Below are 230686 nucleotides of genomic sequence, written 5' to 3' on the forward strand. Positions count from 1 at the left end.
ATGACTAAAACTGCTCAATCGGTATGGGAAAACTGTTTGTCCTTTATAAAAGACAATATTCAAGATCAAGCATATAAAACTTGGTTCGAACCAATCAAATCAGTTGAGCTAACCGACAACGCGTTATATATTCAAGTACCAAGTAAATTTTTCTACGAATGGTTAGAAGAACACTACGTAAAATTATTGAAAGTTGCGCTTACCAAAGAACTGGGAAAAAACGCAAAGTTACTCTATAAAATTAAAATGGAGAACACTTATGGAAATAAACAGCCTTTTACCGAGCAGCTGCCAAGTTCCAACAGAGTGCCAATGAAACCGCAAGAGGTTGACGCTCCGTTTAAAAACTTAAATCCTGAACTTAAAAATCCGTTTGTAATTCCGGGGATCAGAAATTTAAAAATTGAATCACAGTTAAATCCTAATTATAGTTTTGACAATTTCCTTGAAGGAGATTCTAACCGTTTAGCTCGTTCTGCAGGTATGGCAGTTGCCAACAAACCAGGAGGAACATCATTTAATCCGTTATTGATTTTTGGTGGAGTTGGATTAGGAAAAACACACTTAGCGCATGCTATAGGTGTAGAAGTAAAAGACAAATATCCTGAAAAGACGGTTTTATATATTTCTGCCGAGATTTTCACACAACAATATATTGATTCGGTTAAAAAGAACAATCGTAATGATTTCATTCACTTTTACCAATTAATCGATGTTTTGATCATTGACGACGTTCAGTTTTTATCTGGAAAATCAGGAACTCAGGACGTATTTTTCCACATTTTTAACTACTTGCACCAAAACGGAAAGCAGGTAATTTTGACTTCAGACAAAGCTCCTGTTGATATGCAGGATATCGAGCAACGTTTGTTATCTCGTTTTAAGTGGGGATTATCTGCTGAATTACACCAGCCAGATTACGAAACCAGAATTTCGATCTTAAAAAATATCTTATATCGTGATGGTGTTGAAATGCCGGAAGATATTATTGAATACGTTGCCCGTAACATTAAATCTAATGTTAGAGAACTTGAAGGTGCTATTATTTCGTTAATCGCTCAATCATCTTTCAACAAAAAAGAAGTTACAATTGAGTTAGCGAAAAGCGTTGTAGAGAAATTTGTTAAGAACGTTAAGAGAGAAATCTCTATCGACTATATTCAAAAAATTGTATCCGATTACTTTCAGTTGGACATTGAAACACTTCAATCTAAAACCAGAAAGAGGCACGTTGTACAAGCGAGACAGTTGGCTATGTTTTTTGCAAAGAAATTCACCAAAGCTTCTTTGGCAAACATTGGTTCACAAATTGGAGATCGCGATCACGCTACCGTATTACACGCTTGCAAAACCGTTGACAATTTAGTTTCTACAGACAAACAATTCAAGAAATTTGTCGAAGACATCAACAAAAAATTAACGCTATAAACGCGAATCATGCCAGTAAAAATTTTAATGGTTTGCTTGGGAAATATTTGCAGATCACCTTTAGCCGAAGGTATTTTAGCATCAAAATTACCTAAAAACTTTATTGTTGATTCTGCAGGAACCGGGTCATGGCACGTAGGTCATTCACCGGATAAACGTTCTATTGCCGTCGCCAAAAAAAATGGTTTATGCATTGACCAGCAAAAAGGCAGACAATTTAAAACCGCTGATTTTGACGAATTTGATTATATCTACGTTATGGATAGTTCAAATTACAGAGATGTCATTCAGCTAGCCAAAACTCCCGAACATAAAAACAAAGTACATCTTATTTTAAACGAATTATTTCCGGACGAAAATGTAGATGTTCCAGATCCTTATTACGGAGCCGTTAATGGTTTCGACAACGTTTATCAAATGCTAGACGAAGTTGCCGAAATAATTGCCACAAAACTTATCGAAAAACATTCATAATTTTAATGTATTTTAATTACTTAACTGCTAATTGAAGTACATTTTTCTTTTAATTCTAAATCATCAAAAATGAAACTTCTAGGAAAATTATATTTAATTCCAACCACAATGGGCGAAAGCGATCCGATGGATGTTTTGCCACAAACCGTAAAAAGAAGTATCGATTTTATAGATCATTATATTGTTGAAAACGAAAAAACAGCAAGAAAATCAATAAAAGCAGTTTCTCCTGAGAAAAAACAATCAGAGCTAATCCTTTTCACTCTTAATAAACGTACCGAACCAAGCGAGCATTTAGACTTTATCAAACCTTTATTAGAAGGAAAAAATGTAGGATTAATGAGCGAAGCAGGTTGCCCGGGCGTTGCTGATCCCGGTGCCGTAATTGTAAAATTAGCACACGAAAAAGGAATTCAGGTTATACCTCTTGTTGGCCCTTCTTCTATTTTATTGGCGATGATGGCATCCGGAATGAACGGACAAAGTTTTACCTTCAACGGATATTTACCAATTGATAAAGACGAAAAAAAATCGGCATTAAAACATTTTGAGAAATTGTCTCAGGATAAAAATCAATCTCAGATTTTTATAGAAACACCTTATAGAAACAACAAATTGGTTGAAGATATTTTGCAAATCGTAAATCCTTCGACTCACCTTTGTATTGCAACTGATATTACTTTACCAACAGAATTCATTAAAACCATGCGTGTTGCAGATTGGAAAAAATTAAAAGTTGATTTACATAACAGACCAACGATTTTTATTATTCATAAAATGTAAACTAACTTTAAGACCATCATAATGAAAAAGTTTCTAATTCTGATTTTAATTTGCTCTGTACAAAATATATTTTCTCAAGCTAAAACAAATAATAAAGCTAGTTCTATTGATGAAGATGAACGTCAATATAAAACACTTGCAGATTTCCCTCCTGTTCCAATTTATCCCGAAGACGAGAATCAAGTCTACAATACAGCAGGCATGGAAGTTAAACCTGTATTTCCGGGAGGCCTTGACCAACTATATAAATTTATTTCTGAAAATTATAAGAAACCAAAAGAAAATCCTGAATTAAAAGGAAAAGTGTTTGTTACATTTATAATCGAAAAAAACGGATCTTTAACCGACATAAAAATCCTTAGAGACTTAGGGTTTGGTACCGGAGCCGAAGCTATTCGTGTATTAAAATTTTCTCCTAAATGGATTCCTGGCAAACAAAACAATAAAGAAGTGAGAACTTTATATTCATTACCAATAACTATAAATTAATTTTTTAATTTATTTTCCTTTTGACTCACAAGTTTTCCCTAATCAAACTTTATCATGAGTAAACTTCCAAACGTAACTACCAGCATTTTCACAGTAATGTCTAAAATGGCAGCTGAACATAATGCAATAAATCTTTCACAAGGATTTCCGAACTTTCCTGTAGACGAAAGATTAACTGATATTATTGCGAGATTATCCAAAGAAAACGTACACCAATATACACCAATGGCAGGTTTTCCGCCTTTGATGAATCAAATTGCAAAACTGGTTCAGAGTTCGTATAACAGAACTATTATTCCCGAAACAGAAATTTTGGTTACGGCTGGTGCAACTCAAGGAATTTTCACTACGATTTTAGCTTTGGTAAAAACAGGCGACGAAGTTATTATTCTGGATCCAAGTTATGATTCTTATGAATCTCCCGTTTTATTGTGCAATGCAAAGCCCGTTCGCGTAGCATTAAACGATGATTATACTCCAAATTGGGAAACGATTGAAAAAGCATGCTCATCAAAAACCAGGATGATTATTATTAATAATCCGCATAATCCAACGGGGAAAATTTTAACGGAAGCTGATTTTCTTCAATTAGAAAAATTACTTTCTAAATTTCCTGACATTCTCGTTTTATCAGATGAAGTCTATGAATATATTACTTTCGAAGAAAAACATATTTCAGCTCATACCAAAGATTTCCTTTTAAACCGTTGCATAATGGTTTCTTCTTTCGGAAAATCATTTCATATTACAGGCTGGAAAATTGGCTATACCGTTGCTCCCGAATATTTGATGAAAGAAATTAAAAAAGTACATCAGTTTCTGGTTTTCAGCGTTAACAGTATTTCTCAAGCTGCCATAAGCGAATATTTAGATGTTGTAGATGTCAATCTTTTAGGGAAATTCTATCAGGAAAAACGAGATTATTTCCAAAAATTGCTTCAAAATAGCCGTTTTGAACTAAAACCTTGCGAAGGAACTTATTTTCAGGTTGCATCCTATGCTAATATTTCGAACGATGACGATGTTACTTTTTGCAAAAAACTAATCACCGATCATGGCGTTGCAGCTATCCCCATTTCTACTTTTTATTCAGATCATAAAGACCAAAAATTAATACGTTTTTGCTTCGCCAAAGATGATTTTACATTAGAATCTGCAGCAAAAAAATTATGTAATATATAAAGTTTATTAAAATTTTATAACATTATTATGCGTGCATCCTATTTATTTAATTAATATTGTAATAAAAAGAAAAATAATATGAGCTATACAGATAAAATGTTAAGAGATGACGCTTTAAAAGGTAAAGTCATAGTAGTAACAGGCGGCGGAAGCGGTTTAGGAAAAGCAATGACCAAATATTTCTTAGAATTAGGCGCTCAGGTAGCGATTACTTCAAGAGATTTAGACAAGCTAAAAAATACTGCCACAGAACTTGAAACCGAAACCGGAGGACAATGTTTGCCACTTCAATGTGATGTTCGCCATTACGAAGAAGTAGAAAATATGCTTCAGGAAGTTTTAAAAACTTTCGGAAAAGTAGATGTTCTTTTAAACAATGCTGCCGGAAATTTCATTTCTCCAACCGAACGTTTATCTGCAAATGCATTTGACACTGTTATAGATATCGTATTAAAAGGCTCTAAAAACTGTACACTGGCTTTTGGAAAACACTGGATCGACACCAAACAAACATCGGCTACCATATTAAATATCGTAACCACTTATGCCTGGACAGGATCAGCTTATGTAGTACCAAGTGCTACCGCAAAAGCAGGAGTTTTGGCCATGACTAGAAGTTTAGCGGTAGAATGGGCAAAATACGGAATTCGCTCTAATGCGATCGCTCCGGGACCATTCCCTACAAAAGGTGCCTGGGACAGATTATTACCGGGAGATCTTGCAGAAAAATTTGATATGGCGAAAAAAGTTCCGTTGAAACGCGTAGGCGATCATCAGGAATTGGCCAATTTAGCCGCTTATTTAGTATCTGATTTTTCAGCTTATGTAAACGGAGACGTTATCACAATAGACGGTGGCGAATGGCTAAAAGGCGCAGGACAATTTAATTTACTTGAAGCAATTCCGGAAGAACTTTGGGATCAGCTTGAAATGATGATAAAAGCAAAAAAGAATAAATAATTTTACGTGCTTACTAAATTCAGAATATTTTATTAAAACTATACTGATTGCACCAAATCCCGAAGGTTTTTACTTTCGGGATTTTTTTTATGTTTTTCGCTATATAAGTGATATAAGTTCAATGAAGTAATAAATTGTTTAAATATATGTTTGCTTAAATTTACTTATTTCACTTATATGGTTTAATTCGTTAATATATTTAAACAATTCACTTAAATTATTATTTTTGCCAAACAAAATATCAAACAAAAAATATATGCTCATTATTGGAATTGCAGGAGGAACAGGAAGTGGAAAAACAACAGTAGTACACCAAATTATGAACGAATTACCAGACACTGAAGTTGGCGTAATTTCTCAGGATTCCTACTATAAGGAAACCCATAATTTGTCGTTCGACGAAAGAGCATTAATCAATTTTGATCATCCTCGTGCGATCGATTTTGAATTATTGGTAAAACACCTAAAAGCCTTAAAAGAAGGCGAAACCATCGATCAGCCGGTATATTCATTCATACAACATAACAGAACCGACGATACTGTATCTACACATCCTCGTAAAGTAATGATTGTTGAAGGAATTTTAATCCTGACAAATCCTGAGCTTCGTGATCTTTTTGATGTTAAAGTTTTCGTTCATGCAGATTCTGACGAAAGATTAATTCGTCGTTTGAAACGTGATATTTCAGAACGCGGACGTGATATCGACGAGGTTTTAACCCGTTACCAAAACACTTTAAAACCTATGCACGAGCAATTTATCGAACCATCAAAAGCTTTTGCAGACATCATTATCCCTAACGATAAATACAATACGGTAGCTATCGATGTAGTTCGCGCTGTAATTAATCAACGAATTTCATAATTTTTATCGTAAATTTATTCCATAAAAATTAGGAGCTATTTCCCGCTATTCGTTTCAATCTTTTGTGCCGAACCCCGGCACAAAAGGATTTTCACTACTATCGGGGCTAGAACACCAATCGAATTTATAAGAAGTAATCAGTTAAAGAGAAAATGAAACTAAAAAATCCATATAAAGACAAGCGCTGGTTCAAATTAATGAGCAACAAATATGTCTGGGTTTTACTCTTTTTCGTAGTCTGGATGCTATTTTTAGACAATTACTCTTATTTTGACCATCGTTTTCTCGACGGCCAGATTAACGAATTACAAGACAATAAAAAATACTATCAGGACGAAATAAAAAAAGATCAGGAACAGATCAAACAACTTAAAAATCCTGAACAAATAGAAAAATATGCCCGCGAAAAGTATTTCATGAAAAAAGACAGCGAAGATATTTATATCATTCAATTTGAAGGAGATACTATTCAAGACACAAAAGAATAATCAGAAAAAGTACACAAACCCAATGGCTACTACCCTATTCGACGATTTTAATCCGATTTCATCCAAACAATGGAAACAAAAAATTCAGTTTGAATTAGACGGAGCTGATTATAACCAAACCGTAATCTGGAATTCTCCGGAAGACATTCAGGTAAAACCTTTTTATCATATCGATGAATTTTCTAAAGCTGCCTCGGTTAAAACCCAGGCATCTAATTTTAAAATTTGTCAGAACATCTTTGTATACGATATCGAAAAATCGATCCAAAGAGCCTTGAACACTATCGAGAGAGGTGCTGAAAGTTTGCGTTTTACCATCGAAAACGAAAAAATAGATATTCAAAAATTATTAGAAACTCTTCCTTTAGAAAACAGAACCGTTTACTTTAATTTGAATTTTATTTCAATCGATTTCGTAAAAATATTAGACACCATTTCAATTCAGAAAAAAGCTGTTTTTTATTGCAATATAGACCCAATTGGTCATTTTGCAAGAGAAGGAAACTGGTTTACAACATCTGATAAAAATAATTTCGAAACGATCGAAAAAATAGCAAAAGCAACGACCAATCTTTCCTTAATAAGTATCGATTCAGGCTTGTATCAAAATGCAGGCGCTAACCTTACCCAACAAATTGCGTATAGTTTAGCACACGCAAACGAATATTTAAATCGTTTACCGAGTATTACACAACCATTTGTTTTTCAAATATCAGTAGGAACCAATTATTTTTTTGAAATTGCAAAACTTCGCGCTTTGCGAATGCTTTTCAAATTAATTGCTTCAGAATACAATCCTGATCTAGAATGTCATTTTTTGGTTACGCCAACCAAACGTAATAAAACAATTTACGATTACAACGTAAATATGCTTCGCACAACCACCGAATGTATGTCGGCAATTTTGGGCGGCGCTGATGCTGTCGCCAATTTACCTTATGATTCTTTGTACCATAAAGACAATGAATTTGGTGACCGAATTGCCCGCAACCAATTATTAGTTCTAAAACACGAAAGTTACTTTGATAAAGTAAACAATCCAGCCGATGGAAGTTATTATATCGAAAGTTTAACCATGCAATTGGCAGAGAAAAGTTTGGCTTTATTCAAAGATATTGAAGCCAGTGGAGGTTTTCTTAAACTTTTGAACGACGGAACTATCAAAAAGAAAATTCAGGAAAGTGCCGCGAAAGAACAGGAATTATTCGATTCTAAAAAAGAAGTTTTATTAGGAACGAATAAATACCCTAACAAAGATGACAAAATGAAACATGATCTCGAATTGTTTCCTTTTGTAAAAATAAAACCAAGAAAAACATTAATTACACCCATAATCGAAAAAAGATTAGCCGAAAAGCTGGAACAAGAACGATTAGAACTTGAATAATCATTTTTCAAAGTAATTAATAAACTACTCAAAAGAGTATTTCTATGATAAGAAAAGACCTTAAACATATAAAGCTAGAAGTTAAAAGTGATAAGTCAGATGAACTTAAACAAAGCTCTGAACCTAAAACTGAGAACTTTTTTACTGCAGAAGGAATCGAGCTCAAAGAGACTTATTCTGAAAAAGATATCGAAGACTTAGAGTTTCTTGATTTTGGAGCAGGTTTTGCGCCTAATTTACGTGGACCTTACGCTACGATGTACGTAAGACGTCCGTGGACGATTCGCCAGTATGCGGGATTTTCTACCGCAGAAGAAAGCAACGCTTTTTACAGAAGAAATCTAGCTGCAGGACAAAAAGGACTTTCTATTGCTTTTGACTTACCTACGCATCGCGGTTACGACTCAGATCATGAAAGAGTAGTTGGAGATGTTGGTAAAGCGGGTGTTGCTATCGATTCTGTCGAAGACATGAAAGTTTTATTTGATCAGATTCCTTTAGACGAAATGTCAGTTTCGATGACGATGAATGGAGCTGTTCTGCCTATTATGGCCTTTTATATCGTTGCAGCTGAAGAACAAGGCGTAGCAATCGAGAAATTATCCGGAACGATCCAGAATGACATTCTAAAAGAATTCATGGTTCGTAATACTTATATCTATCCGCCAACGCCTTCGATGAAAATCATTGCAGATATTTTTGAATTTACCAGCAAGAAAATGCCCAAATTCAATTCGATCTCTATTTCAGGATATCACATGCAGGAAGCTGGAGCAACTGCCGATATTGAATTGGCTTACACACTTGCCGATGGTTTAGAATATATTCGAACCGGACTTTCTACGGGAATGACAATCGATGAGTTCGCTCCTCGACTTTCTTTCTTTTGGGCCATTGGTATGAATCACTTTATGGAGATTGCTAAAATGCGTGCAGGTCGAATGATCTGGGCAAAATTAGTACAGCAATTTAATCCTAAAAGTGATAAATCATTAGCCTTAAGAACGCATTGTCAAACCAGCGGATGGAGTTTAACAGAACAAGATCCTTTTAACAATGTAGCCAGAACTTGTATCGAAGCCACAGCGGCAGCTTTTGGAGGAACGCAATCTTTGCATACCAATGCTTTAGACGAAGCAATTGCATTACCAACAGACTTTTCGGCCAGGATTGCCCGTAATACACAGATTTTTTTACAGGAAGAAACTAAAATTACCAAAACCGTTGATCCTTGGGGAGGAAGTTATTATGTTGAAAGCCTGACAAATGAAATCCTGAAAAGTACCTGGAAACTTATTGAGGAAGTAGAAGAATTAGGCGGAATGACAAAAGCCATCGAAGCCGGAATTCCGAAATTAAGAATTGAAGAAGCAGCTGCCAGAAAGCAAGCAAGAATCGACAGTGGACAAGATATAATTGTAGGCGTAAATCAATATCGCTTAGAAAAAGAAGATCCTTTGCACATTTTGGATGTCGACAACCAAATGGTTCGTAAACAACAAGTAGAAAGACTTGAAGAAATAAAAGCAACAAGAAATACTGAAAAAGTAAATCAATCACTCGAAAAATTAATACTTTGCGCCAAAACCGGACAAGGAAACTTACTGGAAATTGCCATAGAAGCCGCTCGATACAGAGCAACATTAGGCGAAATTAGCGATGCTCTCGAAAGTGTTTTTGGCAGATTCAAAGCGCAAATTAAATCCTTTAGCGGTGTGTACAGTGCAGCAATAAAAAACGACGAAAATTTTGAAAAGGCAAAACAATTAGCAGATGCCTTTGCCAAACAAGAAGGAAGACGTCCCAGAATTATGATTGCCAAAATGGGACAGGACGGACATGATCGTGGCGCAAAAGTTGTCGCTACAGGTTATGCCGATGTAGGTTTTGATGTAGATATAGGTCCACTTTTTCAAACTCCTGCCGAAGCTGCCAAACAAGCGGTGGAAAATGACGTACACATTCTTGGCGTTTCATCATTGGCTGCTGGTCATAAAACCTTAGTACCTCAGGTTATCGAAGAACTAAAAAAACACGGACGTGAAGATATAATGGTTATTGTAGGCGGAGTAATTCCGGCGCAAGACTATCAATTTCTATTTGATGCCGGAGCTGTTGCCGTTTTTGGACCGGGAACTAAAATCAGCGAAGCGGCCATTAAAATCTTAGAAATCTTAATTGACTAAATAGCAAAAAAAATCCCGAATTAGTCGGGATTTTTTTTTGCTTATGCTTATTCTAAATTTGATCGTGTATTGTAGCATCGCTATCAGCTTCAATACGAGAAAGATCATAACCTCCAAAAGCTTTCATATAACTTTTTAATGAAGTACCGTAAGCATCTTTAAAATGCCTGTTTCCTCTATTTTTAAAAAAGTTTTTTACTGAACCAGCTCCTCCAAGGTGTGCGGCTGCTAAAATACCTGATTCGGTAATTGCAATACCATTGATAATCTTTCCTTCATACTTTTCGATTTCATTACGTAAAATCCATTTATTTTTGGATAGTAATGCAAGGAATGCTTTTTCTTGTAATGCAGGATCTTTTAAAAAGGCTTTGTCATTTTGGACACCAACAGCTCTTAAAGCTTTAGAACCAAATTGGTATTTACCCATATAACCTAACGAATTTACCAATCGGTATTTTCCTTGAGATTCTTTAAAGGCAACTGCCTCTTTAAAACTTATAAGGCGTTTTTCTGTAAATAGAACATTTACCTTTTTTACTTCAGGATAATCATCCTCTTCTTGCGATGGAAACAAGTACTCAGAGCCATCTGTTTTTTCTATTAGAAACCACGGTTTGGTTTCCATATTAAAGGGTTTAAAACCCAAACTTAAAAATGTAATAATAACGATCAAACTCGCATAAAAATACCACTTCTTTATCATAAATTGTTTTTCTTCAAATCGCTGTCACCCCATTGAAATTTCTACGGTGCAAAGATAAGAAATACAAAACAACCCTGTAAATCAAGGTTTTACAGGTTTCTCAAAATAGTAAGATCGACTCTAATCCCTTTATTGATGCAGATTAAGAGAAGAAAATCAATATTCAGATTTCGCTTTAAAACGACCAAATTATAATTCTAAAAAATGCAATTTTTATCAAATTTTTATCAAATTAGTTAAAATAGCAAGATTAAACTTACTGAATGTTTCAGATTTTTAAGCATAATTTATGTCGAATAAATTTGGTTCTTTCATTAAATTTATGTAAACTAAAATATAATTCTACGTAAATTTATTTTTTGGAAGACCATTAAATAGAAAAAATCAACCTCTATTTTTTTTAAAATTATAGTTTCAAAATTAGAAGTAAAAACTAGAAATTTTCAATTACTAAACTTTTTGATTTTTTTTATAAAAATCTATAATCTCAAACAAAAAAACACCTTACTATATAGAACAAAAAAACCGAAGCATTTAGCCTCGGTTTTCTTGTATTTTATACATTAAATAATAAAAAAACTATCTTGTCACGCCCTGACTAGCGATCCAATCTGAATATTTCTTAGCATTAATGGTATGTTGTTCGTATGTTGATGCAAATTCATGGTATCCGAAACGGTCTACGCTTGCACAAAAATAAATATAATCGTTTTTCTCCGGATTTAAAACCGCTTCTAAAGCTGTGATATCAGGCATGGCGATTGGCCCTGGAGGAAGTCCGATATTTACATAAGTATTATAAGGAGATTTCATAACCAAGTCATTATAAAAAACTCTTTTAATAACCTGATCAAAATTATTATCTCTAAGTTTTAAAGCATAAATAACCGTTGGATCTGCTTGTAAAGGCATTTCTAAACGTAAACGATTCAAATAAACACCTGCGATACGAGGTCTTTCGTCTTTTTTAACCGATTCTTTATGAACAATAGAAGCTAAAATTGTAGCCTGAACAGGCGTTAGACCTTGCTTTTTAGCTTTTTCGATTCTTTCCGCCGTCCAGAAATTGTGATATTCTTTGATCATTTTATCACGGAATTTCTCAGCAGAAGTGTTCCAATAAATTTCATAAGTATTTGGGATAAACATCGCAAAAACATTATCTTCATTAAAACCGTTTTCTTTCAAAAAGGCAGGATCTTTTATCGCTTTCATTAGTGATAAACTATCTGCTTCAATCTCTGCACCTACTCTTCCTGCAAAGTTCTCTAAACGTTCCTGATTGTTAAATGCTAATTTTACCGGAATATTGGCGCGCATTGCACGAACCAAATCGATATTATTCATATCTTTTTTAAGTAAAAAACGACCTGATTTTACATTTTCAGGATAGCTTCTTTTACTGGCAACCATTTCAAAATTGTCGAAATTTTTAATATGAGGCGCTAATATTTTTTTAACATCTGTATAATTTGCCCCGGTCGGAACATATACATAAAGTTCTTTTTCTTCGAATTTTGTGTTGGCGCTGAATATTTTATTAATTAAAATAAATCCGTAAACCATTAAAACTGAAATTACGGCTACAGCAATTATCGTGATGATTTTTTTTATACTCAAAGTCTTAAATTTAAATTTGTTTGTTAATTAATTGAAAAATTGCTTCGTCATGATAGTGGTTATTTAGCAAAATCCAATCTTTTTTAATTCCTATCTTCTCAAAGCCAAATTTAGTAAAAAGTGCTATACTTGCTACATTTCCTACAGCAATATTTGCATACAATTGATGCAAATTTAAATTATGAAAAGAGTACTTAATTAAAAGTTCTAAAGCCTCAGAACCAATATTTTGATTTCTGTTTTCACCTTTCTGGATAACAATTCCAACACCTGCCCTGTTATTTTTAGGATCAAATTCGAATAAATCAATCAAACCAATAGCCGGAAAATCGTGGTCCTGACAAATAGCCAAACGCAATTGTTTCGCCTCGTAAATATCCTGTTGTGCATTTTCAAGATACTGACGAACTAAAAATCGACTATAAGGTGTTTGTGTATTACTAACTTCCCAAATGCTTTCATCATTTTCCATCGCATAAACAAACTCTAAATCATTAGGTTCTAATGCGCGCAGATAAATATTTTCTCCTTTGAGTGTTATCATTAATTTTATTTCAGATTTGAGATTATGATTCTTGGAATTTGGAATTTGGAATTTGGAATTTGGAATTTTTATATCTCTATCGTTCCCTTAAAAACAAATTTTGCAGGTCCGGTCAGGAAAACATTGGTAAAATGATCTCCAAGTTTATCAAACGAAACGACTAATTTTCCACCTTCAACATTTAAGTTAATTGAAGTTTTATCTGTTTCACCAATAGCATTCATTGCAATTGCTACCGCTGTTGCGCCAGTTCCGCAAGCCAGAGTTTCATCTTCAACACCTCTTTCGTAAGTACGAAGCGAGAAAGTTCCGTCATCAACTTTTTTTACAAAATTGACATTGCTTCCTTTTTCTCCATATAATTCACCATAACGAATTGCAGCGCCATTTTCTTTTACATTATAATGTTCTAAATCATCCACAATCTGAACATGATGAGGAGAACCTGTATCTAAGAAAGTATAAGCATCTTTCTTTTGCACTTCATCAACATCGATCATTTGTAAAGAAATGATAGCGTCATCACCTACCGAAGCATGATGCAAACCATCTGTTGCGATAAAGGTAGCTTCGTCTTTAATAACACCTAACTGATTTGCAAATGCTACTAAACAACGTCCGCCGTTTCCGCACATTGAACTCTGATTTCCGTCAGAATTATAATAGACCATTCTAAAGTCAGTTTCAGTATCATTTTCAAGCAAGATCAGTCCATCCGCTCCTATTCCGAAACGTCTGTCGCACAAGCGTTCAATTAATTTAATATCTTCTTTTGGAAAGAAATTTGTACGGTTATCAATCATCACAAAATCGTTTCCTGTTCCTTGGTATTTATAAAATTCTATTTGCATTTTTTTTTCATTAATACTACAAAAGTACGAACAAATAATTAATGAAATGTTAATCAATGTTAAAGAGCGTTAAACCATTTTATTCGTTAATTTTTTGAATTATTTTTACGTAAAATTCCTTAAAACATAAATTATAATAACTTAAACATATAATATAACTATGAAAAGACTTTCAACCTTATTTTTGGTTTCGCTACTTAGTGGTGCAACTACGCTTGGTGCTTACAAGTTATTATTTGAAAGCAACAATTCTTTTTTTGGAAGACAAAATTCTGTTGTTACTCTTGCCCCTAATTCATTTGGAAAGAATGTTGCCCTGTCTGCCGAAACAGTTGATTTTACAGCTGCCGCAGATAAAACAATTCACACGGTTGTTCACGTAAAAAATGTGTCGCGCAGAACGGTCAGTAATCCTATGATGGAATTTTTCTACGGTTATGGCGGTCAGCAACAACAAGAACAAGTTGGTACCGGATCCGGTGTTATTATTTCTGAAGACGGATATATTGTAACCAACAATCACGTAATTAAAGATGCGACCGAAATCGAAATTACCTTAAACAATAAAAAATCATACAAGGCAAAATTAATTGGTACCGATTCTAAAATGGATATCGCTTTACTAAAAATTAATGCTGATGAAAAATTACCTTATACTGCTTTTGCAAATTCAGATTCTGTAAAAATTGGCGAATGGGTTTTGGCAGTAGGAAATCCGTATAATTTAACTTCGACTGTAACGGCCGGAATTGTTTCGGCAAAAGCCAGAAATCTGGACACAAACGGAATTCAATCTTTCATTCAGACTGATGCTGCTGTCAATCCGGGAAATAGTGGTGGTGCATTGGTAAATACCAGAGGAGAATTAATTGGTATTAACACCATGATTTCATCTATGACAGGTTCTTATGTTGGATATTCGTTTGCTGTTCCTTCTAATATCGCCAGAAAAATCATCGAAGATATTATGGAATTTGGAAATGTACAAAGAGGAATTTTGGGTGTTGAAGGCGGAGAATTGAATAGTACGGCGTCAAAAGAACTAGGTGTTACTGAAACTCAAGGTTTTTACATCAGTAAAGTTTCTAAAAATTCAGGAGCAGAAAAGGCTGGGCTTGGTAAAGGAGATATTATCGTAAAACTTGACGATCAAAATATTGCTACTTATGCTGATCTTTCAGGATATATCAATACCAAACGACCAAATGATGTTGTGAAAGTAACTTATATTAAAGAAGGAAAAACTAAAACAGTTCCGGTTACTTTAAGTAAAAATGAATTTTTTAGTACCGAAATTAAAGGTATTGAATTGGAAAATATTGATGCTGCCGATAAAAAGAAGTTCAGAATTGATTATGGTGTAAAAATCAGAACAATCAATAATGAAAATCTGAGACAATATCAAAACGAGTTACAAGGCAACATTATTCTTAGTATTGATAATGTAAAAGCAACAAATGTCGAGACGGTTTCTAAACTTTTAAACAGAAAAGATGAAGGACAAAGTGTTCGTCTTGAAATGATCAATAAAAACGGAGAAATCCTTAGAATTATTATTTAAAAAAAACTCCGTTTACAGTCTCGGTATTCAGTCAAAAAACTGCTAACTGAGACTGACACTGAAAACTCAAAAAAGCCATCTTAGAAATAAGGTGGCTTTTTTATTTTTCAAAAATAAATCACAAAATAGTTTACGAAATCGATTGAAATGGATACTTTTGCGCAAAATTTAAAAATATTCGTGTATTTATTTTTTCAATTTAATCAATTATGAGCAAAAAATCTTTGTACCAAAAAGAGGTATCATTACAAGTCGACCGAAGAAGAGCTGGTGTCGAATTAATAAAAATCATAAGCGATTTATGGTATGACAAATCCATCGAAATGGTTTTATTCAAAAATCAATTATTGGATAAAAATGTCAGCGATATTATCAATTTGCATCAATATGCTGGTGAATTTGTAGGTAAACCTATCACCATTTTTGATTCTGTTGAAATCGCAAAAGTAATTTTATCACTAGATCTTCCGCCTGCTAAATTAGATCTTGGAAAATTGACTTACGAATATCGTTTAGAAGATGAAAAATATCCTGATGCACGATATTTTGTTTACGATAAATTAAAGGAAGCTAAATCATCAGAAGAAATTCAGCCTAAAGATATTGTTTTGTACGGCTTTGGAAGAATCGGACGTTTATTAGCGAGAGAATTAATGTCGAAAACCGGAAAAGGGAACCAATTGCGTTTGAGAGCGATTGTAACCCGTGACAAAAATGATGCATCAACTTTAGAGAAACGAGCTTCTCTTTTACGTTATGATTCTATTCATGGAGACTTTCAGGGATCTGTAATTGCTGATCCAAAAAATAATGCACTAATCATCAACGGAACAACCGTACACATGATAACTGCAAATTCTCCGGAAGAAATTGATTATACACAATACGGAATTAATGATGCATTAGTCATCGACAATACGGGAGCTTTTACTACCGAAGAAGCTTTAAAAAGACATTTAACATCACCTGGAACTAGCAAAGTTTTGTTGACAGCGCCAGGAAAAGGAATTCCGAATATTGTTCACGGCGTAAATCATAATGAATACAATCCGGACGAAATTACTATTTTCTCGGCTGCTTCTTGCACTACAAATGCCATAACACCAATTTTAAAAGTTGTTGAAGATACTTTAGGAGTTGTAAAAGGACACTTAGAAACTATTCACGCTTATACCAACGATCAGAATCTGGTCGATAATATGCACAAAAAATACCGTCGCGGCAGAGCCGCGGCTCTAAATATGGTAATTACCGAAACTGGTGCCGGAAATGCAGTTGCCAAAGCATTACCTTCATTAGAAGGAAAATTAACCTCGAATGCTATTCGGGTTCCTGTTCCAAATGGCTCATTGGTAGTTTTAAATTTAGAAGTTAAAAAAGCGACTTCTATTGCTGCCATTAATAAAATCATGAAAAAATATGCTCTTGAAGGAGAATTGGTAGAGCAAATAAAATATTCATTAAATAATGAATTAGTATCATCTGATATTGTTGGCACATCTGCACCATCTATTTATGATAGTAATGCCACAATCGTATCTAAAGACGGAAAAAATATTGTACTCTACATTTGGTACGATAATGAATACGGCTATAGTCACCAAGTAATCAGATTAGCAAAGTATATTGCCAAAGTAAGACGTTTTACTTACTATTAATATAAAACCAAAACCAACCATTTTCTAAACCATCAAGTCCTGCTTGGTGGTTTTTCTTTTTTTAGATAGATAAATTTCAATTAAAATCGTATACCAATCTTCAGTTCAAACTTAAGTTTATATAGGCAAAACTGTGGTGCTTTTCACTTCAGAAATTACAAAAACAGTATTGATAAGAGATACTTCCGGCAATACAGATAATTTTTTCTGATGAAATTGATGATAGCTTTCCATATCAGGGATGATGATTTTTAGCATATAATCAAAATTTCCCGAAACATAATTGCACTCGACAACTTCAGGCAAATCCAGAATCGATTGATTAAATCCTTCAGATGTATCATACGTTTGCTTCGTTAAAGTCACCTGACAATAAACCGTAAGATTATTACCTAGTTTTTTCTTGTTTAAGATTGATACATATTTTTCAATAACTCCATCCTTTTCAAGACGCTTTACACGATCATGAACAGGCGTTAAAGACAAATTTATTTTGTTTGCAATGTCTTTTAGCGTGTAGTGCGCATTTTCCTGTAAGAGTCGTAAGATTTTTTTGTCAATTTCATCTAAAGCCATAACGAAAACGTTTTCTATAATTAATAAAAATAAGTCATTTTTTCTTTTTTGATAAGTGTAAAGGCTTTCAAATAGAATATTTTTCTGTAAAAGTATTAAATAAAATAATATTTTCTTATTTATAGGTGCTTAATCCATAATAAATTCTCTATCTGTAGTTTTGTAAAAGAATCTCAACAAAAACAAAAAAATCTAACAAAAATGATAATAGGTGTTCCAAAAGAAATAAAAAATAATGAAAACCGTGTGGCTTTAACTCCTGCTGGTGTTTCTGAAATGAAAAAACACGGACATGTAGTTTATGTTCAGGCAACTGCTGGTTTAGGAAGTGGTTTTAGCGACGAAGAATATACAACTGCAGGTGCTGTAGTTTTAGCAACTATCGAAGAAGTATATGCTATTGCTGAAATGATCATTAAAGTAAAAGAGCCAATTGCATCTGAGTATCCTTTAATCAAAAAAGATCAATTACTATTTACTTACTTTCACTTTGCTTCATCAGAACCATTAACTCACGCTATGCTTGAAAAAGGTGCTGTATGTTTAGCTTACGAAACAGTAGAAAAAGCAGATCGTAGTTTACCATTATTAGTACCAATGTCTGAAGTTGCGGGTCGTATGGCTATTCAACAAGGAGCTAAATATCTTGAAAAACCATTAAAAGGAAGAGGAATTCTTTTAGGCGGTGTTCCGGGTGTACCACCAGCTAAAGTTTTAGTTTTAGGTGGAGGAATCGTGGGAACTCAGGCTGCAAAAATGGCTGCTGGTTTAGGAGCTCAGGTAACTATTATGGATTTAAGTTTGCCACGTTTACGTCAATTAGATGATATCATGCCAGCAAACGTAAATACAGAAATGTCTAACCATTATAATATTACAAGAGCAATTAAAGATGCTGACTTAATTGTTGGAGCTGTTTTAATTCCAGGAGCAAAAGCACCTCACTTAATTACTCGTGATATGCTTAAATTAATGCGTCCGGGAACTGTAGTTGTTGATGTTGCTGTAGATCAGGGAGGTTGTATCGAAACTTGTACTCCTACAACACACGAAAATCCAACTTTTATTATTGATGATATTGTTCATTACTGTGTAGCGAATATGCCAGGAGCTGTTCCTTATACTTCTACATTAGCTTTAACGAACGCTACTTTACCTTATGCTGTACAATTAGCAAACAAAGGATGGGAAAAAGCTTGTAATGAAAACGAAGAATTGAAAAAAGGATTAAACATTGCTAACGGAAAAATTCTTTACAAAGGAGTTGCTGAAGCTTGGAATCTTCCTTTTAACGAAGAGTTAGTGTTAGCAAACGCATAGTGCTAACATTAAAATAAGTGCTTACTAAACACTATCCAAAAGACTTTTCTTAATTGAAAAGTCTTTTTTTTTAGACATAAAAAAACCTGTCATAAATTATGACAGGTTTTTATGTTATATCAGATGGATAAACTATTTTTTCTCATCTAAAACTTCTTGCAATACTTTTGCTTCAGTTCCATTTGGGAAAGTTACTTTTATCTTCTGAGCTATCGTTGGAGCAATTTCAGTAATTGCTTTTTTATCATAAGATTCACCCTTTTTTATATGCCAACCATAAAAAATAGCCGGTACATGTGTATCGTATGCATAAGGCGTTCCGTGCGATGTTCCTGTAGTAGAATATTCAATATCTCCCGGTTTGTCAATGATTACCAAATCACCGTTTTGAGTCACATCATATCCTTTTGCAACAAAATTTAAGTAATAGTCATTTCCGCCATTAGCTAATATTTCTTCTTCAGTATATACTTTCTTAACTTGCGGTTGTGCGATCAAAAAGTCTTTAAACGCTTGTTTTACTTTTAATAAATCTAACTTTTTGTCTTTAATAATTTGCTTATTAAAGAACACATTAAAATTAGAGTAGTTTAAAATCAAATCAACTCCAAATGTCTTAGTTGAGAAATCCTGTAAACTCTTTTTAACCTCTTTAGACGGATAATTATCTACATTATATTTTCTGTCTTTCAAATAAATTACATTTTCAGCACCTGCATGATCTGCAGTTAAGAAAAGTAAATAATTTCCTTTCCCAACGGTTTTATCTAAATAAGTCAAGAAGTCAGCGATGGTTTGATCAAGTCTCAAATAAGTATCTTGTAATTCCATAGAGCGTGGCCCTAATAAGTGACCAACGTAATCCGTAGAAGAAAAACTTACAGTTAAAAAGTCGGTAATATTATCTTTTCCTAACTCTTCTTTTTCAATAGCTTTTTTAGCAAATTCAGCCAATAGATCATTTCCAAAAGGAGTCGCTCTCAAGATTCCGGCATCGTTCTTTTCATACATTGACTTTAAATCGTAAGGAAAAACAGGAGCTGCACTTCCATATAATTTACCTTCATACGGATTATTATCCGGCAAACTTTCATTATAAGTCGCAACTGGTTTATACAAATCCCAACCTTTATTGATGTAAGGCATATAATGTTTCTCATTATTGAATTCAGAAACCCATTCAGGCAATTTTTCTCCGTAAAAAGTACTAGAAATAAAAGAGCCAGTTTTACTGTACCAAAAAGCCCAATTTGCAAAATGACCCGCTGGCAAAATAGCACCACGATCTTTAAGACTTATTCCAATAACTTTACCTTCAAAATTAGTAGCCATTCTTACTTCATCAGTAATTGTAGTACTTTGTAAATTCTTAGGAGACATTGCTCCTTCCGCAGCAGTACCATCACCAACAGTTTTTACACTTGCATCATCTGTACAGTACGTTTCTTTGCCAAGAGTTCTGCTAAACCACTCGTTACCTACAATTCCGTGTGTAGCAGGTGTAGTTCCGGTGTAAATTGAAGCATGTCCCGGAGCAGTATAAGTCGGCATATAATTATAATGCATATTTTGAAAAGTATATCCATTATTCATTAGTCGCTTAAATCCGTTTGGTGAAAAATCATCAGAAAACCGATATAAATATTCCATTTTCATCTGATCCACTACAATACCTACCACCAACTTAGGTCGCTGTTGAGCACTTAAATTTGAGATAACAAACAATGTCAACAATACAATACTTTTTTTCATACTTAAATTATAATATTTAATACAAAAATACAGATTCACATTTAGATAGGCTAACTCGCCCTAATTTAAAACCAGCAAACGATTATAATTTAACAAAAATTGTTACAGAAAATTACACCTAAAATAATTTAGGCGTTTCCCTCCGGGCCGGGCTGTACGCTAAATCTTTTGCGAGAGAGGTTGCAGGGTAAGGCTCCGCCAGAAGTTTAGTGTATCGCAAAAGGATACCGCTTCCATCCCTAACGCAGTCTCGTGTAGACAGAAGATTTGTTTATTAAATGAAATTCCAATTATAAGACTTGGTGATAAAATTCCAAATTCCAACTATTGAACAGATTCTTACCATATATTTTAGATTAAATCTCAATAGATAACCCTACAGCTTTGCGAACTTTATTAATTACAAGAGTAAACTCATTGCGTTCTTTGCGGTTAAATTTCAATGTAGATTCCTAGACAGCATTGCGAACTTTATAATTCATAAAAAGAATAAAAAAATCATTGCGCTCTTTGCGGTTAAATAATTCAAAAGTATTATAAAACAAAAAATCCCCATCAAATAAATGATGAGGATTCTTTAAAGAAAGGCGACGACATACTCTCCCACATAACTGCAGTACCATCTGCGCAGGCGGGCTTAACTACTCTGTTCGGGATGGGAAGAGGTGAGCCCCGCCGCAATAACCACCTTAAGGTCGTTGTTACTTGAGGTAACTTTTTTAATTAACAATTGATAATTTACAATTCATAATTAAAAACAATATCTTAACATACTGAGATAAAGAAAAGTACTTTTATTTACTATTTTAGAAAGTTTCTTCCTCCAAGTTGCCCTGGAGGAAAAGGGTGTACATAAGCTTACGGATTATTAGTACTACTCGACTATGACATTACTGCCTTTACATCTATAGCCTATCAACGTGGTCATCTTCCACGATCCTTAAAAGAAATCTCATCTTGTGGTGGGTTTCGCGCTTATATGCTTTCAGCGCTTATCCCTTCCAAACGTAGCTACTCTGCGGTGCCCCTGGCGGGACAACAGATACACTAGAGGTTTGTCCAATTCGGTCCTCTCGTACTAGAATCAGATCCACTCAAATTTCTAACGCCCACAGTAGATAGAGACCGAACTGTCTCACGACGTTCTGAACCCAGCTCGCGTGCCACTTTAATGGGCGAACAGCCCAACCCTTGGGACCTTCTCCAGCCCCAGGATGTGACGAGCCGACATCGAGGTGCCAAACCCCCCCGTCGATATGAGCTCTTGGGGGAGATCAGCCTGTTATCCCCGGCGTACCTTTTATCCTTTGAGCGATGGCCCTTCCATGCGGAACCACCGGATCACTATGCTCTACTTTCGTACCTGATCGACCTGTATGTCTCTCAGTCAAGCTCCCTTATGCCATTGCACTCTACGCACGGTTACCAAGCGTACTGAGGGAACCTTTAGAAGCCTCCGTTACTCTTTTGGAGGCGACCACCCCAGTCAAACTACCCACCAAGCAATGTCCCCCGCAAAACGGGGTTAGGCCTCAGATAAACAAAGGGTTGTATTTCAACAATGACTCCACAACGCCTGGCGACGCCACTTCACAGTCTCCAACCTATCCTACACATCATTTATCCAAGGTCAATACTAAGCTATAGTAAAGGTGCACAGGGTCTTTTCGTCCCACTGCGGGTAAACGGCATCTTCACCGTTACTACAATTTCACCGAGCTCATGGCTGAGACAGTGTCCAGATCGTTACACCATTCGTGCAGGTCGGAACTTACCCGACAAGGAATTTCGCTACCTTAGGACCGTTATAGTTACGGCCGCCGTTTACTGGGGCTTCAATTCAATGCTTCTCCGAAGATAACATCTCCTCTTAACCTTCCAGCACCGGGCAGGTGTCAGGCCCTATACTTCATCTTACGATTTTGCAGAGCCCTGTGTTTTTGATAAACAGTCGCCTGGACCTCTTCACTGCGGCCCTGATTGCTCAGGGCGACCTTTCTCCCGAAGTTACAGGTCTATTTTGCCTAATTCCTTAGCCATGAATCTCTCGAGCACCTTAGGATTCTCTCCTCAACTACCTGTGTCGGTTTACGGTACTGGTACTAATTACCTGAAGTTTAGAGGTTTTTCTTGGAAGCCCTTAGGCGCACTATCTCTTTGTCCGAAGACTCCGAGTACTATCGTATTTCCCCAAGACGCGTGGATTTGCCTGCGCATCTTATAGGTAGGTACTTCAACGAACTATTCCGTCAGTTCGCGGCGCTTTCATCACTCCGTCACCCCATCACAGTAATTAGTAGTACGGGAATATTAACCCGTTAGCCATCGACTGTCCCTTTCGGGTTCGCCTTAGGACCAGACTAACCCACAGCTGATTAGCATAGCTGTGGAAACCTTAGTTTTTCGGTGTGCGGGTTTCTCGCCCGCATTATCGTTACTTATGCCTACATTTTCTTTTCTAACCAGTCCAGCATACCTTACGATACACCTTCAACCCTGTTAGAATGCTCCCCTACCACTTACAGTAAACTGCAAATCCATAGCTTCGGTAATATACTTATGCCCGATTATTATCCATGCTCGTCCGCTCGACTAGTGAGCTGTTACGCACTCTTTAAATGAATGGCTGCTTCCAAGCCAACATCCTAGCTGTCTGGGCAGACAAACCTCGTTCTTTCAACTTAGTATATATTTGGGGACCTTAGCTGATGGTCTGGGTTCTTTCCCTCTCGGACTTGGACCTTAGCACCCAAGCCCTCACTGCTGTGAAACATTATATAGCATTCGGAGTTTGTCAGGAATTGGTAGGCGGTGAAGCCCCCGCATCCAATCAGTAGCTCTACCTCTATATAACTTTATGCACAGCGCTGCACCTAAATGCATTTCGGGGAGTACGAGCTATTTCCGAGTTTGATTGGCCTTTCACCCCTACCCACAGGTCATCCGAAGACTTTTCAACGTCAACCGGTTCGGACCTCCACTGTGTGTTACCACAGCTTCATCCTGCCCATGGGTAGATCACACGGTTTCGCGTCTAACACTACTGACTAAAGCGCCCTATTCAGACTCGCTTTCGCTACGGATCCGTGGCTTAACCACTTAACCTTGCCAGCAACGTTAACTCGTAGGCTCATTATGCAAAAGGCACGCCGTCACCCCACGAAAGGGCTCCGACCGCTTGTAAGCGTATGGTTTCAGGATCTATTTCACTCCGTTATTCACGGTTCTTTTCACCTTTCCCTCACGGTACTGGTTCACTATCGGTCTCTCAGGAGTATTTAGCCTTAGCGGATGGTCCCGCCAAATTCAGACAGGGTTTCACGTGCCCCGCCCTACTCAGGATACCACTATCTATTATACTCGTTACCCATACGGGGCTATCACCCTCTATGGCGTCACTTTCCAGTAACTTCCGGTTCCTTGTACATAAAATGTCGTGGTCCTACAACCCCAACATTGCCGTAACAACATTGGTTTGGGCTAATCCGCGTTCGCTCGCCACTACTTACGGAATCACTTTTGTTTTCTTCTCCTCCGCCTACTTAGATGTTTCAGTTCAGCGGGTTTGCCCACCTATCGGTGTACTATGTCTTCAACATAGTGGGTTGCCCCATTCAGGTATCTACGGATCAATCGGTGTGTGCCCGTCCCCGTAGCTTTTCGCAGCTTATCACGCCTTTCATCGCCTCTGAGAGCCAAGGCATCCCCCATACGCCCTTATTTTGCTTATTGTACCAATCATAAATTAATATGACCGTTTTTTTTTGTTTTTTATTATTCGTATTACTACGATAACAAAAAACGCTTTCTACTTTTTATTATTTTCTTATCTCAATATGTCAATGAACTTTTGTCCTTTCGGACCAGTGGAGAATAACGGAGTCGAACCGTTGACCTCCTGCGTGCAAGGCAGGCGCTCTAGCCAGCTGAGCTAATCCCCCATTTTTCAATCTTAGATTGTAGAATTCAGATTTTAGATTTCTTGAATTCTTCTCTAATTTCTTTTGGTGAATTCCAACTTCCAGAATTTCCTTTTTCTAAGCTTTTCAGTCTTCTTTAGTTTGTTTGTTTTTTTTTATTATAACTTATAATTCATAATTTATAATTCAAAACTCTAAAAAAGTAGTCCCGGGCAGACTCGAACTGCCGACCCCTACATTATCAGTGTAGTACTCTAACCAGCTGAGCTACGAGACTCTGTTTTACTTAAAATTTATTATTTGAACTAACAGCAAGAGTAATTGAATCTCATAGATTCAGTTCCTTTAAATAGACATCTTTTTTCCTCAGCGTGTTGATAAATCAACTAACACTAAGGCTCTAGAAAGGAGGTGTTCCAGCCGCACCTTCCGGTACGGCTACCTTGTTACGACTTAGCCCTAGTTACCAGTTTTACCCTAGGCAGCTCCTTGCGGTCACCGACTTCAGGCACCCCCAGCTTCCATGGCTTGACGGGCGGTGTGTACAAGGCCCGGGAACGTATTCACCGGATCATGGCTGATATCCGATTACTAGCGATTCCAGCTTCACGGAGTCGAGTTGCAGACTCCGATCCGAACTGTGACCGGTTTTATAGATTCGCTCCTGGTCGCCCAGTGGCTGCTCTCTGTACCGGCCATTGTAGCACGTGTGTAGCCCAAGGCGTAAGGGCCGTGATGATTTGACGTCATCCCCACCTTCCTCACAGTTTGCACTGGCAGTCTTGTTAGAGTTCCCGACATGACTCGCTGGCAACTAACAACAGGGGTTGCGCTCGTTATAGGACTTAACCTGACACCTCACGGCACGAGCTGACGACAACCATGCAGCACCTTGTAAATTGTCTTGCGAAAGATCTGTTTCCAAACCGGTCAATCTACATTTAAGCCTTGGTAAGGTTCCTCGCGTATCATCGAATTAAACCACATGCTCCACCGCTTGTGCGGGCCCCCGTCAATTCCTTTGAGTTTCATTCTTGCGAACGTACTCCCCAGGTGGGATACTTATCACTTTCGCTTAGCCACTGAAATTGCTTCCAACAGCTAGTATCCATCGTTTACGGCGTGGACTACCAGGGTATCTAATCCTGTTCGCTACCCACGCTTTCGTCCATCAGCGTCAATCCATTAGTAGTAACCTGCCTTCGCAATTGGTATTCCATGTAATCTCTAAGCATTTCACCGCTACACTACATATTCTAGTTACTTCCTAATAATTCAAGTCTAACAGTATCAATGGCCGTTCCACCGTTGAGCGATGGGCTTTCACCACTGACTTATTAAACCGCCTACGGACCCTTTAAACCCAATGATTCCGGATAACGCTTGGATCCTCCGTATTACCGCGGCTGCTGGCACGGAGTTAGCCGATCCTTATTCTTACGATACCGTCAAGCTCCGACACGTCGGAGTGTTTCTTCTCGTATAAAAGCAGTTTACAATCCATAGGACCGTCATCCTGCACGCGGCATGGCTGGATCAGGCTTGCGCCCATTGTCCAATATTCCTCACTGCTGCCTCCCGTAGGAGTCTGGTCCGTGTCTCAGTACCAGTGTGGGGGATCTCCCTCTCAGGACCCCTACCCATCGTAGCCTTGGTAAGCCGTTACCTTACCAACTAGCTAATGGGACGCATGCTCATCTTTTACCGTTGTGACTTTAATTATAAAATGATGCCATTCTATAATACTATGAGGTATTAATCCAAATTTCTCTGGGCTATCCCTCTGTAAAAGGTAGATTGCATACGCGTTACGCACCCGTGCGCCGGTCTCTTAGTCCGAAAACTAATACCCCTCGACTTGCATGTGTTAAGCCTGCCGCTAGCGTTCATCCTGAGCCAGGATCAAACTCTTCATCGTATATTTTTTATATTATATTGCGATGTTATCTATCGGTTCTTTTCAAATCTCTCGATTCTATTACTCTTATTCTTTTGTTTTAACATCTCTGTTAAAACGGCTGTCAATTCAATATGTCTACGAACGTGTGTTTCTTTTCTTTTCGCTTGTTTCTCAAAGCGGGTGCAAAAGTAGAAAACTTATTTCTAACTGGCAAATGTTTTTTGAAGTTTTTCTAAAGAAAATTTCTTTTCTTTTTTCTTCTCAAACCTTACCAATTTATCAATGAACTTTCCGTATTTTGCGGGGTGCAAACTTAAAACTTTCTTTCTTTACCCACAAGCTTTTTTTAATCTTTTTTCGAAAATAAATTTTCGTTTTGATCGCTTTAGCTTGTCAGTATTTCAGTAAACGTTTATCGTTGTTGCGGGTGCAAAAGTAGGTAGTTTATTCAGTTAAACAATAGCTTTTTCAAACTATTTTCAATCTTTTTCATAAGTAACTGGTTTGATGTTTTTTACAATATGAAGTTTTTTGATTCTTTTAAAGTTTCGGGTAGTTTAGGCTGATTTTACTACAAAGAAGCCAAGAATTCTTCTCTTTGGATTTGTTTCGCAAAGAACGCAAGGCTATATTTTGAATTCTTTTTAATCTCGCAATCCCGATGGCTATCGGGAGCAAAGGCGCTAGGTTTTGATTTTTGGAGCGTTTTACTTCTCTTTTATTATAGTAAACTTCTTTTGAAAGCTGCTCCCCTAGCCCCAATAGTAGTGGAAATCCTTTTGTGCCGGCGTTCGGCACAAAAGATTGGAGTGGATAGCGGGAAATAGCTCCTAAATAAATTCCAAAATTTTCAAATTCCAAATTCCAAATTTCAAAATCCTAAATCTAAAATCCTAAATCTAAAATCTAAAATCTAAAATCTAAAATCTAAAATCTAAAATCTAAAATCTAAAATCTAAAGGCTTCGTCTTCGCTCAGCCGGACATAGCCGCTCCTATTATCTAAACCGTCGGAATTGGGACATGAAACTTCACCTTATATATAGGAGAGAATAAAAACTAATACCCTCTCTAGAAACCTATCTCCAGAATCAACAAACACAGTCTTATATATAGTAGTAAAAAATAGACTTGGGGATAATTATAAATATTACTCTTATATATTAGTATAAACATGTATATATGTATTGTATGTATTTTTGTAATGCGTTATATTTGCATTCACAAAATTATAAACAATGATTAAGATTACTTTACCCGACGGGTCAATTAGAGAGTTTGCTTCAGGTGTAACTCCGATGGAGGTTGCTAAGAGCATTAGTGAAGGATTTGCAAGAAATGTGATTTCTGCGTCTTTTAATGGTACAACAATAGAAACCGAAACTCCATTGACGACCGACGGTAGTCTTATTTTATATACATGGAATGATGCAGAAGGAAAAAAAGCTTTCTGGCATTCGACTTCGCACGTAATGGCACAAGCACTTGAGGAATTGTTTCCTGGAATTAAATTAACTCTAGGACCTGCAATTTCGAATGGTTTTTATTATGATGTTGATTTTAAAGACCAGAAAATTACTGATGCTGATTTTAAAAAGATCGAAGATCGCGTTTTAGAGATTTCAAGAGGAAAACACGAATTTAAAATGCGTCCGGTTAGTAAAGCGGATGCATTAGAACTATATAAGGATAACGTTTACAAGACTGAATTGATTTCGAATCTTGAAGACGGTACTATTACGTTTTGTGATCATGCTACTTTTACTGATTTATGTAGAGGTGGTCATATCCCAAATACTGGTATTATCAAAGCTTTTAAAATCATGAGCGTTGCTGGTGCTTACTGGAGAGGTGATGAGAAAAACAAACAATTGACTCGTGTTTACGGAACTTCTTTCCCTAAACAAAAGGATTTGACTGAATATCTTGAACTTCTTGAGGAGGCTAAACGTCGTGATCACCGTAAATTAGGCAAGGAACTTGAATTATTTGCTTTCTCTCAGAAAGTTGGACAGGGTTTACCTTTATGGTTACCTAAAGGTGCTGCACTTAGAGATCGTTTAGAGCAATTTTTAAAGAAAGCTCAGAAGAAAGCCGGATACGAGCAGGTGGTTACTCCACATATTGGACAAAAAGAACTTTATGTTACTTCTGGACATTATGCAAAATATGGTGCTGATAGTTTTCAACCTATACATACTCCTGCAGAAGGTGAAGAGTTTTTATTGAAACCGATGAACTGTCCTCACCACTGTGAGATCTACAACGTAAGACCTTGGTCATACAAAGATTTACCTAAGCGTTATGCTGAATTTGGTACTGTATATAGATATGAGCAGTCTGGCGAATTGCACGGTTTAACTCGTGTTAGAGGGTTTACTCAGGATGACGCACATATTTTTTGTACTCCGGAGCAATTAGATGAAGAATTTAAAAAAGTAATTGACCTTGTATTGTATGTATTTGGTTCGTTAGGTTTTGAAAACTTTACTGCTCAGATTTCATTAAGAGATCAGGAAAACAGAGATAAATACATTGGTTCTGACGAAAACTGGGAGAAAGCTGAAAATGCTATTATCAATGCGGCGGCTGATAAAGGATTAAATACTGTTGTAGAATATGGCGAGGCTGCTTTTTATGGTCCGAAGCTTGACTTTATGGTAAAAGATGCTTTAGGAAGACAATGGCAATTAGGAACTATTCAGGTTGATTATAACCTTCCTGAGCGTTTTGAATTAACTTATAAAGGTGCTGATAATGAATTACATCGCCCTGTTATGATTCACAGAGCTCCTTTTGGATCGATGGAACGTTTTATCGCAATTTTACTGGAACATACAGCAGGAAATTTCCCACTTTGGCTAATGCCAGAACAGGCTATAATCTTGTCTTTGAGCGAGAAATACGAAATATATGCTAAAAAAGTTTTAGATTTGCTAGAAAATCACGAAATTCGCGCCCTAATTGACAACCGAAGCGAGACTATTGGTAAGAAAATTAGAGATGCTGAAATGCAAAAAATACCGTTTATGCTTATTGTAGGTGAGGAAGAGGAGAAAAACGGAACTATTTCGATCCGTCGTCACGGTCAAGAAGGAAAAGGGAATATTACAGTTACAATTGATGAATTTGTCGCTATTGTAAACGAAGAAATAAAAAAGACATTAAAAGTTTTTACAGTTTAACTTAAATTATAAAGTCATAGCAATAAGAAGCAACAGAGGTTACCAACCTCGAGTAGAAAAAAAAGATGCACACAGAATAAATAACCTTATTCGTGGTGTACAAGAAGTAAGACTAGTAGGCGAGAACATCGAACCAGGTGTGTTTAAGCTTGCAGAAGCTTTACGTTTAGCGGATCAATTCGAATTGGATTTGGTTGAAATTTCGCCAAACGCTGAGCCGCCGGTTTGTAAAATCATGGATTATAAGAAATTTGTTTACGAACAAAAGAAACGTGATAAGGTATTAAAAGCTAAGTCGACGCAGGTCGTAGTAAAAGAAATTAGATTTGGTCCTCAGACGGATGAGCATGATTATGAATTTAAAAGAAAGAATGCTGAGAAATTCCTTAAAGAGGGTGCTAAACTAAAAGCATTCGTTTTCTTTAAAGGACGTTCTATCATCTATAAAGATCAAGGACAAATTTTATTACTACGTTTGGCTACAGACTTAGAAGAGTATGGTAAAGTGGAAGCTATGCCAGTTTTGGAAGGAAAGAGAATGATCATGTTCATTGCTCCTAAAAAGAAAAAGTAAAACAGTTTGCAGTCTCAGTTTTCAGTTTCCACACTGTAAACTGAAAACCGAGACTGACAACTAAAAAAATAAGTAAGTAAGAATAAATTAAAACACTAGGAAAAATGCCTAAAATGAAAACAAAATCTAGCGCCAAGAAACGTTTCAAAGTTACTGGTTCTGGAAAGATTAAAAGAAAGCATGCTTTTAAAAGTCACATCTTGACTAAAAAATCTAAAAAACGTAAATTAGCTTTGACACACTCAGCGCTAGTTCACAAAACAGATATGAAAAGCATTAAACAACAATTAAGAATTATCTAATAATTCTTTAGGTTAAAAAATTATTTATTATAACCTTGGAGTATGGCTTTTAAGTTCCTTTGATTTAATTCAGGACGCCTGCTACAAAAACACATTAAAATTATGCCAAGAGCAGTAAATTCAGTTGCTAAAAGAGCAAGAAGAAAAAAAATAATGAAGCAAGCCAAAGGTTTCTTTGGTAGACGTAAAAACGTTTGGACAGTTGCTAAGAATGCAGTAGAGAAAGCAATGTGCTACGCTTACCGCGATAGAAAACAAAACAAAAGAAATTTCCGTGCATTATGGATTCAACGTATCAACGCTGGAGCTAGATTGGAAGGAATGTCTTATTCTCAATTCATGGGTAAAGTAAAAGCTAACGGAATCGAATTGAACCGTAAAGTTCTTGCAGATTTAGCAATGAATCACCCTGAAGCTTTCAAAGCAATACTTAACAAAGTAAAATAAACGTTTTATAAACTCAATTTAGATTACTTACTTATCATAGAAAAACCATCTCGTTTAAACGGGATGGTTTTTTGCTTTTAAGGCCTTTTCAAAATTCTCATTTTTAAGATTTGAATTTAAAAAGTACATTTGTAAATAATCATATACATTATGCATAAAGCGCTTTTACAACATATTGAAAAGATCGTAAACTTAGAACCATCAGAAATCGATATTCTGGATTCTTGTTTAAGTGTGTCTACAATCAAGAAGAAAGAACTTGTATTAAAAGAAGGTCAGGCTTGTGATACGCTATACTTTATCATTAAAGGCTGCATGAGGCAATATATCATTAACGATAAAGGAATTGAACAAACACTTCAATTTGGCATTGAGAATTGGTGGATTACAGATTACTTAAGTTTTCACAATCACGTGCCTTCTCATTTTTACATACAAGCTGTAGAACAATCTGAAGTAATTGCTTTAGAAAAATCGGCTTTAGAATCAATTTTATTACAGGTTCCAAAACTAGAGCGCTACTTTAGAATTGTTGCTCAAAAATCTTTTGGTGCCGCACAAATGCGGATCAAGTTTTTATTTACTATGTCGGCAGAAGAAAGGTATCATCATTTTAATGATTTATATCCTGAATTTGTTCAGCGTGTTCCCCAATACATGATTGCTTCTTACCTGGATTTCTCGGCAGAGTTCATGAGTAAAATCAGAGCAGGAAAAGTCTAGTGATATTTCTTGAAGTAGTTCAAGTTTTTTAAAACAGATATACAAGACCTTTGTATCACACTTTAAAAAACAAGTACAATGAAACCAAGAATTGTTATCCCGACAGTTGCTCCGGCAGCATATGAAGCTTTAATGAATTTAGAAAAGTACAATGCAACTACTTCAGTAACTCCTATACAAAAAGAGCTAATAAAAATTCGTGCCTCCCAAATAAACGGGTGTGCTTTTTGTATTAACATGCATACAGCAGATGCCAGAAAATATGGAGAAACTGAAAAACGCATTTATTTACTAAGCGCTTGGCGTGAAGCTGATGTTTTTACAGAAGAAGAAAAAGCAATATTAGCTTTGACTGAACAAATTACAATGATTAGCAATCACGTTTCTGATGAAGTTTATCAGAATGCCGCGCGTCTTTTTGATGATAAATATTTAGCAGAAATCATTCTTCTTATTATCACCATTAACTCCTGGAACAGATTAGCGATAGCTACAGGAATGAGAGCTATTTAATATCAGTAATATAAATTCAGCTTTATGAAATACGGGCAATATCTCCGAATACTGACATATTGCCCGTATAATACTGAATATCAAGCAAACGACAAAAATTAAAATAAAACAAAATACCGTATTTTTACTCTTTTTTAAGAATTAAAATTCTTTATTTTTGGCGCATGATACCACAGAAATAATGCGCCGCTTTCTATATATAATTTTTACTTTTCTATTTTTATTTTCCTGCCAACAAAAAAGCAATAAAACCACCAAAAAAAAGAGTTCAAAACCACAAATTGAAAAATTACTTAAGGCTGCTAATCACTTTTATGACACTAATGATTTTGACAGTGCCTTCTATTATTACAATAAAGTAAAATTTATATGTCATCCTGAAACTGATGCTATACATTATGTAAGCACTTTAAACAGAATGGCCGATATCCAGCAGAGGCACGGTGATTATGCCGGAAGCGAATCGACAGTTACTGAAGCTCTCCCCTCTTTAAAATACATTAAAAGCCCTGAATATGCATGGAATACTTATGTCATTTTAAGTATCAATTATTTAAACACATACGATTACAAAAATGCAGCATTATATAATCAAAAGGCTTTAGAGTTACAAACAGAATCATGGCGAAATTTGGCTGCCAGAAATAATATCGCTGTTATTTTGATTGAAGAGGAAAAATACCAAGAGTCTCTCGATATTTTTCTTTCTTTACTTACACATGAAGAAGTAAGAGATGATGCACTGTTTTATGCCAAAGCTTTAGACAACATTGGATTTTGTTATTTTAAAATCAATGAATTTGAAAAAGCTATTTACTACTTAAACGAAAGCCTCACACTAAGACAAAAGGAAAAAAAACCTTTTGACTTAGGAAAAAGCTATCTTCATTTGGCAAAATTCTACGAAAATAGAAATGTTTCTCTGGCAAAAAAATATATGATGATGAGCTATGAACAGTTTACCATTGGAAACAATGCCGACGAAAGAATAGCCGCATTAAAACTAATAACACAAAATAGTTCTTCTAACCAAGAGTTGAAAAAATATTCTACTAAATATGTTGATCTCGTTGACAGTATATTTGAAGTGAGACAAAAAGTTAAAAATCAATTTGCACGTGTAAAATACGATTCTAAAAAGGAGAAAGACGAAAATATAAAGCTTAAAACTCATAAGGCCGAAAATGAGCTACTACTGGTAAGGCAAAAAAACAAAAATATAATTTCCTATATTATTGTTGCTATAAGTCTGAGCTTAATAATAGTGCTTTATGTGTATCTGACTTCGAGAGGAAATAAAGAAAAAATTGAGGCTACTTATAAAAGCGAAACGCGAATTGCCAAAAAACTACATGACGAACTGGCAAACGACATCTATCATACTATGGCATTTGTCGAAAATAAAAACCTTGCATTAGCCGAAAACAGAGAGCAATTAATAAGTAATCTTGATATTATTTATTCCCGAACGACAGACATATCAAAAGAAAATTGCACTCTTACTACTAATAAAAATTATGCTCTGGTTCTGCGAGAAATGATTCTGGGTTTTACTACTTCAAACATTACTATTAGTATACACGAGTTGGAAACGATCGCATGGAATACTCTTGATAGAAATAAAAAAACAACTATTTACAGAGTCCTTCAGGAGCTTCTTGTAAATATGAAGAAACACAGTAATGCTAATTTAGTAGGGATAAAATTTAAAAAAACTGATACAAATATTAGCATACATTATACTGATAACGGGAAAGGTGCTGATCTAACTCAATTATCTTATAAAAACGGACTTCATAATGTAGAGAACAGAATTCACTCCGTTAAAGGAATAATCGATATCGATTCAGATCCGGGAAAAGGTTTTAAAGTCTTCTTAAAAATTCCTGTATCATGATAAAAAAGACTTTCAGATCATTTCAAAATAAAAAAATCTTAAAATATTTTCTAGCCATCCTATTTTTTTTAATGATAGGATGTGTGACGTATTCATTAAAATCCCCAATAAATGAACTTAATAACAAAAGGAAATATACGAAATCAGAGATTCGAAAAATTCTATACAAAGCCGATGTTCTTTTTGATTCCTATCACTTAGACGAATCTTATAATTATTATAATCAGGCACAATTACTTTGTGATATTGATACCGATTATATCGATTATGTTTATGCGATTACCTGCATGGCTTCGGTGGAGCAAATGCAGGGTGATTTTGTTGCTAGTGAACTATTATTAACAAAGACACTTCCGCATTTAAAAAAGATTAAAAAACCAAGGTTTGCCGCAAATGTCTATGAACAATTTGGCGCCAATTACTATTATACTTACGATTATAACAATGCTCTTTTATATTATCAAAAATCATTACATCTAAAAATAAGTACTTATAGAAAAATTGTAGTACTTAATAGTATTTCTCAAATCTATTTGAAACAAGGAAAAATAAAGCTTGCAGAAAGTATATTGGTTTCGCTATCAAAAATTAAAACTATCTATGAGAAAGATAAATATATAAATGATTACGAATACGCGAGAATATTAGATGACTTAGGGCTTTGTTATGATGAACAAGGAAAACCAGAAGCTATCGAGTATTACAAAAAAAGCCTGGCTATTCAGTTAAGGTTAAAGGACAATTATTCACTTTTATACAGTTATTTGCATATTGCTGAATATTTTCAGTTTAGTAATCCTCAAAAAGCACAACATTATGCGAAAACAGCTTACGATATTTCGAGTAAATTAAATGATGCTCCTAACAAACTTCAGAGTTTAAAACTATTAACTAAAACGAGCGAGGGAAAAAGTCTAAAAGAATATTCGTCTAAATTTATTCAGCTTGCTGATAGTATCGAAAAATCAAGAAAAACAGCAAAAAATCAATTTGCCAGAATTAAATATTATTCTAAAAAAGACAGAGATGAAAATCTGCAATATAAAGCAGAGAAAGCAAAAAACGAATTGCAGTTAGAAAGACAAAAGAACCGTAATATTATTTCATACATCATTCTTTTCTTTACGACTATGTTCAGTTTGTTTCTCTATTGCTATCTAACCATTAAAGGGAAAAAAGAAAAAAATGACGCCATCTTTAAAAGTGAAATCCGAATTTCGAATAAATTACGTGCTGAACTTGCGAATGACGTTTATCAGACATTAACATTTACAGAAAATATAGATCTTACGAAAGAGGATAACAAAGAAATATTACTCAACAATCTTGATGCAATTTACGCCAGAACTAGAACTATTTCTAAAGAAAACAGTGCAATTTCTAACGGAAAAAATTATGCTAATGCGTTAAAAGAAATGATTTCCGGATTTAAAACTCCCGAACTGAATATTTTACTGAATGGTTTTGATTTAATTTTATGGGATTGTGTCGAAAAAAACAAAAAAATAATTCTTTATCGAATTCTTCAGGAGCTGTTTGTTAATATGAAAAAGCACAGTCAGGCCACTTTAGTGAGTATTAATTTTAAAATAACTGATAAAACGCTGACGATAATTTACAATGACAATGGGATTGGAACGAAAAATAGTACACCAAATTTAAAAAATGGATTGCAAAATGTGGAAAACCGTATTAAAACTATAAATGGAAATATTATTTTTGACAACAATTCAGAAAAAGGATTTAGATTAAGTTTCACGTTTCCTTTGTAAACACCATTATATGTTCAAAAAAGTTTTAGTTGCCGAAGATTTAGACAGTATCAGCATAGCCGTTATTCAAGTACTTGAAGATTTACAAGTTCCTGTAATTGATCATGTAAAATATTGTGATGATGGTTTATTAAAAATAAAAAAAGCATTGCTTGAAAATGAACCTTATGATTTACTCATAAGCGATTTATCTTTTAAGTCAGATCACCGTAATATCACTCTTACCAGTGGTGAAGAGCTTATTGAGGCTGCAAATGATGTTCAGCCAAAATTAAAAAAGATTGTATTTTCTATTGAAGATAAATCGTATCGTATAAAATCTCTTTTTTACGATTTAAGTATTAATGCCTACGTTTCAAAAGGAAGAAACAGTATTTCTGAATTAAGAAAAGCAATTGAAGGAACTTTTAGAAACGAAGAAAAAATACTTTCTTCGGATTTATCTTTTAGTTTTAATGATAAAGCGCTAATTGAAATTGAATCTTATGATATCTCTATTTTAAAACTTTTGGCAAAAGGTTATATTTTAGAAAATATCTCAAGTGAGTTTAAAGCTTCGTCAATAACTCCAAACGGAACGAGCAGTATTGAAAAACGCATCAATAAATTGAAAATATACTTTAAAGCCAATAATAATGTACACTTAATTGCGATTGCAAAAGATTTTGGCTTAGTGTAAATTTTATAAGGTTTTTACGGAATCCCGTAAGGAAATGATTTTTTATAGATTTAAGTTTGTGTAGAATTTATTAACCACCTAATGAAAACTAAACGTAAAATTAATTCAGGAAAGAGTTTACAGCAAATGTTCCTTTCTAAAATTAATACAACTCAAAATAAAATCGTAATGAAAACCATGCTACTTTGTCTTTTTCTATCATTAAGTTTTGCATTCGTTTCTGAAAAAACAGGATGGCTTGAAATAGATTGGAAAATTATATTTATACCTGCCCTTCTTGTTTTGCAAATCATCATCATAGGAACTGCTTTAAAAAACAGATATAAAAAAGAATAACTTATATTTCTTTTAATAATAATTCTTTAAGGTGGAAAATCAATACTAACCAATTTCATCTAAAGTAAAACAGCGTGTCTAAAAATTTTAAATGCTTATATTTGAATTTTTACCTATAGCATGAAATATATTTTAAGCCTTGTTCTTTTATTTTTTACCGTTCTCAGCTTTTCTCAAACGAAGCTTTTATCCTGGAATTTAGAAAACTTTGGAAAATCTAAATCTGAATCTGAACTCAATTTTATTGCCAATACTGTTTTAAATTATGATATTGTAGCCCTTCAGGAAGTTGTTGCGGGTTACGGTGGCGCACAAGCCGTTGCTAAACTTGCTATGCTGCTAAACGAAAAAGGGGCAAAATGGGATTACGCTATCAGCAATCCTACAAGCAGCACCAGCAGTCATAAAGTAGAACGTTATGCCTTTCTTTGGAAAACAAGTAAAATCAAATTAAAAGGAGATACCTGGCTAGAAAAACAATATCATCTTGAAATTGACAGAGAACCTTATTTTGCGACGTTCGAAATAAACAAAAAGACCATTACGCTGGTTAATTTTCATGCCATTACCAAAAGCAAACAGCCAGAAACTGAAATTAAATACTTTAAATTTCTACCGGCAGAATATCCAAATTTAAATTTACTATTTCTGGGTGATTTCAATTGCCCTCAATCCCATACTGTTTTTAATCCCTTAAAAAAAATGGGATACTCCCCTATTTTACAAAATCAAAAAACAACACTAAAACAGCAATGCAAAAATGATATTTGCCTGGCTTCAGAATTTGATAATATGTTTTACAAAACAAGTACTATAGAATTTATAAACTCTGGTATCGTTCCGTTTCACAAAAATTTTAATTCATTAAAAGAAGCGCGAAGAATATCTGATCACATTCCTATTTGGTTCGAATTTTCTTTGAAATAATTACGTTTTAAGTCTTTTCTTTTTCGCCGCAGGAAATAAAACATTATTCAAAATCAAACGATATCCCGGAGAATTTGGGTGTAAATCAAGAACTGTAGGAGGATCTCCCACCTGATGCTGAAAATCTTCAGGATCGTGGCCTCCAAAAAAAGTAAACATTCCTTTTCCTTTTTCGCCATGAATGTATCTCGACTCGCCGTTAAGTTCGCAAGTTCCCATTACTAAAACATTCGATTTTATCAATGCGGTATCAAATGATGTGGTTTGTCCCATAAAACCTTTCACTAATTGTGTATGGTTTTGGCATAACATACTTGGAATTGGATCCCATTTTGCAGAAAATTCCATTAAAGTAAAGTAATCTTTTTCCATCGGAATTCTTCGCTTAGAAGTCATATCAATATCTGAAAACTCATATACTTCTGGTTTTCTTTCTAATGTAAAATTTTTAAAGGCAAATGAGTTTCCGTAATTTAATTTTGATTGATAATTAGATTCACTGGCGTCTCCATCAAACATGGCTTCGCAGATATCAACACCATCAGCAGAAAGTGCGATATCAAAACTATCTGTTGCAGAACACATAGCAAACATAAAACCGCCGCCAATAACAAAATCCCTGATTTTTTTTGCCACCGCGCCTTTTTCCTGCGATACTTTACTGTAACCTAATTTTGCAGCCAAAGCTTCGGCATCTCTTTTTTGATCAATGTACCAGGGTGTATTTTTATAAGCGGCATAAAATTTACCATATTGTCCTGTAAAATCCTCATGATGCAAATGCAACCAATCGTAAAGTAGTAATTGATCACTTAGAACTTCTTCATCATAAATTGGTGTAAACGGAATTTCGGCATAAGTCAGAACTAATGTTACTGCATCATCCCAAGGTTGTTTTCCTTTTGGAGTATAAACAGCAATTTTAGGTGCTTTTTCCAGAATAACAGATTCCATATTTTGTGACGGACTTGAGATATCGCTTAAGATCGAAGCTTCTTCTGCATCTGAAAGCACTTCGAAACTTACTCCACGAATCTTGCATTCTTTACGAATTTCGTCAGCATCAGGTAATAGAAATGATCCTCCACGATAATTAAGCAACCAGCTTGCTTTATAATCTTTACTTAAACACCAATATGTTATTCCGTATGCTTTAAGATGATTCTGTTGCGTGGTTTCGTCCATCGGAATTAAGATAAACGAAGCTTTTGCTGATAATGAAAGTAGCAATAAGAAAATATAAACTAAACTCTTACTCATTAGAAAATTATTTTAGTAAAGATATAAAGTAAGCATTTAAAAACACAGCAAGCAGACCTGTTTTATACTTTTTTAAATGTTAATTAAGAATGTAGCCGAAATAGATTATAAGTGTATTTTTCTCAAAATCAGGTAGAAACACCTATTTCATGGAAACTTATTATGATTACATTTGCTATCCCGAATCATCAAACTAATCAATGAAAACCAAAAACCATGAAGTTTAATGATAGCAATAACCAGCCAAAGGGATTAAATGTAATGCAAAAAATAGCCTTGTGCATTCTCGTTGTAACGATCGTACTATACTATGTACTTTCAATTCAATTTTTGACAAGCTAAATTTTAAAGTGTTAAAACTGCAATTTCGTTTTGAATTGCGTACACTACTAATCCTGCAATATTTCTGGACTCTGTTTTTAGCAATAAATTATTACGATGTCCTTCAACCGTTCTTGGGCTTAAATAAAGATGCTCCGCAATTTCTGTGGTCGTTTTTTGAAGGCAAATGAGCTGAAGAATTTCTATTTCGCGAGGAGAAAGAAAACTGGTTTCTAAATTTCCTTTTGAATTTTTTGTGGATATAATAGTTTCCTGAATTGTTTTTAGAACATTCTCACTATAATAAAACCCTTTTTTTGAAACTTGATTGATGGTGTGAATTAAATCTTTTGGAGTTGTATTTTTTATTAAGTAAGCAACAGCTCCAACCTGAATCATGTTTGCAATAAATGATTTTGTGTCATAACTCGTTAAAGCAATTATTTTAATTTCGGGAAATAATTTTCGGATTATTTTTGTGGCCTCGACACCATTAAGAACAGGCATCTTCAAATCCATCATAATAATATCTGGTTTGATTAGGCTGTCATTTAAATTAGACAGAAGTTCTTCTCCATTTGATGCTTCAAAAATAATATCGATATTATCTTCTCTTTGCAATAAAAAAGATATTCCTTTCCGGAATAAAACTTCGTCATCTACTAAAGCAATTTTAATAGCGGCACTCATTTTATTTGATTTTGGTCGTTTGGTTTGTCGAAATTACAAAATATCAAACGAAAACAGCCTCAGAATCCTAACATATTAAACAAAAAGCGTGTTTGTTTAACATTTTTTGCCTAAAAACTGAAAATTACTGCAATACCTTTACCAATCTCAGAGTCAATTTCTAAAGTTCCGTTTAAAAAAGAAATTCTGCTATCAATATTTTTCATTCCCAATCCTTTTTGATTTTCAGCATTTTTGCTGTCAAACCCCACTCCATTATCTTTATAATTGCAAATATTAATTCCGTTTTGATTTTTAAAATTGATCCAAATTTCACTTGCTTTTCCGTGATTTAAAGAATTATTCATTAATTCCTGCAAAATCCTAAAAACATGCAAATGGCGGTCTATCTCTTTCTCATCAAAATCAATTTCGCTTTTATATTTTACTTTTACAGATTTACTACTTTCGAATTCTTCGCACAATTCTTCGATACCGGCATTCAATCCAAATTTCTCAAAAACCGGAGGTAATAAATTATGGGCAATTTTTCTGGAATTCTCCAGAGCTTTGGCCGTTAGATTAATAATATTATCTGTAATCTCTTTTGTTTCGGCTTCGGTTAAATTTGGAGCAGAAAGCAAATGGGTATTCAATGAAACAATATTCAATTTAGAACTAATATCGTCATGCAAATCCTGGGCAATTCGTTTTCGTTCCTCTTCTTGTGTTACAATAATAGCATGCAATTGTTGTTTGTGCAGATGAATTTCTAGTTCTCTCTTTTCTATCTCTTTTTGAATGATTTTTTTTCTTGAAAAATAAAAAAACACCACTAAACAAACCGCAACAACCATCAAAAAACAGGAAGTATACAAAATAATAGCTACTATTTCTTTCTCATAATCAAGATTTCCACTCATATCTCAGCATTCTTTTTTGAAAAACTCTTCATCCATTCAAATAAAATAAAAAAGTAATATACAATAAATAAAAAAGCATTTAATCTCCAGCTAAGATATTTAATATCATCACTCAGTCCGATTGTCAGATTACCTATTAAAAATAAAACTGTTCCTCCAAACATGTATCCGATAACGCCTATGGTAAGATAGTAATATTCCTTTTTTTCTGTAATCATGTTGTAAAAATGAATTAACGCAAAAACCACCGTTAATAAAGAAGTAACCGTAATTTGAAATAAATTAAATTTAAACTGTAAAGCCGGATCATACACCAGTCTGGCTATTAAAATTACCAATGCTAAACCTAACGTTATTAAAACAAATTTTTTCTGAATTTCCTGTTTGTATAAAGATCTGTAAAATAATCCCAACAAGACCATCTGGCCCAAAAAGAACAAATTCATTAGCAACAAATTGTTCATTTTTAGATGATAGAGAAGCTCCATCCCAAATTGTACTACGAATGAAAATCCTAAATAAAGCAATAAAAAAACATTAGCTTTTTCCTTTCGGAAAAAGCTAAAGGAATATAAAGCTACAGTAACTGCTAAAAGTAAGTAGCCAAAATATATTAAAAAGTCATCCATTACACAAGCGGACTAGTAGGATCTCCATAAGGTGGACATGGACGAGTTGCATCATAAACAACTGATTCTGCATTTTCAACTGCTCCTTCTCCAGAGAAGAATACATCTCTATAAATTCCTTTTTCATCTAGTTTTGTTCCCACAAAAACTAAAACCTGTTCGCCGGCAGCATTAATAGCTTTATAAGCACGAACAGCATCAATTGGATTCGCCAATACTGATTTTAAAGTTGCTAACGGAATAAGGTAAGCACCCGTTTTCTTTCCTAACTCATCTTGTTCAGCACTTGCTTTGCGATAGTTTGCTGTCCAGGTTTCAGCAACTGACAAGCTTACTTCTACACTACCTAATTTTTCGAAATTTTCTTCTTTAGACATAATAAATTTTGTTTTTGGTTATTAATTAATAGACAATTGTTGGAATCAATTGTTTGGCTAAACTACTCAATTTTATCAAAAAAGTTAACATTTAAGCATAAAAAAAGCCCCATAAAGAGGCTTAAGTATAGGATTAAAACGGAACATCACTATCGTCATCGTCGTCATTTAAGTTACTTCCAAACGCTTCATTAGGCGATGGTAAATTCTTAGTGACAAACGGATTATCGTCATGATTCATTTTTGATGGTAAATCATCATAACCACCTGAGAAATCATCAAGATTATCAAACTTACCAAGATGTCCGATAAATTTCAATCGAATGTTTTCGATACCACCATTACGGTGTTTCGCAATCATGATTTCGGCCTGACCTGTAGTTGGCGACGCTTCATCATCATCCCATTCTTCAATTTTATAATATTCTGGTCGGTATAAAAACGAAACAATATCAGCATCCTGCTCAATCGCCCCAGATTCACGAAGATCCGATAGCAACGGACGTTTACTTGATCCACGGGTTTCTACCGCACGCGATAACTGAGATAGTGCAATTACCGGTACATTTAGCTCTTTTGCCAGGGCTTTTAAGTTTCGGGAAATTGTCGAGATCTCCTGCTCACGATTTCCTCCTCCTTTTGCATTTCCTCCGGCAGTCATCAACTGCAAATAATCGATGATTATAATCTTAATACCGTGTTGTGAAACTAAACGACGACATTTTGCTCTTAAATCGAAAATAGAAAGTGATGGCGTATCATCAATAAACAAAGGTGCTTTTTCTAAGTTTTTTACTTTGGTACTCAGCATTTCCCATTCGTGAGGTTCTAGTTTACCAGTACGCAATTTCTCTGATGACAATCCGGTTTCTGACGAAATTAACCTCGTAATCAACTGAACCGACGCCATCTCCAGAGAGAACAATGCTACTCCGTGCCCGTATTGAATGGCAATATTTCTCGCCATCGAAAGTACGAACGCGGTTTTTCCCATCGCAGGTCTTGCCGCGATAATAATTAAATCGCTGGGTTGCCATCCTGAAGTTAGTTTATCCAGATTGTGAAAACCGGTTTCAACACCACTTAAACCTTCTTGTTTGGCAATTTCTTCAATCTTCTTTTTTGCCTGAAGTACTAAACTCTGAGCTGTTTCAGAACTACGCTTAATATTTCCTTGTGTTACTTCATATAGTTTTGACTCGGCCTGATCAAGCAAATCAAATACATCAGCAGTTTCATCATAAGATGCTTCGATAATTTCAGTCGAAATACGAATCAAACTTCTTTGAATAAACTTTTGAAGAATGATACGCGAGTGAAATTCGATATGCGCCGAAGAGGCTATTTTTTGCGTAAGCTGAATTAAATAAAAATCTCCTCCTGCTAATTCTAACTTTCCATTTTTCTTCAGCTGAGTCGAAACCGTCAACAAGTCAATTGGCTGCGTTTCTGTAAAAAGCTCAACAATTGCTTCAAAAATATATTTATGCGCCTCTTTGTAGAAAGCATCTCCTTGCAAAATATCAATTACATCATCAACTCCTTTTTTATCAATCATCATCGCTCCCAACACAGCTTCTTCTAAATCAAGAACTTGTGGAGGAAGTTTCCCTTTTTCTAAACTAATAACTGAGGGTTTATTTACCTTTGCAGGATTTGCATTTTTGAAATTTTCCATATGGCGAAAGTAGCGAAATTTAAAAAAAGATCGCTATCGAGTTATAACTATTAATTGTTTATAAATAAGATGAATTTGTTCATAACCAAAAAAAAATCCGAAACTGTAAGGCTTCGGATTTTCAATCGTTTTACATGAATTTACTCTTTATACTCGCCCATATTACTGTATTTGTCCATTCTTTGGGCAATTAAGTCGGCTGTTGATAAGTCTTTCAATTCATTATATCCTTTGGTGATGTATTCCGCTACTGTTTTAAAAGTAGTTTCGCGATCGTAATGTGCTCCACCTAACGGTTCTGGTATTACATCATCCACTAATTTTTGTTTTTTCATGTCAGATGAAGTCAATTTTAAGGCATCTGCAGCACGTTCTTTGTACTCCCAGCTTTTCCATAAAATAGACGAACAAGATTCTGGCGAAATTACCGAGTACCATGTATTTTCTAACATATATACTTTATCACCAACACCTATTCCTAAAGCTCCTCCAGAAGCACCTTCACCAACGATAATCGTGATAATTGGCACTTGTAAACGAACCATTTCGAAAATATTTCTGGCAATAGCTTCACCTTGTCCTCTTTCTTCAGCTTCAAGTCCTGGATATGCACCCGGAGTATCTACCAAAGTTAAAACTGGAATTCCGAATTTCTCTGCCATTTTCATCAAACGCAAAGCTTTACGGTAACCTTCAGGATTTGCCATACCAAAATTACGGTACTGACGTGTTTTTGTATTAAAACCTTTTTGCTGACCAACAATCATAAACGACTGACCGTTTATTTTTCCTAGTCCGCCCACCATAGCTTTATCATCTTTAAAATTTCTGTCTCCATGAAGTTCTAAAAATGTATCTCCGCAAATTGCTCTGATATAATCTAAAGTATAAGGTCTGTTGGGATGCCTTGATAGCTGAACTCGTTGCCAAGCCGTAAGGTTTTTGTATATGTCTTTCTTAGTTTGTTCTAATTTTTTGTTGATTTCCTTACAGGTAGAGGTTACATCAACATCAGATTCTTTTCCAATTATAACACACTTTTCTAACTGTTCTTCAAGTTCTTTTATTGGAAGCTCAAAATCTAAATATTCCATGGATTTTTGAATTTTGTTTGTAAATCGAACCGCAAATATAAAAATATTATATCATTGGTGTGATTAAATCGTATTTAAAATATAAAAATGTAATTTAAAAATAAGGAAATTATTACACTTCTTTCTTATTTTTATAATGTTTAAAAACACCATTTAAGATAACTGTAATCACAATTATCAAGGCGCCTATATAAAATTCTGTACTCATTTTTTCCTTTCCGCCCAAGATAAAATAGGCCAAAATAATTCCGTAAACCGGCTCTAAATTAGTCGTTAACATTACAGTATAAGGCGATAATTTCTGCATTACTTTTACAGATGCCGTAAACGCATAAGCTGTACAAACCGATGCTAAAACCAATAGCAAAATCCAGTTATTTAATGACATCGTAAAAAAATCAGCATCAAATTTTCCTTGTATCAAAAAATAAACTGAAATAAAGAAAACGCCTGCTCCAAACTCATAAAAAGTAATTACCGAAGGTTCGTGATCAGAAATCAGCTTACCATTCATCAGCGTAAATAAAACCCCTAAAATGATAGAGGCAAGAGCGTAATACATTCCTTCAAGATACTTTACTTCTACCTGCATAATCAATGCTAAACCGGCAATAATAATTAAGCCAAAGAAAACCTCGTAAAACAAAATTTTCCTTCCGTAAAAAAGCGGTTCCAGCAAAGAAGCAAAAAAAGCACCTAACGAAAATATCGATAATGTTATGGAGACATTTGAAACATGAATCGCTCTGAAAAAGAAAATCCAATGCATTGCAATCAGCAATCCAACAAAAATTAACTTCGCAAAAGATGTCGCCGAAATCACAAAAGATTGTTTCTTATAAACTATAAAACCAGCCAGAAAAATTCCCGCAAGAAGCATTCTAAACCATACTAAGTTTTCAGCATCTATAGTAATCAAAGCACCAAGAACAGCCGTAAAACCCCAGATAAAAACAATTAAATGAAGATTTAAATAACTTTTTAAATTATCGTTTCGCATTACGTAATAAGTATACCGCCAGAATTCCGAAAACAATATTCGGGAACCAGACAGCAAATAAAGGTGAGAAAGTAGATTTTTCGGCTAGTGTACCAAATATTTTATCAAAAAACACAAACGAAAAGGCAATTGCAATACCAATAGCAAGATTGGTTCCCATACCACCACGACGTTTCATAGACGAAACCGCTACAGCAATAATTGTCAGGATAAAAGCAGAAACCGGTACACTGTATTTTTTGTAAAGTACTACTAAATAAGTATTGATATTTCCTGAACCTCTTTTGCGTTCCTTTTCGATAAAATCAATTAATTTCCCTAACGGAAGCGTCTCTGCAATATAAACTACCGGAGTTAAATCCGCCAGTTCAAACTTAAAAGCCACATTCTTTTCAGGTACTTTTTCTATTTTATCATTCAGTTCACCAAGTGTTCTTTTAGTATAATCGTACAAAATATAGACCTTCTTTTTAGGATCCCATTTAATACGACTTGCAGTAATTTTATACGTTAGCTGATCTTTTTCAAAATGCTCCAGCGTAAAATTAAAAGCCGTTTTAGACTCTTCGTTAAAGCTATTTACAAAAATAAAATCATTATCGTTAAGCTGTCTGTACACGTTTGTATTTTCCCCACGCATCAGCTGTTTTCCGTTTCCTTTTAAGTAAGTATACCTAAAATTATTAAAACCTTCACTGGCCGCCGGAACAATAAAAAAGCCCATTAAAAGCACAAAAACCGAAACGATCGAAGCACCAATAATATAAGGACGTAAAAAACGTGTAAACGAAATCCCCGAACTTAAAATCGCAATAATCTCAGTATTATTTGCCAATTTTGAGGTAAACCAAATTACCGATAAAAACAAAAATATTGGAAAAAGAGAATTCGCAAAATAAATCGTAAAATTATAATAATACACCGCGATTGCCGTAAAAGGAATCTTGTTTTCAAGCATTTTATTCACCTTTTCAGAGACGTCAATTACAATTCCAATCGGAATAAATAATAAGATCATCACCGAGAAAGTGGCTAAATATCTTTTTAAAATATACTTATCAATTATTGTTAACATAGTAAAGTTTAATCGATTATTTGTTTAATCGTTTAACCGAATAAACGATTAAACAAATCAACATATTTTAAAGTCTTTGACTCATGTTTTTAACCATCATTTCTTTCCATGGTCTAAAATCTCCTGCTAAGATATGTTTTCTGGCTTCACGAACCAACCACATATAAAAACCAAGATTATGGATCGTTGCAATTTGTTTTCCTAAATATTCATTAGCAGCAAATAAGTGGCGTAAATATGCTTTGGTATATTCAGTATCTACAAAAGTATGCCCCATTTCGTCGATTGGCGAAAAATCAGCTTCCCACTTTTTGTTTTTAATATTGATAGTTCCGTTTGCTGTAAACAACATTCCGTTTCTTGCATTACGAGTTGGCATAACACAATCAAACATATCAATACCTAACGCAATATTTTCCAAAATATTAATCGGAGTTCCTACACCCATTAAATAACGAGGTTTATCTTCCGGCAAAATTTCGCAAACCACTTCAGTCATTGCATACATTTCCTCTGCAGGTTCCCCTACTGATAATCCACCAATAGCATTACCCTGTTGTCCTGCATTTGCAATATATTCAGCTGATTGCTGACGTAAATCTTTATAAGTACTTCCCTGAACAATCGGGAAAAAAGTTTGCTCATAACCATATTTATAAGGCACTTTATCCAAATGATTGATACAACGATCTAACCAACGGTGCGTCATGTGCATCGAGCGTTGCGCATATCTGTAATCACAAGGATAAGGCGTACATTCATCAAAAGCCATGATAATATCAGCCCCAATCGTACGCTGAATTTCCATTACACTTTCCGGTGAAAAAAAGTGATACGAACCATCAATATGCGATTTAAACTTCACTCCTTCTTCCTTAATTTTTCTGTTATTCGAAAGAGAATATACCTGATAACCACCAGAATCCGTCAAAATATTACGATCCCAATTCATGAATTTATGCAATCCACCTGCTTTTTCAAGAATTTCAGTCTGCGGACGTAAATATAAATGGTAGGTATTTCCCAGAATAATATCCGGATTAATATCATCTTTAAGCTCACGTTGGTGTACCCCTTTTACAGATGCAACCGTCCCAACAGGCATAAAAATAGGCGTTTCGATTACGCCATGATCTGTAGTAATACTTCCCGCTCTCGCTTTAGATTGCGGATCTTTTTTCAATAAATCAAACTTCATCTGTTTCTTTTTTCAGTCGGCAAAGATAGTCTAATTTCAGGGAAATTTAATTAATTAGAAAATTTGTCAATTAGAAAATTAGATAATGATTATCCCAACCACAACTTTGGAGTTTGGACTCGAGCGCTAGCGAACAGGCAAAGCAATTTCAAAAAATTGGAATTTAAATATTTTGGGCGTTCCCTTCGGTCGGGCTATCCGCTGCAAGTCCTCGCACTTCCTTCGTCAGGCTGCGGGCTATCCGCTTCTATCCCTAACGCAAAAAGACGTGATGTTTCCATAATAAATTTTTAAATTTGAATAAACCTTACTGTCAGGCTGAGCGGAGTCGAAGCCCGCGTGCCAACAACACAAATAAAATAAAATGAACTTAGCCCAAAAACTTGGATATCCCGAAAACACTAAATTATTAATCATTCATGCCGATGATGCCGGATTATCACATTCCGAAAATCAAGCCACGATTCAAACCCTTCAAAACGGATTTGTAAACTCTTATAGTATAATGGTACCTTGTCCATGGTTTTACGAAATGGCAACCTTTGCCAAAAACAACCCCAATTATGATTGCGGAATTCACCTAACCCTAACTTGCGAATGGGAAAATTATAAATTCGGTCCGGTTCTTCCCATTTCCGAAGTTTCAAGTTTAACAGATCATAACGGGTATTTTTATAAAACCCGAAAAGATTTTAAAGAACACGCAAAACCCTTCGAAATTAAAAAAGAACTCACCGCCCAAATCGAAAAAGCATTAGAATTTGGCATCCAGCCTACCCATCTCGATTCGCACATGTGCAGCGTTGGCGTAACTCCTGAAATTTTAGAAATCTATAAAGAATTAGGTAGAACCTACAATTTACCAGTTTTTATCAATAAAGAATTTGTACAATCGATTAGTTTATCAGACGAAAAATACAATTTCAAAAACACATTTTTAGCCGACAATCTTTTAATTGGCTATTTTTCTGATTTCGAAAAAGGAGAACTAAGATCTTCTTATGCAAAAGCTCTAGACAATGTTCAACCAGGTTTCAATGTCTTTTTACTTCATCCTGCTTTTGATGATCGCGAAATGCAAGGTATTACGATCAATCATCCTAATTTTGGTTCAGCCTGGCGCCAAATCGATCTTGACTTTTTCACCAGCGAAGAATGCCAATCAAAACTAAAAGAAAATAATATTCAAATGATTACCTGGCGAGATATTCAGAGAATTAGATAATTTGTCAATTAGAAAATGAGATAATTATCGAGATACAAAATCAATCTCCTTTAATTTCAATTCCAATTTTGGAATTTGGAATTTGAAATTTGGAATTTTGAGATTAGAGATTTGGAATTTAAAATTGATGTGAATACTGCAATATCCTGATTCTAAAAATATAACATTTTGAAACAATTGATTTCGTAACTTTATAAAACACTTAAAATCAGAGATCATGATAAATTCAGAAGAAAAAAATCCTGTAGATTTAGATCAAATTAAAGATGATCAAATCGAGAAAAATCTGGAGAACTTAGATTATCCTTCCAACGAAGACATTTACAATCAGGAAGAAAAACTAGAAGATATAGATCCGGAAGGAATATCCGGCGAAAGAACTATAAATCCGGACAACAACAATAACGAATGGAAACAAAATAGCGACAAACTCGGAAACGATTTAGATATTCCAGGTTCAGAACTTGACGACGAACAGGAAGAAATTGGTTCTGAAGACGAAGAAAACAATTTTTATAGCGAAGGCGATACTGAATAAACTCTTTTTGCCCCTTTTTTTATAAATTGATTTTTTGCCATAGATTATAAGACTTGTAATGATTTTAAATCACTCAATCTTTTAATCTGTGGCATTTTTTTTAGAATAAAACCATTTTTTATCATCAATAAAATCCATTTTCAAAGATTCTTCAAAATCAATTCAATCATTTTATCGGGATCGTTATCTATACTCGAAAACCTGTTTCACTAAACAAGATTCCTTTTTTTTCAAATTCAGTAAAAAAAAGCTTCAAAATTTAACAATTACACCAAACTAAAGCTAAAAATCATTTGTCAGCCCGCAAAATAACGATTACTTTTGCATCAGTTTAACTTTTACAAATAAAATGAAGCCTAACACACAACAATTAAGCGATTTAACTATCCAAGTAAGAAGAGATATCCTTCGAATGGTACATGCTGTCAACTCAGGCCACCCAGGTGGTTCACTAGGTTGTACTGAATTTTTGGTTACTTTATACCAAAATATTATGGAGCGTAAAGAAGGTTTTGATATGGACGGAATTGGAGAAGATCTTTTCTTCCTTTCAAACGGGCATATTTCTCCTGTATTTTATAGCGTATTAGCACGTAGTGGTTATTTCCCTGTTTCAGAACTTGCAACTTTCAGACTATTAAACTCCCGTTTACAAGGACATCCAACAACTCACGAAGGATTACCTGGAGTTCGTATTGCTTCTGGTTCATTAGGACAAGGTTTATCTGTAGCTCTTGGTGCTGCTCAGGCAAAAAAATTAAATGGTGACAATCACATCATTTACAGTTTACACGGAGACGGTGAATTACAAGAAGGTCAAAACTGGGAAGCAATCATGTATGCTTCTGCTAAAAAAGTAGATAACATTATCTCGACTATTGACCTTAACGGAAAACAAATCGATGGTACTACTGACGAAGTTTTACCAATGGGAAGTATCCGTGCTAAATTTGAAGCTTTTGACTGGGACGTTCTTGAAATCAAAGAAGGAAACAATATCGATGCTATACTTGCAGGTTTAAATGATGCTAAATCAAGAACAGGAAAAGGAAAACCAGTTTGTATCTTATTACATACTGAAATGGGTAATGGAGTTGACTTCATGATGCATACACATGCATGGCACGGTAAAGCACCAAGCAACGATCAGTTGGCAAACGCTTTAGCTCAAAACACCTCAACTTTAGCAGACTATTAAAAAGCGCTCAGTGTCAGTGTCAGTTTTCAACTTAGAAACTTATTCACTTAGAACCTCAGCATCTCAAAAAATATACAATGAAAAAATACGAAAATACAGGAAGTAAAGATACCCGTTCTGGTTTTGGAGCAGGAATGACTGAACTAGGTCAAAAAAACGAAAATGTTGTAGCACTTTGTGCGGATTTAATTGGTTCATTAAAATTTGATGATTTCAAGAAAAATCACCCGGAGCGTTTTTTCCAAATCGGAATTGCTGAAGCCAATATGATTGGTATTGCTGCAGGTTTAACTATTGGAGGAAAAATTCCTTTTACAGGAACTTTCGCTAACTTCTCTACAGGAAGAGTTTACGATCAAATTCGTCAATCTGTTGCTTACTCTGATAAAAATGTAAAAATTTGTGCTTCTCACGCTGGTTTAACACTAGGTGAAGATGGTGCAACACACCAAATATTAGAAGATATCGGATTAATGAAAATGTTGCCTGGTATGACTGTAATCAACACTTGTGATTACAACCAAACTAAAGCTGCAACTCTTGCATTAGCTGATCATCATGGTCCTGCTTATTTACGTTTCGGTCGTCCGGTTGTGCCTAACTTCACTCCTTCTGACGAGCCTTTCGTAATTGGAAAAGCAATTTTACTAAACGAAGGAACTGACGTTACAATCGTAGCAACAGGACACTTAGTTTGGGAAGCTCTTATTGCTGCTGAAGCATTAGAAGCAAAAGGAATTTCTGCCGAAGTAATCAACATTCACACAATTAAACCTCTTGACGAAGAAGCGATTCTTAAATCGGTTGCTAAAACAAGATGTATTGTTACTGCAGAAGAGCACAACTACCTTGGAGGTCTTGGAGAAAGTGTTTCTGGAGTATTAGCCCTAAACAACCCAACTCCACAAGAATTTGTAGCTGTAAACGATAGTTTTGGTGAATCTGGAACTCCAGAGCAATTAATGGAAAAATACAAATTAAACAATCAGGCGATTGTTGAAGCTGTAGAAAGAGTTATCAAAAGAAAATAACATTTAATTTTCTTACTTTATATCAAAAACCCCGAAATCACTTTCGGGGTTTTTAGTTTGTACCAACAAGAAACATCAGTACAATATAAAGATCAGAAGAAAAACAGCTATCGGATTCGAACCTGAATGAACCAAATTCGACACCAGATAAATCTGAACCTCTATAACTTCAGAGGCTGAACGAATAATGGATGATACCCCCCAAGCACATCCTTATAAGTTAAACAAAAAGCACTACTCAATCTACTTAGATTTATAGCTTCTTTCTATTAGCAGCCTCCTTGACTGATCCTTAATTTCAACAAAAGTCCTACTAAACTCTTGTTGCTTTTTTTCAAGATTCGATCATTATTCCTACAAACCTACCATTTTGATTTAGATATTCATTACGGGAAAGCGTAAACCGATAAATTAATTTCTAAAATTTACACAGATTTAACACATGAGATATTTTTGACCATAAAAAAACCCCGAAATTACTTTCGGAGTTTTAGTTGTTATTAAATTAAAAAGTTAGTTCTTTTTAATTGGATATGTTTTATCAAGATGAATTCTTAATCTTCCTTGAGCTGTATAATCCTCTTCTGTAAAAGTTCCATTTACACCTGTTGGTTTTCTAGGAATTCCTCTAGGCTCAAATTCATTTATATTTGGAGTATTCGGATTATCTGCAGTTGGATCCCAAGGATAATACAATCTTGCTCCATAATTAATTCCGCCTATTATACCAATTTCAGTTGTTGGTTTTGTAAGCTCAAATCTTGTAGTAAAACCATCACCATCATCATCAAAATCTACAAAGTCAGCTACTCCATCTCCATCAGTATCATCAATTAATTCAGGCGGTGGTTTCGGATATTTAGTTGTATTTCTAAAATCATAAACATAACCATCACCATTTACATCTTCTAAATAATCAGGAACACCATCTCCTAAAATAACAATTCCTCCTGTTGATGAAGAAATAGTATATTCATTATCCATTCTCTGAAGATCAAACAACTTAAAACTAAAAACCAAACAAGAATAAGCAGGACCATCAGTACCTACAGTACCAGCGTAATAAGCCAATCCTGATGGTACAAACATAACTCCAGCACCATAATTATCGTAAGTAATAACACCTGTTCCTGAGTTTGTTGTAGAAGTACCTGTTCTAAATTGAGGAAAAATCTCAGACCAACCCTCAATTACGCTACCTTCAGGCGAATATGCAAATAAATTAAAGGTCTCTGCATTTCCATAAGAACTATCAAATACCTTCCCATTTAAAAAATTACCTGAATAAGAAGCAACGATTTTATCTGTATTCATTGGCTTACTTCCTGTTCCTTCTCTTAAACTTAAAAAATATACTTCATAAGTAACATCATTACTGTAAACTTTTCTTGTTTTTAATGGATATTCCGTTTGATCCCAAATTGAAACATTTCCATCACCAGGAACTATTTTTTTTATCACGACATCCAGATCCTGCGGAGTTCCAGGAGCATGTATAACGGTCATATAATTACTCTTTAAATACTTAACAATAGAATCATTATCTGCTTTGTATTGTTCTTTATAGTCCCTTAGCGGCACAGTCACAACATCGTCATCATCACTTTTATTACAAGACACAATAGCTATACCTGCAAGTAATAAAATAAAATAATATTTAAATTTATTCATTATTGTTAATTTTTTAGGTGCGCAAGATACAATATTGATTTATTTTTGTAAAGAATTTAACTTTGAATTTAGAAAAATTATGCGAATAGATAAATACTTATGGTGCGTACGTTATTACAAAACCAGAAATATGGTTACTGAAGCTTGCAAAAAGAACCATATTACAGTAAATGGGCAGGTTGCCAAACCTTCGAAAGAAGTCTTTCCAACGGATAAAATTACGTTTAGAAAAGATCAGATTACACAAATTATAACAGTTCTTGACATCCCTGAAAGCCGTGTTGGTGCAAAATTGGTAGATATATACCGAAAAAATGAAACGCCGGCTGAAGCTTATGCGCATTTAGAGCTATTAAAACTATCTAAAGAGCATTACAGAAAAACCGGAACCGGAAGACCAACAAAAAAAGACAGAAGAGATATCGACGAATACGGAAATGATATTATTGAGGAAGAAGAAACGGAATAAATTTCAATTTTCAATTCTCAAAACCCAAAACCCAAATTCCAAAAATTAACAAATAATAAAACTTCAACATCTTTTTAAATTTCAGAGAATTAAAATCTAACATTGGAGTTTATAATTTAAAATTTAGATTTTCACTATTGACATTTCCTTTTCAAATTTGGAATTTGGATTTTTTATATTGGAATTTTATTTAGTTATATTAGCAAAAAAAATAAATCATGAGCAAAAACATCATCTTAACCAATCAGGAAATCGAACATAAAATAAAACGTATCGCTTATCAGATATACGAAACTTTTGTTGACGAGGAAGAAGTTGTAATTGCAGGAATCGCTTCTAACGGATCTATTTTTGCTCAAAAAATTGCTTTGGCCTTAAGCACGATTTCTACACTTAAGGTTTCTCTTTGCGAAGTTAAAGTCGACAAACAAAATCCGCAATTGCCTATACAAACTTCTTTAACAAAAGAAGAATACGCAAACAAAGGATTGGTGCTTGTAGACGACGTCCTGAACTCGGGCACTACATTAATCTATGCTGTTCGTCATTTCTTAGACGTTCCGTTAAAGAAATTCAAAACAGCAGTGCTTGTAGACCGAAATCATAAAAAATACCCTGTAAAGGCCGATTTTAAAGGAATCTCCTTATCGACATCTTTACTAGAGCATGTTCAGGTTGTTTTTGATGACAATGGCGACGATTATGCTTTTTTAAGCTAAAATTTCAAGAATATCCTGAACTGTTTCTTCGACAGCTTTATCATCAACCGAAACTTTATGTTGCGCATGGTTGTAATAATAGCTTCTGTCGAACAAATGCTTTGCGATAAATTCTCTCATCTCCTCTTCATTCATATTAGCGATTAACGGGCGTTTGCTTTTGTTATGAATTAATCTATTATATAAAGTATCTATTGATGCCTTTAAATAAATCGAAGTAACATCGTCTCTTTTTAATAATTCATGATTATTGGCATAACAAGGTGTTCCTCCGCCTAAACCTATGATACTATTTTCTGAAGACTGAAGTAATTCCAGAAACATTTCGTGCTCTAATTTTCTAAAATGGATCTCTCCAAACTGCTCGAAAATCTCATTTATCGATAAATTTGCTTTATTTTCGATGCATTTATCTAAATCTAAAAATGGAATATTTGTAATTTTTGATAAGTTTTGGGCAATTGTTGACTTTCCGCAGCCCATATATCCTAATAATATAATCTTTTTCATTTTAATAAGAACCTAAAAATTAAGGTGTTGTAAATTTTGATTAAAAAAAGACAAATTTATAATAAATAAGCTTGCAAATATCAAAAATAACTCCTTATATTTGCACCCGCATTCAAGGAAAGAATATGACTCGATAGCTCAGTTGGTAGAGCACATCACTTTTAATGATGGGGTCCTGGGTTCGAGCCCCAGTCGGGTCACAAAATTTGTGATTAAACAAAATACTTTTCTTGATAGCATGACTCGATAGCTCAGTTGGTAGAGCACATCACTTTTAATGATGGGGTCCTGGGTTCGAGCCCCAGTCGGGTCACAAAAGGTCGAGTATTCATTTACTTGACCTTTTTTTATTTTAGGCCACGTGGAGAAACGGTAGACTTGCCATCTTGAGGGGGTGGTGCTCGTAAGGGCGTGTGGGTTCAAATCCCACCGTGGTCACTTAAAAAAGAAAAAGCCTGAGAATTTAGATTCTCAGGCTTTTTTTATGGTTCTAAAAATCCTTTCGGAACTTTTTACTTTTTTACAAGATCTCTCTTTGATGGTTATTTTAGTTAGAACCTCATCATGGCTCTTCAGCTTCTTTATTAACACCTATTGTTTTATAACTTGTCGAAGAGGACATAATTCTTAACTTTGACTCTACTATTGGTTTTACAGACCATCAATATTCTTATGAGAAAAGAACATATTCAAATTATCGAAGACTTATCCCACCATTCTATTAATTACTTAGTGGTTGGTGGCTGGGCAATTTTATTTAATGGCTTTAAAAGGCTTCCTAATGATTTAGATATATGGATTGAAAATGAAAAAGAAAATATTGAAAAATTACAAAATTCAGGAATTATATCTAATACAGTTATAGAAGATGATTTTTACATTAAAATTAGAAAAAATAATTGCAAGATAGAATTAATATCACAAATGAATGGACTGTTTTTTAAAGAGAGCTTTGATAATAAGAAAACTATAGTTATCAGTAATAACAATGTAAATTATTTAAATATAAAAGACATCATAACAAATAAAAAACTTTTAAAAAGAAAAAAAGATTTAATTGATTTAAATAGAATTTTATGCCAGTAACACTTAATTTACAACTACCACAAAAAGAATTTTATGTTTTTGAAAATGATTTAAAAAATATAAAATCAATTGCTGATTCTATCATTTCCGGTGATGAATTTCACTAGAATTACCGTGATGAATTATACAAGAACAATAATTATCTCTTTGAATTGTCTTGGGAATTTCATGATCTAATAACAAATGAGAGTGTTGAGCTAAAACAATTCTATGGAGAGGAAGAAATAGAAAAATTTCCTTTTAATTTTTATTACGAAAAATCGAATCCTGAAGACCGCAGAGTATTCTTATCTTCATGGGAGAATACAATAAATCCATACTTGCTAAATGATTTTTTACATAAAATTCTGCAAAGTGAGATTTACAACGATCTAAATGAAGAAACTCAAAATCAAATTACTAAAACTATAAAGCTTACTGAAATAGCAATGAAATATTCAATTAGAATAGGAATAACTATAGATCCTGATTAAATGATACCATATAAATCAAATATTACATTACGTAAACTTTGAATTTTCTACCATCAAGGTCACAAAAGCGGAAATCTTAACTTATAAGATTTCCGCTTTTTTTATTTTTAGCCCTTCCAACTAACATATCGTTTAAATATTTCATCTTTAATAAAATTCCTCTTTATCCTTTTTAAGTTAAAAACAATATATTTGAATTTAAACGAATCACAAAAAAAATGGGATTAGATTACGACTATCGAATATACATCAAGAAAGAAAAACTTAAGAAGGCTCTAAAATTTGTTTATGAGCATTCACAAAAAGAAAGAGTGGCATTTGAAATAGTTAATGACCAACTATATAAAATCGACAAATATGCTAATGGACAAACATCAGCTACTTTACTTGATAACTTTGGAATAAATCAAAGAATAGACACATGTATTGTAGTGGACGAAGACAATAGCATAATTGAATATTATTTATACGATTTAACTCAATATTATCAACCAGACTCTACGGATGAATCTGACTTTATTGACTATTATAAGTGTATGAATAATAAATGGTGGATAGGCAATATTGAAATTCACATTAAAGATTACTCTTCAAAAATGGAGAATTACATAGAACTTCAATTTTGGGCAGTTACAAGCGATATGAGCAGACTTTTTGCTAAGTCACCATCAATTGACAAATATTTTAAAGAATTATGCAGATCTATAGAAGCTGATTACGGATGTATTTACATGGAGGATAATGGATACAGACTTATATGGGCAAAAGGAAAAGAATACAATTTAACGGTTCCCATTCTTTGGAATAGTTTTGAAGAATATGGTTTTATCAAAGTAATTAGCGACATTTTAAAAATATAAAAAGTCTTAAATCGGATTGACAATACTCTTCCAGAAACTTCAAACACTCCCAAATCCCACATCATCCCATCGCAAAAAAATAAAAATACATAAAAAACACATTTTAACATTTGTGTTTTCCCCTCTATTTCAATTCGTTAATCCAAAACAATACTTTTACATTAAATTAACTTTAAAAAAGGTAGTGATATATCTAAAATAACTCCTTATATTTGCACCCGCGTTCAAGAAAACATTATGACTCGATAGCTCAGTTGGTAGAGCACATCACTTTTAATGATGGGGTCCTGGGTTCGAGCCCCAGTCGGGTCACAAAAAAGGTCAAGTATTCATTTACTTGACCTTTTTTTTATTTTAGGATCTTCCAAAAGTGACAGACTTTCTGAAGTGCCTCTCTTTCAATTAAAATAAACCTCTTATTACATTTATTAATAATACTCGAAATATTGTTCGGCTATTTGATTAACCTCTCCTTTGTCATTATAAGAAGTACGCAGCAACCAATTACCATTACTATCATATTTATAAGTATAAGTGGTCGTTTCTTTACGACTAGAATTGATTTTCATTATAGGATTACCAAATTCATCATTTTTATACGTAACTACACTTTTAAGTATTGGTTGATCTAAATATCCCGGAGGACTAACACTCCAAAAAGATTCTTTTATTCTATAATTATTAGCATCATATTCATAATGTTTTTCCATATTCAGCTTTTCATCCTTACCATAATTCAGATGTCCAACTAAATTCCCTTTTTCATCACGAATGAAAACTGTTTTCGACTGCAAGACACTTCCCTCATAAAACCAACAACTTACTTCATTTTTAGCGGCATCCTCTTTTACTGTAATAAGAAATGATTGACTCCTTTTTGTTCCCGGATAATAATAGTCTGACGCATTAAGAACACCATCTGTGTCATAATAATATTTTATTTCAAGTACTTTAGCATTATAAGAAACAGAATTGAATGAAAGAAGAAAGCCTTTTTCATTATACGTATTGCCAATTCCCATTTGACATATTTTATTATTATCTTTAGGTGAGATCGAAAGACCTTCAAGAAAACATTGACCAAATGTTTTTACATTCCCCTTCAGATTAACATCTTTTAGATCATTATGATTGGTTTGCGCCAGTGCTATATTAAAAGTAAAAAACAGAAGACAGGTTGTTGTAAAGAATGTTTGCATTTTTATTATTAAGATTTCTAAGTGAGACCAAAATAAACAATCTCAAATAAATCAAACCTCTTCTGTAACTTTTTATGATTTATTTCTTCTAATAGATAAGAGCAAAATTCTTTATGTATTAATTTAGAGTACATTTAGAACCATCTAAAATACCTCAGCACATTAAAAAAAATAATGCGATTAATATGAAACATCTGCAAAGAGGCACATTTTACGGGCAAACCAATGAAACTATTTTATTAGACGGAATAACCCTAACAGATACGGTTTACACGCACAGTAAAGTCGATTGGCATTATCATGAAAATGCTTATTTTACTTTTATTCTGGAGGGAAATGTCATTGAAGGAAATAAAAAAGAGGTCTACAATTGTAATCCCGGAAGCTTGCTTTTTCATAATTGGCAGGAACCTCATTATAATATAAAACCTGACGGATTTACCAGAGGTTTTCATCTTGAAATCGAAAAACATTGGTTTGACACGATAGCATTATCAGACGATAATTTACAAGGAAGCATCAACATCGCAAAACCGGAAATTAAGTTTTTAATGTATAAAGTTTTCAGAGCCGCAAAAATTGAAGGTCCTGCTGTAGATTTTTCTACACAAACATTACTAATCGAAATCTTATCAAAACTTAGTACGCATCACGATTCATTATTATACAAAAACCCAAAATGGGTACAAATTATTGATGAAATTCTTCACGACCAAATTGGAGATACCATTTCATTAGATTATTTATCTAAAATAGCCGGAATACATCCGGTGCATCTTTCAAGAGATTTTTCTAAATACTTTCACTGTACTTTAAGCGAATACATGAGAAAATTAAAGGTAGAAAAGGCACTTTCGCTTCTCTCTTTACAAAAACAATCCTTAACTGAAATTGCTTACGAATGCGGATTTTCTGATCAAAGCCATTTTACAAGATGCTTTAAAGAGGTAAACGGATTAAATCCTTCTGCACATTTAAAATTACTTTTAATGAAATAATACCAAATGTTAATCTTGTACAATTTTTAATGCTGCGGACAGAATAATTTTACACCTCAATCAAATCAATCAAAAAAAATGACACGAACATTATTTCTATTTGCAATCAACTTACTGTGCTTTATTGGCTTTAGCCAAAATGCTGATCTTTTTAAAACTGAAGGAATCACCGGAAAACTGCACAAATCAAACATCGGCAAGGTTACTTTTATGAATGGCAACATTCCGTTAGATCAATATAAAAAATCTGATTTTCTCGAATCTTTTAATCTTGAATACAAATCAAACCTCAACATCAGGATTTTTCTGAATAACTCAATAACAAACTATTTACATCAATTAGCTCCTGATTTATCTGCCGAACAACTTGTAGAAATGGGCAATCTTCAGTTTGCCTTTTATATTGATAACAAATTTATTTATAAAGATAATATTAACCCAGGCTGCAATTTTGGGTACGGCAGCAGCAAAGACACCTCCACAACATTAAGAATTCCGCTTACCAGCTCAAAAGCCGAAAACCTTTGGGCATTGCATATGTGGGAACGTTTTAATCTTAATGGCGGCGAAAAAGCATTAACAAACGGAACTCACAATCTAAGAATTGAAGTTAGACCTTACATCATAACAAATAAAAGTAGAGAGGCTATAGTAGGAAGTTTAATTGCCAAAGGACAAGTTAAATTGATAATAAAGACGCCGGAAGTAACTGCCAAACAAATGGAGATACAACCAATAGCTCCAAACAGCGAATGGAAAGTTTCTGATTTTCAGTTTGACAAAAAGAAAATCGAATTGCTCAATAAAGAAATTGCTTCTTATAATCTAAAGGAAATTACAAGCATTGTAGCGATTTATGATGGTAAACTTTTGATAGAAGAATATTTTAATGATGCCAATAGAACTACCCTGCATGACACGCGTTCGGCAGGAAAATCTTTTGCGTCGACACTTATGGGAATTGCTATAAATGACGGATATATAAAAAATGAGAATCAAACAATTAGTTCTTTTTATAACTTAAAAGAATACGCCAATTACGATATCAAAAAAGACAGTGTAAAAATAAAAGACCTGCTTACGATGAGTTCTTCTTTTGAAGGTTCTGATGCGCATAGTGAATCCCCCGGAAATGAAGAAAACATGTACCCTACAGAAAACTGGGTAAAATTCACATTGGATTTACCTACAGATCCTGCCAAAACCAATGGTGGCAAATGGGATTATTTTACAGCCGGCACTATTGTTTTAGGAGATATTCTGGATAAGAGCATACCTAAAGGATTAGACAAATATGCCGATGAAAAACTTTTTAAACCTTTGAACATTACCAATTATCAATGGCAATATACCCCACAAAAAGTACCTAATACTGCAGGAAGCTTACAAATGACTTCATTAGATTATGCAAAGTACGCCCAGTTATATAAAAACAATGGTGAATGGAATGGTAAACAAATACTTCCTGTAAACTGGGTAAAAAAGACGCTAACAAAACAAATTCAAATCCCTGAACGCGACAATCAATTCTACAGTTATTTATTTTGGAATAAAACCGTTAATTATAAGGGGAAAAATTACGAAACTTATTACTGTGCTGGAAATGGCGGAAACCAATTTATAATTTTCAAAGACTTGCCACTTGTCGTAATCATTACCTCAAAAGCTTTTAACAAACCTTACGGACATCCTCAAGCAGATAAAATAGTTCACGATTACTTATTGCCGGCAATTTTGAAATAACCCTTAAGCCATTTTAAAAACAATCATCAAAAAGGTAAAATACACAAAATGTATTTTACCTTTTTTTAGCGCTAAACTTATTTTTACCTTTACCTAAATTAGATTAAAAGTTTAAAAAAAATGAGCACAGACCTTACTTTCAGACTTGCAAAAATCGAAGACTTACCTGAAATCATAAGCATGCTTGCCGATGATGTTTACGGAGCATCAAGAGAAAACATTACAGAAAAAGTTTCTGATAAATATCTTGAAGCCTTTAGAAAAATTCAGGAAGATCCCAATCAGGAACTTACAGTTGCTGAGATTAACGGAGATATAGTAGCTACATTTCAATTGACTTTTATTCAGTATCTTAATTTCGAAGGTACGTTACGCGCACAAATCGAAGCCGTAAGAACCCGTTCTGATTACCGCGGACAAGGAATTGGCACTAAGGTTTTAACCTACGCCATTAATCGTGCAAAAGAAAAAGGCTGTAGTTTGGTCCAGCTAACATCAGACAAAAGACGAACTGAAGCTCTAAAATTCTACGAAAAACTAGGTTTTAAAGCCAGTCACGAAGGTTTCAAATTAAAACTAGATTGATTGAAATCTCATAAAAAACCTCAACTTAAAATATTAATCCTGTTTGAATGATTTTAGGGTTCCATCACTATTAAATTGTATCGAATATCTTTCTCTGCTTCCGTTAATCGTTGTAGGATACCAATGCATTTCATTATCCCGAATAGAAATATAAGCACTTGTAAGCGGCTTAGCTCCTTCTATTTCTGCTGCCTTCTTATTATAAATTGCAGTGAGATTAGCAACATTCGCAAATTTAATTTTACCAAGCGGAATCAAACGTTTCTGAACATCATCCCTAACGGATAACTGCAAAGGTTTAGGTTTAGACCATTTACCCTCTTTATACTCATATGTATCAACATATTTAGGATTTTCAGGATGCTGAAGCATAATATTGATGGTTCCGTAATCATAAAAATAAAGAATCGAATACACAAAAATCTCTTTCCCTGCATATTGAGGCAATTTTCGCAAAGCCTGTTCTGCCTTTTCTAATTCGTTTGTATTCGTTAAAAAATCGAGATTCTTATCTTCAGTTTGCGTATGGGTTTCTGAATGTGTTTCAATTGTAGTTTGCTCAACATTACTTTGAGTACTAAACGTCGTTTCAGGAGCTGCTTTTTCTTTCTGAACTATTGTATTATTGGGTTTAAAAGTCTCATTGATACTTTTATTAATCTGCTCACAACTTACAAAAAGCGAAAAGCAAATTAGCAGGATGATTCGTTTTTTCATTATTATTCTGAAGTATTTAAATCGCTGGCAAAAGCAATTTGATTGGGGTTTTCCGGCAGATAAAAAATCTCTATTTGTTCTTGTTTGGTAATATCAAGTTCCAGAAGTCTGATCACTTTTTTGAGACTATTGCGATGAACATGATGCTTATTATCGGTGTATTCGAGTTCAAAACGAACCTCCGGCTGATCGTTAATATAAGTTCCGGTTTGACTTACTTTGATCAGTTTTGCCCAGGTTTTTATGCCTTTAAACTTAATCATAGACGAATCGCCACCTAAGCCTGCTAGTTTACTATAAATAAATTTCAGAAGAAATCTAATAAACAAAAGTACCATCGGACACACAATTAGCGGATGTCCAAAACTTATAAAACGCCAGCCCATACCATAACTTTCGGTTTGATACGCATAGATATAATAACCAATTACTGCGGCTACGAATAATAACCAACCCAAGATAATAAGCGCCACTCTTTTTATATCTATTCCTACTTCTGTAGTAGCGATAATAAAATGCGGAGCTTCTTTTGACTCTCGATCAAGTATTAAACTTAATTTTTTTCCAACTTCAAAACGACGTTGATGAGGTTTAGCATCGGTTACAATTGTTTTATTTGTGATTTCTGTATCTGCGAGGTTTTTAAACGAAAGTTCCAGTTCATACGTATTCCATTTGGCAGTAGGCTTGGATATTTTTACCGCTCTTAAAATTTTTGCTTCGCGTGATATTCCTCCCAATTTTAGTTTTTCTATCTTTCTTTTTGAAATAAAAATTTGAAGAATCCATTTGCGGAAATAGCCAATTAAAACAATTAACCAGAGAATTATCGAAATTGAAAGTATCACCAAAGCTAACCACGGATCTTTGTCTTTAAGCGTACTTACATCAAATTCGCTATTTACAGCATAATAAATTATCATGGGAAAGGGAATTGCAAAAAACAGCATATAAAGCGCGCCAAAAGCAATTACAAAATATTTTTTCATTTCTTTTAATTATTATTTGGGGTTACTAATTAAAATTTCTTCTTTAGAAAAAGTATTATTTTTTTTCGAATATATCTACAATTATAACATTGTTTTACAAAGAGATACTAATCAAATTTACACAAAATAATTTTGCATAACAGAAATTACAATAAAATATCCATTAAGAAACCGATCCGTTTTGCCCTAAAATTGTCCTTTCATTAAAACAAAAAGAGAAACCCTAAATCACATTTTACTTACATTAACTTATAAATTTTGTAACTAAAATCAATTAATTACGTCTTATTTTTAAACCCTGTAAACTCTTTTTAAATAGGTTTTCTAAAAATACTAAGAGTAATTATTTTTTGTTTGACATCGTAATGAAATTATATTTTTATTTTTTTCTCTTTTTTATCCTTCCCTATTTTTGCCAGGCGCAGATTGATACGACCTACATTAAACCGTTTGAAAACAAACTCTCTTTAAGAACTTATCTTTCGACAAAATTCATTTTGATGGAAAAAGAAGTCGACGGAAAAGTTAAAAATTTCACACCCAATACTCCTATGAGTTTAGGTTTTGGAGTTTCAATCAACAATACGATAATTAATTTGAGTTACGGTTATGGTTTAAACTTCATGAAAGATGACGATAAAGGACGAACAAAAGCACTCGATTTTCAGATTCACAATTATGGGCGGAAATTCATAATCGATCTTTTCATTCAAAAATATCACGGATTTTATACTTCTGATGATTCAGACAAAAACATAAAATTATATCCGGATTTAAACATTCAGCAATATGGTGCTTTCGGGCAATATGTTTTTAATAACAAAAAATTCTCTTATAAAGCGGCTTTCAATCAAAACGAAAGACAACTTAAATCAGCCGGAAGTTTTTTACTTGGCGGAGGCGTTTATTTTACCAAAATAGGTTCTGATAGTTCTTTCGTACACAAATCTAAAAATTCATTACGCAACTTTCAATTCGGAGTCAGCGGAGGTTATGCCTACACCTGGGCAATTAACCAAAGATGGTTTACCAGCGGATCTGCCACCATGGGAGTTAATCTTGGTACCGAAAGAATAAACGATTTTGGCAAAAGAAAAATAGAAGTCTACCCTACATTCTTCCCTAGAATATCGGTCGGTTATAATAAAGAAAATTGGTCTCTTGGTTTATCTTATATCAACAACCTTATATTTTCTTCTTTTACAGATAACAATACAGGAAATATTGGTTTAGCCTCCGGAAATTTACAAATTGGTTATATCTGGAGATTAAATTCTAATCCTTTTTTAGGCAAGAAAAATTCAATTGAAACAATTCCTCCAGAGCATTAGACATTCTCTTTATTTAATCGTTAATAAATATTTTGCCACAGCATCATAAGCCGGCAAAGAATAAGGATCATTTACAGCATTACTCGCAAGTGGATTAGAAGCAAAACGCACAATCACCATATCTGCTTTTGGATCTATGTAAACAACCTGTCCGTGAACTCCGCGAGCGCAAAAAGCACCATGATCGTTATTGGTAATCCACCACATATCGCGATAACTCCAACCTTTTAAAAGAGGATAACCTCCTTTGGCAAATGCTTTTTTACTTCCTCCTTTTCTAATATCGTCGATGGCAGTTTTAGGAATAATTTGTTGCGTGCCTAATTTTCCATTATTCAAAATTAGCTGGCCAAAACGAGCCATATCCCGTAATCCAAGATTAAGACCACCACCGGCAAAAGGTGTTCCCACGGCATCTACAGAATAATAAGCATCTTGCTCTACTCCTAACTTTCTCCATATTTTTTCAGACAAAACCTCGTTTATTGTTTTTCCCGTAACTCTCGATATAATCCATCCTAAAACATCTGAGTTTACGGTTTTATAGCCAAAAGCTTTTCCGTGAACTCCATTTTTTTTAACCGTAGGAAGATATTCATAATAGTTTTTTGGTCCTTCATAATCTTTGGGTTTCGGCAACGGATTACCAGCGGCAGAGAATTTCCATATTTCAGCATTCGGATCGGCATAATCTTCGCTAAACTGTAACGCGGTTGTCATATCCATCACTTGCCTTACAGTCGCATCTCCAAAAGCCGAATTCTTAAGCTCCGGAATGTAATGAGAAACTACTTTTGTGGTATCAATCAAACCTTCTTTCACCAACATAATCCCTAAAGTTCCGGTAAACGACTTCGTAACCGACATTGCTCCGTGTTGCCCATCCGGCGTTAATGCACCAAAATATTTCTCATAAACAATTTTTCCGTGGTGCATAACAATTACACCATCAGCATAAACTTTTTGCAAGGATTCTTTCCACGTAATTGGTTTCGTTTCACCAAGAGGAACAAACTTAACATCATCGATTTTTTTATTATTGTTTGTGACTAAAGCAACTGAATTGCCCAATCCGCGAGAAACATTTATAGTAGGCATAAGCTGGCGCATATGAGCAACACTCCATCTAAGAGCGGGAAACTGAAAAAAACTTCCATCATCAAAACGGGCAATTCGGTCAGCTGGCGGCGGTGAACCAACCATCCAGCCCATTTTTACAGGATCACTTTGTTCTGCATCTAAATACTTCGTTTTTTCCTGAGCTTTTAAATTATTCCAGCATAATATCAAACAGAAAAACAATTGAGAATAAGAATAGACTTGTTTCATATTATTTTAATTTATGTTAATGACTAAATGAAGAGTAAAATTTTCGAGAAGATATTCGTTCAACTATTAATTTATTGATCGAAAAATATAAGATTTTAGCTAAGTTAAGAACTTAAATCCGAATGAGTTACTATTATTAAAAATATAACAGAATAAAAAGAACAGAAAAATAATAGTAATTTCACAAAAGAACTTTACTTACAAAACAAAACTTTGCTAAATTCGTTTCCAGAATAAATTAACCTACTAACCTAATCCCAAATTGGTTTATGAAACACTTTTTAATCTTATCATTTATTATGATAACCTGCTCTACATGGGCACAATCTGCAACGGCCTATTTTGACAAAGCCTTGAAAAAAGCCGAAGCCGGCAACACAAAAGGCGCAATCGCCGATTACACAAAAGCCATTAGTATGAATTCTAAATTTGTAGAAGCCTACCAAAACAGAGGCGTTGCAAAAGTAAAACTCAACGATCTAAAAGGTGCCCAGGCTGATTTTAGTAAAACAATCGAACTGGACAGCATGAACGCAGATGCTTTTACAGGAAGAGCAAATGTAAATTACAAATTAAACAACTTTAAGGAAACTATTGACGATTGCACCGCATCACTTGGCTTAAACCCAAAAGATTATATTGCTTACAATTTAAGAGCTTTGGCTTATAATAAATTGGGAGACAAAAAAAATGCCTGCAAAGATTTCTCTAAAGCAATCGAATTAGGCAGCCAGAGTGCCATAAAAAACAGAGCTACTTTTTGTAAATAAAGCGACATTAAAGTATTCAATATTAAAGCAATTTGTAAACATCGTTTTTACAAATTGCTTTTTTTTATTCCAAAAAATTCGATGTAATTTCATCTCAAAGTTATCCTTACATTTGTCCTCTAATCCAAACTTTAATGGCACTCTTAAAAAAGATAAACCAAAAAGCACAAACCGATAAAAATTCCGGTTTTGGTGTTAATGCAAACAGTTACGGAGGAAGATTTGTAAACAAAGACGGAACTCCTAATATCGAGAAAAGAGGTATGCACTTCTTTCGTCGCATAAGTTGGTACCATACCATGATCGACTTGCCAAATTGGAAATTCATGTCGATTTTGTTTATTTTTTATATTGTACTCAATTTTATATTTGCCGTTATTTATTACGCGATTGGCATTGAACATCTGGACGGAATAGAAGAATCTCAAAGCGTTTTAACTCAATTTGGTCAGGCCTACTTTTTTAGTGCGCAAACTTTTACCACAGTTGGTTACGGGCACATTAGTCCAACCGGATTTTTAACCAGCGCACTATCAGCTGCCGAAGCTTTAATTGGCTTATTAAGTTTTGCCATCGCAACAGGTTTATTCTTTGGAAGATTCAGCAAACCAACAGCTTTTTTAAAATTTGCAGACAATGCCTTAATTAGCCCTTACGGAGAAAACAAAGGATTAATGATACGTCTTGTACCTTTTAAAAATACCAACTTTACAGATGCCACAGCAAAAATGACATTAGGAATGAGTGTAGAAGAAAATGGCGTACAAACCAATAAATTTTACAGCTTAGAACTCGAGTTAGATCGAATAAATGCCCTCTCATTAAGTTGGACTCTCGTTCATCCTATTACCGAAGACAGCCCTTTATATAATTTTACCAAAGAAGATTTCGAAAAAATACAAGGCGAAATATTAGTATTCATCACCACATTTGATAATATGTACAGCAATACCGTTGCCGCCAGAACATCGTATACTTTTAATGAAATTATTTACGGAGCCAAATTCGAAACCATGTACAACCGAAGTAACGACAGCTCTAAAACAATTTTGCATTTAGACAAATTAAACAAATTCTCCAACATCAAATTCGAGTAATTCTCTAATCTTAAGAAGATTTTAAGACAAATCTCGGATTTTATTTTATTTTTGTTCACCAAATAGCCAGTAATGATAAACAATATTAAGACTGTTTTCAGCATAAAAGACCTCGAAAACTTATCAGGAATAAAAGCACATACCATTCGTATCTGGGAGAAAAGATACAATATCCTAGAGCCAATGCGTACTGATACCAATATTAGGCTCTATAATCTTCAAAATTTACAAAAGCTTTTAAACATTACTTTATTACACGAATACGGATATAAAATTTCTAAAATTGCAACCTATCCCGAAGAAAAGATTCCGCAATTAGTCCGTGAAATTATTTCGAAGAAAAATTCTCAGAATTACGCTATAACTTCATTTAAGATGGCGATGATGAATTTTGACCAGGAAATATTCTTCAATACCTTCGATTGGTTAATTTCTGAAAAATCATTCAAAGAAGTTTTCAAAGATCATTTTCTTCCTCTATTAAAAGAGCTGGGATTATTATGGCAATCTGAAACCATAACGCCTGCAAATGAACATTTCATGAGTCATTTGATCAAGCAAAAAATATTAATATATACCGAAAGCCTTCAAATATTACGACCAAGCAAAACCAATAGAATCTTTGTGCTTTCGTTACCGCTTAATGAAATTCACCAGATAGGTTTATTATACCTGCAATACGAAATTTTATCGCACGGCTATAAAACCATTTATCTTGGCGAAAGTATGCCCATCGAAAACCTTCAGGATTTAACCAAACATTTCGAGAACATTACCTTTGTATCTTTCATGACCGTTCAGCCGGATCGTAGTGTTATCAATCAGTATGTAAAATCTATGGGGCAAAAACTACTTCAAAAAAACAACGAAATTTGGCTTATGGGAAATATGGTCGAAAACATTGACCAGAAAATGCTACCCGACAGAATACGAATTTTCGATTCTATGGAAGAAACAATTAGCATGCTATAATTCATTTTGTTTAAAGTTTTTGTACATTTGTTAAACAAATGAAAAAAACAATCGCAATAATAGGATCAGGCTTCTCTGCATTAGCCGCTTCATGTTACTTGTCACAGCAAGGAAACAAAGTAACTATTTATGAAAAAAACGAAACTATTGGCGGCAGAGCGCGACAATTTATAGCAAACGGTTTTACCTTCGATATGGGACCAAGCTGGTACTGGATGCCAGATGTTTTCGAACGTTTTTTTCAGGATTTTGACAAAAAAACAACCGACTATTACGAGCTTATAAAACTAAATCCTGCCTACAGGGTTTATTTTGGAGTAGATGATTTTATTTCTATCTACGATAATCTCGAAGAAATAAAAGCCACTTTTGAAACCATAGAAAAAGGAAGTGGTCAGGAACTCGAAACTTTCATCAATCAGGCCAAAAGCAATTATGATATTGCGATTAAAGATTTAGTGTACCGCCCCGGAGTTTCTCCATTAGAATTAATTACACTCGAAACGACCAAAAAACTCGATCAGTTTTTTAGTACTGTGAGTACGGATATTCGCAAGAAATTCAAAAACGAAAAACTAATTCAGATTCTGGAATTTCCTGTTTTGTTTCTTGGTGCAAAACCTACCAAAACACCTTCGTTCTATAATTTCATGAATTATGCCGATTTTGGCCTAGGAACCTGGCATCCCAAAACCGGAATGTTCGACGTTGTTCGCGGCATCGAAAAACTGGCTCTTGAACTTGGCGTTACGATCGAGACTAATTCATCTATCGAAAAAATAATAGTAGAAAACAAAACCGCGACCGCAATTGTCATTAACGGAAAAACAATACAAGCTGATATTATTTTAAGCGGAGCCGATTACCATCATACCGAAACTTTACTAGACACAGAACATCGTGCCTATTCAGAGAAATATTGGGAAAGTCGTGTTTTCGCGCCCTCTTCGCTCCTATTCTTTGTCGGGTTCAATAAAAAAATAGAGAACATTTCGCATCACGCTTTATTTTTTGATGTCGATTTTAATCAACACGCCGCAGATATCTATGATGAACCAAAGTGGCCCGATGCACCTTTGTTTTACGCCAACTTTCCATCAAAAACAGATCACACTGCAGCGCCCGAAGGTCAGGAGAGCGGATTTTTCCTCATTCCGTTAGCACCCGGAATAAATGACAGCGAAGCACTTAGAGAAGAATATTTCGAAAAAATCATTACTCGTTTTGAGCAACTTACAAAACAAGAGATTAAAAATAATATTATCTTTAAGAGATCATTCTGCAAAAATGACTTTGTAACCGATTATAATGCTTACAAAGGAAATGCTTACGGAATGGCCAATACCTTATTGCAAACGGCTTTTTTAAGACCAAAATTAAAAAGTAAAAAAGTGCGTAATTTATATTTCACAGGACAATTAACCGTTCCTGGCCCAGGTGTTCCGCCTGCTTTAATTTCAGGAAAACTAGTAGCCGAGTTAATTCAAAAATCTTTTAGATCTTAAAAAATGAAATCACTATTCGACACCGTTTCTTTCAAATGTAGCAAATTGGTCACCCAAAACTACAGTACCTCTTTTTCGCTAGCGGTAAAAATGCTTTCGCCAAGCATTCGCGAAGCGATTTACAGCATTTACGGATTCGTTCGTTTTGCTGACGAAATTGTCGATTCGTTTCAGGATTACGACAAAGAAAATCTCATCAATGATTTCGAGAAAGAATATTATAAAGCGATAGAATATGGCATTAGTCTAAATCCTATTCTCAACTCGTTTCAACATACTGTAAAGCAATACAACATTACAGACGATCTTGTTCAGGCATTTCTAAAAAGCATGAAACTAGACCTCATCAAGTCTACATACAACTCTCAAACCGAATACGAAGATTATATTTACGGTTCTGCCGATGTTGTGGGTTTAATGTGTCTCAAAGTTTTCGTAAAAGGAAACGAGAATAAATACGAGCAACTCAAAAACGAAGCCATGCGATTAGGATCGGCGTTTCAGAAAGTCAATTTCCTGAGAGATCTCAAAGACGATAATTTGGTTTTAAACCGAAATTATTTTCCCGGAGTAGATCTTAATTCTTTCGACGAAAATGCCAAAACCACTATCATCAACGAGATCGAAGAAGATTTTAGAGTTGCTTATCAGGGAATTGTAAAATTACCTATCGAAGCACAATTTGGCGTTTACACCGCATACGTGTATTACAAAAAACTGCTAAAAAAACTAAAAAACACCCCGTATTACGAAATTGGAAGTTCAAGAATCAGAGTTTCAAATTACACCAAAGCCGGGCTTTTAGCGCAATCTTTTGTAACTTACAAGTTAAAGTTAGTTTAGATTTACCCGCAATTTTTGTCATTGCGAGGAACGAAGCAACCGCATTTGCTAAATCAAACTATACATCTTAAGATAGTAAGGTTCCTCAAGAACAAACGATTATCATAACAATTCAAAACATAAAAAATGATTTCTTTTTTAATCTTTTTAGGCGTTTTTCTCTTCATGGAATGTGTAACCTGGCTTACGCACAAATACATCATGCACGGACTTATGTGGTATTTTCACGCAGATCACCACCAACCCAAATACGAACATACATTTGAGCGAAACGACATTTTCTTCGTCATATTTGCCATTCCAAGTATTGTACTTTTTTATTTTGGCGTTCAGGGCGGATTCAATTATTTGTTTTTCATCGCTTGCGGAGTCACCACTTACGGCGCTTGTTACTTTTTAATTCACGACGTTTTAATTCACCAACGTTTTAAATGGTTCAAAAACACCAAAAACAAATACCTGATCGGTTTACGAAAAGCGCATAAAATTCACCACAAGCATTTAGGAAAAGAACACGGCGAATGTTTCGGAATGTTATTCGTGCCCTTTAAATATTATAAAATGTAACATTATTTGGGCGTTACCCAAGGGTCGGGCTTTCCGTTCCCGCTTTTTTATGTCAGGCAGAAAAAGCCTGCCACAAAAAGAGCTCCACTGCAATCCCTAACGCAAACGCATCTTAAGAACCAGCTGTAATAATCGATTTTATGAAAGTATATAAACTAGAAACCGTACAACACTTAAACGCCAGTATCGAAAAATGTTGGGACTTTTTCTCAAGTCCGCAAAACCTTAAAACGATCACACCCGACGATATGAGTTTCGTTATTCAGGATTTCGATGGCAAACGCATGTATCCCGGACAAGTGATTACTTATACTTTAAAACCACTTTTAGGCATTACCATCAACTGGATGACGATTATAACCGTTTCTTCAGAAAATCAATATTTTGTAGACGAACAACGTTTTGGCCCCTACGCATTATGGCATCACAAACATTTTTTTGAACCCACAGAAAACGGTACAAAAATGACCGATGTTGTACATTATGCTTTACCCCTTGGTATCTTGGGCCAACTCGCCAATAAAATAATGGTCAGAAATAAACTAAAATCCATTTTTGAATATCGCCACAAAAAAATCGAAGAAATATTCAATTCAAAAGCATAATTATAAAAATATTTGCCACAGATTAAAAGATTAAACAGATTAAGAAATCCTTTAAAAATCTTTTAATCTGTGGCAAAAACAGATTCCATTATAATGACAAAACAAAAAGCAACCTTTTTCTGGTTTCGACGTGATTTACGTCTTGATGATAATATCGGGTTATTCAATGCCCTGCAATCTGATTTTCCGGTAATTCCGTTATTTATTTTTGACGAAGATATCTTAGAAAATCTTCCTAAAGATGATGCGCGTGTTAGTTTTATCTACGATTCACTTCAAAAAATAAATGAAGAATTAAATACAATCGATTCTTCCATCCTAATCAAAAAAGGAAAAACTTTCGACGTTTGGAAATCACTCATAGAAGAATTCGACATTCCACACGTTTTCTTTAATAAAGATTACGAACCATACGCCATAAAACGCGACATGGCCATTGTTGACTTATTACAACAAAACAATATCGAAGCCACTTCCTTCAAAGATCATGTAATCTTCGAAGAAAAAGAAATCACAAAAGCCGATGGACTTCCGTACACGATTTATACGCCATACAAAAACAAATGGCTCGAAAAATACCATCTTTCAGGTCAGGCTCTGGAATACGATACAAAACCTTTACTTGTAAATTTTGCCAAAAACAATTTCAAATTTCCTGAATTAGCTCAAATTGGTTTTGAAAGAAGCGCCATAAAAGTACTTCCGCACAACTTAACTCAAATTGGTAATTATAAAGAAATACGAGACTTTCCAGCTTTAGATGGCACATCCTATCTTTCACCACATTTACGTTTCGGGACGGTGAGTATTCGAAAATTAGTCAATTGGGCGAATAAGAAAAACCAAACTTTTTTAAGCGAGTTAATATGGAGAGAGTTTTTTATCCAGATTCTGTTTAGCTTTCCTAATTGTGTCAATCACAATTTCAAGTCAGCTTACGACGGAATTCAATGGCGTAATAACGAAGACGATTTTAAACGCTGGTGTTCCGGAACTACGGGTTACCCAATGGTCGACGCCGGAATGCGCCAACTTAACGAAACCGGATACATGCACAATCGCGTGCGTATGGTTGTTGCAAGTTTCTTATGCAAACATTTATTGATCAACTGGCAATGGGGCGAAGCTTATTTTGCCGAGAAATTATTAGATTTCGAATTGGCATCAAACGTAGGAAACTGGCAATGGGCAGCAGGAACAGGCTGTGATGCTGCACCTTATTTCAGGGTTTTTAATCCCGAAATTCAACAAAAGAAATTCGACGAAAAAGCAATCTACATCCGCAAATGGATTCCTGAATTTGATTTGGGATATAACGAACCAATGGTCGATCACGCTTTTGCAAGAGATCGCGCGATTGCAACTTATAAGGCGGGAATAATTAAATAAAATTCAAAAAATTTAAATCCCAAATTCCAATGTTTTTCGAAACGTTTAACCACAATTTTATCATCCTGAGGAACGAAGGATCACATTAGAAATTCCGTTCCTAAAAGTAAACCCGACAGGTTTTTAAAACCTGTCGGGTTTGTTATTTCAATAAAGAAAAATTTATAACGTTCAATCTTTGTCGAGTTACAAGTGTGATCTCTCCTTCGTCGAGATGACATACTTTACGGTTAGTTTGCGATAAAAATATCCCAAGAGAAAACCTTTGTCAAAGTTTTAAAACTTTGACAAAGGTGATGTCTACTATTACCCGCAATCTTGTCATCCTGAGGAACGAAGGATCACACTAGAAATTCCGTTCCTAAAAGTAAACCCGACAGGTTTTAAAAACCTGTCGGGTTTGTTATTTTAATAAAGAAAAATTTATAACGCTCAATCTTTGGCGAGTTACGAGTGTGATCTCTCCTTCGTCGAGATGACATATTTTACGGTTACTTTGCGATAAAAATATCCCAAGAGAAAACCTTTGTAAAAGTTTCAAAACTTTGACAAAGGTCTATATATAAAAATCCGCATAAATCCGCGTTTTCGCAATAGCGAATCAGTGTCATCCGTGTGCCATAGATGCAAATACCTAGGAAATAGCTCCTAATACTTCAAATAATTATCAACGACAATCTTCGCTTTCAAATCAAACATTAAATTATACAAACCAAAGAAAGTACGGTTCATGTAAATAAAGTGTTTAGAACCACGATTTCCGTTCATTTTTTTAAGATTGGTATCGTTTGAGAAACGTTCGCCTAATTTGGCAATGCTGTCAAAGAAAGTCTCATCGGCAAAATCGAAAGTTTCGTTTTGAAATGGTTTCGTAAAAAGTGATAGCAAATCATGAAACATCTCAGTAAAATATTCAATTTCTGATGGTGAATCGTCCGGACGAAGAATTTCTAATTCGAACAACTTCTGATTGAAAAGTGCTTTATCTGTAATTACGTTTTTATTGATTAATTCGAAATATGGCACATAAAACTCTTCGGGAATTTTTTTCATACAGCCAAAATCTAATGCAATCAGATTGTTTTGATCGTCGACCAAAAAGTTTCCGGGATGCGGATCGGCATGAACTTTTCTAAGAACATGAATTTGGTACATATAAAAGTCCCAAAGTGCCTGACCCAACTGATCTCCAATTGCTTTATCTGTATTTATTGCCGTGAATTCAGAAAGATGAATTCCCGTCATCCAATCCATTGTGATGATTTTTTCTGAAGAAAACTCCGGATAATAACGTGGAAAAAGTATGTTTTCGATCTTGCTGCAAGCTTCTACAACTTCCTGACTTTGTTGCAACTCAAGTAAATAATTGGTTTCTTCTATGAGTTTATCTTCGACTTCTTTAAAATATTTATCAGAGTCTTTTCCCTGAAGATTGAACATTCTGATCGCGATGGGTTTTACCAAAGCCAAATCTGACGAAATACTATTGGCTACTCCGGGATACTGAATTTTAACGGCTAACTTTTTACCGTCTTTTACTGCCAAATGTACCTGACCAATACTGGCCGCATTTACAGAATTGGCGTTGAATTCATCGAAGATTTCATAAGGCGTTTTACCAAAATTAGTCTTGAAGGTTTTTAAAACCAATGGCGCTGAAAGTGGCGGAACAGAAAATTGCGATAACGAAAATTTCTCGACATACGCCTGAGGCAAAAAGTTTTTGTCCATGCTTAGCATTTGCGCTACTTTTAGCGCGCTGCCTTTTAAACTTTTTAGTCCGTCGTAAATATCCTCGGCGTTGTTTTCGTTCAGTTTATCGCGTGTTAAATCAGGATTTACTATTTTTTCGGCATAATGCTTTACGTAGTTTACCCCTATTTTTGCACCGGTTTGTACTAACTTACTGGCTCTTTCTATTTTTGAGGTTGGGATATAATCGATTGTTTTCATTGTTTGCTGTATATTTTTTCTTTGAACAAGAATTTGCCCAAATCGATAAGGTGATTGAGAGGCGTAACATTCATTAACTCAAATGAAGCATTAACCGATTTTTCGATAAAAATATCTGTTTTCTCAAAAGCCGCTGACTCATCATCGACCCAAAATTTTATAGTGAGCATTAATTGCAGCCAGGTCGATTCCTGAATTCCTTTTTCCTGAAACTTTTGCAATTTTTCCTGTTCTAATCTGTAATCATCAGTCAGGATTTCTGAAACGTATTCTTTAAAACTATTTCGAAGTGTAGTAAGCTGCACTAAGTTTTTTAACGGATTTCGGTCGAATTTTAAAGATTGTAAAACATAACTTCTGTTGGCAGTTAGAATTTCGAAAAAGGTGAAATAAAAACTCAGCATTTTGTTTTTCATATCATATTCGAGATATTCTGAGTTTTTGTTTAACAAATCGATTGTGTTGGCAAAAAATAATCTGAATATTTCTTTTTCCAGACCTTCTAAAGTTCCAAAAAAAACATAAAATTCGGCTTCGGTAAAATTATTTTCTTTAGCGAAATGATAAACCGATTTTGGCTTTTGTCCTTTTTCCAGAACTTCTTCCATGTATATTGAAACGATGTCTTCCTTACTGATTGTCTTCTTTTTAGCTTCCATCTTATTATTTTTTTAATTTGCCTTAAAGGTAATCAATGTTTAATTATCTTTACTTATCGTTAAACAGAAGAAGCTGTTAAATAAATTATAAACTATCATGGCAAAAAATATTTTATTAACCGGAGGAACGGGTTTTATAGGCAAACACTTAACCGATTTGCTTATTGCTAATGGTTTTGAGATATCGATTTTAAGCCGCTCTGATAGAAAAAACACTTCTTCGATCACCTACTACAAATGGGATCTTACCCGCAATTATATTGATGAAGAAGCAATATTGAAAGCGGATTACATTATTCATTTGTCCGGCGAAGGAATAGTAGAAAAACGATGGACAAAAAAACGTAAAAAAGAAATTCTCGAAAGCCGCACACAACCTATTGACCTTATTTTTTCGGTGCTTAAGAAAACTAATAAAAAGCTGGATGCTTTTATCTCAGCATCGGCAGTGGGTATTTATGGCGCTTATACCAACCAAAATATATGTACCGAAAATACGACGCCTGCCAATGACTTTTTGGGCATTACTTGCCAGGAATGGGAAAAAGCCGTCGATCAAATCAACACGCTAGGTATTCGAACCGTAAAAGTGAGAACCGGAATTGTTTTGGGTAAAGATGAAGGTTTCCTGAAAAAAGTTGTTCCGAGTTTTAAAGCTGGTTTTGGCTCTATCTTAGGCACAGGAAAACAATATGTTCCGTGGATTCATATCGAGGATTTATGTAATATTTATTTAAAGGCTATTGTAGACGAGAAAATGTCGGGGCCTTATAATTCCTGCGTGACAGACAATACTACAAACGCCAGTTTATCCAGAATTCTGGCTCAATTATTTGGATACAAAATCTGGCTTCCTAAAGCGCCTGCATTTGTCCTTAAAATAGTTTTAGGCGAAATGAGCGTAGCCGTTTTAGAAGGCCAGAGAGTTTCATCTGAAAAAATACAAAAGATGGGATTTGATTTTCAATTTACTGATTTAGAAAGCGCTCTTATAAGTTGTCTGAATTAAGATCTCATTTTAAAACTCTTTGAGTGTAATTATTTTAACACATAGGATCATAGCCTTTGTAAAGTTATATAAGGCGCTTCACTAGTCCTAACAAACATAGCTCTATGTGTTGAGAAACTAGTTTCTTTTTTATATTCTTTTACACCTCTAAAACCTATGTTTCTATGTGTTAAATTACTTTTTTAGATTACATCCAAAAAGTTATTTTAGAGTAAGATACATTTGTTCGTTTGTTTTCACAACCCCTATTAATTCAGTATTGGCCGTTTTAGAAATTTTCGCAGCTATTTCTTCCGGAATTTGTATGTTAAAATCAGAAACAGCAATAGGAAAATCAGACACAATCTGAATTCCGTCTCCTACTCTCTTAATTAAAGCACTTACGATTACATCCTTCGATTTTCCGCGTAACACCAATTTCCCCTTTATTTGATATTGTTTTTCAATTTCATCCACGTTCTTTAAATCAAATTTTTCAATTTTTCCTTTAAAGACAGCTTTAGGATAACGGCGGCTTTGCATGTAGTTTTCGTTAAAATGCTGTTGCATCATGTCTAGTTTAAAACGAAAATCTTTCACAATCACAGTACAAATAAATGTACTTGTTTTAGGTTCCAGGATAATGGCAACCTGTCTGTTTACAGCTTTTACTTCTTCGAAGAAAGGTACAGAAGCTTCAAAATTAATAGTTCCTGTGTTGGTGGAAAATTTATCCTGTGCAATAACAGAATAGGCTGTAAATAGCAAAATAAAAAAAGTAGTTTTTTTCATAATCGTCAATAATTAAACAATTATGTCATTCGATTTTTTTTATTTTAAGAAGAGAAAAAAACTGGACTTAATATAAGTTTTAAAAAAATTGAATGGCAGTACTCCGTTAAAAAGTGATAACCAAATGTTTACACTTAAAGTTACGAAATTTTAACGGACACGGTTGCCGATTTTTGCCAAATATTTGTGAAATGTTTTCTTTGTTGTAAAAGGTAAAATGTGAGTTGTAAAATGAGAGATGTTGTCCCTACAGGCAATGTCATTAAGTTACTATATTTTAAATTGTGTTCCATCGGAACACTTCATTGGTAGAAAAAAATCCACCGTGAGAAACATCGTCCCATTGGGACGTTTGATCAAACGTTCCTACTGAACGCGAAAAAACGCCGTATTTATTGAACTACTAATGAAATGTTCCGATGGAACAAAGACAAAGTGATGGTATATTATCACAAATTATTTACCCTTGTACTTCAGTACAAATCTCAATTAAAAAACCGTCAACATCCCTAACATAGGCTACAATTTGTCCCCATGGTTTTTGTGTTGGTTCTTTTATTAAAACCGCACCAAAAGAAGTTGATTTTTGTACCAGCTCGCCAACATTATCTGTAATAAACCCTAATTCGATTGCAAAAGGTTTGTCTTCTAAAGTGCTTTCTATAAAACCATCTGGTAGATTTTGGGCAGCTAATTTTTTCGAAGCAAATGAAATTGTAGTTTCGCCGGTACTTAATTCTCCGTAATCATTTTCAGGAGTTACAAATTTTCTTGAAAAGCCAAATACATTTTCATAAAACGAAACTGACTTTTCTACATCTTCTACATATAATATTGTATATCCAAACTTTACCATATTTATTACTTTTAAGTGAGAGAATTATTCTAGCTAATTTCTAATAATACGTTGTATTTAGCTAAACCTGCTAAATCTTCAATAGAGCTTACATTGGTTACTTTTTCGTGTTCTTCGACCTCTTTTCTAAGTTCAATATGTTTAATTGCTTTTCTAAAACGACGAACTTCATCAAGGTTAGATAAAATCAATCCCGGTACAGGAACACTTTTTCCGTCTTTATCTTTAGCCACCATAGTAAAATAAGAGGAATTACAATGTTTAATTGCTCCAGTCTGAATATTTTCGGCTTCAACACGAATACCCACAACCATTGAGCTTCGACCCACATAATTTACAGAAGCTTTCATCGTTACCAATTCACCAACCTCGATTGGTTTTAGAAAATTCACCGTATCAACAGACGCTGTTACACAGTAATTTCCTGAAAATTTTGAAGCAGAAGCAAATGCAATCTGATCCAGTAATTGCAAAATATAACCTCCGTGAATTTTACCACTAAAGTTAGTATGCGATGGAAGCATTAACTCCGAAATACTGATTTTTGATGAAGAAACTGGTTTAAAATCTGTTGTCATGTTTAAGTTTTATAGGGTATATAATTTATTTTGTTTGGGATCAATTTTAGTTCAATAATGAATTTTCATCTTCATTTGCGGCTCTTGCAACTATATTTTCAGGAAGTGACTTTTTAGCCTTTGCTCCCATTTTCTTCAATTTTTCGACACTTGAAATTAAATTTCCTCTACCATCAACGAGTTTGCTCATGGCGTTTTCATATTCGGTTTTAGTGTCTTTTATTTTGTTTCCAATTCTAACAAGATCGCTAACAAAACCTTCAAACTTATCGTATAATGCTCCGGCTTGTCTGGCAATTTCGAAAGCATTTTCCTGTTGTTTCTGGTTCGCCCACATACTATCAATCGTTCTTAAAGTCGCCAGCAAAGTACTAGGAGTTACAATTACAATATTACGGTCAAATGCTTTGTTATAAAGCGCTGAATCTTCGTTTAAAGCAATGGCAAAGGCGGGTTCTATCGGAATAAAAAGCAACACAAAATCAGGACTTTCTATCTGGTATAAATCATGATAATTTTTATTGCCCAATTGTTCTACGTGTCTTTTTATAGAATTTACGTGTTCTTTTAAATACTCTATTTTAAGAATTTCAGATTCTTCGTTAATCCATCTTTCGTAAGCAACCAGAGAAACTTTAGAATCAACAATCATTTTTTTACCATCCGGCAAATTGATTACAACATCAGGAAAAACACGATTGCCTTCGTTATTGGTAAAACTTTGCTGTACTTCGTATTCTCTTCCTTTTTCTAAACCTGATTTTTCTAAAACACGTTCCAGAACCAGTTCGCCCCAATTTCCCTGCATTTTACTATCGCCTTTTAAAGCTTTTGTCAGGTTTAAGGTTTCTTTGCTCATTTGCGCGTTCATCTCGCTTAAACCTATAATTTGCTGACGAAGTGCTGCATGATAGTCGATACTTTCTTTGTGTGTTTGGTCGACTTTTTTCTCGAATATCTGAATTTTATCCTGCAAAGGCAACAAGATATTTTTCATATTTTCGCTATTTTGTTCGGTAAACTTTGCCGATTTTTCTTCGAGGATTTTATTGGCCAGATTTTCAAATTCTTTGGTGAATTTTTCCTGTAATTCGGTTATTTCGTTTTTTTGTTCTTTATGGCGTTCCCATAAATTTTCGAAATCAACTTCTTTTTTAGAAAGCTGAATCGCTAAACTGTCTTTTTCTGTACGAATGTTTTCTTTTTCAGCAGAAGCTAACTGAGCTTGTTTTTCAAAATTATTTCTTTCCCTTTCATATTGCTCTTTTTGCAATTGCAATTGATTTACAGTGGCACTTAATCGCTCTTCGAGACTGACTTTTTCTGACTGAAATTTAGCCGAAAACAGCAGCTTACCCAAAAAAACGCCCAGAAATAAAGCCACAACAAAAGCCACTAAATAGGGAAGAAAATCGAACATAATTGAATTTATTTTTAAAAAGTAAAAGTAATCAATAATACGAAGTGCTTAATTTTTAAAATCGAAATTTCACATTTTAATACTCAGTCAGAATTTAAAAAACATTCTGAAAATTACTCTTATGTAAAAAAACTTTTTTTTTAACGCAACCATTTCAAAACATGCACATCTACAGTATATATAACCTATTAAAATTTTATTCATGAAAAAATTAATGTTAAGCTTATTGATAGCTTTTGGATTCAGTGCGTGTTCGCTTAATAATGACGATATAAAAACAGATTGCGGACCAACAGAAGAATCAGCATTTACAGGAACTCCTCTTTTATGCGCATACAATGTAAAAGCTTATCCAACTGTTCCAACTTATATATTAGTTAATACAGATGAAAAATTACAGAGTTTCTTTACTAAGCGTGAAGGTGCGAGTGCTTGTCCAAACGCAGGCGATCTAACTATCGATTTTACTAAAAACTATTTAGTGGGTCTTTTCTCAGGTCTTAAAACGACAACAGGTTATGGTATAAAAATAACCGGTATGGTAGAAAACAAATGCGAAATTTTGGTTACGTACTATGAAAAAGCACCACAACCTGGAGAGCCTATTACTTCGACAGTAAACTATCCTAGCGATTTTATCTTAATTCCTAAGACTTCAAAACCAATTCTTTTTAATAAAACAAATGAGAATCCTGACAACATTGTAGTAGGAACTTACTTTAATCAATGTACAGGTGGCACAGATTGCAGAAAATTTTATCAATTGAATGATTATAATATCTTAAAATTCCAAAATGTTGCTGCAAATGGTTTTGATTTTAACCAATATAAATATACTGTAGCAAGCAAAAAAGGAGATTATACATTATTCTTAAAAAGCGTACCTACAGAAATTTTAAATTTAAAAGGACAAACAAAAACTTACGGTACACCAGATGCTGCTAACCAGGGAGGTACTTATTTTGAACTTCGTCAGGCGGGAATTGTAACTAAAATTTTTATTGATAATAACGATACCAGCGATCAGAGTTCTGAGATAAAACTTTTCAAAAAAGCAATTCAGGATAAAGTTGCAGCTCAAAAATAATTAATCATGAAAAAACAATTTTTATTATTGATTGTTGTGTGTTGTCTTTTTTCAACTGCTTATTCAGTAGAATCAACAACCCTGAATTCAGGATCTATCGTCAATACGTGGGTCTGGCAAAAATCGATTGGCGGTGGCAGTAACCCATACACGGCGACTCCTAAAACTATCGGATTTACAAAGAAGGTCGTTTTTACTCATGACGGAAGAGTGATTACTTACAAGAACAATGTAGAAATTAGAAATAGTGCTTATCAAATAGAAAAAGGCAGCAGCTTTTTCGACCAGTCAGAAAATGACCTGATTACTTTTGAGGGCAAGACTTATATCATCGAAAGTCTTGACAATCAAAATCTAACGATTGTGAGCAATAACCAGGATGCGGCCCGTACTATTTTTAAAAGGTAGTTTTATAAGCTTATAAAAACTATTTTTGCAAAACCAAACAATACCACTTTTTTGAAAGACGATTTAGAAAAATACATTCTACTGTGCATAAAAAATGACAGAGAGGGACAACTGAAAATTTATCAGTTGTTCTCTCCTGTTTTATATGGTATTTGCCTAAAGTACATGAAGAATGAAGATGATGCAAAAGATGTTTTTCAGGAAGCTTTTGTAATTGTCTTTCAAAAAATAAGTCAATATAAATTTGAAGGAAGTTTTGAAGGATGGCTAAAACGTATCTTCATAAACAAACTAATCGAAACTTTAAATAAAAAGAAAAAAGAAAGTTTCTTTTTGGATGTTTTTGATCCTGATACTGATTTTGTCGAAGAGGAAGAATTAGAAACTCTCCCCATTGAACAGGAAAAACTACTAGAATATATTCGCGATTTACCTGATCAATACCGAACGGTTTTTAACTTGTATGTTTTTGAAAAAATGAAACATCGGGAAATTGCAGAATTATTAAACATTTCAGAAGGAACTTCAAAATCAAATTTAAATAGGGCCAAGCACATTTTGCAAAAAAAAATACTGAGCATAAAAAATTTTAAAATAGCATGAAAAAGCAAAATATAGAAGATATTTTTTCATCAATGGAAGACTTTTCAAGTGTTCCGCCTCCTGAATTATGGGGCGAAATTGAGAAGAAATTAGACAAACCTAAAAAGAAGAAAAGGGTTATTCTTTGGTGGTCGGCTGCGGCATGCTTGTTATTAGGCTTACTGCTCCCTTCTGTTTTACATTTTACATCGAATTCAGGAATTAAAACCATAAAAATTGATTCTCAGCAAAATAATAGTGTGGTTCTTGACGAGCAAAAAAATAATTCTGGTACAGATAGCACAATCCTAGATGAGAAAAACAAATCAGAAAAAATGGTTACTGAGAAAGAATCTGATGTTGTTAATGACAATTCATCGCTAAAAGAAAAGGCTAATCAACCTCAACATTCTCAAAAAAATCAAAATCAAAAAACGGCAATTGCTCATACAGACTCAAAAAACACTAATAATACTGGTAGTTTAAATTCAAAAGCAAATACTGAAAAACCAAACAACAATCAGGCTGTAGCCGAAAAAACATTTGTTACGGATCCTAAAAACGGATTTAATTCTGATTCGCAACATCAAATGGCAAATGCGGATAAAAATGTTTCGAATCAAACCTCAACCGAAAAAACTAATTTTTCAGGTAAAGCAACTAATCCAAATACTAAAGTTCAACCTTTAAGCGATAAGAAATATTCGAACAAAGCGTTGGCTGAAAAAACTTTGGCTCCGGCTAAAACAAACGGATTTAATTCAGTTGCTAAAAGTCAGATGGCTAATGCAGATAAAAAAGCCAGCGATCAGATCTTAGCCGAAAAAACGTTTTCTGCGGGTAAAGTCAATCCGTTTAATCCAAGCTCAAAAAATCAAGTATCGAAATCAATTTTTGACCATCAACCGACTTCAAAAAACAATAATGCTATTGCCCTGAATCCTACATTATCAAATGTAAATAGCAATCAAAAAGCATTGTACGAAAGTCAGGCAAAACAAAACAATGTTGCTTTATCATCAGAAAAACAATTGGCTACTAATCAAAAAAGCAATTCGAAGTTTAATGATGTTTTAAGCAAAAAAGATTCTGCACAACTGGCAGAACTTCAAAATTTAGAAAAAGGTATACTTCCTGATGAGAAAAAAGAAAGCAAAAATAGACTTGCTGCCAACGATGAAAAATGGGCGGTTGAAGTTTTTGCCGGAGTTGCCAGTTCTGAAAATTATAAAAACGAAAAAACGCTGGGCAATACAAATGACTCCAGACAAAGTAATAGTTATGGAGTAAAAACCAAATATAAAATCAACAAGAAATGGGCTGTTGCGTCTGGTTTAAAAATCAATGAATTAGGACAAAGCGTTGCCAATGTTTCGTACATAAGTGCAAAAAACAATGCATTTTTTAGTTCAAGCGACTATTTTAATCAAAGTGCTTCTGCGGCTTTATCAGCTCCTATTACGGCCAATGATAATTATGTGTTTGTTCCTAATTCGACCAGCGATGCATTCAAGCAAAATAATATCGAAAACAACAATCTTAAGAATGGTAATCTCGATCAAAACTTGCGATATATTGAAATGCCTTTAGAGGTTTCGTATGCTATTTTTAGTATGAAGAGAGCCAGTATCAATTTAAATACCGGTGGTTTTGTAGGGAAACTGATTTCTAATAATGTAGCATTAGATGGTAATTCGATTGGCCAGAACGTAAATGCAAACGATTATGTTTATGGTTCTACATTAAGTAGTACTTTGCAGTATCGTGTTTATAAAAAAACAAATGTTTTTATTGAACCGGCTATGAATTATTACATCAATCCTTTAAGCAATCAATCGTTTAATCAATTTCAATGGGGATTAAATTTTGGTTTGAATGTTTCTTTTTAACGTTCTTTTTATGGTAATTTTACCTAAAATAACTTAATAGAAATTTCCCTAAAATGACAATCAAAAACAATTGGAACGATCAAAAATCACCATCTGAAGATTTAATCATTGCCAAAGAAACAGTTTATGATTGTTGTAATTTTGAAATTACTGCACCTGAGCCAGAATCTGAAAGTGCCGATTATGAAGCTTATCGTTTTTATTTGAACGGAAAGTCTATTTGCTACAGAAAAGCGAAAATAACACCCACAAAAGCCGGACAGTTTGTAACCTTATGGAAACGCAATACAACCGGAATTATAGCACCTTTTGATTTTTTGGATGCTATTGATTTTGTAATAATTAGTGTTCGAAAAGATCATTTACTGGGACAATTTATTTTTCCTAAAAGTATTTTGCTGGAAAAGGGAATCTTTTCTACAGCCACTAAAGAAGGAAAAAGAGCCACAAGAGTTTATCCGCCTTGGGATGAAACAACAAATCAGCAAGCTCAAAAAACACAAAAATGGCAACTGGAGTATTTCTACGAAATAACACCTAACCCAAATTTAAATACAATTAAGGCTTTATTTTAAAACATAAAAAAAGGCATCCGTAGTTTTTACGGATGCCTTTTATCATAATAAAAAGAAATCAATTTTTAGATCGCTGTATATCCACCATCGGCAATGATGTAACTTCCGGTTGTGAAAGAAGATTTTTCAGAACTTAGAAATACTACTAATTCTGCAATCTCTTCAGCGGTTCCTAAACGATTCATAGGTGCTTTTGCCGCAACGGCATTCATAGCATCTTTATTTAAATTATCTTTTAGTAAAGCTGTTTCGATGTAACCTGGTCCAACAGCATTACAACGAATATTTTTTAGGGCATACTCAGCCGCAATGTTTTTAGTTAATCCTACTACTCCATGTTTTGATGCAGTATAAGCAGGACTAAGCGGCGCTGCAACCTGACCATGTATCGATGCGATATTTACAATACTTCCTCCGCCATTTTTTTCCATTTGCTCTAACTGATATCGGCAGGCATAAAAAACACCGCTTAAATTCAGCGCAATTACTTTATCCCAGGCTTCGGGTTCGTATTCTCCAGTTGGTTTTGCCGGACCTCCCATTCCTGCATTGTTACACGAAATGTCAAGTCGGCCGTATTTTGAGACGGTTACTTCAACCATACGTTTATTGTCGCTTGCGCTTGATGAATCTCCTTTTACAAAAAAAGCTTCTCCACCTTTATCCTTTATAAATTTTACGGTTGCTTCTCCGTGTTCTACGTTAATATCTGAAAGTACTACTTTTGCTCCTTCTCGAGCGTAAGCTTCTGCCACTGCACGTCCAATTCCTGAACCTCCACCGGATACAAAAGCTACTTTGTTTTCTAAAAGTGCCATTTTTAATATATTTTAAATTATACTACAATTTACGAAGAACTATAGGGACGACCAACCTCACAACCGAGTTTAGAATAACATTAACGCCGTTTGCCAATCAAATGTTATTTTAGATAAAAAGCCCTAAAATCAGGGATTTTTTTAGTATTTAAAGATAGCATCTACTCTTCGTCTAATTTCATATTTCCGCGATCTTCATGACTTTCCGGATCAGAATTAGGATAACGATTGGGCGTGATATCAGAATTTCGGTCTTTATTCTCTACCGTTTTTTTAGCTTCTTCATCTGATGCTACTCCTCTATTGGCATTTGCGCCTTTAGATTTCCCATCATCTTTTACTTCTTTGATGTCTTCATTTTCGTTGCGGGCTCTTTCAACTACTTTTTTGTTTCCTTCAGTATCTGTAACGACTTCTTTTTTTAAATTCGGATCATCTGATTTTCCATCATGCGAAATGTTTTTCCCTTTAGATTCATCTATATTTTTTTGTACTCCATTTATCTTTTTCGATCCTAAATTATTAGTTTCCATAATTTTGTATTTTAGTGTTAGTCTTATAATATTACGAATTCTATAGCGGAAAAGTAAGCTCTTTAACATTGCTTTTGGTTTCTTCAATAATTCTAAAAATCAAACTCAAAATAAATAACAATATCATTTTCAAAACGTTAACCCAGCATTATCGTAAATTAGATGCTAAAATTCAAAAAACTCATATTATGAACTTTTTCAAAATCAAAACCACCTGGACTAATGCTGAGTTTATTATAATAAAGTTATGTATCGCTTCAGCTTATCTTTTCATTGGAAGTTACTTTCATAATTTCATCAAAGATTATTACGTGCCTTTATTGGTGATTTTTGTGGTAACGGTAATTTGGTTCGTGTATTTATGGTTGAAGAAAATGAAAAACGAATGATCATAATAAGTTGGAATTACTTCTGAAACAAAACTATCTTTGCAGTCAAAAAATACGGCATGCATCAACATTTTATTTTTTTTAAACCTTACGGCTATCTGAGTCAATTTATTTATGAATTGAAAAGAAAGAAAAAACTTTTAGGAGAATTACACGATTTTCCGGAAGGGACAATGGCCATTGGCAGACTTGACGAAGATTCTGAAGGATTGCTTTTACTCACAACCGACGGAAAAGTGAGCGAGCAAATAAGAAGCAAAAAAGTTGACAAAGAATATTATGTTCAGGTTGATGGTGTAATTACTCCTGAAGCGATTGAAGAATTGCAAAAAGGTGTCGAAATTGGTTTTGATGGAGGCAAATACAAAACCAAACCCTGCTCTGCTTTTATAGTAACTGAAATTCCTGATTTTGGGCCAAGGGCTAAAAAAATACGCGACGAACGACACGGGCCAACTTCGTGGGCATCGATAACGGTAAATGAAGGAAAATTTCGTCAGATTCGAAAAATGACTGCCGCAGTTGGTTTTCCTACTTTAAGATTGGTTCGCGTTCGTATAGGAAATGTATATTTGCAGGACTTAAAAGCGGGAGAAGTTCGAGAAGTTGATCATTTTTAATTAGATAATTTGGCAATTAGATAATTTAGATAATTTTTGGAAACTCAATAACTTATAACTCATAATTCATAACTCAAAAAAATGCTAAACGTTGTTCTTGTAGAACCTGAAATACCAAATAACACTGGAAATATTGGAAGATTGTGTGTGGGTACTGAAAGTAGATTGCACTTAATTCATCCGTTTGGATTTGTTATTAATGATAAAAACCTGAAACGTTCGGGATTGGATTATTGGGTACATCTTGATGTTACTGAATATCAAAATATAGAAGAATGGATCGCAAAGATTCCGGACCAGTCACGTGTTTTCCTGATGAGTTCTCATGCTGAAAAATCATATCTTGAAACTGATTTTCAGGATGGAGACTGGTTGGTTTTTGGGAAAGAAAGTGTTGGTTTAAGCAAGGAAGTTTTGGCTCGTTTTGAAAATCATTTAACGATTCCAATGTCGAAATTAATCAGAAGTTTTAATATCGCGAATTCTGTAGCTTTTGTGGTTGGTGAAGCTAAAAGACAAATTGGGTTGAAGGTTTAAGATATAATTGTAAGCTCCGGAGGAGTGTTATATTTATAGTTCACATTAAATTTCTGACGCGAAGCTCCAGCGGAGCGATATATATTTCACCCCTACGCGGCTCTATTAAATGTGATTTGAATTTCTATAAAATAACGTCCCGCTGGGACTTCCAACAATTAAGTAATTATAAACTTGCCTTTCTCCGCATCAAAAACGATGTGTTCGTCTTTGAACAAATTTGCAAAACTTCCGTTTGAAATTAAATGACAAGGTTCATCCTGAACAATTATTTCCGGTGTCATTATGATCATTTCGTCGCTTAACTGAATCGCCAAATCGATATCATGTGTCGAAAACAAAATACATTTTTGGGTTTCCTGTGTGAGCTTTTTCAGTAATTTAAACAACGAAACTTTGTGCAGTAAATCGAGATGTGTTGTGGGTTCATCCAGAATAATAAGCGGGGTATCTTGTGCCAAAGCTCTTGCGATTAATACTTTTTGCAATTGTCCGTCGCTAATTTCGAAATGTTTTTTTTGTGCCAAATGTTCGATTTGAGTCAGCTCTAATGCTTCCTGAACTTTCTCGATGTCGGTTTGGGTCAAAGTGCCTATCCAGTTGGTGTAAGGCTGGCGGCCTAGTGCCACTAACTCGAAAACGGAAAGATTACTTGGCGGTAATTTTTCGGTTAAAACCAAACTTAGATTCTGTGCTAAGTCTAAAGGATTGTAGGTATTGATATTTTTTTCATTCAGAAAAACATTTCCTGATAGTGGTTCCTGAATTCCTGTAATGGTTCGCAATAAAGTCGATTTCCCAATTCCGTTTGCTCCTATTAATGAAATGAGTTTTCCTGCAGACAAGTTCAAATTAAGATTCTCGGCAATAGTCACAGTTTCTTTCTTGGACTTATAGCCAATATTTAGATTTGAAGTTTTTAGGATGGTGCTCATCTTTTTAAGGTGCTAAGGTTCTGAGATGCTAAGTTGCTAAGTTTTTTTTGCTACTCCCGATAGCTAAAGGGATAAATGATTAAAAAAATCTGTGCCCATCTGTTTAATCCGTGTAATCTGTGGCCAAATTTATTTACTGAAAATTTCTTTTTCGCATTAATAAATATACAACAACTGGCGCCCCAATTATTGATGTTATGGCATTAATTGGCAATGTGGTATCTAATCCCGGTAATTGTGATGCTATGTCGCAGAATAGCATGATGATACCACCGTAAAAAAAAGTGCTCCAATATAAAACCGCGTGATTACTCGTTTGAAATGTGAGCTTTGCAATATGCGGAACGGCTAAACCAATAAACGCAATTGGCCCAGCAAAAGCGGTAACGCTTCCGGCTAAAATACTGGTGGCAAATATGATGACCAATCTTGCTTTTTTATAATTTAATCCCATGCTTTTAGCATAGTTTTCACCTAAAAGCAATGCATTTAAAGGTTTGATGCTACTAGCACTTAAAAGCAAACCAAAACTAACACAAACTGCTAAAATCGAAATAGATGTCCAGGAGAGATTTCCTAAGCTTCCTAATGACCAAAAGGTAAATTTTTGCAATTGTTCTGCCGAACTAAAATAAGTTAAAACCCCAACAATCGCGCTGGTAAAACTACCAAACATAAGTCCTACAATTAAAATTGCCATCGTGTTTCGCAAGCGTTGTGCTACTAACAAAACCAACATTAAAACCAAAACACTTCCTAATGTTGAAGCAAACACGATTCCGTATGGCGATAATAAAACTACGTTTAGAAATGTCGGCAAAAAGCCCGCTCCTAAGATTACAATGGCTACGGCTAAAATTGCTCCGGAACTTAATCCTAAAACATCTGGTCCCGCCAATGGGTTTCGAAATAAGGTTTGCATTAATAGTCCGCTAATAGACAATCCTACGCCTACTAACATTGCTGTAATCGCCTTTGGCAAACGATAATTGATGATAATATATTCCCAAGTCGATTTGCTGGCCTGACCGCCCGTTAAACTCGTATATACTTCTTTGAACGGAATGGTGATTGACCCCAAACTAATGTCCAGAAAAAACATAAATAAAAGTGCGAGGGCAAGTACCGAAAACAGGATTATATTTCGTTTTTTATTGATCAATACACTTAATTTAATTTTGATGCAAAAGTAAATTCATAGCTTGGCAATAAGTCAGGATGAAAAATCTTGATATAATCTTTTAGTACTAAATCCGGGCGACTTGGTGCTAATTCATAATAAACGGTTCCACCGGTTGCTCCTACTTTACCTTCGAAAGTATAAACGGTTTTATTTTTAAAAGCATCAAACTGACTGTAATGCGGATTGGTTTTTCCAAATTCTTCTAAGGTTTTGAATGATCCTGAAGCAATCCAGAAATTGGCCGTTTTGGCTTTTACCAATACTTTTTCAAAAGACAAACCTTCGCTTCCGGTTCCTTTTAAGTCTGACCATAAATAATTGGCCTGAGCATCTTTCATAAACTGAGCAACCCAACTATTTCCTTTGGCTACATACCAAACATCTTCATACATAGAACCATATAAAACAGTTGAAGTCGCAGGTTTATCAGCTACTAATTTTTTGGCCTGATCGTAGCTTAAAACAATTTTATCAAACAATTCTTTAGCCTTGTCTTCTTTACCAAATAAAGCTCCGTAAAGTTTGATCCATTCTGCTTTTCCTAAAGGAGATTGCTCCATCCAATCGGCCTGGATCAATACGTTTAGTCCGCTTTTCTTTAAATTATCCAATGTTGGATTGTTGTTGTCTACACCAAAAGTTACAATCAGATCCGGAGATAATTCGATTAATTGCTCGATGTTTAATTTTTCGTTTTCACCTACATTTTTAACGGAGCCTTTGTCGATTAAAGCTCTTGTTTTTTCTGAGGAAACGTAATCAGTATGAGGAAAACCAATCAATTTATCTTCTATTTCTAACATTTCAAGAAACGGAATATTGGTTGTTGAAGTTACCACAACAGATTCTAAAGGCACTTTTATGGTGGTGTATTTTTGTAAACTGTCCGGAACTTTAGCTTCTTTTTCTTTTAGGACATAAGTAAATTTTGCATTGGCATTTGGCCATGGTTCTGTTACGGTTACTACTGAATATCCTTCGTGTTTAACAATAGAAAGCCCGGATGCATATTCGATACTATTTTTTGCATTAGTATCTTTTGCAACGGTTTCAGTCTCATTTTTTTTACATCCAACAAGAAGAAAAAGAGGTAAAATAAAAATTAATTTAGGGAATAATTTTTTCATATATAGGTTATCTTATTTTAAGGAATAGTTTTTGATTTCTGGATTTCGACATTTAATTTAAATCATCACCATTTCGTAATTTGCATTTTGATAGTGACAAAGGTAAGGCAATTTCTATTTTTTTTATTTATCTTTATTCTTACAAAAAGCAATAAATACTACATTTAACCTATGAATAGCATAAAAACAAAAGTTTGTTCCAGCTGTGAATCTTCTTTTACTTGTGGAGATATTTCAGCAGAAAGCAAATGTTGGTGCAATGATTTCCCTCCTATTTTTAACCTTTCTGATGGTGGCGATTGCCTTTGTCCGGTTTGCTTTAAAGAAGCTTGCGAAGACAAAATTGATGCTTATGTAGAAACGATTACGCCTCAAAAAGCGCTTAAAAACAAAGCCATAACTTTACCCAAACAAGAAAAACTAATTGAAGGAATTGATTATTATATCGAAAATGGAAATTATGTTTTTAAAACCTGGTTTCACTTAAAAAGAGGTTCTTGCTGCGGAAATGACTGTAGACATTGCCCTTATTAAATTGTTATGAGTTATGAATTATTAGTGATAAATTTATAACTGTTTTTCTACGATTGGTCTTTTGCGTTAGGGATAGTAGCGATATCCTTTTATTTTTTTCTTTAAAAAATAAAAGATATAGTGGATAGCCCGACCGTAGGGAACGCCCTAACAATTTACATTTCACAACTAACAATTCACAATTAAAATGATTTACTTAATTACCGGAGGTGAGCGATCAGGAAAAAGCAGTTATGCTCAAAACTTGGCGTTGCAACTTTCAAATTCGCCTATTTATGTGGCAACGGCGAGAAAATGGGATGCTGATTTCCAGAACAGAATCGATCGTCATCAGCAAGAACGTGATGAACGATGGACGAATATTGAAGAGGAAAAATATTTAAGTAAAATTGATTTTACCGGAAAAGTAGCGCTGATCGATTGTGTGACGCTTTGGTTAACCAACTTTTTTACTGACCATCAATATGATGTGAATTTAAGTCTGGAAGAAGCTAAAAAAGAATTTCTTTCGATCGCGAATCAGGAAAATGCTACCTTAATTATTGTAACCAACGAAATTGGAATGGGCGTTCATGCCGAAACTCACATTGGCAGAAAATTTACCGAATTGCAAGGCTGGATGAATCAGTTTTTGGCATCTAATGCTGATGAAGTGGTGTTGATGGTTTCTGGAATTCCAGTTAAAATTAAATAATTAAATTCCAAAACTGGAGAGGAAATTCCAAACTTTTAAATTCCAAATTCGAACGTGATAGCTTATCTTTACTTAAATCTTTAAATTTTTTAGATTCTTTAATGAGATTTATGTCAAATTGGAATTTGGAATTTAAAAGTTTGGAATTTTCAACCAAATTGGAATTTAACAATGAGTTATTTAGATGATATTTTAAAATCGCGACGAGATACCCGACATTTTACGGCTGATGAAGTTCCGGATGAAGTGATCGAAAAAGCTTTGCAGGCCGGACATTGGGCGCCATCTGTTGGATTGACTGATGCTACGAGGTATTTTATCATTAAATCTAATGAAGTTAAAACGGCGGTAAAGAATCTCTTTTTAGATTATAATAAAAAAGCTGAAGAACTTACTGATAACCCGGAACAAAAAGAACATTATAAATCTTTGAAACTTGAAGCGATTGACGAAGCTCCAATTGGGCTCATTATTGCTTATGACCGATCTGTTCTCAATCAGTTTACGATTGGGACTGTGGGTAGTAACGAAGCAGTGAAATTTAGTTCGGTTTGTGCGGCACAGAATATCTGGCTTTCACTTACCGAACAAGGTTATGGAATGGGTTGGGTTTCGATTTTGAATTATCACCAGTTTAAAAAAATTCTTGATTTACCTGAAAATATTGAGCCGTTGGGTTATTTCTGTATAGGAAAACCGGCAACGAATTATGATAATCAACCGATGTTGCAACAATTGCATTGGAAACAAAAATCTGAAGCTCCGGTTTGTACCGAAATTAAAAATATTACCGAAGATATTCTCTCAGATTTTGATCTGAAAGCTGAAAAACCGACTGAACTTAAACCTGATTTTAGCACACTTTTGCAAGAAAAAATAGATTCTAAAACGAAACCTATTGGTTCTTTGGGCACTTTAGAAACGCTGGCTTATCAGATGGCAACGATTTTTGAAACGCTGAATCCGAAAATAATAAATCCCAATATAATCGTTTTTGCCGCAGATCACGGAATTGCGAATCATGGTGTGAGCGCTTATCCGCAGGATGTTACGCGCCAAATGGTGGGTAATTTTCTGGAAGGCGGTGCGGCGATAAACGTTTTTTGTAATCAGAATGATATTAAATTATCAATTGTTGATGCGGGAGTAAATTATGATTTCCCAACGAATGCCAATTTAATTAATGCCAAAATCGCAAAAGGAACGCAATCATTTTTGCATATTCCTGCCATGAGCGAAACCGAATTGCAATTGTGTTTTGAAAAAGGCAAATCGATTGTTGAAGAAATTGCTCAAACGGGTTCTAACTGCATTGGCTTTGGCGAAATGGGAATTGGAAATACTTCGACAGCTTCGGTTTTAATGAGTCTTTTAACCGATTTGCGTATTGAAGATTGTGTTGGAAAAGGAACAGGAGTTGAAAATGAAAAACTATCTCAGAAGCAGGATATTCTAAAAAGCGCCATTGAAAATTATTCCGGTCAAGCCGAATTAAAACAGCAACTCGCCTATTTTGGAGGTTTCGAAATTATACAAATCGCGAGCGGAATGCTAGCGGCTTACGATAATAAAATGCTGATTCTAGTTGATGGTTTTATTTGCAGCGTCGCTTTTTTGATTGCTTCGAAAATTAATCCTGATATTAAAAACAATGCTATTTTCTGTCATTGTTCTGCCGAAAAAGCGCATGATAAATTATTGAATTATTTAGGTGCAAAACCTATTTTAAATCTGGATTTACGTTTAGGTGAAGGAACGGGCTGCGCAATTGCTTTTCCTATTTTAAAATCGGCAGAGGCATTTTTGAATGATATGGCAAGTTTTGAAAGTGCGGGGGTTAGTAGGAAGTAGAAATAAGTCGCAGTTTTCAGTTTAAAAAAATTCGCCGTAATCTTGTCATTTCGACGAAGGAGAAATCTCCGCGATGAGATTCAATCTTTGTCGAGCTTATTGCGAAGATTTCTCCTTCGTCGAAATGACAAACTATATAAAAAACCAATCTTAAGAATGAAAAAAGAACTACATATCTTCTTTACCTCTCTAATGTTTTACACCAGGATTCCGTGTCCTAAAAACATTGATCATCATCCTGATTATTTAAACAAAGCCACTCGATATTTCCCTTTAATTGGATGGATTGTTGGCAGTATATCATTTTTGGCTTTTTATCTTTTTTCTCTTTTTCTTTCAACAGAAACTGCGGTAATTTTTGCGCTGATTATTTCTGTACTTACTACGGGAGCTTTTCACGAAGATGGCTTTGCTGATGTTTGCGATGGTTTTGGCGGAGGATGGACAAAAGAGAAAATCCTAATGATTATGAAGGATAGCGCTATTGGCGCTTACGGAGCAATTGGTTTGGTTTTACTTTTTTTACTAAAATTCAAATTACTTTCAGAATCTGTTTCGCTTTTTAAAGGGGATAATGCTATGGCGCTTATTCAGGTTTATCTTTTATTTGTTTCGGCTCATGCTTTAAGCCGTTTGGCGGCAATCTCCATTATTTTTACGCATGAATATTCTCGAGATGATGCTTCGAGCAAAAGCAAACCCATTGCCAAAAATCACACCTGGAAAGAAATTTCAGGTTCCTTTTTCTTCGGGTTATTCCCATTATTTGTTTTCTCTTATTTCCGCTATCAATTTCTTTTTGCTTTGGTTCCGGTTTTTATCATGCGTTATTTTTTAGCTCGTTATTTTCAGAAATGGATTGATGGTTATACAGGAGATTGCCTTGGCGCGACACAACAGGTTTGTGAAGTTATTTATTATTTAAGTATTCTTTTGATATGGAAATTTATTTAGTTCGTCATACCGAAACAATTTGCGAAAAAGGGGTTTGTTACGGACAATCTGATGTGGGTTTGGCAGAACCTTTCGATTCGGTTTTTGAAAATATCGTTTCGCAATTACCTTCTGAAGCAATCATTTTTTCGAGTCCTTTAAAACGCTGTGTTATTTTAGCCGAATACATTCAGCATACTATTAAGACAATTTCATTTGAAAAAGAAGATCGCTTAATGGAAATGAATTTTGGCGATTGGGAAATGAAAAACTGGAACGAAATCCCGCCAGAACAACTTAATCCCTGGATGGAAGATTTTGTAAATATTAGTGTTTCAAATGGGGAATCTTTTATTGCGTTGCACGAACGTGTGGGTGACTTTTTTTCTCAACTTTCAAAAGAAATAATTACGCCAATAATTATTGTAGCCCATGCCGGCGTGATTCGCAGCATTTTATGTCACCATACTTCTTTACCCTTAAAAGATGCTTTTAATAATAATGTAGATTTTGGCGAGGTAATAAAAATAATACTTTAAATGACCTTTTGTTGAGAATATCTTCTTTATAATCAAACAAATTAGAAAAATCGACATTTTTAACTTTATCTTTGCAAACAATTAAGGTTGTGTTATTTCGAAACACATTAAAAGGGAATCAAGTAATCATTAGAAAATCTTGAGCTGTACCCGCAACTGTAAGCTTAGTTCTGAAAAGAATGTTTGTTGTTATCTCCAATACCACTGCTCGCCCCGGCGAATGGGAAGGTAAACAGCAAAACGCAAGCCAGGAGACCTGCCTTTGTAACCAATATCGAACTCTCGGGAAAAAGAGTGCAGAAATTATGACTTTAAAAAAGCTTTTCGCGTTTTGTTTATTACTATTGTGCCATATTGTTGGGGCGCAGAATGATTCTATTAATAAGTTAAAAGAAGTCATCGTTTCTGATGCGAATCTTAAAAAATACTCTGCCTCACAATCGGTTCAGGTATTAAATGATTCCGTTATCAATAAAAACGCTTCTTCTTTAACGTCTCTTTTAAATTTCAATACTGTCATTTATTTTAAAGAAAATGGTCTTGGTATGACATCCGGACCTTCTTTTAGAGGAACTACTGCAGCACAAACAGCAGTTATCTGGAATGGCATCAATATTAATTCACAATTTTTAGGTCAAACGGATTTCAACACCATCGGAACAAGAGATTTTAATTCTATTTCTGTGAAAGCTGGTGGAGGAAGTGTTTTATACGGAAGCAGTGCCATTGGCGGAAGCATTCACCTTAATAATGATTTGAGATTTAAAAATGAATTCTCGAATCAGGTATTTTTTAGCTTAGGAAGTTATAATACTTTGAGTGCCAACTATCGCATTAATACCTCTTCTGACAAATACAGCTTACAAGTCAATATCTCCAGAAACAGCTCTGATAATGATTTTAAATATCCCGGCACAAAAGATGAGAGAAACATAAATGGTGAATATTATAACACCAGCATGAACACCACTTTTGGATATAAAATAGATGCCAAAAACACCATAAAAGCATACAGTCAGTTTTATGATGCAGAGCGTCATTTTTCTTTAATTGTACCCACAGAAACCAAAACAAAATACAACGATTTTAATACCCGAAATTTATTAGAATGGGAAAGTGTATTGAATCGTTTTACTTCAAAATTGAAATTAGCCTATATTGGAGAATCGTATAAGTATTTTGCTAATATAGATTCTGAATTATTTACCTACGGAAAAGTTGAAACTTCTATCATAAAATATGATTTGGCTTTTGATGTAAATGATAAAATCAAACTAAATGGTATTGTCGATTACAATCGTAATAAAGGATATGGTTCGAGCATCGATCAGGCAAAAAGAGAAGTTGGCTCAGCTAGCTTACTTTTAAGTCATTTAGTTACTGAAAAATGGGATTATAATGCCAGTATACGTCAGGAAATAACCGATAATTTTGGAAATCCATTCCTATTTTCTTTTGGAACACGTTATCAATTCACTGATTTTTATCGTTTGAAATTTAATGCTTCAAAAAATTTCAGAATGCCTACATACAATGATTTGTTTTGGGAAGGAAGTGGTAATCCTGATCTAAGACCTGAAACTTCTTATCAGGCAGAAATTGGTAATGAGTTTTTTACAAGGAATTTCTCTGTCTCTCTGACAACCTATTATAATTCGATCAAAGACTTATTACGCTGGGTTCCTACTGAAGGAAGCGGTGGTGCCTGGGCGCCTGAAAACACAGATAAAGTAAGAGCCTATGGTGCTGAAATACTTTTAGAATGGAAACCAAAAATAGGCAGCAACAATTTTACAGTAAACGGAACTTATGCTTATACGGTTTCTGAAAGCAAACAAATGATAAAAGGAGAATCTGTTTACAAGCAATTGATTTATGTTCCTTACCATAAACTAACAGGATCGGTTTCTTATAATTGGAAAAAAGCATCTTCTTATTTTCAATATTTATACAACGGAGATGCTTATACAACACCTTTTAATAATCCTGCAACCAAAGTAAAAGATTATAATATTGGTAACGTTGGTGTTGATTACGATTTTGGAAAAAAGAACAGTTACAAACTTGGTGTACAAGTTTTAAATATCTGGAATGAAAATTACCAACCCGTTTCTAACAGACAAATGCCGGGAAGAAATTTTACAATATACATAAACCTTAATTTTTAAATACAATGAAAAGATTTAACAAACTATTTTTAACTGTCATATTAAGCTCGGCATTTTTTGTGTCATGTAGCAGCGATAATGATGATACAACACCGGAACCTCGTGGCAATTACGAAGGGGGATTATTTATTGCAAATGAAGGTCAATTTTTGAAATCGAATGGAAATGTATCATATTTATCAGATGATTTAAAAATTGAAAACAATATTTTTTCTTTATTGAATCCTGAAAAAACAAAAAATGATATTATTCAATGCATTGGTTTTAATGGAAACTTCGCTTATTTGATTGTAAATAATACGAATAAAATTGAAGTAGTAAACAGATACACCTTCAAAAGCGTTGCGACTGTTACTACAGACATCAAAACCCCTAGATATATTGCTTTTGCAAACGGAAAAGGATATGTTACAAACTGGGGAGACGGAAATGATTCAAAAGATGATTATGTAGGGATTCTTGATCTTACTACAAACACGATTACATCTAAAATTTCTGTAGTTGAAGGACCTGAAAAAATAATTGAAAACGGTGGTAAACTTTATGTAACTCATAAAGGTGGTTACAACTTCGGAAATTCACTAACTATAATTAATGCTGCAACTAACTCGGTAGTAACTAACTTTGAGGTAGGTGATATGCCTGCAGGATTGGTAAAAGACAATGGAAGTTTGTATATTTTATGCGAAGGATATCCTTACTATGCTCCGAAACAAACAGCTGGTAAATTGGTAAAAGTCAGTCTAAGCACGAATACTATTACTTCAACTCTTAGTTTTGACGGTATAACACATCCTGGATATTTAGATATTGAAAACGATAAATTATATTACACTATCGACAGTAATATTTACTCTCTTGCTACAAGCGCTACAACTTTACCAACCGCTCCAATTTTCAAGGCTACTGAGGTTACCTCACTTTATGGACTGGCCGTAAAAAACAGCAAAATATATGTTGCAGACAAAGTAAATAATGTAGATAATGGAGATATTTATATCTATTCTCTAACAGGAAAACTTACTAATGAATTTAGCGTAGGCGTTAATCCAAACGGATTTTACTTTAATAATTAATTATTTAAGTATTTTAGAATTTGTTTTTGGAATATTCTAAAAATAAAAAAGGCTTTCAGAAATGAAAGCCTTTTTTATGTCTTTATTTTAATGATCTTAGAAGTCCTTCAGGAGCATCTTTCACATACATTTGATTTCTTACTCCATCCATTGCTTTGGCATCGGTAAAATTCTTTAAAACTATACCACTGTCCAATTGCGATTTTTTAGCAGTCGCTCCGGTAATTTGCGAAATAGCAACACTCAATAATGGTTCTGATGTATCGCCTAAAACTCCCAAATTACTAATACGCTCTAATTGCTCGAAAGTTGGTTTTAAACCATCTGTGTATTCTCCGAAATCAGCAGCATTTACAATTTTAAGTACCAAAGGCTGCATAGCATATTTGTGATTTAGATTTCTTTTTGCTTTTCCAAAAGTTGGAGAATCGTATAAAGTAACAGATCCTACGTTTTTACCAATTGTTGTCTCTCCTACCTGAACTACTGAAATATAAGGCACTAAACCATTTATCACCAATTCACTGGCAGAAGCTGTACCTGACGTAGTCAGAATATATACTTTAGACAAGTTCAGACTATTTATCGGACTTCCGTCTATTTTGTCTACAAAACGATTGTTTAAATATTCCGGATTATCAATTTCAAAAGCAGCATTTATCTTTGCGTTCCATTTTTCTTTAGCAAAAATTTTACCTGTATATTGTCCAGTAATCATACTTGCCAAACGAGTGGCAGTTTGTATAGAACCTCCTCCATTATATCTTAAATCCAGAACAAGATCTGTAATTCCCTGCGATTTAAATTCGGCGAAAGCCGCATTTAATTGTGCATCGTAATTGGCATAAAAACCATTATACATCAAATAGCCAATTTTATGACTTCCTGAAGTAATTACTTTATTGATGAAAATAGGATTTTCGTCTAAAGTGCTTTTTACTAATGAAACTGTTTTTCCGTTAGATTCAAAACTAGTCCCATTAAGAGTACCAAAACTCAAAGTATAACTATCGGCAGATAAAAGAGATCTATAATTTGAAACGGTAAGTTGAGTTCCGTTTACTGCTGAAAAAATATCACCACGTTTGATTGCTTTTCCTGAAGCATCAGAATTAGGAATAATGTAACGTACATAACCCAGTAAATCTGTTGTACTACCAGGTTTATAACTTAATCCAAATTCTACTCCGTTATTTTTTGTAGTTCCCTGTAGTTCCTGCTCTAAAACAGTGTAGTCAGAAACGATCCAGCTAAAACGATCAATTGCCTGACCTTTTGGGAATTTGCTAATGGGTTTATTTAATAAAGCCTGAAATAAATCTTCCGGTTGAGAATATCCTCTTAAAAAAGAGTTCAATGCTTCCTGATTATTAAAACGATCATCGGCTAAATTTGGCACATCGGCTTGCCATAAATAAAACTGATTTAAACCTTTCCAAATGAAATCCTTAACCTGCAAATCAGCTGGTGCAGCAACATCATCCTGATCCTCACAAGACTGTAAAGAAAAAGCTAGTAAAAATAATAACAGTACACTCTTTAAAATTGTTTTCATATAGTAGGTATCTATGTAGTACTAACGTAAAAATAGTATCTTTAGTTTTAACATTAATTATTTTTATTGTATTTTTTTTAATAAAATTCACATCTGTCGTGTAACAAAAATAATAGTGCCTCGTCTTGACTATATAAGCTAACGAGTAACCAACGAATAACCAACCAATTTTATGAATCAGAATGTGTTTATAGAATTAATAAATCCTTTTAAAGACAAAGTTTTTCGTCTGGCAAAAAGATTATTAACCAGTACAGAAGAAGCCGAGGACGCTACACAGGAAGTGATAGTAAAATTATGGAATAAAAAAGAAAATTTAGACTCTTATAATAGTATTGAAGCACTCGCCATGACAATGACCAAAAATTATTGTCTGGATCAGTTAAAATCTAAAAGAGCCGGAAATCTTCAAATTGTTCATAATAATTATACTGACCGGGAACCTCAGCTGGATAAAAAATTAGAGGATTCGAACAGTTTAGAATGGGTTGAAAAAATTATAAGTCAGTTGCCCGAACAATTACAAATATTAATTCAGTTACGCGATGTTGAACAATATGAATTTGATGAAATTGCGAAAATTGTCAACATGAATGAAACGGCTATTCGGGTAGCACTTTCGAGAGCGAGAAAAAAAATAAGAGAGTCAATGATTAACACACACAGTTATGGAATTCAATAAAATAGAAGATATATTAGAAAAATACTTTCAGGGAGAAACCAGTATTGCCGAAGAAAAAGAATTAAAAGATTATTTTTCATCACCAAATATTGCGCAGCATTTAGAACAATACAAACCTATGTTTGGTTATTTCTCTCATGTAAAAGAACAGAAATCGACGCAGGAAATACCACTAAAAACTAACAAACAAAATGTGGCGTGGTTATCGATAGCGGCTTCTGCTGTTGTTTTACTAGGAATTGGAACCTATTTTTATGTAAGCGAAAAAAATACAGTAGACACTGTAGCGCAAACAGAATTAGGAACTTATGATGATCCGGAAGAAGCACTTGCTGCAACGCAAAAAGCTTTGGCCTTATTATCAAGCAACGTTAATGTAGGTATCGGAAGTGTACAATACATTAGACAATACGAAGAATCAAAAAACAAAATTTTTAAACAATAATTAAAATCAATCAAATGAAAAATTTCATCATAACACTAGTTTTAGCATTCGTTAGCCATGCATTTTATGCACAGGGAGCATTTGACAAATTTGATGGTCAGGACGATGTAACCTCAGTAATTGTAAACAAAAAAATGTTTGATTTAATGAGTAAAGTAAAAGCTGATCCTTCTGATAAAGAAACCCAGCAATACATTAACCTGATTAAAAAATTAGACAACTTAAAAGTGTTTACTACTAAAAATCCTAAAATTGAAGCTGACATGAAAGCTTCTGCTGACAAATATGTAAAAACAGCAGGATTAGAAGAATTAATGCGCATTAATGATGGTGGCAGAAACGTTAGAATATCTGTAAAATCAGGAGCAACAGACTCTCAGATAAGAGAATTATTAATGTACGTTGACGGAGCGAAAAAAGACGAAACTGTTTTATTATCGCTAACAGGTAATTTTGATATTAACGAAATTTCAGTACTTACAGACAAGATGCAACTTCCTGGTGGTGCTGATCTAAAAAAAGCCTCTAAAGGCAAAAAATAAAATGAGAACTAACATTTTTACCTCAGCCCTTTTAGTGTTACTAACTTTAGTAAGTTGTAATTCTGAACCTTCATTGCAGAAATATTTTGTAGAAAATACAGACAATAAAAATTTTATTGCTCTTGATGTTTCGCCTAGTATTTTAAATGTAGAGAAAACAAAATTATCAGCAGAACAAAATGAAGCTTTAAAATCATTTGATAAGATGAACATCCTGGCTTTTAAAGCTAATGCTACAAATCAGGTTCAGTTTGAAGCAGAAAGAGCCAAAGTCAAAGCGATTTTAAAAGATCCAAAATACCAGCAATTGATGAGTTTTGGCTCAGGTAAAGATGGCGCATCAATAAGTTATGTAGGCGCTGATGATAACATTAAAGAGTTTGTAGTTTTTGCCAATAGAAAAGAAAACGGTTTTGCAGTAGTGCGCGTTTTGGGCGAAAACATGAACCCAAATAATATCATGACATTAATGTCTGTTCTAAGAGAATCAAAAATCGACATGGAACAATTAAAGCCTTTGCAACAACTGGTTAAATAATAACATCTATCCTATTTTAATAAAAAAGCTCTCATTTGGGAGCTTTTTTTATGCCTAATTTTTACAAGATTATACTGCCTAATATTTATTGCTTTTTATTTTGATCCGGATCTAATTTAATTATATTTGCACCTAACCAAATAAGTTTTTTAATTTAAAACTTACTAAATAACTAACCTTATACCCTTATCAATCATCTTGAAAAAAGCATTAAAAATTGCGCTTAAAATATTCTTAGTCTTTTTAGGATTTATTCTAATTTATCTAATTGCTGTATTTTCTCTTTCTAAAATCACAGTACAACAAGAACCCAACACAAAACCTGAAGTCGAAATTTATATTTTAACCAATGGCGTACATACTGATATTGTAATGCCAACCAAAAGCGACCAGATCGACTGGAGTCAAAAAGTACAATTTGCTAATACAAAAGCTGCCGATTCTACTTATAAATATCTCGCCATGGGTTGGGGTGACAAAGGTTTTTATTTAGAAACGCCAGAATGGTCAGGCTTAAAAGCTTCTGTCGCATTCAAAGCTGCTTCAGGATTAAGTAATACTGCTATTCACGCTACATACTACAAATCTTTAAAAGAAGGTGATGATTGCAAAAAGATGATGATTAGCAAAGAACAATACGATCGTTTAATACAATACATCAACAATAGTTTTCAAAAAGATGCTTCAGGCAATTTCTTTCCTATAAAAACAGACGCTAATTACGGTAAAACTGATGCTTTCTATGAAGCCAACGGAAGCTACAGTTTGTTTCATACCTGCAATACCTGGGCCAACAGCGCCCTGAAAGCAAGCGGGCAAAAATGTTGTTTCTGGACGGCTACAGATTCAGGAATTTTTTCTAAATACAAATAATTTAATATATAAACATGATACAAAAAACATCGAATGCCTTCATAGCGGCATCTTGGGTAGCTCTTGGAGCAGGAACAGTTGGTTTTATAGTAGGTCTTGCAAGAGCCGAAATGTTATTAAACGAAAAAGGATATTATTTTACCGTTTTAATGTTTGGTTTATTTGCCGTTGTTTCATTACAAAAAAGTGTTAGAGACAGACTTGAAAAACTTCCTGTAACTGATATCTACTACGGAATCTGTTGGTTCGGAACTCTTTTATCTATTGTATTATTAGTTGTAGGCCTTTGGAACGCTACAATTTTACCAAGTGAAAAAGGTTTTTATGCATTTGCTTTTCTATTAGCGCTTTTTGGTGCTATTTCGGTACAAAAAAATACAAGGGATAATATGTCATTTAGCCAAAGTGAATAATCTTAAAACATAATTAATTAAACCAACTTCCAAATTAAACCACAAAAAAAGCTCCAATTTTCATTGGAGCTTTTTTAATATCAGGATTTGAGATTATTTACTCAAATACATTTTTCTTCTAGAGTACAATTCGTAGAATTGATCGTCTTTTAAGTCATCAATAAACAAGATGCTTTCTCCTGTTGATTTCATTTCTGGCCCTAATGCTTTGTTTACATTATGGAATTTACTGAAAGAGAAAACCGGTTGTTTGATCGCGTATCCTTTTAATTGTGGATTAAAATCAAAGTCAGTTACTTTATTGTGACCTAACATTACTTTCGTAGCGTAGTTTACATATGGTTCTCCGTAAGCTTTTGCAATAAACGGTACCGTTCTGGAAGCTCTAGGATTTGCCTCGATAATATAAACTGTATCATCTTTTATCGCAAACTGAATGTTGATTAAACCAACTGTTTTCAGCGCTCTTGCAATCTTTTTAGTATGATCTTTTATTTGCTGCATTACGAATTCTCCTAAGTTAAAAGGAGGCAAAGTAGCATTACTATCTCCAGAGTGAACTCCGCAAGGTTCGATATGCTCCATAATTCCTATAATGTACACATTTCCGTCAGCATCACAAATTGCATCAGCTTCAGCTTCGATTGCTCCGGCTAAATAGTGATCTAAAAGTAATTTATTTCCTGGAATCGTTTTCAATAAGTTGATAACGTGCTCTTCAAGTTCTTTTTTGTTGATTACAATTTTCATTCCCTGACCTCCTAATACATAAGAAGGACGAATCAATAATGGGAAGTCTAAAGTATCTGCAAGTGCAGAAGCCTCATCAGCAGTTTCAGCGATTCCGAATTGTGGGAAAGGAATGTGTAATTCTCTCAATAAATCTGAGAAACGTCCTCTGTCTTCCGCTAAGTCAAGTGCATCAAAACTAGTTCCGATGATTTTTACTCCGTATTTAGATAATTTTTCAGCTAATTTCAAAGCCGTTTGACCACCTAATTGTACAATAACACCTTCTGGTTTTTCATGTTGAATGATGTCATATATATGTTCCCAGAAAACTGGCTCGAAGTATAATTTATCTGCCGTATCAAAATCAGTCGAAACCGTTTCAGGATTACAGTTGATCATGATCGTTTCGTAACCACATTCTTTAGCAGCCAAAACTCCGTGTACACAAGAATAATCAAACTCAATTCCTTGTCCAATTCTGTTTGGTCCTGAACCAAGAACTATAATTTTCTTTTTCTCTGTTACAATACTTTCGTTATCTACATAACGCTCACCGTTTGCTTTTTCGATTTCGGCCTCAAAAGTCGAGTAATAATAAGGTGTTTTTGCTTTAAACTCAGCTGCACAAGTATCAACCAGTTTAAACACACGGTTAATATTTTTATCCATACGTAAAGTATGTACTTCGCTTTCAAGACAATTTAACATGTGAGCAATTTGTCTGTCGGCAAAACCTTTTTGTTTCGCTTCAAGCAAAAGTTCTTTAGGAAGAGTCGAAATTTTATAGTTCGAAATTTCTTTCTCTAAAGTATAAAGCTCTTCGTATTGTTTTAAGAACCACATATCTATTTTTGTGATTTCATGAATACGGCTCAACGGAATTCCCATTGCGATGGCATCATAAATTACAAAAACACGATCCCAACTTGCAAAAGTTAGTTTCTCGATAATCTCTTCGTAGTTTTTATATCCTTTTCCGTCAGCACCTAAACCATTTCTCTTAATCTCAAGAGATTGAGTTGCTTTATGTAAAGCTTCCTGGAACGAACGTCCAATTCCCATAACTTCACCAACAGATTTCATCTGAAGACCTAAAGTTCTGTCAGCACCTTCGAATTTATCAAAGTTCCAACGTGGTATTTTTACGATTACATAATCAAGAGTTGGTTCAAAAAGAGCCGAAGTTGATTTTGTAATTTGGTTTTGCAATTCATCAAGATTGTATCCTAAAGCTAGTTTAGAAGCAATTTTAGCAATTGGATAACCCGTTGCTTTTGATGCTAAAGCTGATGAACGAGACACACGAGGATTAATCTCGATCGCTACGATATCTTCTTTTTCGTCTGGTGAAACTGCAAATTGTACGTTACAACCTCCCGCAAAATTACCAATACTACGCATCATCAGGATGGCATAGTCACGTAATTTCTGGAATGTAGTATCTGATAATGTCATCGCTGGTGCAACTGTAATCGAATCTCCGGTATGAATTCCCATCGGATCCATATTTTCGATCGAACAAATGATTACAACATTATCATTTTTATCTCTTAAAAGTTCTAACTCATATTCTTTCCACCCCATCAAAGCTTTGTCGATCAAAACCTCGTGTATTGGCGATGCTTCAAGACCGCGAGTTAAAAGTTCATCAAAATCTTCTTTTTTGTAAACAATTGCTGCTCCTGTTCCTCCAAGTGTAAATGAAGGACGAATTACAAGCGGAAAACCAAATTCCTGTGCAATTTCTTTACCTTCTAAGTATGAAGTAGCCGTTTTTGCAGGTGCAGTTGGTACATTAATTTTTTCTAAAAGCTGTTTAAATTGCTCTCTGTCTTCGGTAATATTAATTGCGTTTACGTCAACTCCAATTAATTTTACTCCAAAATCCTGCCAGATTCCTTTTTCTTCAGCTTCCAAACATAAATTCAAAGCAGTTTGTCCACCCATTGTTGGCAAAACCGCATCAATTTGTGGATGTTCTTTCAGAATCTCAATAATCGATTTTGTAGTTAAAGGTTTCAAATATATATGATCGGCCATTGTTGGGTCGGTCATAATAGTCGCTGGATTCGAGTTTATCAAGATAACTTCAATTCCTTCTTCACGAATAGAACGAGCAGATTGAGATCCTGCATAGTCAAATTCGCAAGCTTGACCAATAACAATAGGTCCTGACCCTATTATTAAAACTGATTTTATTGATGTGTCTTTAGGCATTTTGTATGTATTGTGTAGTTATTATATGTATTCAAAAACATTCACAGTGCTTTAGAAACTAGAATGTTACATTTTTTTTACCGACAAGGTATAAAAAAAGGCGATACTAAAAAAGTAATCGCCTTATGTATGTTTATACAAACATTATTTTTTGTGTCTAGGCTCGCTAGAAACAGTTAATTTATGTCTTCCTTTTGCTCTTCTACGCGCTAGAACTTTTCTTCCATTCGCAGAAGCCATTCTGTCCATAAATCCGTGCTTATTTCTTCTTTTTCTTTTCGATGGTTGAAACGTTCTTTTGCTCATTGCTTTGTATCTTTAAAATGGTATCTAATATCTGTTTTTCTGTTTTACAATAACCTTATTCTAAAACCGAGTGCAAATATACAAAGACTTTTTTTTCTGGCAAGTACTTTAATAAAAATATTTTTAATTCATTTTACTATATTTGCAATCACAAATATATAACTATTATGTTTCACAAAAATATTAAACTTATTTTAGCCGGACTTCTTGTAGTTGCTGGCATCTGGCAATTTACTGAAAGCAATATCGGAAACGGAATCTTCCTTATATTATTGACGGCAATTCCGATTTTTCTTTACTTTAAAAACGAATTTATCCTTTTAGCCTTCCTTAAATTAAGAAAACAAGACTTCGAAGGGGCTAAAAAATGGCTGGCATACATCAAAAACCCAGAAGCTGCATTAGTAAGAAAACAACAAGGATACTTTAATTACCTTCACGGAATTATGTTATCTCAAACCAATATCAACCAAGCCGAGAAACATTTCAAAAAAGCAATCGAACTTGGACTATCAATGGACATGGATTTAGCCGTAGCAAAATTAAACCTTGCAGGAGTTGCAATGTCACGCCGCAGAAAGCTTGAAGCAACTAACCTACTTAACGAAGCTAAGAAATTAGACAAGCAAGGAATGCTAAAAGAGCAAATCACTATGATGAAAGAACAAATGAAGAAAATCTAATTTTTTTTTCAAATTTCAATATTTTCAAAATCCCAAATTCCAATGTGAATTTGGGATTTTTTCATTTTAGATGAAAGAGTTTAGATTTTCCTTTTTAAATTCATTTTATCAGTTTCAGCGAAACCCGACAGGTTTTTAAAACCTGTCGGGTTTACTATACGCCACTATCTTTGTCAAAGTTTAAAACTTTGACAAAGATTCTTAACCGCAAAACATTTGGAATTTGATCCCTAATTCGAGATCTAAAACTACACGAAAAACATTGTTATGAAAATGATTGTCCTAGCCCCGATAGAAGTGGAAATCCTTTTGTGCCGGGGTTCGGCACAAAAGATTGTAACGGATAGCGGGATTAGCTCCTAAAAAAAGTTATTGTCTCTTGCATTAACATATAGTTTGTCATCCTGAGGAACGAAGGATCACACCAGAAATTCCGCAAACTTAATCGCCAATCTTTGTCGAATTGCGAGTGTGATCCTTCGTTCCTCAGGATGACAACATTGCGCATAATTGGAATTTCCTTAAATTTTAATCCTCCAAAATAATCGAAGGCAAATTCTCATTCAGCCATTTATATTTATTCAGAATCATAATGTGTGTTCCGCCTTTTACAACAATACAACTATTGATATACTTAATAGGAAAAACATCATCCTGATCGCCGTGTATATGAACCACTTTTGTATCTATCTCACTTCTATCCCATAAAATAACCGATTCCACTGCCCATTGCAAATATTTTAGATCGCGAACCGCAAGGAATTTCTCGTACAACTTAATACGTTTATTGACTTTTTCTCCAAAAGAATATTTTGCCAGATTTTCGATATTCAAAATCAGCTTCATCGGAATCAGCTTGTAGGCTTTCGTTTTTTTACCAATTTTCATTCTTCGAGGAAATTCGACATTACTTCTCACACTCGAAATAATAATCACTTTTCGCGCCTTGATATGTTTGGCGATTTCCTGAACCAGAATTCCGCCAAAAGAAACTCCAATTAAAACCGGATTCTCGTGTTTGATGTTTTTCGAAATTCTAAGTGCATAATCAGACAGAGATTCTTTTGTCTGCGGAATTTCCCATTCTAGCAAACAAACCTCAAAAACAGATTCATCTAATTTGATTCTTTCAAAAATAGCAGGACTAGCTGCCAGACCAGGCATAAAGTATACAGGAATTTTACTCATTTAACAGAAAGAGATTATGGTTACAAATTTTAATTGCATGCTAAAATTACTTTTTTTAGCAATATGCACTGCAAATCTTACACCATAATTAATTTAAACATAATAAATCTACAAAAAGACATAGTTAACCCAAGCCTTTAGAGGACTAACAAAAAATAATTTCATATTGAAAATCAAATGATTACCTTTGCACTCATTATAACCATTATCAAAAGATTCATCCGGGACCTTTTGCACATTACTATTAACGTTCTTTTTCTATTATTTTTTTAATTCAATCCCCAAAAAACATGACTAATATGGAACCTATTGAAACTATGGAAATCAAAGACAATACTTTTGCAAGACAATTTGAAACCATAGTCCCTGAAGGATTACTTTCTGTTGAATATTCATTTCAGGAGAAGAAAATCTTTCTAACCAAAATCAACTCACCAGAAGGTTTTGACAATCAAGCATTAATTGATGTAGTACTTAAAAACATCATGGAACTTATCATCGAAAAGAAATTCAGATTAATGCCTATTCATCCTCGAATTGTATTGTTTATCAAAAAAAATCCTCAGTATAAGGAATTACTTCCTCCCGGGATTAGAATTTAATTTTAAAAATATCCAATAAGTCTTAGCCATAGTCCGCCGATAACCATGTAAATAAGCAACATTGTTAATCCGGTAACTAACCCTTTGACCCACCAACTTTTTAAATCGACGTAGCCGCTCCCAAAGAAAACAGGTGCCGGACCGTGACCATAATGCGTTAAAGTTCCGTAAATTGACCCTACAAAACCAAGCATAAAAGCGAGTAGTAAACCCGGAATTCCAAGCGAAACACCTACACCAAGTAAAGCCGCATACATCGCAGCGACGTGTGCGGTTGCACTTGCAAAAAGATAATGGCTAAAAAAGTACACCAATATAATAATAGGAAAAGCCATTTGCCAGCTTAAACCTCCAATTTCAGCTTTTACCAAATTACTAAACCAGCCAATAAAACCCAATTCGTTGAGCGAACTGGCCATCATTACTAAAACCGAAAACCACACAATTGTATCCCAAGCACCTTTTTCGGCTTTTACATCTTCCCAGGTTAAAACCGAAGTAAGTAATAAAATCACCAAACCAATAAATGCAGTTGTTGTGGCATCAATAGAAAACAAATCTCCTGTCATCCACAAAAACAATAAGATAAAGAAAGTCAACAACATCATCCACTCGTTACGTGTTATAGGCCCCATTTCTTTTAATTTCTGAGCGGCAATTTGCGGAGCATCTCCTGTTTTCTTTAATTCTGGCGGATAAATTTTGTACAACACTAATGGAATTACAAAAAATGCCACCAAACCCGGAACAATAGCTGCTGTTGCCCACGAAATCCAACTAATCTTGATACCTAAATTAAGCGCAAATTTTTGACACATTGGGTTACTCGCGGTTCCGGTTAAAAACATAGAAGATGCTATTAAGTTAGCATTATAACTGCTTAAAGTAAGATACGAACCTAATTTTCTGTGTGTTTCAGGCTGATCAGGCATTGAGCCAAAACTCATTGACATCGATTTCATGATAGGATAAATAATCCCTCCTCCTCTTGCCGTATTACTTGGTACTGCCGGAGCCAAAACCAAATCAGCTAATCCTAAACCATAGGCAAGACCAAGCGAACTTTTTCCGAATATTCTAATGAATAAAAAAGCGATTCTGTTTCCTAATCCTGTTTTAATAAAGCCTCGTGCAATAAAAAACGAAATTCCGATAAGCCAGATTACTTTATCTCCAAAACCTCTTAAGGCCAAAGTGATTGATTTTCCTGCTTCACCCGGAGCCAAAACTTGCGAAAAAGCAGTCAATGCGATCGCAATCATACACATAGTTCCCATTGGGGCAGCTTTTAAAATAATCCCCAAAATAGTGGCTACAAATATGGCAAATAAGTGCCATGCTTCGATTACAACACCATCCGGAGCAGGAATTAACCAGATTGCAATTCCAACTACAAGTGTGATCAGGGCTTGAGGAATTTTTACTTCTTTCATAAAAATAAGAATTAAATTAAATATTATTAAAGTCGCAACTGAAACTGAATCAGGAACAAGTTGTCACTATAGTATGATGTATCAGGAATATCTTTATCGTACTTATCGATTTCAAATCCCATCTCAATACGACCGGTATATGCTTTACCAAATTCAAGACTTATCATAGGTGTATAAGTCCTTCTTAAATTGGGATTTGTTTTAAAATTATTATCAAAAGATTCAAATCGGCAGGATAATTCCAGCGAAGTTAATTTTTTATAATCTACCAGATATCTCAGGTTAGGTAAAAAATAAATACCACGCATTTGATAATCATCAATTTTTGAAGTTCTGCCTTCAGGAGGCAAAGTAAAATACAAATTTTGATTCGTTCCTTGTTTATATTCGATTTGCAAATCAAAAGTAAACTTGTCTGTTAGTTTAAAATCACTTGTAATATCTACACCTACAGCAAAAACTTTTTGATTCGATCTTTTTCCGATTCCACCATTTAAACCCAGATCTATCTTATGCAATTTTGACAATCCAAAAACCAATCTTGTGGCATATTGTTTCCCGTTATCATTGTCCATTTCCTGATTTCTTCCATTCCCATTTAAAACAGAAACAGCATAGCTAAAAGGAATTTTTCCAAGATCAACAGATCCTGATGCAGAAGCACCAATTTGAAAACTTGTCCAGCCATTTTTTCCAAATTCGTAATATTGGTTAGAGAAGTCGAATGATTTAATGATATCAACCGGAACCAATTCCTCAATACCAAAAGCAGGCCTGAATTGCCCTCCTGTTAAAGCCAGATATCGATTAAAAGTATATTTCCCGTAAGCGTTCTCCAAAACTTTACCTTTAGGATCTGATTTAAAATCAGCTAAATTCACTAAAATCACAACTTCTGTCGCTTCGCTTAGTTTTGTATTTAATCCTACACGCATTCTTTTAATATCAAACGAACTTTGAGTAACCTCGCCTGTCGAATGATGCACTCCCAAAACATCGACATTATCGCCAAAACTTTCTAAATATCTAGCCTGCAAAAGACCTTTAAATTGAAACTGAGGATACTTAACACTACTTTCAGAATCTTCAGGCGCTGGTGTATTGGCCGTTTGTGCATTCATAAAAAGTGGCATTATAAAAAGAACAAAAAATAGTATTACGTGTAAATTTTTACTCATAAGCATTATAACTAAAAAATTAAGTCAATTAGCAATTATAAAGAACCTCGTTTTATCTTCTATTAGAACCTCCGCTTGCCGGCCTTGCCGTCGCTGGTCGCGTTGTTGGTTGCGTTGGTCGTACAGCAGGACGTGTAGACGGACTAGTTGGTGCAACTGGTCTTGTCGTTGGTCTTGTTACAGGTTGCGTTGGCCTTGTTACTGGCTGCGTTGGTCGTACAGCTGGTCGGGTCGACGGATTGGTTGGAGTTACAGGACGCGTTACAGGTCTTGTTGTATTTCCAGGTCTGGTCGACGGATTTGTAGGTCGTGTTACAGGTCTGGTCGTATTTCCAGGTCTGGTTGACGGATTAGTAGGACGCGTTACTGGTCGAGTCGTATTTCCTGGTCTCGTTGAATTTCCAGGTCGTGTTGGTCTTGTAACGGGTGCCGGTCTTTTATAATCTCTACCATTATAAGTAGTATTATAACGTCCGTTCGTTCTGTTATTTCGAACAATTACGGATGTATTTCTTCTTGACGAATAGCTATTATAATATCTTGGATTTCTTATCACAGCAGTTCTGCGATAGTAAGGACTTCTGTAATAATGCCCGTGATAACCCCAATAATCATGGTAATAAACCGGACGCCAAGGACGCCAGTATGGCGGATAGTAGCCCCAATGCCATGGAGATCTGTAAGCAACATATATTGGAGAAAACAAAAACAGAACAACCGGCCAGGCACTTACACTGGTAGTGACATAACTCGGATTGCTAGTCGTTGTATTATAATTATTCGTTGTATTATTATTTACAATTACGGTAGTATTGCCTTTATAACCGGGATTTGGTGTTCCGGAAGTGGCATCAGCAGGTTCAACAATATAATTTTTACCGTATAAATCTTCATCGCCAATGGCCTGAACGTGAATATTGTTCTTTTTATCTTTATCCACTTCGATAACAGCGACATCTTGTGTTTCATTATTATTTACAGCAACCTGAAGTACAATTACATGCGTATTACCTTCTTTATGACTTTCTACTTCGATATAATCAATTTGTCCGTCATCATTTAAATCTAAATTATTAACTTTATTATCCGGATCGTTTAATGCTTTTTCAAAATCTTCTAAAGTTTTAGATTTTTGAAAAATATCCAATACCGCGAACAAACTAAGATTATCGCCCGGCAAACCTAAAGCAACAGGTTCATTATCTGTTTGAGAAAATACAGGCAGACTATATAAACCAATCATTAAAATAGCAAAAAATAAAATACTCTTTTTCATATTAATAATAGTTTAGTACAATTATGCTGACTAAGGTATAAAAAAAACGTAAGAATTTAACATTACTGTATAACTTTCTATAATTCTCAAAAAATCCACTTAAAATATTTTAATTATACATCAATTTAGGCGCTATAAACCATTTAAGTAAGATTAATATCCTTAACTTTGTGAATACCCCCTTTTCTTGTAACCTATATTTTATAATATCTTACAAAAAACTGTTTAAGATTTATTACTACCATAGAAACAAAATTACGATGAAAAAACACTTACCTATTTTCATTTTCTTTCTTTCGCTTACTTACAGTTATGGTCAGATCGAGGTCTCGACAACTCTGGAAGACGCTATTAATAAAGCTATAGCTAAAAGCGTTTCACTAAAGAATAAAGACTTAGATATTGAGAAATTAAATCTTCAGGAAAAAGGAGTCTGGAATAAGTACATTCCAACTGTTGAAGCCAGTGCTTTGTATTCTTATTTTGATAATAAACTTACCGTCGATCTTCCTACGGCTACCATACCTATTGTAAATTATCCATTATTTGATGGAAAAACAGCTTTTAAAAATTACGGAAATATTTTTAACGGAAGTGTCATGGCCAAAACAGTTCTTTTTAGCGGAATGCAAATTCCAAATGGAGCCAAAGCCATTCACGAAAAAACAAAAGGAACCGAGTTTTTAAAAGAATCCGAAAAAGATCAAATTATAAAAGATGTCATTAATACATTCGACCAGCTTGAGCTATTAAAACAAATAGACCAACTTATAAAAGATAGCGAAAACCGACTGGAAACAGAAACAAAACGTGTTACAAAAGCCATAGAACAAGGACTTGCGGTTCCGTATGACAGGGATAAAATCAAACTGGCTTCTCTAGAACTGGCCTCTAAAAAAATTGAACTGGATGGCAAACGAAGATTGGTTTATAAAAAAATTCAATATCTAACGGGATATTCTATTAGCGATATTGAGCAGGTTCAATACAATTTGGTTCCGTATTTAATTACAGATTCAAAATTAAGTACAGAAAACAAACAGGAAATAAAAGCTTTAGAATCTTTTAAAACTGCTTACGAGTATTTATTAAAAAAAGAAAAAGGAACTTATTTACCCACTTTAGGCGCTTTTGGAGGTGTCTCCTACTCTAGTTTATTTGATGCGAACGCAACAACGCCAGTTATTACAGGAATAAACCAGGCTTTGTACTTAGGTTTAAACGAAGTAACCATAAGCAACAATTGGGTTGTAGGTGCTGCCATGAAATGGGAAGTTTTTTCTGGCTTTGAAAGAAAACACAAAGTACACGAGGCCAAAATAAACATCGAACAAGTACAAAACCAGATCGACGATACTAAAGAAAAGCTAGAATTACTTCTCGAAAAAAACTTTGTTGATTATAGCGTTCTGACTCAAAAAATTGACATTACACAACAACAGGAAAAAGTAGCAGGCAACAATTTGAATCTGGCCATAAAACAATATAAAGAAGGGCTTATCAATATATCTGAACGTCTGGAAGCCGAAAATGATTCTTATAAAGCCTCTGTAAACAAAACCACTACTTTAATCGAACAGCGATTATCAGCAATTGAAACCATTATTGCAACTGGCGATTTATCAAAAAAATTATCTAAATAAAAGTTCTATTTTATGAAAAAAGCAATTATCGTAGTCAGCTTTATTCTTGTTTTTATAAGCTGTCAAAAAGAGAAAAAAGAAAATGTAATTCAGGGAAAAATAGAAAAAGAACAAATTGCCGTTGTAAGCAAAGTACCGGGCAAGATTTTAAAAATCTTTGTCAAAGAAGGTGACATTGTACAAAAAGGAGATACTCTGGCTCTTCTTGATATTCCGGAAGTTGATGCTAAAAAAAGCCAGGCCGAAGGTGCTGTTATATCTGCCAAAGCCCAATATAAAATGGCCGTAAAAGGAGCCACTGAAAATCAGATCAAACAGCTTGAAGCCAAAAAAATGGGACTAAAAGAACAATACGAGTTTGCTCAGAAATCGATTAAACGATTGACTAATATGCTCAAAGATTCTTTGATATCGCAACAAACCTACGATGAAACTTTTGCTAAATACCAAGGCGCTCAGGCACAATACAATGCTGTTGTTGCTGAGTTAGACGATGCTAAAAAAGGTGCGCGTATCGAACAACAAACCATGGCATTAGGACAGCAAGACCGAGCTCTTGGTGCTTTGCAGGAAGTAGAAACTGCCGATAAGGAACGCTATATTATTGCACCACAAGATATGAGCATCGAAACTATTACACTAAATCTTGGCGAACTGGCTTTACCCGGCTACACTTTATTTAACGGATATATTGCGAATAGCACTTATTTTCGATTTACAATACCCGAAAATCAGTTGGGTCAATATAAAAAAGGTCAGGAAATAACGGTTCATGTTCCTTATAAAAAAGAAGACATAAAAGGAACCATTACTACAATAAAGCAATTGGGAGCTTATGGTAATATTGCAACCGCATATCCGGATTATGAAATGCAGGAAAGTTTATTCGAAATAAAAATAACACCTTCTAACCTGGACGAAACAAAAGATCTTATCACAAAAACAACTGTTACTTTATCTCTTTAACTATGCAAAATTTCTTTTCATTGCTTAAACGGGAATTCAGATTATTCTGGAGCAATAAAGTCCTTAGACTATTGTTTATTGGAGCACCAATTCTGTATGGCGTTTTATTGGGATATGTTTACGGTAAAGGAAAAGTAACCGATTTGCCTATCATCATTGTCGATCAGGATCGCTCTGAATTAAGTTCAAAAGCCATTCAGATGTTTGAGGACAATGAGGTTCTTTCGATTGCTTCAATCTTGTATGATCAAAATAATCTTTCGCAAATTGCAATTCAAAAAGAAGCGACTTGTGTTGTTATTATTCCGAAGGATTTTGAAAAAATGACACTTACCAAAAAGTATCCGGAAATTACAACGATCGTAAACACCTCGAATGTTTTAACAGCCAATTACGCTTCAACCGCCATACAGGTTTGCCTTGGAACATTAAAAGCAGGAGTTCAAATCGAAACCTTAAGAAAACAAGGTGTTCCTGAAAATTTACTGGCATCGCAATACGAACCTTTTAAAACTACTTTTATAAAAAAATACAATCGAAGCACCAATTATATGTACTTTCTTTGGCCGGGTGTTTTAGCCACCGTTTTGCAACAAGTTCTTTTATTGGGATTAGCGCTTTCGTTTGCTTCAGAATTTGAAAATGGCACTTTTAAAGATTTGGTTAAAAGATGTCCTTCAATTTTGAACTTACTAGCCGTAAAAATCATTCCTTATATGATTATGAGTTTTGGCATTTGGATTATTTACTGGCTTTTTACTTTATGGTTCAGATTGCCTTTTTACGAAAATCTATTACCACTTACTTTTATTGCCGGAATATTTGTGCTCTCCGTTTCCTTCATTGGTATTTTGGTGAGCATTTTAGTTCCAAGCCAACTAAAAGCAACAGAAATTTTAATGGTAATTGCAACTCCAAGCTTTATCCTAAGCGGATTTACCTGGCCTTTAAGTCAAATGCCTCAAGCAGTTCAGGCAATTGCAAATGTGATTCCGTTAACGCATTTTCTGAAAGCTTTTAGAATATTAATCATAGAAAACGGTTCTTTTTCTCAAACTACAAAACCCATCTGGAACATGATTATTATAGGTATTGTATGTTTTATAGCCGCCTTTATTGCTTTACATTTTAAAAAGAAAAGTGTTTTAAAACAAGCTTAACCATTTATAAAAAAATAAAAAAGCACAAGATCTCTCTTGTGCTTTTTTTTAAATTAACAAACCTGTAAATAATAATAAATTAACTCATAATAATTTCACCAATCCAAACCCCACAATAACAGCTGTCCAGACTGCAATCATACCCGGAATCATAAAACTATGATTTAAAATCCATGAGCCTGCTTTTGTAGTTCCGGATCTGTCAAAATTTATTGCGGCCAGATCACTCGGATAAAAACAAAAGAAAAAATACGCATAAGAAGCAGGAATACAAGCTATCAATACCGGTGTCGGAATTCCTAAAGAAATCCCTAAAGGCATAATAACCAATAATGTTGCTGCCTGGCTTTTCAGGAATGCAGAAGCACAAAACATTGCCAATGCAAATGTCCACGGATGTGCCGTTACAGTTTCACTAATCAGTGACAAAATATAAGATTTATTATTTTCTATTACCGTATCACTCATCCAGGCAATACCAAAAATCATAATCGCAGCTACCATTCCTGCATTAAATACTTTGGTATCAGAAATACTTTTTGCTGATATTTTAGTCGCAAAAAGTATTATGGCTCCAACCGCAAGCATTACAAATTGCAGTACAATACTCATTTTTAGAGGATTTCCTTCTTTATCTAATGGAAGAATCGCTTCAGGGAAAATCGCAATAATTACAATTCCTAAAATTCCAAGCAAGAAAAGCGCTAAAGCCGTTTTAGATTTTTTTCCGGATTTATTCGTTTGCTGTTCAAGATCTCCAAAAATGTATTTTCGTTGTTCTTCATCTTTTATTTTTTCCTGAAAATCAGGATCGTTTTCTAAATCTTTTCCTCTTTTCAAACTCCAAAGCGCAGCAAGAAGTAAACCGGCAAGACAAGACGGAATTGTAATTTTAAGAATATCTATAAGACTTACGTGCAAATTTGCTGCCGCAAAAATCCCGACCAATGCTGCGGCCGCTGCTGAAATTGGACTTGCTGTAATCCCTAACTGACTGCAAATTGCTGCCATTGCCATTGGGCGTTCAGGGCGAATTTTATTTTTAATCGAAACATCATAAATAACAGGCAACAAAGGATAAACTGCATGTCCTGTACCAACAAGCATAGTAAGAGTAAAACTGGTTAATGGTGCCAAAAACACAATTTTATTTGGATTCTTACGAAGCAACTTTTCAGCATAACTCACAATTAAATTCAAAGCTCCTGTCGCCTCTAATGACGATGAAGTGGTTACTACGGCAAGAATAATCAACATTACTTCAATTGGAGGTTTTCCCGGTTCGACACCATATAAAAACACCAATAGGGTAACTCCTAAACCACCAAGCATACCCAAAGCAATACCTCCATATTTTATCCCGAAATAAATAATTACAAGAAGCAAAACCAATTGACTCCAAAATAAGAATGGAGCGTTTGCCGGTATTGATTTTTCGGCATCCGTAGTGGCTTTTTTGGCGCAATCAGTTGATACTTTTTGAGCATTTACAACTGATTTTGAATCATTTGATTTTAATTCTGATGCTGTCGAAACAACAGCGGCACTTTGTTCAGCCACAACAGGCTCTGTTTTACTTTCATTTTTTCCCAAACAAAGACTCATTCCTGTCATTATTAAAAAAAGACAGAGATAGATTTTTTTACTTATTTTCATTTTTTTTTACATTTTATTATTTAACCATTACCATGTGAGCGATAAAATATCTGGCTTAACATTTAGAAAAATCTTCCTTGAAATTGTATAATAAAGAGATTGTTATCGTATGCAGTAGTATTTGCGATATTGCGTTTATAATTATCGAACTGCATTCCCATTTCGATACGTCCGGTATAACCTTTTCCAAATTCTAAACCTGCCATTGGCGTATAGGTTTGCCTGGCGTTTGAATTGATTTTAAAACTTCTGTCAAAATATTCATAACGACATGAAAACTCTATGGCGGTTAATTTTTGGTATTTAATTTCATACCTTAAATTGGGTAAGAAATAAGCGCCACGCATTTCATAATCATTGATATTTCCGGTTCTTGAATCTGCGGCTAAAGAGTAATACAAATAATGATTGATTCCTTGTTTTGCTTCAAGTTGAGTTTGTAGTATTAATTTATCTGTCAATTTAAAATCAGCTGTAAGATCTAGTGCAACTGCAAAAACTTTATTATTCAAAACTTCGCCAATACCTCCATTGACACCAAAATTGACATTATGTTTTTTATCTAATTCGAAAGCAAGACGCGAAGAATATTGTTTACCATCGTCTTTATCTGACACTTGGTTTCTTCCGTTACCATTTACAGCAGAAAAAGCATAACTGACCGGCAGTTTACCAAGATTAAAACTTCCAAAAACAGAAGCTCCAATTTGAAAACTTGCCCAGCCATTATTTCCAAATTCAGTATATTGATTAGAGTAATCGAATGATCTAAGGATATCAGCAGGATTTAATTCCTCGATTCCAAAAGCAGGCCTAAACTGTCCGGCCATAACGCCTATGTTTTTACTGAAAATGTATCTTGCAAAGGCATTTTCTAAAACCTTGTTTTTAGGATCTGATTTAAAATCAGCAAAATTGGCTAGAATAACAATATCAAAGCCCTCACTTAATTTGGTGGTAAGTCCCAAACGCATTCTTTTAATATCAAAAGTATCTTCGACAGCATCACCATTTGAATGCTGAAGACCCGTTGTAGCATCTATACCATGCGTAAAACCACTTAAGTAACGTCCCTGAAAAAGTCCCTGAACTTTAAATTGTGGATATTTTATTTCTGTTTGGGCGCTGGAATCTGTTGTTTGCCCATTCGAGAAAAAGGGAAGTAAAAAGATTAAGAGTACAATCTTTTTAGAGAAAAATTTATTTAAAAAGTTCATAATAAAAGTTTAGAATTATTTTATTTTGTAAAAATTAAACTACAAATAAGTTATTTTTACTCTACTAAAATTATCTAATACTTAGAATTACAATTCTGATTTATATCATGTTTTTAACATTTATTTAATAATCATTTTTATACGTTTTTTATCAAAAAAAAGGGCATTAGAATTAACTAACGCCCTTTTTATTATTATATTTTTAACTAGATTACTTCTCTATCTCTCTCATAGAGTCCATTTTTTTGTGCGCTAAGAAACCGGCAACATCTTCAAAATGCTCTTTCACGCGTTTGTTTCCAAACTCAAAAACTTTAGTCGCTAATCCGTCAAGGAAATCACGATCGTGAGAAACCAGAATTAAAGTTCCGTCAAAGTCACGCAATGCATCTTTAATAATATCTTTGGTTTTCATATCAAGGTGATTCGAAGGCTCATCCAGAATCAATAAGTTAACTGGCTCCAACAATAATTTAATCATTGCCAAACGCGTTTTTTCTCCTCCTGAAAGCACTTTTACTTTCTTGGTAATATCATCGCCCTGAAACATAAAAGCTCCCAAAATATTTTTTATCTGAGTACGAACATCACCTACTGCAATTGCATCTATAGTTTCGAAAATCGTAGCATTTTCATCTAATAATGAAGCCTGATTTTGGGCAAAATATCCAATTTGAGAATTGTGTCCAATTTCTACGCTTCCTTCATCGATGCCAATTTCTTTCATGATCGCTTTGATCATAGTCGATTTTCCTTCACCATTTTTACCTACAAAAGCTACTTTTTGTCCTCTTTCGATCACAATATTAGCATCTTTAAAAACCACATGATCTCCGTATGATTTAGAAAGTTCCTTTACCACAACAGGATATTGTCCTGAACGTGCCGCTGGTGGGAATTTTAATTTTAATGCTGAATTATCCACTTCATCAACTTGTACAATTACAAGTTTCTCAAGCATCTTAACACGAGACTGAACAGCATCTGTTTTAGAGAAAGTTCCTTTAAAACGGTCAATAAAAGCTCTATTATCAGCAATCATTTTTTGCTGCTCATCATAAGCTTTTTGCTGATGCACTCTACGATCTTTTCTTAATTCTAAGTAATGAGAATATTTTGCTTTATAATCGTAGATTCTTCCCATTGTAACTTCGATAGTACGATTGGTTATATTATCTACAAACGCTCTATCGTGAGAAATTACCACAACTGCTTTTGCTGAATTGATCAGGAATTCTTCTAACCATTGAATACTTTCGATATCCATGTGGTTGGTAGGCTCATCCAGTAAAATTAAGTCTGGTTTTTGCAATAAAATTTTAGCCAATTCAATACGCATTCTCCATCCTCCTGAAAATTCAGAAGTCTGACGTGTAAAATCTTCACGCTCAAATCCTAAACCAACTAATATTTTCTCTACTTCAGCTTCGTAATTTACTTCTTCGATGGCATAAAACTTTTCGCTTAAGTCAGAAACTCTTTCGATCAATTTCATGTAAGCATCACTTTCATAATCCGTACGAACGGTTAATTGTTCGTTGATTTCATCGATTTCAGCTTTCATTTTAAAAATTTCACCAAAAGCTTTTGATGCTTCTTCCATTACAGTCGAACCATCTTTAGTTAATAAATGCTGAGGCAAATAAGCAATAACCGCTTCTTTTGGAGCCGAAATACTTCCGGTAGAAGGTTTGCTCTGACCTGCAATTATTTTTAAAAGTGTCGATTTTCCCGCACCATTTTTACCCATAAGGGCAATTTTATCATTTTCATTTATAGCAAAAGAAACATCGCTAAATAATGTAGTTCCACCAAACTGAACCGAAATATCGTTAACTGTAATCATTACTTTTTGTGAATTTGTTTAATCGGTTAATCGTTTAGTTGACCACCTATTTTTTTCGTGGTGCAAAGATAGATTAATTAGAGTATTAGACAATATTATTTAGATTACTGGATTGTTAGATTTTTGAAATTACACCAATATTCCTACATATTTTAAAATTTTCGCCTTATCTTGTATAATAATTTAAAAACCAGCAAAATATGAGAACGAAATTAAACTTGATAGCCAGCCTAATTGCAGGATTAATATTTGGACTTTCTGCAAATGCACAAAAAACTGTAATTAAAAAAGAAGCTTTACCGGCAAATGCACAAGCTTTTCTAAAAACCCATTTTGGCTCTAAAAAACCGAGCTATATTTTACAGGATAAAGAAATTCTTTCTACAGAATATAAAGTTCAGTATGATAGTACTATTGAAATCGAATTTGATAAAAAAGGAAACTGGAAAGAAGTAGACGGCAAAAGTTCTAAAATTCCTTCGTCTATTATCCCGAAAAAAATCGCTTCGTATGTAAAAACAAACTTCCCTAAAGAAAAAATAACCAAAATAGAATTAGGATCTTCCGGTTACGAAACGAAACTTACCAATGGTTTAGAATTAAAGTTTAATCTAAAAGGAGATTTTACTAAAATAGATAAATAGCATTTGACTAAAATCTAACGTTAGATTTTCAGCCACAGATTATAGGATTTTCACTGATTATTTCTTTAAAAAGAGTTTATAATCCTTTCGAAAGAATCTTTTTTAATCCTATAATCTGTGGCAAAAAAAACAAAAATAAAACCCGACAAATTCTAAGACTTGTCGGGTTTTCTACATTATCTAATTATCTAATTGACTAATTATCTAATTAAGTTAATCTTTTCTCCACTTTTTAGTTTCCTCAAAAATATGTTCTAAGATTGCAGATTCTGTTTCGTCGAAATCTATGTTTCGTCTTCCCATCACTAATTTAGCTGTCTCAAAAGCTTTTTTGGTTACATAAGTCGTAAAACCTGCTGCTCCGCCCCAAGAAAAACTTGGTACAAAATTGCGAGGAAAACCACTTCCAAAAATATTAGCGCTTACTCCTACTACAGTTCCGGTATTAAACATGGTATTGATTCCGCATTTACTATGATCTCCCATCATCAAACCACAAAACTGAAGTCCGGTTTTAGCAAACCCTTCAGTTTCATAACTCCATAACTTTACTTCCTCGTAGTTGTTTTTCAGGTTCGAATTATTACTGTCGGCACCAATATTACACCATTCACCTAAAACAGAATCTCCTAAAAATCCGTCATGCCCTTTGTTTGAATTTGCAAAAAGAACCGAATTTTTAACCTCTCCACCTATTCTGGATCCCGGACCAACTGTTGTTGCACCGTAAACTTTCGCATTTAGTTTAACTTGTGCATTTTCGCATAAAGCAAAAGGACCACGAATTACGGTTCCTTCCATAATTTCTGCATTCTTACCTATATATATAGGTCCGTTTGAAGCGTTAAGAGTCACAAATTCTAATTTTGCTCCTTCTTCAATAAAAATATTCTCAGGGGCAATAACATTTACACTTTTCGGGATGGCTTGCGACTTTCTGTCTTCAGTTAGATAAATAAAATCTTCACGAATTGCAGCGTCATTCTTAGAAAAAATATCCCAAGTATGCTCTACAGTCAAAGCATCTCCGTTATATTGAATGATTTCGTACGAATCAAAATCTACTTCTTCCTGATTTTCTGATGTAAAAAAAGCAATTACATCATCGCCTTTAAAGATGGCTTGATTTTCTTTTAACTCAGAAACCAACTCAGCAAGTGTATCATTTGGCAAATATGCCGCATTGATCATTACGTTTTCTTCCATTTCCACCATCGGGAATTTGGTTGAAAGGTAATCTTCAGTAATAGTTGTTATGGTCGAACCTAAACGTGCTTCCCATTTTTGGCGAATCGTCATGATTCCAATTAGTATGTCAGCAACAGGTCGTGTAAAAGTAAAAGGGAGTAAAGCATTCCGGACGGGACCGTCAAAGAGAATGTAATTCATAAATATAAAAATTTGCTACTTGTTAAAATCTTGATTTGGTTATCGAGATCAAAGTTACAAATATTTTATTTGTTCTATTAAAAAGTACTCTTATTCAAAATAAGAAAATAATTGCTTTTTTGGCTAACATATTTTTATACTGATAATCATTTAACCGCCAAGAACGCAAAGTTTATATTATTAAGTTTTTGCAAAAAGTAAAGTTCGCAAAGCTTTGTATAGATTTAGCTTTGCGAACTTTGTGTTTTCTAAATATAATGCCAGATAAAAATCTTTGCGCACTTTGCGGTTAAATTTTACAATTCCATAAAAAAAGCCTTCCAAATTGGAAGGCTTTTGTATAAATAAAAACAGTTATTAGTTTTTAACGTGTTTTGCATATTTAGTTTTGAATTTATCAATACGTCCTGCAGTATCGATAAGTTTAGATTTACCAGTATAAAAAGGGTGAGATGTTCTAGAAATCTCCATTTTTACAACTGGATACTCAACTCCGTCAACTTCAATTGTTTCTTTTGTATCTGCAGTAGATTTAGTGATAAAAACTTCGTCATTTGACATGTCTTTAAATGCAACTAATCTGTAATTTTCTGGGTGAATTCCTTTTTTCATCTTTTCTTTTTATTTATTGTTTAGAGCATTTTTATTTTGAAGCTTTTTCATGGTTAGAAAAAGGTGTAAACAAAGGATACTCTTTTTTTGTTTAAAACTTTTTATTATTTCAGAGTGCAAATTTACAATTCTTTTTTAATCTACAAATGTTTAGGTCACTTTTTTTTAGTTAAATTCAAAAAGCTTTTTTATCTCTCATATATTGGGAATTGCTATATTTGTGGATTAATTAAACTAAATAATTTATGGATAAAAATATATCTCCTGCTAAGTCAGGAACTATGTACGGTCTTTTGTTCGGTGTTATAATGGTTTTAGAGTTTGTCATTATGTATGTAATTGGCATGAAATCATTAGTAAATTCAAGTGTTGGAGTAATTGTAAATATCTCAAATTATTTAGTATTACCTCTTATATTTATTTACTTAGGTTGCAATCATTATAAAAAGGATATCAACAACGGATTCATATCTTTTTCTGAATGTTTAAAAACAGGGATTTCAATTACTGTTCTTGCAGGCTTGGTATATGCTATATTTAGTGTAATTTTTAATCTAATATTTCCTGAATTCATAAATGAAATGCTGGAGATTTCTAAAGAAGGAATGATAACTCAGAATCCTAATATATCATCAAAAGAATTAGAAATGGGACTTAGCATGGTGAAAAAATTCATGAATCCATTAATTGTTCTTCCAGTAACACTTGTCATGTATTCATTAATTGGATTAATATACTCTCTAATTATCGGAGCAGTCGTAAAGAATGACAAACCTTAAAGTCTATAATAAAATATAAATGAATTTATCTATACTTATACCGCTTCTTAACGAAGAGGAATCACTAAAAGAACTCTATTCGTGGATTATTAAAGTGATGCAATCTAACAATTACTCTTATGAAATCATTTTTGTAGATGATGGAAGTACAGATGATTCTTGGAATATTATTGAAAGTTTTTCTAACGAAAATCCTAATGTAAAGGGAATTCGCTTTATGAAAAACTTTGGAAAATCACAGGCGCTGCATGCTGGTTTTGCAAAAGCACAAGGAGACGTTATTATTACAATGGATGCGGATTTGCAGGATAGTCCGGATGAGATTCCAGGATTATACGAAATGATCACGGCCCAGAAATTTGATTTGGTTTCAGGCTGGAAAAAGAAACGTTACGACTCTGTTGTGGCGAAAAATCTTCCGTCGAAACTTTTTAACTGGGCAGCCAGAAAAACTTCGGGTGTTGAATTGAATGATTTCAACTGCGGATTAAAGGCTTATAAAAATACGGTGGTAAAAAACATTGAGGTTTCGGGCGAAATGCACCGTTACATTCCTGTTTTGGCAAAAAATGCCGGTTTTAATAAAATCGGAGAAAAAGTAGTGATTCACCAGGCACGTAAGTACGGTGAAACTAAATTTGGAATGGAGCGTTTTATAAACGGTTTTCTGGATTTGATCACTATTTGGTTTTTATCCCGATTTGGAAAAAGACCTATGCACTTATTTGGTGCGATGGGTTCATTAATGTTTATTATCGGGTTTTTAGCAGCCGGATATATAGGTATATCTAAATTATACCATATGTATAACGGAATGAAATATAGCCTTGTAACCAGTAATCCTTGGTTTTTTATTGCTTTAACTACCATGATTTTAGGAACTCAATTGTTTCTTGCAGGTTTTCTTGGTGAAATTATTTTAAGAACTAAAAGCAACGAAGCACGTTATAAAGTAGCCAGAGAGGTTAATTTTTAACGTGAAGTCCTAGCCCTGATGGTAGCGGCATCCTTTTGTGGCGGGGTTCGCCACAAAAGATATAGCGGACAGCAGGAAATAGCTCCTGAAAATTATTACTATTTTAATTTAAATATAAAAATATACGAATGATGAATATAGCACCTAATATTTTGAATGCTGTAAACGAATGGTTGACACCTACATTTGACAACGATACACAAGCTGCGGTTAAGGAATTAATGACTACGTCGCCAAAAGAACTTGAAGAGAGTTTTTATAAAAATCTTGAATTTGGAACTGGCGGAATGCGCGGTGTTATGGGTGTTGGAAACAACAGAATTAACAAATATACGCTTGGAAAAAATACTCAGGGATTATCTGATTATTTGCATGAGGTTTTCCCTAATCAGCCTTTAAAGGTTGTTATTGCTTATGATTGCCGTCATAATAGCAATACTTTGGCTAAAGTTGTGGCTGATGTTTTCTCTGCAAACGGAATTCACGTTTATTTATTCTCAGATTTACGTCCGACTCCTGAATTGTCTTTTGCTCTTAAATATTTAGGCTGCCAATGCGGAATCGTACTTACGGCTTCTCATAATCCGCCGGAATATAACGGATATAAAGTATATTGGGAAGATGGAGGACAAATTGTTCCTCCGCAGGATGGGGCAATTATTAATGTAATCGAAAATTTAAGCTACGATAAAATTAAGTTTAATGCTAATGAAAGCCGGATTGAATATATCGATACTGAAATTGATAAGGCTTTTGTGAAATCGTCTATAGAAAACGCAAGTTTTAATACTCCGGCTGAAGCCAAAGATAATCTGCAGATTGTTTTTACTTCGTTGCACGGAACTTCTATAAAATCTATTCCTGATACTTTATCGCAAGCGGGATATAAAAATGTTCATATTGTACCAGAGCAGGCAGTTCCAGACGGGGATTTCCCAACGGTAAAATCTCCAAACCCAGAAGAGCCTGAGGCTTTGACTATGGCTTTGGCTTTGGCAGACAAAACCAATTCTGACATTGTTGTAGGAACTGATCCTGATTGCGACCGTCTTGGTGTTGCGGTTAGAAACAACGATGGCAAAATGATTTTGCTAAACGGAAATCAGACCATGATTTTGATGACTTCTTTTTTATTGAAACAATGGAAAAAAGCCGGAAAAATTAATGGCAAACAATTTGTAGGTTCTACGATTGTTTCTACTCCGATGATGATGGAATTGGCCACAAACTACGGCGTTGAATGCAAAATTGGTTTGACTGGTTTTAAATGGATTGCTAAAATGATCAAAGATTTTCCGGAACTCGAATTTATTGGAGGTGGTGAAGAAAGCTTTGGTTTTATGGTTGGTGACGCTGTTAGAGATAAAGATGCTGTTGCGGCTACTTTATTAATATGCGAAGTTGCAGCACAGGCAAAAGCAGCAGGAAGCAGTGTTTACAATGAACTTTTACAACTTTATGTTGAAAATGGTTTTTATAAAGAACACCTGGTTTCGTTAACCAAAAAAGGAATGGAAGGTTTGCAGGAAATTAATCAGATGATGATTGATTTACGCCAAAATCCTTTGAAAGAAATTAGCGGACAAAGAGTAATTATGGTCGAAGATTATCAATCGTCTATTGCTTTGAATTTATTGACTGGTGAGGAATCTACAATGGATATTCCGAAATCTAACGTTTTGATTTATTATACTGAAGATGGTTCTAAAATTTGTGCAAGACCAAGCGGAACTGAACCTAAAATTAAATTCTACATTAGTGTTAATGCAGAATTAGATTCGGTTGCCAATTTTGATGCTGCAGAAAGTTTCTTAGACGAAAAAATACAAAATATCATTGCAGCAATGCAATTGAAATAATAACATTACCGAAATAGCAATCAGATTGAGCATTCAACTAAAAGTTAAAATTGCATAACGACAACAATCAAAACACTCTATTTCAATAAATTATAATTTTGCACACAATGTGTGCATAATTTCAGCTACAATTCTAAGTAAATTATTACAGAATTATTACTGAAAAACTCGAAAGAGTAATTGCTACAGCAGAAAAAAACATATATAAATAAATGAGTAACATAAAAAAAATAATTCCTTTTATATATCCGTATAAAAAATATGCATTCTTAAACATTTTTTTCAATGTTTTGTATGCGCTTTTTAGCACGCTTTCGTTTGTTGCTTTAATACCAATGCTTCAGGTATTGTTTGATAAAAACAAACAAATTACGGAAAAACCGGTATATCACGGAATTTTAAAAATTCAGGACTACGGTCAGGATTATTTAAGCTATTACATTACCACCACAAAAGGTACACACGAACCTGGTTATGTTTTATCTGTAATGGTCGCAATCATCATTTCTATCTTTTTATTAAAAAACCTAGCCGATTATTTTGCCATGTTTTTTATTACTTTTTTACGAAATGGTGTTTTAAGAGACATGCGAAATGCAATGTACAAGAAAACGCTTGAATTGCCTTTGGCTTTTTATTCTGAAAAAAGAAAAGGAGATGTTATTTCAAGAATTTCAGCTGACGTAAATGAGGTACAAAACTCGTTTCTGGCTATTCTGGAACTTATTGTAAAAGAACCTCTGACTATTGTATTTACAATAATCATGATGCTGATTATTAGTCCTAAACTAACGCTTTTTGTTTTTATTTTTATTCCTGTTTCGGGTTATATTATTTCATTAATTGGAAAACAGCTAAAAAAACAATCTACTAAAGCACAACAGGAACAAGGTACTTTTTTATCAACTATAGAAGAAACTATTGGAGGCTTGAAGGTGGTAAAAGGGTATAATTCTGAAAATTACTTTAACAGTGTTTTTCAAAATTCTACGGAACGTTTTTTTAATTTATCAAACATAATAAGCAATCGCCAGAACTTAGCTTCTCCCGCAAGTGAATTTATGGGAATTACCGTAATCGCTATCTTGTTATGGTATGGAGGACAAATGGTTTTAATTGATAAGACACTAGATAGCGCTGCTTTTATTGCCTATATGGGATTAGCGTATAATATCTTAACTCCGGCAAAAGCGATTTCTAAAGCTTCTTATGGAGTAAAAAGAGGAAATGCAGCAGCAGAACGTGTTCTTGAAATTCTTGATCAGGAAAATCCAATTACTTCTAAACCTGACGCTATTGTAAAAACATCTTTTGATGATAGTATTGAGGTTAAAAACATCAATTTTAAATATCAGGACGAAACAGTTTTAAAAGACTTCTCTCTTACGATTAAAAAAGGACAAACCGTAGCACTTGTTGGTCAATCCGGAAGTGGAAAAAGTACGATTGCCAACCTTATGACTCGTTTTTATGATGTAAATGATGGTACTATTTCTATAGACGGAATTAACATCAAAGACATGAATTTGCAATCTCTTCGTGGATTAATGGGATTGGTTACACAAGACAGTATTTTATTTAATGATACTATAAAAGCGAATATTTCGTTAGGAAAATTAGATGCTACAGATGACGAAATTATCGAAGCGCTAAAAATCGCCAATGCTTTTGAATTTGTAAACGAATTGCCTTTAGGAATTTATACCAACATTGGAGACAGCGGAAACAAGCTTTCAGGAGGACAAAAACAACGTTTATCAATTGCCCGTGCTGTACTAAAAAATCCTCCAATTATGATTTTGGATGAAGCGACATCAGCTCTGGATACCGAAAGCGAAAAATTTGTTCAGGTGGCTTTAGAGAATATGATGCAAAACAGAACTTCGATCGTAATCGCGCACCGTCTTTCGACTATTCAAAAAGCAGATTTGATTGTTGTAATGCAAAAAGGAAAAATAGTAGAACAAGGAACGCATGATCAATTAATCAATCACAACGGAACTTATAATAAACTGGTAACGATGCAGTCTTTTGAATCGTAAATAAAAGATTAGACTTTTAGCCACAGATTGTACAGATTAACACAGATTCTTTTTTTAACGAAATAAAATCATTTTAATCTTTACGATCTGTGGCTTTTTTTTTAGAATAAATTTTAAAACTTAAAAAATGTATCTCAACAATCCGAACATAACGCTTCCTGATGATCCAGATACAATTGTTTGGAAATACTTAGACTTATCTAAATTTCTTGATTTATTATTGTCTAAAAAACTGTTCATGTCCCGATCTGATAAGTTTGAAGATCAGTATGAAGGTACTTTTAGCGAACCTACTTTTGAGGAGATTAAAAAACTCGCCGCTGATAATCCTGAATTTTTAAGTTATTACAAGACACATCGCGAAAAAGTAGCTATTAGCAGCTGGCATATTAACGAATATGAGTCGTTTGCTATGTGGCAGATTTTCACTCAAAACAGCGAAGGATTAGCAATTCAGTCGACTATTGGCAGATTACAAAAGGCAGTGAGACCTGAAAATAATTTTGACCAGTATATTGGCGAAGTCAATTACATCGACTATAAAAAAGAATACATTCCGTTTGATGATTTGTTTTTCCCGTTTCTATTTAAAAGAAAAAGCTTTCAGTACGAACGCGAAGTACGCATTCTTACTGACACTTCAAAAAGCGACATCAAACTAAATGACGGTTTAAAAATAAACGTTGATCTTAAACAATTAATCGAAAGGATCTACATTCATCCAAAATCTGAAAACTGGTACAAAAAACTCGTTATTGATTTAGTAGACCGTTTAGGTTTTGATTTTGATATTGAAAAATCTGATCTGGAAAGCGACATATTGATCTAAAGGCGCTAAGCTACTAAGGTTCTAAGGTGCTGAGTTTTTTTTTGCCACTCCCGATAGCTATCGGTATATATAGATTAAAAGGATCTTAACCATCGTCTTAAAAGAAAAAGTCCTTTAAAAATTAATTGATTTAATTTTTAAAGGACTTTTTCTTTTTGATTCCAAATCTTAGCAACATAGAACCTTAGTAACTTAAAATCTTTAAATAGGTTTATAACTCTTAACCTCCCATTTTTTAGAACCTAAATCTATGTAGTTATAATGTAAAACGTCATTTTTATCAAATTGTCCGTTTTGATTGGTATCTTCGATTGTTCTGAAATACAAACGGCTTTTAGATTCTACCAAACTCCAATCTATTAATTCCTGAAAATCTTCGGAAATCTTTGTGAAATTTTCTCCGCTGATGTTGCTTAGATATAATGTTTTAATATCTCCTGAATCAATTTTACCGTCTTTATTAGTATCTGAATCTGCAAGAGTATAAACCATTATTTGGTTTTGAGTTCTATCTGCAACTGACTTTAAATAAGTAGCCGTTAAGATCAAAGCCGGTTTATCTGTTAAAGGACGAATAGAATCTGAATCTACTTTTTGAAATTTTAAATTTTGTAAATACCCTGTAATTTCATACTCGCCTAAATTAGAAATAGTAAAGCTTACATCATTTACACTAGACGATCCGTAGCGTGATTTGGTTCCCTTTTCGAAAACACGTAAATCACCAACAGGATGAATTAAATAACTCGTTCCTTCCATCTGAATAGGTAAATCGGCTATTTCAATCTGCGTTGAATCCGTCTTTGACACCACACTTGATTTATTGGCAGCATCATAAATTACTTTCGGTTTCTGAACTTCATCTTTACAACTCGCTAATGTTCCGATGATTGCTAAGGCTATATAGGTTAAGGATTTTTTCATGTATGCTAATTATATTAGGATATCAAATATAGTATTTTTGATTGTATTATTTCGTTTTATTGAATTTTACTAAGGCAAAGATATTTAGAAGGACCAATCCGAGATATCCCAAAAATATAATCCATTGCTGCTTTAGAAAAGAAACCTGAAATACCTGAAGTTCTTTTTTACGGTTTTCTTCTGCCATTCTAAGCGTATTCATTTCTGAATATTTCCCATTACCACAAACAAAGCCACGATCTCGATTTGGCCTTGGTTTAGGACTTGCCAATACATAAATATTATCCTCAGACAAAACCCAGGTTGGCACATTTTCTTCAGACATAATACTAATTACACTGACAAAAGTGTCGTAATCTGTTTTGGATCCAAAATGAATTTTAGCCCCATTTATAGTATCATATTTTTTAACCAAATCGTGAACAAAAAAACTCAATTCTTGTAACTTCTGTTCCTCTTTTAATTTAGTATCTTCAAACTTAAAAATTGTATAGTTTCTTAAATCTTCAACTTTATACTTTTTAATTTCCTCTTTGTTCGGAACAAAAAATTCAAGATAGCTATAAATCTTAAAAGCATCAACTTTATAAAAGTAATACAAACACAACAACGGAATAAAAACCAAAGATATTATTCCCGGCACGTAAAAAATCTTTTTTCTTTTTTCACGCTTATTTATCATAACCGCGCGTTTAGCTTAATATTAAAAACTCTCGAAGTCATATAATTCGGAATGGCGTATTGATTTTTAGAATAAACATCGCGAACCCAGGTATTGGTTATTGCGTTTTGATTATTAAATAAATTAAAAATCTCTAATCCTACGGATAGTTCTTTAAAGCTTTTCAACCACTTTGCTTTGGCTACTTTCGTACTATTATCTACAAAAACTTTAGCAAAACCAACATCGGCTCTTCGATAATCATTCAAGCGATTTTGATACAAATAAGGATCAGAGTAGGCCGGAGATCCACCAGGCAAACCGGTATTATAAACTAAATTCAGATACAATTTTACACTCGGAATATTGGGCATATAATCCTGAAATAACATGGCAAATTTTAAACGCTGATCTGTTGGTCTGGCGATATAACCTTTGTTCTCGTAATTTTCTTCAGTTTTCAAATATCCGAAACTAATCCAGGATTCTGTTCCGGGAACAAATTCTCCGTTCAGTCTAAAATCAAGACCTTGCGCGTAGGCTGTTGCATTATTATTGGCGATATAACCAATTCTCACATTATCGATCGAATACACATTTACATCAGAAAGTGACTTATAATACAATTCTGTTACCCACTTAAAAGGACGATTCCACATTTTGAAATTATAATCATTACTCAACACAATATGCACAGATTCTTGTGCTTTTACATTTGGATTGACAACGCCATTCAGATCACGGAGTTCTCTGTAAAATGGTGGCTGATGATATAATCCGCCCGAAAGCCTAAAAACCATATCCATATCCCAATCTGGTTTAATCGCAAACTGAGCACGCGGACTAAACACAATTTGATTTTTTCCTTCGACCGCAGCACCGGAAACATCCCAACTCTGAAAACGGGCTCCCAGATTATACCAAACCTGACTAGATCCCAATTCTGATTTTTTATTGTATTGGGCATAACCAGAAAATCTGTTTATAGTATTAAAGTTTGTAGCACGAACATTTTGATACGGCAAAAGCGGTCCTGTATAAGGTTCGTACGGCTGATTATTTTTTGGCAAAATAGCAATTGGCGGATTGATAGAAAACCCAGCTGAATCGATCATCTCCCACTCTACAATTCTGTCACGAATAGATTCTCTGGTATATTTTAAGCCAAACTCTAATTGACTGTCGTTTTTCCATTCTTTAAATCCTTTAATTTCTGCGTTTGCAATTAAAGCATCCAAATCATTTCTGGCATGATTGAGCTGCGAACCAATTCCGCGTGTAAAATCGACTTGAGTGGACCCGTCCTCGCCTATGTTTCCTAAACGGTATTGTGCCAAAATATCAAAATGCTCTTCCTCTATAGTATGAAACAGCGATCCGATAAATTTTAAGGTTAGACTTGGCGAAACTTTGTAGGTTGTTTTTAAAGCTCCAAAATAAGTGTCGTATTGATCACGCTCTTTACCTTCATAATACACCGCAAGCGACATGGGCTGATCTATAGTTCCAAATTTTGTTTCGCGTGTTAATGGCTGGTATAAATATTTATTCTGAGAAATATTACCTAAAAAACTCACTTGCCATTTATTCGAAATATCATAATTAATATTCGTTTGAATATCGGCAAAACTAGGTGTATAATTGGTTTGTGTATCCTGACTGTTTACCAGCAAACTATTATTTCGATAACGCACTCCGGTAACTGCTGACCATTTTTTGTTTTTAGAAACGGCATCAACAGAAATGCTTCCACCCAATAAACTCGCTTCTAATGATGCGCCAAACTGAGTTGGTTTTCTATATGTAATATCTAAAACGGAAGATAATTTATCTCCAAATTTAGCCTGAAATCCTCCAGCCGAAAAATCAACATTCTGAACTAAATCTGTATTGGTAAAACTTAATCCTTCTTGTTGTCCGGACCGAATTAGAAACGGACGATAGACTTCGACTTCGTTTACATATACTAAATTCTCATCATAATTACCGCCACGAACAGCATATTGTGTACTCAGTTCATTGTTTGAATTTACTCCGGGTAATGTTTTTAGAATATTTTCTATTCCTGCGTTTGCTCCGGGAATTTTCTTAATTGTAGCGGCATCAACAGTAGCAATACCCTGAACACGTTTTTTATTTCGGGAAGAAACAAAAACCTCTCCCATTTGTTCTTCAGAGTTATTCATTACAGGATTAAAAACAAAAACCTCATTCGGCTTTAAATTCACTGTAAGACTCATCATTTTTAAAGAAATATGAGTAAAAATCAGCGATGTTTTTTTATTTGAAGGTACATTAATTTCAAAAAAACCGTTTGCATCAGATTGTTTTGTAGTTCCCAAAGAGGTAACATTTACATCTGAAACAGGTCGGTTTTGCTCATCTAAAATAACACCTTTAACATGAGCGCTTTGGGCAAATGAAAAACACGTAATGCATAAAAAAAGAAAAACAAATAGTAGCTTATTATGGTTCAATCGCTTTGGTTTTATTTTTGTTGACTTCTAAAAAAACGAGTTTCAAAGATAGCAGAATTACCCACATTATCAATTACTTCTATTTTTAAATCATTTTCACCTTCCAGCAACAATTCATTATCAAAAGTATGCGTAATTCTTCTGGCTTTATTCTCATATTCAAACAAAACCCACTTTCCGTTTAGGTATCCGTTGTACGATTTTATTCCGGATGCAGCATCACTAATAGTAAAGTCAATTTTTTTCTGATCACTTATCCATTTTCCTTCAACAGGTTTTGCAATTCTAATCACCGGAGCAATGGTATCGAGAACCAAACCATATTGACCAAGTATTTTAGCTTTGGCAGTAAAAACATCTCCTTTTCTGATGGTTCCGTTATAACTCGTTCCTTTCCCTATATAAAGTTTGTCACGCAAAGATTCAGGATAAGTATCGTCCTTAATCGTAATTGTAAAGTTTGAATGTACGGGAACGGTATCATCATGAATGTAAACTTTATTATTTTTTACATCAAAATTCATATTAAAATCATCGTAGAAAGTTCCTGCCGGAAAAAAAACCGACATATTATCTTTCTCGAAATTTGAATCTTTATTGTATCTAATGAAATATTTCGATGTTACAGGTTCTGCCTGAACAAGTGGAGTTGCTGTATCATACTCGATCGGGACTGTAATTGAATTTTGATTTCCGAAATAATCAGAAACTTCAATTCTATACGTCGAAGCAAGATTTGGCTGAGCCGAAATTATACCGCGATCTGCATCTGTTTTGATAATGCTTAAAGCAAAAGGCGTTTTCATGAAAAGTTTCTGAACTCGCTGACTTGTCTTTTTATATCTTGAATAATCAATGAAAGCATTGATGTAACGCATTTCATCAAACGAATAGGTATTAAACTGATAATTGTAGTTTTGATTTCCGTTTAAAAAACTGGAAACATTAAAAACGCCATTTTTGTTATGAGAAACATCATCGGTATCTACCGCATTGATTCCAAAACCAATTTTTCCGTTGGTTTTTACTTTACCCGCTAAATAGGTTCCGTCTTTTTGAAGCGTCATATTAACCAGCAAAGGTTGTTTAGACTGATTCACCGTTGCATTATCTAAAGGATAAACATACAAACCTGACAATGTTGGCTTTTTCGTATCCTTAATATTTTTATCAAAACCAAAAAATATCGGATTGATCACAAATTCCGTTTTAGAATCACGAATTTCAAAATGCAAATGTGGTCCTTCAGAAGAACCAGTATTTCCTGAAAGTCCAATAATTTGCCCTTTTGTAACCGGCAATTCGTTTGGTTTTGGGAACATTTCGATTTCGTATGCTTTTTCTTTGTAATGTGTTTTTTTTACATATTCCTGAATTTCACCTACAGGCGTTTGCAAATGTCCATAGACTGAGGTATATCCGTTCGCATGGGTAATATAGATACATTTTCCGTTCCCGAAAGTCGAAATTTTTATTCTTGAAACATATCCGTCGGCAATGGCATGAACACTTAATCCTTCTCTTTGATTCGTTTTTAAATCGAACCCGGCATGAAAATGATTAGGCCTTAACTCCCCAAAATTACCGGAAAGTTGCATCGGGATATCAAGCGGCGGGCGGAAATCATTCTTTGGATATTGCGTTTGGGCAAAAATAAAAGGACAAAAAAATAAGGCAAATAGTGAGGATTTCATAAACAACATTTTTGCTAAGATAAAAAATTAACAAGCCAAAACCGAGTAAAAAGCTACAAAAATACAATTAATTGAATTTCATTTAATTGGTTATTTTTAATGTAAAAAAATCGATAAAAAATTGCATTAATAAAAAGGAATACTAACTTTGTATGATTAAGTAATGAATAGGATTTACAATGAGTGTAATTGCAGAAATAATTGATACTCTTGAATATAAAGTCGAAAAGCTTTTTGAGAAGTCAAAAAGTTTAGAGAAGCACAATCAGGTATTACAATTAGAATTAGCCAAAGCTGAGCAAATTATCCAGAAACAATCTGAAGAAATGGAGGCTTTGAAGAAGCAATATGATACACTTAAGATAGCCAATTCGTTGCTCGGCAGCGACAATAACAAGAGAGAGACAAAGCTTAAAATAAATTCATTAATTCGCGAAATTGATTACTGTATAGCACAACTATCAGACTAGAAAGACATGGACGGAAAGCTAAGAATTAAAATATCAATTGCAGACAGAGTTTACCCATTAACGGTAGAACCAACTCAGGAAGAAGGACTTAGAAGTGCTTCTAAAAAAATTGATGCTATGATCAAGCAATTCGAAGAAAGTTACGCGGTTCGTGATAAACAAGATGTTCTGGCTATGTGTGCCTTGCAATTTGCATCACAAGTAGAACAAAAACAAATTGATAACGCAATCGATGGCGAAGAAACCATCGAAAGAATTAAAAGATTAAATTCGCTATTAGATCAATATCTCGAAAATTAAACGTTCTTTACAGAAACTAAGATACTGCCTACATTAGTTCACAATTGGTAAACTCAACACTAACAATTTAGAATGAGCAAATCGTCGCTACTATAGTATGCCCTCCTTTTGGCTGGGAAACTTGAACAGTGAGTTAGCTCAAAACTTGTCTTTACGAGTTTATTCAAGCAATTAATGTAGGCTTTTTTTATATATAAATTTTAACAAACATGGACATAATAACGATCATTATTTCAGGTATTATAGGGATTGCGGCAGGTTTTGCAATCGCTAAAATTATCGAAAAAAGCAATATTTCTAATCTAATCAAGAACGCAAAAAAAGAAGCTTCTTCAATTTTAAAAGATGCTAATTTAGAAGCAGAGAACATTAAAAAAGATAAAATTCTTCAGGCTAAAGAAAAATTCATTGAATTAAAATCTGAGCATGAACAAGTTATTTTAGCGAGAGATAAAAAAGTAGCAGAAGTAGAAAAAAGAGTTCGCGATAAAGAATCTCAGGTTTCTAACGAACTTTCTAAAGCTAAAAAAGTAAACGACGATTTTGAAGCTAAAACAAACGAATACAACAACAAAATTGAAGTTTTAGATAAAAAACAAGCTGAAGTTGACAAACTACACAAAAGTCAATTGCAACAACTTGAAGTAATTTCAGGGCTTTCTGCTGAAGAAGCAAAAGAACAATTGGTTGAAGGTTTAAAAGCTGAAGCGAAGAGTAAAGCAATGTCTCATATTCAGGATACCATTGAAGAGGCTAAACTTACAGCACAGCAAGAAGCTAAAAAAATCATCATTAATACAATTCAAAGAGTTGGAACTGAGGAAGCAGTTGAAAATTGCGTTTCAGTATTTAACATTGAATCTGATGATGTAAAAGGCAGAATTATTGGTCGTGAAGGTCGTAACATTAGAGCGCTTGAAGCTGCAACCGGAGTTGAAATCATTGTTGATGATACACCAGAAGCTATTATTCTTTCTTGTTTTGATCCTGTTCGTAGAGAAATCGCCCGTTTGTCATTACACAAATTGGTAACTGACGGACGTATTCACCCGGCAAGAATTGAAGAAGTTGTTGCTAAAACGGCTAAACAAATCGACGACGAAATTATCGAAGTTGGTAAACGTACGGTTATCGATTTAGGAATTCACGGTTTACACCCGGAATTGATAAAAGTTGTAGGTAGAATGAAATACCGTTCATCTTACGGACAAAACTTATTGCAACACTCAAGAGAGGTTTCTAAGCTTTGTGGTATCATGGCGGCTGAATTAGGGCTTAACGTAAAACTGGCAAAAAGAGCAGGTTTACTACACGATATTGGTAAAGTGCCGGATACTGAAAGTGATTTACCTCACGCATTATTAGGTATGCAATGGGCAGAGAAATATGGTGAAAAAGAAGAAGTTTGTAACGCCATTGGAGCTCACCACGACGAGATCGAAATGAAATCATTACTTTCTCCTATCGTTCAGGTTTGTGATGCTATTTCAGGAGCTAGACCAGGAGCTAGACGTCAGGTTTTAGATTCATACATTCAGCGTTTGAAAGATCTTGAAGAAGTGGCTTACGGTTTTAGCGGTGTAAAAAATGCATACGCAATTCAGGCTGGTAGAGAACTTCGTGTAATTGTAGAAAGCGAAAAAGTTTCTGATGATAATGCAGCAAACTTATCTTTCGAGATTTCACAAAAAATCCAAACTGAGATGACTTATCCAGGTCAGGTAAAAGTAACTGTAATTAGAGAAACAAGAGCAGTAAATATTGCGAAGTAATCTCTAAACTCTATAAAATAATAAAGGCTATCTTCTACAGATAGCCTTTATTATTTATATTAATTTATGATTTTAAACATCATTAAAGATGATTTTAAAACTTGTACCTACTCCAACCTCACTTTCTACAGAAATCGTTCCTTTCATCGCTTCAATTTGGTTTCTGGTAATGTACAAACCAATGCCGCGGGCTTCCTGATGTTTGTGAAATGTTTTATACATCCCAAACAACAAATCACCGTAGACATTCAAATCAATACCCAATCCGTTATCGGTAATTTTTAAGGATTTATGTCCTTCGGGCTCAATCGAAAAATCAAACACAATAACAGGATCACGATCCGGATGCGCATATTTTATGGCATTTGTTGCAAAATTCAACAAGACACTTTCCATATAAGCCGGATTAAAATTAATGGTGAGATATTTAGGAACGTTATTTATTATCGTAACATTCTTTTGCTTATCAAACCCCTTAATAGTCGAGATCGTTTTATCGATATACTCACAAAGTTTCAATGGCACAACGGCAATATTGATATTGCTTTGCGTTTTTACAATCTGAGTTAAATTTGAAATCGTATCATTAAGATCGTTAGAAACAGTTCTTAAATGCTCCAGCATTTCATTAACTGTTTGTCGCTCAATATCAGCATCAATAAAATCTAAAATCGATTTTATATTACCGGCCTGCGTATTTAAATTATGCGAAACGATATGCGAAAAATTAACCAGTCGGCTATTTTGATCGCTGTACAGTTTCATGGTTTTTAAAAGTTCTAACTCTTTTTCTTTTTGTAAAGAAACATCCGTATGCGTACCAATAACACGCAATGGTTTTCCGTTCTCATCTCTCTTAATTACTTTGCCTCGATCCAGAATCCATTTATAATTTCCGCTGGAAGTCATTACGCGATGATAATTTTCGTAATACGGAATTTTATTATCAAAATGTTCCTGTATATCAGAATAGTATTTAGGCAAATCATCCGGATGAACAATTTTATCCCAGCGTTCAGGATCATCAAAAATATCAGCAGAATCAAGCTCTAAGATTTTTAATGATAATGAAGAATAAAATACATTATTGGTCACCATATCCCAATCCCAGATTCCTGCAGTAGAAGCCTCAAGAGCAAACTGAAAACGTTCTTCGGATATACGCAGCTTTTCTTCTTTATCTTTTAATTCTGTAATATCAGAAACATGACCATAAAAACTAACACAACCATCCACGGGAGACAATTCAGTTTTAGAAGAAATCTTAAACCAACGCAATCCTTTTTTAGGCAAAACCGCTCTAAACTCGATTTGCCAGGGTTTCACTTCTCGACGGGCTTCGACTAGAGAATCAAAAAAGAAATCACGATCCTGCGGAAAAATTCTATCGTAAATAATGACTTTAGGGTCGTTTGAAAACATCTCGGCAGTAAGCTCGAAAATTTCATCAGCTGATTTACTGACAAGGGGAAAAGTATAATTATTATCGCAATCAATAACAAACTGAAAAAGTAAATCAGGCATTTCTGCAAATAGCTTCTTGTAAAAATTATTTACCTCTAAGCAATCCTCATTTCCATATAAATCAAAAACCATATATTACTTATTTATGTAGATTCAATTATTTAAAATAATATCTCAACAAAAAAGAACAAAAAAAGAGACTCAGTTCATGTTTTTTATTTCCTAATTAATATAAAATATTACACAATATATTAAATTTTCACTTAAAATGGCTTGTCTTGGCAAAAAATTATTTTCGCGGATGGTAGGAATGCATGACTTCTTTTAGAAAACTTCGATCTAAATGCACGTAAATTTCAGTTGTTGTAATCGATTCGTGGCCCAACATTAATTGAATGGATCTTAAATCGGCGCCATTTTCAAGTAAGTGAGTTGCAAATGAATGCCTTAAGGTATGCGGACTAATGCTTTTGTGCAGGCTTATCTTTACCGCCAAATCTTTAATAATGGTAAAGATCATAGCGCGCGTAAGCTGATTGCCTCTTCGGTTCAGAAATAAGGTATCTTCATGACCTTTTTTTATGGTAAGATTTACACGAACTTCTTTTTGATAAATCTGCATGTATTTTTGAGTCAGTTTGCCAATGGGTACAAAACGCTCTTTGTTTCCTTTTCCGGTTATTTTTATAAAACCTTCATCAAAAAACAAATCGGATATTTTAAGCGAAACCAATTCTGAAACCCGGAGACCGCAACCGTACAAGGTTTCTAACATAGCGCGATTTCGTTCGCCTTCGTTAGAACTTAAATCTATGGCCGCAATAAGCGCATCGATTTCCTTTACAGATAGGGTATCGGGTAATTTACGACCTGTTTTTGGCGTTTCGATTAATTCAAGTGGATTATCATTTCTGTAATCTTCAAAAACCAAATAATTAAAAAAGCTTTTCAATCCCGAAATAATACGGGCTTGCGAACGCGGATTAACTTCTTTGGCAACAGCATAAATAAATTGTTGTATGGTTTCTTCGCTGATCTTTAAAGGCGAAACATCAATTTGGTTGGTTTCTAAAAAAAGACACAATCGCTCGATATCAAAACCATAATTCTCGATGGTGTTTTTCGACAACCCTCTTTCGATGCGTAAATACGATTGATAATCTTTTATATACCTGCTCCAATTCATACTTACAAAGTAAAACATTTTTAGATATAAAAAAACCCTCCTAATGAGGAAGGTTTTTAAAATATATAGATGTTAATATTAAAATTTATAAGCTAATGATAATGCAAAATTGCTGTTTTTAAAGCTTGCATTATACAAATCAGGATATTGAGAATCATCAGATACATCATTAATATCTGTTAAACCAATTGTGTAACGCACATTTCCTGAAATATTTTCTGTAAAATTATACCCCAGGCCAAGATTAAGTCCATAATCTGTCGATTTATACAAATCACCAATATCTACTCCACTATTTTTAGCCGATAATAAAAAACCAATTTGTGGTCCGGCTTCAACAAAAAAAGCATCTGTAATATAATATTTAGCTAAAACGGGAATATTTAAATAATTGAGTTTGACGTTTGTATTCGAATCGCCATCATACCCCTCGATAGTAGTTCCCTGGGTAGAAAACAAAAACTCAGGCTGAATAGCAAATTTTTTCGAAATTTTTATTTCTGCAAATCCTCCAATATGAAAACCGGCCAAAGATTTAACATCTTCCTGATAACCTGTAAAATTCGAAATATTCAACCCTCCTTTTACTCCAAATCTGGTTGACTGGGCATTCGCAAATACAAATACCAAACATGTTACAATTGATAAAGTAATTTTTCTCATTTCTATAAATTTAAAATTAAAGAACAAATACAACAATAAAAAACAGAATATTCTTATACAAATATAAAAATTTATCTTTAACCTAATTTATTTAAGTGATTAGTTTTCAAAACCATAACAAGCATAAATAAAAAAAACCTTCCTGAATCAGGAAGGTTTCTTAAGTATGAAATTATCTAATTTTATTAGAATTTATATCCTACCGCTAAAGCAAAATTACCGTTTCTAACAGTATAATCCTCAAAATCATCACCATTATCATTAACAGGAGATAAACCAAGAGTATAACGAAGACCTACTGAAAGATTTTCTGTAAAGTTGTATCCAGCTCCTAAATTGAAACCAAAATCTACAGATTTAGTAAAATCTTTGATATCTTCACCGTCAGATTTTGCTGATACTAAAAATCCAATTTGTGGACCTGCTTCTACTGAAAAAGCTTCTGTAATAAAATATTTCGCTAAAACAGGAACGTTAATGTAATTTAATTTAGTCTTAGAATCACCCTCAATATCGTCAAATTTAGCTCCTTGAGTAGAGAATAAAACCTCAGGTTGAATTGCAAATTTATCAGTAAGTTTGATTTCAGCAAAACCACCTACTTGAAAACCTACTAAAGATTTAGCATCTTCAGCGTCACCTGTTAAAGTAGAAAGGTTAAGACCAGCTTTAACTCCAAATCTTGTTTCCTGAGCGCTAACACTCATGAATGCCATAACTGCGATTGCAGATAAAAGAACTTTTTTCATTATTATTTGTTTTGGTTAAATTAATTCGGGGCAAATATAGAAATATACTTACCAAAAAATTACTTGTATTTTAACATTTTTTGTAGTAACTAGGCGCAAAATCTTATTAAAAATGAACTTTTCCTACAAAAAAGCCTTCCTAAACAATTTAGGAAGACTTTATAAAATTATGCTTGAAATTGGCTAAAATTTGTATGCCGCAGAAAATGAGAAAACACTATTATGAAGTTTAGTATCGTCTCCCGCCTCAGTTTTCGCGATGTTCGCTAATCCTAAATTATATCTTGCTCCTATTGCAAAATGTTCTGTAAAATCATAACCTGCTCCAAAATTTAATCCAAAATCGATTGATTCGAAACTGTCTTTAACATCGTCTTCAACGGTTTGACTAAATCCATCTAATTTTGTTTTTGTTTTTGCTGAAGTTAAAAATCCAATTTGCGGACCAGCCTCGATACTAAATTTTTCTGCTACATAATACTTAAACATCACCGGCACATTGATATAGGATAAATTAAAATTAATATCTCCCGTAAAAAATTCATCGTCTAAGTAATCTTCAATATTTGCAATTTTAGTTCCCTGAGTAGAGTACAAAAGTTCCGGCTGAATAGAAAATTTTTCAGAAAGTTTTATTTCTACAAAGCCTCCAACATTAAAACCTGCTCTCGATTTTAAATTAGCTCCATCTGTATCTCCTGTAAAGTTCGAAATATTTAGGCCACCTTTAAGACCATATTTAACATCTTGTGCATTTGCGAAGCCAAATGCCATAACTGCAATTGCAGATAAAATTACTTTTTTCATTTTATTTTTTTGGTTGATTAATTTCGCCAAATATAGAAATATACTTATTAAAAACCGGAATAAATCAGATACTATAATTTTGGGTGGTAAATTCTTATTATGAAAAATTTTGAGCATAAAAAAACCTTCCTGAAATCCAGAAAGGTTTTTGAGATTTTTAATTCTAAAAAAATTAGAATTTATAAGCCAGAGATAACGCAAGGTTACTGTTTTTAGCACTATTGTAATAATCATCTTCATTATCAATATCTTTATCTGAAAGAGGAGATAAACCAATAGTGTAACGAAGATTTACTGAAAGATTATCTGTAAAGCTATAACCAGCTCCTATATTAAAGCCAAAATCTACTGATCTTGTATAATCTTTAATATCTTCACCATCAAGTTTTGCAGACAATAAAACACCTAATTGCGGCCCTGCTTCAACACTAAATTTTTTATCTACTATATAATATTTGGCTAAAACCGGAATATTTAAATAATTCAATTTATAATCGTAATCTCCTCCAAAACCATCAAATTTACTTCCCTGTGTTGAGAATAAAAGTTCTGGTTGGATAAAAAATTTCTCTACAACATGAATTTCAGCAAAACCTCCAACATGAAAACCAACTAATGATTTAGTATCGTCAACATCTCCACCAACTACTGTTGAAAGGTTAAGACCTCCTTTTATTCCAAATCTTGTTTGTTGTGCATTAGTAAATCCAAATGCCATTACTGCTATCGCAGCTAAAATAATTTTCTTCATTTTAATTTGTTTTGGGTTAAATTTAATAATCAAATATAAAAATATACTTCACAAAAAATAATTTGCTTTTTAACAAATAAAGTGGTAATTAGACAGTTAAGTTTAATAGAGATAAACTAACAACTATTATTTTGTTATAAATAAAACAACCCTAAACAAAAAAACCTTCCTAAATACTTAGGAAGGCTTTTGAAAAATAGTGTAATTCTTGTATTAGAAATGCAATGCAAAACCAATATTAAATTGAAGAACATCTTTACCTGTACCAAAATTGTCGTTTAATGTTACATTATAACGAACACCAGGCTCAATAGAAATATTGTTTCCAACAAACCATGCGTAACCACCCTGAATTCCTAAGTAAGATGGATTTTCATCTGCATCTTTAACACTTGCTCCTGTATAAGAAACCTCAAAAGGAATTTTGTTGATTACATAATATTTTGCTCCAACTTTATAAGAGAACTTAGAAGCTCCGTAATCTCCTCCCTCATCACCATAACCTAAACCAACTTTTACAGCCAGATTATCCATAACGAAATAACCACCTTCTGCTCCAATATTCCAAGCAGTTGTACCATCTTCTGAACTCAATGAAAAACCTGTATTACCAAGTCCATTTCCTCCAAAAGAAGTATTACCTTCTATAAGATATTTTCCTTTTTTAGTTTGCTCTTGTGCACTAGCAAAACCAATTGTCATTACTGCAATAGCAGCTAAAATAATTTTTTTCATGTTTACAATTTTTGTTTGTTATTATTTCATAAAACTAATCCTATACTTGTTAAAAAAAGTCCAAAGGAAGACTGAAAAGTATCAAAATAAGCCAGAATTGATAATGAAACAAAAAACTGAAATTCAAAGGATTAAAGACAAAAACATAAAATAAAGAGCCGAAATAACAGAAATGAGTGCGAATTTTATTAATTATTTAAACCAATATGTAAAACAATAAAATCAAAATAATGTAGTTTTGACTAATAGATAACGTTAAAAAATACCAAATTTTAAAAAACACTTTTATGAAAAAAATAATTTTAGCAGCTGTTTTGTTCCTAGCAACATCAGCTACAATGCAAGCACAATTACTACAATTTGGAGTTAAAGCAGGGGTTAACTTTGCTAGTCAGACGGGTGATGCAGGTCTGGAAGGAGTTGCATTTGATAAAGACGGAATTACTAGCTACCATGTGGGTGTAGTTGCAGAAATCAAATTATTAGAAAAATTCTCTATTCAACCAGAGCTTTTATATTCTACACAAGGTGCAACATACAAAAATGCAGTATCTGAATTTAAAAATGAATTAGGATATTTATCTATTCCAGTAATGGCTAAGTTTTACTTAAATAATACTTTCAGCTTAGAAGTTGGTCCTCAGGCATCATTTTTATTAAGTGAAAAAAATGATTTTGATGTTAAGGATGGAGAAACTTTCGAATTTGGTCTTAATGCCGGATTAGGTGTAAAGCTTACTAAAAATATTTTCCTTCAAGGTCGTTATGGTTTAGGATTAACAGAGGCTTCGAAAAATGCTGATGTTAAAAACTCAACTTTCCAAATTTCTGCAGGATTCTTATTCTAAAAAATATATAACATACTTTTATAAAAACCGTTCTATTAATTAGAACGGTTTTTTTATTTTTACACAGTTCAATACCAATTGCAAAATCAATTAAAATGTAAATTGCAATTCCAATATCCATAAAAAAAATCTAACTGTTTTTTCAAAATAACTTAAATATGAAAATCGCTATTATCAACGGACCCAATTTAAATCTTCTAGGAAAAAGAGAACCCGAAGTTTACGGAAGCCAGACTTTTGAAGATTATTTTGAAACGTTGCAAAAAGCATATCCAAACATTGAACTTTCGTATTATCAAAGCAATATCGAAGGTGAACTGATTGGAAAAATTCAGGAATTCGGTTTTACTTATGACGGAATTATTTTGAATGCGGGCGCTTATACCCATACTTCAATAGGTTTAGGAGATGCTATCAAAGCGGTGACAACCCCCGTAATCGAAGTACATATTTCGAATACTTATGCACGCGAAAGTTTCAGGCATCAATCATATCTTTCCGGAAATGCAAAAGGTGTCATTTTAGGTTTTGGTTTAAAAAGTTACAATCTGGCCATTCAGTCTTTTTTATAAGTATTTATTTAACAAATTTTTAATAAGCTCATTTTTAACTTATTCTATTTTTGTTAGACAAACCACTTACATGAAAAACTATACTTTACTAGCCTTTTTATTTTTTTCAATTTCCAATTTTGCCCAAATAAAGGGAACTATAACCGATGAAAAAGGGAATCCCCTGCCCTTTGTTTCTGTATTCGAAGAAAACACTTATAGTGGAACCACCTCGAACGAACAAGGAAAATACCAACTCAACTTAAAGGAGGTTGGTAAAAACAAAATCGTTTTTCAATACTTAGGTTTCAAAACTCAAAAAGTAGCCGTTTCCGGCGATTCGAAGACGATTGTTTTAGATATCAAAATGCAGGAAGAAAGCTTTGCTTTAAATGAAGTTGTAATTGATCCTAAAAAAAATCCTGCCGATGCTATTATCAGAAGTGCGATAGCAGAAAAAAAAGACAACTCAGATAAAACGGCACGATATACGGCCGATTTTTATTCGAAAGGAATGTTTAAAGTGAAAGATTTGCCGAAAAAAATTCTGGGTAAAAAAGTAGATCTTGGTCAGGATATGGCGTCCAATCTGGATTCGACAGGAACCGGAATTTTGTATTTATCTGAAACAATTTCTAAAATTACTTTTGAAAAACCGGACAAATTAAAAGAAAAGATTATTGCTTCTAAAATTTCCGGAAACAATAAAGGATATAGTTATAACACTGCTTCGTTATCGACCTACGATTTTTATGATAACACCCTTGACTTTGATGTTAAGCTTATCTCTCCTATTGCTGATAACGCTTTCAGCTATTACAAATACAAGCTCGAAGGAACATTTTATGATGACAACAATCAGCAGGTTTACAAAATTAAAGTAATACCAAAACGTGATAAAGAACCTGTTTTTGAGGGTTATATTTATATTGTCGACGACAGTTTTGCCATTTATGCCCTGGATTTAGATATAAAAGGGTACCGAATGAAGAATGAATTTACTGAAGTCATGACCCTAAAACAAAGCTTTAGTTACAACACAAAAAATAAAATCTGGACAAAAAATGCACAAACGCTGGATTTTAATGCGGGTATCTTTGGCGTAAAATTCTCGGGGAAATTTAATTATGTATACTCTAATTATGAGTTTCCAGCTTCGTTCGAGAAGAAAACTTTTGGAAATGAAATTGTTGCTTTCGAAGCCAATGCCAACAAAAAAGATGACGCTTTCTGGAATCAAATCAGACCAATTCCGCTAACCATTGAAGAAAGTACGGATTATACTAAAAAAGACAGTTTACAAACCATCAGGAAATCTCAAAAATACATGGATTCAGTAGACACAAAAAACAATAAGTTTAAAATGACCGATATTTTAATGGGATATGATTATAAAAACACTTTCAAAAAATACTCGTTTGATTACAAAGGATTATTAAACATCGCTTCTTTAAGTTTTAATACCGTTCAGGGTTTTAATTTAGATTCCGGCTTCTCGTTTAAAAAATGGAATGAAGACGAAGGTAAAAGCACTTCGATAAGCACGACTTTCAATTATGGCTTTTCAGATGAAAGATTTAGGATTACCGGAGATTTTACACATAAATTTAACAACATAAATTTTGCCACCATTAATGTTTCAGGAGGAACAAAGGTGGCTCAATTTAATAGTTCCGAACCTATAAGTAAGCTAGTCAACTCTGTAAGTTCTTTAATTTTTAAGGACAATTATATGAAATTGTATAATCTGGAATATGCTCAGATTGGTTATTCGCAAAACATCCTAAATGGCGTAAATTTATTTGGGAAATTGGGTTACGAGAAGCGAAAACCCCTCTTTAATACGACTGATTATTCTTTCTTTAAAAAAGATGACATTTATTCTTCTAATAATCCGTTGGCACCAAATGATTTTACAACACCGGCTTTTGATCCACATCACTTATTGAAAGCCGTAATAAGTACCCGAATTAACTTTGGCAACAAATACATTTCAAGACCAGATGGCAGATATAATATTAAAAATGATAAATATCCAACTGTATTTTTAGCTTTCGAAAAAGCATTTGCTGCGAGCGAGAAAAAATACGAATTTGAACGCATTGGCGCTTCTGTTGTTTACGATTTATCATTAGGCAACAAAGGAACTCTGGGAATGAATTTAAGAGCAGGAAAGTTCTTTAATGCCGAAAATATTTCGTTTATCGATTACAGACATTTTAACGGAAATCAAACGCATATAGGAACAAGCGAACGTTATCTGAATGTTTTTAACCTAATGCCATATTACGCCAATAGCACTAACGACAGCTATTTCGAAATGCATTTAGAACACAATGACATGGGATATATAATGAATAAAATTCCGCTTTTGAATCTTTTAAAATCAACCATGAATCTTGGTTTTCATTCGCTGGCCATTCCGGATCGCAAACCTTATACTGAATTTACAGTTGGTTTAGATAATCTTGGTTTCGGGAAATTTAAACTGTTCAGAGTCGATTATGTGCATTCTTATCAAGGCGGTATTCAGCAAAATGGTGTCGTATTTGGGTTGAAGATTTTGAACGTATTAGATTAAAGGTACTGAGGTGCTAAGGTTCTAAGATTCTAAGTTTTTTTTCCCAATCTTGTCATCCCGAGGAACGAGGGATCTTCGTTAGTAACTCGACAAAGATTGGCGATTTTGATTGTGGTATTTCTTGCGAAGATCCCTCGTTCCTCGGGATGACAAGATTGTGTATTGCTTTTGCGTATAAATTCTCATTACCTGCGTGCGCGTTAGGGATGGAAGCGACATCCTTTTTATTTTTTCTTTAAAAATAAAAAGATACAGCGGACAGCCCGGGCCGGAGGTAACGCCAAAAAAAATCCGCTTACTCTAATTAGAATAAGCGGATTTTTTTATTTATCGTTACAAAAGAAAACCTTAGTCCCTTTGTAACTTTCAACCTTTGCACCTTTTTTTTAGTGATAATCATCTGGTTCGATATGAATCAGGACATTGCCTAATTCAGGAATTCTTTCTTTTAAGGTATCTTGTAGTTTGTGCGATAGATCATGTCCTTCTTTTACCGAAATTTTAGCCGATACTATGGCATGAAGATCTACATGATATTTCATTCCGGCTTTACGAATAAAACATTTCTCGGTTCCCAGAATACCTACAACGGTTAGGGATTCAATTCGGATTTCTTCTACTAAATCGTCATTCAAATTTTCATCCATAATTTCACCCAGCGCAGGTCTGAAAATTTTATAACTGTTGTACAAGATAAAAAAAGCAGCAAAAAGTGCCGCCCAGTCATCTGCTGATTCATACCCTTTTCCCATAATTAACGCGATCGAAATCCCAATAAATGCAGCAACTGATGTTACAGCATCACTACGATGGTGCCAGGCATCGGCAGCTAATGATGAACTATTGGTTTCTTTGCTTCGTTTCATTACCAGTCGATAAGAGTATTCTTTCCAGACGATAATTACCCCCAGAACATACAAAGTCCATGATTTTGGTAATCCGTGTGGCGTTTGAATATTGGCAATACTTTCGTACCCAATAATGGTTGCCGAGGTAATTAAAAAACCAACGACCAAAAAGGTTATTAATGGTTCGGCCCGACCGTGACCGTACGGGTGATTTTCATCTGCGGGTTTATTAGAATATTTGATTCCGAATAATACCAAACACGACGAAAAGATATCTGCAGTAGACTCTATAGCATCTGCAATTAAGGCGTATGAATTGCCAAAAAAACCTGCCAGTCCTTTTACCAAGGCTAAGCAGGTGTTTCCAACTATACTAAATATAGTAGCTTTTACAGCTTTTTGTTCATCTGTCATTTGAGCTTCTTAAAGGATTTTAAAATCAAGTTTTAAGATATCAAAACCATTAAGATATCAAGATTCATTAAGATGTTGTGATCCTAATTTCCTTTAATTTCTTAATGGTTTATTTTTTTGAATATTTATTTAACTAAATATTTTACGTTTTATGCTCTCACAATTTTAGCTCCAATTGCTCTTAAACGTTCGTCAATACGCTCGTATCCACGATCGATTTGCTCGATATTTTGAATTGTGCTTGTTCCTTTTGCTGATAACGCTGCAATTAATAATGAGATTCCCGCACGAATATCCGGAGATGACATTGTTGTTGCTTTTAGTTGAGATTCGAAATTATGTCCCATAACCACAGCTCTGTGCGGATCACATAACATAATTTTTGCTCCCATATCGATTAATTTGTCCACGAAAAACAAACGGCTTTCGAACATTTTTTGGTGAATTAAAACATCACCTTTTGCTTGTGTTGCCACAACCAAAACAATACTCAATAAGTCAGGAGTAAATCCTGGCCAAGGCGCATCGGCAATGGTTAAAATAGAACCATCAATATCTGTCTTTACTTCATATCCGTCTTTGTGAGCAGGAATATAAATATCGTCATTACGTTTTTCGATTGTAATACCTAGTTTTCTAAATGTATTAGGGATTAAACCTAAGTTTTCCCAGCTTACATTTTTGATCGTGATTTCGCTTTTTGTCATAGCCGCAAGACCAATCCAAGAACCAATTTCGATCATATCAGGCAAGATTCTGTGCTCGCAACCACCAAGGCTTTCAACACCTTCGATAGTCAATAAGTTAGAACCTACTCCTGTAATGTTAGCTCCCATAGAGTTTAACATTTTACACAATTGTTGCAAGTAAGGCTCACAAGCAGCATTGTAAACTGTAGTTGTTCCTTTTGCCAAAACAGCAGCCATAACAATATTTGCTGTTCCGGTTACTGATGCTTCGTCAAGAAGCATATCTGTTCCTTTCAATCCTTCTTTTGGAGATTCTACTCCGTAAAAGTGATCTTCTCTGTTGTATCTGAATTTTGCTCCAAGGTTAATAAAACCTTCAAAGTGTGTATCTAATCTACGACGACCAATTTTATCTCCTCCCGGTTTTGGAATATATCCTTTTCCGAAACGTGCCAATAATGGTCCAACAATCATAATAGAACCACGAAGCGCTCCACCTTCTTTTTTGAAAGCTTCGGTTTCTAAATATCCTACATTAACTTCATCAGCCTGAAACGTAATCGAACCCGGTTCATTGCGTTGAATTTTAACTCCTAAATTACCCAACAAAGTGATTAATTTATTGATGTCAATAATATCGGGAATATTATTAATTTTTACTTTATCCCCCGTTAGAAGCACGGCACATAAAATTTGTAATGCCTCATTTTTTGCTCCTTGCGGAGTGATTTCTCCTTTTAAAGGAGTTCCTCCTTCGATTTTAAAAATTCCCATATTTTTCTTTTAGGTTCTGAGTTACTAAGGTTCTGAGGTTCTAAGTTTTGTTCTTAGTCGCTTAGCTGCTTAGCACTTTTTTTATTTCTGATTGTTTTTTTTTAAGGTTCTGAGGTGCTAAGGTTCTGAGGTTCTAAGTTTTTCGCTTAGTCACTTAGCTGCTTAGCAACTTTTATTCTTTTTTCAGGTTCTGAGTTACTGAGACTCTAAGGTTCTAAGCAAAAACCTTAGCACCTTAGCTACTTAGTATCTTAGTCCCTTTTTTTTATTTCTGATTATTTTTCTGAAAAGGTTTTGGTTTTCCCGGGCCTTTATTGTTTTTGTTGCTTTGGATTTTTGGTTGTCCGGGTGGCGTGATTTTGTTAGACATACGTTTATTGGTACGCAATAAATCAGTTGTGTTTAAAAGCTCTTCTGTGCTTTGCAACAAGTTGATTTTTCCGCCTGACAATTCGTATAAATGTTCGAAAATCACATCATCTTTTACCGTGTCTTTGTTCCAGCTCAGATATGATTTTTTCATATGGTTGGCAATTACCAATACCAATGCATTTTTCATTTCTCCATCTTCCCACTTATTGGCAACATCAATCATGTATTTGATATTGTTACCATAAAATCTGTATTTAGGGAAATTTTGCGGGTAATGTAAAACATCCGGCTTAAGCTGCAATACATCTCTTGACGGAATTGGATACGGCGATTCTACATTCAATTTAAAATCAGACATGATAAAAAGCTGATCCCATAATTTATGCTGAAAATCCGGTACATCGCGCAAATGCGGATTCAAACTTCCCATTACCTGAATAATGTATTTCGCAGCTTTATTGCGCGTTTCATCATCTTCGATAATAGTTGCCTGATCGATCAGTTTTTGCAAATGACGACCATATTCCGGAATAAGTAAACGCTGTCTTTCAGAATTGTATTCTAAATTAAAAACAACGTCATTCGCGACTTCTTTTTTATACTTTTCAACCATAATTTATAATGAAACTATACCTTCTATAATAGAAACTTCTTTGTATTTGCTAATCACATGGTCAGCACTATGCATCGTAACATCTACAGAAACGCTGGTAAATTTACCTGTTTTAGATTTTGTTGTTTTAATAACGGCGCCCATACTGTCAAAAGCTTTTTCAACCCGATCAACATTATCGTCAACCGAAGGCACTATAAATTTATACAAATATTCTGCAGGCCAAGTATTTGTGTTATCTAACTCAACCTTTAATCTTTCGTAAAATTCGGCGGTGTTTTTTTCTTTATCGTTCTCCATTTGCTCATTAAAATAGAACGCAAATATACGTTTTTGATTTCAGATTTCAGATTTTAGATTTTAGATTTTTTTTATGGACGAAACTCTATTTTTTTTGCCACGAATTTCACGAATTTGCCCTAATTATATTATATCAAATCTATCTGATAATTTTTACTATTTTCTGATTACTTCTAAAGTTAAAATTTGCGAAACCCCTTGAAATTCGTGACAAAACTTTTACTTTTGAGAAAACAATACAGAAAAATTACCCACAAAGCCTCAAAGTTTTTTTTACAATTTCTATTATTGACTTTAGGCCTTCCCGACACGGGATCAAAATATATTATAATGAAAAAATACATTCTTCTTCTTTTAATACCTTTTACATTTAATTCGATAAAAGCACAGGAAATCAAAACGATGACTTATTTTCAAAATGACAGCATCAAACTTGATCTTGATTTGTATTTACCAAAGAAGAAAGCTAACGAAAAAATTCCGTTAATCATTTTTGCTTTTGGTGGAGGATTTTCAGGCGGAGAACGCACTGGCGAGAAAGACTTCGGAATCTTTATGGCTAAAAATGGTTACGCAGTTGCCAGCATTTCGTATACTTTATATATGAAAGGAAAAGATTTTGGATGCAAAGGTTCCTTAACCGAAAAAGTAAAAGCAATACAACTTGGCGTGAGCGATATGTGGCAGGCGACTTCGTTTTTGATTGAAAATGCAAACAAATACAATCTCGACACATCAAAAATATTCATTTCCGGTATTAGTGCCGGTGCCGAAATTGGTTTCCATGCTTCCTTTTGGGATTATAAACTCATGAATTTATATCAAAACAATTTGCCTCAAAACTTTAAATATGCCGGATTTATTGGAGGTTCCGGTGCTATTATGGATATCAATTTAATTAAGAAAGAAAAAGCGATTCCGATGTTATTGGCACACGGAAACAATGACGAAACGGTTCCGTATAATGCAGGTTCGCACCGTTCGTGCCCAACAAATGCTTCGGGCTGGATGATTTTATTTGGTTCTTACGCTGTTTACAATCACATGAATGAACTTCACAAAGACATTGAACTGATTACTTTTTGCGGTGGCGGACATGAATTCTCAGGATATCTTTTTCATCAGGGACAGCAATATGTTCTGGATTTTGTAAATGATGTTTTGAAAGGAAAAAGATTTGAATCGCACGTTATTATTCCTTCTGAAAAGAAAGGTGCGGGTAATGGGAAATATTTCTTTTGTGAGTAATCTTGTATTAGTAAAATGGAAATAACAAAGTCTGATATTCAAAAGTTGATAGAAGTCAAAAAAGAAGACACTATCAAGAATCATTTTCTTTACTCAATTACAAAACAGTATAGATCATTTGGTGAAATTAAAGAGAACACCATTAAAGTGTGGAAAAGAACAAATACCACAGGAATGTCCTATCCGATTTTCACTTTTGAATTTAATTCTGAAAATAAACTTATAAAAACCACTGATAAATTAAATCCAATTGCAAAGTTTTCACAATTATTATTCCCCTTGTTCTTCTTCTTTCCTTTACTATTAAACGCTTTTACTGATTTTGAATTCAAGCGTTTCTTCGCCTGTATAAGTGCTTTTCTCTTTTTAACTTTTGTTTGTTATTTAGTCAGTAATAAAATATCTAAATATGAGAAAAAAGAGCAATTAAATGATTTTTACAAAATAATTGGTGTCAAAACAGAAGATAAACAAGAACGAGAATGGTCCAAATCTAAAATACTAACAAGATTATTTACTTACCCATTTTGTTTTGCATTAATATTAATCAGTATTTTTTCAATTATTCCAGAAAGAGGATTTCTATTAGCAATTCCAATGCTTGGAATTATTGGAATTTATTTATATTGTGACCTAAAGCTTATTTTTGAAGATAAAAAGATCAAAAATAATTCGGCTAAAGCCAAAACCTAATCAAATCGTTTATTCCGTTGGTTGAAACCAACGGCTATTCAAAATTAAAATTCGTCAATATATATCATCTCAACTGGACTAAAGTCCAGCCCTACGATATTTGCCGAGCCTATGGCTCTTTTTCGTTGGAGTTCCAGAGGAACGATTCATTTTGTAGAGCTGGACTTCAGTCCAGTTTTAGCCAAAAACAGGACCTTTATAACCTAAAATTGCGAAATCATTCGCTCAAGGCAAAATAATCTTTTTAAATACAATAAGTTTAGGTAAATTTGCGCTTTATTTTAAGAAAGTGCAAAAACAAATCATAGTTCTCATTGGTGGCCCGGGAACGGGAAAATCTACTCTAATCAACGAATTAGTGGCTCGTGGCTACTGTTGTTATCCTGAAATTTCAAGACAAGTTACACTCGAAGCACAACAACGTGGTATCGACCAATTGTTTCTGGAACAACCTCTTTTATTTAGCGAAATGTTGCTTGAAGGACGCATCAAACAATACGAAGACGCTCTTGAAGAACCTGATAATGTAGTTTTTATAGATCGCGGAATTCCTGATGTTGTAGCCTATATGGATTATATTGGCGATGATTATCCGGAGCATTTTGTAAAAGCCTGCGAGGATTTTAAATACACAAAAACTTTTATTTTACCACCTTGGGAAGAAATTTACGAATGTGACACAGAGCGTTACGAAAATTTCGAACAGGCATTAACCATTCAAAAACACCTTGTTGAAACCTATAAGAAATATGGTTACGACTTAATTGAGGTGCCAAAAGATACGGTTGACAACAGAATTCTTTATATCTTAGATAAAATTTAGGCAGGTGTTTAAAGTTGCAAAACTAGAAACTGATTTCTAAATTTTTTAACTTTAAAACGAGACCAATGCCTGAAGCGCAAAAAATTCTTTTAAAATACTGGAAACACGACAGTTTTAGACCGTTGCAAAAGGAGATTATTGACTCGGTTTTGGATGGTCAGGATACTTTTGCGCTGCTCCCAACCGGCGGCGGAAAATCGATTTGTTTTCAGGTTCCGGCCATGATGAAAGAAGGTATTTGCCTGGTCGTTTCTCCTCTGGTTGCTTTGATGAAAGATCAGGTCGCCAATTTGCAAAAACGAGAAATTAAAGCGATTGCGCTTACAGGCGGAATTCATACGGAAGAAATTATCGATCTTCTCGACAATTGCCAATTTGGAAATTACAAATTCTTATATCTTTCTCCGGAGCGGCTTCAGTCTGACTGGATTTTAGAACGCTTAAAAAATCTTCCTATAAATTTAATTGCCATTGATGAAGCGCATTGTGTTTCGCAATGGGGACATGATTTTCGTCCGGCTTATTTGAAGATTTCAGAACTTAAAAAACATTTTCCGAAGATTCCATTTTTGGCTTTAACAGCAACGGCAACTCCAAGAGTGATTGAAGATATTAAAACAGAATTAGGATTGAAAGATCCGATACTTTTTCAGCAATCTTTTGAAAGAAAAAATATCGCCTACATGGTTTTTGAAGTCGAAGACAAATTGTACCGAACGGAACAAATATTAAAGAAAAACCCGCAGCCCTCTATTATATATGTACGAAATAGAAAATCGTGCCTGAATATGTCGACGCAATTACAATCTTTAGGATTTAAAGCGACGTATTATCACGGTGGCCTTTCGGCAAAAGAAAAAGACAAAAACATGCAATTGTGGATGTCCGAACAAGCGCAGGTAATTGTTGCCACGAATGCGTTTGGAATGGGAATCGACAAAGACAATGTAAAAACGGTTATTCATACTCAGCTTCCTGAAAATATAGAAAATTATTATCAGGAATCCGGAAGAGCGGGACGAAATGGCGAAAAAGCATTTTCGGTTGTTTTAACCAATTCTTCAGACAGCAATCAAACCGAACAGCAATTTTTAAGCATTCTGCCGGATAAAAAATTTCTGAATACGATGTATGTCAAACTTTGCAATTATTTTCAGATTGCTTATGGCGAAGGTTTAGATGATTCTTTTTCGTTTAAACTGAATCATTTTTGTCAGAAGTACGACTTCCCTACCTTAAAAACATACAATGCTTTGCAGTTTTTAAATCAGCAGGGAATTATCACGATGTCTCAGGAATTCTCTGAAAAAATTACAATGCAGTTTTTGATTGAATCGAAAGAAGTAATCAGATACATGAGTCTGAATCCTAATGATGAAGAAATTATTTTGGCAATCCTGAGAACTTATCCCGGAATTTACGAAATGAAAATGCCGTTTAACATTTCGCTCATTGCAAAAAAATCAAATCATACCGAAGCACAAGTTTCTGCTGTTTTAGAAAAACTAAAAGAGAAAGAAATCATCGAATACAAATCTAAAAATAACGACGCTACTATATTATTTAATGAAGTTCGCGAAGATAATCTTACCATAAACAGAGTCGCTAAATATCTCGAAAAACAAAATCAGCTTAAAAAAGACCAGCTTTTATCTGTACTACATTATATTAAGGACAATAAAACCTGCAAAAACAGATTGATTTTGGATTACTTTGGAGAAGAAACCAAAGAAAATTGTGGCGTTTGCTCTTATTGCATTACACAAAAAGGCAAAATTACCGAGGCCGATTCGATTGCAGATAAAATTCTGCACTTATTAAAATCCGCAGCTTTGACTTCGAGAGAAATTGAAACCCAAATAAAACTTGATGCAAATGATGTAATTTTGGCACTTCAGGAATTACTGGAGAACAATTATATTACTATTCAGGCAAACAATAAATACACTTTAAAATTATAATGGAAAAATTGAGAATCATATTTATGGGAACTCCGGAATTTGCCGTAGGCATTCTGGACACCATTATCAAAAAAAATTATGATGTTGTTGGCGTTATTACAGCTGCAGACAAACCGGCGGGACGTGGACAAAAAATAAAATATTCGGCTGTAAAAGAATATGCTTTGGCAAATAATCTTACTTTATTACAACCAACAAATTTAAAAGACGAAAGTTTTCTTGCTGAATTAAAAGCGCTTAATGCTAATTTACAGATTGTAGTTGCTTTTAGAATGTTACCAAAAGTAGTTTGGGAAATGCCAAGCTTAGGAACTTTTAATCTTCATGCTTCATTATTACCCAATTATCGTGGTGCCGCACCTATCAATTGGGCAATTATTAACGGAGAAACAAAAACCGGAGTAACTACATTTTTCATTGATGATAAAATAGATACCGGAGCAATGATCTTAAATTCTGAAATTGCTATCGAACCGGAAGAAAATGCCGGACAATTGCACGACCGATTAATGTTATTAGGAAGCAAAACTGTAATTGACACATTAAAGGTTATTGAAAACGGAAATGTAACAACTACAATTCAGGAAGACGATGCCGAAATTAAAACGGCTTACAAATTAAACAAGGAAAATTGTAAGATCGACTGGACGAAATCCGGAGAAGAAATTAATAATTTAATTCGCGGTTTAAGCCCATATCCTGCTTCGTGGTGTTTCTTAAAAGACAAAGACGAAGAATTAAGCATCAAAATATACGAGGCAAAACTCATTTCAGAAAGCCATTCATACGAAGTTGGAAGCTTGATTAGCAGTAAAAAAGAAATCAAAATTGCGATCAAAGACGGCTTTATTCAACTTTTGAGTTTACAATTACCAGGGAAAAAGAGAATGCAAGTAGCAGAATTATTAAATGGGATAACTTTTTCTGATAACGCAAAGGTCTATTAAGGTCAATAAAACGGGGGTTTTTACCTGATTTTCACCGACAAACAACCAGCGTTATGAACAAAAAAAGCAAGTTATCAACAATTTTTGCTAAAATTAAAGAAAACACTTGCAAGGAACGGATTTCCTACTAAATTTGTGTATTAACAATTTTTTTTAACCAACAATTAATAACTAATTATTATGAACAAATCAGAATTAATCGATGCTATCGCTGCTGATGCAGGAATTACAAAAGCTGCGGCAAAATTAGCTTTAGAGTCATTTTTAGGAAACGTAGGAGCTACTTTGAAAAAAGGTGGTAGAGTTTCATTAGTAGGTTTTGGATCTTGGTCAGTATCTGCTAGAGCTGCTAGAGACGGAAGAAACCCTCAAACTGGAAAAACTATTCAAATCGCTGCTAAAAATGTTGTAAAATTCAAAGCTGGAGCAGAATTAGAAGGTGCAGTGAACTAAGTAAGAAAGTTCTCTAAACTTATAATATAATCAAAACCCTCCTCATGGAGGGTTTTTTTGTGCGGTTTAACGATTTTATTTGGGATTTTAAAAATTTTATGATTAAATTTAATAAAAATTGTAGCCGTATGATTTCAGAAAAATTAAAAAAAGGACACCTGCTTATTGCCGAGCCTTCTATAATTGGAGATTTATCTTTTAATAGATCGGTAATTTTATTAGCAGACCATAACAAAGAAGGATCAATAGGATTCATCATTAATAAACCCTTAAAGTATACTATTAATGATTTGATACCTGAAATTGACGCCAGTTTCAAAATATATAACGGAGGCCCGGTTGAACAGGACAACCTTTATTTTATTCACAATATTCCGGAATTGATACCCAACAGTGTTGAGATTTCTAACGGAATTTATTGGGGAGGTGATTTTGAATCGACTAAAGACTTAATAAACGACGGATCTATTGGTAAAAACAATATTCGCTTTTTCTTAGGTTATACCGGTTGGGACGAAAATCAGCTTGAGAGTGAAATGCAGGGAAACTCCTGGATCATTACTGATAATAGTTATAAAAACAAAATTATCGGAAAATCGACTACCCATTTTTGGAAAGAGCAAATTATTGAGCTCGGAGGCGACTATCTTATTTGGTCGAATGCACCTGAAAATCCGTATCTGAATTAATTTTCAGATATAGATTCATTCAGTTTTTGCACTAATAAATGAGCCAGATTGCTTGTAAACTCCTTTTTTCGATACTTAGTTATCGGTTGTATCCCCGTGATTACATTTGTCAGAAATAATTCGTCAGCTTTTTGAAGATCAAATGGCGAAATTATTTCTTCAACTACTTCTATGTCTGTTATTTTTTTAGCCAAAGCTAATATTTGCTTACGCATGATACCGTTCAAACATCCTTCAGAAACTGGCGGCGTAATCAATTTTTTACCCACAACCATAAATAAATTTCCCTGTAATGCTTCAACAACATTTTTAGTATCATTTACTAAAATGCAGTTAGCCAGACCATTTTCGTGAGCAAAAATGCTTCCGGTAACATTTATCATTTTATTAGTCGTTTTAATCGACGATAATAATTGTTTGGTCACATAGAAGTCTTTATACAGATCTACTTCGTATTCTGCAGTATTTAGAGCATAAAAAGTGCTTTCAAGTGCCGTTGCGTGAATTAAAAATGAAACTTCATTTGTTTTTGGCAAATACAAACCACCATCGTTTCTAAAAACCGTAATTCTTGCTCTTGCTGAACCCGAAATATTTTTTTGATTTACCAGATTTAAAACCTGTTCTTCAAAATATTCCATTGTAAAGTTCATCGGAATTTCCATTCGAACCACACGCATCGAAGCCATTAATCTAAAGTAATGATCTTCGACAAACAAGATTTTATTATTCACTATTTTTAGTGTTTCAAAAACACCATCTCCATACAAAAAAGCACGATTTTGAGTTAATACATTATCGTCTTGTGCTACTATGTTTCCGTTAAAATTGATCATAAAAAAACCCTGAATTTTGTTCAGGGCAAATATAAGGTATAAAATAGAATTTTACTAAACAGATCCTATAAGATGTTTTAGATCTGAGATCTGATTCTCCCACAATTGTTTAGCTTCTCCTACTTCTTCTTTTTCAGCGAAATCGACTACCATTAATGACACATCTTTAGTCAGTTCATCAACTAAGATATGCAACTCAAAAAAGTATTCTGTATCCTTACTGCTTTCGTCAACCCATTTGAATTTTACTTTTTCTCCTGTTTTTTTAGACGCCAAACGTGCTTTTTCCTGCGAGTCATTCCAGATAAAAGTGAAAAATTCGCCTCTTGAGTTTACATTGTCTGCAAACCATTCTGACAAACCTGACGGTGTTGATATATATTGATATAATAATTGCGGCGAAGAATTTATGGGAAACTCGATTTCGTAACGTATTTTTGGATCCATGTGCTACTTTTAATTTTTTCGAAATATAAGAATATATGTCCAAAAACAATGCATTTTTAAAAATATTTTTTTTTCTTCATTTTATTCTTGCAACAATTAATATTATTTCTATCTTTGCACCCGCAATGAGGAACACGGTTCACTTGCAATCTTGGCGAGGTAGCTCAGTTGGTTAGAGCGCAGGATTCATAACCCTGAGGTCACGGGTTCAACTCCCGTCCTCGCTACAAAAAACAAAACCCTAATCATCAATTGATTAGGGTTTTTTTATTGTAGTTTTGTTTAAAAGAACTTCATAAGAACATCTCAAATATCTAAAAAAGAAGAAACAATGGATATAGTTAAATTTAAAATCACATCAAAAACGATAAAAGTAGAAGTACGCAATTCGAATAATTATGTTTTTAATTTTAATACTGCTTTAGAAATTGAAAAAGAAGACAAAGAAGTTTTATTACGACTTTATCACGCCTTAGATCTTCTTTTTAAGAAAGAAACTCCGAGCGAAGTAAAAAACTACATTTCGCCTAACCAAACAAACATCCTGGATCAGATTTCTGCTGTTGACGGTTTAGAAGAAGAGAAATAAATTATCTTTCTGTTACGCAAAGAATAGGTCATGAAATATAAAGTGAGATAAAAGTATTCAAATATTCGAATCCTTTTATCACTTTACAACTTTAATGTTGCTCTATCTCGGTATTTGCGGACGCTCCATCTTGTATTGTCGACCGGATAATGTTTTGATAAATGCAACTAAGGCTTCAATTTCGGTATCAGCAAGGTTTAAGGGCTGTAACAAAACATCTGTTTTTGGAAATAAAGGATCAGCAGCTTTTTCAGCTTCATCAGGATCAATCATATGCATTCCGCTGTTGTAAATATTGATAATACCTGTCATATTATCAAAAAAACCGTTGTGCATCCAAGGTCCTGTGTACATTACATCACGAAGCGAAGGAGTTCTGAATTTACCCACATCTTCTGCTTTTTTGGTAATATTAAAAAGTCCTAAATCTTCAAATTCTCTTTTATAATAGGTTAAACCGATATTATGAAATGATTCATCGGTTAAATATTTTCCTGAATGACAATTGATGCAACGTGCTTTGGTACGAAAAAGATGAAGTCCGTGTATTTCCTGATCAGATAACTGCGTGTAATCGCCATCTACAAAAGCATCGAATCGGCTTCTTTTGCTGAGTATTGTTTTTTGAAAAGTGGCTAACGATTGCAGGATTTTTTCATAAGTAATATCAGCATTTCCGTAAGCATTCTGAAATAAGCCAGCGTAACCTTTTACTTTTTTCAGTTTTTTAGCCAGACTTTTCGAATCCATATTCATTTCATGATGTGCCGTAATTGGGCCTTGCGCCTGTTCTTCTAAAGTACTTGCACGACCATCCCAAAAAAATGATTTTCGGGCATTTATATTATATAATGATGGTGTATTTCTTTTGCCTTGTAAATGGTCATTTCCTAAAGATACTTCTCTCCCATCTCCCCAGGCCAATTCCGGATCATGACAACTGCTGCACGAAACCTGATTCGAACCGGAAAGTTTTGGATCAAAAAAAAGCATCTGACCTAAAATTACTTTCGGATCTTCCATTCTCTCATAATAGCTGGTATCAATATCCAAAGATTCTAATTCCTGCCAGACAACATCCTTATCGATCGTAGGTTTTGGCCACTGTTTGGTTGGTTTACTATAAAGTTCCCGCCAATTTTCGTTTGTTATTTTTTCGCTTATAGAAGCACCAAAACTCAGTAATGAATATACAATGCTGATGGAGAAAACGAAAAAAAAGGTTTTTAATAAAATAGACTTCATTATAAAGCAATAGAGATTTTTTAATATCAATTAAAATGTCAAACCCAGTGACATTTGAAAATAGGTATTGTTTTTATTATTAGAATAATTATAGTAATCGAAACCTGCTTTAGCAAAAAAATTAAGGTTGGCTGCGTATTTGTAATCCCAACGCCATGCCAGATTAACTTTGGTGTAAGCAGAAGACAAATAATCGAAATTGTAATCTAACATTTCGAAAATCTGATTGGTTTCGGTACGATCACTAAGATTCATTTTAGCATCTAAAGCCCAACTATGCTCGAAAGAAGTTGACAGATTGATTAGCGATTTCGAAAAAAGTTTTGATACCGAAAAATCGATTCGGCTAATAGCCTGCTGAACATCGACTTTGCGTAAAGGATCAATGTATTTTGTGGCAGTATTTTTTAAATTAAAACCCGGTGCCACCGACCACGAAAATTCAGGATTGGGAATACTGTACAATCCGGAAAATAATACTGATGTTACCTGATTGGTATATTTAGTATACTCGGATATTTTGACATACGATGTTGTGGTCTGGTTGTCGAATATATTCTCGGTTCCGGCGCGATAACTATAATAAAATTCAACTTTTGTACCCCACGATCTTTCTTCGGATTTTTTTAAATACGAAACCTCACCTTCGTATCTTTTTTCCAGAATACTTGAGGCAATAAGATTTTGAAATTCGGTCATTATTTTTTCGTAATCAAAATGATTGTATCCTACAGATAAGGCAAATCCATTTCGATCTTTAGGAAAAAATTGCACATTTGCGCCATATCCTTTTCCGTCATAAAAAGAACTTAGTTTGTTTCCGGTAAGCCAGTTACTATACATACCAAGACCTGTCATATGATACACAGCCGGAGCGCCTAATTCGCTAAAGAATTTTAAATTATTCGATTGGGTATATTTCTGAAGATTAACCGAAGTTCCTATAGCATAATGATTCCCTATGTTTTGCGAAAGACCAACTGCCACGTTAAGATCTGAAACCGTATTTTTAGGTCTCGGATCTGTATCACGATATTCCATCAAAGCGCGATAATCAGCCACAATCCCGAGTGTCGTTTTTTGAAAGGCTTTAGTATAACCTCCTTTAAAAGAATATTCCTCGAAAGAGAGATTTCCTCCTATAGAATCAGCGGTTACATACGGATATATGATTTGAAAATCTGAGCTTTCATTCCATTGTACATTTTTACGTTGGCCATTTTTATAATGGGCATTTCCCCAAACGGTGTTTTCGGCATCGATCTTATAATAGGATTGTGCGTTGACCAGAAACTGACGAATGCCATTTCCTAGTTGCTGTATATTGGTTTGCTGCGACGAATTATTATAACCGGCACTTAATTGCGATAACGAATAATGTCGCGCATAATGCATATTGGCAGGATTTGTATAAAAGGCATTAGAAAAATTATTTTCAGGAAGCTGATTTTCGCGAATACGCAGCAGCACCGAAGTACTGTCCTGCGCATGCAAAATACCGGAACTAAAAATAAAAAACAGTAAGATGAAACGAAAGCTCATGATTGTATTAGTTCATTAAAGATGGTTTAGCTTCAGCGCTAAAATCTAATGTAGAATTATTAGTATCCTTCAATATTTTTTTACCGTTTGAAGTTGTCGAAAGCACTTTACGACGAACACTTTTTCCGTAACGTGTTTGGTCAGCATCAACTTTTCCGCAGTATGTCCATCCTTTATCTAATGACGGAGCTGTAACAATCCATTTAAATTCTGACTGAACGCTTAAGTTTACAGCATCTACAATCCATGCATTTGGGATAGAATAAACGCTTTCTCCCATTGGGTAACTTTCTCCTCCAAACACTAAATTATATTCGTAATCATAGGTATAATCTGCTAAATAAGTGTTTTTGCTGACTGGTAAACGGGCAATTACAAAACTTTTAAAACCTCTATTATGAATGATCATCGAAGAAAATAAATTCTCCATATTAGGCACCGCAGGATTATCTACATCATCGGCATCTTCTGTATAAAATTCGAAAGTCGCCGTTCTTAAATCGATTGAACCCGGATTGTATTCTTTGTGGTTAATAGCATCATCGGCAATAATAAAAAATTCACCTGGTGCAATTGGATACGTTTTTCCAGTTCCTGGAACAATTGCAATCGCTGATGCTGCAAATGATTGTGCCATAATATTTGGCGTGTAATCTTGTTTGTCAACGGTCATAAATTCTGATTGCGCGATCATTAATCCGTCTGCATATAAAATATGATCTGTATTGTTGTGAATTTTAAAGTATTTATCACCCTGATATTGTTTGCCTTCGGCAGTTTTTGTTCCTGTAAAGAATATCTCTTCGATAACAAAATCTGATTGTGTTGTTTTCAGGAAAAGGTTTAAGGAAACAACAGCGCTTCCTCCGGTAACTACAACCGATTCTTTATAACCACTTACAGAGGCTTCAACAATAGTTCCGTCGGCATCGTACTTAATTTTTCCATCAACAGAAATTTCATAAGAACCTTCATTTAGATTAATCGAAAGATTATTATTTACAAAAGCGCTGCTTGGCGTTACTTTTCCTGTATTCAATTCTTTAAAAGAAACCGAAAGTTCAGAAAAGGTAACATTAGTAAGATCTGTTGGATTTACCAATTTTAGCGTCAAGGCAGTTTGTTTGCCGCTATCGTTGTCATCGTCTTTAGAACAAGATTGTAATAGTGCCATTACGGCTATCGTTAGATAAATGGGAAGTAATTTAATTTTCATAATTGCTGTATTTATTAATATTAAAAGTTAAAAATTCAAGTTGATTTCCATCCCGAAATAAGGAGAGTTAAGTCCTCTTCGTTCTATTTTCTGACCGTTGATTTCGTAGTTTTGATAGTAACTAAAAAGTCGGTTAACGAACATGGAAATTCTAAATCTCTTATAAAAATCCTTAGAGACTTTTAAATTCATGTTCATCGACATTGGGATTGTTTTTTTCTGAAACAAAGCATCATTGTATTTGATGTCCAGCCATTGCAAAACAGGATCGGTTTTGTCTTTTTCGAGATAAGGATGTTCTTTTCCTGAAGGATCTATATACGCGATTGGCGTTCCGTTTAGCGGCGTAGACTGATCGCTTCTAAACCATAAAAACTGAAACGAACTCGAGAACTCCAAACCAAGTGAAGGAACATAAGTATCTACAATTAGGTTGGTATTTAATTGTTGCTTTTCTGAGCCATCATCCCATTGATAAAGACCTATGTACGGAAGTCGTTTTCCGTTTATAATAATATCTTTTTGTCCGCTTTTATAGACAGGATTGCTATTGGTATACGTCGTTTTAAACCAGGCGCCATTTACGGTAAAACGGGTATTAATTGCTGTAAAACGCTTCGAAGAAAATTGAAACTCTACTCCGGTTTTCAGTAATTTACTTCCGTTATTGGTAATGCTGTACGAAGTCAGTAAAGTATCCATAACAAACCTCATCTGAGCGAGATCAGGCGGAGCTGTCAGGGTTGTAGGATCGATAGAATTATTGTCGTATTTTTTATAAGAGAGCGCCTGATAACGGGAACCATTTCTGAATCCGGAATCTAAACGTTCATTAAAAAGCGTAACCGAAAATCGATTATTATCATATAAAAAATCAGTTCGAATTTCCCATTTTTTATTAATTGCTGGTTTTAAATCATAATTTACAGGAGAAGTTTTATAAGTCATTAAATTAATTCTTCTGTATTCAGGCGTATTATGATAAAAGTTGAGCTGCACCAGATCATTATATATAAAATCAGGATAAAGCTGAGCGAGCGTCGGAAATTTAGTGTACTGCCCGAAACCTGCCGTAAATTCTGTTTTAAAAGACTTTTCTCCAATTTTAAAAGAAGGCAAAACCCATTGCGCATTTACTCTGGGATCGAAATAATATTTTCCGGAAATAGCATAAGCAGATGGCACATTCAATAACGACATGGCCCGAATTCCGCCAGCAGCATTCAATTGATGTTTTCCGAAAGAAATCGTAATGGCATCTTCAGCAAAAAAAGAAATATCTGTACTTGCCGGAATGTCTTTGTAGGATCTGGGACGTGTAGACATTTCAGGAGATGGCGGATGCGTGGTATCATACACCTGCCCTTTTCCGTTATTTTTAGAATACGTCCATTCTGAGCCTGCTTTCAGAGCATGTTTTAATCCAAATAAACGCATTTCAAAATTTCCCATCGCTTTTAAAAAAGCATCAAACGGTTTTCCGTCTACCAAAAGATTTGAAGTATACTGCGGAGTTAAAAAAATACCATCAGATTCGCCTTGTTCTGTATTATTAGGTATCGCCGTTGCATTCGAAACCTGTACCCATTTTGTCTGTTCGATTTTATCATATTGCTGACTAATGGATGTCGTCAATTGAACCGATTTAAAAAATGATGAGGTTTTAAAATTTAAATCGAAAGAATTAGCGATCGAAAATCGGTTATAATCAGAAGTATATCGGTCTATTTTTGCATAACCCACATTTGGATCTGCTTTTTCATTGTCCATAGAACCGCTATAATCTAAACTCGAATTCCATTGCAAAAGATGATTTTCATTTTCCCATGTTTTTTGAGCCCTGACAGATGCTGTAATTCTCTTGTAGTTTTCGAAACTATTTCTGGGATCTGATTTTGCATCGAGGTAATCTAAACCAAAATTCAATACAAACCGTTTTTCTTCAGATTCAAAACCTTTGCCTACATAAAATAACTTACTAAATTCATCTGCTTTAAAACGAGATTCCCAATTACTGCGTCCGCTTTTTCGTTTAATTTTGATCAATCCGCTGGTTAAATCGCCATATTCTACAGATGAAATTCCTCTGATGATTTCTACTTTCTCAATCTGATCTGTAGAAATAGAACGCATGTCTACGCCTTTTGATGTGGTGTTTCTGCGTGTATTGGCATATCCGGAACCTTTTGTAATGCTCACATTTGGTCCTGTTGTGTATTGCAAATTGGCATCGGTATTCAAAGGAATTCCGTCAATAACAAAAGAAGTTCCAAGCGATGAAATATCATAATTGGCATCAGACGTTCCTACTTCTCTTAATTTTATATGGTTAGAAGCATTAAATACAGGATCTTTTGAGCGTCCGCCAGGCAGTAATTCTAATAAATCTGTAAAACTTGAAGGCTGTAAATGCTGCATCGCTCGTTTATCGATGATCGATGTACTGGTCATTCCGCGAGATTCTGTTGCCGTGACCACAACTTCATTTAACTCGATACTTGACGGAATTAATTCTAAAGTGAGATTTTGACTTGTTGTAAAGTCCAGCTTTTTTTCAAGGATTTTATACCCTTTATGAGATAGTTTTATTTTGTAACTCCCCGTTGCAAGATCCTTCAGAATAAGATTTCCAAAATCATTTGACAACATTTCTCCTTTTTGAGCTAATCCTTCTGCCTCAAGCAAAACTCCTTTTATTGGCAGTTTACTTTCGGCATCCTTAACGCTAATCTGAATATTTATTTTATTGATGCTTTGTGTAAAACCAAGGTTAAAAAACAAAAGGAATAATAAAACAAGAATAGATTTTACACATTTAACAGTTATTGCGGGGAGACTATTACAAGAAGTCATTGTATTTATTTTGAAATGCGATTATACGATGTATAACAGAACGGTGATTAAAAGTTGCAAATATAACTTAATTTAGACTAAATAAAAATAGTATAAATTAAAATGTAAAAACTCTAATTTTAAAGGGATGAATTAGTTTGCTCTCATATTTACAAATCATTAATAAACAACAACTTAATAAATTATTTTTTAATGATAAAAATTTAACCTTAACTCATAAAAAGCTGAAAAACAATTCACTTTTTCTATTTTAATATTTTATTCTAAAAGTAAATAATTACAAAAAGCAAAGCTGCTTTTGAGTGAATATCTTTGATTTCTTCTTTTAAGTGAAGCTTGAATCCTAACCCTTTAATGCAAAAAAAAGCCCCTAAACTGTACTAGTTTAAGGGCTTTTCATTTTGAATGAATGCTACTCTGATAAAATCATTCACTTATATCGCAACGCATTGTAGTAAGGATTTTTTTGAAACCTGCTTTTTCATAGGCACGCACTGCAGCTTCGTTTTCATCATATACCTGCAATCTTACCTCGGTAATTCCCTGAGATAAGACCCATTTTTTAAGCTCTTCAAGCAAAAGACCACTAATGCCTTTTCCTCTAAATTCTAAACTTACAAACATAAAACCAAGATATCCGAATAGCTCGTATTTTTCATATGGTTTTGCAGCCCGAATTTGCGCATAACCACTTGCAATAATTTCATTATTACTTTCGACAACCAATATTTCTGTTGCCCTATCTTCTATCAATTCCTGTATATCATAATAAAATATTTCACCCTCTTTAAGTGTGGGATCAAATGGTCGTTCTGCATCAACAAGAGTTTGCAGAAATTGGGCTAGCTTAGGCAAATCATTCTTGTCAGCAGGCCTGATCGTTATGTTTTTGGTATCTATACTCATATTTCAAATATATTAAATCCTTTTTGATTCAATTAAAAAAAGAGCTTAGAAAATTGAATTTTAGCTTTTGTAAATGGTGTAGTTCGTTGTTTGTGAAATAGTTTTATATTAGCAATGGTTTGTTTATAAAATACAAGCTTTTTGAGAAGACAAATTATCATGAAAAAACCTGTTGAAGTTTTAGTTTTAGAAAAACATACGATTAAGTTTTATGATGAATCCAGATATTCTACTGATCCATCCGAAAGTAAAACGTATGATAAAACTTTTATTAGTAGTGACAAAAATTACTCAGCTGCATTGATTGGTATAGAAGTAACAGACGATGAAGATAATACAACAAGCTGTTTAATAGGTGCTGAAGGTGGTCTAACAGGAATAAATGGAAGTACAACTTTAATAAGTTATGGCGGAATCGTAATTTGTTGTTCAGATACTGTTTTTAAATTAACAATACCGGACTTAAACCTCGAATGGAAAACCGTTGCAGATCCTATGACTTGTTTTGAAATTGATTATATTGATAAAGATTACATTGTTCATGGTGAACTTTTAATAACGCGACTTGACAAAGACGGAAAAATTGTCTGGCAAAATGGTGGTCGTGACATTTGGACTACGCCAGAAGGTATTGACGTTTTTACTGTTTATGATGATTATATCCTGGCTACAGACTGGGATTATAACAGGTATAAATTTGATTTTGATGGAAATATAATCGAAGAATATAAAGTGGAACCTCCAAAAAAAGAAATCACATCGCAAATAACCAAAACTAAAAAATGGTGGAATTTTTGGTAAACAAATATTTGAATCAAGGATTTTAGAATAAATCTTAAAACTAAATTTTGAAAGATAATGGCAAATCAATTTGAAGATACTATCAGGAAAGCATATCATTCTTTTAACGAAAGAAATATTGACAACGCCTTATCGACCATGCAAAAAGAGGTGCAATGGTCAAAAGCATGGGAAGGCGGTTATATAAGCGGTCATGATGAAATAAAAGAATACTGGACAAGACAATGGACGGAAATAAATCCTAAAGTTGAACCAGTTGGTTTTAATGAAAGGGATAATGGAAGTCTGGAGGTTAAGGTGAAACAGAATGTAAAAGATCTTCAGGGAAATTTAATATTCGACGGGATTGTCAAGCATATTTATACTTTTCAGGACGGACTAATTAAAACTATGGATATTGAACTGGTAGAAAATAATTAGTTTTGTATTTGATAATTCATTTTCAAATTTTTAAAGGCAATAGTATTTGTTCTTTTTTGAAATTAAAATCAGGATATGGAAGAACAACTTTATGAAATAATAAAGAAGGTATACGATAAAAATAACAGAAATTTGTTCACTTTTTTGACCGGTGCAGGAATTTCTGCTGATAGCGGAATACCAACTTACAGAGGAATAGATGGAATCTGGATAAAGGGAACTCAATTTCATAAACCGGAAGAATTTGGAACTTATAAATATTTTAAAGAACACCCGGAAGAGGTTTGGCAATATTCTCTTTTTAGAAAAAAAATGTTTGAAAGTGCTGAACCCAACGAAAGTCACCGCGAAATAGTAGAGATTGAAAATCTTTTAGAAGATAAATTTCATTTAATAACTCAAAATATAGACAATTTACACCGACGCGCCGGAACAAAAAGAATTTATGAAATTCATGGCAATAACAGAGAAATTAAATGTTCTAACGGTTGTAAGGAAATAGTAAATCTTCCGGATGAAATAAAAGGAAAAGACATAGACGAAGATTTAACAGCAAATGATATTGAATTACTAAAATGCAAAGAATGCGGCAGCTGGATGAGACCCTATATTTTATGGTTTGATGAGCGTTATGACGAAAAAACAAACAAAAGATTTAGCGCTTTAAAAATTGCTAAAAATTCAGGTATTCTATTTATTGCGGGTACTTCGGGAGCAACAAATTTGCCGATAGTCATTGCTGAAACTACTTTAAAATATGGAGGAACAATTGTTGACATTAATACAGAAGACAATTTGTTTACAAAATTGATTAAAGACAAGAAAAATAAAATTATTATTCGTGGTACATCAACTGAAACGCTTAAAACCATAAAAGAAATTTTTAAGAACATTTGCTGAGACCAAACGAAAATTACAAAATCAGAAAAAAATAGAATCATGTCAATAAAACAAGAATCCGAATTAATCGGAATGCAAAAGGTGAGTGAAGCTGTTGCTTATACTCTAAAGGAAATGAGAAACTTTGCCAAAGCTGGAATGACAACAAAGGAATTAGACGAATTTGGCGGAAAAATACTGAATGATTTAGGTGCAAAATCGGCGCCTTATTTAACGTATGGTTTTCCGGGATGGACTTGTATTAGTGTAAATAATGAATTTTGCCACGGAATTCCTTCTGCTAAAAGAATTTTAAAAGAAGGCGATTTAATCAACATTGATGTTTCGGCAGAATTGGATGGTTTCTGGTCTGATAACGGCGGTTCATTTGTAATTGGCGAAGATGTAAACGGACATCAGCAATTGGTTGATGCCTCAAAAGATATTTTACAAAAAGCAATCGACAATATAAAAGGCGGAGTAAAAATTTCTGAAATAGGTTATCTCATCGAAACAGAAGCTAAAAAAAGAGGTTACAAAGTAATCAAAAATCTTGGAGGACATGGTATTGGAAGAAGCTTGCATGAACAACCGGATGAATTACTAAACTATAAAAACAGATTTGATCAGAGACGTTTTAAAAAGGATTCTGTTGTAGCAATTGAAACTTTTATATCGACTTCTTCGTCGCTTGCTGTAGAACTTAATGATGGCTGGACAATGGTGGGCAACAAAGGCGGACATATGGCGCAACACGAACATACCATTGTGGTTACAAACGGCAAACCTATTATTCTGACTGCAATGAACGGAATCTGGAATTAACAGATTCTCAAACGATATTAAAAAACAAAACCCTTAAATAGTTATTTATTTAAGGGTTTTGCTTTTTTTAAGAATAAAATCAATTTAACACATAGAAACATAAGTTACAGGACTGTAAAAGAAGATAAAAAAGAAACTAGTTTCTTCACGCACAGCTATGTTTGTTAATGTTAGTGAAACGCCTTTACAACGTTACAAAATCTATGTTCCTATGTGTTAAAATAATTACACCAAGTTTTTTACTTTTTTATTTGTCTACTGCTTTTTGCAATTGTGCAGGATAACGATCTCCCTGAATAGTAGTTTGAGCAAAAGCATCATCAATATTTTTAATATCTTCTACAGATAGTTTAATTGAGGCTCCACCAATATTTTCTGTTAATCGGTGTGATTTTGTTGTACCCGGAATTGGTGCAATCCAAGGTTTTTGTGCCAATAACCAGCCTAATGCAATTTGTGCAGGAGTGGCATGTTTTTGAGAAGCAATTGCCGAAAGTAAATCGACTAATTTTTGATTGGCTTTTCTGTTTTCTTCACTAAAACGAGGTAAAGTATTTCTAAAGTCGTTCTCTTCAAAACTGGTGCTTTCTGTAATTGCGCCTGTTAAAAATCCTCTTCCTAAAGGACTAAACGGTACAAAACCAATTCCTAATTCTTCAAGTGTTGGTAAAATTTCTAATTCAGGTTCTCTCCACCAAATAGAATATTCACTTTGCAAAGCTGATACGGGCTGAACAGCATGCGCTTTTCGAATAGATGATGCACCTGCTTCAGAAAGTCCAAAGTATTTTACTTTTCCTTCCTGTATAAGATCTTTCACCGTTCCGGCTACGTCTTCCATTGGTACATTTTGATCTACTCTGTGTTGGTAGAATAAATCAATAACATCGGTTTTCAAACGTCTTAGAGATTCTTCGGCGACAGCCCTGATATTTTCCGGTCTGCTATCTTGTCCGTTAAATGCCTTTCCATCTTTAAAACCAAATTTGGTTGCAATCACTACTTCTTTTCTAAACGGACTTAAAGCTTCTCCTACCAACTCTTCATTCGCAATACCATAAGCTTCGGCAGTATCAAAAAAGGTAATTCCCTGTTCATAGGCTTCTCTGATTATTTTTATGGCATGTTGTTTTTCGATCTGAGCGCCATAAGCAAAACTTAATCCCATACAACCCAATCCCAGTGCAGAAACTTCTAAACCCTGAGTTCCTAATATTCTCTTTTCCATAATTTTATTTTTAAAATCATTTTTAATACTACAAATTTCCTTCAATAATCTCAGTTGCCTATAATACAGATTACTGCTATTCTAACCATTTTTACTGATTTGCATCATCACGCTAAGTTATTAAAAATCTGAGTAGTATATTTGTGTATATAATTTCACAGACGCATCATGGATCCTTTCATTAAACTCGAAAAAGTAACTCAGTACAATCAATTAAAAGATGTTGAAACGCAGCATCCTTTAATAAGTGTTTTTGATAATTCGAATAGTAAACCTTTGCCGAATCATACGCGCATACATTTTAGTTTTTATGCTATATTTTTAAAAGCCGGAAATTGCGGCGAATTAAGATACGGACGCAACAATTACGATTATGACGATGGTACAATGGTTTTTGTAGCACCCGGGCAAGTGCTCGAGGTTAATAATACCGACAATTATAAATCTACCGGTTTGACCTTACTTTTTCATCCTGATTTGATAAGAGGAACTTCACTAGCGAAAAACATCAGTCAATATTCGTTCTTTTCTTATGATTTTCATGAAGCACTTCATTTATCTTTAAAAGAACAACAAATTATAAAAGATTTATTTAGTAAATTAGAATATGAGTTAAGCCAGTCTATTGATAAGCACAGCAAAAACATTATCAGTAATAATATAGAACTGCTTTTAAATTATTGTGTGCGTTTTTATGACAGACAATTTATCACGCGTGAGAACATCAATACTGATATTTTATCCAAATTTGAAAATTTGTTAAACGACTATTTTCAATCTGGAAATACGCAGGATTCAGGTTTGCCTTCTGTTGGATATTTTGCAGATCGTTTGCACCTTTCTTCTAATTATTTTGGAGATTTAATAAAAAAAGAAACAGGCAAATCAGCGCAGGAACACATTCATTTAAAATTAATTACCTTAGCGAAAGAACGAATTTTTGATACTGAAAAATCTGTAAGCCAAATCGCGTTTGAACTGGGTTTTAAATATCCGCAGCATTTTAATCGAATGTTTAAAAAGAATACGGGCTACACGCCGATTGAATACAGAAATTTAAACTAAAAATCCTTAAACCAGATTTCATAAACCAAAAGAATGCTTGATAACTTCCCTTTTTATTTAGGCCTGTTAATTGTTATTTTATTACTGATTATGTTGGCTAATAAAATAAAAGTTGCTTATCCGATATTACTTGTATTGGCCGGACTGGCTATTAGTTTTATTCCCAAGGTACCTTTAATAAAAATCGAACCTGATCTGATCTTCTTTATATTTCTGCCGCCTTTATTATACGAAGCGGCATGGACAGTTTCGTGGAAAGAAATGTGGCGCTGGCGACGTATTATTACGAGTTTTGCCTTTGTGGTCGTTTTTGTCTCTGCACTTTCTGTAGCATTAGTTGCCAATTATATTATACCGGGATTTTCATTAGCCTTAGGTTTTGTTTTGGGTGGCATTGTATCGCCTCCGGATGCGGTAAGTGCCGGCGCTATTTTAAAATTTGTGAAAGTACCTAAAACTCTTTCTTCCATTTTAGAAGGCGAAAGTTTACTGAACGATGCATCGTCTTTAATCATCTTCAGATTTGCGATGATTGCCGTAGCGACTGAACAATTTATATTTTATAAAGCGGCGGTAAGTTTTAGCTGGATGATTTTTGGCGGCGTTGGAATTGGTTTATTAATTGGATGGCTTTTTATGAAAGCACATAAATATTTGCCTACCGATGCCAATGTCGACATCGTTTTATCATTGATTACCCCTTATATTATTTACCTTGCTGCCGAGGAAGTTCATAGTTCCGGTGTATTGGCCGTAGTATGCGGTGGTTTGCTTTTATCGAATAACAGACATCGTTTTTTGAGCAGTAGGTCCCGTTTGCAGGGTATCAATGTCTGGCAGAGTCTTACTTTTATTTTAAATGGTTTTGTGTTTATGCTGATTGGTTTAGATCTGCCTCAAATTACAGATGGCCTGAAAGTCGAAGATGTTAGTATTTCGTCGGCAATTGGGTATGGCGTTCTGATCACGTTTGTTTTAATTATCAGCAGAATGTTGTCTTCTTACGGAGCGGTTCTCGTGACGCTTATTGCGCGCAACTTTATTACGGTAGCCGACAGAAGGAATCCAGGTTACAAAACGCCATTTATACTGGGTTGGACAGGAATGAGAGGTGTTGTATCATTGGCTGCAGCCTTATCTATACCGGTTTATTTGAATAATGGCAACGGTTTTCCGCAACGGAATCTTATTTTGTTTATCACTTTTATCGTTATTCTTTTAACCTTGGTGATTCAGGGACTCACATTACCTTATTTCATTAAAAAAATCAATCTGACTAATATCTATGATCCTTTGCCAAAAGAAGAAGCACATAATAACCTGCGTCACGAATTAGCTGAATTTGCTTTAAATTATCTTAAAACCAATTATAGCGACGAAATCGAAAATAATACTTCGCTACAGCATCTTATTCAAAAATGGGAACAATACAGCAATGGCATTGATGACGAAGAAATAGGAAAAGAGCTTAAAGTAATTTATCTCGATTTATTAAATAAGCAAAGACAATGGCTCATCAATAAAAATAAAGAAGACCGAATTCTGGATGAAACGATCATTAGACGCCAAATGCATTATTTAGATATCGAAGAAGAAAAATTGCGTTATCTGTAAAGCCATTTATTTTAACATCAAACTCTCTTTTTAAGATCTGGAATTTTCTCCGTCAGATGTTTCCAATATCGTTTTGGCATATGCTGAAGATGGAGTTTTGTATTTTTTCTCGATTCGATATTCACACTTTTGAAATAATTACGCCACAGATCCTGAAAAAGTTCTTCGCCTTCGTCCCCTATTTCGGCTAAAGATTTTGAGGAACTCGATTCAGCATTAAATTGCAATTCTACAGTCGATACATTTTTCAGATCGTAATACACACCATATTTGCGTTTGCTATCATAAATTAACCAGCGCTGATCTGCGTAACGGTTTTTAAAATGAGTTTCTATCACGGGCAATACATTACAATCCGGTTCGACAATTGCGTAGTACAATTGGTCTTTGGTTAACTTAAACCTGACAAATGCTTCCATACGATGTGCTTCTTTTCCGGTAAGTCTAATGGCTTTTCGTAATTCTAAAACATCGTTATTGCTAAAATCATCTTCTATATTTATGGTACTTGACAATACATATTGCACATACCGAAACATGATTTCTTCAATCTTCTGGGTTTCTGATAAAAAAGCCTGATACAAACCGTGATATGCATTTTGAGAAAGGCGTTTTTTTAAACCGCTTAAAACCCGATTTACTTTTACCTCATTTGTAATCACAAGATGATTTGTCGAAAAAAGCAAATCGGCAGAAGCTTCGTTTTTGGCAAAAACAATATCCTGCAATTTATATTCATAAATTTCAAAAACGGCTGTAACCCAGCCTTCAAAAGTACTATCGTAAATTACCTGTGTCATTTTTATTAAAATAAAGCAAGTTGGTTCGAAAAGTCATTCTTGTATTTACTCTTTTGCGAATCTAAAATTTGATCTTTAATTTGAATTGAAGTTAAATCCTTTTGTAATTGAAAAGGCGTTGCAAAGGCCAGAAAATATTTGGCGCGTGTATAGGCGATTCCTAATTTTTGCAAATCCTGAGGAACGAGTTTTTTAAATTTTCTGGCAGCTACAATTTTCTTCGCACTCAAAAAACCAATACCGGGAATACGTTTAATGAGTTCGATATCAGCCGTATTTACATCAACCGGAAACTGATTCATATTTCGCAATGCCCAGCCTAATTTTGGGTCGATGTCAAGATCAAGATTGGGCTGATCGAAACCTACAATTTCATTTACATTAAATCCGTACAAACGAATTAGCCAGTCGGCCTGATACAAACGGTTTTCGCGAATCATAGGTACGGGAGTTCCAATAGCGGGAAGTCTGTTATCGTAACTTATGGGTACATATCCTGAGTAATATACACGTCGCATGTTCATTTGATCATAGAAATAATTGGCCATGCCCAGAATTTCCATATCATTTTCCTGAGTTGCTCCAATAACCATTTGAGTGCTTTGTCCCGCCGGAGCAAAAAGCGGGGCTTTGTAGTTGAGTTTTTTCTCTTCTTTATGACCAACGATTTCTTTTTTAAGATATTCCATTGGTTTAATCACATCGATATGATTTTTATCCGGCGCTAATAATTTAAGGCTTTGCTCGGTTGGCATTTCTACATTTACACTCAAACGATCGGCGTACATTCCGGCTTGTTGCAGCAATTCGTCGCTCGCACCAGGAATCGCTTTAAGATGTATGTATCCATTAAAATTTTCCTCCAGACGCAATTTCTTGGCAATCCTTACCAAACGTTCCATTGTATAATCAGGATTATCAAAAATACCGGAACTCAAAAACAAACCTTCGATATAATTTCTTCTGTAAAAACCAACCGTTAGATCCACAACTTCCTGCACAGTAAAAGCAGCACGTTTTACATCATTACTTTTTCGGCTTACGCAATACGCACAATCAAAAATACAATGATTGGTTAGTAAAATTTTCAGCAACGAAACGCAACGTCCGTCTTCAGTATACGAATGGCAAATACCATATCCTTTCGCATTTCCTAATCCGTTATCCTTATTTTTTCGATTGCTTTGACTTGACGAACATGAAACATCATATTTCGCTGCATCAGCCAAAATCGACAACTTCTCCATCACTCTTTCATGTACCATTTTTGAGTCTTTTTAGTGGTTAAAAAACTAAATTTGTTTCACCTCAAAACTACTCTTTTAAGATACAAAAGGGCTGAAATTGGTTGTTCTAAATTGTATCAAATTTCGATAAAGCAATCTCAACTAATTAATAATAAAAACATTGAAAAAACATTTTTTTTTACACATAGAGACATAGTTTCGGCTTCTTTTAAAAAGGCGTTTCACTTATTTAAAACAAACATAGTTATCTCAATAAGAGAAATGTATTGCATTTTTAATCCATTAAATCTAATTAACAATAAAAGATCAAAGCCCAATTTTCCCTTCTGCCCAATACGCTTGTGTATAGATTTTTTTATTCGAAATACCTTTTGCTTTTAAAGCTTTTCTAAAGGTTTGAATAGACTTTGCATTTCCCATTAAATAAAAATGTGCGTGCTGCCATAAATCCCAAATCGTATCGTCGAAATTATTTAGAATATTTACGGCACGTTCAGCACTATTAACCGATTTTGGTATAATATCAACCGCAAGTCCTAAATCTTTTGGAACTTCTGCAGAAGCTGGATCTAATTCTAAAATGCCCAAATAGTTGTTTTCATTCGCATTAATTTCATCTTTAAAACTTTTAAAAACACTTATACAGGTTTCATCTCCATAAAAAAATTGGTATTTTTCTTCGGTTTTAAAAAATTCAAAACCTCGCGGCAAACCTACCGTAATTTGATCATTAGGTTTTAGGTTTTCGACAAAACGACTTCCGGGACCTTTTTTATGAATATGAAAAATCACTTCAAATGTTCCTTCTTCGCTATTCCATTTACTTGGGGTATAATTGCGATAATTGGTATCATCAATCCTGATAATTATAGCCTGACCAATTTTAAAATTGATGTGCGGAAAATGACCTTTGAATCGGATCATTTTTATATTTTCACTAAGCATTTTAGTATCGGTAACTTTTACTTTGCAAATCTTGCTGCTAAAGGCGAGTTCCATAAAATCTCCAATAATTTTAGGCATCGAATTCATAGTGGTGTGTTTTAATTTCAATGCAAAATTGAGATTAAAACCAGAAACACAGATTGCATAACCAAGAGGGATGATTGGACTATTCGCGGAATTTTAATCGAAAGGCTAAAGGAGTTTCTCCGGTTACTTTTTTGAATAATCTCGAAAAGTAAGTATGATCTTCAAAACCTAACATAAAGGCAATTTCTTTAGCATCATATTCGGTATAATACAAAAATCGTTGCGCTTCTAAAATCATGGCATTTTGCAACCAATAAGTAACTGATTTACCTGTAGAAGCATTCACACAATAATTTAAATGTGAAGTTGTAATATTTAGTTTTTGAGCAAAAAAGGACGGACTTTCTAAAAAAGTGGTGTTCGAAATCAATTGCTTAAAATTAGCATAAATCTGAGCTGACTGATTTTTATGTTCTGATAACGAACGATCAGATTCTGAATATAAATTCACGAAACGATAAATAAGAGCTGTAAAGAAACCGTTTACAATCGCGGTTTTATTTACTGTAATAGTTTCAAAAGCCCGATGTAATAAACCTATTGTTTCAAGAAGATCTTTTCTTTGTAGTTTATCGATTTTATGAGCCTGATCTGTAATTTTTAAGTTTTGAAATACCGCAGCACAATTATTCGGAATCAAAAACGGAGCGACACCAATATAATATCCGGCGGCATCCGGCGAAACAAATTTTGGCGCATGAATCTGAAAAGGCTTAATTATGACAATACTTTGCGCGCTGGTTTTTACATCGATCATGTCGCACTCCATGATTGCTTTTCCTTTTGTGAGTATCAAAAAAATATAAAAATCATCGCGATGCGTTCCTAATCTATTCATCGTCGCCGCATCTTTTCCTAATGCAGTCAATTCAGTAATATAAATACCTCCTACGGCTTCTGATCTCTGATTGTAAATAGGAATTTTCAAATTGCTTTTTTTGGAGTTATAAATAGTAAACGATGAGGTTGTACAAACTTAGAAAATTAACCCGTCGGATGTAATGCATAAAAAAATAATTAAACACATAGAAACATAGATTTTATGTTTCTGAAAAGGTAAATCAAAAAGAAACTAGTTTCTCACACATAGCTATGTTTGTTTTAAATAAGTGGAACGTCTTTACTGAGTTCAATAATGCTAATGTTTCTATGTATTAAAAATAATTACACCTAATGGGTAAATTAATCTCAAACTGATTGTCTCGGCAAAATCTATTGTAAATACAAAAGCCCTTTTATCTTAAACAGACAAAAGGGCTTTTTCATTATAATAAAACTAAAAAGGAAATACTTATAAAGTCACAAATTTTACTCCCAGACTAAACCATCTCGAAGGAAGCGGCACTGCTCCTACCTCATAATAAGTGGCATTGAAAATATTTTGCGCATCAACATATATAGTCACTTTTTTGATAGATTGACTTACTCTAAAATCGTTTACCCAATATGATGGTCCGGTTACTCTTTGACTGAAACGAGTCGCGAATAAAGCGGTGAAATTTTTATGTTGAAAATCTATGGTGTTGGTTACCTGATGTTCTAAAGATGAAACTAAATATTTAGCATAAACAGTCGAAATTACATCCTGAAATTTAAAATCCAGATAAGAATAGGCCAGATTAATATTCAACTTAGATTCGTTAGAAAAATTCACTCTGTAGTTGGTACGTAAATTAAAACCATTAGTATTCAGGTTTCCGTAATTGTTACTTTGCCAAGGTTCTGTAGTTACATTTCTTGTCCAGTCTATAAAATTGCTGATCTTTCTAAAGAAATAATTGGCATTAAAACTAAAATCTCTTTTGATGTATTTAAATCCAATTTCGCTCTGAAAAGCATTTTCGGTTTCTAAATTAGGATTTCCGATATTTCCCGGACGCTGGTTGAGGTATAAATCTGTAAACGAAGGAATACGCTGACTTGTACCAATATTTCCAATGATTTTAAAAGCATCTGTAATCGCATAACTAGCATCTAATCCCGGATATGCCTGCCATTTATAATCTGAATTATAATTAAGGTAAGTTCCAAAATTTACATCCAATTTTTCGATGAAAGTCGTTCTGTATTGCAAATAAATCCCAAAATTATCGCGATTATGATCACCAATATTAGACGAGCTGATATCTTCGCTTCGTACTTCGGCTCCAAAACCTAATTCTCCCGTTTCCATTTTATAGGTCGTATTCACTTCTGCCGCTACTGAATTACTATAATGCTGACTTCTTCCTGCTTTAAGATTAGCAATTCCGTAATAACGGTAATCATCATAATTGTATCTGTAACTTACTCGAGGCATCAAAGTCCATTTTTCAGACAATTGATGTTTCGATTGTATAGACGCAAAAGTTGTCTGTACAACTTCGCTAGAATTTTTATCACCCGGAGCCGCGTAAAAACCGTTTGCACCAAATCCGTTATTGATATACCCGAAAGAAGTTAAAATTTCGTTGGCATTGTTCAACTGATAATTACCCTGATAAAATATTTTATTATTTTCGAAAGCCGTATTGTAGCGGTATCCGTTGCTTTTATCGTGAGATGCAAAAAGCGAATGTTGTTGTTTTTCTTTGCTTAAAACTCCACCAACCTGAATTCCGGTTCCGTAAAAAGTATCGCCTGTATTCTGCGTATCTTTTTCAAAATTCGAACCCGCATAAGAATTGACTAAAAATCCGGATTGCGTTGGTTTTTTGGTAATAATATTAATCGCTCCCGTTAAACTATTTACACCATAAGTAAGCGCCGCTGGTCCGCGAATAATTTCGATTCTCTCGATTACCTCAACCGGAATAGGCAGGTTTAGCATATTGTGCGCGGTTTGAGAATCGATTATTTTGGTTCCGTTTAAAAGAACAACCGTTTGTTCGAAACTTCCACCATCAACACTTACATCAGCCTGACTTCCAAAAGGGCCTCTTTGTCTTAAATCAACACCGTTTGCATATTGTAAAATTTCCTGAACAGATCGTCCCGGTAATTTTGCAATTGTGGCCTGATCTATTACATAAACGTTTCTGTTTTTCTTAGATATTGGTGTACTAAACCTATTTTCATGAATAATTACTTCATCAATATTAATGGTATCTTTTTGCACCTGAGCTTGTAAACTAACACTTAATAGAGTCAGTGCAGCAAAATAAAGTTTTGTCATTTGTTTTAATTTTTTGCAAAAGTAGTATCTTGCCGTACTACTAATGTATACCAGTTTTACAAAAATGGATAGTCCGGTTCAAATTCCCTTTAAAAGTTTCATTCAGCTTAAGCCTGAAGAAACTACCGCTTTGTATCTGCAAATTGTTTTTGAGTTTATCAAAGCGATACAAATAGGCTTACTTCCTGAGGGTACAAAACTTCCGGGAACCCGCATATTATGCAAGGTGTTAGAAGTTAATCGCAATACATTAATCAAAGCTTTTCAGGATTTGGAGTTACAAGGCTGGATCGAAATTTTACCCAATAAGGGAACGTTTATTTTATCTGAAAAACAACAAAAAAACAAAGCCGATTTTACTTCTGATGAAAGCAAAAATGTTCAGAAAACAAACGAAGGTTTTACTTTTAAGCGTTCTACTATTTTAGAAAATCCAAAAGAAACAAGCGATTTACCGTATCAGTTTAATGATGGTTTGCCTGATTTGCGATTGGTACAAAGTGATGTTCTGGCGAGATTATATGTTTCTAAATTAAAAAACCAAAAAACAACCAAAACCTGGGAACAGGTTCAGGCGCAATCGCATTTGAATTTTAAAACCCAATTTTCTAATTTTTTAAACTTAACGAGAGGCATTCGTATTTCGACCTCTAATTTACTTACTACAAACAGTCACGAAATTAGTTTGTATCTGGTTACCAAACTGCTTATTTCTCCGGGTGACAAAGTTGTGGTGGCTTCTCCCGGATATTATATTTCTAATATGACATTGTCTGATAGTGGTGCACAAATTATTACAATTCCGGTTGATAAAGACGGCATAATTACAGAACAACTGAAACAAATTTGCGACGAACATCAAATTAGGATTTTGTATTTAACTTCAAATTATCATTATCCCACAACCACTTCCTTAAGTGCAAAAAGACGAATGGAGGTTTTGGAACTGGCCAATCGCTACGGATTTGTAATTATAGAAGACGATTATGATTTTGATTTTCACTATGATAATAATCCCGTTTTGCCCCTCGCCGCTTTAGATTCAAACGAAAGAGTGGTTTATATTGGGTCTTTTGGGAGATCTTTGCCGGCAGGTTTTGGTTACGGATTTATTGCTGCTCCGGCAGATTTTATAAAAGAACTCGAAAAACATCAAAATATTCTCGAACCGGGAATCGATGTGATCAAAGAACAGGTTTTAACCGATTGGATCAAGGAAGGCGAAGTGCATCGCCTTTCGAAAAAAAACAAAAAAATCTACAAAGAACGCCGGGATTATTTTGTTTCATTACTGAGGAAAAAGCTAGAAGGAAAAATAAAATTCCAGGTTCCGCTTCGGGGTTTGGCGATTTGGGTAGAATGGCTGGATGATTTTAATTTGATAAAATTGCAGAAACAATGTGCCATAAATGGATTATTTTTGCCCAAAACAGTTTTATATCAAACCAAAAATCTTACGGCAACGCGTTTAGGTTTTGGACATTTTGATTCATCTGAAATGGAAAATGCAGTTACTATTTTACGACAGTCTCTTGATGCTATTTTATAAATCTAAGTGTTAGATATTTTTCAAGCAGATTTGGCAGATTTGGCAGATTTTTTTTATAAGCCTTTAATTCTATCTAACTCTTTTTTAAGTTCTATTTTTATAACTTAAACTGTTAGTGAGAAACTTTGCGACTCCGCGTCTCTATGTGCAAATTTCTCGCTGTTGAGAGAAACCTTTATAATTTAATCTCGTAAAGACGCAGAGTCGCAAAGTTTTTTAAGTAGATTCTTTTTAAGCTAGTAACTCTTTGTCAAAGTCGCAAAAATACTTTCTTAACTCGAGACTGAAAATCGAACAGACGAAGTAAATCTGTAGCTTGATTTAAAACATTTTAAAATAAAAACATAACATGGAAATAGAGCAAATTCTTGACCTGATATATCCCCTTCCGGAACTTTCAAAACTAAAACTTCAAAATTGTGCGAAAGAAGTCCGTTTCTCTAAAGGCCATATTTTATTGCGGGCTGATAAAATTGAAACTACAATTTATTTTATTCGAAAAGGAATTGCAAGAGCGTACGCCAATCGCGATGATAATGAGGTTACTTTTTGGTTTGGAAAAGAAGGAGACACAGTTTTATCGATGAAGAGTTATGTGGCACATCAGAAAGGTTATGAAGATATCGAACTTCTCGAAGATTGTGATTTATATGAACTAAAAGCTGAAAAGCTGCAAAAACTCTTTGAAGAAGATATACATATTGCCAATTGGGGACGAAAGTTTGCCGAAAAAGAATTGGTAAAAACCGAAGAACGCTTAATTTCAAGACAATTTCGTACTGCTACAGAACGCTATAAAGAACTTCTTAAAAATTATCCGCATTTAATTCAGCGTGTTCAACTGGGACATATTGCTTCTTATTTAGGAATATCTCAGGTGAGTCTGAGCAGAATCCGTGCTGAAATAAAATAGTTTCATTTTTTAACAAATGTAAAATTCCGGGCGAATTCCTTTTTTAACCTTTGCAAAAAAAAAGATATGAACTGGATTATTTTAATTATTGCCGGCTTATTTGAAGTGGGCTTTACACTGTGTTTAGGAAAAGCAAAAGAAACAACCGGAAACGAAATGTACATGTGGTACACCGGATTTTTAATATCCCTTATCGTGAGTATGGGACTTTTAATGAAAGCAACACAAGCTTTACCAATAGGAACCGCATATGCCGTATGGACAGGTATTGGAGCGGTTGGAACGGTTTTAATTGGAATTTTAATTTTTAAAGATCCTGCTAATTTCTGGCGCCTATTTTTTATTACAACTCTTATTGGTTCGATCATAGGCTTAAAAGCGGTATCGCACTAAAAACATAGTATTCGATATTCAAGACAAGCGGGTTAGTACAAACTAATCCGCTTTTTTTTGTTTAAAATTTACATCTCGACTTCAAAATCAGGTATTTCTACGTAGTGTTATAAATGTTAAAAAAACGAATTTTGTTAGCAGAATGTGAGAAACCGTAAATTATTCTCAGTAAACGATTATAAATTAGCAAAACATTCTATTAAAATTCATAAAAGTAATTCTTTATACATTTTAAACCTGAAAAAATCAAACCATGAAAAACCTTTGGTGTTGGCGTTGTAAAATGGAAGTTCCTATGCTTGATGAGGAGGAATATAAAATAGCCTCTAAATTGTATCGTGAAGGTTTTAAAACCGGAAAATGCAGCATGACAAGAAAGAAACGCTTTAAGGATTTACTTGATTATTATAAGGATTTGACAGGATTTGAAGAGAACAATCCTAACGCAATTATGCATCATCGTATCGATTTATACGGTTCTGCATGCGAGAATTGTTCTAAACCTTACAGAACACCCAAAGCTTCTTTTTGCGCGGCATGCGGGAATAAAAGAGCCAATACAATTATCAATTATACCGAAACGCTACAAGAAGCAGCACCAAAATGGTGGCAGAAATTTTTGGTTTTGAATAGGGCGGAATAGCTGTTTTTTATTTATTTTTATAAAAATCATTAAGCTATGAAGATCAACTATAAAATTCAATTTGCTTTATTTATCATTTGTATTTTTTTTATTGTTTTAGGAATATTCGAGATATCCAATACTGGACTTAAAACCGGATCTGATCTTTTCTGGCAACTTTCTGCTTTTGTTCCGTTTGTATTTTCTTCGATTGTGTTTGGAATGAATTTATATTCAAAACGAATTAAAAACTAAATAATCTACTTTCTTGTTTTAAGGATTTTACTCTTCATTTAAATAAAGTAAAACGCCATTTCCTCTTGTTTGCGAAGCTGCACTTGGGGATTGCTCGCTCATGTCCTTATTCTTCGAAATGAACAAACTATACGAAAATATTATTATGAAAATGAGTGTCCTAGCCCCGATAGAAGTGGAAATCCTTTTGTGGCGGTGTTCGCCACAAAAGATTGGAACGGATAGCGGGATTAGCTCCTAAAAAAAAGTTTTATCATAAAAATCACAAAGACAAGATCGGGCTCATAATGAGGAATGGATTATTTCTTCAATATCAAAAATGCGTTAAAAAACTTTTCGGATAGCAGTTTTTCGACAATAAAAAATACTTTTGTGAGATAGGAAACCAAAGACTTATCAGCAACCCCAAACACAATAGTATGGATTACGAAAAATTCATCTTCTGCCTCGAAGGTGTTCCAGACGTAGACGACGACAAAGCGACTCTAGTAGTAAAAAACCTGGAAGAAATTGCTATTGATCAGGGTATTGCAAGTATTTATAAAACCTGCGATACGATTGAAGGTCTTGAAGAAAGTTTGAATGTATTACTTTATGAAGATCATAATTTTAAGGATTATGAAATTATTTATTTGGTAATGCCGGGCGAAGCCAATAACATTTGCCTTCACGATTATTATTACAGCCTTGAAGAAATAGCCGAACTTTTTGAAGGCAAAATGAAAGGTAAAATCATTCATTTTGCCAACCTGAAAGTATTGGATTTAAACGATGAAGAGGCTCAATATTTTCTTGACATAACCGGCGCACGCGCTATTTCGGGTTACGGATCTACTTATAATAAAATTGCAAGTTGCAGTACCATCGACAAAGCATTTTTTAGCCTTTATCAGGATAATGATGACATTACCGAAGTGGTCGAAGAATTGTATCAAAAACATTATGCTTTGTGCAAATTGCTCGATTTTAGATTGTATTATTAGACCATGAAAAGTAAAACAAATGAAAAGGTAAAAACATATAGTCCTCAGGGATTTCGGGAGAAGTTTCTGGGAGAGGACAATCCTATTCATTTGCTTTTTAAATCAAATTCTGATCATTTTTTCTGTCTCGAAATAGGAGAAATGATGCAGATGCAATATCCGGTTCCGCCTTCTAAACATTCTTGCCATACCTTAATTTTTGTTTCCTCAGGTCAGCATGTTATGAAGTTGGGCTATCAGGAATATATCACAACCGATAACGAAATTATTGTGGTGCCGGCTGGCCAGATTTTCTCGCTTGACAATATCAATAACATACACAAAGGTTTTATATGCCAGTTTCATCCTGATATTTTAATTAGAAAATATGGGAGCCGAGAAATGCTTAATGAATTTGATTTCATGAAAATTTCCGGCAATCCAAAAATAACTTTAGATCAAAAAGATGTTCCTGACATTACAGCCATTTTAAACCGACTTCAAAAAGAATATTCTGAAACTTCGAATGCGAATCTCAATATCGTTCAATCGTATTTGATTACGTTGTTTTATGAAATGAATAAAAATTCGGTTAAAAGTTCTAAAAGTATTTCGGCTGCTGAGGTGATTACCAATAAGTTTAAAGAGCTCATTTATACGAATATCAAAACACACCATCAGGTTAATTATTATGCTTCTTTACTCAATGTTACTCCCAATCATTTAAACAAATCTGTAAAATCTGTAACCGGCAAATCGGCCGCCAAATGGATTGAAGAAACCATATTGCTTGAGGCCAAATATCTACTGTATCAAACTACACTTTCTGTAAGTGAAATCGCAATGCAAGTAGGTCATGAGGATCATTCTTACTTTAGCAGATTCTTTAAAAAACACGAAGGAATTACTCCTGTCCAGTATCGAAAATTGATTGATAAGTCCTAATTATTGCTTGCAGAATCCTATCAAATCGGAAACCATTTATTGAAATTTGCCAAGTAAAAAAAAGCGAATTATGATTTATGTTTTTAAAACTTCTGTCGATACAAATTCGAAGTTAGAATTTGCAAATGCCTTACTTTCTGAACTGATTCCGAATTCTGTATGGAATTTTGATTTGGAAGATTGTGATAACATTTTAAGAATTGACAGCGAAGAAGAAATAAACGAAATAGCGCTGAAAAACGATATTTTCGATTGTATCGAATTAGAATAAATTCATTTTACAAATATTTCTTTTTAAACCTCAACTTAACAATATGGAAGCTGCATTGCACCAGAACAAAACATTTGACACTATTGATTATTCTGATCAGAAATTATCTGATAACGAATTTGTAAACTGCGAGTTTATCAATTGCAACTTTTCTAAAAGCGATTTTAGTTATATCGATTTTCTGGATTGTACTTTTAAGAATTGTAATCTCTCCCTTTCTGTTCTTAGAAATACAGGATTAAAGAATATTAAATTTATAGGCTGTAAATTGATGGGACTTGATTTTAGTGCCAGCAACAGCTTTTTATTTTCGATGTCTTTTCAGGATTGCCTTCTTGATTATTCTACTTTTATTTATAAAAAATTAAAGAAAACCAACTTCATCGATTGTTCCCTCAAAGATGTCGATTTCTCGAATACGGATTTGTCTTTGTCTGTTTTTAAAAATTGCGATCTTGCCAATGCCACTTTTCAGGATTGTATTTTAGAAAAAACTGATTTCAGATCTTCACGAAATTATACTTTTGATCCGGCCGAAAATAAAATCAAAAGAACCAAAGTTTCTCATGCTGCTCTTGCAGGATTATTAGAAAAATTTGATTTGGATATTGAGTAGGTTTTAAAGTTTTCAGTCGCAGTTTTTAGTCTCAGCTTTTTTATCTTGACTTTAAAACAAAAAGGGATGTAGTTTTTAGACTACATCCCTTTTTTCTAACTAATACTTAAAAAACGAACTATTTTATCCAACGCGGGTCACCAACCCCATTGTCTTTTAAAGTTTGATTATTGATTGTAAAATCACCTCCTGCAGCATTTCCAAATTGAGGGTTTAATGCTGTTCCGGTTGCATCGGGTCTATTATTTCCAATTGCGTTAACATTACCATTTAAATTTGGTGTATTGAAATAATTATTACCTGAGAATGTCGGATTCGCAGTAACATTTTCTCTTGTATATGGTGCAAGCGTGTTTGCAAACAATGTGTTTTTAATAATTATTGCATTACTAGCAAAACGAATATATAAAATTGAATTTGCATTCGTAGCCACCATGTTTGGATTAGATATAGTACAGCTATCAATTAATATGTTGTTAGTTACACCAGTAAGACCTGCATCCATACGAATAAAATATCTTGCTGTTGCGCAGTTATTAAAAGTACTGTTTTTAAGAGTAAGCTGTCCAAGATATGAACCTCTTAAATCTATAAATTCTCCACCAACTGTTAATACATTTGTAACAACAGTATTATCTACTATTATAGAAGTGATTCTCGCTGCGCTTAAATTTGCACTTATTAATGACACTCCATAATCATGTATGTTACAACCGCTTATTAAAACAGAACCATAAGTAACATTGTTGTCGTTAAATTTTATAACTGAAACTCCGCCAGATCCTTTATCGCCTTTTAAATCCAGATCTATCAAACTCAAGTTAGCTGCCCCATTTGATAATGCAAAATTCACATGAAGTTTTGGTCTGTCAAAACTACGAAGTCCTCTTAATGTAATTGATTTATTTAAAGTAATCGCTCCTATTTGATTGTCCGCCAAATAATCACCAGGCTCTAAAACTAATACAGATCCTGATGCTGCATCGGCAATTTTTTGCATTAAATCATCAGTACTTCTAACCAAAATACCAGTTCCTATATCTATTCCGGTAGTAAAAGCTTTGTCACCTCTTTTCTTCGTTCCATTAAACAAAGTAGCTGTATAAGCAGTTTCACTTGTTAATCCTGTAATAACAGCAATACCGTTAGCTTTTTCTTCAGGAGTAATAGTATGTGTAATATTTCCAGGACTCAATACAATTTGAGTAACATTGCTATTAGCTGGCCATCTTAAAGTCACCTGCTTTGCATCAATATCTCCATCTACAGAAGCAAGATAAAGTTGCTCCGTTAATGTTGTAGCCGTTGTAACAGACCATTTAGAATCATCTAATCCAGTTGCGCTTACTGCTTTTACTCTGATCGAATAAACGGTTTCTCCTTCTAACTGCACTTGTATAGGAAGTTCTTTAGGTGCTACTTTAACCGTTTTATAGATTGTTTTAAAATCAGGATCATCTGCACTAAACTCTACCACATAATAATTGGCCACTTCCTCGTCTTTTACAGTCCAATTTAATTCGACTGTGGTCTGATTTCTAATTCTTGTAGTTAACCCTATTGGAGAAAATTCTCTGCTTGCTCCTATATCGTCTACTACTGCTTCATTGTAACTTTCACAGCCGGAAAAAACAAGCAACATTACCAATGTGGCCAGTAATCCTTTTAATATATATTTTGTCTTCATAATAAGTTATACTATCGTTAATATTTGATTTGCGAAACGCTACACTCTAATAATTGACTAATTGTCCGTTACTAGTATTGATAAGTGATTCCCATATTGGCCAATATTGTTTTGTATCAGGATTAACGCCTAATTTATAAAGTGAATTTATCTTATCATCTTTCAAAACATTCCATGCACTTGCTCCTTTACTATCAACAAAAAGAGTATAACCAGCACCAGGATTTTGAGTTTCTCCTTTATTTAAACCATACACAATTAGTGTTTCATTATCTTCTTTATACTTATAATATAAATCAGTTGGTACAGTGGCATATTCTCCGCTACGTCGCTGTAAGTTGAACATTTTTTCTTTCGCCAGATCCAAATTCGTTTTCAGTAAATTCCAACGGATAAGTTGTTGTTTACGCTCCATTTCTCCTGTAAGCTCATATTTATTTTCATCAACAATCGCCTGAAACATTGCTTCTTTGCCACTAAAGGCATCTACATAAGCATCTACTTTTTGAAGCTGATCAGCAGCAGCAAATGCTCTTCTTCGTACTTCTTTTAAATATGGAGCAGCGGCACCCGGTCCTTCTAATTCATTTGCTGCTTCAGCCGCAATTAAAAGTACCTCGGCATAACGCATATACACTTTGTTTATACCATCATCATCTTTATTATTAAGAATACGGTTCATCCACTCAATACGATATTTCCCAAAATACCATTTGTTTATAACACCTAACTCTTGCTGCGCTTTTCCATTTACCGCTTTACCGTATGCGTAAGGAACACAAGTAACATCTCTACGTGTATCTTTTACATCATAGTCATAAAAAACAGTTGGCAATGGCCCTGCAGAACCTCCTATGCTCGTTCCGCCAGTTTGATATTGATCTATAGCATTATGAAGAACAGCAAAACTAATTAACATTTTACCTCTACCGGCACCAAATGGTATCTCCCAAAGAGATTCTCCTCCAGCACTTAAAACTTCTTTATTTACGTTTTTCCAAAGAGTTTCGAAAGAAGGATTTAGACTTGCCTTACCACTTGCAATTACAGAACGGGTTTCATCAAGTGCCAGTCTGTACATATTCGCTACCGAAAGATCCGGATCAGTACTTCTTCTTACACCATCTTTGTATTGTTGATATCCGCTTGCAGCCAAAGCCAAACGCGCGCGAAGTCCTTTTACAAAAGCTTTATTAATTCCTTCTACTGTACTTGTAGCTGTACTTTCGTTAGGCCAAGGTACCAGGTTTGCTGCCTCTCCTAAATCTGCAATAATTTGTTTGTAAATTACATCACGGTTTGTTCTTGGCAAGTATAGTGTTTGTGAATTAACCGGCTCAAAACGAGCTGGCACATCACCATGTTGTTTGATTAAATCAGAATAAAAAATCGCTCTTAAAGTTAAAGCTTCTCCTAAAAGATAGCCCAATTCAGAACCGGCTACAGGATTACCGTAAGTGCGTAAACCACGAATACAAAGATTCGCACGCTCGATTCCTCTGTACATTGATGTCCACGGATTACCTCCACCTCCACCTGAGGTCTCGATAAGATCCATTTGGCTGTTATTGGATTTTGCATCATAATTGGTCAAATCAGGCTTGTCATTAGACGTAGTTTCACCTGAGTTATACCATTCTGTATCTGTATTTAATCCATAAAAAGGTAAAAAACGTCCTCTGTATGAATTTGTATCTCCAAATGTGATTTTAATTCCATTAACGGCATCTTTGGCTAATCCGGGGGTCGAAAAAATTAATGCTTCGTCTAATGTCGATTGAGCCGGAGCGTCTAAATAATCTTCCTGGCAAGAACTAAAAAGTCCTGCTATTATTAATCCTGCTATTATTATTTTATGTTTCATCTTGATGCGTTTTAAATTAAAAATTAAGGTTTAAACCAAAAACAAATTGTCTGCTACGCGGGTATGCTGAGTAATCTACACCCGGAGTAAGTGGCGTCGCTCTCTTTGTTGAAACCTCAGGATCAGGACCAGAATAATTAGTAATAATAAAAACATTACTTGCAGTACCATAAAATCTCAATTTAGAAATCCCCAATGCAGAAGTAAGCGATTTTGGAGTAGTATATCCTAAAGTCAGGGTATTCAATCTTAAAAATGATCCGTCTTCCATTGCCCAGTCACTGATAACAAAGTTTCTCATGTATGGAGACCACATTGTTGTATTTGCATTTAGAGCAGTTAAAGTTGCAGGATCTGTCACTAACTGACCTGATGCATCAATATTAGTCCATCTCTGACCGTCGGCCATTTCAGAACTTAAATTTCTATATTGTCCGTTGTTTGGGTTAGAAGTTGTAAACTCCACTTTATTCGCATTGTAAATATCATTACCAACACTAAAATTGAAAGCTGCAGATAAATCAAAACCATACGCATTAGCATTTAATACAAAACCTCCTGTATATTTTGGATTTGAATTTCCAATTACTGTCTGATCTTTACTATCTACTACGCCATCACCATTTAAATCTTTTAGTTTCATATAACCAGGCTGTACTGCTCCAACCACTGTTGATGCATTTGCAACACCCGTTTTCAGAACATATTTACCGCCAACATAGTCAAAGTCTGAAACTTCATAACGTCCATCACTCTTATAACCATACATCATACCTATTGGTGATCCTACAGCTACAGAATAATCGTTTCCTAATCCTGAAGTCCATGCAGTAGCAGCACCAAAGTCACTCATACTACCCAGAGAATTAATACGATTTTTATTTACTCCTAAATTGAATGAAAAATTCAATCCATAATCTGCTTTTTGAATGGCTACCAAATTCAAAGTAGCTTCGAAACCAGTATTCTGAGTTTCTCCCATATTTCTATATTGAGTAGAATAACCCGTTCCGCTTACCGGGAAGTTGATCAAAAGATCCTGAGTTACATTTTTATAAAGTTCAAAAGAACCGTAGATACGACCTTTTAGAAAATCAAAATCTAAACCTAAGTTTTGTGTAACAGTAGTTTCCCACTTTAAATCAGGATTTGCCAATACTACAGATGGTGCCCAATAGTTACCTGAATTATTGATCCATGTACTATTATTAGCATTATAACTTTGAATCGTCTGACCTGTTGGAATGTTATTATTTCCTGATTCTCCATAACTCAACCTCAATTTAAGAGCATTTATCCATGAAATTTCTTTCATGAAACTTTCTTCTGAAATTTTCCATGCTACTGCTGCTGCCGGAAAAAATCCCCATTTATTGCTTCCTAAGAATTTACTTGAACCGTCTGCACGATAAGTAGCTGTAAAAAGGTAACGGTCTTTATAATCATAATTTACACGTCCGAAGAAAGAAAGCAATTTATCGTCTGGAAAATAAAAGTTATCTACAATACGAGGTGATCCTTGTGAAGTAAGATGTATCGATTGATTTAAATCAAAGAAGTTTGGCAAACCTTCGATTGTAGAAGACACATCAGTTCTGCGATAATCAATTGATTCTTCTCCAACAAGCACTTTTAGACTATGATTTTTTCCCATAAATTTCTTCAAATCATAATTCAGTGTATTAGCATTTCTAAAACGGTAATCTTTACGATCCAACATCAATAGCGATGGCATACCTCTGTGTTCTAAAGTAGGAGTGTTTCTCGCATAAAAAGTAGAGCGCCCGTAAAAACGATAATCCAGATAATTATAATTATCTAATCCTAGTTCTGTTTTAAATGCAAGTCCGTCTGCCAGTTTCCATGAAAAACTTCCCAACATATTGAAATTTTTTCTCAACTGCTGACGGTCTGTATCTGCCACAGCAACAAACGGATAAACCAAATATCCTGAACTTGCTTCATCTGTATCGTCTGTAGTTAAACCTGGCATTGGTATTGGCGCATATCCTACAACGTGCTTCATACGTGAATCAGCAGGATTTTCTTTTTGTTCGTTACTTCCACCACCATTTATCTCGGTATCAGAATAACGCATAGTAAACGTAAGATCTATTTTATTAGTTGCTTTACTATTTAAGGAAAGCGATAAATTGTTTCTTTTAAAATCAGAACCTACCATGATCGCTTTTTCATCATAGTGAGCATAATTAAAATTGTAATTAATTTTATCTGATCCGCCACGAATTCCTAAATCACGACTCTGAACTTCTCCTGTACGACCGTAAATTTGTTTTTGCCAATTAGTACCTTTAACACCCTGATACATATCACGATCCTGCCAATTACCAAAATACTGTTCGTAAGAATCGGTTTTTCCTTTTGCTAAAAGAGCATATTCATATTGCCATTTTACAAAATCATCAGGCTGTAAAACATCGATCTGATTGACCATGTTTTTCATACCATAAAACATATTAAAATTCACGGCTATTTTTCCGTCTTTACCTTTTTTAGTGGTTACGATAATAACTCCATTCGCACCTCTTGACCCGTAAATTGCAGTCGAAGAAGCATCTTTCAGCACCGTCATATTTTCGATATCTGATGAAGAAATATCATTTAAACTATTAACCGGAAAACCATCAACTATAATTAAAGGAGAGCTGTCTTGTGTTAATGATCCACCGCCACGAACTCTAATTTTAATGTCTGAATCCGGAGACCCTTCTGAAGAAGTTACACTCACACCTGCGATACGCCCCGTTAAGGCTTCAGCCACACTGGCAACCGGAACCTTTTTTAAATCGCTACCAGACATCGTAGAAACTGCTCCGGTTAAATCCGATTTTTTTACTGTTCCGTATCCCACAACAACAACTTCATTTAGTTCATTAGCGTCTTCTGCTAATACAACATCTATTTTCGTTTTTCCTGCAGCAGCAACTTCTTTGGTTTTAAAACCTAAAAAAGAATACGTAAGGATAGCTTTAGGATTTGAAAGTTTTATTTTATAATGCCCGTCAAAATCGGTAGAGACACCATTTTTTGTTCCTTTTTCTAATACATTAACGCCGGGTAAAGTTAATCCTGCAGCATCTACTACCGTTCCTTCAAGTATTACAGTCTGAGCATTCATTCGATTGCCCGTCAGTAAACACAATAAGAAAACAACTGCAAAGCAACAATTGGTTCCTTTGTTAAATAAATCTTTAAAATTCATGGTTGATTGTTTAAGTTATTAATAGTTTATTGTTTTAAGTGGTTTTTTAAGGTTTACTCTTTCTTATTTTTTATTGATCAAAAATGATCTTAAGTCTGGCATTACGTCTGTTTAATTCAATAAAAAGACTGTGGTTTTTAATGCTGCAATAAAAAGTTGTAATCGATTACACAAACATAAATATTTTTTTAATATAAAAAGTTAAAATTCATAATAATTTCCTAAAAAAAATATTACATTAAAAATAAAAGTGCTTTTTTATACGACTAATGTAATTTTAAGTTCATATAAATATGAATTATATTATCTATTTTTAGAAATTTATTGAGATTTTACAGAAAAAACAATCGATTACATGACGAAACATTGCATAATTATTAATGATCAAATCAAGTCTGTAATTATTTTTGAAAAAGTGTGAAGAAGAAGTGAGAAAAAGCATTGCAGATCAGTTTATAAAAGTCTGTGACAATACCAAAGAAGAAGAGGAATAACAAACGAAAGAAGTGATTCATTTACTAGCACAAAAAAAGCCCTTAAACTAAATTGTTTAAGGGCTGACTTTTTTTAAGAGAATTATATTTTTTTAAGCACGCTGCAATTGCAAGTTACTTTTATGTTTTTGCATTAATACAAAAGTAATGACCATACCAATAACCGCCATACCTACACCAATAAGATTAGGCGAAGCATAACTATATCCTGCTGCCAAAGGTAAACCTCCTAAGAAAGCGCCTAAAGCATTCCCGATATTAAAACTTCCCTGAAGTGCTGCCGAAGCAATCATCTCAGCATCTTTCGCCGTTTTAATCATTAACATTTGAATTGGAGCAATAACCGAAAAAGAAATAGCACCCGTTAAAAAAGTAAGGAATAGAGAAATATATTGATTGGAAGAAAATAGGTAAACCAAAATTAAATCGATTGACATTACAAATAACAAGGCCAATACTGTTGGTGCAGGTGAATATTTATCGGCCAGTTTACCGCCTAAAAAGTTACCCACCACCATACCTAAACCGGCAAGAATAAGGATATACGAAACATCTTCGGCCGAGAATTTAGACACATTAATTAATAAAGGTGCGATATAACTGATCCAGGCAAACAACCCTCCAAATCCAATTGCGGTAATACCGATAATCAGCCAGGCTTCTGTTTTCTTAAAGAAAAGCAATTGTGTTTTCATATTTACATTTCCGCTTTTCTCCAGATTTGGCATCCATAAAGAAATAAATAAAAAGGTAAGTAAGCCAACAGCGCCAATTAATACAAAAGTATAACGCCATATAAAGTGATGTCCAATATAAGTTCCGATAGGCACACCAATTAAGTTCGCCAAAGTTAAACCTGAAAACATAATGGCAATGGCTTGCGCTTCTTTGCCTTTATCTGCCAGACGACTTGCTACAACTGCTCCAACTCCAAAAAAGGCTCCGTGTGGCAATCCGGAAAGAAATCGGGATGCAAATAAAAAGTTATAGGTAGGCGCAATAATCGAAAGCGCATTAAAAACAGTTAACATCAATGCTAAAATTAAAAGCATTTTTTTGGGCGGAAAGTTTCTTCCAAGAATTACTAATAATGGAGCTCCAATAACAACTCCAAGTGCATAAGCTGAAATTAAATATCCGGCAACCGGAATCGTAACTTTCATATCTGAGGCAATATCTGGCAACAAACCCATCATAACAAACTCGGTAATACCGATTGTTAATCCTCCTAATGAGAGTGCAATAAGACTTTTTTTCATTTGTTTTATAAGAAAGGAATAGATTTTCTATGGTGCAAATTTAACACCGTTAAACATAAAATTAGTTGTACATTTGCGATATAAACTTGTAAATTTATGTTATGCCGAAATTAAATCAATTCAAAACGCTCGCTATTGACGAATTCGAAGATGAGAAATTTCACCTTACGCCGCATACGCATACCTACTACGAAATCATATATATAAAGAAAGGAAACGGTATTCATCATCTCAACAACAACCTCCTTCCTTATAAAACGGGTGATTTATTTGTGATTTCACCTGAAGATGAACACTATTTTGACATCAAAAAAAGTACTCGTTTTTTCTATATTAAATTTACCGATAGTTATTTTAACTCTAAACAAAACCTTACCTGCGACGAATTTTTAATTCACACTCCGGAAAGTTTCATGCGGGATAAAACCTTAAAAGAAACAGTCTTAAAATTAGATGATCCCTGCAAAACAATATTAAAAAATACGATAGAAAATATTGCAGCGTATAATTGTAAAACTGATGTTTCGACCTCGCCTATTGTATTTTATCAGATTCTGTCGATTTTTGGATTAATCAAAGAAACCATGCGCGGACAAAATCTTGTCGTGAAAGGAAATTCGATTGATAACGAACAAATTACTTCTTATATTCATCAGAATATTTATCAGCCAAAATTAGTTCAGATAAAAGTAATCGCCAATCATTTTAATATTGCCGAAACCTATTTTAGCGCTTATTTCAAGAGAACATTCTCTATTAGTTATCGCGAGTATATTCATAATTTAAGAACCACTTTAATCGAGAAACGAATTCACAACAATCAATTACCGATTAAACAAATAGCCTATGAATTTGGTTTTACGGATGAAAGCCATTTGTCGAACTATTTTAAAAAGAGAAAAAATATGAAACCTACCGATTTTAAGAAAACTTAAAATTGGAAATTCGTTACGCTTAATTTTTTAAACACATAGAAACATAGCTTTATACGCTCAAAAAAAGCGTTTCACTTATTAGAAACACACAGAGTTAAGCTATGAGAAAGAAATGTATTTCTCTTTAATCTTCTTTTCAACATGCAAATCTATGTTTCTATGTGTTTGAGTAAAATTGTCCGAATGTTTTATTGGAAATCTTAAATATATAGTTGCTCTTAAAAAAAATATATAAATTTGTACTTTAAAAAATAATTTCCTTGACGAAAAAATTCCACATAGTGTTTCTCTTTTTAACCCTTGGCTTCTTCCTGATGTCCAATTCGGGTTATGCTTGTGGAAAGGTCGAAGAAAAAATGAATTGCGAAAAGGAAGTAACTTCAAAAAAAGAAACCGCCAATTCATGTGAGAAGGATTGTTGTAAAAAAACCGAAAAAGATAAAAAAGGCCAACATGGTTGCAGCGGAAAATGCGATCATTCAGGTTGTACTACTTCATTTCTTCAATTTAGCTTAATCACAAATGAAATAGATTTAAGCAATAATCTTTTTAATTTCTCTACAGAAAAACAAATCTCATACTATAATAACGCTAGTATTTCTGACGGTTTTACTTCTATTTGGCTTCCGCCAAAAATATAAATAATCGCATTTCTGACAGCCATAATTATTTTTAAGCCACAAAAGGCTCTAAGATATTAAGGTGCTAAGCAAAAAAATTAAACTCTGCCCGATAACTATCAGGATTGCGAGATCAAAACATCCTATAAAAAATAAATTATTTAACTTAGAGGATAAATTCACATTCTCTATCAAAATCTTATAAAAATGAAAAACACAATATCAACTATAGCAGCAGTAATAATCGTATTATTTTCTGCAAATACAATTCAGGCAACTACAATCAAAACAGAAATAACTACAATTGAAGTTGCTGATTCCAGCCAATTACAAGCTGTTTATGATGCCTATTTTACGGTAAAAGATGCTTTAATTAAAAGCGATGCGAAGTTAACTTCGGCGAAAGCCACCGATTTATTGACTGTTATTACTGCTATAAAAATGGACAAACTAAAAAGTAACGAACATACAGCCTGGATGAAAGTAGTAAAAAAATTAACTGCTGACGCCAAAAGTATTTCGACTACTTCAGATCTTAAAAAACAACGTGAAACTTTTAAATCACTTTCAAAAAATACGTACGATTTAATTAAAGTTTCAAAATCTACTGAAGTTGTGTACAAACAATATTGCCCAATGGCCGATGCTGACTGGTTAAGCAAAGAAAAAGCAGTTAAGAATCCGTATTACGGATCTTCGATGTTAACTTGCGGAAACGTGGTAGAAACCATCAAATAAATATGACGCTCTACATCAAAAACATGGTGTGTGGTCGCTGTAAAATGGTTGTGAAGTCTGAGTTGGATAAACTCGGACTTCAGACTATTTCTGTTGAATTAGGCGAAGTAGAACTGCAAAATGACATTACCGATTCTGAAAAAGAAGTTTTACTTAAAAATCTCCAAACGCTGGGCTTTGATTTACTGGATGATAAAAAAACCAAAACCATCGAGAAGATAAAAAATCTTATTGTCGATTTGGTTCATCATAAAAACAGTGAACTGAAAGTTAATTTGTCTGATTATTTAGTAGAAAACCTCAACCAGGATTACAGCACATTGAGTAATTTATTTTCGGAGATTGAAAACACTACAATCGAAAAATACTTTATAAGCCAAAAAATAGAAAAGGTAAAGGAATTATTGATTTATAATGAACTTTCGTTAAGTGAAATCGCCGACCTTTTAAACTATAGCAATGTAGCACATTTGAGTAATCAGTTTAAGAAAACTACAGGTTTCACGCCTACTTATTTCAAACAGCTGAAAGACAAAAAACGCATTCAAATAGAGAATTTGTAATTTTTTATTTAACCGCAAAGAGCGCTAAGATTTACGCAAAGCACGCAAAGGTTTTTAGCCACAGATTACAAGGATTAAAAAAGATTTTAAAAATCGGTGTTAATTTTTTAATCTGTGGCTATTTTTTTTTTACCATAAAGCTATTTACATAAAGCTTTGCGAACTTTTAATTTTATTAATTAAACAAAAAACTTAGCGTGCTTTGCGTAAATCTTAGCGCACTTTGCGGTTTAAATAATATTACAAATCATTCTCAAAATTATACAACCCGTTGTAAACCTTACTTCGGAAATTTGCATTGTAATACCTTAAAAACGAAAAAACAATGACTCATCAATATATAATTTCAGGAATGTCATGCAATGGCTGCCGAACTAAAGTCGAGAAAACGCTGAATGAAGTCGGCGGCATTCATGCCGAAGTAACGTTAGATCCTCCAGTGGCCACCATAACGATGGAAAAACATGTTCCAACAGAAAAATTTCAGGAAGCTTTATCAGCTGCAGGAAAGTATACTATTGAAATGAAGTCTCCAACTCACGGTACAGAACCTGCTGTAAAATCATGTTGTTCAAGTCATAAAAAAGAAGATCACGCTTCACACTCTCATAAAAAAGAAAAAGCAGTAATTCCTCATAATGCAACCGGAGTTTTTTACTGCCCTATGCATTGCGAAGGCGATAAAACCTATAACAAACCAGGAGACTGTCCCGTTTGCGGAATGGATTTAGTGCCACAAATAGCCATTGGAACACAATTTACCTGCCCAATGCATCCGGAAGTTATTTCGAATGAACCGGGCGACTGCCCTATCTGCGGGATGGATTTAGTACCGATGCAGGCCTCTGAATCTGACAAAAACAAAACTTATACGGACTTGTTGAAAAAAATGAAGATTGCGACATTGTTCACACTTCCTATTTTCATTATTTCAATGTCAGAAATGATTCCCGACAATCCGCTTTTTAAAATTATGTCAATTGAAAAATGGAATTGGGTTCAGTTTCTATTTTCTATTCCGGTTTTGTTTTATGCCGGATGGATGTTTTTTACCCGCGCCTGGAAATCGATTATTACCTGGAATTTAAATATGTTTACCTTAATTGGAATTGGAACCAGTGTTGCGTTTCTATTTAGCGTTGCGGGAATGTTTTTTCCGGATCTTTTTCCTTCGGAATTCAAATCGCATCACGGCACGATTCATCTTTATTTTGAAGCGGCAACGGTTATTATAACTTTGGTTTTATTGGGACAATTATTAGAAGCCAAAGCGCACGGACAAACTAATGGCGCGATTAAAGCATTACTAAAATTAGCGCCAACCGAAGCCACTTTGGTAGAAAACGGAACGGACAGAACCATCTCTATTCACGATATCAAAAAAGGGGATTTACTACGAGTAAAACCGGGAGAAAAAATTCCGGTTGACGGAAAAATAACTTCCGGAGAAAGCAGTATAGACGAAGCCATGATTACCGGAGAACCTATTCCGGTTGATAAAAAAACGGGCGATAATGTGATTTCAGGAACTATAAACGGAACCAAATCATTTGTTATGATTGCCGAAAAAGTAGGTTCAGAAACGCTGCTTTCGCAGATTATTCAAATGGTAAATGATGCCAGCCGTTCGAGAGCGCCAATTCAAAAACTGGCCGACCGCGTTGCGAAATATTTTGTTCCAACAGTTGTAGGGATTGCTGTATTGACTTTTATTATCTGGGCAAAATTTGGTCCTGAACCTTCTTATATCTACGGATTAATTAATGCAATAGCCGTTTTAATTATTGCCTGTCCATGTGCTTTAGGATTAGCAACTCCAATGTCGGTTATGGTGGGAGTTGGAAAAGGTGCGCAGCACGGAATTTTAATCAAAAATGCCGAAGCACTCGAAAACATGAATAAAATCGATGTTTTAATTACCGATAAAACCGGAACGATTACAGAAGGAAAACCTACTGTCGAGAAAATCTATGCGATCGATAATAACGAAGATATTCTATTGCAAAACATTGCTTCGCTAAATCAGCACAGTGAGCATCCTTTGGCGCAAGCCGTTGTCAATTTTGCTAAAGACAAAAATCAAACTTTACTTGAAGTTCCGGATTTTGAAGCCGTTGCCGGAAAAGGAGTTCTGGGAACCGTTAATAATTCTAAAATTGCATTAGGAAATAAAAAACTAATGGAACAGATCAATGCATTAGTTTATGATGATTTTGAAAGCAAAATTACGGCCGAGCAAAATCTAGGGAAAACAGTTTCATACATCGCCGTAAACAATATTGTTTCGGGTTACGTAACCATTACAGATGCCATAAAAGTAAACAGCGCGAAAGCGATCAAAGATTTAATCGATCAGGGCGTTGAAGTGATCATGCTTACGGGAGATAATAAAAACACAGCCAAAGCGGTTGCAGATCAGCTTCATTTAAGTTCTTTTAAAGCCGAGTGTCTTCCTGAAGATAAACTGAGAGAAATTGAACGTTTGCAAGCCGAAGGAAAAGTGGTAGCGATGGCCGGAGACGGAATCAACGATGCGCCTGCTTTGGCCAAAGCTGATATTGGAATTGCAATGGGAACCGGAACAGATGTTGCTATTGAAAGTGCTAAAATAACGCTTGTAAAAGGTGACTTAAACGGAATTGTAAAAGCTAAAAAACTAAGTTATTCGGTGATGAAAAATATCAAACAGAATTTATTCTTCGCCTTTATTTATAATGTTTTGGGCGTACCCATTGCGGCGGGAATTTTATATCCGGTGTTTGGGATTTTGCTTTCGCCGATGTTAGCTGCGCTGGCCATGAGTTTAAGTTCCGTTTCGGTAATTGCAAATGCTTTACGATTGCGAAATCAAAACCTTTAAAAAATCAATATGAAACTACATACTATTTTAATTGTCTTTTTGATTGCTTTTACTGCAAAAGCCCAAAAAGTAGTTCGTTATGATTTACACGTTCGGGACACGATTGTCAATTTTTCAGGAAAAGAAAAACGAGCGCTTACCGTAAACGGAAAAATTCCGATGCCGACATTGACTTTTACTGAAGGTGATATTGCCGAAATTTATGTACATAACGATTTAAAAAAAGAAAATACAGCCATGCACTGGCACGGATTATTTCTTCCGAATAAAGAAGATGGTGTTCCGTATTTAACGCAAATGCCGATTAAACCCGGAACGACACATAAATATACTTTCCCGATTATCCAAAACGGAACGTATTGGTATCACAGTCATTCCGGATTGCAGGAACAAATTGGTTTGTACGGACTTTTCATTATCAATAAAAAGAAAGACGATACAACTTTTAGAAAAGGGATTGACGATTTGCCGACTGTTCCGGTTATTTTAAGCGAATGGACGGATCTTAAACCGGAGAATGTACAGCGAATGTTGCATAATGCTAATGATTGGTTTGCGATAAAAAAAGGTACGACTCAAAGTTATGCCGAAGCCATAAAGAAAGGACAATTCTCTACAAAAATCACCAACGAATGGAAACGTATGAATGCCATGGACGTAAGTGATGTTTATTATGAAAAGTTTTTGATTAACGGAAAAAATGAAGATCAGCTTTCGCAGTTTAAAGCCGGAGATAAAATCCGATTACGAATTGCAAACGGAGGCGCATCCAGTTATTTCTGGCTGACGTATGGCGGAGGAAAAATAACGGTTGTGGCGAGTGACGGAAACGATGTTGAACCTGTAGAAGTCGACCGCTTGATTATTGCCGTTTCTGAAACTTATGATGTCGTAGTTACGATTCCTGAAGATAAAAAATCCTTTGCTTTTTTGGCTACAGCCGAAGACAGAACAGGATCTGCTTCTTTATTTTTAGGTGGCGGCACGAAACAATCTGTCAAACATCTTCCGAAATTGAAATATTTTGAAGGGATGAAAATGATGAACGACATGATGAAGATGAACGGAGAAATGAACGATATGGGTATGAATATGTCTCTGAACAAAATGGACATGAATGCTGTAATGTATCCTGAAATTTCGGGTGAAGACGAATCTGCAAAACCTGAAGATCATTCGATGCATAATATGGAGGGCATGAAAATGGACGATATGAAAATGTCGAGCGATACCACCGAAACGGGCCAAATTACGACGTTGAATTACGGAATGCTGAAATCTCCAACCAAAACAACGCTTCCAAAAGACGCTCCGGTAAAAGAATTGCATTTTACATTATCGGGAAATATGAACCGCTATGTTTGGAGTTTAGACAATAAAGTAATTTCTGAAACGGATAAGATTTTAATTAAAAAAGGAGAAAATGTCAGGATTGTATTGTACAACGGATCGATGATGCGTCACCCAATGCATTTACACGGACATGATTTCAGGATTATTAACGAACATGGTGATTATTCTCCGCTTAAAAATGTAATTGATATTATGCCCATGGAAACCGATACAATCGAGTTTCAGGCTAATGCCGATGGCGATTGGTTTTTTCATTGTCACATCTTATATCACATGATGGCGGGAATGGGACGTATTTTTACTTATGAAAATTCAGCTCCAAATCCGTTGATTCATGATCCTAAAATGGCGTACAAAATGTTAAAAATGGACGATCGTATGTTTCATTTTATGGCTGAGAATGATTTTGCCACCAACGGAAATGATGGTGAAGCCATGTTTAGCAACACGCGCTGGAGCATTGGAACGGAATGGAGATTGGGTTATAACGACAAACATGGTTATGAAACCGAAACGCATATTGGCCGCTACATTGGTAAAATGCAATGGTTTATGCCTTTTATAGGTTTCGACTGGCGTTATAGAAGAATGGGAATGGACGAACAGGAACAAAATATGTTTGGACAAAAAAACACCAAAGACAATCGATCTGTTTTTAGTGCCGGTATGGAATATACACTGCCAATGCTCATAAAAGCTCAGGTTGAAATGTATACCGATGGAAATGTGAGAATTCAATTTGAACGAAAAGATATTCCGCTTTCTAAACGTTTGCGAATGAATTTAATGTGGAATACAGATAAAGAATATATGGCCGGTTTAAAATATGTTGCGGGCAGAAACTTCGGAATCACAACACATTACGACAGTGATATGGGAATTGGCTTTGGAGTGAACCTGAATTATTAACCATAATTTTAATACTATTTTGATGCGCATTAACTTATCGTTGACAATTTCCAAAACGAAATCGTATTATATTTGAACCAACATCTTCAATCAAAAAAGGAATATTACCTAACAATTAAATTATATAAAAATGAAAAAATTATTTGCCGTTTTAGCTATCGCTTTATTTACAATCGGATTACAAGCGCAAGACACAAAACCAGCTCCGAAAAAAGAAAAAGCTAAAAAAGAGTCTTGTTCTAAAAAATCAGGTGACGCAAAAGACAAAAAATGTTGCTCTAAGAAATAATTGCAGCATGATTTTACTTAAAAGGCTTCGAATATATTCGAAGCCTTTTTTATGTTTTTTTTCGCCACGAATTTCACGAATTAACACGAATTATTTTTTTTTTAATTCAAACTTTAAAATTTGTGGAAATTCGTGAAATTCGTGAAATTCGTGGCAAAAAAACTAGTTATCAACTTTGACAAAGTTTAAAACTTTGGCAAAGTTCCTAACAAAGAAATCCTTTTAATCTGTAAAATCTGTGGCAAAAAAATCAAAAAACTATTTTACCGTCGCTACATTTCCTGTTCGTGTGAGAACTCCCCAGCTTTGGCTTTCGCCTTTTATGGCTCTTCTAAGTGCTCTAAATAGAATTACATACATCAATTGTCTGTACACGAATCGCTGCGGAATGAGCCATATTAATTTAGTTAGTTTTTCTTTTTCGAAAATAAAAGCAATAACACTAACCAGCATATCTACCACCATAAAAGCAATATAGTAAACCAATATTTTATGAAGACTATCCGGATCGTTATGATTCCATATCAAACTTACAATAAGAACTAAATCCGCAAGAGGTGCAAAAATTGGCAGCACAATTTGAAAGAGAAGAATATTGGGTAAAGCGACCATTCCTAAACCTTTATATCTTGGGTTAAAACACGCGTCTCTGTTTTTCCAAAAAGCCTGCATAATTCCATAACTCCAGCGAAAACGCTGTTTCATAAACTCTTTTAAACTTTCGGGAGCTTCTGTTACAGCTACAGCCTCAATGCAATTGATAATACGATAGTCGTTTCTTAAAATACGAATCGTTAAATCGCAGTCTTCTGCAAGTGTATCGGTTGTAAAACCTCCTGCTTTTTCTATTGCTGTTTTCCTAAATGCGCCAATTGCTCCGGGAACAACCGTAATTCCGTTTATTAAATCAAAAGCCCTGCGATCAAAATTCTGTGCGGTTGTGTATTCAATGCTCTGCCATTTGGTAAGCATGGTATTTTCATTTCCAACCTTTACATTTCCGGCAATGGCGCCAATTTCTTCATTATTTTTTAATTGAATAGTAAAACCTTTCATCAATTGCGAAATGGCATTGGTTCTAAGCTGTGTATCGGCATCGATGCAAACTACATAATCACTTTCGGTTAGAGCAATTCCATAATTTAATGCCGATGCTTTTCCGCCGTTTGGTTTGGTATTCACTTTTACTTTCGGATTATTGGCAAAAGCTTCATTGATCATGGTAAAAGTTTTGTCTTTAGAACCATCATCAACAAAAACGATATCAAAATCCGGATAATCCTGACCCAGTAAATTTTCAATTGTTTTTACTGCGTTTATTTCTTCATTATAAGCCGGAACAATAATGCTCACTTTTGGAAGAACACCATTAGGAGTTTTATAAACAGGCGGGTATTTATGGTCTTTCCATTTTTTTATTAAAGCCATTATCGCCATTAAGGCAATTCTCAGAAATCCCAGAAAAATAGCAACCCAAAATGTAGCCGTAATAAAATGCCCGAACCAATATCCGAAATCAAAAATTAAATTGTCGACTGTAATAAGCGGGCCTTCGGCTTTTGGCATAATTTCGTCTTTGGTTTTACCAAGTAAATGTGCAACCGTAGTAAACTGAATATGTCTGTCTTTAAAATATTTAATAATTCGAGGCAGTGCTTTAACGGTAGACTCTCTGTTTCCTCCGGCATCATGAAGTAAAATAATTCCTTTATCAGGATTTGCCTCATATTGCGATATTACCCTATTGTAAATAGAATCGGCACTTACGCCTTTTTCCCAATCATTTGGGTCGATACTTTCTCCAACTGTATAATAATTTTGCGCTTTACTTAAAGCAATGGGTTTTAGTTCGGCTTCGGTCGTCGGTTCGGCATCTGCATTATAAGGCGCTCTAAAAAGCACTGTACTTTTTCCGGTAACGGCTTCGATTAATAATCGTGTGGTTTCCATTTCTTTCGCAGCCCTTTCCGGACTTACCAAAGCAATGTTAGGATGCGTAAAAGTATGGTTGCCTATTTCGTGGCCTTCACTATAAATTCTTTGCAGCAACGGAATATTATTTTCTCCCTGAATCCCAATTACAAAAAAAACAGCCGGTACTTTTTCTCTTTTTAAAATATCTAAAACCTGAGGCGTATAAGTAGGATCCGGTCCGTCATCAAAAGTAAGAATGACTTGTTTGTGTACATTCCCGAATTTACTGATTACATATTTCGTTGGTAATTCTACATATTTCTGTTCTGTAATAATGTCTTCATCTTTATCGATTTCCAGTTCAATTTTTCCTGGCTGTGGATCTGCAATAACGTTTAATATTTCGCCGTCACCAATATAAGCGGGACTTTCGATTCGTGTATTGACACGTTTCATTACCTTAAAATCAAAAGGTTTTTTCCTGATGCTTTCGTTTGTTAAACTTCGCTGATAATAACTCCACAAACGCTGATCTTCGCTTCCTAAACGCCATAAGGCAGTTCCTGCCAAACCGTATTCGTCACTAAATCTAATCGTATTAAAATTAGTTGCGGCATCTTCAAAATTAACGGTATGTTTTTTACCATTGCTGTCTGTGTAATTAAAAGAATTACTATAACTGTTATTATCAAACTTTATCACGGCATTATGCTGTTTTGCAATGGCAATTGCCTGATCGTAGGTAATGGTTTCTCCTTCTTGCTTTTCCGGCCAATCGTAACCATAACCTGCAAAACAAAGAATAATTTTATCTGACGGAATCTCTTTTGCGGTTTTATCTACTATTCTTTCGATCCATTTCTGACTGCTTACATCTCCGGGAACACTGCCGGCATAATGCTCATCATAAGCCATAAGAAACATATAGTCATTGTATTGTGCCAATGCTTTTACGTTAAAATCGTCATCTCCTGCCATGATATCCTGCGTAACGAGATAACCCAGCGGATGCAATTTTTCATACAATGCTTTTTGAAAAGCAATTATAGGTTCATCGCCCTTTTCTTTAAATTCTTCAAAATCAATATTGATTCCTTGTAAATCATATTTTTTTAATGCTTTTACAATATCATCAATCAGTCGTTCTCTTTTATTGGTGTCATGAAGAATACGGTGAATAAGATCACCATCGAAGTCGCCTTCACCTAAAGATTCGTTGATGTTATTGATTAAAGGAAGGATTTTTACTTTTCCTTTCTTCATTACTTTTAATGCCGCGGTATCAATTTCTGTGCGCAGTAAATCGGTTTTGGGATCAATAAAAAACCATTCCGGGACCACCATATTGAGTTTATGAATGTTTTTTTGAAGGGAAAACAAACTCTGCGGATCCCAATCGACATAAAAAGCAGCTCTGATTTCTGAAGCTGTTTTTGAATCAACAGGCTGATTTTTTAGTTTATCAATCTTCGTTTTTGCTCTTAAGAAATAATCAAACCCTTTAAACTTTTTGAGTTCTTTGGCGCTTAAATTCTTTGGCGTAATAGGATTTTCAAGACTATGACCGACCTGACTGCTATTAGCTAAAAGCGGTAATGGCGGTTTTAATCCTCTTTTTAAAGTGATAAAAAAAATGGGAACCATTAAAATAAGAAGAAACAAAATAAGTCGTGTTGACCATTGAAAAGTTTTCCAGCGCTTTTGAGTAGCGGTCTGGAATATTTGTTTTTTATCATCCATATACTTTTACTTTTTGAGGCAAATACTTAAAAAGATAAGTCGAAAATTTATTGAAATAAAGTTTAATTTGAATCTAAAACTAGTATTACTAAATGAAGTTCAAATTAAAAAACAGAATTTTGACGTAATAGGAATTGTGTAATAAAAATACAAAATAAAACGAGAAAACGTACTGATTCACAAATTGGTATAAAAAAAAGACCTCAATTGACTGAGGTCTTTCTATATATTTTTTTCGCCACAAATTGCACGAATTTGCACGAATTATTTTTTCTAATTAAATCGCATATTTAGATTCTATCGTGGCAAAAGCTTAAAAGCTATTTAATTCTTACGCTCCATTCAAAATCCATTTCAGAAACCTGGACTCCTTTTTCGTCAGTTCCTATAGATTTCATCCAGAAGGTTTGGCCCTCGCCTGTTTCGATGGTTCTTTTAATTGCATCGGCAATTAAATGTCCTTCGTTGCAAACGAAAGTAATGCGTCCGGTTGCTTTTTTGGTAAAGTTTCCTTTATTGTTGGCGACCAGCATTGAGATTTTTTTTCCGCTTTGCTGAATTTGCGAGATTACTAATGCTCCTGTTGTTAGCTCTGCTGCCATTGCCTGAACGGCAAAATACATGGAGTTAAAAGGATTTTGATTGATCCATCTATGTTTTACACTTACCACGCATCTGTCTTCGTCGATTGCTTTTACACGCACGCCACAAATATATGCCGATGGTAATTTGAATAATACAAATTTATTGAGTTTAGAAACTGATAATGCCATGGTATTTATTTTTTTATGTAAAAATACAAAAAAACTATGCACGCACAATAAATCGCAATTACTTTCCTAAAAAGTCAACAAAAACAGGGGTTTTGAATGATTTTCAATGCATTATAATCAATTTTAAAATTTCAACTTTGTTAAAATTTTGTTAATATTTGGTACTATGCAAAACAAGATACTGTCTTTTAGATATATATTTGCATAAGAAAATACTATATACTTTTAATCATGGAAACAACAACACCACTCATCATGGAAACAACAACAGAAAGAAATGTCGCAACGTTCACACATCTAAGTACTTTAAGTCAATATATCATTCCGTTTGGAAATTACATTTTTCCAATCTTGATCTGGACGAGTTACAAAGACAAATCAGAATTTGTAAATTTTAATGGAAAACAAACTTTAAATTTTCAATTGAGTCTTTTGCTTTATACTTTGATTTTAGCTTTAATTGCCATTCCGATTTTTGCATTCGTGCTTTTAAAAAACCTACCAATCAATACGGTTTTTAACGATGAAGATTTAATCATCAGAAATCTAAACATCGACGGAAATATTGGAATTTTAAGTATTGGGGCAACAGCGGTTTTACTTTTTGGATTGTTAAAATTTGTTGAATTCTTTTTAGTGATTTACGCTTCGATAAAAACTTCAAACGGAGAATTATACAAATATCCGCTTACGATTCCTTTTATCAAGTAATAAAAAAGGGCTTCGACTTCGCTCAGCCTGACATAAAAGTTAAAAGTTATAGACAAAGGGATGTTCTAGCCCTGATAGAAGTGGAAATCCTTTTGTGCCGGGGTTCGGCACAAAAGATTGGAACGGATAGCAGGAAATAGCTCCTAAAAAAAACGATCAATCATCAATCAATCATCAATCAATCATCATCAATCAAAAAACGAATTGTTCAATCTAAAAAAAACAAAATGAAATTATGAACATTGAAAACACAAAAGCACAGATGCGCAAAGGTGTTCTTGAGTTTTGCATCTTATCAGTACTAAAAGAAAAAGACGCATACACATCAGAAATATTAGACACTTTAAAAAACGCAAAATTACTAGTTGTTGAGGGAACGGTTTACCCACTTCTAACCAGGCTGAAAAACGACGGTTTGCTTAATTATCGATGGGAAGAATCGACTTCTGGACCACCTAGAAAATATTATGGATTAACCGAAATAGGACAAACATTTTTAAACGAACTTAGCGGTACCTGGACAGAATTGTCTGACGCCGTAAATCTAATCACCAATCAAAATCAATAAGTCATGAACAAAACAGTAAATATTAACTTAGGCGGTATGGTTTTTCACATCGATGAAGACGCATATGTAAAATTGACACGCTATTTTGACGCTATAAAACGATCACTAAATAACTCATCTGGTCAGGATGAAATCATTAAAGATATCGAAATGCGTGTTTCTGAATTATTATTAGAAAAACAAAAAAGTGACAAGCACGTTGTTGGACTGAAAGATGTTGATGAAGTGATAGTGGTTATGGGGCAACCTGAAGATTATATCCTTGAAGACGAAGAAAAAACGACTCAGTCTTTTAATGATTACAGTACCAGAAAACATAAAAAATTATACCGTGATAAAGAAAAAGGTATGATTGGTGGTGTGGCAACTGGTTTAGGACACTATTTTGGAATTGACGCTGTTTGGATAAAAATTATTTTCTTAATATTTGTTTTTGCAGGTTTTGGAACTGGAATTTTAGCTTATTTCGTTCTTTGGATTGTAACTCCGGAAGCGGTTACAACATCTGAAAAATTGGAAATGACAGGTGAGCCGGTTACGATTTCGAACATTGAAAAAAAGGTTCGTGAAGAGATTGAAAACTTATCTGATAAATTTAAAAATGCAGATTATGACGCAATGGGAAACCAGGTAAAGTCGGGAGCTGAGAGAATAAGTAGTTCATTTGGAGACTTTATCATGACGATTTTTAAAATCTTTGCTAAGTTTTTAGGCGTTATTTTGATCCTGTCAGGAATTAGTGTTTTGATCATGTTATTGATTGGAGTTTTTACTTTGGGAACAAACATCTTTATTGATTTTCCTTGGCAAAACTTCGTTGAAGCAGGAAACTTTACAGATTACCCAATCTGGTCATTTGGTTTATTGATGTTCTTTGCTGTTGGAATTCCGTTTTTCTTTTTGACTCTTTTAGGTTTCAAATTGTTATCTCCAAACTTAAAATCTATCGGGAATATTGTAAAATATACTTTGTTAGCGATTTGGATTATTGCAGTTGCAATCGCAATTAGCATAGGAATTAAACAAGCTACTGAAATTTCATACGACAATAAAACTGTAGAGAAAAAAGTGCTTAACATCACGACAAAAGATACTTTGTTTGTAAAATTTAGATACAATGATTATTATGCAAAAGATCTAAACCACCACAGAGAATTTGAGTTTGTTCAGGATTCAGCAAACAATCAATTAATCTATTCAAATGATGTTCGTTTGCATGTTTTACGTACGGATGAAGCTGCTCCTTATATTCAGATCGAAAAAAGTGCAAGAGGAAATTCGTTTATCTCAGCAAAACAAAGAGCAGAAAAGATCAATTATAAATTTCAGATCAACGGAAATCATTTAATTTTGGATAACTATTTCCTTACTGATGTAAAAAACAAATTTAGAGGTCAGGAAGTTGATGTATACTTGTACTTACCTGAAGGACAGCTTTTCAAACCAGATGCTTCTATTCAGGAATACGATGACTCTGATAATGATTTTTTCAATTTGCACTTTAGCGGTAATTACAATTACAAAGTTCAAGGTTCAAAAATCAAATGTTTGAATTGCCCGGCTAACGAAAATGATTATGAAAATGATAATGACTATGTAAACGACAATACAGGTGAAGAAACTGATACCGATAATGATACCATAAATGAAGTTTCGGTTAAAATTAATGGAAAAGAAGTTTTAAACGGAAAAAAAACCAAAGGAAGATTAACCACTGATAAAAACGGAGTTGTAATCAAAATTAACTAAACCATGATAAAAATAATCATTCATATTACGAAATTTATTGTTGCCACTATTACCGCACTATTGTTTGCCTCATGCAACTTTAACGTGAATACAATTGAAGGAAGTGGGAATGTAACAACCGAAAAAAGAATTGTTCAGGGAGATTTTACAAAAATTTCTGTAAGCAATGCTATCGATCTTGTAGTTGAGCAATCAGATACAACTGAAATTATTGTTGAAGCTGATGATAATATTCAGAAAGACATTAATATAAAAGTAGAAAACGGAACTTTGATCATTAACTCTAAACATAATTCTTTTAGAGTTACAAAGAAAAAAGTAACTGTAAAAATGCCTAAAATTAACAAGCTAGATGCGTCGAGTGCTTCAACAGTAACGAATAACGGAACTATTTTAAGTGAAGATATTGATCTTGAAACTTCAAGTGCAGCGTCTATGAATCTTAATCTTGAATCTGATAATGTAACTGTTGATTCAGGAAGCGGAAGCACGGTAAACCTAAAAGGAAAAGCTTTAAGAATTAGAGCTTCAGCATCAAGCGGTTCTACTCTAAATGCTCAAGAATTGTTAGCAAACGAAGTTAATGCAGAAGTTTCGAGTGGCGGAAGTATAAATGTACATCCGATAGTAAGTTTAAAAGCTGAAGCCAGCAGCGGAGGAAGTATTAATTACGACATCGCGCCTAAAACTATCGAGAAAACTTCGAATTCAGGAGGAAGTATTAGCCAGGGATAAAAGATATTTATCTGTTAAATATAAAAAAATCATTCATCGAAAGTGGATGATTTTTTTATATTTGTGAAAATCAAATCTAGAATTAATGAAAAAGAATACAGCCCTGCTCCTATTGTTATTGGTTACAACATTTACTTTTGGTCAAAGAAGAGAAAAAATAAAAGGATCTAAAATCGTAACCACTTCAGTAAAAGAAGTAGGAGAATTTGATGGCATTGAAGCCGATGATAATCTGGAAGTTTATCTTGAAAGAGGAGAAAAAAACGAAATAAAAATTGAAGCCGATGACAATTTACATGATATCATCGGGATGGATTTAAGAGAAAAAGTACTTCGTTTATATACTTCTAAAGAAAGTACTATTTTTAAAAAACTAATTGTTCGCGTTACCTATACGAGTTCTTTAAAAACTGTAATAGCAAAAAATGATGCTGTAGTTTACGCTATTCAGGAGCTTCAGTTAGATGATATTACTTTTAATACTTTTGATTACGCTAAATTATTCCTGAATGTAAATTCTAAAAAATTCAATTTATTTGCTGATGATAAATCAAAAACCGAATTGAACTTAAAGTCTGAAGACGCAAATTTACAATTGAGCAAAAATGCATCGATTAAAACATTAGTGTCTGCCATAAAATTCAGATGTGATTTATATCAAAAAGCAGTTGCCAATATTGAAGGGATTGCTGAAAAAGCTACTATTCGTTTAGATAATAATTCAATCTTTACCGGAACTAAATTTACTTTAAAAGATGCCAATATTACAGTAGAAAATTATGCGGTAGGAAGTATTTTAGCAGAAACGACTGTCTCAATCGCACTTGGTGATAAAGCAGAACTTTCTCTTTTAGGAAGCCCGGCCATAACATTGACTCGTTTTTCTGAAGAAGCAAAACTTTTGAAGAAGATTAAATAAAAAAGTCGCAGTATTCAGTTTTCAGTCTCAGTCTCAGTCTCAGTTTTCAGTCTGAAACTTCTTAAATATAAACAAACAAAAAGTCCCATTCGCCGCGGCGAATGGGACTTTTATTTTATAGCTCTATTCACATTTCAATAAACTGAATACTGAGACTGAGACTGAAAACTTATTCCTTAGAAGCCAAATATCTTTCAGCATCTAATGCAGCCATACAACCTGTACCTGCAGCAGTAATTGCCTGACGGTATACATGATCTGCAGCATCACCAGCTACAAAAACACCTGGTACATTAGTATTAGATGTTCCCGGAGTATTTACGATATAACCAGTTTCATCAAGAGTGATATAGTCTTTAAAAATATCTGTATTTGGTTTATGACCAATAGCAACGAAAAATCCTGTAGCAGGAATTTCGATAACTTCGCCAGTAGTTTTGTTCAATGCTTTTATAGCGTGTACTACTTGCTGGTCACCTAATACTTCAACAGTATCGTGGTTTAGTAAAATCTCGATGTTTTCGGTTTTGCGAACGCGTTCTTCCATAATTTTAGAAGCTCTGAATTTTTCGCTTCTTACCAACATGGTTACTTTTTTACAAAGTTTAGATAAGTAATGTGCTTCTTCGCAAGCAGAATCTCCTGCTCCCACAATTACCACTTCCTGATTACGGTAGAAGAAACCGTCACAAACAGCACAAGCAGAAACTCCACCACCCATTTGCAAATAATGTTGTTCTGATGGTAAACCTAAATATTTTGCAGATGCTCCTGTAGAAATAATAACAGTTTCGCAGTGCAATTCGATTGAATCGTTGATCCAAACTTTATGAATATCTCCTGAAAAATCAACTTTTGTCGCCCATCCATCACGGATATCAGCACCAAAACGTTTTGCTTGTTCTTGTAACTGAATCATCATTTCCGGTCCTGTAACACCATCAACATAACCTGGAAAATTTTCTACTTCATTAGTTGTAGTCAACTGACCACCAGGTTGCATTCCCTGATATAAAACTGGATTCATATTTGCTCTGGCAGCATAAATAGCAGCAGTATAACCCGCTGGACCAGAACCTATGATTAGGCATTTAATTTTTTCGATTGTATCTGACATAATATGATTCTATTAATAATTGATGGTGCAAAAGTAAGTTTTTATTGTTGGAATAAAGAACTCAATTAATCAGTTTTTGCTATTCTGAAATAGAGAATAATGAATAAGGCAGAAATAAAGAAGCTCATATTTCATGATTCTCAATTATACAGCAAGAAAGTCTTCTTAAATAATGAAAAAAGACTTTTGTCGGGGTGGCAACCTGCGGTCTTCCCGATTCGCAATCGGGACGCGATAACCGTTATGGCTTTAATATTATTAATTTCATTAAAGGAATTTCAGTCAAAGGCAAAAAAAAAAGTCTCTCCAAATAAATGAAAAGACTTTTGTCGGGATGGCAGCCTGCGGACTTCCCGATCTGCAATCGGGACGCGATAACCGTTATGGCTTTTTAATATTTATTAATTTCAATAAAGGAATTCAGTAAAAGACAAAAAAAAGTCTCTCCAAATAAATGAAAAGACTTTTGTCGGGGTGGCAACCTGCGGTCTTCCCGATTCGCAATCGGGACGCGATAACCGTTATGGCTTTAATATTATTAATTTCATTAAAGGAATTTCAGTCAAAGGCAAATAAAAAAGTCTCTCCAAATAAATGAAAAGACTTTTGTCGGGATGGCAGCCTGCGGACTTCCCGATCTGCAATCGGGACGCGATAACCGTTATGGCTTTTTAATATTTATTAATTTCAATAAAGGAATTCAGTAAAAGACAAAAAAAAGTCTCTCCAAATAAATGAAAAGACTTTTGTCGGGGTGGCAGGATTCGAACCTGCTGCCTTCCCGATTCGCAATCGGGACGCGATAACCGTTATGGCTTTTTAATATTTATTAATTTCAATAAAGGAATTTCAGTTAAAGACAAAAAAAAAGTCTCTCCAAATAAATGAAAAGACTTTTGTCGGGGTGGCAGGATTCGAACCTGCGGCCTTCCCGATTCGCAATCTGGACGAGATAAACGTTATGGCTTTTTAATATTTATTAAATTCAATAAAGAAAATTTCAGTTAAAGACAAAAAAAAAGTCTCTCCAAATAAATGAAAAGACTTTTGTCGGGGTGGCAGCCTGCGGCCTTCCCGATCTGCAATCGGGACGCAATAACCGTTATGGCTTTTTAATATTTATTAATTTCAATAAAGGAATTCAGTAAAAGACAAAAAAAAGTCTCTCCAAATATAATGAAAAGACTTTTGTCGGGGTGGCAACCTGCGGCCTTCCCGATTCGCAATCGGGACGCGATAACCGTATGGATTTAATATTTATTAATTACAGTTTAAAGCAAAAAAAAAGTCTCTCCAAATAAATGAAAAGACTTTTGTCGGGGTGGCAGCCTGCGGCCTTCCCGATCTGCAATCGGGACGCGATAACCGTTATAGCTCTAATATTTTAATTTCAGTTTAAAGCAAAAAAAAAGTCTTTCCAAATAAATGAAAAGACTTTTGTCGGGGTGGCAGGATTCGAACCTGCGGCCTCCTGCTCCCAAAGCAGGCGCGATAACCGGGCTACGCTACACCCCGTAAGCGGGTGCAAAGATAGAACTATTTTTGGCTTATCCAAAAGAATTTTTAAAATAAAAACAATTCTTTTTTCCTCAAACTACCTATATCCTTAAGTCTCTTTACGATAACTTTTCAATTAACACGAAAAGAACTAAAAAAATCACCTTCGTATTAAAATGTTATTATATTTACCAATCATAACATTATACTTATTTCTATATGGAAGGTTTTCTTTTAGCTGCGTTATTTTGTTTTTTAATCTATATATTCAATACAATAAAAGGTCGTTTTAACAATCTCGAAAACGACATTCAAAAACTTAGTAAAAAGATTGATCTCTTAAAAACAATTGAAAAAACTTCTGAAACTATTCCGGCTGCGCCAATTCCGGTTGTAAAAAAAGAAGAGTTTAAGATCGAGCCTGAGCAATCTAACCAAAATACTTTTGAACCGGCACAACCAGAAATTGTTGAAGAAACAATTTCTGATGCACAATTAGAAAAAATTGCATTATCTGCGAACATCGACAATTCGCCAAAACCTATAGAACCAAGGCCAGTCCCAAAACCAATAATTCCTGCTGAACCGGAAAAATCATTCTGGGAAAATTTCAAAGAAAAAAATCCGGATTTAGAAAAGTTTATCGGAGAAAACCTTATCAACAAAATTGGTGTTTTAATCCTTGTTTTAGGAATTAGCTATTTTGTAAAATATGCCATCGATAAAGACTGGATCAACGAACCTGCCCGAGTTGGAATTGGTGTTTTATCTGGCGCTCTTGTTATGGGAATTGCTCACAAATTGCGTAAAAACTACGCCGCATTTAGTTCAGTTATTGTTGCGGGAGCGATTGCGATTTTCTATTTCACAATTGGGATCGCTTTTCATGATTATCATTTATTCAATCAAACCGTTGCCTTTAGTATCATGGTAATCATTACAGCATTTAGTGCTTTAATATCTTTATCCTATGACCGAATTGAACTGGCAGTACTTTCCCTAATAGGCGGATTTGCTGTTCCGTTTATGGTGAGCACCGGCGAAGGCAATTATGTTGTCCTCTTTACTTACATCATCATTCTAAACGTTGGTATTTTAGGTATTGCGTATTATAAAAAATGGAATCTGGTTAATATACTTACTTACCTATTTACCGTTTTGTTGTATGCTGCATGGTTAACTAAAGATTTAAGCTCTGATAAGCCACATTATTTTGGTGCTTTAGTGTTTGGATTTATCTTCTATTTCATTTTTATATTAATGAACCTGATCAATAATATCAGATCAAAAGGAGAGTTTTCTAAAACGCAACTGACTATTTTGGCCAGCAACACCTTTTTATTTTATGGTGCCGGAATGGCTATTTTGGCTAATTATCATCCGGAATTAAAAGGTTTGTTTACCACAATTCTTGCCTTATTGAATTTAATTTACGCTTGGTTTTTATACAAAAAATTCGACCTTGACCAAAAAGCGGCTTACCTACTTATCGGGTTAACGCTAACATTTATAACATTAGCCATTCCTATTCAGTTTGAAGGCAACTATATTACACTATTTTGGGCAGCAGAAGCCGTTTTATTATTATGGTTGTCTCAGAAATCTAAAATTACAAGCTATCGATTTGGTTCTATAATAGTTCATATTTTAATGATCTTCAGTCTGATAATGGACTGGAACAAATATTATAATGGCTCCTTACCTTTAAGCATCATCATAAATCCTATATTTATAACGGGTGTTTTTGCAGCGACCTCTTTATTTGCAATCTGGTATTTATTAAAAAATGAAACTGAAAATTCAACTATTTTCGACATTAGTTTTAATCCTGAAAAATACAGAAGGATCGTTTTAGAAGTTGGCTTTGTAATTGCCTATTTCACCGGTTTACTCGAAGTTATTTATCAATCAAATCATTCTATCGAAAGTATTTACAGCGCTATAGCATTGCCTATTTTGTATCACTTGATATTCTCTGCTTTGTTTACATCTTATTTAATAAAAAGAAAAACAGAAACCGGATATCAGGGCGCTTTATTGCTTGCCATTGCCAACATTGTTTTATTTACTTTTTGGTTTTCAAATTATCCTTTCCTTGAGCACAAAGACATTATTAGTTCAGGAAACGGAAAATCGATTGCCTTTTACCTTCATTATATTTCGCTAATTATCACCATTTATTTTGGTTATCAATTGTTTCAAATCTATAAAAAAGTCGACTTTACTTTTCTTAGAAGTCGCTATTTTATGTGGATTGCTGCATTTTTCATTATTTATATCGCTAGTTCAGAAGTGATGCTTCATGGTCTTGTATTTATGAATTCTCCGGTAACAGTTCAGGACATTCAAACAAGTCCTATGTATGCAAGTTACAAATCGAATTTGCCTTATTTACGTGATTTTATAGCCGACGATTATATTGGTTTAGCACGAACTAAAATCATCAAAACAGGTTTTCCAATTCTTTGGGGTATTTTAGCTTTTGTATTTTTAATTACAGGGATAAAAAAACAACTTAAATCTTTAAGAATAATCGCTTTATCATTACTGGGACTAACTATCTTAAAATTATTTTTATACGATATCAGTAATATTTCTGAAACCGGAAAAATCATATCGTTTATTCTTTTAGGAATTTTAATTTTGATTATCTCTTTTGTTTATCAAAAAATCAAAGTATTAGTTATTGACGAAAATAAGACTGAACAAAACAATGAAACTAAATAAATTTCTCGCATTACTATTTATTGCAAACCTTTCGTTTGGGCAATATCAAACGAGTGCTAAACTAAAAAAAGTCACTCAGAATGGTTTCAATGAAATTATTTTGTCGCCTGAAGTACGGTCATTTTCGAAACAGGATTTGAGCGACATTAGATTATTTGATTCTAAAGGAAATGAGGTTCCGTATTTTTTTCAGAGCAATAATGCCGTTTCATCAAATACTTTTGAAGAATATAATATTATTTCCAAAACAGTTTATCCTAAAAAAAGCACTTCGATTGTTATTGAAATTCCGTCTAACAAACAGAACAATCAGCTTTCGTTATTTATAGCCAATTCTGATGTAGAAAAGAAATATTCTGTTTCAGGAAGTGATGACCAAAAAGAATGGTTTGGAATATCTGACTCGCAAACACTTTATGATTTGAACAGTTCATCTGAAACAAGCGTTGTTAAAACAATTTCATACCCGTTAAGTACGTATCGTTATCTAAAAATAGATTTTGATGACAAAAAAACACTCCCTATCAATGTTTTAAAAGTTGGAAATTTTAACTCGAAATTACAAAAAAGCGCTTTACAGGAAATTTCTCCAAAACAATCCATAACAACAGAAATCCCATCAGAAAAAGAAACTCAAATTCGTGTTCTTTTTGATGCGCCACAGGTTATTAATGAGATTTTCTTCGAAATTTCAAAACCAACTTATTACAAGCGTACTGCTATTCTTTACAGGAAAATAAAACGAGAAACCAAAAGAAAACCTCAAATAATAGAGGAAGAAATCACTTCTTTTGAATTAAACTCAAATGCTAAGAATACGTTTGTGTTTCCTGAAATATTCGAAAAAGAATTTTACATTAAAATTCAAAATCACGATAACCAGCCATTATCAATTTCAAAAATAAAATATTTCCAAAAGCCCATTTCTATTATTGCAGATTTAAATGCTAATGAAAATTATATCCTGAAAACAGGAAATAAAAATCTTAGCGGACCAGAATATGATCTTTCGAATTTTAAAAACAATATCGTTGTCAATTTGCCACAAACAACGCTTTACGATATTCAGCATAAAACCACAGTAAAAACTGCTGAAGTAAATAAATCTTTTTGGCAACAATCCTGGTTTATGTGGCTTTGTATTATTTTGGGAGGAATTACAATTTTATTTTTTACTGCCAGTTTAATAAACGATTTAAAAAGCAAAAATTAAGATCAGGACAAATTTTAACATTTAAATACTTTTTTAAGATTCAAACCGCTTATTTGTTCTTTTATGCTAAAATCGAGAACAAATAGAACGAATTTTCGGTACTATTTTTTTATTATCTAAAAAATTAAATTCCTCAGAACACGCACCATACAACGATTAACCGAAGTTTCTTAAATGTTAACAAAATAGATTTTCAGAAACCATAAATAATTGTATTTTTACGGTTCAAAATTCAGAAAATAAATGGGCAAAATCATTGCGATTGCTAATCAAAAAGGAGGCGTTGGAAAGACTACTACATCGGTAAATCTTGCAGCCTCATTGGGTGTTTTAGAAAAGAAAGTATTATTGATTGATGCTGATCCTCAAGCAAATGCTACATCTGGCCTTGGGATTGATGTAGAATCTGTTGAGATGGGTACCTATCAGATACTTGAACACAGTAACACTCCTAAAGAAACCATAATAAAATGTTCAGCTGTAAATGTTGATGTGATTCCCGCTCACATTGATCTTGTTGCCATCGAAATCGAATTGGTAGATAAAGAAAACAGAGAATACATGCTTAAAAAAGCATTAGAAAGTGTAAGAGACGAATATGATTATATCATTATCGACTGTGCACCTTCATTGGGTTTACTAACCCTAAATGCTTTAACTGCGGCTGATTCAGTTGTTATTCCTATTCAGTGCGAGTATTTTGCACTTGAAGGATTAGGAAAATTATTGAACACGATAAAGAGTATTCAAAAAATACACAACCCCGATCTTGATATCGAAGGATTGTTACTAACTATGTACGATTCGAGATTACGTTTATCTAATCAGGTTGTAGAAGAGGTTCAAAAACACTTTAACGATATGGTTTTTGATACCGTTATTCAGCGAAATGTAAAATTAAGCGAAGCTCCAAGTTTTGGTGAAAGCATCATTAATTATGACGCAACAAGCAAAGGAGCAGTTAATTACATTCATTTAGCTCAAGAAATTATAAAGAAAAACAGTAAATAGTTTTTATGACAAAAGCAATTAAAAAACAAGCCTTAGGAAGAGGATTATCAGCATTATTAAAAGATCCGGAAAACGACATTACCTCAGTAGAAGACAAAAATGCTGACAAAGTTGTTGGAAACATCATTGAGCTTGAAATAAGTGCTATCGAAATAAATCCGTTTCAGCCTAGAAGCAATTTTAATGAAGAATCGTTACGCGAATTAGCCACTTCTATTAAAGAACTTGGCGTGATTCAACCTATTACTGTTCGAAAATTAGACTTCAATAAATACCAGTTAATTTCAGGAGAGCGTCGTTTGCGTGCTTCGACTTTAGTTGGCCTTACACATGTTCCTGCATACATTCGTATTGCGAATGACAATGAATCACTGGTTATGGCATTGGTTGAAAATATTCAGCGTCATGACTTAGACCCAATCGAGATCGCACTTTCGTACCAACGTTTAATTGATGAAATTCAATTGACTCAGGAACAAATGAGTGAGCGCGTTGGAAAAAAACGTTCTACAATTGCCAATTATTTACGTCTTTTAAAACTTGACCCGATTATTCAAACAGGTATTCGTGATGGTTTTATCAGCATGGGACACGGTAGAGCAATTATTAATATTGAAGATTTAGACATTCAGACTGATATCTACCAAAAAATTGTCAGCCAGAATCTATCTGTTCGTGAAACAGAAACTTTAGTAAAAAATTATCACGAAAGTTTAAAACCAAAAGTTGACGGAAAACCAAAAGCGGATTCTTCATTTGTGGTGAGAGAAACACAAAAAAACACTTTTAATGATTATTTTGGTGCGAAAGTTGATGTAAAAGTCGCAGGTAACGGAAAAGGAAAAATTACAATTCCGTTTAATTCTGAAGCTGACTTTAATCGAATTATAAAATTAATAAACGATAGTGAATAAGATTGTCCCCATAAGTCTATTGTTCTTTCTTATAGGAACCGTTTCTCTTTTTGCCCAGGCAAAAAACGAAACGGTTTTGGTTGTTAAAGACACTAGCAAGTTACAAGAAATAGATCCGCTTACACCAGCGAAAGCAGCTTTCTACTCTGCAATCTTACCCGGTTTAGGTCAGGCATACAATAAAAAATACTGGAAAATACCTTTGGTTTACGGAGCAATTGGTACCAGTTTATATTTTTATATCGACAACAATAACAAGTACCGTGATTATCGTAACGCTTATAAACGAAGATTAGAAGGTTATAATGACGATAAATACCAATTTCTGGATGAAAGCCGACTTGTTGCAGGTCAGAAATTCTATCAACGAAACAGAGATTTATCTGCTTTATTTGTTGTTGCTTTTTATGCCCTAAACATTATAGATGCCAATGTTGATGCTGCCTTAATTCAATTCAACGTAAACGAAAGATTATCAATGCGTCCGGAAGTATATCCAAACGACATTACTTTCAGACCAAACGTTGGACTAACTTTTAATTACCACTTTTAAATAACACTGGTTATTTGAACTCAAAAATACATACAAAATGAAAATTGCGCTTTTAGGATACGGAAAAATGGGTAAAGTAATTGAACGAATTGCTTTAGAAAGAGGTCACGAAATTGTCTTAAAGAAAGATGAATTCAATACATACGACGGACTTTCAACTGCAGATGTTGCAATTGACTTTAGCGTTCCGACTGCTGCAGTAAGCAACATTTCGAGCTGTTTTAACAATAATGTACCAGTTGTTTCAGGAACAACAGGCTGGTTAGAACATTTTGACGAAATGGTTGCTCTTTGCAACGAAAAACAAGGCGGATTCATCTCTAGTTCAAACTTTAGTTTAGGAGTAAACATCTTCTTTGAACTGAATGAATATTTAGCCAAAATCATGTCACAATTTGATTCTTATAAAGTAACGATGGAGGAAATTCATCATACTCAAAAACTGGATGCTCCAAGCGGAACAGCTATTTCTTTGGCAAAAGGTGTTATCGAAAATAGCAATTATGCCAATTGGACTTTAGACCAAGCCAAATCAAATGAAATTCATATTGAAGCAAAAAGAATTGGCGATGTTCCGGGAACTCATACCGTAACTTACGACTCAATTGTAGACAGCATCGAATTAAAACATACTGCTCATAACCGCGAAGGTTTTGCTCTTGGAGCTGTAATTGCTGCTGAATGGCTTGCTGGTAAAACAGGAATTTACAGCATGAAAGATGTATTAAATTTAAAATAATCAAATTTTAAAGTAGTAAGGTTTTCAAAAGAACAGCCTGAAACTTGAAACATAAAACAAAAAAAACTATGACACTATATCTTTGGTTCGTATTTTTCTTAGCCGTACAGGTAATTCACTTTTTAGGAACCTGGAAACTGTATCAGGCAGCCGGGAGAAAAACCTGGGAAGCTGCAATTCCGGTTTATAATTCAATAATTTTAATGAAAATAATTAGTCGACCAACCTGGTGGACTTTATTGCTTTTCATCCCGATTATAAATTTAATTATGTTTCCTGTTGTTTGGGTAGAAACCTTAAGAACATTTGGTAAAAAATCTACTTTAGATACTTTCTTAGGAATTTTTACTTTTGGTTTTTATATCTACTATGTAAACTATACTCAGAAATTAGAATATAATGCCAATAGAGAATTAAGACCTCAAAATAAAACTGCTGACACTATAAGTTCTCTGCTTTTTGCTATTATCGTAGCAACATTGGTACATACGTATGTGGTACAGCCTTATACAATTCCTACTTCATCTTTAGAAAAATCATTACTAATTGGTGATTTCTTGTTTGTAAGCAAAGTAAACTACGGTCCTCGTGTTCCTATGACAACTGTTGCTTTACCAATGGTTCACGATACAATACCATTCTTAAAAAGAAAATCATACTTAAGCTGGCCACAATTACCTTATTTCAGACTACCGGCTTTAGAAAAAATCAAACGATCAGATATTGTGGTTTTCAACTGGCCCGTTGATACAGTACATTATTTCTACGAACCAAAAGGAAGACCAGGCGTTATAAAACCAATCGACAAAAAATCGAATTATGTAAAAAGATGTGTTGGTATTCCTGGTGACAGTTTATCAATTGTAGACGGTTTTGTTTTCATTAACGGAAAAAAATTAATCTTACCTGAGCGTGCTAAACCTCAATATTCTTATTCAGTTGCATTAGACGGAAAAACTCCGGTTGATTTTGAATCATTAATGAAAGAACTGGATATTACTGACGGTGCTTACATTAAAGATCAGGAGAAAAGAGATACAATCTATTTTAGAGCATTGACAGAAGCAAGTGCTGAACGTTTAAAAAACACTCCCGGAATTACTGCTGTAAAACGAGAAATTGACAGAGGAAACGACAATGCAATTTTCCCTCATATCAACAAATGGAGTCAGGATAATTTTGGACCAATTTACATTCCTGAAGCAGGAAAAACAGTAGCGTTAACCAATGAATCTTTGCCATTTTACAAAGAAATCATTACCAAATACGAAGGCAATACTTTGCAGTTGGATGGTTCTCATTTTTTAATCAACGGAAAACAAGCCAATTCATACACCTTCAAACAAGATTACTATTGGATGATGGGAGACAACCGTCATAACTCTGAAGATAGCCGTTACTGGGGTTATGTTCCTGCAAATCACATTGTAGGGAAGCCTGTTTTTATCTGGATGAGCTGGGATACTAACGGAAAAGGAATCAACAAAGTTCGTTGGGACAGAGTTTTCACTACAGTAAATGGTGAAGGACAACCGCAATCGTACTTTAAATATTTCTTAATTATTCTTGCAGCATATTTTGTTGGAGAATATTTCTGGAGAAAAAGAAAAGAAAACAAAGCATAAAACGTTTATTCGTTAAACTGGTAAATCGTTTAATTGTTTCTTAAAAAAGAACGATTAAACGATTTACCGATTAAACAAAAAAATATCATGAATTCCTTATTACTTCCTACCTATTTTCCATCTATTAGTCACTTTGCAGTTATGGCTCAATCTGAAAATATTACTTTTGAAATGGAAGATAATTTTCAAAAACAAACCAATAGAAACCGTACTTACATCTATAGTCCAAACGGAATTCAGCTGCTAAATATCCCTATTAAACATTCTAAAACATTACATCAAAAAACAAAAGATGTTTTAATTGAGAATGAATTCGACTGGCAAAAACAACATTTTAAATCCTTAGAAGCCGGATATAGAAGTTCGCCTTTTTTTGAGTTTTTCGAAGACGATATACGTCCAATTTTCGAAAAACAACACAATTTCCTTATGGATCTGAATATGGAAGTTCTAGACATCGTAACAAAGTGTTTACGAATGAAATTAGATTTTTCTAAAACCACAGAATATTTTCATGAAGCCGAAAACATCACTGATTTTAGATTTTTGGCAGACGGAAAAAAAGATCCAAATGTATTCGAAAAATATACTCAGGTTTTTGATGACAAACACGGATTCATCAACAATCTAAGTGTATTAGACTTACTTTTTAATGAAGGTAAATTTGCAATGGATTATTTAAAAACACAGAAACTAGTATAATCTTTCTGTTTTCTTTTTGGAATTTGGAATTTTAAAAGTTTATTTATTTTTAAAATCTATTCCATCGAAAGTCTCGCCATAATAGGATAATGATCTGAGTTTTCGAAATCAGGAAAACTTTCAAATCCTTTTACTTTCATTTTACTGTCGGTAAAAATATAGTCAATTCGGGCTGGGTAATATTTAAATTTATAAGTTGCTCCAAACCCTTCTCCGGCTTCTTCAAAAGCATCTTTCTGTTTTCCTTTTATACTTCGGTACACATAAGAAAACGGACTATTATTCATATCGCCACAAATAATAAACGGGGTTTTGCATTTTTTAATATTCTCTTTAAATATTTCTGCCTGTTCTTGCTGCTGCCTAAACCCTTTACTGATTCGGGTATAAATAAGCTGCGATTTTTCCTGATTTACATTATCAATATTATTCGAAATCTCACTTACATCAGGTGAAATTTTAATCGACTGCAAGTGCATATTATAAACCCTGATTACATCTTTTCCGCGTTTTATATCAGCATAAACCACATTATTATCAGACTTAGGAAAAATAATATTGCCTTCATTTATAATAGGAAATTTAGAAAAAATAGCCTGTCCGGTTTTAATCTGATTACCATCTATAAAAATATAGCGATGAGGATAGACTTTTAGATCGATATGAGCTGAATTTGAATATTCCTGAATACAAAGAATATCAGGATCCTGTTCATCGATAAAACTCTTTATATTAGACGGAATATCATCTCGGTCCAGCCATTTAAAAACATTAAAAAGACGCACATTATAACTCATGATTGAGAAGTCTTTTTCGTCTTTAATATATTCCTTGGCAGAGAATTTATAAAATTTACTGATAAAGGTAATTCCGGTAAGCAAAACTAAACCAGACAAAATAAGGCGTTTTTTAAACTGAATCGCCCAATAAATAAAGAACAACCCGTTAAGCACAAAAAAAGCCGGCATAAACAACGTTAGCACCGATAAAAGCGGAAAACTCTTAGGTGCTAAAAATGGTAAAATATAAATACTAAATGTTACTACAGTCAGCACTATATTCAAAAAGAACATTATTTTATTAAACCACGAAAGGTTTTTCATATTCTTATGCTAAAAGGATTATTTTCCAGCTTTAAATAAAAACTCTTTTTCTTCTTTTGTCAAACAATCATAACCAGACTGGCTAATCTTGTCTAAAATTTCATCAATTTGTTGTTGCGTTTTATCTTTCGTAACAATTCTTGACGTCACTTTTTCTGTAGGCTTTTTGTAATTTTTATGAACTTTTTTGAAAGGGGTCGTAGGGGATTTTTTAAATAGATTTGTAAAGAAATCTAATGTTCTCGAAA

At 34.1% G+C, this 230686-nt stretch carries 210 protein-coding genes, 8 tRNA genes, 3 rRNA genes and 1 riboswitch (1 of these 222 cut by a window edge); of the genes, 132 read left to right on the forward strand and 89 right to left on the reverse strand.

Annotated features, from left to right (window positions below; genetic code table 11):
* The 10 genes from dnaA (at position 1) to scpA (ending at position 10242) form a co-directional block, all read left to right on the forward strand.
* Positions 1-1428, forward strand: coding sequence for a chromosomal replication initiator protein DnaA (gene dnaA, locus L0669_RS00005; protein ID WP_065451227.1), 1428 nt, complete (start codon positions 1-3; stop codon positions 1426-1428).
* Positions 1429-1437: 9 nt separating this feature from the next.
* The gene (locus L0669_RS00010; RefSeq protein WP_173971690.1) at positions 1438-1902 is read left to right on the forward strand and encodes a low molecular weight protein-tyrosine-phosphatase; all 465 of its coding nucleotides are present in this window, start codon (positions 1438-1440) and stop codon (positions 1900-1902) included.
* Between the two features lie 69 nt (positions 1903-1971).
* The gene (locus tag L0669_RS00015) at positions 1972-2685 is read left to right on the forward strand and encodes an SAM-dependent methyltransferase (protein ID WP_263760394.1); all 714 of its coding nucleotides are present in this window, start codon (positions 1972-1974) and stop codon (positions 2683-2685) included.
* 21 nt (positions 2686-2706) lie between these two features.
* Positions 2707-3174, forward strand: a complete 468-nt coding sequence (locus L0669_RS00020; protein ID WP_263760396.1) for an energy transducer TonB — start codon at positions 2707-2709, stop codon at positions 3172-3174.
* Between the two features lie 54 nt (positions 3175-3228).
* Entirely contained in the window at positions 3229-4356 is a 1128-nt protein-coding gene (locus L0669_RS00025; protein ID WP_263760398.1) for a methionine aminotransferase, read from the forward strand.
* Positions 4357-4434: 78 nt separating this feature from the next.
* Positions 4435-5316 (forward strand): SDR family oxidoreductase, encoded by an 882-nt coding sequence (locus tag L0669_RS00030; protein WP_173971687.1) that lies wholly within the window; start codon positions 4435-4437, stop codon positions 5314-5316.
* Between the two features lie 256 nt (positions 5317-5572).
* On the forward strand, positions 5573-6181 hold the full coding sequence (udk, locus tag L0669_RS00035) for a uridine kinase (RefSeq protein WP_065451221.1): 609 nt from the start codon (positions 5573-5575) through the stop codon (positions 6179-6181).
* A 152-nt stretch (positions 6182-6333) separates the two neighbouring features.
* Positions 6334-6669, forward strand: coding sequence for an FtsB family cell division protein (locus tag L0669_RS00040; protein ID WP_055095440.1), 336 nt, complete (start codon positions 6334-6336; stop codon positions 6667-6669).
* Positions 6670-6691: 22 nt separating this feature from the next.
* Positions 6692-8056, forward strand: a complete 1365-nt coding sequence (locus L0669_RS00045) for a methylmalonyl-CoA mutase subunit beta (protein WP_173971686.1) — start codon at positions 6692-6694, stop codon at positions 8054-8056.
* 44 nt (positions 8057-8100) lie between these two features.
* Positions 8101-10242, forward strand: coding sequence for a methylmalonyl-CoA mutase (gene scpA, locus L0669_RS00050; RefSeq protein ID WP_263760400.1), 2142 nt, complete (start codon positions 8101-8103; stop codon positions 10240-10242).
* Between the two features lie 52 nt (positions 10243-10294).
* Here scpA and L0669_RS00055 read toward each other — a convergent pair whose 3' ends face one another.
* The 4 genes from L0669_RS00055 to dapF form a co-directional block, all read right to left on the reverse strand.
* Complete coding sequence (locus L0669_RS00055) at positions 10295-10948, reverse strand: peptidoglycan-binding protein LysM (RefSeq protein ID WP_173971684.1); 654 nt, start codon at positions 10946-10948, stop codon at positions 10295-10297.
* A 579-nt stretch (positions 10949-11527) separates the two neighbouring features.
* Complete coding sequence (mltG, locus tag L0669_RS00060) at positions 11528-12568, reverse strand: endolytic transglycosylase MltG (RefSeq protein WP_263760402.1); 1041 nt, start codon at positions 12566-12568, stop codon at positions 11528-11530.
* 10 nt (positions 12569-12578) lie between these two features.
* Complete coding sequence (locus L0669_RS00065) at positions 12579-13112, reverse strand: GNAT family N-acetyltransferase (RefSeq protein WP_263760404.1); 534 nt, start codon at positions 13110-13112, stop codon at positions 12579-12581.
* 68 nt (positions 13113-13180) lie between these two features.
* Positions 13181-13963 (reverse strand): diaminopimelate epimerase, encoded by a 783-nt coding sequence (gene dapF, locus L0669_RS00070; protein WP_263760406.1) that lies wholly within the window; start codon positions 13961-13963, stop codon positions 13181-13183.
* Between the two features lie 160 nt (positions 13964-14123).
* Between dapF and L0669_RS00075 the strand changes: the two genes are divergently transcribed.
* Positions 14124-15524: a trypsin-like peptidase domain-containing protein gene (locus tag L0669_RS00075; protein ID WP_173972811.1), complete on the forward strand. Its 1401-nt coding sequence runs from the start codon at positions 14124-14126 to the stop codon at positions 15522-15524.
* Between the two features lie 209 nt (positions 15525-15733).
* Entirely contained in the window at positions 15734-17182 is a 1449-nt protein-coding gene (locus L0669_RS00080) for a glyceraldehyde-3-phosphate dehydrogenase (RefSeq protein ID WP_263760408.1), read from the forward strand.
* Between the two features lie 117 nt (positions 17183-17299).
* Here the strand turns inward: L0669_RS00080 and L0669_RS00085 are convergent, their stop codons facing one another.
* Complete coding sequence (locus tag L0669_RS00085; RefSeq protein ID WP_173972809.1) at positions 17300-17758, reverse strand: Lrp/AsnC family transcriptional regulator; 459 nt, start codon at positions 17756-17758, stop codon at positions 17300-17302.
* Between the two features lie 201 nt (positions 17759-17959).
* Here L0669_RS00085 and ald point away from each other — a divergent pair, with 201 nt between their 5' ends.
* Positions 17960-19078 (forward strand): alanine dehydrogenase, encoded by a 1119-nt coding sequence (gene ald / locus L0669_RS00090; RefSeq protein ID WP_173972808.1) that lies wholly within the window; start codon positions 17960-17962, stop codon positions 19076-19078.
* 132 nt (positions 19079-19210) lie between these two features.
* On the opposite strand, the gene pafA is transcribed toward ald, so the two are convergent.
* From pafA to L0669_RS00125, 7 genes are all read right to left on the reverse strand, one after another.
* On the reverse strand, positions 19211-20830 hold the full coding sequence (gene pafA / locus L0669_RS00095; RefSeq protein ID WP_263760410.1) for an alkaline phosphatase PafA: 1620 nt from the start codon (positions 20828-20830) through the stop codon (positions 19211-19213).
* Between the two features lie 582 nt (positions 20831-21412).
* A 5S ribosomal RNA gene (gene rrf / locus L0669_RS00100) occupies positions 21413-21522 on the reverse strand.
* Between the two features lie 156 nt (positions 21523-21678).
* Positions 21679-24562: ribosomal RNA gene (locus L0669_RS00105) — 23S ribosomal RNA — on the reverse strand.
* 135 nt (positions 24563-24697) lie between these two features.
* Positions 24698-24771, reverse strand: a tRNA-Ala gene (locus L0669_RS00110).
* A gap of 182 nt (positions 24772-24953) precedes the next feature.
* Positions 24954-25027, reverse strand: a tRNA-Ile gene (locus L0669_RS00115).
* A 127-nt stretch (positions 25028-25154) separates the two neighbouring features.
* Positions 25155-26668, reverse strand: a 16S ribosomal RNA gene (locus tag L0669_RS00120).
* Together the 16S, 23S and 5S rRNA genes with 2 tRNA genes alongside form the textbook arrangement of a ribosomal RNA operon.
* Positions 26669-27190: 522 nt before the next feature.
* Complete coding sequence (locus tag L0669_RS00125; RefSeq protein WP_263760412.1) at positions 27191-27511, reverse strand: hypothetical protein; 321 nt, start codon at positions 27509-27511, stop codon at positions 27191-27193.
* Positions 27512-27887: 376 nt separating this feature from the next.
* On the opposite strand from L0669_RS00125, the gene thrS reads away from it, so the two are divergent.
* The 11 genes from thrS to L0669_RS00180 all read left to right on the forward strand — a co-directional run bounded on the left by thrS (position 27888) and on the right by L0669_RS00180 (position 38004).
* A complete protein-coding gene (thrS, locus tag L0669_RS00130) occupies positions 27888-29834 on the forward strand; it encodes a threonine--tRNA ligase (RefSeq protein WP_263760414.1) in 1947 nt (648 codons plus the stop codon).
* Between the two features lie 22 nt (positions 29835-29856).
* A complete protein-coding gene (gene infC / locus L0669_RS00135; RefSeq protein ID WP_072964996.1) occupies positions 29857-30408 on the forward strand; it encodes a translation initiation factor IF-3 in 552 nt (183 codons plus the stop codon).
* Positions 30409-30512: 104 nt separating this feature from the next.
* The gene (gene rpmI / locus L0669_RS00140) at positions 30513-30710 is read left to right on the forward strand and encodes a 50S ribosomal protein L35 (RefSeq protein WP_022827375.1); all 198 of its coding nucleotides are present in this window, start codon (positions 30513-30515) and stop codon (positions 30708-30710) included.
* A gap of 102 nt (positions 30711-30812) precedes the next feature.
* A complete protein-coding gene (gene rplT, locus L0669_RS00145; protein WP_041515545.1) occupies positions 30813-31157 on the forward strand; it encodes a 50S ribosomal protein L20 in 345 nt (114 codons plus the stop codon).
* Between the two features lie 150 nt (positions 31158-31307).
* Positions 31308-31880, forward strand: a complete 573-nt coding sequence (locus L0669_RS00150; RefSeq protein WP_263760416.1) for a Crp/Fnr family transcriptional regulator — start codon at positions 31308-31310, stop codon at positions 31878-31880.
* Positions 31881-31958: 78 nt separating this feature from the next.
* Positions 31959-32393: a carboxymuconolactone decarboxylase family protein gene (locus tag L0669_RS00155; RefSeq protein ID WP_263760418.1), complete on the forward strand. Its 435-nt coding sequence runs from the start codon at positions 31959-31961 to the stop codon at positions 32391-32393.
* Between the two features lie 157 nt (positions 32394-32550).
* The gene (locus tag L0669_RS00160) at positions 32551-34290 is read left to right on the forward strand and encodes a tetratricopeptide repeat-containing sensor histidine kinase (RefSeq protein WP_263760419.1); all 1740 of its coding nucleotides are present in this window, start codon (positions 32551-32553) and stop codon (positions 34288-34290) included.
* An 83-nt stretch (positions 34291-34373) separates the two neighbouring features.
* The gene (locus L0669_RS00165) at positions 34374-36062 is read left to right on the forward strand and encodes an ATP-binding protein (RefSeq protein ID WP_263760421.1); all 1689 of its coding nucleotides are present in this window, start codon (positions 34374-34376) and stop codon (positions 36060-36062) included.
* A gap of 10 nt (positions 36063-36072) precedes the next feature.
* Positions 36073-36741 (forward strand): response regulator transcription factor, encoded by a 669-nt coding sequence (locus L0669_RS00170; RefSeq protein WP_191408365.1) that lies wholly within the window; start codon positions 36073-36075, stop codon positions 36739-36741.
* A gap of 81 nt (positions 36742-36822) precedes the next feature.
* Positions 36823-37077, forward strand: coding sequence for a hypothetical protein (locus L0669_RS00175; protein WP_173971193.1), 255 nt, complete (start codon positions 36823-36825; stop codon positions 37075-37077).
* A 120-nt stretch (positions 37078-37197) separates the two neighbouring features.
* On the forward strand, positions 37198-38004 hold the full coding sequence (locus tag L0669_RS00180) for an endonuclease/exonuclease/phosphatase family protein (protein ID WP_263760423.1): 807 nt from the start codon (positions 37198-37200) through the stop codon (positions 38002-38004).
* Here the strand turns inward: L0669_RS00180 and L0669_RS00185 are convergent, their stop codons facing one another.
* The 10 genes from L0669_RS00185 to tgt all read right to left on the reverse strand — a co-directional run bounded on the left by L0669_RS00185 (position 38005) and on the right by tgt (position 48228).
* Positions 38005-39264: an asparagine synthetase B gene (locus L0669_RS00185; RefSeq protein ID WP_263760425.1), complete on the reverse strand. Its 1260-nt coding sequence runs from the start codon at positions 39262-39264 to the stop codon at positions 38005-38007.
* Positions 39265-39609: 345 nt separating this feature from the next.
* On the reverse strand, positions 39610-40275 hold the full coding sequence (locus tag L0669_RS00190) for a response regulator transcription factor (protein ID WP_173971190.1): 666 nt from the start codon (positions 40273-40275) through the stop codon (positions 39610-39612).
* 110 nt (positions 40276-40385) lie between these two features.
* Positions 40386-41177: a sensor histidine kinase gene (locus L0669_RS00195; protein ID WP_263760427.1), complete on the reverse strand. Its 792-nt coding sequence runs from the start codon at positions 41175-41177 to the stop codon at positions 40386-40388.
* Positions 41174-41641, reverse strand: a complete 468-nt coding sequence (locus tag L0669_RS00200; RefSeq protein ID WP_232067370.1) for a hypothetical protein — start codon at positions 41639-41641, stop codon at positions 41174-41176. Before L0669_RS00200 ends, L0669_RS00195 begins: the two co-directional genes overlap by 4 nt.
* Before the next feature lie 164 nt (positions 41642-41805).
* Positions 41806-42183 carry a hypothetical protein gene (locus L0669_RS00205; protein WP_173971187.1) on the reverse strand — a complete coding sequence of 126 codons (378 nt, stop codon included), beginning with the start codon at positions 42181-42183 and terminating at the stop codon, positions 41806-41808.
* Positions 42184-42316: 133 nt separating this feature from the next.
* Positions 42317-43861, reverse strand: coding sequence for a replicative DNA helicase (gene dnaB / locus L0669_RS00210; protein ID WP_263760429.1), 1545 nt, complete (start codon positions 43859-43861; stop codon positions 42317-42319).
* A 140-nt stretch (positions 43862-44001) separates the two neighbouring features.
* Positions 44002-44955 carry an acetyl-CoA carboxylase carboxyltransferase subunit alpha gene (locus L0669_RS00215; RefSeq protein ID WP_173971185.1) on the reverse strand — a complete coding sequence of 318 codons (954 nt, stop codon included), beginning with the start codon at positions 44953-44955 and terminating at the stop codon, positions 44002-44004.
* A 112-nt stretch (positions 44956-45067) separates the two neighbouring features.
* Positions 45068-45955 carry a DMT family transporter gene (locus L0669_RS00220; protein WP_173971184.1) on the reverse strand — a complete coding sequence of 296 codons (888 nt, stop codon included), beginning with the start codon at positions 45953-45955 and terminating at the stop codon, positions 45068-45070.
* Complete coding sequence (locus L0669_RS00225) at positions 45942-47030, reverse strand: LptF/LptG family permease (protein WP_173971183.1); 1089 nt, start codon at positions 47028-47030, stop codon at positions 45942-45944. Before L0669_RS00225 ends, L0669_RS00220 begins: the two co-directional genes overlap by 14 nt.
* Positions 47031-47097: 67 nt before the next feature.
* Positions 47098-48228 carry a tRNA guanosine(34) transglycosylase Tgt gene (tgt, locus tag L0669_RS00230; RefSeq protein WP_173971182.1) on the reverse strand — a complete coding sequence of 377 codons (1131 nt, stop codon included), beginning with the start codon at positions 48226-48228 and terminating at the stop codon, positions 47098-47100.
* A gap of 364 nt (positions 48229-48592) precedes the next feature.
* On the opposite strand from tgt, the gene L0669_RS00235 reads away from it, so the two are divergent.
* The 4 genes from L0669_RS00235 to L0669_RS00250 all read left to right on the forward strand — a co-directional run bounded on the left by L0669_RS00235 (position 48593) and on the right by L0669_RS00250 (position 52220).
* Positions 48593-49453, forward strand: a complete 861-nt coding sequence (locus L0669_RS00235) for a polysaccharide deacetylase family protein (RefSeq protein WP_263760431.1) — start codon at positions 48593-48595, stop codon at positions 49451-49453.
* Positions 49454-49670: 217 nt separating this feature from the next.
* Positions 49671-49991, forward strand: a complete 321-nt coding sequence (locus L0669_RS00240; protein WP_173971180.1) for a hypothetical protein — start codon at positions 49671-49673, stop codon at positions 49989-49991.
* Positions 49992-50340: 349 nt separating this feature from the next.
* The gene (locus L0669_RS00245) at positions 50341-51189 is read left to right on the forward strand and encodes a transketolase (RefSeq protein WP_173971179.1); all 849 of its coding nucleotides are present in this window, start codon (positions 50341-50343) and stop codon (positions 51187-51189) included.
* Between the two features lie 77 nt (positions 51190-51266).
* Entirely contained in the window at positions 51267-52220 is a 954-nt protein-coding gene (locus tag L0669_RS00250) for a transketolase family protein (protein ID WP_263760433.1), read from the forward strand.
* Between the two features lie 513 nt (positions 52221-52733).
* On the opposite strand, the gene bamM is transcribed toward L0669_RS00250, so the two are convergent.
* Positions 52734-53891, reverse strand: coding sequence for a BamM family beta-barrel-assembly machinery protein (gene bamM, locus L0669_RS00255; RefSeq protein WP_263760435.1), 1158 nt, complete (start codon positions 53889-53891; stop codon positions 52734-52736).
* A gap of 79 nt (positions 53892-53970) precedes the next feature.
* Here bamM and L0669_RS00260 point away from each other — a divergent pair, with 79 nt between their 5' ends.
* Positions 53971-54360, forward strand: a complete 390-nt coding sequence (locus tag L0669_RS00260; RefSeq protein ID WP_173971176.1) for an RNA-binding S4 domain-containing protein — start codon at positions 53971-53973, stop codon at positions 54358-54360.
* 218 nt (positions 54361-54578) lie between these two features.
* Positions 54579-55079, forward strand: coding sequence for a phosphoribosyltransferase domain-containing protein (locus L0669_RS00265; protein ID WP_173971175.1), 501 nt, complete (start codon positions 54579-54581; stop codon positions 55077-55079).
* Here L0669_RS00265 and L0669_RS00270 read toward each other — a convergent pair.
* Positions 55071-55589: a shikimate kinase gene (locus tag L0669_RS00270; protein WP_263760438.1), complete on the reverse strand. Its 519-nt coding sequence runs from the start codon at positions 55587-55589 to the stop codon at positions 55071-55073. The genes L0669_RS00265 and L0669_RS00270 overlap by 9 nt on opposite strands.
* A gap of 127 nt (positions 55590-55716) precedes the next feature.
* Here L0669_RS00270 and L0669_RS00275 point away from each other — a divergent pair.
* The 7 genes from L0669_RS00275 to L0669_RS00305 all read left to right on the forward strand — a co-directional run bounded on the left by L0669_RS00275 (position 55717) and on the right by L0669_RS00305 (position 58320).
* Positions 55717-55789 (forward strand) — tRNA-Lys (locus L0669_RS00275).
* A 40-nt stretch (positions 55790-55829) separates the two neighbouring features.
* A tRNA-Lys gene (locus L0669_RS00280) sits at positions 55830-55902 on the forward strand.
* Between the two features lie 42 nt (positions 55903-55944).
* Positions 55945-56027: transfer RNA gene (locus tag L0669_RS00285), tRNA-Leu, on the forward strand.
* A gap of 234 nt (positions 56028-56261) precedes the next feature.
* Positions 56262-56675: a hypothetical protein gene (locus L0669_RS00290; protein WP_263760440.1), complete on the forward strand. Its 414-nt coding sequence runs from the start codon at positions 56262-56264 to the stop codon at positions 56673-56675.
* A gap of 152 nt (positions 56676-56827) precedes the next feature.
* Positions 56828-57148, forward strand: coding sequence for a hypothetical protein (locus tag L0669_RS00295; protein WP_263760442.1), 321 nt, complete (start codon positions 56828-56830; stop codon positions 57146-57148).
* Positions 57149-57366: 218 nt separating this feature from the next.
* A complete protein-coding gene (locus L0669_RS00300; protein WP_263760444.1) occupies positions 57367-58008 on the forward strand; it encodes a hypothetical protein in 642 nt (213 codons plus the stop codon).
* Positions 58009-58247: 239 nt separating this feature from the next.
* A tRNA-Lys gene (locus L0669_RS00305) sits at positions 58248-58320 on the forward strand.
* Positions 58321-58436: 116 nt separating this feature from the next.
* Here the strand turns inward: L0669_RS00305 and L0669_RS00310 are convergent.
* Entirely contained in the window at positions 58437-59207 is a 771-nt protein-coding gene (locus tag L0669_RS00310; protein ID WP_263760445.1) for a hypothetical protein, read from the reverse strand.
* 185 nt (positions 59208-59392) lie between these two features.
* Between L0669_RS00310 and L0669_RS00315 the strand changes: the two genes are divergently transcribed.
* The 3 genes from L0669_RS00315 (at position 59393) to L0669_RS00325 (ending at position 62533) form a co-directional block, all read left to right on the forward strand.
* Positions 59393-60205 carry a helix-turn-helix domain-containing protein gene (locus L0669_RS00315; protein ID WP_263760447.1) on the forward strand — a complete coding sequence of 271 codons (813 nt, stop codon included), beginning with the start codon at positions 59393-59395 and terminating at the stop codon, positions 60203-60205.
* Between the two features lie 78 nt (positions 60206-60283).
* Positions 60284-61948 (forward strand): serine hydrolase domain-containing protein, encoded by a 1665-nt coding sequence (locus L0669_RS00320; RefSeq protein ID WP_263760449.1) that lies wholly within the window; start codon positions 60284-60286, stop codon positions 61946-61948.
* A 120-nt stretch (positions 61949-62068) separates the two neighbouring features.
* Positions 62069-62533, forward strand: coding sequence for a GNAT family N-acetyltransferase (locus L0669_RS00325; RefSeq protein ID WP_263760451.1), 465 nt, complete (start codon positions 62069-62071; stop codon positions 62531-62533).
* A 33-nt stretch (positions 62534-62566) separates the two neighbouring features.
* Here L0669_RS00325 and L0669_RS00330 read toward each other — a convergent pair whose 3' ends face one another.
* Together L0669_RS00330 and L0669_RS00335 are read right to left on the reverse strand one after the other, a co-directional pair.
* Positions 62567-63250, reverse strand: a complete 684-nt coding sequence (locus L0669_RS00330; RefSeq protein WP_263760453.1) for a hypothetical protein — start codon at positions 63248-63250, stop codon at positions 62567-62569.
* A 2-nt stretch (positions 63251-63252) separates the two neighbouring features.
* Entirely contained in the window at positions 63253-64239 is a 987-nt protein-coding gene (locus L0669_RS00335) for a hypothetical protein (RefSeq protein ID WP_263760454.1), read from the reverse strand.
* A gap of 365 nt (positions 64240-64604) precedes the next feature.
* Between L0669_RS00335 and L0669_RS00340 the strand changes: the two genes are divergently transcribed.
* Positions 64605-65570 carry a DUF4421 family protein gene (locus L0669_RS00340; protein WP_263760456.1) on the forward strand — a complete coding sequence of 322 codons (966 nt, stop codon included), beginning with the start codon at positions 64605-64607 and terminating at the stop codon, positions 65568-65570.
* A gap of 9 nt (positions 65571-65579) precedes the next feature.
* On the opposite strand, the gene L0669_RS00345 is transcribed toward L0669_RS00340, so the two are convergent.
* Positions 65580-66899 carry a serine hydrolase domain-containing protein gene (locus tag L0669_RS00345; protein ID WP_263760458.1) on the reverse strand — a complete coding sequence of 440 codons (1320 nt, stop codon included), beginning with the start codon at positions 66897-66899 and terminating at the stop codon, positions 65580-65582.
* Positions 66900-67168: 269 nt separating this feature from the next.
* Between L0669_RS00345 and L0669_RS00350 the strand changes: the two genes are divergently transcribed.
* The 8 genes from L0669_RS00350 to L0669_RS00385 all read left to right on the forward strand — a co-directional run bounded on the left by L0669_RS00350 (position 67169) and on the right by L0669_RS00385 (position 74647).
* Positions 67169-67669: a tetratricopeptide repeat protein gene (locus L0669_RS00350; RefSeq protein ID WP_263760465.1), complete on the forward strand. Its 501-nt coding sequence runs from the start codon at positions 67169-67171 to the stop codon at positions 67667-67669.
* A 134-nt stretch (positions 67670-67803) separates the two neighbouring features.
* Positions 67804-68766, forward strand: a complete 963-nt coding sequence (locus tag L0669_RS00355) for an ion channel (protein WP_263760467.1) — start codon at positions 67804-67806, stop codon at positions 68764-68766.
* Positions 68767-68838: 72 nt separating this feature from the next.
* Positions 68839-69738 carry a MerR family transcriptional regulator gene (locus L0669_RS00360; protein WP_263760469.1) on the forward strand — a complete coding sequence of 300 codons (900 nt, stop codon included), beginning with the start codon at positions 68839-68841 and terminating at the stop codon, positions 69736-69738.
* Between the two features lie 38 nt (positions 69739-69776).
* A complete protein-coding gene (locus L0669_RS00365; RefSeq protein WP_263760471.1) occupies positions 69777-71243 on the forward strand; it encodes a phytoene desaturase family protein in 1467 nt (488 codons plus the stop codon).
* A 3-nt stretch (positions 71244-71246) separates the two neighbouring features.
* Positions 71247-72086, forward strand: a complete 840-nt coding sequence (locus L0669_RS00370; RefSeq protein ID WP_263760473.1) for a phytoene/squalene synthase family protein — start codon at positions 71247-71249, stop codon at positions 72084-72086.
* 126 nt (positions 72087-72212) lie between these two features.
* Positions 72213-72653 carry a sterol desaturase family protein gene (locus tag L0669_RS00375; RefSeq protein ID WP_173971160.1) on the forward strand — a complete coding sequence of 147 codons (441 nt, stop codon included), beginning with the start codon at positions 72213-72215 and terminating at the stop codon, positions 72651-72653.
* A 140-nt stretch (positions 72654-72793) separates the two neighbouring features.
* Complete coding sequence (locus L0669_RS00380; RefSeq protein WP_263760475.1) at positions 72794-73258, forward strand: SRPBCC family protein; 465 nt, start codon at positions 72794-72796, stop codon at positions 73256-73258.
* A gap of 93 nt (positions 73259-73351) precedes the next feature.
* The gene (locus tag L0669_RS00385) at positions 73352-74647 is read left to right on the forward strand and encodes a cryptochrome/photolyase family protein (protein WP_263760477.1); all 1296 of its coding nucleotides are present in this window, start codon (positions 73352-73354) and stop codon (positions 74645-74647) included.
* A 648-nt stretch (positions 74648-75295) separates the two neighbouring features.
* Here L0669_RS00385 and L0669_RS00390 read toward each other — a convergent pair.
* Positions 75296-76600, reverse strand: a complete 1305-nt coding sequence (locus L0669_RS00390) for an ABC1 kinase family protein (RefSeq protein WP_263760479.1) — start codon at positions 76598-76600, stop codon at positions 75296-75298.
* Positions 76597-77259 (reverse strand): TetR family transcriptional regulator C-terminal domain-containing protein, encoded by a 663-nt coding sequence (locus L0669_RS00395; protein WP_263760481.1) that lies wholly within the window; start codon positions 77257-77259, stop codon positions 76597-76599. The genes L0669_RS00390 and L0669_RS00395 overlap by 4 nt, the downstream gene beginning before the upstream one ends.
* 97 nt (positions 77260-77356) lie before the next feature.
* Between L0669_RS00395 and L0669_RS00400 the strand changes: the two genes are divergently transcribed.
* Positions 77357-78268 (forward strand): TIGR01777 family oxidoreductase, encoded by a 912-nt coding sequence (locus tag L0669_RS00400; protein ID WP_263760483.1) that lies wholly within the window; start codon positions 77357-77359, stop codon positions 78266-78268.
* Between the two features lie 201 nt (positions 78269-78469).
* Here L0669_RS00400 and L0669_RS00405 read toward each other — a convergent pair whose 3' ends face one another.
* The 4 genes from L0669_RS00405 to L0669_RS00420 form a co-directional block, all read right to left on the reverse strand.
* Positions 78470-79039 (reverse strand): YceI family protein, encoded by a 570-nt coding sequence (locus L0669_RS00405; protein ID WP_263760486.1) that lies wholly within the window; start codon positions 79037-79039, stop codon positions 78470-78472.
* Between the two features lie 460 nt (positions 79040-79499).
* A complete protein-coding gene (locus tag L0669_RS00410) occupies positions 79500-79895 on the reverse strand; it encodes a VOC family protein (RefSeq protein WP_263760488.1) in 396 nt (131 codons plus the stop codon).
* 29 nt (positions 79896-79924) lie between these two features.
* Positions 79925-80473 carry an acyl-CoA thioesterase gene (locus L0669_RS00415; RefSeq protein WP_194616748.1) on the reverse strand — a complete coding sequence of 183 codons (549 nt, stop codon included), beginning with the start codon at positions 80471-80473 and terminating at the stop codon, positions 79925-79927.
* Between the two features lie 46 nt (positions 80474-80519).
* On the reverse strand, positions 80520-81893 hold the full coding sequence (locus L0669_RS00420) for a DNA recombination protein RmuC (RefSeq protein ID WP_263760490.1): 1374 nt from the start codon (positions 81891-81893) through the stop codon (positions 80520-80522).
* A 202-nt stretch (positions 81894-82095) separates the two neighbouring features.
* Between L0669_RS00420 and L0669_RS00425 the strand changes: the two genes are divergently transcribed.
* From L0669_RS00425 to L0669_RS00445, 5 genes are all read left to right on the forward strand, one after another.
* A complete protein-coding gene (locus L0669_RS00425) occupies positions 82096-82980 on the forward strand; it encodes a protease complex subunit PrcB family protein (protein ID WP_263760492.1) in 885 nt (294 codons plus the stop codon).
* Between the two features lie 6 nt (positions 82981-82986).
* Entirely contained in the window at positions 82987-83388 is a 402-nt protein-coding gene (locus tag L0669_RS00430; protein WP_263760494.1) for a hypothetical protein, read from the forward strand.
* Positions 83389-83514: 126 nt separating this feature from the next.
* Positions 83515-83991, forward strand: a complete 477-nt coding sequence (locus tag L0669_RS00435) for an RNA polymerase sigma factor (protein WP_425250480.1) — start codon at positions 83515-83517, stop codon at positions 83989-83991.
* Positions 83988-85859: a hypothetical protein gene (locus tag L0669_RS00440; RefSeq protein ID WP_263760500.1), complete on the forward strand. Its 1872-nt coding sequence runs from the start codon at positions 83988-83990 to the stop codon at positions 85857-85859. The genes L0669_RS00435 and L0669_RS00440 overlap by 4 nt, the downstream gene beginning before the upstream one ends.
* A gap of 53 nt (positions 85860-85912) precedes the next feature.
* On the forward strand, positions 85913-86434 hold the full coding sequence (locus L0669_RS00445) for a MepB family protein (RefSeq protein ID WP_263760502.1): 522 nt from the start codon (positions 85913-85915) through the stop codon (positions 86432-86434).
* Positions 86435-86499: 65 nt separating this feature from the next.
* Here L0669_RS00445 and L0669_RS00450 read toward each other — a convergent pair whose 3' ends face one another.
* Both L0669_RS00450 and L0669_RS00455 read right to left on the reverse strand, forming a co-directional pair.
* A complete protein-coding gene (locus L0669_RS00450; RefSeq protein WP_263760504.1) occupies positions 86500-87252 on the reverse strand; it encodes an SDR family NAD(P)-dependent oxidoreductase in 753 nt (250 codons plus the stop codon).
* A gap of 161 nt (positions 87253-87413) precedes the next feature.
* Entirely contained in the window at positions 87414-87785 is a 372-nt protein-coding gene (locus L0669_RS00455; protein ID WP_173971142.1) for a hypothetical protein, read from the reverse strand.
* 188 nt (positions 87786-87973) lie between these two features.
* Here L0669_RS00455 and L0669_RS00460 point away from each other — a divergent pair, with 188 nt between their 5' ends.
* From L0669_RS00460 to L0669_RS00470, 3 genes are all read left to right on the forward strand, one after another.
* On the forward strand, positions 87974-88174 hold the full coding sequence (locus L0669_RS00460) for a hypothetical protein (RefSeq protein WP_263760506.1): 201 nt from the start codon (positions 87974-87976) through the stop codon (positions 88172-88174).
* Between the two features lie 59 nt (positions 88175-88233).
* Positions 88234-88794, forward strand: a complete 561-nt coding sequence (locus L0669_RS00465; RefSeq protein ID WP_263760508.1) for a pseudouridine synthase — start codon at positions 88234-88236, stop codon at positions 88792-88794.
* 81 nt (positions 88795-88875) lie between these two features.
* Entirely contained in the window at positions 88876-89331 is a 456-nt protein-coding gene (locus tag L0669_RS00470) for a tRNA (cytidine(34)-2'-O)-methyltransferase (protein WP_263760510.1), read from the forward strand.
* Positions 89332-89489: 158 nt separating this feature from the next.
* Here the strand turns inward: L0669_RS00470 and L0669_RS00475 are convergent, their stop codons facing one another.
* From L0669_RS00475 to L0669_RS00485, 3 genes are all read right to left on the reverse strand, one after another.
* Positions 89490-90266, reverse strand: a complete 777-nt coding sequence (locus L0669_RS00475; RefSeq protein WP_263760512.1) for an ABC transporter ATP-binding protein — start codon at positions 90264-90266, stop codon at positions 89490-89492.
* A gap of 133 nt (positions 90267-90399) precedes the next feature.
* Entirely contained in the window at positions 90400-91428 is a 1029-nt protein-coding gene (locus L0669_RS00480) for an iron ABC transporter permease (protein ID WP_263760514.1), read from the reverse strand.
* A gap of 5 nt (positions 91429-91433) precedes the next feature.
* A complete protein-coding gene (locus L0669_RS00485) occupies positions 91434-92576 on the reverse strand; it encodes an ABC transporter substrate-binding protein (RefSeq protein ID WP_263760516.1) in 1143 nt (380 codons plus the stop codon).
* 171 nt (positions 92577-92747) lie between these two features.
* On the opposite strand from L0669_RS00485, the gene L0669_RS00490 reads away from it, so the two are divergent.
* The 7 genes from L0669_RS00490 (at position 92748) to L0669_RS00520 (ending at position 100371) form a co-directional block, all read left to right on the forward strand.
* The gene (locus L0669_RS00490) at positions 92748-93110 is read left to right on the forward strand and encodes a C1orf53 family protein (protein ID WP_173971134.1); all 363 of its coding nucleotides are present in this window, start codon (positions 92748-92750) and stop codon (positions 93108-93110) included.
* Between the two features lie 187 nt (positions 93111-93297).
* Positions 93298-93804, forward strand: a complete 507-nt coding sequence (gene cobU / locus L0669_RS00495) for a bifunctional adenosylcobinamide kinase/adenosylcobinamide-phosphate guanylyltransferase (protein WP_263760519.1) — start codon at positions 93298-93300, stop codon at positions 93802-93804.
* A 171-nt stretch (positions 93805-93975) separates the two neighbouring features.
* On the forward strand, positions 93976-95655 hold the full coding sequence (gene cobT / locus L0669_RS00500; RefSeq protein ID WP_263760521.1) for a nicotinate-nucleotide--dimethylbenzimidazole phosphoribosyltransferase: 1680 nt from the start codon (positions 93976-93978) through the stop codon (positions 95653-95655).
* Positions 95656-95811: 156 nt separating this feature from the next.
* Positions 95812-96609, forward strand: coding sequence for an adenosylcobinamide-GDP ribazoletransferase (locus L0669_RS00505; RefSeq protein ID WP_263760523.1), 798 nt, complete (start codon positions 95812-95814; stop codon positions 96607-96609).
* Positions 96594-97127 (forward strand): alpha-ribazole phosphatase, encoded by a 534-nt coding sequence (gene cobC, locus L0669_RS00510; protein WP_263760525.1) that lies wholly within the window; start codon positions 96594-96596, stop codon positions 97125-97127. The genes L0669_RS00505 and cobC overlap by 16 nt, the downstream gene beginning before the upstream one ends.
* 67 nt (positions 97128-97194) lie before the next feature.
* Positions 97195-97405, forward strand: a riboswitch (cobalamin riboswitch).
* A 27-nt stretch (positions 97406-97432) separates the two neighbouring features.
* Complete coding sequence (locus L0669_RS00515) at positions 97433-99295, forward strand: TonB-dependent receptor plug domain-containing protein (RefSeq protein WP_263760527.1); 1863 nt, start codon at positions 97433-97435, stop codon at positions 99293-99295.
* Between the two features lie 5 nt (positions 99296-99300).
* The gene (locus L0669_RS00520) at positions 99301-100371 is read left to right on the forward strand and encodes a YncE family protein (protein ID WP_263760529.1); all 1071 of its coding nucleotides are present in this window, start codon (positions 99301-99303) and stop codon (positions 100369-100371) included.
* 82 nt (positions 100372-100453) lie between these two features.
* Here the strand turns inward: L0669_RS00520 and L0669_RS00525 are convergent, their stop codons facing one another.
* A complete protein-coding gene (locus L0669_RS00525) occupies positions 100454-101926 on the reverse strand; it encodes a S41 family peptidase (RefSeq protein ID WP_263760531.1) in 1473 nt (490 codons plus the stop codon).
* Positions 101927-102098: 172 nt separating this feature from the next.
* On the opposite strand from L0669_RS00525, the gene L0669_RS00530 reads away from it, so the two are divergent.
* From L0669_RS00530 to yiaA, 6 genes are all read left to right on the forward strand, one after another.
* On the forward strand, positions 102099-102608 hold the full coding sequence (locus tag L0669_RS00530) for an RNA polymerase sigma factor (RefSeq protein WP_173970396.1): 510 nt from the start codon (positions 102099-102101) through the stop codon (positions 102606-102608).
* Positions 102595-103053, forward strand: a complete 459-nt coding sequence (locus L0669_RS00535) for a hypothetical protein (RefSeq protein ID WP_263760533.1) — start codon at positions 102595-102597, stop codon at positions 103051-103053. Before L0669_RS00530 ends, L0669_RS00535 begins: the two co-directional genes overlap by 14 nt.
* A gap of 14 nt (positions 103054-103067) precedes the next feature.
* Positions 103068-103595 carry a DUF4252 domain-containing protein gene (locus L0669_RS00540; protein ID WP_173970394.1) on the forward strand — a complete coding sequence of 176 codons (528 nt, stop codon included), beginning with the start codon at positions 103068-103070 and terminating at the stop codon, positions 103593-103595.
* A 1-nt stretch (position 103596) separates the two neighbouring features.
* Positions 103597-104133, forward strand: coding sequence for a DUF4252 domain-containing protein (locus tag L0669_RS00545; protein WP_263760534.1), 537 nt, complete (start codon positions 103597-103599; stop codon positions 104131-104133).
* 198 nt (positions 104134-104331) lie between these two features.
* A complete protein-coding gene (locus tag L0669_RS00550; RefSeq protein ID WP_263760536.1) occupies positions 104332-105006 on the forward strand; it encodes a TIGR02117 family protein in 675 nt (224 codons plus the stop codon).
* 14 nt (positions 105007-105020) lie between these two features.
* The gene (gene yiaA / locus L0669_RS00555) at positions 105021-105419 is read left to right on the forward strand and encodes an inner membrane protein YiaA (protein WP_263760538.1); all 399 of its coding nucleotides are present in this window, start codon (positions 105021-105023) and stop codon (positions 105417-105419) included.
* 93 nt (positions 105420-105512) lie between these two features.
* Here yiaA and carB read toward each other — a convergent pair whose 3' ends face one another.
* Together carB and rpmH are read right to left on the reverse strand one after the other, a co-directional pair.
* Complete coding sequence (gene carB / locus L0669_RS00560; RefSeq protein WP_263760540.1) at positions 105513-108368, reverse strand: carbamoyl-phosphate synthase large subunit; 2856 nt, start codon at positions 108366-108368, stop codon at positions 105513-105515.
* Between the two features lie 144 nt (positions 108369-108512).
* Positions 108513-108674: a 50S ribosomal protein L34 gene (gene rpmH, locus L0669_RS00565; protein ID WP_008464848.1), complete on the reverse strand. Its 162-nt coding sequence runs from the start codon at positions 108672-108674 to the stop codon at positions 108513-108515.
* A 167-nt stretch (positions 108675-108841) separates the two neighbouring features.
* Here rpmH and L0669_RS00570 point away from each other — a divergent pair, with 167 nt between their 5' ends.
* Complete coding sequence (locus L0669_RS00570; protein WP_042567304.1) at positions 108842-109357, forward strand: hypothetical protein; 516 nt, start codon at positions 108842-108844, stop codon at positions 109355-109357.
* 528 nt (positions 109358-109885) lie between these two features.
* On the opposite strand, the gene L0669_RS00575 is transcribed toward L0669_RS00570, so the two are convergent.
* Positions 109886-110545, reverse strand: coding sequence for an alpha/beta hydrolase family protein (locus L0669_RS00575; protein WP_263760542.1), 660 nt, complete (start codon positions 110543-110545; stop codon positions 109886-109888).
* A 290-nt stretch (positions 110546-110835) separates the two neighbouring features.
* On the opposite strand from L0669_RS00575, the gene L0669_RS00580 reads away from it, so the two are divergent.
* Positions 110836-111147, forward strand: a complete 312-nt coding sequence (locus tag L0669_RS00580) for a GNAT family N-acetyltransferase (protein WP_228520454.1) — start codon at positions 110836-110838, stop codon at positions 111145-111147.
* Positions 111148-111149: 2 nt separating this feature from the next.
* On the opposite strand, the gene L0669_RS00585 is transcribed toward L0669_RS00580, so the two are convergent.
* From L0669_RS00585 to L0669_RS00595, 3 genes are all read right to left on the reverse strand, one after another.
* Complete coding sequence (locus L0669_RS00585; protein ID WP_173970387.1) at positions 111150-112580, reverse strand: anion permease; 1431 nt, start codon at positions 112578-112580, stop codon at positions 111150-111152.
* A 26-nt stretch (positions 112581-112606) separates the two neighbouring features.
* Positions 112607-113701, reverse strand: a complete 1095-nt coding sequence (locus L0669_RS00590; RefSeq protein WP_263760543.1) for an OprO/OprP family phosphate-selective porin — start codon at positions 113699-113701, stop codon at positions 112607-112609.
* Between the two features lie 109 nt (positions 113702-113810).
* A complete protein-coding gene (locus tag L0669_RS00595; RefSeq protein WP_263760545.1) occupies positions 113811-115034 on the reverse strand; it encodes a hypothetical protein in 1224 nt (407 codons plus the stop codon).
* Between the two features lie 260 nt (positions 115035-115294).
* On the opposite strand from L0669_RS00595, the gene L0669_RS00600 reads away from it, so the two are divergent.
* The 3 genes from L0669_RS00600 to L0669_RS00610 are packed head-to-tail and all read left to right on the forward strand — an operon-like array spanning position 115295 to position 118803.
* Positions 115295-116677 carry a TolC family protein gene (locus L0669_RS00600; protein WP_263760547.1) on the forward strand — a complete coding sequence of 461 codons (1383 nt, stop codon included), beginning with the start codon at positions 115295-115297 and terminating at the stop codon, positions 116675-116677.
* A gap of 12 nt (positions 116678-116689) precedes the next feature.
* Positions 116690-117643 carry an HlyD family secretion protein gene (locus L0669_RS00605; protein ID WP_263760549.1) on the forward strand — a complete coding sequence of 318 codons (954 nt, stop codon included), beginning with the start codon at positions 116690-116692 and terminating at the stop codon, positions 117641-117643.
* 2 nt (positions 117644-117645) lie between these two features.
* Positions 117646-118803: an ABC transporter permease gene (locus L0669_RS00610; RefSeq protein WP_263760551.1), complete on the forward strand. Its 1158-nt coding sequence runs from the start codon at positions 117646-117648 to the stop codon at positions 118801-118803.
* An 84-nt stretch (positions 118804-118887) separates the two neighbouring features.
* Here the strand turns inward: L0669_RS00610 and L0669_RS00615 are convergent, their stop codons facing one another.
* From L0669_RS00615 to L0669_RS00625, 3 genes are all read right to left on the reverse strand, one after another.
* The gene (locus L0669_RS00615; RefSeq protein ID WP_263760553.1) at positions 118888-120459 is read right to left on the reverse strand and encodes an anaerobic C4-dicarboxylate transporter; all 1572 of its coding nucleotides are present in this window, start codon (positions 120457-120459) and stop codon (positions 118888-118890) included.
* A 62-nt stretch (positions 120460-120521) separates the two neighbouring features.
* Positions 120522-121676 (reverse strand): OprO/OprP family phosphate-selective porin, encoded by a 1155-nt coding sequence (locus tag L0669_RS00620; RefSeq protein WP_263760555.1) that lies wholly within the window; start codon positions 121674-121676, stop codon positions 120522-120524.
* 211 nt (positions 121677-121887) lie between these two features.
* Positions 121888-123522 carry an ABC-F family ATP-binding cassette domain-containing protein gene (locus L0669_RS00625; RefSeq protein WP_173970381.1) on the reverse strand — a complete coding sequence of 545 codons (1635 nt, stop codon included), beginning with the start codon at positions 123520-123522 and terminating at the stop codon, positions 121888-121890.
* A gap of 200 nt (positions 123523-123722) precedes the next feature.
* Here L0669_RS00625 and L0669_RS00630 point away from each other — a divergent pair, with 200 nt between their 5' ends.
* A complete protein-coding gene (locus tag L0669_RS00630; RefSeq protein WP_263760557.1) occupies positions 123723-124166 on the forward strand; it encodes a PepSY-like domain-containing protein in 444 nt (147 codons plus the stop codon).
* A gap of 213 nt (positions 124167-124379) precedes the next feature.
* Here L0669_RS00630 and L0669_RS00635 read toward each other — a convergent pair whose 3' ends face one another.
* The gene (locus L0669_RS00635; protein WP_263760559.1) at positions 124380-125555 is read right to left on the reverse strand and encodes a GlmU family protein; all 1176 of its coding nucleotides are present in this window, start codon (positions 125553-125555) and stop codon (positions 124380-124382) included.
* Positions 125556-125912: 357 nt separating this feature from the next.
* A complete protein-coding gene (locus tag L0669_RS00640; protein WP_029272307.1) occupies positions 125913-126167 on the reverse strand; it encodes a type B 50S ribosomal protein L31 in 255 nt (84 codons plus the stop codon).
* A gap of 245 nt (positions 126168-126412) precedes the next feature.
* On the opposite strand from L0669_RS00640, the gene L0669_RS00645 reads away from it, so the two are divergent.
* The 5 genes from L0669_RS00645 to L0669_RS00665 all read left to right on the forward strand — a co-directional run bounded on the left by L0669_RS00645 (position 126413) and on the right by L0669_RS00665 (position 132652).
* Complete coding sequence (locus L0669_RS00645; protein ID WP_173971766.1) at positions 126413-126946, forward strand: DUF4199 domain-containing protein; 534 nt, start codon at positions 126413-126415, stop codon at positions 126944-126946.
* Positions 126947-126965: 19 nt separating this feature from the next.
* Positions 126966-127922 carry a glycosyltransferase family 2 protein gene (locus tag L0669_RS00650; protein WP_173971765.1) on the forward strand — a complete coding sequence of 319 codons (957 nt, stop codon included), beginning with the start codon at positions 126966-126968 and terminating at the stop codon, positions 127920-127922.
* 131 nt (positions 127923-128053) lie between these two features.
* Positions 128054-129781, forward strand: coding sequence for a phospho-sugar mutase (locus L0669_RS00655; RefSeq protein WP_263763887.1), 1728 nt, complete (start codon positions 128054-128056; stop codon positions 129779-129781).
* Positions 129782-129993: 212 nt separating this feature from the next.
* Positions 129994-131823 (forward strand): ABC transporter ATP-binding protein, encoded by a 1830-nt coding sequence (locus L0669_RS00660; protein ID WP_263760561.1) that lies wholly within the window; start codon positions 129994-129996, stop codon positions 131821-131823.
* Between the two features lie 127 nt (positions 131824-131950).
* Complete coding sequence (locus tag L0669_RS00665; protein ID WP_173971763.1) at positions 131951-132652, forward strand: hypothetical protein; 702 nt, start codon at positions 131951-131953, stop codon at positions 132650-132652.
* Positions 132653-132853: 201 nt separating this feature from the next.
* On the opposite strand, the gene L0669_RS00670 is transcribed toward L0669_RS00665, so the two are convergent.
* Genes L0669_RS00670 through L0669_RS00685 form a run of 4 tightly spaced genes read right to left on the reverse strand, consistent with a single transcriptional unit; the run spans position 132854 to position 138408 of the window.
* Positions 132854-133576: a hypothetical protein gene (locus L0669_RS00670; protein WP_263760563.1), complete on the reverse strand. Its 723-nt coding sequence runs from the start codon at positions 133574-133576 to the stop codon at positions 132854-132856.
* A gap of 46 nt (positions 133577-133622) precedes the next feature.
* A complete protein-coding gene (locus L0669_RS00675; RefSeq protein ID WP_263760565.1) occupies positions 133623-134258 on the reverse strand; it encodes a hypothetical protein in 636 nt (211 codons plus the stop codon).
* A complete protein-coding gene (locus L0669_RS00680) occupies positions 134255-136714 on the reverse strand; it encodes a TonB-dependent receptor (protein ID WP_263760567.1) in 2460 nt (819 codons plus the stop codon). The genes L0669_RS00675 and L0669_RS00680 overlap by 4 nt, the downstream gene beginning before the upstream one ends.
* A gap of 11 nt (positions 136715-136725) precedes the next feature.
* On the reverse strand, positions 136726-138408 hold the full coding sequence (locus L0669_RS00685; RefSeq protein WP_263760569.1) for a M23 family metallopeptidase: 1683 nt from the start codon (positions 138406-138408) through the stop codon (positions 136726-136728).
* Between the two features lie 179 nt (positions 138409-138587).
* Here L0669_RS00685 and L0669_RS00690 point away from each other — a divergent pair, with 179 nt between their 5' ends.
* The 3 genes from L0669_RS00690 (at position 138588) to rny (ending at position 140950) form a co-directional block, all read left to right on the forward strand.
* Positions 138588-138878 carry a hypothetical protein gene (locus tag L0669_RS00690; protein ID WP_263760570.1) on the forward strand — a complete coding sequence of 97 codons (291 nt, stop codon included), beginning with the start codon at positions 138588-138590 and terminating at the stop codon, positions 138876-138878.
* A gap of 6 nt (positions 138879-138884) precedes the next feature.
* Positions 138885-139178 (forward strand): cell division protein ZapA, encoded by a 294-nt coding sequence (locus L0669_RS00695; protein WP_041516860.1) that lies wholly within the window; start codon positions 138885-138887, stop codon positions 139176-139178.
* Positions 139179-139387: 209 nt separating this feature from the next.
* Positions 139388-140950: a ribonuclease Y gene (rny, locus tag L0669_RS00700; protein ID WP_173971757.1), complete on the forward strand. Its 1563-nt coding sequence runs from the start codon at positions 139388-139390 to the stop codon at positions 140948-140950.
* Between the two features lie 72 nt (positions 140951-141022).
* Here rny and L0669_RS00705 read toward each other — a convergent pair whose 3' ends face one another.
* The 7 genes from L0669_RS00705 to L0669_RS00735 all read right to left on the reverse strand — a co-directional run bounded on the left by L0669_RS00705 (position 141023) and on the right by L0669_RS00735 (position 147305).
* Positions 141023-142546, reverse strand: a complete 1524-nt coding sequence (locus L0669_RS00705) for a sensor histidine kinase (protein WP_263760572.1) — start codon at positions 142544-142546, stop codon at positions 141023-141025.
* 157 nt (positions 142547-142703) lie between these two features.
* Positions 142704-143600 (reverse strand): site-specific tyrosine recombinase XerD, encoded by an 897-nt coding sequence (gene xerD / locus L0669_RS00710; protein ID WP_263763889.1) that lies wholly within the window; start codon positions 143598-143600, stop codon positions 142704-142706.
* Between the two features lie 78 nt (positions 143601-143678).
* Positions 143679-144263: a porin family protein gene (locus L0669_RS00715; RefSeq protein ID WP_263760574.1), complete on the reverse strand. Its 585-nt coding sequence runs from the start codon at positions 144261-144263 to the stop codon at positions 143679-143681.
* 185 nt (positions 144264-144448) lie between these two features.
* Positions 144449-145012, reverse strand: a complete 564-nt coding sequence (locus L0669_RS00720; RefSeq protein WP_173971754.1) for a porin family protein — start codon at positions 145010-145012, stop codon at positions 144449-144451.
* Positions 145013-145195: 183 nt separating this feature from the next.
* A complete protein-coding gene (locus L0669_RS00725; protein ID WP_263760576.1) occupies positions 145196-145819 on the reverse strand; it encodes a porin family protein in 624 nt (207 codons plus the stop codon).
* A 172-nt stretch (positions 145820-145991) separates the two neighbouring features.
* On the reverse strand, positions 145992-146570 hold the full coding sequence (locus L0669_RS00730; RefSeq protein WP_263760578.1) for a porin family protein: 579 nt from the start codon (positions 146568-146570) through the stop codon (positions 145992-145994).
* Between the two features lie 213 nt (positions 146571-146783).
* Positions 146784-147305: a hypothetical protein gene (locus L0669_RS00735; protein WP_263760580.1), complete on the reverse strand. Its 522-nt coding sequence runs from the start codon at positions 147303-147305 to the stop codon at positions 146784-146786.
* A 287-nt stretch (positions 147306-147592) separates the two neighbouring features.
* On the opposite strand from L0669_RS00735, the gene L0669_RS00740 reads away from it, so the two are divergent.
* The 3 genes from L0669_RS00740 (at position 147593) to L0669_RS00750 (ending at position 151285) form a co-directional block, all read left to right on the forward strand.
* Entirely contained in the window at positions 147593-148153 is a 561-nt protein-coding gene (locus tag L0669_RS00740; protein ID WP_173971750.1) for a porin family protein, read from the forward strand.
* Between the two features lie 158 nt (positions 148154-148311).
* Positions 148312-148725, forward strand: a complete 414-nt coding sequence (gene aroQ, locus L0669_RS00745) for a type II 3-dehydroquinate dehydratase (RefSeq protein ID WP_263760582.1) — start codon at positions 148312-148314, stop codon at positions 148723-148725.
* 70 nt (positions 148726-148795) lie between these two features.
* On the forward strand, positions 148796-151285 hold the full coding sequence (locus tag L0669_RS00750) for a DUF5686 and carboxypeptidase regulatory-like domain-containing protein (RefSeq protein WP_263760584.1): 2490 nt from the start codon (positions 148796-148798) through the stop codon (positions 151283-151285).
* 386 nt (positions 151286-151671) lie between these two features.
* On the opposite strand, the gene L0669_RS00755 is transcribed toward L0669_RS00750, so the two are convergent.
* The 4 genes from L0669_RS00755 to L0669_RS00770 all read right to left on the reverse strand — a co-directional run bounded on the left by L0669_RS00755 (position 151672) and on the right by L0669_RS00770 (position 155295).
* Positions 151672-152547: a cation diffusion facilitator family transporter gene (locus tag L0669_RS00755; RefSeq protein ID WP_263760585.1), complete on the reverse strand. Its 876-nt coding sequence runs from the start codon at positions 152545-152547 to the stop codon at positions 151672-151674.
* Between the two features lie 149 nt (positions 152548-152696).
* Positions 152697-154010: a UDP-N-acetylglucosamine 1-carboxyvinyltransferase gene (murA, locus tag L0669_RS00760; protein ID WP_173971746.1), complete on the reverse strand. Its 1314-nt coding sequence runs from the start codon at positions 154008-154010 to the stop codon at positions 152697-152699.
* 265 nt (positions 154011-154275) lie between these two features.
* Entirely contained in the window at positions 154276-154995 is a 720-nt protein-coding gene (locus L0669_RS00765) for a DUF4290 domain-containing protein (RefSeq protein WP_173971745.1), read from the reverse strand.
* A gap of 3 nt (positions 154996-154998) precedes the next feature.
* Positions 154999-155295, reverse strand: a complete 297-nt coding sequence (locus L0669_RS00770; RefSeq protein ID WP_173971744.1) for a DUF493 family protein — start codon at positions 155293-155295, stop codon at positions 154999-155001.
* Between the two features lie 330 nt (positions 155296-155625).
* On the opposite strand from L0669_RS00770, the gene L0669_RS00775 reads away from it, so the two are divergent.
* The 7 genes from L0669_RS00775 (at position 155626) to L0669_RS00805 (ending at position 162109) form a co-directional block, all read left to right on the forward strand.
* On the forward strand, positions 155626-156543 hold the full coding sequence (locus L0669_RS00775) for a carboxylesterase family protein (RefSeq protein ID WP_263760587.1): 918 nt from the start codon (positions 155626-155628) through the stop codon (positions 156541-156543).
* A gap of 15 nt (positions 156544-156558) precedes the next feature.
* Positions 156559-157236, forward strand: coding sequence for a hypothetical protein (locus L0669_RS00780; protein WP_263760589.1), 678 nt, complete (start codon positions 156559-156561; stop codon positions 157234-157236).
* Between the two features lie 289 nt (positions 157237-157525).
* Positions 157526-158059, forward strand: a complete 534-nt coding sequence (locus tag L0669_RS00785) for an AAA family ATPase (RefSeq protein ID WP_173971741.1) — start codon at positions 157526-157528, stop codon at positions 158057-158059.
* Between the two features lie 65 nt (positions 158060-158124).
* The gene (locus tag L0669_RS00790; protein WP_263760591.1) at positions 158125-160020 is read left to right on the forward strand and encodes a RecQ family ATP-dependent DNA helicase; all 1896 of its coding nucleotides are present in this window, start codon (positions 158125-158127) and stop codon (positions 160018-160020) included.
* Positions 160020-160967: a methionyl-tRNA formyltransferase gene (gene fmt, locus L0669_RS00795; protein WP_263760593.1), complete on the forward strand. Its 948-nt coding sequence runs from the start codon at positions 160020-160022 to the stop codon at positions 160965-160967. The genes L0669_RS00790 and fmt overlap by 1 nt, the downstream gene beginning before the upstream one ends.
* 180 nt (positions 160968-161147) lie before the next feature.
* Positions 161148-161420 carry an HU family DNA-binding protein gene (locus L0669_RS00800; RefSeq protein WP_017498096.1) on the forward strand — a complete coding sequence of 91 codons (273 nt, stop codon included), beginning with the start codon at positions 161148-161150 and terminating at the stop codon, positions 161418-161420.
* 128 nt (positions 161421-161548) lie between these two features.
* Entirely contained in the window at positions 161549-162109 is a 561-nt protein-coding gene (locus L0669_RS00805) for a YqgE/AlgH family protein (RefSeq protein ID WP_173971738.1), read from the forward strand.
* Here the strand turns inward: L0669_RS00805 and L0669_RS00810 are convergent.
* Positions 162106-162945 (reverse strand): aminotransferase class IV, encoded by an 840-nt coding sequence (locus tag L0669_RS00810; protein ID WP_263760595.1) that lies wholly within the window; start codon positions 162943-162945, stop codon positions 162106-162108. The two genes, L0669_RS00805 and L0669_RS00810, sit on opposite strands and share 4 nt — an antisense overlap.
* 54 nt (positions 162946-162999) lie before the next feature.
* Positions 163000-163392: an START-like domain-containing protein gene (locus L0669_RS00815; RefSeq protein ID WP_026984135.1), complete on the reverse strand. Its 393-nt coding sequence runs from the start codon at positions 163390-163392 to the stop codon at positions 163000-163002.
* Positions 163393-163545: 153 nt separating this feature from the next.
* On the opposite strand from L0669_RS00815, the gene L0669_RS00820 reads away from it, so the two are divergent.
* Together L0669_RS00820 and L0669_RS00825 are read left to right on the forward strand one after the other, a co-directional pair.
* Positions 163546-163619, forward strand: a tRNA-Met gene (locus L0669_RS00820).
* A gap of 104 nt (positions 163620-163723) precedes the next feature.
* Positions 163724-163981 carry a hypothetical protein gene (locus L0669_RS00825; protein WP_173971736.1) on the forward strand — a complete coding sequence of 86 codons (258 nt, stop codon included), beginning with the start codon at positions 163724-163726 and terminating at the stop codon, positions 163979-163981.
* 102 nt (positions 163982-164083) lie between these two features.
* Here L0669_RS00825 and L0669_RS00830 read toward each other — a convergent pair whose 3' ends face one another.
* The 5 genes from L0669_RS00830 to L0669_RS00850 all read right to left on the reverse strand — a co-directional run bounded on the left by L0669_RS00830 (position 164084) and on the right by L0669_RS00850 (position 171743).
* Complete coding sequence (locus tag L0669_RS00830; RefSeq protein ID WP_263760597.1) at positions 164084-165226, reverse strand: cytochrome-c peroxidase; 1143 nt, start codon at positions 165224-165226, stop codon at positions 164084-164086.
* Positions 165227-165256: 30 nt separating this feature from the next.
* The gene (locus tag L0669_RS00835) at positions 165257-166768 is read right to left on the reverse strand and encodes a DUF6850 family outer membrane beta-barrel protein (protein WP_263760599.1); all 1512 of its coding nucleotides are present in this window, start codon (positions 166766-166768) and stop codon (positions 165257-165259) included.
* A gap of 7 nt (positions 166769-166775) precedes the next feature.
* Entirely contained in the window at positions 166776-167984 is a 1209-nt protein-coding gene (locus tag L0669_RS00840) for a DUF4876 domain-containing protein (RefSeq protein WP_263760601.1), read from the reverse strand.
* Positions 167985-168011: 27 nt separating this feature from the next.
* Positions 168012-170837: a TonB-dependent receptor gene (locus L0669_RS00845; protein ID WP_263760603.1), complete on the reverse strand. Its 2826-nt coding sequence runs from the start codon at positions 170835-170837 to the stop codon at positions 168012-168014.
* A 426-nt stretch (positions 170838-171263) separates the two neighbouring features.
* A complete protein-coding gene (locus L0669_RS00850; RefSeq protein ID WP_263760605.1) occupies positions 171264-171743 on the reverse strand; it encodes a GNAT family N-acetyltransferase in 480 nt (159 codons plus the stop codon).
* Between the two features lie 141 nt (positions 171744-171884).
* Here L0669_RS00850 and L0669_RS00855 point away from each other — a divergent pair, with 141 nt between their 5' ends.
* The 4 genes from L0669_RS00855 to map all read left to right on the forward strand — a co-directional run bounded on the left by L0669_RS00855 (position 171885) and on the right by map (position 174668).
* On the forward strand, positions 171885-172544 hold the full coding sequence (locus L0669_RS00855) for a hypothetical protein (protein ID WP_263760607.1): 660 nt from the start codon (positions 171885-171887) through the stop codon (positions 172542-172544).
* A gap of 57 nt (positions 172545-172601) precedes the next feature.
* Entirely contained in the window at positions 172602-172964 is a 363-nt protein-coding gene (locus tag L0669_RS00860) for a ketosteroid isomerase (protein ID WP_263760610.1), read from the forward strand.
* 75 nt (positions 172965-173039) lie between these two features.
* Positions 173040-173864 carry an SIR2 family NAD-dependent protein deacylase gene (locus tag L0669_RS00865; RefSeq protein WP_263760612.1) on the forward strand — a complete coding sequence of 275 codons (825 nt, stop codon included), beginning with the start codon at positions 173040-173042 and terminating at the stop codon, positions 173862-173864.
* 39 nt (positions 173865-173903) lie between these two features.
* On the forward strand, positions 173904-174668 hold the full coding sequence (gene map / locus L0669_RS00870) for a type I methionyl aminopeptidase (RefSeq protein ID WP_263760615.1): 765 nt from the start codon (positions 173904-173906) through the stop codon (positions 174666-174668).
* 247 nt (positions 174669-174915) lie between these two features.
* Here map and L0669_RS00875 read toward each other — a convergent pair whose 3' ends face one another.
* Complete coding sequence (locus L0669_RS00875) at positions 174916-175896, reverse strand: aldo/keto reductase (RefSeq protein WP_263760617.1); 981 nt, start codon at positions 175894-175896, stop codon at positions 174916-174918.
* 168 nt (positions 175897-176064) lie between these two features.
* On the opposite strand from L0669_RS00875, the gene L0669_RS00880 reads away from it, so the two are divergent.
* Entirely contained in the window at positions 176065-176961 is an 897-nt protein-coding gene (locus L0669_RS00880) for a helix-turn-helix domain-containing protein (RefSeq protein ID WP_263760619.1), read from the forward strand.
* A 33-nt stretch (positions 176962-176994) separates the two neighbouring features.
* Positions 176995-178575, forward strand: a complete 1581-nt coding sequence (locus L0669_RS00885) for a Na+/H+ antiporter (RefSeq protein WP_263760621.1) — start codon at positions 176995-176997, stop codon at positions 178573-178575.
* A gap of 17 nt (positions 178576-178592) precedes the next feature.
* On the opposite strand, the gene L0669_RS00890 is transcribed toward L0669_RS00885, so the two are convergent.
* The 5 genes from L0669_RS00890 to L0669_RS00910 all read right to left on the reverse strand — a co-directional run bounded on the left by L0669_RS00890 (position 178593) and on the right by L0669_RS00910 (position 184808).
* A complete protein-coding gene (locus L0669_RS00890) occupies positions 178593-179375 on the reverse strand; it encodes a TIGR03915 family putative DNA repair protein (protein WP_263760623.1) in 783 nt (260 codons plus the stop codon).
* A 5-nt stretch (positions 179376-179380) separates the two neighbouring features.
* Positions 179381-180640 carry a putative DNA modification/repair radical SAM protein gene (locus L0669_RS00895; RefSeq protein ID WP_263760625.1) on the reverse strand — a complete coding sequence of 420 codons (1260 nt, stop codon included), beginning with the start codon at positions 180638-180640 and terminating at the stop codon, positions 179381-179383.
* A 288-nt stretch (positions 180641-180928) separates the two neighbouring features.
* Entirely contained in the window at positions 180929-181654 is a 726-nt protein-coding gene (locus L0669_RS00900; protein ID WP_263760627.1) for a siderophore-interacting protein, read from the reverse strand.
* 79 nt (positions 181655-181733) lie between these two features.
* Positions 181734-182582 carry a helix-turn-helix domain-containing protein gene (locus tag L0669_RS00905; protein WP_263760629.1) on the reverse strand — a complete coding sequence of 283 codons (849 nt, stop codon included), beginning with the start codon at positions 182580-182582 and terminating at the stop codon, positions 181734-181736.
* A 363-nt stretch (positions 182583-182945) separates the two neighbouring features.
* Positions 182946-184808, reverse strand: coding sequence for a TonB-dependent receptor plug domain-containing protein (locus L0669_RS00910; protein WP_263760631.1), 1863 nt, complete (start codon positions 184806-184808; stop codon positions 182946-182948).
* A 43-nt stretch (positions 184809-184851) separates the two neighbouring features.
* Here L0669_RS00910 and L0669_RS00915 point away from each other — a divergent pair, with 43 nt between their 5' ends.
* The 9 genes from L0669_RS00915 to L0669_RS00955 all read left to right on the forward strand — a co-directional run bounded on the left by L0669_RS00915 (position 184852) and on the right by L0669_RS00955 (position 191334).
* Complete coding sequence (locus tag L0669_RS00915) at positions 184852-186357, forward strand: aminotransferase-like domain-containing protein (protein ID WP_263760633.1); 1506 nt, start codon at positions 184852-184854, stop codon at positions 186355-186357.
* A gap of 349 nt (positions 186358-186706) precedes the next feature.
* Positions 186707-187270, forward strand: a complete 564-nt coding sequence (locus tag L0669_RS00920; protein ID WP_263760635.1) for a Crp/Fnr family transcriptional regulator — start codon at positions 186707-186709, stop codon at positions 187268-187270.
* 66 nt (positions 187271-187336) lie between these two features.
* Positions 187337-187663: a DMT family transporter gene (locus tag L0669_RS00925; protein WP_263760637.1), complete on the forward strand. Its 327-nt coding sequence runs from the start codon at positions 187337-187339 to the stop codon at positions 187661-187663.
* A 253-nt stretch (positions 187664-187916) separates the two neighbouring features.
* Positions 187917-188306, forward strand: a complete 390-nt coding sequence (locus L0669_RS00930) for a hypothetical protein (RefSeq protein ID WP_263760639.1) — start codon at positions 187917-187919, stop codon at positions 188304-188306.
* 36 nt (positions 188307-188342) lie between these two features.
* Positions 188343-188540: a hypothetical protein gene (locus tag L0669_RS00935; RefSeq protein ID WP_263760641.1), complete on the forward strand. Its 198-nt coding sequence runs from the start codon at positions 188343-188345 to the stop codon at positions 188538-188540.
* A 419-nt stretch (positions 188541-188959) separates the two neighbouring features.
* Complete coding sequence (locus L0669_RS00940) at positions 188960-189523, forward strand: DUF6642 family protein (protein ID WP_173971716.1); 564 nt, start codon at positions 188960-188962, stop codon at positions 189521-189523.
* A 3-nt stretch (positions 189524-189526) separates the two neighbouring features.
* Positions 189527-190447 carry an AraC family transcriptional regulator gene (locus tag L0669_RS00945; RefSeq protein WP_263760643.1) on the forward strand — a complete coding sequence of 307 codons (921 nt, stop codon included), beginning with the start codon at positions 189527-189529 and terminating at the stop codon, positions 190445-190447.
* Between the two features lie 70 nt (positions 190448-190517).
* Positions 190518-190718 carry a hypothetical protein gene (locus L0669_RS00950; protein WP_173971714.1) on the forward strand — a complete coding sequence of 67 codons (201 nt, stop codon included), beginning with the start codon at positions 190518-190520 and terminating at the stop codon, positions 190716-190718.
* 43 nt (positions 190719-190761) lie between these two features.
* The gene (locus tag L0669_RS00955; protein ID WP_263760645.1) at positions 190762-191334 is read left to right on the forward strand and encodes a pentapeptide repeat-containing protein; all 573 of its coding nucleotides are present in this window, start codon (positions 190762-190764) and stop codon (positions 191332-191334) included.
* Positions 191335-191452: 118 nt separating this feature from the next.
* Here L0669_RS00955 and L0669_RS00960 read toward each other — a convergent pair whose 3' ends face one another.
* From L0669_RS00960 to L0669_RS00975, 4 genes are all read right to left on the reverse strand, one after another.
* The gene (locus tag L0669_RS00960) at positions 191453-193021 is read right to left on the reverse strand and encodes a DUF5123 domain-containing protein (protein WP_263760647.1); all 1569 of its coding nucleotides are present in this window, start codon (positions 193019-193021) and stop codon (positions 191453-191455) included.
* A 46-nt stretch (positions 193022-193067) separates the two neighbouring features.
* On the reverse strand, positions 193068-194885 hold the full coding sequence (locus tag L0669_RS00965; protein ID WP_263760649.1) for a RagB/SusD family nutrient uptake outer membrane protein: 1818 nt from the start codon (positions 194883-194885) through the stop codon (positions 193068-193070).
* Positions 194886-194901: 16 nt separating this feature from the next.
* Positions 194902-198108, reverse strand: coding sequence for a SusC/RagA family TonB-linked outer membrane protein (locus L0669_RS00970; protein ID WP_263760651.1), 3207 nt, complete (start codon positions 198106-198108; stop codon positions 194902-194904).
* 586 nt (positions 198109-198694) lie between these two features.
* A complete protein-coding gene (locus L0669_RS00975) occupies positions 198695-199861 on the reverse strand; it encodes an MFS transporter (RefSeq protein WP_173969294.1) in 1167 nt (388 codons plus the stop codon).
* 101 nt (positions 199862-199962) lie between these two features.
* Between L0669_RS00975 and L0669_RS00980 the strand changes: the two genes are divergently transcribed.
* From L0669_RS00980 to L0669_RS01010, 7 genes are all read left to right on the forward strand, one after another.
* Positions 199963-200796 carry an AraC family transcriptional regulator gene (locus tag L0669_RS00980; protein WP_263760653.1) on the forward strand — a complete coding sequence of 278 codons (834 nt, stop codon included), beginning with the start codon at positions 199963-199965 and terminating at the stop codon, positions 200794-200796.
* 356 nt (positions 200797-201152) lie between these two features.
* Positions 201153-201437, forward strand: a complete 285-nt coding sequence (locus tag L0669_RS00985; RefSeq protein ID WP_263760655.1) for a hypothetical protein — start codon at positions 201153-201155, stop codon at positions 201435-201437.
* A 186-nt stretch (positions 201438-201623) separates the two neighbouring features.
* Entirely contained in the window at positions 201624-202154 is a 531-nt protein-coding gene (locus L0669_RS00990) for a DUF3347 domain-containing protein (protein WP_263760657.1), read from the forward strand.
* A gap of 2 nt (positions 202155-202156) precedes the next feature.
* The gene (locus L0669_RS00995; RefSeq protein WP_263760659.1) at positions 202157-202717 is read left to right on the forward strand and encodes an AraC family transcriptional regulator; all 561 of its coding nucleotides are present in this window, start codon (positions 202157-202159) and stop codon (positions 202715-202717) included.
* A 325-nt stretch (positions 202718-203042) separates the two neighbouring features.
* Entirely contained in the window at positions 203043-205577 is a 2535-nt protein-coding gene (locus tag L0669_RS01000) for a heavy metal translocating P-type ATPase (RefSeq protein WP_263760661.1), read from the forward strand.
* Positions 205578-205586: 9 nt separating this feature from the next.
* Complete coding sequence (locus L0669_RS01005) at positions 205587-207839, forward strand: multicopper oxidase family protein (protein ID WP_263760664.1); 2253 nt, start codon at positions 205587-205589, stop codon at positions 207837-207839.
* A gap of 130 nt (positions 207840-207969) precedes the next feature.
* Entirely contained in the window at positions 207970-208128 is a 159-nt protein-coding gene (locus L0669_RS01010; protein ID WP_263760666.1) for a hypothetical protein, read from the forward strand.
* A 258-nt stretch (positions 208129-208386) separates the two neighbouring features.
* Here L0669_RS01010 and L0669_RS01015 read toward each other — a convergent pair whose 3' ends face one another.
* Both L0669_RS01015 and L0669_RS01020 read right to left on the reverse strand, forming a co-directional pair.
* Entirely contained in the window at positions 208387-211782 is a 3396-nt protein-coding gene (locus L0669_RS01015; protein WP_263760668.1) for a trifunctional glycoside hydrolase family 18/polysaccharide deacetylase/glycosyltransferase family 2 protein, read from the reverse strand.
* A 320-nt stretch (positions 211783-212102) separates the two neighbouring features.
* Positions 212103-212555 carry a DUF4442 domain-containing protein gene (locus tag L0669_RS01020; RefSeq protein WP_263760670.1) on the reverse strand — a complete coding sequence of 151 codons (453 nt, stop codon included), beginning with the start codon at positions 212553-212555 and terminating at the stop codon, positions 212103-212105.
* 231 nt (positions 212556-212786) lie between these two features.
* On the opposite strand from L0669_RS01020, the gene L0669_RS01025 reads away from it, so the two are divergent.
* The 5 genes from L0669_RS01025 (at position 212787) to L0669_RS01045 (ending at position 217237) form a co-directional block, all read left to right on the forward strand.
* The gene (locus L0669_RS01025) at positions 212787-213266 is read left to right on the forward strand and encodes a DUF4870 domain-containing protein (protein ID WP_230032835.1); all 480 of its coding nucleotides are present in this window, start codon (positions 212787-212789) and stop codon (positions 213264-213266) included.
* A gap of 235 nt (positions 213267-213501) precedes the next feature.
* A complete protein-coding gene (locus tag L0669_RS01030) occupies positions 213502-213834 on the forward strand; it encodes a PadR family transcriptional regulator (RefSeq protein WP_008464689.1) in 333 nt (110 codons plus the stop codon).
* Between the two features lie 3 nt (positions 213835-213837).
* Positions 213838-215583, forward strand: coding sequence for a PspC domain-containing protein (locus tag L0669_RS01035; protein ID WP_263760672.1), 1746 nt, complete (start codon positions 213838-213840; stop codon positions 215581-215583).
* A 3-nt stretch (positions 215584-215586) separates the two neighbouring features.
* Positions 215587-216318: a head GIN domain-containing protein gene (locus L0669_RS01040; RefSeq protein ID WP_263760674.1), complete on the forward strand. Its 732-nt coding sequence runs from the start codon at positions 215587-215589 to the stop codon at positions 216316-216318.
* A gap of 85 nt (positions 216319-216403) precedes the next feature.
* On the forward strand, positions 216404-217237 hold the full coding sequence (locus tag L0669_RS01045) for a GIN domain-containing protein (RefSeq protein WP_173972116.1): 834 nt from the start codon (positions 216404-216406) through the stop codon (positions 217235-217237).
* A gap of 169 nt (positions 217238-217406) precedes the next feature.
* Here L0669_RS01045 and trxB read toward each other — a convergent pair whose 3' ends face one another.
* The gene (gene trxB, locus L0669_RS01050; RefSeq protein ID WP_263760676.1) at positions 217407-218354 is read right to left on the reverse strand and encodes a thioredoxin-disulfide reductase; all 948 of its coding nucleotides are present in this window, start codon (positions 218352-218354) and stop codon (positions 217407-217409) included.
* A 1440-nt stretch (positions 218355-219794) separates the two neighbouring features.
* Positions 219795-219869: transfer RNA gene (locus tag L0669_RS01055), tRNA-Pro, on the reverse strand.
* Between the two features lie 201 nt (positions 219870-220070).
* Here L0669_RS01055 and L0669_RS01060 point away from each other — a divergent pair.
* The 8 genes from L0669_RS01060 (at position 220071) to L0669_RS01095 (ending at position 229335) form a co-directional block, all read left to right on the forward strand.
* Positions 220071-222578: a DUF2339 domain-containing protein gene (locus L0669_RS01060; RefSeq protein ID WP_263760678.1), complete on the forward strand. Its 2508-nt coding sequence runs from the start codon at positions 220071-220073 to the stop codon at positions 222576-222578.
* Positions 222565-223791, forward strand: a complete 1227-nt coding sequence (locus L0669_RS01065) for a hypothetical protein (protein ID WP_263760680.1) — start codon at positions 222565-222567, stop codon at positions 223789-223791. Before L0669_RS01060 ends, L0669_RS01065 begins: the two co-directional genes overlap by 14 nt.
* 243 nt (positions 223792-224034) lie before the next feature.
* Positions 224035-224802, forward strand: a complete 768-nt coding sequence (locus L0669_RS01070; protein ID WP_173972120.1) for a ParA family protein — start codon at positions 224035-224037, stop codon at positions 224800-224802.
* A gap of 5 nt (positions 224803-224807) precedes the next feature.
* Positions 224808-225716, forward strand: coding sequence for a ParB/RepB/Spo0J family partition protein (locus tag L0669_RS01075; RefSeq protein WP_263760682.1), 909 nt, complete (start codon positions 224808-224810; stop codon positions 225714-225716).
* Complete coding sequence (locus tag L0669_RS01080) at positions 225709-226269, forward strand: DUF5683 domain-containing protein (protein ID WP_263760684.1); 561 nt, start codon at positions 225709-225711, stop codon at positions 226267-226269. The genes L0669_RS01075 and L0669_RS01080 overlap by 8 nt, the downstream gene beginning before the upstream one ends.
* A 37-nt stretch (positions 226270-226306) precedes the next feature.
* Positions 226307-227008 carry a 4-hydroxy-tetrahydrodipicolinate reductase gene (gene dapB / locus L0669_RS01085; protein WP_173972123.1) on the forward strand — a complete coding sequence of 234 codons (702 nt, stop codon included), beginning with the start codon at positions 226307-226309 and terminating at the stop codon, positions 227006-227008.
* 68 nt (positions 227009-227076) lie between these two features.
* A complete protein-coding gene (gene lepB / locus L0669_RS01090; protein ID WP_263760686.1) occupies positions 227077-228633 on the forward strand; it encodes a signal peptidase I in 1557 nt (518 codons plus the stop codon).
* Positions 228634-228720: 87 nt separating this feature from the next.
* The gene (locus L0669_RS01095; protein ID WP_263760688.1) at positions 228721-229335 is read left to right on the forward strand and encodes a WbqC family protein; all 615 of its coding nucleotides are present in this window, start codon (positions 228721-228723) and stop codon (positions 229333-229335) included.
* 56 nt (positions 229336-229391) lie between these two features.
* On the opposite strand, the gene L0669_RS01100 is transcribed toward L0669_RS01095, so the two are convergent.
* Positions 229392-230438, reverse strand: a complete 1047-nt coding sequence (locus L0669_RS01100; protein ID WP_173972126.1) for an endonuclease/exonuclease/phosphatase family protein — start codon at positions 230436-230438, stop codon at positions 229392-229394.
* An 18-nt stretch (positions 230439-230456) separates the two neighbouring features.
* Positions 230457-230686 carry the final stretch of a rhomboid family intramembrane serine protease gene (locus L0669_RS01105; protein ID WP_263760690.1) on the reverse strand. 634 nt of this gene lie beyond the right edge of the window, so the window shows 230 of its 864 coding nt (coding positions 635-864); its start codon lies beyond the right edge, outside the window; it ends in the stop codon at positions 230457-230459.

This window comes from Flavobacterium bizetiae, from assembly GCF_024271895.1.
GTDB classification, from domain to species: domain Bacteria; phylum Bacteroidota; class Bacteroidia; order Flavobacteriales; family Flavobacteriaceae; genus Flavobacterium; species Flavobacterium bizetiae.

Coding starts and splice junctions, on each gene's coding strand:
- dnaA (WP_065451227.1), top strand. CDS start 1: ATGACTAAAACTGCTCAATCGGTATGGGAAAACTGTTTGTCCTTTATA.
- L0669_RS00010 (WP_173971690.1), top strand. CDS start 1,438: ATGCCAGTAAAAATTTTAATGGTTTGCTTGGGAAATATTTGCAGATCA.
- L0669_RS00015 (WP_263760394.1), top strand. CDS start 1,972: ATGAAACTTCTAGGAAAATTATATTTAATTCCAACCACAATGGGCGAA.
- L0669_RS00020 (WP_263760396.1), top strand. CDS start 2,707: ATGAAAAAGTTTCTAATTCTGATTTTAATTTGCTCTGTACAAAATATA.
- L0669_RS00025 (WP_263760398.1), top strand. CDS start 3,229: ATGAGTAAACTTCCAAACGTAACTACCAGCATTTTCACAGTAATGTCT.
- L0669_RS00030 (WP_173971687.1), top strand. CDS start 4,435: ATGAGCTATACAGATAAAATGTTAAGAGATGACGCTTTAAAAGGTAAA.
- udk (WP_065451221.1), top strand. CDS start 5,573: ATGCTCATTATTGGAATTGCAGGAGGAACAGGAAGTGGAAAAACAACA.
- L0669_RS00040 (WP_055095440.1), top strand. CDS start 6,334: ATGAAACTAAAAAATCCATATAAAGACAAGCGCTGGTTCAAATTAATG.
- L0669_RS00045 (WP_173971686.1), top strand. CDS start 6,692: ATGGCTACTACCCTATTCGACGATTTTAATCCGATTTCATCCAAACAA.
- scpA (WP_263760400.1), top strand. CDS start 8,101: ATGATAAGAAAAGACCTTAAACATATAAAGCTAGAAGTTAAAAGTGAT.
- L0669_RS00055 (WP_173971684.1), bottom strand. CDS start 10,948: ATGATAAAGAAGTGGTATTTTTATGCGAGTTTGATCGTTATTATTACA.
- L0669_RS00065 (WP_263760404.1), bottom strand. CDS start 13,112: ATGATAACACTCAAAGGAGAAAATATTTATCTGCGCGCATTAGAACCT.
- dapF (WP_263760406.1), bottom strand. CDS start 13,963: ATGCAAATAGAATTTTATAAATACCAAGGAACAGGAAACGATTTTGTG.
- L0669_RS00075 (WP_173972811.1), top strand. CDS start 14,124: ATGAAAAGACTTTCAACCTTATTTTTGGTTTCGCTACTTAGTGGTGCA.
- L0669_RS00080 (WP_263760408.1), top strand. CDS start 15,734: ATGAGCAAAAAATCTTTGTACCAAAAAGAGGTATCATTACAAGTCGAC.
- L0669_RS00085 (WP_173972809.1), bottom strand. CDS start 17,758: ATGGCTTTAGATGAAATTGACAAAAAAATCTTACGACTCTTACAGGAA.
- ald (WP_173972808.1), top strand. CDS start 17,960: ATGATAATAGGTGTTCCAAAAGAAATAAAAAATAATGAAAACCGTGTG.
- pafA (WP_263760410.1), bottom strand. CDS start 20,830: ATGAAAAAAAGTATTGTATTGTTGACATTGTTTGTTATCTCAAATTTA.
- thrS (WP_263760414.1), top strand. CDS start 27,888: ATGATTAAGATTACTTTACCCGACGGGTCAATTAGAGAGTTTGCTTCA.
- rpmI (WP_022827375.1), top strand. CDS start 30,513: ATGCCTAAAATGAAAACAAAATCTAGCGCCAAGAAACGTTTCAAAGTT.
- rplT (WP_041515545.1), top strand. CDS start 30,813: ATGCCAAGAGCAGTAAATTCAGTTGCTAAAAGAGCAAGAAGAAAAAAA.
- L0669_RS00150 (WP_263760416.1), top strand. CDS start 31,308: ATGCATAAAGCGCTTTTACAACATATTGAAAAGATCGTAAACTTAGAA.
- L0669_RS00155 (WP_263760418.1), top strand. CDS start 31,959: ATGAAACCAAGAATTGTTATCCCGACAGTTGCTCCGGCAGCATATGAA.
- L0669_RS00170 (WP_191408365.1), top strand. CDS start 36,073: ATGTTCAAAAAAGTTTTAGTTGCCGAAGATTTAGACAGTATCAGCATA.
- L0669_RS00175 (WP_173971193.1), top strand. CDS start 36,823: ATGAAAACTAAACGTAAAATTAATTCAGGAAAGAGTTTACAGCAAATG.
- L0669_RS00180 (WP_263760423.1), top strand. CDS start 37,198: ATGAAATATATTTTAAGCCTTGTTCTTTTATTTTTTACCGTTCTCAGC.
- L0669_RS00185 (WP_263760425.1), bottom strand. CDS start 39,264: ATGAGTAAGAGTTTAGTTTATATTTTCTTATTGCTACTTTCATTATCA.
- L0669_RS00190 (WP_173971190.1), bottom strand. CDS start 40,275: ATGAGTGCCGCTATTAAAATTGCTTTAGTAGATGACGAAGTTTTATTC.
- L0669_RS00195 (WP_263760427.1), bottom strand. CDS start 41,177: ATGAGTGGAAATCTTGATTATGAGAAAGAAATAGTAGCTATTATTTTG.
- L0669_RS00200 (WP_232067370.1), bottom strand. CDS start 41,641: ATGAACAATTTGTTGCTAATGAATTTGTTCTTTTTGGGCCAGATGGTC.
- L0669_RS00205 (WP_173971187.1), bottom strand. CDS start 42,183: ATGTCTAAAGAAGAAAATTTCGAAAAATTAGGTAGTGTAGAAGTAAGC.
- dnaB (WP_263760429.1), bottom strand. CDS start 43,861: ATGGAAAATTTCAAAAATGCAAATCCTGCAAAGGTAAATAAACCCTCA.
- L0669_RS00215 (WP_173971185.1), bottom strand. CDS start 44,955: ATGGAATATTTAGATTTTGAGCTTCCAATAAAAGAACTTGAAGAACAG.
- L0669_RS00220 (WP_173971184.1), bottom strand. CDS start 45,955: ATGCGAAACGATAATTTAAAAAGTTATTTAAATCTTCATTTAATTGTT.
- L0669_RS00225 (WP_173971183.1), bottom strand. CDS start 47,030: ATGTTAACAATAATTGATAAGTATATTTTAAAAAGATATTTAGCCACT.
- tgt (WP_173971182.1), bottom strand. CDS start 48,228: ATGAAGTTTGATTTATTGAAAAAAGATCCGCAATCTAAAGCGAGAGCG.
- L0669_RS00235 (WP_263760431.1), top strand. CDS start 48,593: ATGAACTTAGCCCAAAAACTTGGATATCCCGAAAACACTAAATTATTA.
- L0669_RS00240 (WP_173971180.1), top strand. CDS start 49,671: ATGATAAATTCAGAAGAAAAAAATCCTGTAGATTTAGATCAAATTAAA.
- L0669_RS00245 (WP_173971179.1), top strand. CDS start 50,341: ATGAAGCCTAACACACAACAATTAAGCGATTTAACTATCCAAGTAAGA.
- L0669_RS00250 (WP_263760433.1), top strand. CDS start 51,267: ATGAAAAAATACGAAAATACAGGAAGTAAAGATACCCGTTCTGGTTTT.
- bamM (WP_263760435.1), bottom strand. CDS start 53,891: ATGAATAAATTTAAATATTATTTTATTTTATTACTTGCAGGTATAGCT.
- L0669_RS00260 (WP_173971176.1), top strand. CDS start 53,971: ATGCGAATAGATAAATACTTATGGTGCGTACGTTATTACAAAACCAGA.
- L0669_RS00265 (WP_173971175.1), top strand. CDS start 54,579: ATGAGCAAAAACATCATCTTAACCAATCAGGAAATCGAACATAAAATA.
- L0669_RS00270 (WP_263760438.1), bottom strand. CDS start 55,589: ATGAAAAAGATTATATTATTAGGATATATGGGCTGCGGAAAGTCAACA.
- L0669_RS00290 (WP_263760440.1), top strand. CDS start 56,262: ATGAGAAAAGAACATATTCAAATTATCGAAGACTTATCCCACCATTCT.
- L0669_RS00300 (WP_263760444.1), top strand. CDS start 57,367: ATGGGATTAGATTACGACTATCGAATATACATCAAGAAAGAAAAACTT.
- L0669_RS00310 (WP_263760445.1), bottom strand. CDS start 59,207: ATGCAAACATTCTTTACAACAACCTGTCTTCTGTTTTTTACTTTTAAT.
- L0669_RS00315 (WP_263760447.1), top strand. CDS start 59,393: ATGAAACATCTGCAAAGAGGCACATTTTACGGGCAAACCAATGAAACT.
- L0669_RS00320 (WP_263760449.1), top strand. CDS start 60,284: ATGACACGAACATTATTTCTATTTGCAATCAACTTACTGTGCTTTATT.
- L0669_RS00325 (WP_263760451.1), top strand. CDS start 62,069: ATGAGCACAGACCTTACTTTCAGACTTGCAAAAATCGAAGACTTACCT.
- L0669_RS00330 (WP_263760453.1), bottom strand. CDS start 63,250: ATGAAAAAACGAATCATCCTGCTAATTTGCTTTTCGCTTTTTGTAAGT.
- L0669_RS00335 (WP_263760454.1), bottom strand. CDS start 64,239: ATGAAAAAATATTTTGTAATTGCTTTTGGCGCGCTTTATATGCTGTTT.
- L0669_RS00340 (WP_263760456.1), top strand. CDS start 64,605: ATGAAATTATATTTTTATTTTTTTCTCTTTTTTATCCTTCCCTATTTT.
- L0669_RS00345 (WP_263760458.1), bottom strand. CDS start 66,899: ATGAAACAAGTCTATTCTTATTCTCAATTGTTTTTCTGTTTGATATTA.
- L0669_RS00350 (WP_263760465.1), top strand. CDS start 67,169: ATGAAACACTTTTTAATCTTATCATTTATTATGATAACCTGCTCTACA.
- L0669_RS00355 (WP_263760467.1), top strand. CDS start 67,804: ATGGCACTCTTAAAAAAGATAAACCAAAAAGCACAAACCGATAAAAAT.
- L0669_RS00360 (WP_263760469.1), top strand. CDS start 68,839: ATGATAAACAATATTAAGACTGTTTTCAGCATAAAAGACCTCGAAAAC.
- L0669_RS00365 (WP_263760471.1), top strand. CDS start 69,777: ATGAAAAAAACAATCGCAATAATAGGATCAGGCTTCTCTGCATTAGCC.
- L0669_RS00370 (WP_263760473.1), top strand. CDS start 71,247: ATGAAATCACTATTCGACACCGTTTCTTTCAAATGTAGCAAATTGGTC.
- L0669_RS00375 (WP_173971160.1), top strand. CDS start 72,213: ATGATTTCTTTTTTAATCTTTTTAGGCGTTTTTCTCTTCATGGAATGT.
- L0669_RS00380 (WP_263760475.1), top strand. CDS start 72,794: ATGAAAGTATATAAACTAGAAACCGTACAACACTTAAACGCCAGTATC.
- L0669_RS00385 (WP_263760477.1), top strand. CDS start 73,352: ATGACAAAACAAAAAGCAACCTTTTTCTGGTTTCGACGTGATTTACGT.
- L0669_RS00390 (WP_263760479.1), bottom strand. CDS start 76,600: ATGAAAACAATCGATTATATCCCAACCTCAAAAATAGAAAGAGCCAGT.
- L0669_RS00395 (WP_263760481.1), bottom strand. CDS start 77,259: ATGGAAGCTAAAAAGAAGACAATCAGTAAGGAAGACATCGTTTCAATA.
- L0669_RS00400 (WP_263760483.1), top strand. CDS start 77,357: ATGGCAAAAAATATTTTATTAACCGGAGGAACGGGTTTTATAGGCAAA.
- L0669_RS00405 (WP_263760486.1), bottom strand. CDS start 79,039: ATGAAAAAAACTACTTTTTTTATTTTGCTATTTACAGCCTATTCTGTT.
- L0669_RS00410 (WP_263760488.1), bottom strand. CDS start 79,895: ATGGTAAAGTTTGGATATACAATATTATATGTAGAAGATGTAGAAAAG.
- L0669_RS00415 (WP_194616748.1), bottom strand. CDS start 80,473: ATGACAACAGATTTTAAACCAGTTTCTTCATCAAAAATCAGTATTTCG.
- L0669_RS00420 (WP_263760490.1), bottom strand. CDS start 81,893: ATGTTCGATTTTCTTCCCTATTTAGTGGCTTTTGTTGTGGCTTTATTT.
- L0669_RS00425 (WP_263760492.1), top strand. CDS start 82,096: ATGAAAAAATTAATGTTAAGCTTATTGATAGCTTTTGGATTCAGTGCG.
- L0669_RS00430 (WP_263760494.1), top strand. CDS start 82,987: ATGAAAAAACAATTTTTATTATTGATTGTTGTGTGTTGTCTTTTTTCA.
- L0669_RS00440 (WP_263760500.1), top strand. CDS start 83,988: ATGAAAAAGCAAAATATAGAAGATATTTTTTCATCAATGGAAGACTTT.
- L0669_RS00445 (WP_263760502.1), top strand. CDS start 85,913: ATGACAATCAAAAACAATTGGAACGATCAAAAATCACCATCTGAAGAT.
- L0669_RS00450 (WP_263760504.1), bottom strand. CDS start 87,252: ATGGCACTTTTAGAAAACAAAGTAGCTTTTGTATCCGGTGGAGGTTCA.
- L0669_RS00455 (WP_173971142.1), bottom strand. CDS start 87,785: ATGGAAACTAATAATTTAGGATCGAAAAAGATAAATGGAGTACAAAAA.
- L0669_RS00460 (WP_263760506.1), top strand. CDS start 87,974: ATGAACTTTTTCAAAATCAAAACCACCTGGACTAATGCTGAGTTTATT.
- L0669_RS00465 (WP_263760508.1), top strand. CDS start 88,234: ATGCATCAACATTTTATTTTTTTTAAACCTTACGGCTATCTGAGTCAA.
- L0669_RS00470 (WP_263760510.1), top strand. CDS start 88,876: ATGCTAAACGTTGTTCTTGTAGAACCTGAAATACCAAATAACACTGGA.
- L0669_RS00475 (WP_263760512.1), bottom strand. CDS start 90,266: ATGAGCACCATCCTAAAAACTTCAAATCTAAATATTGGCTATAAGTCC.
- L0669_RS00485 (WP_263760516.1), bottom strand. CDS start 92,576: ATGAAAAAATTATTCCCTAAATTAATTTTTATTTTACCTCTTTTTCTT.
- L0669_RS00490 (WP_173971134.1), top strand. CDS start 92,748: ATGAATAGCATAAAAACAAAAGTTTGTTCCAGCTGTGAATCTTCTTTT.
- cobU (WP_263760519.1), top strand. CDS start 93,298: ATGATTTACTTAATTACCGGAGGTGAGCGATCAGGAAAAAGCAGTTAT.
- cobT (WP_263760521.1), top strand. CDS start 93,976: ATGAGTTATTTAGATGATATTTTAAAATCGCGACGAGATACCCGACAT.
- L0669_RS00505 (WP_263760523.1), top strand. CDS start 95,812: ATGAAAAAAGAACTACATATCTTCTTTACCTCTCTAATGTTTTACACC.
- cobC (WP_263760525.1), top strand. CDS start 96,594: ATGGAAATTTATTTAGTTCGTCATACCGAAACAATTTGCGAAAAAGGG.
- L0669_RS00515 (WP_263760527.1), top strand. CDS start 97,433: ATGACTTTAAAAAAGCTTTTCGCGTTTTGTTTATTACTATTGTGCCAT.
- L0669_RS00520 (WP_263760529.1), top strand. CDS start 99,301: ATGAAAAGATTTAACAAACTATTTTTAACTGTCATATTAAGCTCGGCA.
- L0669_RS00525 (WP_263760531.1), bottom strand. CDS start 101,926: ATGAAAACAATTTTAAAGAGTGTACTGTTATTATTTTTACTAGCTTTT.
- L0669_RS00530 (WP_173970396.1), top strand. CDS start 102,099: ATGAATCAGAATGTGTTTATAGAATTAATAAATCCTTTTAAAGACAAA.
- L0669_RS00535 (WP_263760533.1), top strand. CDS start 102,595: ATGGAATTCAATAAAATAGAAGATATATTAGAAAAATACTTTCAGGGA.
- L0669_RS00540 (WP_173970394.1), top strand. CDS start 103,068: ATGAAAAATTTCATCATAACACTAGTTTTAGCATTCGTTAGCCATGCA.
- L0669_RS00545 (WP_263760534.1), top strand. CDS start 103,597: ATGAGAACTAACATTTTTACCTCAGCCCTTTTAGTGTTACTAACTTTA.
- yiaA (WP_263760538.1), top strand. CDS start 105,021: ATGATACAAAAAACATCGAATGCCTTCATAGCGGCATCTTGGGTAGCT.
- carB (WP_263760540.1), bottom strand. CDS start 108,368: ATGCCTAAAGACACATCAATAAAATCAGTTTTAATAATAGGGTCAGGA.
- rpmH (WP_008464848.1), bottom strand. CDS start 108,674: ATGAGCAAAAGAACGTTTCAACCATCGAAAAGAAAAAGAAGAAATAAG.
- L0669_RS00570 (WP_042567304.1), top strand. CDS start 108,842: ATGTTTCACAAAAATATTAAACTTATTTTAGCCGGACTTCTTGTAGTT.
- L0669_RS00575 (WP_263760542.1), bottom strand. CDS start 110,545: ATGAGTAAAATTCCTGTATACTTTATGCCTGGTCTGGCAGCTAGTCCT.
- L0669_RS00580 (WP_228520454.1), top strand. CDS start 110,836: ATGACTAATATGGAACCTATTGAAACTATGGAAATCAAAGACAATACT.
- L0669_RS00585 (WP_173970387.1), bottom strand. CDS start 112,580: ATGAAAGAAGTAAAAATTCCTCAAGCCCTGATCACACTTGTAGTTGGA.
- L0669_RS00590 (WP_263760543.1), bottom strand. CDS start 113,701: ATGAATGCACAAACGGCCAATACACCAGCGCCTGAAGATTCTGAAAGT.
- L0669_RS00595 (WP_263760545.1), bottom strand. CDS start 115,034: ATGAAAAAGAGTATTTTATTTTTTGCTATTTTAATGATTGGTTTATAT.
- L0669_RS00600 (WP_263760547.1), top strand. CDS start 115,295: ATGAAAAAACACTTACCTATTTTCATTTTCTTTCTTTCGCTTACTTAC.
- L0669_RS00605 (WP_263760549.1), top strand. CDS start 116,690: ATGAAAAAAGCAATTATCGTAGTCAGCTTTATTCTTGTTTTTATAAGC.
- L0669_RS00610 (WP_263760551.1), top strand. CDS start 117,646: ATGCAAAATTTCTTTTCATTGCTTAAACGGGAATTCAGATTATTCTGG.
- L0669_RS00615 (WP_263760553.1), bottom strand. CDS start 120,459: ATGAAAATAAGTAAAAAAATCTATCTCTGTCTTTTTTTAATAATGACA.
- L0669_RS00620 (WP_263760555.1), bottom strand. CDS start 121,676: ATGAACTTTTTAAATAAATTTTTCTCTAAAAAGATTGTACTCTTAATC.
- L0669_RS00625 (WP_173970381.1), bottom strand. CDS start 123,522: ATGATTACAGTTAACGATATTTCGGTTCAGTTTGGTGGAACTACATTA.
- L0669_RS00630 (WP_263760557.1), top strand. CDS start 123,723: ATGAGAACGAAATTAAACTTGATAGCCAGCCTAATTGCAGGATTAATA.
- L0669_RS00635 (WP_263760559.1), bottom strand. CDS start 125,555: ATGAATTACATTCTCTTTGACGGTCCCGTCCGGAATGCTTTACTCCCT.
- L0669_RS00640 (WP_029272307.1), bottom strand. CDS start 126,167: ATGAAAAAAGGAATTCACCCAGAAAATTACAGATTAGTTGCATTTAAA.
- L0669_RS00645 (WP_173971766.1), top strand. CDS start 126,413: ATGGATAAAAATATATCTCCTGCTAAGTCAGGAACTATGTACGGTCTT.
- L0669_RS00650 (WP_173971765.1), top strand. CDS start 126,966: ATGAATTTATCTATACTTATACCGCTTCTTAACGAAGAGGAATCACTA.
- L0669_RS00655 (WP_263763887.1), top strand. CDS start 128,054: ATGAATATAGCACCTAATATTTTGAATGCTGTAAACGAATGGTTGACA.
- L0669_RS00660 (WP_263760561.1), top strand. CDS start 129,994: ATGAGTAACATAAAAAAAATAATTCCTTTTATATATCCGTATAAAAAA.
- L0669_RS00665 (WP_173971763.1), top strand. CDS start 131,951: ATGTATCTCAACAATCCGAACATAACGCTTCCTGATGATCCAGATACA.
- L0669_RS00670 (WP_263760563.1), bottom strand. CDS start 133,576: ATGAAAAAATCCTTAACCTATATAGCCTTAGCAATCATCGGAACATTA.
- L0669_RS00675 (WP_263760565.1), bottom strand. CDS start 134,258: ATGATAAATAAGCGTGAAAAAAGAAAAAAGATTTTTTACGTGCCGGGA.
- L0669_RS00685 (WP_263760569.1), bottom strand. CDS start 138,408: ATGAAATCCTCACTATTTGCCTTATTTTTTTGTCCTTTTATTTTTGCC.
- L0669_RS00690 (WP_263760570.1), top strand. CDS start 138,588: ATGAGTGTAATTGCAGAAATAATTGATACTCTTGAATATAAAGTCGAA.
- L0669_RS00695 (WP_041516860.1), top strand. CDS start 138,885: ATGGACGGAAAGCTAAGAATTAAAATATCAATTGCAGACAGAGTTTAC.
- rny (WP_173971757.1), top strand. CDS start 139,388: ATGGACATAATAACGATCATTATTTCAGGTATTATAGGGATTGCGGCA.
- L0669_RS00705 (WP_263760572.1), bottom strand. CDS start 142,546: ATGGTTTTTGATTTATATGGAAATGAGGATTGCTTAGAGGTAAATAAT.
- xerD (WP_263763889.1), bottom strand. CDS start 143,600: ATGAATTGGAGCAGGTATATAAAAGATTATCAATCGTATTTACGCATC.
- L0669_RS00715 (WP_263760574.1), bottom strand. CDS start 144,263: ATGAGAAAAATTACTTTATCAATTGTAACATGTTTGGTATTTGTATTT.
- L0669_RS00720 (WP_173971754.1), bottom strand. CDS start 145,012: ATGAAAAAAGTTCTTTTATCTGCAATCGCAGTTATGGCATTCATGAGT.
- L0669_RS00725 (WP_263760576.1), bottom strand. CDS start 145,819: ATGAAAAAAGTAATTTTATCTGCAATTGCAGTTATGGCATTTGGCTTC.
- L0669_RS00730 (WP_263760578.1), bottom strand. CDS start 146,570: ATGAAGAAAATTATTTTAGCTGCGATAGCAGTAATGGCATTTGGATTT.
- L0669_RS00735 (WP_263760580.1), bottom strand. CDS start 147,305: ATGAAAAAAATTATTTTAGCTGCTATTGCAGTAATGACAATTGGTTTT.
- L0669_RS00740 (WP_173971750.1), top strand. CDS start 147,593: ATGAAAAAAATAATTTTAGCAGCTGTTTTGTTCCTAGCAACATCAGCT.
- aroQ (WP_263760582.1), top strand. CDS start 148,312: ATGAAAATCGCTATTATCAACGGACCCAATTTAAATCTTCTAGGAAAA.
- L0669_RS00750 (WP_263760584.1), top strand. CDS start 148,796: ATGAAAAACTATACTTTACTAGCCTTTTTATTTTTTTCAATTTCCAAT.
- L0669_RS00755 (WP_263760585.1), bottom strand. CDS start 152,547: ATGACAGATGAACAAAAAGCTGTAAAAGCTACTATATTTAGTATAGTT.
- murA (WP_173971746.1), bottom strand. CDS start 154,010: ATGGGAATTTTTAAAATCGAAGGAGGAACTCCTTTAAAAGGAGAAATC.
- L0669_RS00765 (WP_173971745.1), bottom strand. CDS start 154,995: ATGGTTGAAAAGTATAAAAAAGAAGTCGCGAATGACGTTGTTTTTAAT.
- L0669_RS00770 (WP_173971744.1), bottom strand. CDS start 155,295: ATGGAGAACGATAAAGAAAAAAACACCGCCGAATTTTACGAAAGATTA.
- L0669_RS00775 (WP_263760587.1), top strand. CDS start 155,626: ATGAAAAAATACATTCTTCTTCTTTTAATACCTTTTACATTTAATTCG.
- L0669_RS00780 (WP_263760589.1), top strand. CDS start 156,559: ATGGAAATAACAAAGTCTGATATTCAAAAGTTGATAGAAGTCAAAAAA.
- L0669_RS00790 (WP_263760591.1), top strand. CDS start 158,125: ATGCCTGAAGCGCAAAAAATTCTTTTAAAATACTGGAAACACGACAGT.
- fmt (WP_263760593.1), top strand. CDS start 160,020: ATGGAAAAATTGAGAATCATATTTATGGGAACTCCGGAATTTGCCGTA.
- L0669_RS00800 (WP_017498096.1), top strand. CDS start 161,148: ATGAACAAATCAGAATTAATCGATGCTATCGCTGCTGATGCAGGAATT.
- L0669_RS00805 (WP_173971738.1), top strand. CDS start 161,549: ATGATTTCAGAAAAATTAAAAAAAGGACACCTGCTTATTGCCGAGCCT.
- L0669_RS00810 (WP_263760595.1), bottom strand. CDS start 162,945: ATGATCAATTTTAACGGAAACATAGTAGCACAAGACGATAATGTATTA.
- L0669_RS00815 (WP_026984135.1), bottom strand. CDS start 163,392: ATGGATCCAAAAATACGTTACGAAATCGAGTTTCCCATAAATTCTTCG.
- L0669_RS00825 (WP_173971736.1), top strand. CDS start 163,724: ATGGATATAGTTAAATTTAAAATCACATCAAAAACGATAAAAGTAGAA.
- L0669_RS00830 (WP_263760597.1), bottom strand. CDS start 165,226: ATGAAGTCTATTTTATTAAAAACCTTTTTTTTCGTTTTCTCCATCAGC.
- L0669_RS00835 (WP_263760599.1), bottom strand. CDS start 166,768: ATGAGCTTTCGTTTCATCTTACTGTTTTTTATTTTTAGTTCCGGTATT.
- L0669_RS00840 (WP_263760601.1), bottom strand. CDS start 167,984: ATGAAAATTAAATTACTTCCCATTTATCTAACGATAGCCGTAATGGCA.
- L0669_RS00845 (WP_263760603.1), bottom strand. CDS start 170,837: ATGACTTCTTGTAATAGTCTCCCCGCAATAACTGTTAAATGTGTAAAA.
- L0669_RS00850 (WP_263760605.1), bottom strand. CDS start 171,743: ATGAGTATAGATACCAAAAACATAACGATCAGGCCTGCTGACAAGAAT.
- L0669_RS00860 (WP_263760610.1), top strand. CDS start 172,602: ATGGCAAATCAATTTGAAGATACTATCAGGAAAGCATATCATTCTTTT.
- L0669_RS00865 (WP_263760612.1), top strand. CDS start 173,040: ATGGAAGAACAACTTTATGAAATAATAAAGAAGGTATACGATAAAAAT.
- map (WP_263760615.1), top strand. CDS start 173,904: ATGTCAATAAAACAAGAATCCGAATTAATCGGAATGCAAAAGGTGAGT.
- L0669_RS00875 (WP_263760617.1), bottom strand. CDS start 175,896: ATGGAAAAGAGAATATTAGGAACTCAGGGTTTAGAAGTTTCTGCACTG.
- L0669_RS00880 (WP_263760619.1), top strand. CDS start 176,065: ATGGATCCTTTCATTAAACTCGAAAAAGTAACTCAGTACAATCAATTA.
- L0669_RS00885 (WP_263760621.1), top strand. CDS start 176,995: ATGCTTGATAACTTCCCTTTTTATTTAGGCCTGTTAATTGTTATTTTA.
- L0669_RS00890 (WP_263760623.1), bottom strand. CDS start 179,375: ATGACACAGGTAATTTACGATAGTACTTTTGAAGGCTGGGTTACAGCC.
- L0669_RS00895 (WP_263760625.1), bottom strand. CDS start 180,640: ATGGTACATGAAAGAGTGATGGAGAAGTTGTCGATTTTGGCTGATGCA.
- L0669_RS00900 (WP_263760627.1), bottom strand. CDS start 181,654: ATGAATTCGATGCCTAAAATTATTGGAGATTTTATGGAACTCGCCTTT.
- L0669_RS00910 (WP_263760631.1), bottom strand. CDS start 184,808: ATGACAAAACTTTATTTTGCTGCACTGACTCTATTAAGTGTTAGTTTA.
- L0669_RS00915 (WP_263760633.1), top strand. CDS start 184,852: ATGTATACCAGTTTTACAAAAATGGATAGTCCGGTTCAAATTCCCTTT.
- L0669_RS00920 (WP_263760635.1), top strand. CDS start 186,707: ATGGAAATAGAGCAAATTCTTGACCTGATATATCCCCTTCCGGAACTT.
- L0669_RS00925 (WP_263760637.1), top strand. CDS start 187,337: ATGAACTGGATTATTTTAATTATTGCCGGCTTATTTGAAGTGGGCTTT.
- L0669_RS00930 (WP_263760639.1), top strand. CDS start 187,917: ATGAAAAACCTTTGGTGTTGGCGTTGTAAAATGGAAGTTCCTATGCTT.
- L0669_RS00935 (WP_263760641.1), top strand. CDS start 188,343: ATGAAGATCAACTATAAAATTCAATTTGCTTTATTTATCATTTGTATT.
- L0669_RS00940 (WP_173971716.1), top strand. CDS start 188,960: ATGGATTACGAAAAATTCATCTTCTGCCTCGAAGGTGTTCCAGACGTA.
- L0669_RS00945 (WP_263760643.1), top strand. CDS start 189,527: ATGAAAAGTAAAACAAATGAAAAGGTAAAAACATATAGTCCTCAGGGA.
- L0669_RS00950 (WP_173971714.1), top strand. CDS start 190,518: ATGATTTATGTTTTTAAAACTTCTGTCGATACAAATTCGAAGTTAGAA.
- L0669_RS00955 (WP_263760645.1), top strand. CDS start 190,762: ATGGAAGCTGCATTGCACCAGAACAAAACATTTGACACTATTGATTAT.
- L0669_RS00960 (WP_263760647.1), bottom strand. CDS start 193,021: ATGAAGACAAAATATATATTAAAAGGATTACTGGCCACATTGGTAATG.
- L0669_RS00965 (WP_263760649.1), bottom strand. CDS start 194,885: ATGAAACATAAAATAATAATAGCAGGATTAATAATAGCAGGACTTTTT.
- L0669_RS00970 (WP_263760651.1), bottom strand. CDS start 198,108: ATGAATTTTAAAGATTTATTTAACAAAGGAACCAATTGTTGCTTTGCA.
- L0669_RS00975 (WP_173969294.1), bottom strand. CDS start 199,861: ATGAAAAAAAGTCTTATTGCACTCTCATTAGGAGGATTAACAATCGGT.
- L0669_RS00980 (WP_263760653.1), top strand. CDS start 199,963: ATGCCGAAATTAAATCAATTCAAAACGCTCGCTATTGACGAATTCGAA.
- L0669_RS00985 (WP_263760655.1), top strand. CDS start 201,153: ATGAATTGCGAAAAGGAAGTAACTTCAAAAAAAGAAACCGCCAATTCA.
- L0669_RS00990 (WP_263760657.1), top strand. CDS start 201,624: ATGAAAAACACAATATCAACTATAGCAGCAGTAATAATCGTATTATTT.
- L0669_RS00995 (WP_263760659.1), top strand. CDS start 202,157: ATGACGCTCTACATCAAAAACATGGTGTGTGGTCGCTGTAAAATGGTT.
- L0669_RS01000 (WP_263760661.1), top strand. CDS start 203,043: ATGACTCATCAATATATAATTTCAGGAATGTCATGCAATGGCTGCCGA.
- L0669_RS01005 (WP_263760664.1), top strand. CDS start 205,587: ATGAAACTACATACTATTTTAATTGTCTTTTTGATTGCTTTTACTGCA.
- L0669_RS01010 (WP_263760666.1), top strand. CDS start 207,970: ATGAAAAAATTATTTGCCGTTTTAGCTATCGCTTTATTTACAATCGGA.
- L0669_RS01015 (WP_263760668.1), bottom strand. CDS start 211,782: ATGGATGATAAAAAACAAATATTCCAGACCGCTACTCAAAAGCGCTGG.
- L0669_RS01020 (WP_263760670.1), bottom strand. CDS start 212,555: ATGGCATTATCAGTTTCTAAACTCAATAAATTTGTATTATTCAAATTA.
- L0669_RS01025 (WP_230032835.1), top strand. CDS start 212,787: ATGGAAACAACAACACCACTCATCATGGAAACAACAACAGAAAGAAAT.
- L0669_RS01030 (WP_008464689.1), top strand. CDS start 213,502: ATGAACATTGAAAACACAAAAGCACAGATGCGCAAAGGTGTTCTTGAG.
- L0669_RS01035 (WP_263760672.1), top strand. CDS start 213,838: ATGAACAAAACAGTAAATATTAACTTAGGCGGTATGGTTTTTCACATC.
- L0669_RS01040 (WP_263760674.1), top strand. CDS start 215,587: ATGATAAAAATAATCATTCATATTACGAAATTTATTGTTGCCACTATT.
- L0669_RS01045 (WP_173972116.1), top strand. CDS start 216,404: ATGAAAAAGAATACAGCCCTGCTCCTATTGTTATTGGTTACAACATTT.
- trxB (WP_263760676.1), bottom strand. CDS start 218,354: ATGTCAGATACAATCGAAAAAATTAAATGCCTAATCATAGGTTCTGGT.
- L0669_RS01060 (WP_263760678.1), top strand. CDS start 220,071: ATGGAAGGTTTTCTTTTAGCTGCGTTATTTTGTTTTTTAATCTATATA.
- L0669_RS01065 (WP_263760680.1), top strand. CDS start 222,565: ATGAAACTAAATAAATTTCTCGCATTACTATTTATTGCAAACCTTTCG.
- L0669_RS01070 (WP_173972120.1), top strand. CDS start 224,035: ATGGGCAAAATCATTGCGATTGCTAATCAAAAAGGAGGCGTTGGAAAG.
- L0669_RS01075 (WP_263760682.1), top strand. CDS start 224,808: ATGACAAAAGCAATTAAAAAACAAGCCTTAGGAAGAGGATTATCAGCA.
- dapB (WP_173972123.1), top strand. CDS start 226,307: ATGAAAATTGCGCTTTTAGGATACGGAAAAATGGGTAAAGTAATTGAA.
- lepB (WP_263760686.1), top strand. CDS start 227,077: ATGACACTATATCTTTGGTTCGTATTTTTCTTAGCCGTACAGGTAATT.
- L0669_RS01095 (WP_263760688.1), top strand. CDS start 228,721: ATGAATTCCTTATTACTTCCTACCTATTTTCCATCTATTAGTCACTTT.
- L0669_RS01100 (WP_173972126.1), bottom strand. CDS start 230,438: ATGAAAAACCTTTCGTGGTTTAATAAAATAATGTTCTTTTTGAATATA.